The sequence below is a fragment of the Actinomadura sp. NPDC047616 genome, from assembly GCF_040642915.1.
In the GTDB taxonomy this organism is placed as follows: Bacteria; Actinomycetota; Actinomycetes; order Streptosporangiales; family Streptosporangiaceae; genus Spirillospora; species Spirillospora miaoliensis.
Genome location: NZ_JBEYTB010000004.1, coordinates 1 through 230686 on the forward strand (window position 1 = coordinate 1; position 230686 = coordinate 230686).

Genomic DNA, 230686 nt, shown 5'->3' on the forward strand with positions numbered 1-230686 from the left:
CCGCTACGAACGCAAGGCTGAGCACTTCCTGGCCTTCGCCGGCATCGCCGCCGCCCTGATCTGCCACCGCCGACTCACCAAATGAGACGACGTCTTAGACGGAAAAGGAAGAGCGAGCATTTCATCGACGGCGGTGAGCCGCTCTGCCGTGGTCATCCCCTGAGACTAGCGAGCCGATGAAGTCCCGTGGAAACAGCCCTAGGCGTCGAACCGACCAATCACCGCCGGACGCTGAAGTAGAAGGAGCGCGTTCGATCCAGTCGCAGCCGAGGCAGGCACCGACACTCGCTAGGAGCGAGCCAAGAAGGAAGCCGCCGAGGTTGGCCAGGACGAAAGCGGCCAGTGCGGCGGTCACCGATAAGACGGCGATGATGAGACGCTGCTCGACGCCGAACCAGAACGCCACGCCCATAGCGGCCAAGAACGTTCCCCGTAGTAAGCGGCATAGCCACCGAGGCCGGTGTGGATGATGACTCCTGCGCCGACCACAGGGACGACAGCTGTTTCCACGCCTGCGGCGATCGGCAGGCCAGGGGCGGCTCCCGCCCGCGTCCCGCGCAGCAGCAGCACGGACGGGTGACGGCGCGGTCCAGATAGGTCTCCACCAGCCGCGCCCCCGTCAGCCGCCCCCGGCCGCGCAGCCCGCCCAGGTCACGGTGCACGACCTCCCAGGCGTCCGGGCCCAGCCGCCGCCGCTCCTCGGCCAGCAACGCCAGCAGGCCCGCGCGCACACGCGGCTCGTTCATGTCCGGCAGCCGCACCGCGCGCAGGTCGGCCATCAGCTCCGGCGCCGCCGCCGACAGCTCGGCCACCCGCGCCGGCTCGCACGTGGCCAGCAGCGTGGTGTCGTTGACGCCCTCCAGCCGCGCCTCGTAGGGACATCCAAGGGTGCGTCGTCAGGGCGGCTCTCCGGGGCTTTGGCTTGGGGAGCCTGCCGCAGCCGTCACTTTCGCTGAGTGCTCATTAGCGGTCGCTAGCCAATGTTCCACTGACCACCTGGGGAAGTCGTTCGTGGGGCGATGGCTGCTCCGCGACCCATCGTCCAGGCCCGGCCGCAAGGCGCCAACGGCTCACCTGGGGCCTGGTCACCCACACCGTGTCGGGTGTTCTCGGCCCCCACGCGACCACCAGGCCGAGGCCGCCGTCCAGGGCAGGCGCGTCAGCGAGCACTGCTCGTCCAGTCCGCACATCCACGATCTGGAAACGCCAGTCATTCGGGGGTGAGGCGCGCACCACCTCCAGCCGGAACCTCCCGGAGGGGGAAACAGCCGGCCGCTCCGGCCAACTCACTCCAGCACCAGAGAAGGGACAGTAGGCATCGCGGTGTGGGCAGTTCGACGCATCGCCGACATCATCTCCGCGGCTTGGACCCGCCGGCTCGCGGCCACCAGATCCGCCAGGGACACATGCCTCCCCACAGACCGCCACCGCGAAAACGGCGACGAGCGACAATTTCCAGCGTGCAGTGCGCCATGGGCTCATCCGGCTACCTTTCCTGTCCGCGCATGGTCGGGGTGCTTATCGCTGAGGGCTCGCAGCACTGCCCGGCGGCCGGGCCGTTGCCGCCGGAGACGCTCCGGACGACTCGACGCCCGCCACGACCTTCACGTCAGCCGGGCCGGGCCTTACCGGTGGCGCGGAAGCCACGCACGCTGCACGGCCTTGGCAAGATGTCACGCCAGGCGTCGGCTGCCTGGCCTTTATCCGACCTCCTCGTCTGACGGCCGGGTAGTGGGCGGGGGTTCTGTCCAGGCGTAGCCGAAAGACGCGCCGGTGATTGCCAGCAGTGAGCCGAGGAGGAAGCCGCCCAGGTTCGCCATCACGAAGGCGGCGAGCGCGGCTGTCACGGCCAGGACCGCGATGATGAGCCGTTGCTCCGGGGCGCACCACAACGTCACGCCCATTGCCGCGAGGAAGGCTCCCAGAAGGAAAGCGGCATGGCCGCCGACACCGGTATGGACGACCAGCCCGGTTCCGGCCACCGGAACGATCGCGATTTCCATGCCCGCCGCTATCAGCAGGCAACCCGCGACGAACGGTCGTCGTGCCGTCCAGGACCGCGTTCGAGAGAGGACGCGCATCAGCGACAGCCTTCAGAAGCACTCTGGGACGCCACGGCCGATCGCCGCCCGCAACCCGTCCATTCGGAAGGAACCCCCTGTCACCAGCCACGCGTCGGCCTTGACGTCCCGGATCGTGAACCACTGGGCGCCCAATCCGTAGTCGCCGGGTCTGCCGCCTGCCCCTGACACCGACCGCAACGCACTGGCGTCCTGGTTGACCGCGAGCCCGCGGAAGTTCACGTCGGCATCGATGTTCGTCGCCGAAATCTGCAGGTTGTCGACCAGCGTCGGACGCTCAGGGGCGCGCGCCTGGAGCTTGACGACGTACCGTCCGAGAGGCGTGTCCACGCCTGCCGACTGGCACAGCCCGCGAATACGCGCTGAACGCATCGTCAGCATCATCACCGGATGGGGGCGTCCGTTAAGCGAACGCACATTGGCGGGAGCCAGGCCGAACCCTTGCCCCGACAGTTCGTCGGCCGACACCTTCATCTGCCGTCCGGAAACGGCGAACGACGCCGGTACGCTTCCGTCGGCCATGCCCACGGCAAGCATGACGAGGGCCAACAGGGAAGGCACCAGCACCACGGCGAAACGCCGCCAGCTGAACCGTCCGCGGGTCATATCTGTTCCCCGCGGTCGCCGGCCTTGCTGCTGCCGCACAGTTGCCGGGGGTGCGTGACTGACCTCACCAGCCGCGTCGTCTCGCTGTGCTCGCGCCTGCGGCAGCGTGCCCAGCTCTTCGGAACCTGCGGTGGCGGGGGCGTGGGGGTGGCGCCCGTGGGTGGTGCGAGCTCATTGACTACACGCTCGATCACAAGCATCTCCCGCCAGTAGTTCGATCTGGTAATCATATGACTACAGAACGTGCAAGATGTTGAATTCGCGTGAGTCGTGACCTGTCGCGCCCTTGGGGGCGCACAGACGAGACACACCGGCCACGTAGTCGGCGTGGAACTCGAATCAGAGGCCGTAGCCGCCGACGAGTCGGACGTCGCGTCTACGACTGCCGCCGCAACACCAAGAGCCCATGTCGGACGACTCGGCCCCGCCATCGCCTGCGCCGTGTTTGTTGGCCGTCTGGTGTGCGGGGGTGGGTGCGCCCGCGCGCCCGCTCGCCGGTGCCCGGCGTCGATCAGATGCGAGTCCAACGTGTCGCCGACCGCTGGCGGTGGCCACTGCCGGCGCCCTTCGGTGGTTGCAGGGGCCGGGGGGCGACAGTTGTGCCCCGATCTTCGCGTGCCGCTGCCCATCGGTCGGCGGGGGGTGGATGTGCCGCTGAGGCGACATGGAACTTCTGAGGCGGCAGAGGTGCCTTACCTACTGTTTGCAATCTCTTGATTACTTGGTGTGATCAAGGGTGGGGGTGGGCAGCACGGCTGTCGGTGGTGATCGATGGTTCCGCGGCGGGAGGGACGGCGCATGGGTGACGGGCGGAGGCGGTCCGGGCAGGCGGTGGCCGTGGTGGGGGTCGGGTGTCGGCTGCCGGGCGGCATCACCGACTTGGATGGGCTGTGGACGGCCCTGGAGCAGAAGGCGGACCTCGTGGGGGAGATGCCGTCGGACCGCTTCCAGGCCGAGTGGTTCGTCGACGAGAGCAGGCCGCGGGTGGACCACAGCTACACCCGGGCGGGTGGCTTCCTCGGAGACGTCAGCGGTTTCGACGCCGCCTCCTTCGGCATCTCCCCGAAGGAGGCCGCGTCGATGGACCCGCAGCAGCGGTTGCTGCTGGAGATGGCGGTGGAGGCGCTGGACGACGCGGGCATCGATCCCGAGCGGCTGGCCGGGACGGACACGGGGGTGTTCGTCGGCGTCTCCGATCCTGCGTACGGCGTGCTGCAGGCTCTGGAACCGCGCGGCATGGGGCCGTACTCGATGAGCGGAAGCGCGCTGTCGATCGCGGCGAACCGGTTGTCGTACTTCTTCGACCTGCGCGGACCCAGCATGAGCGTGGACACGGCGTGCTCCTCGTCGCTGGTGGCGGTCGAGCGGGCCTATCGGGCGCTGGTGGACGGCACCGGCCGGATGATGCTGGCCGGCGGCGTCAACGTGCTGCTGAGCCCGGGGGCCTATGTGGGGTTCAGCCAGGCGTCGATGTTGTCGCCGACCGGGCGCTGCCGGGCCTTCTCCGCCGACGGCGACGGGTACGTGCGGGCCGAGGGCGGCGGGGTGGTGGTGCTCAAGCGGCTGGCCGACGCCCTGGCCGACGGCGACCGGATCCACGCGGTGATCGTCGGGGCGGGCACCAACTGCGACGGCCGCACCGTGGGGCTGGCGATGCCGAGCGCGGAGGCCCAGGAGGCGCTGCTGCGGCAGGTGTACGACGAGTCCGGCGTCGATCCCGATGACGTCGTGTACGTGGAGGCGCATGGCACGGGCACCCCGGTCGGCGACCCGATCGAATGCCGGGCGCTCGGCGGGGCGCTCGGCCGGCGGCGTACGGGCGAGCCGTTGCCGATCGGGTCGGTGAAGTCCAATCTCGGGCACCTGGAGCCCGCCTCGGGAATGGCGGGCCTGTGCAAGGCGCTGCTGGTGCTCCGGCACCGGACGATCCCGGCCTCGCTGCACGCCGAGCGGCCCAATCCCGACATCGACTTCGACGGCCTGAACCTGCGGGTCGCCTCGCAGGTGATACGACTGCCCGTGGTGGACGAGCGTTCGGTCGTCGGCATCAACTCGTTCGGGTTCGGTGGCGCCAACGCGCACGTGGTGCTGGCCCCTCCGCCCGTAACGAAGGAGTGTCCGCCACAGCATCCCCAACCCCCACGGGACCTCCCGTTCGTGGTGTCCGCCCGTACCCAGGAAGCGTTGCGTGACGCACTCGACCGGGCGGCCGCGCACCTGGACGCGGTCGACGAACGCGATTTCTACGACGTCGCCTACACCGCGACCCGCCGCCGTGGCCTCCACCGTCATCGCGCCGTCGTGCTCGCCTCCTCACCCGTGACGGCAGCCAGAGGGCTGCGTGCCCTGGCGGAGCCGCAAGGCGATCCCCGCGGCCTCCCCACGGCCGTGGGGACGGCGGTGGCGACGGGCCGCGTGGCGTTCGTGTTCTCCGGCAATGGGTCGCAGTGGGCGGGGATGGGGGCCGACCTGCTGGACGACGAAGTGTTCCGGGCGGCGATCCAGGTGGTGGACGTCGAGTTGACCCCGCGGCTGGGCTGGTCCGTGCTGGAGGAGCTGCAACTGCCGCCGGAGCGGTGGCGGTTGTCGCAGACGGAGGTCGCCCAGCCTCTGCTGTTCGCCGTGCAGGTCGGGGTGGTGAAGATGCTGCAGGCGGCGGGCGTCCGTCCGGGCGTGGTGCTCGGGCACAGCGTGGGGGAGGTGGCCGCCGCCTACACCGCGGGCGCCCTCACGTTGGGGCAGGCGGCACAGGTCATCGCCGAGCGGGGGCGGGCGCAGTCGGCGACGCGGGGCATGGGGCGGATGGCGGCGGTCGGGCTGTCGGAGCAGCGGATCCGGCAGACGCTGCCGCTGTTTCCCGGCGTGGAGGTCGCGGCGGTCAACTCCGACCGGGACGTCACGGTGGCGGGGCCGTCCGACGCCCTCCGCCGACTGGGTGAGCATCTGGGCGAGCAGGACGTCTTCTTCCGGGAGCTGGATCTCGACTACCCGTTCCACAGCTCCGCGATGGAGAAGGTCCAGGAACCGTTGCGTCAGGGGCTGGACGGCGTCGCGCCCGGTCGTGCGCGCATCCCGCTGGTATCCACCGTGACGGGTGAGCCGCTGAACGGGCCTGAGCTGGACGCGGGGTACTGGTGGCGCAACGTCCGCCACCCGGTCCGGTTCGCCGCCGCCGTCCAACGAGTGCTGGACGACGGGTTCGACGTGCTCGTGGAAGTGGGCCCGCATCCCGTGCTCCGCACCTATCTGCGACGCCTCACAGGCAGGACGCCCCAGGCGCGCGCGGCCGTGGTGGGCACGCTGCGCCGGGACGAGCCGGGTCCGGCCGGTCTGCGCCACGTGACGGCGGAACTGATCGCGGCGGGGGCACGGCTGGACTGGGACCGCCACTTCCCCGGGCGCGGCGCGGTGCGCGACCTGCCCGCCTACCCCTGGCAGCGGGAACGGCACTGGATCGGACGGCCGCAGACCTGGGCGCGCCGGATCGGCGACGGAGTCGTCCGGCATCCGCTCCTCGGTGAACGGCAGCCGGTGCTGGAACCCACCTGGCACGGGCAGGTCGAGACGTCCGTCATGCCGTGGGTGCCCGACCATCGCCTCGGCGGGCTGGTCGTCATGCCCGCCGCCGCGTACGTGGAGATGGCGATCGCCGCCGGACGGTCGGCGTTGCCGGAGACGGCCGAGGCGGTGGAGGTCGACAGGGTCGACATCAGCCGGGCCATGGTGGTGCCGATGGCGGCCGACGCCGACCTGTTGTGCGTCCAGACGTCCCTGTCCACGGACACCGGCGTCCTCACCGTGGCCAGCACAGACCGGCAGTGGCAGCAGCCCCGCGAGAACTTCCGCGCCCGTGTGCGGCCCCTGCTGCGTCCCACGCCCCCACGGTTGGACGTCGCCGCGATACGAGAACGCACGGGCGTCTACGTCGACGTGGCCGACTACTACGCGAAGGCCGCGGAAGGGCACATGGAGTGGGGCCCCCACTTCCAGGTCCTGACGGAGCTGTGGAGTGGGGACGGCGGCGAGATTCTGGGCGCCTACTCCTGCCCGTCCCAGCGGGACGAGGCCTACCAGGTGCATCCGGTGCTGTTCGACAGCGCGTTGCAGGCCGGAGTGTGGTGGCTGGTGGAGGGCATGCGTTCGGGGACGGCCTACATGCCCGCGGCGATAGGCGCGGTGCGGGTGTGGGGGAGGCCCAAGGCCGAGGGGCTCCTGTACGTGCGCGAGCGTTCCAGCGGCGCCGACGAGGTGTGCTGGGACCTCACCATCACCGACACCGAAGGCAACGTGGCCGTGGAGGTCGAACGCTGCCGGTTGCGCCGCGTGCCCGTCTCCCAGGCCACCGCCGTGGCGCGCTACCGGCTGGAACTGCGGGCCGCGCCGCGAACCGGCGCCCCCGGCGTCACCCCATGGCCGCTGCCCGGCCCCCGCGAACTCGTCGAGGAGGCGGCCGCGGACATCGCCGCCCTGCGCACGGCCTGGCACGAGCTGGACTACCCGTCCTACACGTCCAAGCTCGAGGAGACGTTCGCCCACTCCCTGGCGGACGCGCTTGCCACCCTGACCAGCGGCCGCGCCGGCCCCCTCACCATGGACGACCTGCTGCGGACCTGCCGGGAGCCGCACCACCGCGACATGCTGCGCATGGCCGTACCGCTGCTGGAACGCCACGGCCTGCTGCACCACGACGACGACGGCGTGCGCCTGCCGCCGCCACGGCGCGACGTCGCGGGCCTGCACCGCGAGCTGATCGCCGGGGGCGCCTCCTTCGTCGCCCAAACCGCCCTGACCGTACGTGCGGGACGGCGCCTCACCGAACTGCTCGGCGGCCGTTGCACCGCCGCCGACGTGCTCACCGGCGGCGGCGGACAGGAACTGCTCGAACAGGTCCATGACATCGGCCCGATCAGCTCGTTCACCAACCGGATCATCCGCGCGCTGGTCGAGCGGATTGTCCGGCGGTGGCCCGCCGACCGCCCGCTGCGCGTCCTGGAGGTCGGCGCCGGTACGGGCGGCACCACGGCCACGCTGCTGCCGGTGCTGCCCGCCGACCGCACCCGCTACCTGGTCACCGACGTCGCCGAGGCGTCCCTGGCCCGCCTGCGGCAACGCGCCGCCGGACATGACTTCGTGGACGTCGGCACTCTCGACCTGAACCGCGACCCCGTCGAGCAGGGCTGCGATCCGGGCGGCTTCGACCTGGTGGTGGCCGCCGACGTCCTGCACCTGGCCGCGGATCTGACCGCCACGCTGCGCCGCCTGACCCGCGTCCTGTCCCCGGGCGGACTGCTGCTGGCCGCCGAGCCACACCGTCCCGCCACGCTGCTGCCCTTCCTCGGCCTGCTCCCCGACTTCTGGACGGCCACCGACCGCGACGTCCGTCCCCGCTCGCCGCTGCTGCCCCGCGAGCGGTGGCCGAGGCTGCTCTCCGAGGCCGGGTTCACCGACACCGTCCTGACCGGCGACGACCACGAACCCGCCCGCAGCGACTTCTCCGTCCTCCTCGCCGCCGCTCCCCGAACCCCCGCACGCACCACACGCGAAGCCCCGGCGGTCGAAAACGCGGAGGCCTTGCGCGGCCTTGCCGACGTGGAGCCGGAGCCGCACGTCCAACACGCCACCGGAACATGGCTCATCGCGGCGGAGGAAGGCGGGCAGGCCCTGACCGAGGCGCTCGGCGCGCTGCTGGACGAACGTGGGGCGCAGGTCCGCCGAACCACGCTCCGGGACGATCCACAGCACTGGCTCGCCCAGGTACCGGCCGACGCCTCGTCCATCACCTTCGTGCTCGCCCTGGGGAGCACCGCCGATTCGCGCCCGGACGCCACCGTAGAGCTGATCACACGTCGCGCCGCGGCGCTGCGTGCCATCGCGCTCGCCGCCGAGCAACTGCCCGACGACCGGGACGTCCGCCTGTGGCTGGTGACGCGCCCATGCGGAGCGCTACCGGAACCGAACCTGCCCAACGCCTCCGTCCACCCAGAGGACGCGGCGACCTGGGGGACGGCGCGCACCCTCGACAACGAACACCCGCACCTGGCCGTACGGCGCCTTTCCCTGCACCCCACGGGCGACCCGGCCCGCGACGCCGCCCGGCTGGCCCCTGAACTGCTGCACCCCGGCGAGGACGACGAGGTCGTCCTCACCCCCAACGGGCGGTTCGTGCCGCGGCTGGTGAAGATCGGCGAGCGTCTGCCCGTCCGCCGCGCCGGCGGCGCGTACCGGCTGAAAGTCCGCGAACCCGGCCTGTCGTCCACCCTCGTGTGGGAGCAGACGCCGATGCCCGAGCCCGGGCCGGGCCAGGTGCTGATCGAGACACGGGCGCTGGGGCTGAACTACCGCGACGTGATGCGCGCGGTCAACCTGCTGCCCAGCGAGGCCATCGAGGCCGTCTTCGGCGGCCACGAACTGGGCCTGGAGTGCGCGGGCATCGTCACCGCCGTCGGGCCGGACGTCTCGGAGTTCGTCCCCGGTGACCGGGTCATGGCGTCGGGCCCGGTCGGATTCACCAGCCACGCGGTGGCCGAGACGTGGGCGACCCGCGCCATCCCGCCGCGGATGACGTTCGCCGAGGCGGCCGCCCTCCCGCTGGCCCTCGGCACCGTGTACCACGCGCTGGTGCGGCTGGCCCGCCTCCAGCCGGGCGAGACCGTGCTCGTTCACGGCGGCGCCGGCGGCGTCGGGTTCGCCGCGCTGCACTACGCCCGCCTGCGCGGCGCCCAGGTGATCGCCACCGCCGGGACCCCGGCCAAGCGCGACCTCCTGCGCGCCGTGGGCGTCGAGCACGTTTTGGACTCGCGCAGCCTGCGTTTCGCCGAGCAGATCAGTGACCTGACCGGCGGCCGCGGCGTCGACGTCATCCTGAACTCCCTCGCGGGGGAGGCCATCACGCGCGGCCTGGAAAGCCTGCGGCACGGCGGCCGGTTCGTCGAACTGGGCAAACGCGACGTCTTCGAGAACAAGCCCCTGCTCCTGCGCGCCCTGGCCGACAACATCTCCCTGTTCGTCCTGGACGTCGGCACGCTGATGTGGAAGGACCCCGAACTGGCGGCCGTGGACCCCGGCTACATCGACCTGCTGTCCGGCGAGGGCGAGTCGATGCCGCACACCGTGTACCCGGCCTCGCGGGTCGCGGACGCGTTCGCCCTGATGCGCCACTCCCGGCACATCGGCAAGATCACCATCTCCTGCGACCCGGCGGACGCCCCCGCCGGCGTCGAACCACGGCGCCGCCCGCCACGCCTCGACCCGGACGGCACCTACCTGGTCACCGGCGGCCTGAGCGGCTTCGGCGCCGAGATCGCCCGCTGGCTCGCCCGGCACGGCGCCCGTCACCTGGCACTCGTCGGACGCCGCGGCGCCGCCACCCCCGGAGCGCCCGCCCTGCTCACCGAGCTGGAACGCCTGGGAGCCACCGCCCACGCCCATACCGCCGACGCCGCCGACATCGACGCCATGCGCGGAATCCTGGACAAGCTGGACGCCGACGGCCACCCGCTCCGCGGCGTCGTGCACGCGGCCATGCACCTGGACGACGAACTGCTCGCCGACCTCGACGACACCCGCTTCGCCGCCGTCCTGCACCCCAAGGTCGCCGGAGCGATGGTGCTGGACGAACTGACCCGCGACCGGCCCCTGGACCTGTTCGTCCTGTGCTCGTCCATCACCACCGTGGGCAACATCCGCCAGGCTCCCTACGTCGCCGCCAACCTGTTCCTGGAGGCCCTGGCCCGGCGCCGGCGCCGCGACGGCCGTCCCGCCGTGGCGATCAGCCTGGGGGCGCTGGCCGACACCGGCGTCCTGGCCGTCGGCACCCAGCGGCAGGCACTGGCCAAGCTCGGCATCGCGCCCATGCCACCCGGCCAGGCCCTCCTCGCCCTGGAGGACATGCTCGCCGAGGGCAGCGACGTCACCATGGTCGGCCGCTGCAACTGGGGACGGCTCCGCCAGATCCTGCCGAGCCTGCACGGCCCGCTGCTGTCGCTGGTGCTGCCTCCGGGCAGCGAACAGCAGGCCCCCGGCCAGAGCGACCTGGAGGTCCTGGCCGAGATGAGCCCCGAGCAGGCCCACGCCTTCATCGCGGAACAGGTCACCAGGCAACTGGCGGACGTCCTGCTGCTCCCCGCCGACCAGATCTCCGCCGACACGCAACTCGACGAGTACGGCATGGACTCCCTCATGGCCGCCGACCTGCTGACCTCCGTCCAGCAGCGCTACGGCATCGACATCCCGCCCATGGAACTCATCCGCAGCGGCGGCACGGTGAACGGCATCACCCAGACCATCCTCCTCCGCTTGGGCCTGCCCGCCATCCCCGATACCACCCCACGCCCGGCAACCCCCACAACACGACCATCCACCACGCCACCACACCCCAGCACCACCACGGCGATGTCTCCACCAACCGCCGACACGCCGCCGACGTTTGAAAGCTCGCGCCAACCTCTCCCCACCCCCACCCCAGACACGGCCTTACGGCAGACGCCCCCCGCAACCGGGCCATCCGGCACGCCGCCCCAGGCCAGCGTCGCCGCCCCCACTGCAGAGCGGCCGCCATCCGCCGACGCGCCCGCCCGGTCCGCCGTGAACGCGCTGCCTGACGCGTCGTCCCGGCCTTGCGCGAACTCCACCCTCGACAAGGCGTTCCAGCAGCCGAGCGACGCGGCCGCTGGGACAAGGGAAGAGGCGACGATCCCCGAACCCCGCCCTGCGGACGACGATCAAGGCGATGACGGGGCGTCCACCTCCGCCGCACCGTCATGACCAGGCCTGTCGATGCCGAACCAGCGGCCACGCAGCGATCCCTGCCAGACCGAGGAGGACCCGTCATCAGCACGCCGTACACCCGGCTGGCCGGGGTCGCCGCCCACCTGCCGGACACGACCCTGACGACCGCGCAGGTGGAAGACCGGCTCGCCGAGCGCAACCCCGACCTGGAACTGCCGCGCGGACTGATCTACGAGGGCAGCGGCGTCCGGCGCCGCCACGTCGCCTCGGCCGACGACAAGCCGTCCGACCTTGCGGTCCGGGCCGTCAGATCACTGCTGCGCGACGCCGACCTGCAGCCCGGCGACATCGGCCTGATCATCTACGCCGGGGTCTGCGTCGACGTCATCGAGCCCGCCACCGGGCACATCGTCGCGGCCAAGCTCGGCGCCTCATGCCCAGTCTTCGACGTGCGCAACGCGTGCAACAGCGTTCTGAACGCCATGGAGGTGGCCGACTCCCTCATCCGCCACCAACACTATGGACGGATCGTCGTCTGCTGCGGCGAGCTGCCCACCGCCGTCACCCCCTGGACCCTCAAGGACGCCGCGGAGTTCTACACCGTCGCCGCCGCCTTCACGGTCTCGGACGCGGGCGCCGCCCTGCTGCTGGAGGCGAGCCCGACCCCGGGCGTGATCGCACACCGTTTCGTCGCCCAGTCCGCCGACTGGGACGCGTCAGTCGTACCGCTGCACGACATGACCAACGACCTCTCAACGGGCCTGCCGAGCCTTGGGCCGCTCACCATCGACTCGGTGAAGCTGCTGCACGGCCTGAAGAGCATCGACCCGGCCATCGTCCACAAGGGCCTCGCCGAACACGGGCTGACCTGGGACGACTTCGCCGTCGTCTGCGTCCACCAGGCGTCTCTCTCAGTTCTGTGGAAGCAGTGCGAAACCATGGGAATCCCGACCGGCAAGGTCATCGTCACCATCTCCCAGCACGGCAACATGGTCGCCGCCACGCTTCCCGTGCAACTGGCGATGGCCGTCCAGTCCGGCCGCCTCCGCCGCGGCGACCTGGTGGCCCTCCTCGGCGTAGCCAGCGGCTTCAGCGCCGGCCTCCTCATCGCCCGCTGGTAACCCCCCCCAACTCCGCAACAACCCAAGCCACCCCCACTCCCGCACAACACCGCGGATCTCCCCACCCCCGCCAAGTCCACAGCCCGCCACGCACAACGAGCAGCATGAGCCGCTGGCCGCGCCCGCTGCCCGGCGCGCATGCCGCTTGGCGCACGATCTGTGCCGAGCGTCCCCCCGCCTGCCCGCATCCATGCCGCGGCGAAGCATTCAGGTCACGCGTGGCGGCGTGTGTCTGCCTGTCCCAGCCGGTTTGCTGCGGGTCTGTCGGTGCTGGGTGCCGCCGTGAGTTGTGCGCGACGTGCGGTGCTGCGCCGCGCCGTCCCCGTTTCGTCCGCGTGTGGTACTTCGTCCATCGTGCGCCGCATGCCATCCGCATGTCCGCGTCCATGCCCTCGCGGCGGCGTGCCTGGGGTGCGTTCGGGAGATGGGCGGAGGGGATCAGGGAACTGCGGGGGGCGAAGCTCAGCAGGGGCTGGGGAGTGAGCTGTCTCACTGTCACAAGGATCGAGCAGGCGGTGTCTTGAGGGCGAACCCTTGGAACGGGAGGAGACACCATGACCGGGAACACTGAAGTCGTCGTGGTCGGCGGGGGATACGCCGGCGTCATGGCGGCCAATCGCCTGACGCAGCGCGACGACGTGGCGGTGACCCTGATCAACCCGCGTCCGAACTTCGTGGAGCGGATCCGCCTGCACCAACTGGTGGGCGGGTCCCACGACGCGGTCGTCGACTACCGGGAGGTCCTGGCCGAAAGAGTCCGGCTGGTGGTGGACACCGTGACCCGGATCGACGCGGCCGGACGCAATGTGGTGTTGGCGGGTGGTGGCACGGTCGGTTACGACTACCTGATCTACGCGGTGGGCAGTGGCAGCGCCGATCCGCGGGTGCCCGGGGCGGCGGAGTTCGCCTACCCGATCGCCACCCTGGAGGAGGCGCAGCGGCTGCGGGCGGTCGTCGGCGCCGCGTCCGCGACGGACGCGGTGACGGTGGTCGGAGCCGGTCCGACCGGCATCGAGACCGCCGCCGAGCTGGCAGAACAGGGCCGCCGGGTGACCCTGGTCTGCGGCGGAGTGCTGGGCCCGTACCTGCATCCTCGGGGCCGGCGCTCGGTCGCCGGGCGGCTGGCCAAGCTCGGTGTGACCGTGCTCGAAGGTCCCGACGCGAAGGTGACGGCCGTGACGCGCGACGCCGTGCGGCTCGGTGACGGCCGCACGCTTCCGAGCGCGGTGACCATCTGGACCGCCGGATTCGGCGTGCCGGACCTGGCCGGGCGCAGCGGGCTGAGCACCGACGCCTTGGGGCGTCTGCTCACCGACGAGACGCTGACCAGCGTGGACGACGCGCGCATCATCGCGGCCGGAGACGCTGCGGCACCGTCGGACCTGCCGTTCCGGATGAGCTGCCAGGCCGCGACGAGGATCGGCGCGCATGCCGCCGACACCGTGCTCAGCCGGATCGCCGCCGAGCAACCCGTGCCCATCAACCTGGGGTTCTTCGGCCAGTGCATCAGCCTGGGCCGACGCGCCGGCATCTTCCAGTTCGCCTCCAAGGACGACACCGCGATAAAGCTGTATGTCGGTGGCCGGCCTGGCGCGAAGCTCAAGGAGCTCGTCTGCCGGTACACCGTCAAGCATCTTGCGGCCGAGGCACGCAAGCCCGGCTCGCTCACCTGGGTCAAGGACGACAAGCGCCGGGAACTGCTGCAGGCCGAGCGCCGCGAGGCGCCGGTCGTCGGTGAGCGGGCAGCCTAGCCGCAGGCGTCTGCGGTTGTCTTCCGGGTGACCGGCAGGCTGGATGCAGGTGAGTGGTGTCGAGTGCGGCGAGGCGCCGGTCTTTGGGGAGCGGGCGCCTTGCCGCGGGGGCCGTGGTTGGTCTTCCGGTGACGACTACTGTCGGCCGAATCAGGCGTGCGCGGCCGTTTACGTCTCGTACCCGCGCCCGGCCGGGCCGGTGCCGGTGTGTCGGGTGTGTGGGAGGTGGCAGGTGGCGGTGGGCGGCGTGCACGGCCAGCAGCACCAGCAGGGCGGTGACCACGGTGCCGACGCCGGGCGCATCTCCGCAAACATGGCAGTGAACTGCGGAGGTGCGTGCGGAGATGGGTGTGGTGTGGTGCGGGGCATCTCCGCAATCGGGGGTTCATCTCCGCAGGGGTTGCGATCGGTGGCCCTGGCTCCGTACGTGTTTGTGCTGGTGGGCGGGGGGTGCGGCGTGGGGCGGTTTCCATGTCAGCGAGGGACTTGCGTGCGTTTTTGTCAGTGGCGGAGGAAGTGGCGTAGTTCGGTGAGGAAGCGTTGGTCGGTGTCTTCCAGGAGGTAGTGGCCGGCGTCTCGGTACACGTGGGTGCGGGCCTCGGGGAAGCGGCGGCGCCATTCGGTCAGGATCGCCTTGTCGAGGACGGGGTCGCGCAGGCCCCAGCCGATCAGTGTGGGGAGGCCGGAGAACTGGGGGAGGGCGCGACCGGTCTGGTGCAGGAGCGGCCAGGCGCGGTCGCCGGGGCGCAGCGGAATGTCCTGGACGAATCGCTGGATGGCGCGTCGTGTTCCGGGGCGGCTGGTCGGGGCCAGGTAGGCGGCGCGGACGGCTCGTGGCATCGGGCGCCGGACGCCGAAGGGCGGGCTGGTGGCCAGGCGGGCGAAGGCGTTGTGCCTTAGGAACAGGCGCTCGCCCGCGCGTGTGTCGCGCAGCAGCCAGAACGGCATCCGCAGCGTCGGCCTGAACCGTTCACCGTGGGGGTTGGGGAAGGCGGCGGTGTTGCACACGACCAGGCGGGCGACGCGGTGCGGATGGCGGGCGGCCCACGCCATGCCGATCGGTCCGCCCCAGTCGTGCATGATCAGCGTCCAGCCGGTCTCGGGCGCTCCGTGGGCGGTGATGAGGTGCTCGACGAGGGCGTCCAGGTCGTCGACGCGTGAGGCCAGGGTGTAGGTGTAGCGGTCTTCGCCGGGAGCGTCCGACAGGCCCATGCCGATGTGGTCGGGGACGACGCAGCGGAACCGGTCGCGCAGGGCCAGGACCGGGCGCCGCCACATGTAGCTCCATGACGGGTTCCCGTGCACCATCAGCACGGGAGGGCCGTCGCCTTCGTCCAGATAGTGCTGGTGTATCCCCGAAGCGTGGCGGAAGCGGTGCGAGGTGAACGGGTAGTCGGGGTACCGGGTCATCGGCCCGCTCCGAGCGGTGATCGACGGAGGTGGGCGGCCAGCCGGGCCAGGCCCTCCGCGGTGCTGACGTGGGGCCGGTACCCCAGGTCGCGGCGGGCGGCGGAGATGTCGAACCAGTGCGCGGTGGCGGCCTGGCTGACCAGGAAGCGGGACAGCGGCGGCTCGCCCCGCACTCCCGGCAGGCGGTACGCGCACTCGGTCAGCCAGGCGGCGGCCGCCACCGGCCGCTTCGGCAGGCGCCGCGTCACCGGGGGGAGGCCGGCGGCTTCCAGCAGCGCGTTCGTCCATTCGCCCAGGCCCTGGGGTTCGTCCTGGGTGATGAAGTAGGCCCGTCCGCACAGCGGTGAGCCCGGCCCCAGCCGGTCCAGCGCCAGCAGGTGCGCGTGGGCGGCGTTGTCGATGTAGACGGTGTCGACGAGTTTGTCGGTGGCGCCCAGCAGCCGCAGGCGACGATGCCGGGCCGCCAGCCGGGGAAGGAAATGCGGGTCGCCCGGCCCCCAGATCAGGTGCGGCCGCAACGCCACCGTCGGGACCCGCCGTGCCGCCGCGCGCACGAGCACTTCCGCCACTGCCTTGGTGCGGGGATAGGCGGCCAGGAACCGGCGGGCGTAGGGCACCGATTCGTCCACGCCCTCCAGGTCGCGTCCGTCGTGGACCACGCTCGGCGACGACGTGTGGACCAGCCTGGCGCCGACCCGGATGCAGGAGCTGAGCACGTTGCGGGTGCCGTACACGTTGATCTGCTCGTACTCCCGGCGCCGACCGCCCACGCCCGCCTTGGCGGCGCAGTGGACGACCGCGTCGCACCCCTCCACGGCGGCCTGCACCGCGGCGCGGTCGCGGATGTCGCCCAGATGCTGGACGACGCCCCAGTCGGCCAGCGCCGGCGAGTGACCTCGCTGTAGGGAATGGACGATGTCGCCGCGTTCGGCCAGCCGCCGGCAGATGGCCTGCCCGAGGAAGCCGCCGCCCCCGGTCACCAGCACCTTCACCGCGCCCCACCATCCCCCGTGAGATCGTCGGGATGCGTCCGTCGGTCGCTGGCCTTGAGGCGGTGGGCGGCCCAGGCGGCCAGGACGTGTCTGCGGATTTTGCTGTGGTGGCGGACGTCCATCGGGAAGCGACGGTGGAACAGCACGTCGTCGAGCCCGGCGGTGTGCGGTTGCTGCTGGGCCAGGGCGAGGAGGTCGGCGCGGATGCGTGCGCGCTCGCGGCGGGACGTTCCGTGGTCGGGCTCCACCACGAGCACGGGACGCTGTGCGGGAGCCGCCCCGACGCCGACGAGGGCCGTGCGGTGCACGCCGGGCACCGTGTTGAAGATCGGCTCGACGTGGTCGGTGTACCAGTCGCCGTGTTCGGTGCGGACGCGTTCGGCCTTGCGACCGGCGAACCACAGTCGTCCCTGCGCGTCGATGGTTCCCAGGTCGCCCATGCGGTGCACCACCTGGTCGCCGTCGGCGATGCGGGCCAGCGCGGTGGCGTCGGGACGGTGCAGGTAGGGGTCGCTGACGGCGGGCGATGTCACGGTGATCTCGCCGACGGTGCCCGGTGCGACGAGCAGGTCGTCGCTCCATCGGTCGATCGGCTCGTCGGAAACGGCGATGACACGGACCTGGGCGTCCTCCAAGGGACTCCCCAGGCATGTCCCGGCGCCGCTGTTGGTGGCCGCGGCGGTGGCGGCGAGTTCGCCGCAGCCGATGGTGCTGACCGGCATGCACTCCGTCGCCCCGTACACCGAGTAGGCGACCGCCTGCGGTTTCAGGAAGCCGCGTACGCGGTCGAGCGCGGCCGGTGACAGGGGTGCTCCCGCCGTCAGCACCACGTTCAGCGAATCCAGGACGAGTTCTCTGGCCCGGCAGTAACGCGCCAGCCGATCGAGCAGCGCCGGCGCGGCGAACAGCGCCCCCACCCCGTGTCGGCGGATGTCGTCCACCAGGACCGCCGGACTGGCCCTGTCCAGCCGCCGCGGATCGATGTCGGGGCACACGACCGTCGCGCCCAGCAGGGGAGCCGCCATCGCGAACGGCGGAAACGTCGACAGCATCCGCGTGCCCGGTCCGATCGCCGCGCTGTCACTGAGCATCCGCAGCAGCGGCAACAGGTGCCGACGGCGCAGCGGCACCCCCTTGGGAGGGCCGGTGGAGCCTGAGGTGTAGGCGAGCAGCGCCATGTCGTCGGCCCGCCCGGGCTCGTACACGGGATCGCAGCCCGGCGTGCGCGGGCGGTGCGGCCTCGTGCCCAGCCACAGCCGCCGCGGCCCGACGGTGATGCTGGTGCGGACGCTGCCGCGCCCCCAGCCGAACACCACCCTGGCGAACTGGGCGAGGGGGATGCCGATGAACACCTCGGGCGCCGCCTCGGCCAGGCACGAGCGCAACTGCCCGGGCGGCAGGCCCGGATCGACCACGACGGGCACCGCGCGCAACCGCAACAGGGCGAACACCACGGCCAGCAGGTCGGGGCCGGGCGGTACGAGCACCACCGTGCGCGTGCCGGCGCGCACCCCGGTTCGCCTCAGGGCCGCCGCCGTGTCGTCCACCAACCGCGCCAGTTCCTCATAGGTCACCGCCACCGCCGTTCGGCAGGCCACCGCCTCCGGCCGGCGACGCAGATGCCCGTCAAGCAGTCCCGCCAGATCCGCAGTGATCACCGCAGACCCCCTAACCGACGCACCCCGCACTCGGATGGTCACTAATCGTAATGACTCGCTCACGCAAACTCATCACCAAAACCCACTTCTAACCCCGCAGTCACACGTGCAGCCGGTGCGGCGCGGCGAGGGCTCCCTCGATCCGGTGTGCGGCGGTGCACAGGGCGTTGACCCACGTGGGCAGGGTGTCGCGGTCGAAGCGTGCGGTGGGCAGGGCCAGGGAGAGGCCGGCCAGGGGACGGCCGTGGTCGTCCTTGATCGCCGTGCCGATGGCGGTCAGGCCGGTTTCGGTCAGCTGGTGGTTGATGGCGAAGCCGCGTTTGCGGACCAGGGTCAGTTCGCGGCGCAGCCGGGGCAGGTCGACGTCGTCGACGCCTTCGTACAACGCCGCCAGCTCCTCGGACGGGAGCGCGGACAGGATGGCCTTGCCGCCCGAGGCCAGGTGGGCGGGCAGGCAGCGGCCCTCCCGGTCGCCCACGCGCAGGATCTGCGGGGATTCGACGGTGGCGACGAAGCGGACCTCCGTCCCGGCCAGGACCATGAGGTTGACCGACTCCTGCGTCTGGTCGACCAGGCGGCGCATCTCGGGGATGCCGGCGCGGCGCAGCAGGGCGACGGGCGCCTCGGAGGTCTCCGCCGGGCGCAGCACCTTGCCGGGGCCGTAGCGGCGGTCGGGCAGCCGTTCGGCGAAGTCGCGGTAGACCAGCATCGCCAGCAGCCGGTGGGCGGTGGAGGCCGCCACGCCCAGGCGCTCGGCCGCGTCCGTCACCCGCAGCGGCCCCTCCTGCTGCAGCAGGGCGGCCAGTTGCAGCGCGTGGTCGACGGAGTTGAGCGCGTAGGGCGGTTTGTTCCTCATAGAAGAAAAAGCTTATCCGCCATCCAGAATGTGCGGAATGTTGGAGAGGTGGCGTCCGCGTCCCTCGCGAGCGCACCGTCTCCCGTCCCACGAAGGAGGCTTCCACCATGACCGTCACCGACGGATCTCCGGTGACCATCGTGGCCACCGACGCCGACGACCAGCCGCGGCGCACGCCCGAGCTGGAGGAGCTGTACCGGGGGTTCGAGTCCGAACTGCTGGTGCCGCTGTGGACCGAGATCGGCGATCTCATGCCGCCGGCGCCGAGGTCGAAGGCGGTGCCGCACCTGTGGCGGTGGGATCGGCTGCTGCCCATGGCCGAGCGGGCCGGACGGCTCGTGCCGGTCGGGCGGGGCGGCGAGCGGCGCGCGATCGCGCTGGCCAATCCGGGGCTGGGGGGACGGCCGTTCGCCACCCCCACGCTGTGGGCCGCGATCCAGTACCTCAACCCGGGAGAGGACGCGCCCGTCCACCGGCACACCCAGAACGCCTTCCGCTTCGTCGTGGAGGGCGAGGGAGTGTGGACGGTGGTGGACGGCGACCCGGTGGCGATGCGCCGCGGTGACTTCCTGCCGCAGGCGGGATGGCACTGGCACGGCCACCACAACGACACCGACGCGCCGATGGCCTGGATCGACGGGCTGGACATCCCGTTCCAGCACCTGGTCGAGTCCACGTTCTTCGAGTTCGGCCCCGACGAGGTCGAGACCCGCGAGACGCCCCAGCGGTCCCGTTCGGAACGGCTGTGGGGGCATCCGGGGCTGCGGCCGCTGACGCACCTGGAGCCGACACCGGCGACGCCCCTGCTGGCCTACCGGTGGGAGTACACCGACCGCGCGCTCGCCGAGCAGCTCGCGCTGGAGGCCGAGGGGCACCGCGCCACGGTGGAGCCGGGGCACGCCGCCGTCCGCTACACCAACCCCACGACCGGTGGCGACGTGATGGCGACCGTGCGGGCCGAGTTCCACCGGCTGGCGCCCGACACCGCCACCGCGCCGCGCCAGGAGGTCGGCTCGTCCGTCTTCCAGGTGTTCGACGGCACCGGCCAGGTCACGGTGGGCCGGCAGAGCTGGAGCGTCCAGCGCGGCGACCTGTTCGTGGTGCCGTCGTGGCAACCGCTGACGCTGGCCACCGAGGGCGGGCTCGACCTGTTCCGGTTCAGCGACGCCCCCATCTTCGAACGGCTGCACCAGCACCGCGTCCAGTACAAGGAGACCGCCCAGTGAAGCTCGCGACCGTCCGCACCGACGAGGGAACCCGCGCCGCCCGGCTCACCGATGACGGGCATGTCCTGCTGGACGCCCCCGACGTGGGCGCCCTGCTCGCCCGCGACGACTGGGCCGACGTCGCGGCGTCCGCCCGGGGGCAGGCGCGTCCGGTGGCGGAGGCCGTGTTCGCGCCCGTCGTACCGCGGCCGGGCAAGATTCTCTGCGTGGGGCTGAACTACCGTCCCCACATCCTGGAGATGGGCCGGGACCTGCCCGAGCACCCCACGCTGTTCGCCAAGTTCGCCGACGCGCTGATCGGCGCCCGCGACGACATCCTGCTGCCGCCCGAGTCGTCGGCCGTGGACTGGGAGGCCGAGCTGACGGTGGTGATCGGACGCACCGTCCGGCGGGCCACCGAGGAGGAGGCCGAACGGGCCATCGCCGGGTTCACGATCATGAACGACGTGTCCATGCGGGACTGGCAGTTCCGCACGAAGGAGTGGCTGCAGGGCAAGACGTTCGACTCCTCCACGCCACTCGGCCCCGTCATGGTCACGCCGGACGAGCTGCCCGGCGGCGTCCGTCCCGCGCTGTCGCTCGGCTGCCGGGTCGACGGCGAGGTGATGCAGAAGGCCAACACCTCCGACCTGGTGTTCGACCCGGTCACCCTGGTGCGCTACGCGTCCACGATCATCACCCTGCGGCCCGGCGACGTCATCGCGACGGGCACGCCCGGCGGGGTCGGCCACGCCCGCAAGCCGCCCCGCTACCTGACGGACGGCGCGACCGTGGTGACCGAGATCGAGGGCATCGGCCGCCTGGAGAACACGGCGAGGACGGCATGAGCGCGCGATCCCGGACGGACGCTCGCACCTGGATGGACCGGGGCACCGAGCTGTTCCTGGGCGCCGTCGACCGGCTCACCGACGAGGAACTGGCCGCGCCGACCGCGTTGGACGGCTGGACGCGGCGGCACGTCGTCGCCCACGTCCACGGCAACGCCGAAGCCCTGCGGCGGCTGCTGGACTGGGCCGCGACCGGCGTCGAGAACCGCATGTACGCCGGTCCGCGGCAGCGGGCGGAGGAGATCGAGGCCTTGGCGGCGCTGCCCGCCGGCGAGCTGCGCACGCTGGTCCACCGGTCGGCGCGCGCCCTGGCCGAGGACATGGACGCCCTCCCCGAGGACGCCTGGCGCAGTCCCGTGGTGACCGCCCAGGGCCGTACCGTCCCCGCCGAGGAGATCCCGTGGATGCGGGCCCGGGAGGTGAACGTGCACGCCGTCGATCTCGGCGACGGCGTGGCCTTCGCCGACCTGCCCGAGGGCTTCAACGCCGCGCTGGCCGCCGAGGCCGCGTCCAGGCACGCCACTCGGGGGGACGCCGCCGCCCTGGCCGCCTGGCTGACCGGACGCAGCCCCAAGGCGCCCACGCTCGGCCCCTGGCTGTGAACGCCCGTCCCAAGAACGGCTCAGCACGCCCAGCACCCCCAGCACGTCCCTGAACGTCACGCACGAGGAACGCAACGATGAACACCGCACCTGACCCTGCCGACGTCGTGGTGGTGGGAGGCGGCATCGGCGGGCTCTCCACCGCCTACGCGCTGGCCACCGCCGGGCACTCGGTCCGCGTCCTGGAACGCGCGCCCGAGTTCGCCGAGGTCGGCGCCGGCCTGCAGATGGCGCCGAACGCCACCCGGATCCTGCGGGAGTGGGGCCTGCTCGACGAGGTCCTGGAGGCCGGCGTCACCCCCCGGCGGCTGCTGTTCAGGGACGCCCTGGACGGCGGCGAGCTGACCCACCTGGACCTCGACGACGAATTCGTGCGCCGCTACGGCGGCCCCTACGTCGTCATCCACCGCAGCGACCTGCTGGCGATCCTGGTGCGCGCCTGCGAACGGGCCGGCGTGGCGCTGGTCCCCAACTGCCAGGTACGGGACGTCGTCACCGGTCCGGACGGCGCCACCGTCCACAGCAACTTGGGCGACTACCAGGGCGCCCTGGTCGTCGGCGCGGACGGGCTGCGCTCCACCCTGCGAGCCGAGCTCAGCGACGACGAGCCGATCTGCTCGGGGTACGTGGCCTACCGGGGTGCGTTCCCGATGGCGGACCTCGACATGGACGCCGGCGGCTTGCAGGACGTCGTCTGCTACGTCGGCCCCGGCTGCCACCTGGTGCGGTACCCGCTGCGGCGGGGCGAGATGCTCAACACCGTGGCGGTCTTCAAGTCCCCCGCCTACGAGCGAGGCGAGGAGGACTGGGGCGGCCCAGAGGAACTCGAAACGGCGTTCGCCGGGGCGTGCGAGGACGTCCGCAAGGCCCTGGCCGCCCTGTGGCGGGACCGCCGCTGGCCCATGTACGACAGGCTGCCGATCCCCACCTGGACCGCCGACCGTTTCGCCCTCACCGGCGACGCCGCGCACCCCATGCTGCAGTACCTCGCCCAGGGCGCCTGCCAGGCCATGGAGGACGCGCACTGCCTGGCCACCCAGCTCGGCGACGCCGGAGAGCCCGACTGGGCCGCTGCGACCAAGCGCTACGAGGCCGAACGCACCGAGCGCACCGCCCGCGTCCAGAGCACGGCCCGCGTCTGGGGCGACATCTGGCACGTGGACGGCATCGGCAGGCTGCTGCGCAACGAACTGTTCCGCCAGCGCGACCCCCGCGACTACAGCTACGTCGACTGGCTCTACGGCCAATAACCCCTGCCCCAGCGCCCCGAGGAGCTCGTCCGCGGCCCCGCACCGCCGCCTCAGCCATTGGGAGCCGTGGGGGTGGCGGACCCGACCTGCGGCCGGTCGTGTGAGCCTCGCCCGCCGGTCTGCGCCGGCGGGCGGGGCCGAGGACGGTTGCCGCGTGTCGCCTTCGCGGTTCTTCCGGAGGCTGCGGCGGCACCTGCCGGGCGGGCTGCCGGTGACCTTCGCGCCGACCGGCGCCAAGGCCGACGACCGGCGGCCCCTGCCGGGCATGCTGGACGCCGCCGGCGGTCAGTTCGGCCCGGTACCACGGTCAGACGACCGTCGCCGACAAGCACCGCGCCACGGGGCGGCGACGGTGGCGCGGATGCGGCGGGCTCGCGGCGTCCGCGCCCGTCCGTGCGCGCGCCAGGTGGCTCATCTCGCCCGGTAGGTCGCGCAGGCGAACGGTGTTATCACCACGGGGATGTGGTGCCGTTCGCCGGGATCCGACACCCGGAAATCGATGGTGACCCTCGGGTAGAAAGGCGCCAGGCCCAGCGTCGTGTAGTACCCGTCGATGTCGAGTTCCAGCCGATGGACCCCACGCGCCAGGAACAGTTCGCCGCTCGGGGCACCGAACTCGCCCTCCTCGTCGGTGTGCCCCTTGGCGATCTCCTGCCACTCTCCCTCGATCTGGCTCCCGAGCTGCACGGCGACGCCTTCCGCGGGCCGGCCGTGCATGCTGTCGACAACGCTCACCAGGATGCTCATGGCCCCATCCGTCCGCTCAGGCTGTGGCGAGCCGGACAGCCGGGGGCACGGGCGTACACGGTCGGCGTTCAATCATGGGGCGCTCGCCTTCGCTCGGGTTCTGCGGCAGCTGACAATGGTGCTGCAGAAGGCTGTTGGGGGATAAATGTTCCCAGCCGCCGCTATCGCGGCGCTATCGCCGAACAATCCTGATCCTGTCGCTTCCGGTATGGCCGCCCGATAGGGCTGCGATAGCGACGGGATGCGCCCGGCCTTGTTTAGTACTGCTAGACGAACTCACGAATTGGTCAATGTGGAGGTTGGCAGTGAGTTGCGCCGTGAAGCACTGGAATGCCGGCACCTATGTGGCGATGTGCGCGCGCGGTGACGCGCAAATCTTGCTGAACGTCGTTGCCGAGGCGCACCCGGACACGAACGGTTCCCCGTGCGCCGTCATCGCGCCGCCGGCCGATGCTCCGTTCCGGGGCGCGGCACCCGGCGGCCCCCCGTGGGGCTGATCTGACCGTCCGATTTCCGGCCTTGATGTTGACGACGGCCGACTGGGCCGTTCCACGACGCCGGTCGAGCTGTGGAACGGCCCAACCGGCCCGTGTATCGAGAACAGGCCCGGCCGCGGGCGTTCGGCGGCGCGTCACGCACCGCTCGCGGGCACCGTTTCCGTAACCCAGCGCCCCGGAGGCTCAAGCCCGGTCGGTCACTCCTGGACGTGGCCGGCGACCCTGGACAGCGCCGTGGAGAGTTGCCCGGCGAGCGTGGGGTCCGCGTCGCCCGCCAGACTCGCGGCCGCTCGCCATGCCTGTTCGGCGGCATCGGTGCGCCCCTCATGTTCGTGCAGGCGCCCGACCATTTCCAGGACCCGGGCACGCCACACCGCGGCCGAGCCGAGATCGCTCAGTGCGCCGAGCGCCTCGTTGAGTCTCCGCATGGCGTGATCGACCTTGTCGCGATCGAAGTCGATCTCCGCCAGCGCCAGCAGCGCCCGCCCGCGAAGAAGCAGATCGCCGGTGTCGTCGGCCAGGTTCACGGCGTCCTCGAGATCGGCCTCGGCCTGCCCGTGCAGTCCCTGCCTGGACCGGACGACACCCAGGCCGAGCAGCGCGTACGCCTGGCCGACGATGTCACCGCCCTGCCCGGCGATCTTCCAGACCGAGCCGAACGTCTCCTCCGCCTTGTCCAGGTGGCCCCGGTGCAGGGAGAGCTCGGCCAGCTCGTACTCGATCTGCGCGGTGACCCGGCGCGCGCCGAGCTTCCGGCAGACCTCGTAGGCCTGGCCGAGAAACCGCTCGGCGATGTCGAAATGCCGCCAGTCGATATGGATCTGCGCCATGTCCCGCAGCATGTGCGCCTCGCCGATGAGGTCGCCGACCCGCTGGAAGTCGGCCAGCGCCGTCTGGTAACGGGTCAGTGCCGGACCGTACATGCCGCCCAGACGGTCGACCACCGCCAGGCCGCCCTGCGCCAGCGCCCGGCCATGGACGTCGTCGAGGCTCTCGAACAGCTCCAGCGCGCGCCCGAACTCGCGTGCCGCGTCGTGCACCCGCCCGGTGAGCGCGACCGTGCCGAGGGAGTAGAGCATCGCCGCCTCGCCGCGACGGTTGCCCGCGGCGCGGACGACCGCGAGCGCCCGTTCGTGGCTCTGCCGCCAGTCGTCGACGTACGAACCGGATTCGAACAACGTCACCGAGGTCATCGCCAGGTCCCAGCAGACCTCGTCCAGACCCGCCTGACCGGCCTGGAGCACGGCCGCGACCAGTGCGTTGTGCTCGCTTCGGAACCAGCCGAGCGGGTCCTTCAGCAGATCGTCGGTGGTGGCTTCGGGGAGGGGCCAGCGCTCGCCGTCCCCGTGCAGGACGCTGAAGTCGCCGCCGTACTCGCGGCGATGCGCCTCGGCGGTGAGGAACAGCCAGCAGCCGAGCAGCCTGCGCAGTGCGGCGCCGCGCGCCTCGGTCGGCTCCTCGTCGACCAGCCGCTCCACCGCGTAGATGCGGACGAGGTCGTGCAGCTGGTAGCGCAGCGGTCCGTCCTCTTCTATCCGGACCTCCACCAGGTGGGCCTCCACCAGCGTCTCGAGCGTGTCCTCGGCGACGTCGACCTCGCAGTCCAGCAGCGGCGCGCCCACCCAGGACGCGAAGTCGACCGGCCCGAGCAGGCTCAGCAGCATGAGCAGTCGGCGGGCGTCCGCGGCGAGGCTCTCGAAGGAGAAGGAGATGGTGGCCCGGACGCTGATGCCGTCGAGATCCAGCTCGTCCAGCCGCCGTCTTTCGTCCTCCAGGCGGCGGACCAGGCGGCTGATCCGCCAGTGCGGTCGAGCGGCGAGCTTGGCCGCCGCGATGCGCAGCGCCAGCGGCAGGTTGTCGCAGAGTTCGACCAGGGCGCGTACGGCGTCCTCTTCGGCGTCCGCCCGTTCCCGGCCGATCAACCGCGCCACGAGGGCCATTCCCGACGGCTCGTCGAGCGCCCCGACCTCCAGCTGGGAGGCGCCCTCCAGCCCGGCGAGCCGGTTCCGCGAGGTGACGATCACCGCGCACTGCGCCGACCCCGGCAGCAGCGGGATCACCTGGTTCACGCTGGACGCGTCGTCGATGACGATCAGCACCCGGCGTTCGGCCAGCCAGCTGCGGTAGAGGGCGGCCTGGTCCGCCACCTCGGCGGGCAGCGCGGCGGGCGCGATGCCGAAGGACCGCAGAAACCGTTCCAGCAGCCAGCCCGAGCTTTCCGGCTGCTCGCCCCCGTTGCGCATCTGGGTGAACAGCTGGCCGTCCGGGTAGCGGTCCTGAAGCTGGTGCGCCGCGATCAACGCGAGCGCCGTCTTGCCGACCCCGCCCTTGCCGGTGAGGACGACGACCGGCACGCGCCTGGCCCTGTCGTCGGCCCCGTCCGGGGACAGCAGGGCCAGCACCTGCTCGATCAGCTGGTCCCGCCCGGTGAAGTCGGCGGTGGCCGCCGGCAGCTGGTGCGGTGCGGGAGTTGCGGCCAGCCATTCCTGCGCCGCACCCCGCACCACGCCGCCGGGAAGGTCCAGGGACCGGTCGCTCGCCAGGATCGCGCTTTCGAGACGGCGCAGCTCCTTGCCCGGATCGAGGCCGAGTTCCTGTTGGAGGATCTCCCGGCCGGCCCGGAAGACGTCGAGCGCGTCGGCCTGCCGGCCGGACCGGTAGAGGGCGAGCATCATCTGCGCGCGGAGCCGTTCGCGCAGCGGATGCTCGGCGACGAGCTCACTCAGCTCGCCGATGATCTCGCGATGCCTGCCGAGCTGGAGTTCCAGGTCGAGGCAGTCCTCCAGCACGGTGAGCCGGGTCTCGTCCCACCGGGTGGCGTACACGCGGATGACCCGGCTTTCAATGCCCGCCATGGCCGGCCCCCGCCACAATGCCAGGGCGGCTCGATAGTGGCGGGTCGCCTCCTGCAGCCGTTGCTCGGCGGCCGCGGCCGCGCCCTTGGCCGCGAGGTCCTCGAAACGTTTCAGATCGACCGCGTCGTCGGGTGTGCGGAGCACGTAGCCGGGCGAACGCGTTTCGATGAGCTGCGCACCGGAACGGCCGAGCAGGCGCCGCAATGCCGACACGCTGATGTGCACCTGGCTTTTTGCGGTCGCGGGCGGTGTCTCGTTCCACAGCGCGTCGACCAGCCTGCTGACCGGCACCACACGATTCGCTTCCAGCAGCAACATCGTCAGGACGATCTCCTGTCGAGGCGCGGGCAGGCCAAAGGGCTTTCCGTCGACAACGACCTCAACCGGGCCAAGCAGCTGAAATTCCATCCCCCGCCCTTTCGAGATCGTCCGCTGTTGGAGCTCGTTGTCGGGAAAGTCGGTAGTCTACCCGAATGGCCAACTCTGGATACCTGACGAGCATTGCGTCCGGGTTAACTTTCGGACATTTTCGAAACGATAGTTACCGGGGGGTGGTGAATTCAGGTCGGCCGGAACGCGGCTAGCTCCCGGCGTCCGCCGGTGCCCGCTCCAGCAACTCCTCGATCTCCGCCATTTGCCGGGGCGTGAGCGGCCCGTGCTCCAGCGCTCCGGCGTTCTCCTCGGCCTGCCGGACGCTCTTGAATCCCGGGATCGGGACGGTCTGCTCGCCGCGCGCCCAGATCCAGGCCAGCGCCCCCTGGGCGAGAGTGCGGCCATCGCTGGTCAGGATCTCGCGTATCGCGTCCAGCCGTTCGAGATACGTGTTCTCGGGCCGGCCGCCGTCGAAGTACGTCACCCACTCGTGGCCGGCGCCGCGCACATCGTCCGCCGGCAGCCGTGAATCGGCGGTGAACTTGCCGGTCAGCATGCCCATGGCGAGCGGACTGATGTTGATGCTGGCCAGGTCGTGCCGGCGGCAGACGTCGAGCATGGCCGGAGCGTCGTCGAAGACGTTCAGGGTGTGCTCGACCGCCGCGCAGTTGGGCCGGGTCGCGAACAGGCGCGCGCAGTCGGGGTCCCACGTGCTCCAGCCGTACGACCGGATGAGACCCTCTCGGCACAGGTCGTCCAGGGCGTCGGCGAGGTCCTCCGCCACCGGCTGCGGTACCGACCCGACGTGCAGCAGGTAGAGATCGATGTAGTCGGTGCCGAGCCGGCGCAGGGAGGCTTCGCACGCCCGCCGGGCATAGGCGGGCGACGTGTCGGTGCCCGCGACCTCTTTGGTCGCGGAGTCGTACCTGAATCCGAACTTGGTGGAGATCACGGCCCGGTCGCGCCGGCCCTTGAGCGCGTCGCCCAGGACGGTCTCGCTGTGGCCCGCGCCATAGGCGTCGGCCGTGTCGAAGAAATTGACGCCCACGTCCAGGGCGTGGTGGATGGCTCTGACCGACTCGCGGTCGTCGACCAGGCCCCATCCGTCCGGCTTGCCGTCGAAGCGGAAATTCCCGCCGATCGCCCAGCAGCCGAAGCCCATCGGGCTGATCTTGATGCCGGACTTCCCCAATGACCGCGCGAATGGCACAGGCCCGCTCATGTGTCGTCGTCCCTCCAGAACTTCCGGCGACCGGCCGGGAGAACATTGAGTCGCGCCACCGCTACTCCCCGTGGAGGCTGGTCGGCGGTCACCCGCCAATTGCGCCAGCCGGGGCGATCGTACGTGGTGACTGAGAGCTTTTCTAGGGAGTTGCATGGGTTTTCACTGTCGTCGGAGTCGTTGACCCAGGGTGTGTCGATGGTGACAGTTCGTCGCCTGGGAAGGCGCAGGAAAGCGCGAGCCGACGACCGTCTCGCGCTTTCCTGCCGCGGGGGTTCTACGGATGTTCCGGCAGCAGCGTGGGCCGGGTGAGCGGCCTGGGCGGGTCGTCGTACATCCGCCGGAACTTTCTGGACGTCGCCCATTGGGCCAGTCCGGCGATGGCGGCGGCGGAGATGGTGAGATTCACCAGGAAATGCACCGCCGTGTAGTAGGCCAGGAACAGCGCACCGCGCTCCGCGAGTACGAACCTGTACATGCCCGCGTCCGCGGCGACGGAAATGGCCAGCAGGAGCACCGGAGCCAGTGCCCATGGCCAGCCGAAGACGACCGGCAGTGCCACCGAGGGGACGGCGAGGAACGCGGCGACGCTGCTCCACACGCGCGACGCCGTCTCGAATCCCTGGGCGAACTCCTTCTTGCGCGCGTACAGCGGCACGCGCACCCGGCCCCGGTGGAACAGCTTGCGCAGCAGCCCGCGCAGCGAGTCGTCGGGGTCGTGCCGGCCGCGCAGGTCCGCGGTGAGGCGGATCTGGTAGTTCCGGGAGAGCCGGTGCCCGAACTCGACCTCCTCCGACCAGCGCAGCCGCGGGTCGAACGGCCCCACCTCCGCGAAGACGTCCGCGCGGATGGCGAACATCGCGGAGAACAGGAACGACACGATCCCGTTGGGCGTGAGCGACCAGTAGTGGTACTGGAGGGCGCGGTACTCCTTGATCATCTTGTCTCTGATCAGCGGGACCGGGTCCTCGATGCCGCAGATGGCGCCGACCTTCGGGTCGGCGTTGAGGACCTTGACCGCGTTGGCCACCGCATCGGGCTCGATCACCAGGTCGGAGTCGACGAAGAACAGGATCTCGCCGCGGGCGTGGGCGGCCCCCAGGTTGCGGGCGACCGCCTGCCCGGCGTTGCGCCGCGTGCTGATCACGGTGACGCCCATCGACTCCGCCACGGCGACGGAATCGTCGGTGCTGCAGTCGTCGGCGACCAGGATCTCCAGCGGCGAATAGGTCTGCGCCTGGATCGCCTCCAGGCAGCGGCCGAGCGTCGCCGCGTAGTTGTAGTTGGGCACGATGACGGTGACGAGGGGGTTGGGGGACGACATGAATGCTCACCTCCGCTTTCGGGTCATCGGTCCGCCGCCGGCCTCCCACCCGAGGCCGGCGGCGGACCAGGCCGGACCAGGCCGGACCAGGCCGGACGATCGGGTCAGGCCGCGGGCAGCCGGCTCGGCAGCAGCCGCGCGGGCAGCCGCTGCGGCACGTTGCGCCCGAGCGCGCGGTACCGCCATCCCGCGGCGCGCCAGCGATCCCCGTCGAGGGTGTTCCGGCCGTCGATGATCCGCCGTTCGGCCACGACCTCGCCGATCGCGGCCGGATCCAGCTCACCGAACTCCGCCCATTCCGTCAGGTGCAGTACGACCGCCGCGCCCTGGGCCGCGTCGGCGGCGGACAGGGCGTAGTCCAGATCGGGGAACTGCTTGCGCGCGTTGTCGGCGGCCTTCGGGTCGTAGACGCTGACCTCGCTGCCGAGTTCGCGCAGCGCCGCCGCCACGGCCAGCGCGGGCGAGTCGCGGATGTCGTCGGAGTTCGGCTTGAACGCCGCGCCGAGCACGCAGACCCGCCGGCCGGCCAGGGATCCGCCGCACTCCTCGCGGGCCAGCTCGATCACCCGTTCCCGCGCGCGCAGGTTGATGTCGTCCACCTCGCCCAGGAAGCGCAGCGCGTGCCCGACGCCGAGCTCGTCCGCCCGGGCCCGGAGCGCCCGCAGGTCCTTGGGGAGGCAACCGCCGCCGAAACCGATCCCCGGCCGCAGGTAGGTGTGCCCGATGCGCGGGTCGAGCGACAGCGCCTCGGCGAGCTTGCGCACGTCCGCGCCGGCCGCCTCGCACACCTCGGCGACGGCGTTGATGAACGAGACCTTCGTCGCCAGGAACGCGTTGGCCGAGGACTTGATCAGCTCCGAGGTGGGGATGTCGGTGACGACGACCGGAACGCCGCGGGCGATGAGGTCGGCGTACAGGTCGCGGAGCACCTGCTCGGCGAAGTCCGAGCTCACCCCGAAGACGAGCCGGTCGGGGTCCAGCGTGTTCTCGACCGCGGTGCCCTCCTGCAGGAACTCCGGGTTCCACGCCACCTCGACCGGGACGTCGGGGCCGCACTGCCGCCTGAGCCGTTCGGTCAGCCGCGCCGCCGTCCCCACGGGGACGGTCGACTTGCCGATGATGAGGGACGTGCGGCGCAGGTACGGCGCCAGCCCGTCGATCGCCGAGAACAGGTAGCTCAGGTCGGCCGATCCGCTGTCCGGCCGCTGCGGGGTGCCGACGCAGAGGAAATGGACGTCGCCGAACTCGGCGGCGCGCCGCAGGGACGTGGTGAAGGACAGCCGCCCGCTGCCGACGTGCCGGCGGATCATCTCGTCCAGCCCCGGCTCGTAGAAGGGGACGCGCGCCTCGGACAGGGCGGTGATCCGGTCGGGGTCGATGTCGACGCCGAGCACCTCCGCGCCCAGCTCGGCCATGCAGGCCGCGTGCGTCGCCCCGAGATATCCGGTGCCGATGACAGTTACTCGCATTGCAGTTCCTCGGTTCTGTGGGGGGTGTGCCCGGTGGCCCGTGCCACGCCGCGCGGCGGCGTGGCACGGCCGGCCGTGGAAGGGATCAGTCGTGGCGGGTCGGGTGGACGGGTCGGGTGGACGCGCCGGTCGTGGAGCGGACGTGTCAGTCGCGGACGCCGGGCCTGACCAGGTCCCGCACGCGCGAGCCGGCGTGGTGCCGGTCGCGGAACCAGTCGACGGTCCGCTCCAGTCCCGCCCGCGCGGTGAAGGTCGGGCGCCACCCGAGAACGGCCTGCGCCAGGGAGATGTCGGGGCACCTGCGCGACGGGTCGTCGGTCATGGGCGCGCCGTGCACGAGCGGCGACGACGAGCCGGCGATCTCCTTGATCAGTTCCGCGATCTCCACCACGGTCATCTCCTCGGGGTTGCCGAGGTTGATCGGTCCGGGGTGGTCGGTGTGGCACATGCGGACGATGCCTTCGATCAGGTCGTCCACGTAGCACAGCGACCGGGTCTGGCGGCCGTCGCCGTGGACGGTGATCGGGCGGTCGGCCAGCGCCTGGCTGGTGAAGCTGGGCACGATCCGGCCGTCGTTCGTCCGCATCCGCGGACCGTAGGTGTTGAAGATCCGGATGATCCCGACGTCGGTGTCATGGAGCCGCCGGTAGGCGGCGGCGGCCGCCTCCCCGAACCTCTTGGCCTCGTCGTAGACCGCGCGGGGGCCGATCGGGTTGACGTTCCCCCAGTAGTCCTCGGTCTGGGGGTGGACGGCGGGGTCCCCGTACACCTCGCTGGTCGAGGCCAGGACCAGCCGCGCCTGCTTCTCCCGGGCGAACTCCAGGACGCGCAGCGTCCCGATCGAGCCGACCTGGAGGGACTCCATCGGCCAGGCCAGGTAGTCGACCGGGCTGGCCAGCGCCGCCATGTGGACGACCAGGTCGACGCGCCCCGGCACGGCCAGGTGCGTCGAGATGTCGCACGTGCGCATCTGGAATCCCGCGTGCCCTTCCAGGTCCCGCAGGTTCCGCGCGTCTCCGGAACTGTAGTTGTCGAGGCAGACGACCTCGTATCCGTCGCGCAGCAGCCGTTCGCACAGGTGGGAGCCGAGGAAGCCGGCCCCGCCGGTCACGACGGCGCGTCGCGTCCTGCCGTCTCGCGCCAACCGCATGATCTCTCCTTTGTCGTGGTCGTGGGTCATTTGCTCATGACGGTGGTGAACTGAGCGGGTGATATCTCCTTCTCGAAGAGCCGGGCCAGATTTTCGAGCATCCGCTCCGCCTGTTTCGGCGGAATCGCCTGGTCCCAGGAGAGCTGGAAATGGGGCGCCCGCAGGCACGTGGTGTAGACGAAGTCGAGCCAGTCCGGGTATTCGCTGCCGGCCAGCCGGCCGGCGACGCCTTTGACCGGTGGGACCTCTCCGTGTTCGATCAGCCAGTCCTGATAACGCTGGTCGGACGCGAGGGTCCTGAGATATTCGACGGAGATCTTCTTGTGCGGCGATCCCGCGCGCACGGAGTAGAAGTTGTTCGGATTGCCGACGATGTTGCGCGGGTCGCCTTCGCCGCCCGGAACCGCGGGAAAGGCGAACCAGCCGAGTTCGTCGCCGGCGACGAAGTCCGGCGCCTGGTCGAGCAGCGAGATGTACTCCCAGGTGCCCATGAGCTCCATGGCCGCCGTGCCGGTGTGCAGGAGGGTCAACGACTCGCCGTTGTCGTAGGCGATCTCCGCGTAGTCCCGGTTGAACGCGCCCGCGTCGACCAGTTTCCGGATGAGCTGGGCCGCCCGGAGCACGGCGGGGTGCCGCCATCCGGTGCGGTCTCCGTCGGCGATCCGCCGGAAGACCTCGGGGCCGCCGATCCGGTCGACCAGGTACTCCAGCCAGGTGAGCTCCGTCCAGGGCTGTTTGCCGGCCAGCGCGATGGGGGTGATCCCGCTCTTGCGGAAACGGGGGATCAGTGCGAAGAGCTCGTCCAGGGTCGTCGGAGGCTTCGCGCCGATCCGTTCGAAGGCGTTCTTGTTGTAGAAGAAGACGACGGGCTGCATGCTGAGCGCGGGCACGCCGTACACCCGGCCGTCGAAGGTGACCGGGGCCAGCGTCGACGGCAGGTATTTCTCCCGCCAGCCGGGGTTCGCCGCCAGCTCGTCGGTGAGGTCTTCGACCAGCCCTTTGTCGACCAGCGATTTCAGCGACGCGCCGCCCCAGTTGTAGAAGACGTCCGGGCCGTCGTCGTCGATGTCGTCGCGCAGTTTCTTCTTGAGCCGGTCGTTCTCGTACATCCGCGCGGTGACGACGGATGCGGACTGTGCCGCGTTGAACCGGGTCAGCGAGCCGCTGAAGAGGTCCTCGTGTTCGCCCGCCTCGGTCCAGAGCACGACGCTGGACTTCTCGCCGGTCGCGGCCGGTTCCGGTCCGCCGCAGGCGGCCGTGCCCAGGAGAAGGGCGGCGACCGGGGCGGCGGCCCGGACGAAACGGCCCGTTCTCATGGCGTTCCTCCTTCCGGGATCGGATCGGGCGCCGACGTCAGCTCGTCCGCTCGTAGAGCCGCCTGAACCGGCGGTCGAAGACCCACCGCAGGACTCCGTACGCCGCGGCCGTCGCGATCGTGCAGTTGATGACGAAGTGGATCGCGAGGTAGGCGGGCAGGAAACGCGCGCCCGCGTGGCGCCGGACGAAACTCACCATCTTCGGATCGGCGCAGACGAACGCGATGAGGAAGGCCAGCGGAACCGCCGCGAAGTACGCCCCGAAGGCCGGCGTCAGCACGGCCGTCACCGCCAGCCCGGCGGCCGAGACGATCTCGCTCGGCCGGTGCGCCGCCTCCCGCGTCCCGCGCTGCCGGCGGTCCCGGACGAGCAGCGGCACCAGGGACGAGACGCGCAGGTAGTACTTGCGCAGCAGCGGCCGGAGCCGGTCGTCGTCGTCATGCCACCCGGTGATCTCCGGGGTCAGCAGCATCCGGTGGCGCCGGCCGATGCGGAATCCGTACTCGGTGTCCTCGTTGTTGTTCGCCCTGAGGTTCTCGTCGAACAGTCCGATCTCGTCGATCGTGCTCCGCCGCAGCGCGCCCAGGGAGAAGTAGCCGGCCTGGACGACGCCGGCGTTCCGCATGCGCCAGTAGTGCGCGTGCAGGCTCTGGTAACGCTCGATGATCCCGTCGTCGAACAGCGGTTCCGGCGCGTACAGCCCGGAGACCCCGGCGTACTCGGGGTGCTCGCGGAGAATGCGGACGCACTTCTCGACGGCGTCCGGCGCGAGCGCCACGTCGGCGTCCAGGAAGAACAGGATGCCGCCCTTGCTCGCCAGGATTCCGCGGTTCCGCGCGGCCGCCGGGCCGCGGTTCTCCGGCAGCTCGATCAGCGTGCAGTCGTAGCCCTTCACGATGTCCGCCGACCGGTCGGTGCTGGCGTCGTCGACCACGGTGATCTCGATGCGGTCGTAGGTCTGGCCGAGCACCGACTCCAGGCAGGCCGGCAGTGTCTTGGCGCAGTTGTAGGTCGGGATGATCACCGAGACGAGTTCGGGTGTCGCGTTCACGGTTGTTCCTCACGTACGAGCGGAGTCGGGGTAGAGCAGGCGGGCCGGGCGGGCCCGGCCGAGAAAGGGAAGGCCGGCCAGCACGGCGTCGGCGGCCATGTAGCCGAGCCGGCTGACCGCGATGACGATGACGATCGCCGGCTGCGGCAGGACGCCGACCAGCGCGACCGTGAGGACGACCTCCCGTATCCCCACGCCGCCGGGGGTGAGCGGAAGGAAGCTCCCCGCCAGGATCGACAGGGCCATTCCGCCCAGGCAGAGCGGCAGGGCGCGCAGCGCGGGAGCGCCCAGGGCCACGGCGAGCACCCACAGGTGCGCGCCGTGCAGGCCCCAGCTGAGCAACGACCCGGCGTAGGCGCGGCGGATGCGTCCCGCCGACGGCGCCGCGGCCTGCCCGGAACGCCACCGCCGGACCGCGCGGCGCACCAGCCCGGCCAGCAGCTGCGGCCGCGCGATGCCCACCAGGGCCACCAGTGCGGGCGCCGCCAGCCACCACGCCCGCGTGCCGAGCACCGCCGGGGCGGCGGCGAGGCCGAGCGTCAGCCCGGCGGACACCGACACGACGACGTTCAGCGCGAAGGCGGTGACGATCCGCGACGCCGGTACGCCGGCCCGCCGCCCCATGTACAGCTGGAGCATCGGCTGCCATCCGCCGCCCGGGATGTACGTGCCGAGCTGCCCGACGAAGAAGATGCCGGCGGCCGCGCGCCATCCCCGGGGACCGCCGTCCGCGGCGAACACGGCGCGCCAGGCCGCCATGGCCGCCACCGACCCGGCCAGCACCAGCAGCCAGGCGAGGAGGACCGCCGCCGGACTGAGCCGGGCCGCCGCGGCGACGATCTCCTGCCGCTGGTCCCTGACCGCCGTCACGAAGGCCGCGGCGACGCCGGTCACCACGACGATCGCCAAGGTCCACCGCACGGCCGCGTGCCGCGCGACGGAGCGGAGGGCGCGCCGGTTCATCGCGAGTCCCCCAGGGAGATGATCAGGTTCTGCGTCCGGTGGTCCGACAGCGCACGCCACTTCTTGCCGGGGTCGCGTGAGCCGGCGTCGCGCGCGCTGCGGAAGGCGTAGCGGTGGACCCGTACGCCGGGGGAGACGAAGGTCCAGTCCAACCGCCAGACGGGCGGGAGCGGCAGCACGCCCCGTTCCGGCCAGGACGCGGGGAACAGCGGCCCGCCCGCGCCCATGGCGTCGCGCAGGCCCTGGCCCCGCCAGTCGAAGCCCATGTGCGTGGGGCTGCCGTTGAAGTCCCCGGCCACCAGAATCGGATTGGGGTTGGCGCGGATGTCCTGCTCCAGCGCGTCGTACTGCCCCTGCCGCCACGGCAGCGCTTCCTGGAGCCAGTCCCAGAACCGTCCGCTGAACGGATTCATGTCCACGCGCAGCTGCACGGGGATGTGCACGTTGTAGACCGACAGGGTGCGGCCGCCGACGAGCAGGTCCGTGCGCAGCGCCTTGTCGCTCCAGAACTCCGTCCACCCGCTGCGTTCGTCCGGGATGCCGCGCGTGGTGCCGACCGGGCGGCTGGCCACGATCGGATACCTGGACATGGTGAGGAGTTCGCCGGTGGCCGCCATGTGGAAGCCGGGGAACTCCCGCCGCAGGCGGACGCTGTCGCGAATCGGATACCGGTAGTACTTGCCGGAGAAGGAGACGTGCTCGGAGAGCAGGTAGACGTCCGCCCGCTGCCCGCGCAGGAACGGGTAGAGCCGGTCGAGGCCGCCTCGGTCGAACTGGTTCCAGTACTCGGTGTTCCACGCCATCACCCGCACCGCACCGGGGGGCACCGCCGGTTCCGCGCCCAGCGCGCTGACGTTGATGCCGGTACGGCCGGCGCTGACCGCGACCGACGCCGACAGCGTCAGTACGATCCACCACTTGGCCGACCGGGGGACCCGGTCCCGGACGATTCGCAGCAGCGGGATGCCGGCGAGCAGCAGCGCCGGCACGGCCAGGAACATCAGGGGCGGGGCCAGTTCGAAGAGCTGCCACAGCCACAGGCGTCCGGCCAGGGCGATGTGCAGCAGGACGAACGCCAGCCAGGCCAGGCTCGCCGCGACCAGGAGCCGCGTGCCACGGCACCAGCGTCGACGCGTGTCCGCGGCGGCCTCGGTTTCCCGCCGGTCGGCGACGGACAGCGGAGAGGGAGTGGACATCGTCGGTCACCCGGTCCTGTGCAGGAGCGCGTCGATCCAGGCGCGGTGCTGGTCGCCGGCGACCAGTGCGACGCCCCAGGCGATGGCCCACAGCGTCGAGGCGCCGAGGATCACGCGGTCCCGGACCATCCCCACCGGATCGCCGCCGGCCGAGTGCACGGTGACGAGCTGCAGGTACCGGAAGACTCCGATGAGGGCGAACAGCGCGGACAGGATCAGCAGCACCTGTTCGTAGGCACCGGCGGGAACCGCGTTGTGCACGTACATCAGGAAGGCCGCGACGGTCACCACGGCGGTGAACAGGATGAGCTGGTCGACCAGCACCGGCGAGTATCCCCGGAGCGCGGGACGGTGCCCGTTCCCGGCGACCGCCAGTTCGTTCCGCCGCTTCCCGAACGTCATCATCAGGCACAGCGACAGCACGCAGACCAGCAGCCAGCCGGAGACCATCACGTCCACCGCGATGTAGCCGGCGACCAGCCGGAGCACGAACCCCGCGGCGACGGCGAAGGCGTCCAGCACCGCCACGTGCCGGATCCTCCAGTTGTACGCCGCGTTGATCGCCAGGTAGGTCAGCACCGGCCACCAGCTCACCGGGGAGGACAGGGCGAGCAGGGCGCACAGGAGCGCCGCCAGGCCGATCGCCAACCCCCAGGCGAAGGGCACCGAGATCCGGCCCGAGGCGATCGGCCTGGACCTCTTGGCCGGATGCTCGCGATCTCGGTGCCGGTCGAAGATGTCGTTGACCACGTAGACCATGACGGAGGCGACGGTGAACGTCGCCACCGTCACGAGCATGCGCCAGCCGGCCGCGGCGGTCCAGACGGTCGCGTCCAGGAACGCCAGCGGGCTGACGAGCAGGTTCTTCGGCCATTGGCCCGGGCGGGCGAGCCGGATCAGGTCGCCCGCCAGGCTGGTGCGCCGATGCGGTGTCGGCGCGGACTTCACCGGTGCGGCGGGTCGCCGCGGTACGGTCTCGGGACTTTTCGTAGAGCGGCCGGTCGCGAACATGGCTGGCTCCTGGCTCACGATGGAAGACGTTGGGTGTCTTGGCGGCACGCCGTGGGGACCGCCTGGGGTCCGCGTGTCCGTCAGAACATGACCTTGGCGAGCGAGAGGACCCCCTGCCGCCACGGTTCGCGCGACGTCGTGCCGGTCGTCCTGGCCAGTCGTCCGGCCGCGCGTTCGGCCCGCCACCAGGAGAAGGTCCGCAGGATCGCGTCCTGGTTGGAGTAGCGCGGCCGGAATCCGAGCCGGGTCCGGGCGCGCTCGATGCTCACGTACGAGTCGGACCGCAGTTTGCGCAGCAGCCGTCCGTACACGGGCGACAGACGGGTGCGTTCGAGAAGCGAGAGCGCCGCGTAGGCCGGTCCGGCCGGCAGCGGCACGACCCGGCGGCCGTGGCCGGCGGCGTCGAGCACGGCCTGGAAGTCCTCGCGGATCGTGCCGAACTCGGCCGCGCCCACGTTGTAGGTGTCGTTGGCGACGTCGTCCGGAGCCCCCAGCGTCGTGGTGACCACGTCCACCAGGTCTTCCAGGGCGAACATCTGGATGCGGACGTCGCCGCGGCCGAGGACCGGGAAGTTCCGTCCTTCCTCCGCCCACTCGAAGAGCATCGAGAACAGTCCCATGCGCCCCGGCCCCAGGAAGGTCTTGGGCCGGAGAATGGGCACGCACATACCGCGTTCGCGGAATGCCTCGCACACCGTTTCCGCCTCGGCTTTGGCGCGGCTGTAGGTGTCCACCGGCTCCCGGGGATACCCCTCCGGGGTGGGCACCTGGGTCGGCAGCCCGTACACCGCGGTGGAGGAGATGTGCACGACCCTGTCCACCCGCGCCCGCCGGCTGGCCTCCAGGACGTTGCGGGTCCCGTCGACGATCACCGATCGGATCTGGTCGTCGGGGTAGCTGGGCAGCGCGGCCGCGCAGTGCACCACCGCGTCGGCGCCGGCCACCGCCGCGGCCATGACCTCGGGGTCGCGGACGTCGCCGACGGTGTGCCGCCGGCTCGCGGCGCCGGACGTCTCGGACCAGGGCCGCAGGTCGACACTGTGCACGTCGTGACCGTCGGCCACCAGGCGGCGCACCAGGTGGGAGCCCAGCACACCGGCCGCTCCGGTCACCGTCACCTTCATCGCCACAGCGCGCTCACCTTCTCGCGGACGAACGTGGTCAGCAGCCGCGGCAGCCCCTTGGCCAGGGTCTGGTCGAGGCTGTCGAGGAAGTACTCCAGGTCCTCGGTTTCGGCGACCAGCGGGGGCGCCACGACGAGCGGATTGCGCCCGTTGAGGGTGTAGTAGGTGTAGATGCCGTGCTCGCGGTGCAGTTCGTTGATCACCGCGCACGTGACCAGCTTGGCGCGGAACCTCGGATCGTTGCGGAACCCGCCGGGCGCCATCCGGGCGACCAGGTCGAGCACCTTCGGCCCGCCGTCGAGGAAGATCCCGTGCAGCGCCCCCGCGCCGGCCACGTCGGTGACGACGTCCGGATGCTCCTTGGCGATCTTCTGCAGGCCCGGGGCCAGGACCCGCTCGATGTCGCGGGCCCGCCGGGGATAGTCGTCCTCGACCACGATGTTCACCGCTTCGATCGCCGTCGCGGTCTCCTCGCCGAACCCGTAGTAGGTGGTGCTGGTGCTGTGCATCATCGCGTCGGTCAGGTTGTCGTACGCCTTGCGGAAGATCGGCTCCGAGACGATGTACGCGGAGATCGACGACTTCCCGCCGCCGAACGACTTGGAGGTCGTCACGATGTCGGGCACGAGGTCCGGGTAGCGCATGAAGTAGAACAGGCTTCCGGTCTTGCCCCAGCCGGTGTAGATCTCATCGAAGATCAACACGATGTTCTCGGCGGAGCAGATCTCGCGCAGGCCGCGCAGGAACTCCGCGGAGCAGGCGCGCATGGTGGACGCGCTGAACGGCTCGATGAGAAGCGCGTACACGTCGCACTCGCCGTCGGCGGTGCGGGCCTCGCGGACCGCGGCGCGGACCGACTCCAGGTCGTCGTAGGTGAAGGTGCCCACGCCGGGGATGCCGGGGAACTGGAAGTGGTTCTGGGCGCCGCCGGTCAGGCTGCCGGAGCCGAGCAGCTTCCCGTGGAAGCTGATGTCCGAGCGCAGGATCGAGTTGCGCCGGCCGCCGTGGTACTTGTAGGCGACCTTCACCGCGCCCTCCACGGCCTCGGCGCCCGAGTTCGGGAAGAACGACATGTTCAGGTCGCCGGGCAGCAGCTGGGCGAGGTTGTGGCTCAGCGCGGCGACGTAGGGCGAGAAGTAGGTCTTGTGCACCTCCATGCGCCGCAGTTCCTGGAAGCGTTTGCGGGCGGCCAGGATGCGCGGATGGTTGTGGCCGTGGTTGAGTACGCCGACCCCGCCGGTGAAGTCCAGGATCTCCCGCCCGTCGCGCGTGTAGATCCTGGCGCCTTCGGCTCGCTCGACCAGTTCCCGGCCGAAGCCGAAGGAGGTCATCAGGGAGACCTGGCTGCGATTGACATAGGAGCGGTAGAGGTCGTGTACCTGCTTGACCGTCAGCTCTTCGCACTCGTCGAGCGTGATGAGCTCAGGCATGAAGCACCTCCGGATCGGAGTCCGCGGGGCCGGCGGTGGCCGGCGTCTTCGCCATGGGAGTGAGCCTGCTCGGCGCGGCTATATGGCGGCTATATGGGCGCTTTGTGCTGTTTGGGGCATAGATGGCGGCAGGGCCGCCGGGGCGGGCGGCCCTGCCGTCGCCGACCGGGTCAGCTCTCGTTGGGGGCCAGGCGCACGGGGCGTTGCGCGGACGACGAACACTCGCGGCCGCCGCCCGTCGCACGGTTCGGCCGATACCTGGCGTTGACGTGCGGCGGGCACGCCGAATATGTCGTGCTCAGCGCGTCGAGCCGCGTCTCCAGGTGGTCACGGTCGGGCGGCCGCAGCCGGTCCAGCAGAGCATGGGCCTCCGTGCAGGCCGTGCGGGCCTTCTCCTGAGATCCGGCACCGACGAGCGCCGTGCCGAGGACTTTCAGCGCGCGGGCCTGCCAGAGGGGAGTGGCCAGGTCCCGGAAGATCGCCAGCGCCCGGTCCGCGTGGTGCAGCGCGGAGTCGTAACGTTCCATTCCGGCGTGCAGCCGCGCCAGCGCCAACAGGACACATCCCTCGACGAAACGTTCCTTCGTCTCCCGGGACTTCTGCAGCACCTCGGTGAACTGCGTCAACGCGACACCGATCCGACCCCGGCGGGCCGTGCAGTCGGCCATCGCGTACCGGACGTAGACCTCCCCGACGCGATCCCCGTCGGGCACGACGATGTCGAGCACCTGGCGGAACACCCGCTCCGCCGCGTCCAGCCGCCCCTCCTCCACGTAGGCCTCACCCAGCCGGTGCAGCATCTGCGCTTCACCGCGGCGGCTGCCGATGTCACGGCAGATCGACAACGCGCTCTCCAGGCAGGCCCGGGCGCGGCCGACCTCGCCCCGTTGCATATGGATCTGCGCCAGTCCCCGCTTCGCGTGCGCCTCGGCATAGCGATCCCCCACGTCGCGAAGAGCCGCACAGGCCTGTTCGTAGCGCTGTCGCGCCGTCTCCAGCTCGCCCGCCAACCCGTCGAGAAGGGCGAGGTTGCGCTGCGCGAGCGCGTGCCCATGGCGCTCGCCGAGCTCGGCGAACATGGCGCCGGCCTTCTCGATATGGCTCCGGGCCTCCCCGTAGGACTGCCGGAACACCATGAGGGCGCCGAGGGAATTCAGCACGGCGGCCTCTCCCCGCGCGTTGCCGGCGGCGCGCGTGGCCGCCAGAGCCACCTGGTGGCTGGCCGACCAGTCTTCGAGGAACCCGCCGGCCTCGAACAACGTCGTGGCGGTCGTCGCCAGATCCCAGCACAGCTCGTGCAGCCCCATCCGGGCGGACTGCTGGACCGCCGCCAGGATGGTTGACCGTTCGGCTTCCAGCCAGTTGCTCGGCCGCCCGGCGAGCATCTCCTCCACGTCTACAGGCGTCCATCGGGGAGCAGTGCCGTGCAAGGTCGTGTAGTCGCCGCCGTACACCTTCCGGTGTTCGCGCTCCAGGAGAGCCAGCAGGCAGCCGAACACCCGGGCCAGCGCGTCGTCGTGCCGCTCGCCCGCGGCCAGCTCGCGCGCGAAGACCCGTACCAGGTCGTGCAGCCGGTAACGGAGCCCGCCGGCGCGTTCGGCTCCGCAGATGCCGAGCAGCTGTGCCTCGACGAGCCTGTCGAGCAGGCTCTCGGCCTCGTCCAGCGACACGTTCAGCAGCGCGGCGGGAACCCATCCGGCGAAGTCGATCGGCCCGAGCAGGCTGAGCAGCCGGAGCAGACGCCGGGTGGGCGCGCTCAGCCCGTGGTAGCTCAGCGACAGGCTCGCCCGGACCGCCAGGTCGCCGGTCGCCAGTTCGTCCAGGCGCCTCCGTTCGTCGGCGAGGGTGCCACGGAACCGGAACAGCGGGCGCTGCGGCCGGCTCGCCAGCCGCACGGCGGCGACGCGCAGCGCCAGCGGGAGGAACCCGCACAGCCGCGCGATCTCCACCGCGGCGTCCCTCTCGCCCGCGACGCGTTCTGACCCGACGATGCGTTCCAGAAGCTCCAGCGCGTCCTCGACGCCCAGCACATCGAGGTCGAGCAGACGCGCCCCCTCAAGGCCGGTCAGGCGCGTACGGCTGGTGATCAGGACCGCGCAGGTCGACGAGCCGGGCAGCAGCGGACGGACCTGCGCCTCGTCCGCGGCGTTGTCCAGCAGGACGAGAACGCGCCGGCCGGCCAGCCGGCTCCGATAGACGTCGACGCGTTCGCCGGGGTCCTCGGGGATGGCCTTCGGATCCACCCCGAGCGCACGCAGGAAACGGCCCAGCACCGCCGTGGGCTCCACCGGCGACGACTCGATGCCGCGCAGATTGGCGTACAACTGCCCGTCGGGGAACGCCGCGGCCAGCCGATGCGCGACGTGCACCGCCAGCGCCGTCTTCCCGATGCCCCCCATCCCCGCGATGGCCACCAGCGGCAGGGCGGGCGGGCTCGGCGGGGCGAGCAGATCCGAGATCATGTCGATCTGCGGCGAACGGCCGACGAAGTCCGCGACGTCCGTGGGCAGCTGGGCCGGGATCCGCTCGACGGCCTGCCGCGGCTCGACGACGGGCCAGTATTCGTCCGGGAGGGTGCCGCGCAGGATGCCCTCGTGAATCCGCCGCAACTCGGGGCCCGGGTCCAGCCCGAGTTCGTCGGCGAGCCTGCGCTGCGCCGCGCGGTACACCTCCAGCGCCTCCACCTGCCGCCCGGACCGGTACAGGGCGACCATGAGCTGAGCGCTGAACCGCTCGCGCAGCGGATGCTCGGCCACCAGCCCGGACAGCTCGGCGACCAGCTCGCCGTGCCGTCCGAGCGCGAGGCCGGCCGCCACCCGCTCTTCGACCACGGTCAGCCTGCGTTCCTCCAACCGGGCCGCTTCACCGCTCAACGTGGTCGAACGGTCGAAGTCGGCATACGGGGCGCCGCGCCACAGCGCGAGCGCCTCATCGAAGAGCGCGGCGGCGCGGCGCATGTCGCCCGCCGCCCGCGCCAGCTGCCCGTGCGCCGCGAGATCCGCGAACCGGTCGGCGTCGAGTTCACCGGCGTCGATCCGCAACTGGTAACCGGACTCCAGGCGCCGGATGCGCCGCCGGTCGCCGAGCACGCGGCGGAGCTGATAGACGTACAGATGCAGGTTCTCGTGCGCCGTCTTGGGCGGCCTGTCGCCCCACAGTTCATCGACCAGCCGATCCATCGAAACGACACTGTTGGCGTGGTGGATCAGCAGGGCCAGCAGAGCCCGCTGCTTGGGCGGCCCAAGATGGACGTCACGTTCGTTCTCGCGGACTTGCAGCGGACCCAGGATGGCGAAATCCATGAACCCGTCCTTGTTAGAGAAACCGCGCGGTGCGGCGGGTCCAGCTGCTCTCATCGTGTCCGTCGGTACGCTGCGCATGACGTTTCATGCCCGTCATGCTTGCGAGCGGCGTTATTACGCGGCTCCGGCACAGTTATCGCGCCGCTATCGCCGTCCTTGGCGGTCACCTCATCGCGGCACCGATCCCGCCGAAGACCATGAAGTCACCCACGGCGGCCCGCGTCATCGGTGCGGCGGCTGCCACCGGGTGGCGAGCCGGCCGTGCCGCATTCGGCCTACCAGGCGGACGTGCAGCGTCTGCGGCGTGGTGTCGCCCGCGTCCCTGCCGATCTCCAGCATGCTGTGCCGCACCGACAGCTCGTTGGCGTCCACCACCATGCCCGGCGCGAGGACCAACTCCACGTTGCCGCCGGTCACCCGCAGCTCGATGATGAGCTCGGGCGCGCCGCGCACCGCGCTGGTCAGGTCCAGCATCACGTCGCACCACGCGGTGCGCAGCTCCAGCCGGTGCGGCAGCGTCCACCGGCCGTCACGGCGCACCGCGCCGTGCCGCTCCTTGATGGTGACCAGTTCGGGAGGGGGCTCGGCCGACGTCCCGGCGAACGGCGGCGTGAGTGCGCCGCCGTCTGGGACCGCGATCAGATCGGTGACGAGCGGGGTCAGCGCGTCGACAGTGCGGGCCGTCAGCGCCGCGTCCAGGCGCTCCACGAACTCCACCGGGTCGAGCCGGCCGTCGGCGACGGCGGCGCGCAGCAGTTCGGTGACCCGGTCGCGGTCCGCGTCGGACGCGCGCAGAGCGGGTGAGCTGGGCGGGTCTGCCGACATTCGGCCTCCTCGGCGAGGTGGTGGCCTTGCGCCACCCGAATTGCTGACTGATCGGTCTCAGGAGACGGGTACCTGAACGATTTTGCGGTGGTAGGCGGCCATGGCGAAGACGCTACCCGGCGCCATGTCGAAGTCCACGCCGCGCGGCACGCGCAGTTCCTTGCAGGACTTCTCGCGACCCCCACGTGGATCGCCTGTGCCGTCATCGGGATCTCCGTTCGCCGGCCCGTGGCGGTGTCACTCGCAGAACACCTGCACTTTGGTGTCGGGGTCGTCGACGTCGACGGTGAGGTCGTCGAGGTGCTCGATGAGCTCCTCGATGTGCTGCGGCTTGAGCTCGGTGAGGTCGATCGGCACCCCCGACCTGTCCAGCTCCGCGTTGACCTTGGCGAGCGCCTGCGGAGGGACGAGGCTCGCGAGCCGGACCCCGGCGCGCAGCAGTTGCAGCGGGACCCGGATGTTGATCCGGGTCGGTCCGTCGACGCCGACGTCGTCCGCCGAGTTCACCACCACGCGCAGGTACTTGGGCCGGGGTTTCGGGCGGGGTTCGGCTGCCGGCGGCGCGTCGGACCGTGCTCGTTCAAGGGCGACGATCAGCCGCTCGGCCTCGTCTGCGGTGATCTTGCCGTCGGCCAGCATCTGCAGGATCTGGCGGCGCTGCTCGTTCATCGGTGTTCTTTCCTCTGGCTCATCTGACGCTTACCAGCACGGCCGTCCGGCCCTGCTCGAACTCGATCCGGGTACCGGGCAGCGCCCACAGCAACTGCCCTGCCCCGCGCAGCGCGCCCACCGGGCTCACCTTGGTGACCAGGCATGCGACCAGCCCGGCCAGCACGGCGAGCAGCAGCAGCGGTGACAGCACCAGCAGCACCGGCACGACCGGGACGTACAGCCGCAGCCAGCGGCCGTTGCGACGGCGATGGCGCACCGTCACCAGTTGCGGGACCATCAGGACCCCTCCAGCTCGGCCAGCGCCTCCTGGACGCTGATCTCCCCCCGCCGCAGACGCTCAACGACGTCCGCGCCGGTGGGCGTCGGGTCGACGTCGACGAAGTCGAGCTGCTCGGCGATCCGCTTCAACCGGGACTTGACCGTCGGGTAACTCACCCCGAAGATCCGCTCCATCTCCTTGATCGAACCGTGCGCCCGGACGAACGCGGCGACGAACACCTGGTCCTCGACGCTGAGCTGAGCCAGCTGCGGCGGCTCGAACCGCCCCTCGACCACGACACCGCTACCGGCCAGGCGGACCCGCTCGACCACGAACGGCTGCCCGCGCGTCAGATCCGTCAGCTCCTGCCAGTCCACCCTGGGCCCCCTCGCTCTCGACGACATGCCTGTCGCTCAGTTGAACCTTGACTAGCTTGATGCAACAACGTGGAAATCTTAACTTTCTTAAGGAGCATCTTCAAGATTCTGAATCGTTGACTTCCGGCAGTCGCGATCCGTGTGCCCGTGACGGCTGGCCGTCCATGCCCGGCACCGGTACGGCGCCCGGCCGCTGAACCCGCGCGGGGAAGCACGTGGCGCCCACCGCTCCACCCCCAAGGCGCCAGCCGTTGAACTCACCCGCCGGGGGCGCCACTTCACCGTCGTTGGAAGTCGACCACGCGGGTGCCAAGACCCCGATCGCCCCCTGCGAGAAGAGCTGGTCAGCACCGGTCCGGCACGTCAGTGGCTCCAGGACGCGATCGGCTTGTTCGCCGGCTGGTCGAGGGCGGAAGCCAGATGCCCCATGGGGAAGCCGACGGCCCTGTCGCCGTAGCGGCGTCGGTGTGTCTGCGTGGGATGGCTTCGAGAACGTCCGCCGCAGGACCTGGAACGCCCCGGCGTTGGGAGTTCGGGCTTGGCGGCCGGGTCCAGCGTCCCCGCCGCCGTCGCCGCCGCAGGCGCTCAGCAGCGGACCGGCGGCGGCAAGTGCGCCGACGCAGAGGGCACCGCGCAGCACGGCGCGGCGGGACAGGTGATGGGGCAAGTGGGCTGGGGAAGTGCTTCGCCCAAGGGGTGTGGGCCCCTGGCCCGGGTGAGGAGGCCGGTGCCGTTCATCACCGCGAAGAGCGGGATGATGGCGGCTTCCGACAGCTCGTCGGCGCTCTCGTCGCTTGAAGCCGCCAGTGCCGCTTAGCGGAAAATGCCTGAACAGCTCGCCGGTGTCGCTGCCGTACACGTCAGCGGTGCGGGACACGTACCCCCGCGTTCCCGCCCTCAACAAGTGCGACCTCGGCGAGCTGCACGCCGCACGCGGCGACATCGAATCCGTCGGGTCCTGGGCCGACGCCGTGCAACTCCTGCGCGGCGTCGACGCCGCCCGCGCACCCAACGCCGTCCGCCCCGTCCGCACCGCGCTGTCGTTCTCCTGGCAACGCGGCATCATCGACGCCAATCAGAGCCGCCGTAGGTCAGGCCGCTGCGGTGGCCTCACGCTCGATGAGCAGCGACAACAGCAGCAGGCGGTGCCGCCGTTGGGCGCCGCGAGGTGTCACGGGCCGGCGTCGCGGCGACGGTGAACAGTGCCCGGCTCCTGTCGCGGCGTCGCCGGTGGGGCTACATCCGCACTACGCGAATCCGCGTACGCAGGGGGCCGCCGCGTACTCCGCCGCCGCGACGGACGACCGTCACACGGCTTGGGCGACCGCCATGCCGCAGTAGGCGTCGCCCAGTCCGGCCGCGATCGAGGCGGCGACCTGCGGCCCGGCCCGCCGGTGGGGTGCACGCGCGTCATGGGACGACCGCGGAACAGTCGCCACGGCCCTTTCGCGCATCACGATCTGGATGTCGCAAGACTCGTGCAACCAGGTGCACGAAGGTTGAGTTCGCCCAGCTCAGTGCCGGTGCTTCGTCACGACGCGACGTCCACAAGGACCTTGCCGACCGTGCCGCTCTCCACCGCCCGGTGCGCGTCGGCGGTGCGGTCGAGTGGAAAGCGGACCAGCGGCAGGCCATGCTCCCCGCCGACCGGCAGGGCGCCGTCGCGGACCGCGGCGGCGACGTCCTCGGCGGCCGCGGCTCGCGCCTCCGCACCGGCCGTGTAGAGCACCAGGAACTGGAAGCGCGTGTTCAGCACCATGTTCCGCGGCACGTCCAGTTCGACGGGCTTGCCACCGTCGTTGGCGTAGGTCGAGATCGTGCCGCGCGTCCGCAGGACGGCCAGGTCCAGTGCGAGGTTCGCGCCGAGCGCCACCTCGGCGATGATGTCGACGCCGTCCGGGGCGATCTCGCGGATCTCGGCGGCCGGGTCGCCCTCGCGGTAGTTGATCACGTGATGGGCGCCGGCGGCGGTGGCCAGCCGGGCCTTCTCCGGGCCGCTGACCGTGCTGAGCACGGTGGCGCCGGCCCATCGGGCGAGCTGGATCACCGCGTGCCCGACCGCTCCGGCGCCGCCCGCGGCGAGCACCACCCTGCCGTCGAGCGCGCCGGGCCGCAGACGGCGCGGCCCGTCCTCGGCGACGGTGAGCGCGCGGTGCGCGGTGAGCGCGGGGACGCCGAGTGCGGCGCCGACGTCGAAACCGGCCTCGTCGGGCAGCGGCACGGCCTGGTCGGCGGGCACGACGGTGAACTCGGCGGCGGTGCCGGTGGGCCGCCCGGCGGCCGCCATGAACAGCCAGACCCGCTGGCCGACCCGGCTCTGGTCGACCCCCTCACCGACGTCGTCGATCACACCGGCGCCGTCCAGGTGCGGGGTGATCTCTGGGAATCCCATGGGGGTGGTGGCGCCGGAGCGGGCCTGGCAGTCGGCCGGGTTGACCCCGGACACGGCGACCCGGACGCGAACCTCGCCGGGACCGGGCGCGGGCAGGTCACGGTCGACCAGCCGGAGAACGTCGGGGCCGCCGTTGCCGCGGTAGACGATGGCCTTCATGATCTGTCCTTGTCTCCTGTGGGGCCGATCGGGACTTCGCTGGAGCGGGACTCGACGGCGTCGAGGGCGGCCAGGGCCGCGGCGTCGAAGGTGATCTTGCTGGCCGCCACGTTGGCCTCGAGGTGGGCCGCGTCGGTGGTACCGGGGATGAGCAGCACGTTCGGGGCGTGGTGCAGCAGCCAGGCGAGGCCGACCTGGGCGGGCGTGACACCGAGGGACTCGGCCACGGCACGGACGGCCGGTTCCTCGATGACCTTGGGCATGCCCGGGAAGTTCCCGCCGAGCGGGAAGAACGGCACCCAGGCGATGCCCTCCGCCACGCACAGCCGCAGCATGTCCTCGTCGTCACGGGAGACGAGGCTGTAGGCGTTCTGCACGCAGGCGATGCCGGCCGGCAGGGCGCGGCGCAGGCCGGCGAGGGTGACGCTGCTCAGGCCGATCGCGCCGATCTTGCCTTCGTCGCGCAGGGCGGTCATCACCGCGAGCTGGTCGTCGAGGTCGACCACCTGGTCCCCCTCGGGCCGCAGCCCGGGACCGGTGTCGAGGCGGCGGAGGTTGACCACCGGGAGATGGTCGACGCCGAGGCTGCGCAGGTTGTCCTCGACGCTGGCCCGCAACTGCTCGGGCCGCTGCGCCAGCCGCAGCGGCATGCGCCCGCCGGGATCGGGGTCGGCGCCGACCTTGGTGACGACCAGGACGCCGTCCTCGGGGCGCAGCGCCTCACGGATCACGTCGTTGGCGAAACCGAAGCCGTAGAACTCGGCGGTGTCCACGTGATTCACGCCCAGCTCGACCGCGCGGCGCAACAGCGCGACAGCCTCGCCGCGGCGGTCGTGCAGGCGTTCGAGCTGGAGGGCGCCATAGCCGACCCGAAGAACGGTGCGGCCGGCGAACGGTGCGGTAGGGGTGCTCATGAGGGTCCCTCCGTGGTCGTTGATCGCAACACGGTGTGAAGAGTTCGGCCTGTAGGGCGCCGAGAGCCGGTGGCGAGCAGGCCCTCAACGGACCGCCCGGCCCAGAGCGCGTCGGTGAGCGGGTTGGTCGCGCCAGTTCCTCGCCCGTCCCGCGCAGTCGTGGGCAGACCGCGGGCGCCGTTGCGTGACGTCTCCATGGCGCCACCTTACGATCAATGGATGACAGATTTCAATATTTGTCAGTCAGTCAGTGTCACTGGAAGTGCTGACAGATTTTGACGGCTGTCAGTTCGTTGTCGTACGTTCTCGCTGGTGAGGTCCGGCGACTGGGCGCCAACAGCCTTGAGGTGCCGGCCTCGTACCAGCTCGACAAGGGGGCCTCATGCGCGGGGAGCCGCTCGACGCGGAGACGATCGTGTCGGCCGCCGAAGAGGTGCTGCGCCGCCACGGTCCGGAGAAGGCCACGGTGCTGGACGTCGCCCGGATGCTCGGCGTGAGCCACGGGAGCGTGTACCGGCACTTTCGGTCCAAGACGGCGCTGCGCGAGGCCGTGATACGGCGCTGGCTCGACCAGGTGCGAGAGGACATCGCCGCGGCGGTTCAGGACCCCGGACTGACCCCGCCCGACCGGCTACGTGCCCTGCTCACCACCATGTTCGCCGCCAAATGGGCGAAGGCCAGGGAGGACCCGGAACTGTTCGCGACCTTCCGGGCGCTGGCCACCGAGCACAGCACCGTGTCCTCCGCCCACGTGGCCTTCCTGCTCGCCCAGATCCGCGCGATCGTCGACGACGGCATCGCCCGTGGCGACTTCGCAGCCGGTGATCCGGAGGAGATCGCGCGAAGCATCCTCAACGCGACCAGCCGCTTCCACGCTCCGATGCACGCCGAGGAGTGGCGCTCCTCCGAGGTCGAAGCGGAGTCCGAGGGTGTCATCTCACTCATCTTCAACGGCATCCGGGCACGGTGACGGCCGCCTCGCCAGGCCGACGACGACTGATCACGCATGCGGCAACGAGACCTCCCGCACATGGGGGAGGTCTTCGTAGTACCCGACCGGCGGTCGTATCGCCGTGCGGCGCACCGGAGGGGCACGTCCGCCGCACTTCCGACACGAGCCAAGAGCAGGACCCGGCAGTACTCCACGCAGCCGGGCATGTCCCCCTCGCCCTGACCCGCTCCAACGCCTCCGCCAAGACGCTGCGTGACGCCTCCGCCGGGTCGCTGTGTGGTGGTTGTGCCGGGGCGTTGTGTGATGCCTGCGCCGGGGCGCTGCGTGATGCCTCCGCTGAGGTGCTGTGTGGCGGTTGCGCCGGGGTGCTGCACCACGGCTTCGTTCCCACCCTGCTCGGCATCGCCCGGCGTACCGGCGTATCCGCTTACGCCGGAGACAGCGCCAACAGACGGCGCGCGGTGCACGTCTGGACGCCGCCGAGCTGTATCGGCTGGCGCTGGAGGCGGTGTCAGCCGGTGCACGCTGCCACGGAGTAGCCGACGAGGGCGTGGCCTTTGATGGGCCCGCGAGGCACGTCGGAACGGCTGGCGTCGGCTTTGTCGTGACGTGTGAGGCGGTAGGGGGCATGAATCTGCTTCGTGCTGCTTCGTTCGGCCCTGTCCACGAGGGTCCGGGGCGCGTGTTCGCCCTTCAATGCCGCTGGATGGCCCTGGCCGCCATGCCACCGTGACGCGGCGGGCGCTACGACCGATTTCGATGCCCTCGTAGGGGCAAGACGTAAGGAGGGCGCCACCCGTGCGGCGATGTCCAGACCGGCCGGATGCCGGCTTTCCAAGGCCCCTCCCGCAGGCGTTCGCCGGGTGCGAGCGCCGCATCGCCGGCGATGACCCGGCGTCTACCAAGGAGGACGACCATGCCGGACGAGACGTCAGACAACCCGGAACTGATCATTCGCATCCATCCGGTGGGAGGCGACGACGTCTCCTTCGTCACCGCCGACTTCGAAGGAATGGGACAAGCAGTTGAGGTCATCACCCGCGCTCTGAACGAGCACCGCAGCCTGGTCCTGACCCGGGCGCGCTCCAGTCGTGAGTCCGACACCAGCGCGGTCGTCATCAACCTGGCCAACGTGATCGCGGCCCGCGTGTCCGGAAAGAACGGCACCGCCGATCGGCAGATTCTGTGACCGATCGGCGGCCTGCCCATGCCGGTGCGGAGGCCCAAGTTGGAGGTCGGACGCTCCGGGCGGTCCAGGGGGCCGGCACGAGTTGGGGGCGCTCGCCTGAGCCCTTGGGCTGCCCACCCCAGACTTTGCCGAGGACCATGCAGACGCGGGACCTACGTCACGGATCGGCACGCGCCGTCTGTGCCTTGCTCGACCACGCCCACTCAAGCGCTCCTCGGGGATCTACCGTCGCGAGGTGGACTGAGGGATCCGCAGAGCCAGCAGGGCGATGTCGTCGGTGTTGCTGGCGGGCTTGCGGTTCAGGATCTGGTCGCAGAAGTCCTCCAAGGGGTGGTGGGCGAGGGCGGCGGCGTGGCGGCGCAGGCGTTCCAGGCCGGTGTCCAGATCGGTACCGGGCACTTCGATCAGGCCGTCGGTGTAGAGCAGGAGCGTGGAACCGGGCGGCAGGGGCTCGGTGGCGTCCGGACGGCCTTCGCTGCCGAGGCCGGTGCCCAAGAGCAGACCCCGCCCCTGGTCGAGGTACTCGGCGCGTCCGTCTGGGGTGACCAGAAGGGGCGGGGGGTGGCCGGCGTTGGTCCAGCGCAAGCGCCACGGGCCGTTTTCGGGGCCTTCGACGCGGGCGAGGATCGCGGTGGCCATGGGGACGTCGGTGATGCTGGGAATGGCTTCGTCGAGGCGGTCGATGATGGCGCTCGGCGGGCCGGTGCGGTCCCAGGCCAGCGAGCGCAGCGTGCCGTGGAGTTGCGCCATGCCGGCGGCGGCGGTCAGGTCGTGTCCGACGACGTCGCCGATGACCAGCGCGGTGGCGCCGTCGCGCAGGAGGAAGGCGTCGTACCAGTCGCCGCCGACCTGGGAGCCGGCAGGGGCGGGCTGGTAGCGGGCGGACAGGCGCAACGGACCGGGCTGCGGCAGGGCCGCGAGCAGGTTGCGCTGCATGGCCTCGGCGATCTCGCGTTGGCGACCGAAGACGCGGGCGTTGTCGATGGCGAGGCCGACGTGGCGGCCGATGTCGCGGGCCAGCGCCAGCTCCGTGGTGTCGAAGGGCCGGGCGGGGTCGGTACGGGCCAGCGTGAGGGCGCCGGTGATCTGCCGGGCGGTGCCCAGGGGCACGACGACGGCGGAGACGGCGCCCATCGCCTGGAGGAATCCGGCCTGGACGGCGGCCAGGGAAGAGTCGGGCGGTGCGGTGATCTCCTGCCGCCCCAGCACGGCGGACTCGCCGCTGTGCAGGACCCGCACAAGCGGGGAACGGGAGTGTTCGGCAGGTGGCGGCAGGGGGCCCTGCCACGCCTCCTGATCGAAGTCCCGGCCTTCGGGGCCGGTGACCGCCACCCTGCGGACCTGCCCGGATTCGATGCGCAGGTCCACGGCGGCCCAGTCGGCCAGGCGAGGCACCAGCAGGCGGCCCAGCCGGCTCAGGGCCTCCTCGGTGTCCAGGGGCTGGGTCAGAACCGAAGTGATCTCCGCGACCAGGGTCAACCGGCCGGTGCGATTCTCCAGGGCGAGCACGTGCGCCGCCCGGTCGGCGCGTGCCGCCTGGCTGGCGGTGATGTCGGCGAACAGGACGGTCATGCCCACCACGCGGCCGTCCTTGACCACGGGAGCGCCGGACCAGGTGACGGGGACCAGCCGTCCGTCACCGCGCGTGAAGCCGTCCGTCTCGGCGTGGGCGGCGGTGCCCTGGGACAGAGCCGTCAGGAGTGGGCACTGCACCCCGGGTGGCGTCGCTCCGTGGGTGCCGTGGTGCAGCAGGTCGTGGAAGTTCCTTCCCAACATCGCCGCCGCGGTGCGGCCCAGCAGTTCTTCCGCGGCGGGATTGACCGCCGCGATCCGGCCGGTCGAGTCCACCACCGCCAGACCCGCGCCCAGGTGGTCGAACACCTCCCGCCAGAACCCGGGCTCCGCCGCCCACCGCAGGCCCTCACCATGTCCACCGGCCGGACGCTCCGCCATGCCGTTCCCCCAGTCAGGTGACCGCGCCGGCTGATACCGGCCCGCACCAGGCGACGGAACAGCAGTCAGCGCCAGCGCAGATCCACCTACCCCGAGATTACGCCTGAGATCGCATCAGGTCTGCTGGGACGGGATGGTGGCCTGGGCACGGCCCGCCGACAGCAGGGTGTTGGACGGGCTCTCAGCGAGCGGTCGCTTCCCCTTCGGCCTGACGATCTCCTCGCCGGTGTCTCTCGGTCGCCTGGGAGGTGGTCAGGCGGCGGAGAAAGCGTTCGCTTTCCGATGTCTTGCGACGTAGGGTTGATTTACCGAGGGTTACTCGAGCGCTGGTAGTCGATGTCAGCGTCACCCAGGGCGATTGGCTATCCGGCTTTTGAGCCGAGGACGGGGCCGATGTCATGGCCCACGACATAAACGATTTCACCATTGCCCCCGAAGCGGATCCTTGGCCTCCTGAGGCGCGGTTGAGCCTGGCGGTGGGCGCCGAGCATCGCGGAGCTCTGGACGGTGGCTGGTGGCCGCGTTCACGTGACGCCCGTGCCGAACTGCCGGCACTGGTCGTCGGCCTGGCCGGGCACCTGGGCAGGGTGACGCATCTCGCCGTCGACACCGGCTACTGGAAACACGTGCCGGGCGACATCACCGTCGCCGGGCGGAAGGTGAAGGTAGGCGGCCTTCCGGGACTCGGCCATATGATCATTGTGATCCGGGGCCGGATGGACACCTTCCTGCTGCTGGTGGTTCCGCCCGAGGCGACGCAGACACGCGCATACGCCGCGCTGAGCGGATCGGCCGCCGGGGCGGCCAGCGTCCGGCCCGAGGAGATCCTGGCCACCTGCGACATCTCCACCGCCCCGGCCGTCCAGGAGCCCGTCACTTAGCGCGACGGCACCCACGCGCTGATCCGTACCTACGCAACCCTGTCCGAATCACTCACGCAGCCGCTGCCACAGGCCCTGACACCAGGCCGGGCCCCTCAGTGACTGACGACGCCATGGCCTACTCACAAAGGACAAGAAGGGGCACCCGTCCCGCTCGGCGACGAGCATCGCCACCTCACCAGAAAAGCGACAGGAGACCCAATAGGAGAACCAATTGGTATGGGCGTGTTTGACCAAGCATTCAGGCTGCTCGTCTTGCCCACCCCGCCGCAGCCCGGCGGCAAACCGTCCCCCGGCATGCAGCATCAGCCCCCTATGGCACGCCGCGACCTGACGCAGCCCCTGAGGCACCTGCCTGGCCGCCACCCCGACCGGCTGCCCCACTGGGCGCTGCGACGCGTCACCGGCTGCGCGGCCAGTCGACGGTGGGCGAAAGCCATCGACCAACTGGTCATGGCCCCGTACATGCACGAGGCGCGGATCACCTCGACTGAACGCGCGAACTGCACGCGGTGCTCCACGCCCTCGACATGGAAACCGACCGCGTCGACACGCTGCCCTGTCGATGACCCAGGGGGCAGTGGCCCGATTTCTCCGCGAACGCCCACCGGGTGGCCGCGTTGACGACGCGGCGGGTGCGTGACCTGGCGGATTGCGGTTCCCGAACCTAGGAGATGATGGTCATGAGTGGAACGGCGGCCGATGTGTGGATCGTGGCCCATGATGGTCGCGACATGGTTCGCGCCGATGCGATCGTCCTGATTCGCTTTGACGACACCGGTCGGCTGACCGCGCAGCTCCGGGACGAGGCGCGGGTCACCGTGGCTCTCCTGGAGGGGTCGGCTTCTGGCCGGCCGCCCGGTGATTTCCATCGTCAGCTGATTCGGACGATCTCAGAACTCGCGGCTTCCAGCGGCGCCCACCTCGTCCACGCGCAGAAGAACGACCGCGGCTGGCACTGGGTCAGCGAGACGTTGTAGAACGCGCGCCACTGAGCGACATCGTGGTCGACGAACGACCGCACGACACGATCCTGAACGTCGACAGCCGTCAGATCCAGCCGTGGGAGCGGGCTATGTGGACGGCGCCGTGGCGGTTGGTGGCGCCGAGTTTGGAGGCGGCCGAGGACAGGTAGTTGCGCACGTTTCCGGGGGCGAGTCTGGCGCGCTCGGCGACCGCGAGCCGTCGTTCCCCATGTGCATGACGACATGTTCGTCCTCCACGTGGGTGGTGATGGCGCAGTAGGTGGCGCGCGAGTGCCGGATGACGTTGGTGACGGCTTCGCGCACCACCCAGCCCAGCACGGACTGCTCCGGTGGCGTGGCGGCCGCCTCGGACTGCGTTCGGGGATGGTGGTGCCTATGCCGCGTTCGCGCAGCCAGGCGCGGATGGCGCGGGTGCTGTAGCCGTTGTCCGCGACCAGGTGGTCGGGCCGCACGCGGGGACGGCCCGGCCCCAGCCGCGGGACCCGGATCGCGGCCATCACGGCGGTGAATTGCGTGCAGTCGTTGACGTTGCCGCCGGTCACCGCCAATCCCAGCGGGCCGCCTCTGCCGTCGCAGGCCAGGTGCATCTTGCTGGTCAGCCCGCTCCGCGATCGGCCGAGCGCCCGCCGCCTCCTTTTCGGGCGCGGGCGGCGTGCTGGTGGGCGCGCGCGATGGTGGAGTCCACCGACACCCGCCAGTCGATGTCCCCGGCGGCGTCGGCGCGGGCCTGGGCGGCCTGCAACATCCGTGTGAACGTGCCGTCGGCGGCCCACCGGCGAAAGCGGGTGTGCAGCGACCGCCAGGAGCCGTAGCGGTCGGGCACATCCCGCCAGGCCACCCCGGAGCGGAACTTGAACACGATCCCGTTCAGCACCCGCCGGTCATCGGCCCGCGGACGCCCCATCCGCTGCCTGGGCAGCAACGGCTCCAGCATGGCCCACTCGGCATCGGTCAGCTCATGACGACGAACCATGCATCACGTGATCGTCACGCCCGGACCGTTACGCCGCCACTCTGACGACACTGCCTAGGTCCAATGCCGTTGGCTGACTTCTTGCGTTATCCGCTGACCTTCTGACGAACGGTCTCAAGACCCGCCAACACGATGTGCAGGCCGTACTCGAAATCGTCGTCGCTGTCGACGGCGGAGAGCTCCTTCGTCACGCTCGCCGTCAGGGGATGCCGGGTTTCGTCGATGGTCATCTTCTGCGCATAGGGGTTGGGGCCTTCGTAATTCTCGCCCGTGCGCGCTTGTTGCTCAATCGTGAAGCCCACGACGTAATGCAGGACGGCGGGGAACGCGCGGGCCGCCTCGGTGGTCGAGAAGCCGGCGTCGGTGAGCGTACGCAGAACCAGTTCGAACGTCCGCCCGATGGACGGACCCGTCGAGTAGGACCCGGCAGTGACCCTGGCGCCGTCGCGGTAGCGAAGCATCGCGTCGCGCATTCTGCGTGCGAGGCCGGCGATCCATTGCTGCCAGGTCTCGTTGCGACGGGGGCCTTCGATGCCGTCGGTCGCCTCGGCGATGATCAGCCCGGCCATCAGGTCGAGCAGCTCGTGCTTGTTCTTGACGTGCCAGTAGAGCGTGGGCGCCTGGACGTCCAGCTCCTTGGCGAGCATCCGCATGGTCAGGCCGTCGAGGCCGACGTCGTTCAGCAGCCGCAGGCCGGTCCGGGCGATCAGGTCGGGTGTGAGAGGCACGGTTGACAGCCTAGCATCGTTAGAGCTTAATCTAACGTCGTTAGAGATCACTCTACTCTCGTTAGGGAGCGATCATGGAGGACGTAGTCATCGCCGGCGCCGGCCCCACCGGCCTGATGCTGGCGTGCGAGCTGCGGCTGGCCGGGGTGGACGTGCTGGTGGTCGAAAGGCTGACCGAGCCCACGCGTGACTCGAGGGCGGGCGGGCTGCATCCGCGGTCGCTGGAAGTGCTCGATCAACGGGGGATGCTCGACCCGTTCCTGGCTGAGGGGCGTCCGCTGCCGGGTACGCGCTTCGCCGGACTGCCGCTCGACCTGTCGGGGCTGCCGACCCGGTATCCGTTCCTGCTGGTAATCGTTCAGCGCCGGATCGAGCGGCTGCTCGAGGCTCGCGCCCGGGAGCTGGGCGTCCGGATTCGCCGCGGGGTCGAGGTGACGGGCCTGCGCCCAGGGTCGGCGTCGGCGGGTGCGGCGTCGCCGACCGCAGGGGCGGCGGCAGCGGCGTCGGCAGCCGCGGAGTCGGTCGTGGTCGAGACCACGGCCGGGCCTGTGGAGACGCGTTATCTGGTCGGTTGCGACGGTGGCCGCAGCGTGGTGCGCCGGCTGGCGGGCATCGACTTTCCGGGCACACCGGCGACCACCACGTCGATCCTCGGGGACGTCGAACTCGCCGACCCGCCCGCGGAGCAGTTTCTGATCCAGCGAACGCCACGGGGAAACTTCTCGGTGCTCGGCTTCGAGGAGGGGTGGCGGCGGGTGATCGTGGAGGAGGCCGGCGCGACCGTTGCCGACTCGACGGCCATCGGCTTCGAAGATCTGCGGGCGATGCTCATCCGAGTGGCGGGCACCGATTTCGGCATGCACAGTCCACGGTGGATCTCGCGCTTCACCGACGTCGCGCGGCAGGCGGCGTGTTATCGCTCCGGGCGTGTGCTGCTGGCCGGGGACGCGGCGCACGTCCACTCGCCGGCCGGGGGTCAGGGGCTGAACACCGGGCTGCAGGACGCGTTCAATCTCGGCTGGAAGCTGGCGCTCGTCGTGCGAGGGAGTGCCGACGAGGAGTTGCTCGACACGTACCACGAAGAGCGGCACCCCGTGGGCGCCCGGGTGCTGTCGAACACGCGCGCGCAGAGCGCGTTGAGCGCCCCCGGCGCGCATGTGGATGCGCTTCGAGCGCACGTGGGCGACATGCTCGCGACACCGGACGCGAACCGGAAGATCGCCATGATGATCACAGGGCTGGACATCTCCTATGGACTCGGACCGCGCGTACCCGACCGGGAGCTGCCCGACGGGACGCGGCTGTTCGAGCACCTCCGCACGGGTCGCCCGATCTTGGCCGATGTCGCAGGCGAGCCTGTGGACGGCTGCCTTGTGAGCGAGCTCAAGGGATCCGGAGAACCGCTGCTGATCAGGCCCGACGGGTACCCGGCCTGGGTAGAGTCGCTCGGCCGTGAAGCCTTGTCCACAGCCCTGCGACCCTGGCGTTGAGATCGTTCGATCAACTCGATCGGATACGAAGACGGGCTCTAGCCCTTCCCGAGGGCCGACGGGACCATCCCCGCGTGTCGGCCATGATGCGGGCGATGGTGTGGTGCTCCCCGCGCACGCGGGGAGCACGATCACGTCGAGTCCCGCGGACGGATGACGGGCGAACGATCCTGAGGGTGGGTGCAGGTCTACCTGCGGGTTTGGTGGTACCCCCTACCGGATTCGAACCGGCGCTACCGCCTTGAAAGGGCGGCGTCCTAGGCCGCTAGACGAAGGGGGCCTCCGTGGCGGTGCCACTGGACTGCTCCAGCATAGGGGACAACCTCGCGGGACGCATAAGGGGTTATCCCCCTTGGCGGGACGGGCGGGGGGACAGGGGCGTTGTGGTGGGCCACTCGGAGGGCGGGAGGGACGGGAAGGACGGGGAGACGGTGGGCGTGGCGGGTGGTGAGGGGGAGATGGCGCGGTCGGGGCGGGGTTCCAGGTGGCGTTCGATCTGGGCGGAGGTGAGGCCCAGGCCGCCCAGGCGGAGGTCGTCCCAGCCCTGGAGGCGGTGGTCGGTGCGGCTGAAGTAGAGGATGGACAGCTCGATGGGGGTGGGTTGTTCCTTTTCGAGGCCGCGCATGCCGGCGCCGCCGGTGGAGCCCTGGACGAACAGGCGGGTGCCGGTGGGCAGGAGGGTGGTGGAGCGCTGGTGGGTGTGGCCGGACAGGATGAGGGGGGTCGTCCCGGAGAAGCCCGCGGCCTCGTGGGGGTCGTGGACGATCGCCAGGTCGGGGACGGTGCCGGAGGCGCGGAGCTTGGCGGCGAGCTGGGCGCCGCGGGCGCGGAGCTGTTCGGCGCCGACGTCGTCGTCGCGGGTGGTCTTGTCGGGGGTGTAGCGGGGGTCGCCGACGCCGTAGACGCGCAGGCCCTCGATCTCCTGGACGGTGTCGTCGAGGACGACGGCGTTCTTCTGGCGGTCGACGGCGCGCTGGGTGCCGCGCGCGTCGTGGTTGCCGCGGATGAAGACGTACGGCACCTTGAGCGACTCGATCTCGTCGGCGAACCGGTCCTCGGGGCGGCTGCCGTGGTCGGTCAGGTCGCCGCTGTCGATGATCATGTTCACCTTGAACTGGGTGCTGACCGAGCGGATCACCGACCAGGCCGCCGGGTTGAGGTGGATGTCGGAGACGTGCAGGACGCGGATCGTCGAGGGGTCGGGCTCGTAGGTGGGGAGCGTCGAGGTGACGCTGTAGAGCTTGGAGACGTTGCCGACGAGGCGGGCGAGCTGGGCGCGGTAGGCCGAGAAGCGTTCGACGATGCTGCGGGCGTCCCCGACGACCTGGGGGGCGTTGGCCAGCAGGCCGGTGTAGCGGGGTTCGGCGATCGCCTGCGGGTTGAACGTCGTCCAGAACAGCAGGGCGAGGGAGACCAGGCCGGCGACGGCCGCTCCGGTGCCGAGCAGGGCGCGCCGCCAGGAGCGGAAGACCAGCAGGCCCGCGAGCAGGGCGACGACCACGGCGAGGGCGGTGGCGCGCAGCAGCAGGATCATGACGCCGTGCCGGAGCTGGTCGGTGATCTGGTCGGTGATGTCGGACAGGTCGCCGTTCCCCTCGATCAGCGACCGGGCCGATTCGGGGCGCAGGGCGGTGACGCGGGCCTCCAGCGCCACCGGGCCCCAGTGGGTGTCCAGGTGCAGCGCGCCCAGCGGCGGAATGCGGACGATCGTGCCGCCGCTCCAGGCGGGGCGCAGGGCCAGCGACACGTCGGTCGGGCCGACGGCGGTCTCGACCCGGCCGCCGAGCAGCAGGCCGACCAGGCCGCCGGCCAGTCCGACGAGCAGCACCGCGAGGAGGCGGGGCCAGCGGGACGCGGTGATCGCCGCCGGCACGCGGGACGCGCGGACACGGGACCAGGAGGAACGGAACGTCGACGAAACGGCGCGGAGGCGGTCCGGCACCGGGGGCTCCCTTCCGTCGAGCACAATGGGGGTTGTGATCGAGATGTCGCGAGAGGCGTTCGAGGACCTGGTGGGGGAGGCCCTCGACACCATCCCGGCCGAGCTCACCGGGGTCATGCGCAACGTCGTCATCGTCGTTGAGGACGACGCGCCCGAACCCGGCCTGCTCGGCCTGTACCAGGGCGTACCCCTGACGGAGCGGGGCGACTGGTACGGCGGCGTACTGCCCGATCACATTTCGATCTACCGCAACGAGATCCTCGCAATCTGTGAGACGCCTGACGATGTGGTCGACGAGGTGCGTATCACAGTGGTGCACGAGATCGCACATCACTTCGGGATCGACGACGAGCGGCTGCACGACCTCGGATACTGAGGTGGCCCGAGGGGTTCCTGAGGTGAAGTCTTCCTTCAATCGGGTACGGTAGGTCACATAACTGCCACGCAGCGTGAGTTAATAGGGGGGTTCTCCGAACCTTGCTGGAGCGTGTGTGGCGGAAAGGCAGAGCGGCCGGCATCGGCGTCCGCCGGAGGTGCAGGCCACCTACCGCGAGGTCTTCGCGGTCGGCGAGTTCCGTGCCCTGTGGCTCGCGCAGGCGTTGTCGTTCATCGGTGACCAGCTGGCACAGGTGGCCCTGGCGGTGCTCGTGTACGACCGCACCGGCTCGGCGCTGCTGACGGCGGTCACCTACGCGTTGACCTACCTGCCGCCCATCGTGGGCGGGCCGGTCCTGTCGGGGCTGGCCGACCTGTTCCCGCGCCGCACCGTCATGGTGGTGTGCGACCTGCTGCGCGCCGGGCTGGTGGCGTTGATGGCGCTGCAGTCCATGCCGTTCTGGACGCTGTGCGGGCTGGTGTGCCTGGTGGTGCTGCTGGGCGCGCCGTTCACCGCGGCGCGGGCGGCGCTGCTGCCGGACGTGCTGTCCGGCGACCGCTACGTCGCCGGGTCGGCGATCAACAACATCACCCACCAGGCCACGCAGATGCTCGGCTTCCTGGCCGGCGGCGCGATCGTCGCGGCCGTCGGGACCTACCAGGCGATGACGATCAACGCGGTGACCTTCGGGGCGTCCGCGGTGATCCTGGTGGTGGGGATGCGGGGGCGTCCGGCGCCGCGCCGGCGCGAGCGCGAGTCGCTGGCGCTGTGGCGCGGGACGCGGGAGGGGGCGCGGCTGGTGTTCGGCGACACGACGCTGCGTTCGCTGGTGTCGTTCGCGTGGCTGTGCGCGTTCTACGTCGTCCCCGAAGGGCTGGCCGCCCCGTACGCGGCGACGTTCGACGGCGGTGCGGTGACGGTGGGGCTGCTGATGTCGGCCATGCCGACGGGGATGGTCGCGGGGGCGTTCGTGTTCAGCCGGTGCGTGCGGCCGTCCAACCGCATCCGCGCCATGGGCTGGATGTCGATGCTGGCGTGCGCGCCCCTCATCGGGGCCGCCGTGCATCCGCCGCTGTGGGCGGTGGTGGCGCTGTGGGCGCTGGCGGGGGCGGGCAGCGCCTACCAGCTCGCCGCCAACGCGGCGTTCGTCGCGGCGGTGCCGCCGTCGGGGCGCGGCCAGGCGTTCGGGCTCGCGCAGTCGGGCATCCTGGCCGGGCAGGGCCTGGCGATCCTGATCGGCGGGGCGGCGGCGCAGTTCCTCGGCCCGCAGACGGTGGTGGCGCTGGCGGGCGCGCTCGGCCTGTCGGCGGCCACGATGCTGACGCTGGTGTGGAACCAGGTCCGGCCCGAGGTGATCGCGTCGATGCAGAGCCACGCCCCCGGCGCCGATCCGTCCGCCGGTGACGGCGCAGATGGTGCCGGGGCCGCCTCGGCGGCGCGCGCGGCGTCCAACGGCCGCGCGCAGTCCAACGGCCGCGCCCCGTCCGGCCCGGACGCCGCCGAGGGCGACCGCGCCGCCACCATCCACCCGGCTCCATGACCGCCGTTCACGGGTCGGCGGGGCGTCAGGTGCGGGTGCGGGTCTTGTTGAGGGAGTCCTTGGCCTTCTGGACGGCGTCCTGGACGGCGGGGGACTCCTGGCCCTTCTTGATCAGGTCCTCGGCGAGGGAGGTGGGCGCGCCCTCCTCGGGGATGAGCAGCCAGGCGATCGCGTACAGGAGGACCCCCGCGCCGCCGAAGACGGTGAACACCGCCAGTCCCACGCGGAGGATGTTGGGGTCGACGCCCAGGTAGCGGCCGGCGCCGGAGCAGACTCCGGCGATCATGCGGCCGTCGCGGGTGCGGCGCAGCCGCCGGTCCGTGCTCTTCTCCATGTCCATGCCTCGATCATGCCCAGTGCGCCGCGACCCTTACATAGGGATTTGCCCTGATTGACCCCTGAAGTGCCCCTGGGACGTCAGCGGTGGCCGCCGCGCCACCGCTCGGTGGCGACCCCGGACAGGACGACCTCCACGACGTCCTCGGCGAGCCGCGGCGTGATCGGCAGGTGGCCGAACAGCGCCCGGTAGTACGTGGTGGACGCCAGCATGTCGAGCAGCAGGTCGATGTCGGCGTCGGGACGGATGTCGCCGCGTTCGACGCCGCGCCGCAGGGCGGCGGCCGTGGTGGCGCGGCGCGGACGGAACAGCCGGGTGAAGAACGACTCGGCCAGTTCGGGGTCGTCCCCGAGGTCGGCGATCAGGCCGGGCAGGGTGCGGCGGACCACGGGGTCGCCGGTGAAGGCGTCGGTCAGCGTGCCGATGCCCTCGACCAGGTCGCAGTGCGTGCATCCGGTGTCGGGGGTGGGGGCGGTGCCCATCGTCATGGCGAGGGCGTCCACGATCAGGTGCCGGCGGGTGGGCCAGCGGCGCCGGATGGCGGGCTTGGTGGTGCCGGCGCGGGCGGCGACGCCTTCGAGGGTGAGCCCGGAGTAGCCCGTCTCGCGCAGCGTGTCCAGGGTGGCCCGGCGGACGGCGTCGTCGATGCGGGTGTCGCGCGGCCGTCCCGCACGTCGCGTGCGTTCCCCGCCTGTCGCGCCGGCCGCCGCGGAGGCGGTGGTGCGTCCCGAGCCCTTGACCATGGGGCCAGTCTAGGGGGATATTTCATTCCGATCCGGAACGGAACGTAATAGCGGGAGGGGTGGAGGGATGGCCCGGCAGGTGGACGACGGCGTCTTCTCGGCGCGTCATCGGGCGCTGACCTCGGGCGTCGTGCTCTCGGTGGGGCTTGTGGCGTTCGAGTCCCTGGGCGTGGCGACGGTGCTGCCCGAGATCGCGGGCAGGCTCGGCGGACTGGACGCCTACGGATGGGGTCTGTCGGCGCTGATGCTCGCGCAGATCCTCGGTGCGGTCGCCGCGGGACGGGACGCCGACCGGCGCGGTCCCGGACGGCCGCTGGCGCTCGGGCTGCTGGTGTTCGCGGCCGGGTGCGCGCTGGCCGGGGCCGCCGGATCGTGGCCGGTGTTCCTGCTGGGCCGGTTCGCCCAGGGGCTGGGCGTGGGCGCCGTCATGGGCATGGCCTACGCGATGATCGGCCTGGCGTACCCCGAGCGCCTGCGCGCCCGCATGTTCGCCCTGCTCTCCTCGGCCTGGACCGTGCCCTCGCTCATCGGCCCGACGATCGCCGCGGTGGTGGCGGACGGCGTCGGCTGGCGCGGCGTGTTCGTGCTGCTGCCGCCGCTGGTCGCCGTCGCCGCCGTCCTGACGCTGCCGGGCGCACGCGCGCTGCGGCCCGCCGGAGGATCTCCGGCGGACGAGGCCCCGGCGGGCGGCGTCGAACGGCCGTGGTGGAAGGGGCCCGTCGCCGCCAGTGTCCTGCTCACCGCCGGGACGGGCCTGTTCATCCAGGCGCTGCTGCTCGACCGGCCGGTGCCGCTCGTCGTGCTGGCCGTCCTCGGCCTGGCCGTCGCCGTGGTCGCGGTGAGGCGGGTCACCCCGGCGGGGACGCTCACCGCAAGGCGCGGCGTCGGCGCGGGCGTCGCGCTGCGGTTCCTGCTGTGCGGGGTGTACTTCGGCAGCGAGGCGTTCCTGCCGCTCGGCCTGACCGAGCTGCGGGGCGTCAGCGCCGCCGAGGCCGGGCTCGGGCTGTCGGCGGGGGCGCTCACCTGGGTGGCGGGTTCGGCGCTTCAGGCGGGACGGGACGGCGCCTGGCGCGGTGACCGTACGGCGAGCATGGCGCTGGGCTCGCTGGTGCTGCTGGCCGGGCTGGTGGTCATGGCCTTCGGCGTGCTCGCCGGGGCCGTCCCCGCGCTGACGGCCGTGGTGGGATGGGCGATCGGCGGTGTCGGCATGGGCGTGGCGTTCAACGCGGCCACCACCGAGACGACGGAGCGCACTCCCGCCGCCCGGCAGGGCGAGATCGGCGCCGCCCTGCAGCTCGCGCAGACCCTCGCCACCGCCGTGGTCAGCGGCATCGGCGGCGCGACGATAGCGATCGCGCATGCGCACGGCGGGCGGACGCACACCGCGCTGGTCGTCACGTTCGTCATCACCGGATGCCTGGCGGTGCTCGCGACCCTCCTGGCGTTCCGGCTCCGCCCGGCGGGCGGGACGGAGACCGTCTCGCTGGGGGCGGTCCCGGACTGAACGACCCCGTGGGAAGGGGGCACGCGGGCCCGGGCGTTATGGTCGTTTGTGCCCCCGCCGCCGACACCGGGGTCGGTGAAGCCCTGCTCAAGGGAACCGCGAAGGGTTATTCACTGGACGTTGGACGACCTCGTCGGCAGACTCGTTGCCGCAGGTCAAGCGATTAACAGAGGGAGCGGCATGAGAATCGGGATCGTCGGTGCCACCGGGCAGGTCGGGGGCGTCATGCTCAGGATCCTGGCCGAGCGCGGGTTCCCGGTGGACGAGCTGCGGCTGTTCGCCTCCGCCCGTTCGGCGGGGCGCACGATGGCGTGGCGGGACACCGAGGTGACGGTCGAGGACGCCGCCGCGGCCGACTACTCCGGGCTCGACATCGTCCTGTTCTCCGCCGGGAAGCAGACCTCCAGGGAGCTGGCGCCGCGCGTGGCCGAGGCCGGCGCGGTCGTCATCGACAACTCCTCGGCCTGGCGGATGGACCCGGACGTGCCGCTGGTCGTCTCCGAGGTCAACCCGCACGCCGCGGCGGCCCGTCCCAAGGGGATCATCGCCAACCCCAACTGCACGACCATGGCGGCGATGCCGGTGCTGCGTCCCCTGCACGAGGAGGCCGGGCTGACCGCGCTGGTCGTCTCCACCTACCAGGCGGTGTCCGGCAGCGGCCTGGCGGGCGTCGCCGAGCTGCACGAGCAGGCCCGCAAGGTGGTGGAGGGCGCCGACCGGCTCACCCACGACGGGGCGGCGGTCGAGTTCCCCGAGTCGCGGGTGTACGCGCGGCCCATCGCGTTCAACGTGCTGCCCATGGCCGGTTCGATCGTGGACGACGGCCTGGCGGAGACCGACGAGGAGCAGAAGCTCCGCAACGAGAGCCGCAAGATCCTGGAGATCCCGGACCTGAAGGTGTCGGGCACCTGCGTGCGCGTCCCGGTGTTCACCGGCCACTCCCTGCAGATCAACGCCCGGTTCGAGCGTCCCGTCACGCCCGAGCGGGCCCGCGAGCTGCTGGCCGGCGCGCCCGGTGTGGTGCTGTCGGACATCCCGACGCCGCTGGAGGCCGCCGGTCAGGACCCGACGTACGTGGGCCGCATCCGCCGTGACGAGACGGTGGACAACGGCCTGGCGCTGTTCTGCTCCGGCGACAACCTGCGCAAGGGCGCCGCGCTCAACGCCGTCCAGATCGCCGAGCTGGTCGCCGCCGAGTAACCGGGGTAACCCGGGTGACCGCGCCCGGCGCCGGCGCGACCACCGCCGTCAGGCGGGGCGGCGGGAGCCGCGCACCTCAAGGGTCGCCAGGAGGGCGGCCGTGCTCTGGGCGATCTCTTCGACGGCGCGTTCGAAGGCCTCGGCGTTGTGGGACGCGGGTGCGCGGAACCCGGAGATCTTGCGCACGTACTGGAGCGCGGCCGCCCGGATGTCGTCGTCGGTGACCTCGTCGGCGTACGGCGGACGGAGCGTCTTGATGCTGCGGCACATGCGTCCATTGTCGCGCCGGGGTACGACAGCCGGTCACGACGGGCGCACGACGGGCACGCGACGGGACGGCCCCGGCGAGCAGAGGGAGCGCCGGGGCCGTCCTGGGGCGGGGAGCGGGGTCAGGAGCCTCCGGCCAGGGTCCAGATGGCGTGGGCGATGGAGTCGGCGTTGCGGTCCAGCGCCGTGTCGTTGATGTTGCTGGTGGTGTCGCAGGAGCGGTGGTAGCAGCGGTCGAACGCCACCCCGGCCTGGCCGCCCCACAGCTGGGCCTGGGCTGAGGTCTTGATGCCCTCCGCGCCGGTGAACGTGCCGCCCGCCGGGATGCCGACCTGGATGAACGGGCCGTAGTCGGAGCGTCCGTCGAAGTCGGTGCCGCGCGTCGTGACGCCGATGCCGGTGAAGTATCCCTGGATGACGCGCTCGATCTCGGCGGAGCCCGCGGGGCCGGGGCCCGAGCCGACGCCGTCGGAGTTGTCGCCGTCGTAGACGAAGTAGCCGGCGTTGGGCGAGCCGACCATGTCGTAGTTGAGGTAGCCCTTGATCCTGGAGCGTTCGGCGGACGTCAGGCTGTTGACGTAGTAGCGCGAGCCGACCAGCCCGCGCTCCTCGGCGCCCCACCAGCCGAAGCGCAGGTGCCGGGACGGCTGGTAGCCGCTGCGGGCGACGGTCAGCGCGGCCTCCAGGACGGCGGCCGAGCCGGAGCCGTTGTCGTTGATGCCGGGTCCGGCCGTCACGCTGTCCAGGTGGGCGCCGGCCATGAGGACCTCGTCGGCGTTGCCGCCCGGCCAGTCGGCGATCAGGTTGTAGCCGGTGGCGCCGCCGTAGGTGAACGGCTGGATGCGGGTCTGGAATCCGGCGGCGTCGAGCCGTGCCTTGACGTAGTCGAGGGACGCCCGGTATCCGGGACTGCCGTGGGCCCGGTTGCCGCCGTTGCTGGAGGCGATGCTCTGCAGCTGGGTCAGGTGGGCCTTGACGTTGGTGAGCGAGATGTCGGGTGCGGCCGCCGCCGAGGCGGGGGCGGCGGGTGCGGCGGCGAGGGCCGCCGTCAGGGCGGCGGTGCCGGCCAGCGCGGCGAGGCGCGATCTCATGGGACTCCGCGATCTCATACGGCTCTCCGAGGGGGAAGGATGCGGTCGTGCGGGGCGCCCCGAGTGCCGCCCCGCACGACCGCCTGCGGGGTCAGCTGCAGGTGGTGGGCTCGTTGGCGGCCGCCGGGACGTTGACGGCGTTCCAGGCGTCGCGGGTGCGGGTGAAGTCGGTGCAGGTGGCCTTGCCGACCGCCTCCAGGTTGAGCACGGCCTGCAGGGACGCCCGCCGTGCCAGCGAGTGCGTCCAGGTGGAGGTCTTCAGGTTGAGCGTCTCCATGAAGATCCGTCCGGCCTTCTGCACGCCGACGCCGGTGACGGTGGCGCCGTTGCACGTCGGGCTGTTGGGACGGCCGTTCGCCGCGTCATTGGCGTTCGACCCCTCGGCCAGCAGGTAGAACCAGTGGTTCTGCACGCCAGCCGCCGCGTGCACCTCCATGCTGGGGACGCTGGAGCTGTAGCAGTTGGGGTGGCCCTTGGCCGACGGGTTGGTCATGTCGCGGATCGGGCCGCTGCCGACCAGGTCGACCTCCTCGCCGACCAGGTAGTCCGGCGGGTCGTAGTTGATCAGGGCGGTGGTGCCGGAGAACTGCTCGCCGACGCGCGGTTCCCGGAGGTACCACTCGGTGAGGGCGCCGAAGATGTCGCCGGTGGACTCGTTCAGCCCGCCCTTCTCGTTGCCGCCGCTGGAGCCGCCGGGCGTGGTCTGGAAGATGCCGTGTCCCAGTTCGTGCGCGACCACGTCGGCGGGCGTGGCCTGGCGGGTGCCGGCGCTGTTGCGGCCGAAGTTGGCGTAGCTGCCGTTCCAGAACGCGTTGGCCTGGTTCAGCCCGACCCGCATGGGCCAGCCGCTGCCGTTGCCGTTCAGCCCGTTGCGTTCCAGCCAGGCGCGCACCATGTCGGACTCGGCCGCGGCGGCGCGCATCGCGTCGACGCAGGCGGTCTCCAGGTTGGTGCCGGACGCGTTGCCCCACACGTCGTCGGTGCCCGAGTACACGGTGCCGCTCTGGTTGGCGCAGCTGATGCCGGGACGGGTGGAGTCCCGCATGGTGTACGTGGTGCCGGACTGGGTGCTGTTGATGCTGGTCGGGTTCTGGCTGCCGCCGTGGTAGTAGCTGCGGTCGTCGTCGGCGTCCTGGACCTCGTCCCACTGCTGGACGACCTTGCCGCTGGCCGCGTCGACGAGCACGTGCAGCCGGGAGGGCCGCTGCCGGTAGGAGCCGTCGACGACCGTCTCGTACACCAGGCGGCCCGAGCCTTCGGCGAGGACGGTCAGCCGCGGCTGCGACACGCCGGTCACCTTGGCGAGCCGTCCGCGTGAGATCGCGGCGGCGCGTTCGGCGGTCAGCTTCGGCGTGGTGGACACCGACAGCGTCCGGCTCTGGGCGACCGAGGTGCTGAGCACCCGGCCGGAGGCGTCGGTGGCGACGACGAAGTCACCGCCGACCACCGGCAGGCCGGCGTAGGTGCGTTCGTAGGCCACGTACTGCAGCCCGCCGGCGCCGCGCGTGACGCCGCGCCGGACGATCGTGTCCTTGGGGGACCGGTGCAGCCGTTCGGGGCCGGACGCCACCAGCCGGTCGGCGGACGCGGCGGCGGCCTGCGGGGACGGGGTGGGCGACGGGGGCGCGGACGCGGCGCGGGTCGTCGCGCCGGTGGCGGGCGCGGACATCGCCACGGCGAGACCGGCGGCGATCGCCGCGGTCCCGAGCGCGGACAGGCGTCTCACTGGGGGGCTCCTTCCAGTGCCGGACGCGGCGGCGCCGTGGAGGTCCTTGTGGGACGGCTCCGCGGCGGACGCGGCGGGCCCGGCGTTGACCGGGGAGGACGGCCCGCGTGGCTGGTGCGCGGATGCGGCGAGCGGGGGCACCGCATCCGCGAGCGTCCGTGGCGGGGGCACGGGGACGCTTGGCGCGGTGGTCGGCCCGCGCCGGGGGAGGTGAGGGCGCGGTGACGGGGACTCCGCGCCGTGGGGGGACGGGGGGTGGTGCGCTCATCCGGATGAGCTGACCAGAAGTGCACCCCGGGCGGCGGACGAAGTCAATAAATCCAGATAAGACTGGAATTCAAGGCGTATGGAGTGAATATCCTGAAAATCCGCTATGAGCAGGTCGAACGCCGGGCCTTCACGCGGCCCCGCCCAGGCCGGATTCACACGCCCGCGCCCGCCCGCCGTCCCCGCCTCGGCACAGGCCCCCGCCGCCGGTCCGCGCGGTGGGGGTCCGTCCAGTGGCCGGTAGCGGTCAGGGGGCGATGCGCTGGCACAACCAGGCCAGCGCCAGCGGGTAGCGGTAGTCGATGCCGCCGTGACCGGCGCCGAACAGCTCGAAGCGCACCACGTCCCGCGGAACGCCGATGTCGGTGAGGGCCTGCCGGAACGCCTGCGCGCCGACGTCCAGGTACCACTCGTCGCGGGTGCCGCCGTCGATCCAGATCGCCCGCTGGGACCGCAGCGCGTCGGCGTACCGGGGTGCCATCCGCACCGGGTCGTTCGCCAGCCACCGCTCCCACGGCTCGGCGCGCAGCACCCCCGTGACCGGGTCGAACGGCAGCTCGGGCGTGCCGTCCTCGCGGGCCGAGTAGCAGGCCGACATGGCCAGGATGTTCAGCAGATCCATGTCCTCGGGCTCGGTGAACGGAACCCGGGAACGGAAGGCCTCCCACCAGCGCATGATGTCGCCGTCGTATTTCCGCAGATGCCGCACGCATTTCGGGAATTCGGGGAGGTAGCAGTACTCGAAGAGCGCGTCGCCCGCGTGCGTGGCCAGCGCGCCGAACACGTCCGGCCGCAGCATCGGAGTGATCATCGCGCCGTAGCCGCCGCTGGACTTGCCGGTGATCGCCCGGTGGTCGCGGTCGGCGAGCGTCCGGTACCGCGCGTCCACCCACGGGACGATCTCGTCGCACAGGTAGGAGTGGTAGCGGCCGGTGCCCGGCGAGTCCAGGTACTGGCTGCCGCCGTAGGCCGTCCAGGCGTCCACGTACACGACGATCGCGGGCGGGGCCTCGCCCCGCGCGAACACCGCGTCGGCCGTCTCCGGGAACGGCTGCCGGAACGGCGTGCGGTTGCGCCACATCCCGACGTGGCCGGTGAACCCCGTGATCACGTAGACGGTGGGGTAGCGGCGGCCGTCGTCCTCGTCGTAGCCCGGCGGCACGTACACCCACAGGGGCCGCTCGTGCGGGTCGCCCAGCGGGTTGTCGCGCAGCAGCTCGCTGGTGACGACATGCTCGTCGATTCGTCCGGCGAGGTCGGCCGACCACGGCAGCATGAGCACCTCCTAGTGATCACACCGAAGGTAACCCATCCGGCGGCGGCCGAGGCGTGTCGCTCTAGCTAGGCGGGGAGGACGGGCACGGCCGGGTCTTCGGCGGCGTGGACGACGCCTCGGCACATGCCGCCGAAGACGAGCTCGTGGAACGGCCGGAACGCCCACCAGTAGGCGTGACCGGCCAGGCCGCGCGGGTGGAACAGCGCCCGCTGGGTGTAGACGGCGCGGCCGTCGCGCTCGCCCACGCCCAGTTCCAGCCACCACAGGCCGGGCAGGCGCATCTCCGCGCGCAGCCGCAGCAGCCGTCCCGGTTCGATCTCCTCCACGCGCCAGAAGTCGACGCTCTCGCCGACGCGCAGCCGCCGGGGGTCGCGGCGGCCCCGCCGCAGGCCCACGCCCCCCACCAGCCGGTCGATGATTCCGCGCAGCCGCCAGGCGAGCGGGAAGGAGTACCAGCCGTGCTCCCCGCCGATGCCTTCGACGACCTCCCACAGCCGTTCGGCGGAGGCGCGCGTGCCACGGGTGCGTTCGTCCACGTACAGGCTGCCTCCCGCCCAGTCCGGGTCGGTGGGCAGCGGGTCGCTGGGCGCGCCGGGGACGGACGCCGACGACCAGCGGGTGGCGACGTCGGCGTTCCGGATGCGGCGCAGCGCCAGCCGCACCGACCGTTCGAACCCGGTCGGCCCGTCCGGCGGCGGCGGGACGTGACGCGCGATCTCCTGCTCGCGGCACACCACCTCGTTGCGGAGCGACTCGACCAGGGGCCGCGCCAGCCTCCCGGGGACGGGCGTGATCCCCCCGACCCACAGGCTCGACAACCACGGGCTCAGCACCGGCACCGGGATGATCACACGTGGCCGCAGCCCCGCCACGGCGGCGTAGCGGCGCATCATGTCCTGGTAGGTGAGCACGTCCGGGCCGCCGATGTCGAAGGCCCCGGACACCTCGGGCGGCAGGTCGGCGCAGGCGACCAGGTAGTACAGGACGTCGCGGACCGCGATCGGCTGGATGCGGGTGCGCACCCAGCGCGGCGTCACCATCACCGGGAGCCGCTCGGTCAGGTACCGCAGCATCTCGAACGACGCCGACCCCGACCCGATGATCACGGCGGCGCGCAGCCAGATCGTCGGGACGCCGCTGTCCAGCAGGATCCGCCCGACCTCGGCCCGGGACGCCAGGTGCGGCGACAGCCGGTCGGCGGGGGTCATGCCGCCCAGGTAGACCAGCCGCCCGACGCCCCTGTCGCGGGCGGCGGCGGCGAACACGCTCGCGGCCCGCCTGTCGACCCCGGCGAATCCGCCCCCGCTGCCGATCGCGTGGATGAGGTAGTAGGCGACGTCGACGCCGTCCAGGGCCCGCGCGGTCGCCTCCGGGTCGGTGGCGTCGGCCTCGGCGATCTCGACCCGTCCCGCCCACGGGTGGTCGCGCAGCCGCCGCGCCGAGCGCACCATGCACCGCACCCGGTGGCCGGAGTCCAGCAGCTCCGGCACCAGCCGTCCCCCGATGTAACCGCTGGCCCCCGTGACCAGGCACAACCGGTCGCCCAACGCAGCCCCTCCGCTCGGCCGCCCCCTACCCGTCGTGGCGTCCGGCACGCTCGCGGCCGCCCGATTTTGCCGGACCGGGAGGCCCGGGACATCGCCTTTCCTGTCGATTCAGTTGATCAACGGAATCGTTGCGGCATGCCCCAGGTCAGCACGTTTTTTTGCGGAATTATTGACACATGGAGTGATCAAGAGCACTCTGAAATGTTTCGCTGCGGGAACCGTGAAAGGGGAGCCGATGGCCGATCCCGTCGTGGCGCGTCCGGTCGCGCCGCCGCCCAGGCCGCTGCCCGTGCTGATCCTCGCCGACGTCAGCGGCAGCATGGCGGAGGGAGGCAAGATCGACGTTCTCAACCGCAGCATCGCGACGATGATCCGGTCCTTCGCCGCCGAGGACACGCTGCGGGGCGAGATCGTGGTCGGCGTGGTGACGTTCGGGGGCGTCGAGGCGAGTCTGCACCAGCCCCTGGCCCCGGCGACCGAGGTCGTCTGGCAGGACATGCGGCCCTACGGCCGCACACCGCTCGGGCAGGCGTTCGACCTGGTGAACCGGCTTCTGGCGGACGAGAGCGTCGTGCCCAGGCGCGCGTTCACCCCGTCGCTGGTGCTGGTTTCGGACGGGCTGCCCACCGACGAGTGGCGTGAACCGCTGGAGCGGCTGCTGGCCTCGCCGCGCGGCGGCAAGGCCGCCCGGCTGGCGGTCGGCGTCGGGCAGGACATGGACGAGGACGCCTTCGACGTGCTCAGAGCGTTCATCCACAACCCGGCCATTCCGCCGTTCCGCGCGGACGAGGCGCACCAGCTGAGCCGGTACTTCTCCTGGGTGACCCTCAGCGTCACCACGCGTGCCCGCAGCGCGCGCCCCAACGACGTCTCCATGTCGATGGACGAACTGGACGATCTCCTCGGCTGACGTGCCAACGGGCACGGGCACAGCGGGCGGGGACGGCGGCACGGCGGGCACGGCAGGACGGCGGGGCATCATGACGGGCGCACCAGGCTGGGACGGTACGGGCAGGACCGTCCGGGACGAACACGCGCGGGCCATCAAGCTGACCCGGTTGCTGGGGTCGGGCGGGCAGGGGGAGGTCTGGGCCGCCGGTGACCGGCTGGCGGTGAAGCTGGTGACGGCGCGCACCCCCAGGGCGGCCGAACGGCTGCGGCGGCGGCTGCGCGTGGTGCGGCGCCTGGATCTGGACGGCATCGCCGTGTCCCGGCCGATCGCCATGCTCGCCGAGCCGGCCGTCGGCTACACCATGGAACTGCTGGACGACATGGTGGCGTTGCGGTCGCTGGCCGCCGCGCCCGCCCGGCAGGACCTCGGCGAGTGGTACGCCGCCACCGGCGGGCTGCGGCGCAGGCTGCGCCTGCTGGCCCGCGCCGCCGACGCGCTGGGCACGCTGCATGCGCGCGGCATCGTCTACGGCGACCCGTCGCCCGCCAACATCCTGGTCTCGGCGTCCGTCGAGAACGCCCAGATGATGCTGATCGACGTCGACAACCTCGTGGTCGAGTCGGTCGTCCCGGACGCCTCGCTGGTCACCCCCGGGTACGCCGCGCCCGAGCTGGTGACGGCGCGCATGGGGGTGTCGAGTCTCAGCGACGCCTACTCGCTCGCGGTGATGGTGTTCGAGACGCTGGCCCTCGTGCACCCGTTCCTCGGGGACGTGGTGGAGGAGGGCGAGCCGGAACTGCTCGATCAGGCATTCGCCGGTGAGCTGCCCTGGATCGACGACCCCGACGACGACTCCAACCGGTCCAGCTACGGGGTGAACCGGCAGGCTGTCCTCACCACAGGGCTGCGCGTCCTGGCCGAGCGCACCTTCGGAGCGGGACGGCTCGACCCGGTGCAGCGGCCGACCGTGGCGGAGTGGCGCACCAAACTGCACGCGGCGGCCGACCTCACCGTGAGCTGTCCGCAGTGCCCGCACACCTACCTGGTCGGGGCGCCGGCCTGCCCGTGGTGCGGGGCGAAGGCGCCGGACCCGCTGATCGCCCTGGTGCACCTCGCCACTCCCGGCGAGACCGCCCTCGCCTCGGCAGGCGAAGGGCTCGCGGTTCCGCGCGGCAGGTGGCTGTGCGTGACCGCCCGCACGGCGAGGCTTGCCGCCGGGTCCGACCGGCCGGTGGCGTGGCTCCTGTGGGAGCCGGGCGCGCGGCTGGTCACCCGCAACGCCGACGCCGAGCCGCTGTGGCTGACGCCCGCCGGGGGCGGGACGCCGGTGGTCGTGGAGCCCGGACGGGAGCTCGCGGTGCCCGCCTACGCGGACGTCCCCGCGTGGGATCTGCACTTCGGGCACGAGTCGCAGCTGCACCGGGTGCTCCGGTTCCGCATCGTCAAGGGGAGGCAGCGTCAATGAGCACGCGGTCCGGAAACCCGCCGTCCCGTCCGCGCGGAGGCGGAGGGACAGGCCGGCCCGGCGGGCAGCGCGGGGGGCAGGGCGGCGGACAGGGCGGCGGGCGGCGCGGCTCCCGGCAGCAGGGCCGGTCCGCCGGGTCGCCCGGAGGCCGTCGCGGTGACGAGATCACCGATCCGCTCCCAGGGCCGTCGACGTTCGTGTGGGTGACGTGGAACGCCAATCCCGACTCCTTCCAGCGCCCCCAAGGAAGCCTGCAGGAGGTGCAGCTCGCGGGGCTTCCGTCCGGGCAGGTGGTGGCCAGGACGGGCGGCAGTCACGCGACCGTGACGCCCGAGACCGACGAGGACGGCGAGCGGCTGCGGCGCGCCATGGCCAGCCGCTCCCGCGTCGCCGTCCTGTCGACCGTCCAGATCGTCGAGTCGGGCGGGCGGCGGTCCCTGCGGCTGGGCCTCAGCCTGTACGTCTACGAGCAGGCGGAGCCGATGGCCGCGCAGTCGATCGGGGTCGGCGACCGGGTGCTGGCCACCGTCGGCAAGATGAGGTCCAGGCTCCGCGACGACCCCGACCGGATCCTGCGCTGGCTGCGCGACCGCCTGCTGCTGCCGCCGCAGCCGGGCTCGGGGCCCGACGCGCCGGACCGCATGATCGTGTCGGTGGGGCTGAGCGATCCCGGGGAACCCACCGGGTACCGCGTCCACGGACGCGGCGTGATCGCCGACGTGCGGATCGAGGACGGCCGCCTGGTGATGCACCGGCTGCGCCGCACCGGCGGCAACGACCACCGCGGCCCGCTGCGGATGACGCGCTGCGCGGTGACGTTCACCGACGTGTCCAAGGCCGGTGAGCTGCGCGCCGAGATGCGCCAGCAGCTCAGCCGCCTGGCCGCGGGCAAGGGCTTCCTGGCCATGTGGCACGAGTACAACCGGCAGGAGACCCAGTTCGTCCGCCGCCAGGTCCGGCAGGTCGGCTTCGGCCGTTACACCGCCCGCGAGTCCCTGGGCGCAGGGGTGTACCGCTTCCACCTGGACCTCACGGCGCCCCAGGACGGCAACGAGCTGACCCTCGCCGAGCAGGCCCGCAACAGGCTCGACGCGCACGAGGACTTCGAGCTGGAGGCCGCGGCGCAACTGCCCGCCGTGCTGACCGGCCGGCAGGACGACGATGACGGCTGGGCGCTGATCCACGACCGGCTGGACAAGGACACCGTGACCGGCACCGTCGTCAACGCCGACGTCGCCACCGGCACCGTCGATGTGCGGCTCGTCGATCTGAAGACCCGGCGGGTCGCCGGGGTCGGCGCCGACGAGCAGACCGCGCCCCCGCCGCAGGGCTTCCTCTACCGCTCGTTCCGGGGCGACCGGCGGCAGATGCAGCGGCGCAAGGACGCCTTCGACCGCATCCTGCACGACGGCACCCGCATCCCCAACCTGCTGGCCCTGTTCGAGGGCAAGACGGTCAGCGTCCAGCCGCCCACCAGGGTCGAGCCGGTCAGCGACGCCGTGCGGGAGTGCTTCGTCGGCGGCCGTCCCACCCCCATGCAGGAGGAGGCGCTGCGGGTCGCGCTGAACACCCCGGACATCGCGCTGATCCAGGGCCCGCCCGGCACGGGCAAGACGCAGGTCATCAAGGCGCTGCAGACGCGGCTGGCGGAGCTGGGCCGGGGGTACGCCAAGCTGCGCGGCAGCATCCTGCTCACCAGTTTCCAGCACGCGGCGGTGGACGAGCTGGTCGAGCGTTCCGAGGTGCTGGGGGTGCCCGCCGCGAAGGTCGACCGGATGGGACGCGGCACCACCGTGCGGATGGACCGGTGGCGCCTGGAGACCATCGACGAGCTCGCCGCCGAGGTCGAGGGGGAGGGCAACGCGCTCGGCCGGTCGCTGGGCCTGCTGCGCCGGGTCGCGGCCCGTTCCGCCGGCTACCTGCTGGCCCCGACGGCCCGGGAGGGCACCGTCGCCCTGCTCCGCGACATCGAGGAGGAGACCGCGGGCATGCTGTCCACCGCTCTGGCCGACCGGCTGGGGCGGCTGCGGTGGACGCTGGAGAGCGCGCCGCAGCCCTCGGTGTTCGCCCCCGACGACCGGCACGAGCTGGCGCTGCGCGCCCTGCGCGGGGTCCGCACGGTGCCCGAGTCGTTCGCCGACGACGGGCCGGCCGCCGCCGCCAAGGCGCTGCGCCGCGTCCGCGCGCTGGCCGACCGTTCCGACGACCCGGCGGTACGGGACGCGGCCGCGGGCGACGCCGAGGCCCTGGACCTGCTGGAACGCGCGGCCGAGTGGGACGAGGACGGCGACGTCCCGCCGTTCCTGCCCGACCTTGCCGCCGCCCGCGACCGGCTCCTGGAACGGCTCCAGCCCGCCGCCGGGCCGCCCGTCCAGGCCGCCGCCGACCCCGAGGTCGACCGCCTGCTCGCCGAGATCGTGGAAGAACTCGAAGACCACGTCCGCGACTCCGGCGACGGTGGCCCCGAGCTGGCCATGCTGGACTACCTGGAGGGGCTTCGCGGCGACCCGGTGGCGGTCGAGTGGACGCTGCGCGCCTACACCGCCTCCTACGCCACCACCTGCCAGCAGGCGGCCTCGAACGCGGTCCGCGACGTCAAGCAGGAGACCGACATCGACGACGTCGTCTTCGACACCGTCATCGTCGACGAGGCGGCCCGCGCCAACCCGCTGGACCTGATGATCCCGCTGATCCACGCGGGCCGGCGGATCATCCTGGTGGGCGACCACAACCAGCTTCCGCACATGCTGGAACCGGAGGTCGAGCAGCACGTCGAGGACATCGACCCGGACGCCCGGGGACGGTTGCGCGAGAGCCTGTTCCAGCGGCTGTTCGAGGAGCTGGGGGACGGGCGGGCACCGGTCCGGCGGGTCGTCACGCTGAACACCCAGTTCCGCATGCACCGGGTGCTGGGGGAGTTCGTCAGCCGCAACTTCTACGGCGGCACGATCGACTCGCCGCGTCCGGACGCCGAGTTCGTCCACGGGCTGCCCGGCTACGACGGGCTGGCGGCGGCGTGGCTGGAGGTGCCCGCCCGGCTGGGCAAGGAGATGGGCAGGCGCAGCAGGCGGCGCCCCGCCGAGGCCCGCGTCATCGCCGAGCAGCTCGCCCGGCTGCTGCGGGCCGCGCCGTCGCTCAGCTTCGGCGTCATCTCGTTCTACTCCGACCAGGTGTCGGAGATCTACCGGCAGCTCGCCGCGCACGGCCTGGTCAAGCCCGGCGACCAGGGGTACGAGCCGGCCGAGGAGCTGCGCTACGACCAGCACGGGCGGCGGCTGGACCGGCTGCTCGTGGGCAGCGTCGACGCCTTCCAGGGCCGGGAGTTCGACGTGGTGTTCCTGTCCACCACCAGGTCGTCTCCGCCGGGGCGGGTGCCCGCGCCCGGCACGCCCGAGCACGAGCGGTGGGTGCGCCGCCGCTACGGCCACCTGACGTTGCGCAACCGGCTGTGCGTGGCGATGAGCCGCCAGAAGCGCCTGCTGATCACCGTCGGCGACCCGGCGCTGTTCGAGGGGCCCGAGGCGCCGTCACAGGTCGAGCCGCTCTCGGAGTTCCTGAAGCTGTGCAGGCAGGGAGGTGAGCATGGCCGATTCTTCGCAGCCTAGGGCGTTCCCCGCCAACGCCCGCGTCGTCCAGTTCGCCGATCCGCCCCGCGACCGTGACGCGCGGGTGTGCGTGGCCTTCCCCGCCTGGGCGCACCGCGTCACCGCACCCGTCATGCCGCGCCGCCGGCTGGACCTGTTCGAACGGGTCGTCCTGGGGCTGTGCCAGGCCGGAATCCGCGAGCCGGCGAGCATCGCCGAGCGGATCCGCCTGCATCCCCGGCTGTGCTCGCACATCATGGACCAGGCCGTCGACCAGGGACTGCTGGACCGGGACGGCGAGCTGACCCACGAGGGCCGGCGGGCGCTGCGGACGGGCACCCTGGCCGAGGAGGTCACGTGGTCGGTGTGCCACGTCTTCCAGGCGCCCGGCTCCGGGGAGCTGTGGCCGCGCACGGCCGAGCAGCTCACCAACGCCCACGTCATCGGCCGCGACGCCGCCACGGTCCGGCTGCAGTTCGGCACCCGGGGCCGTCCGGACACCGCGGAGGCGCTGGTGCTGCGCCCGCCCGGGGACGAGGAGGCCGCGGGGCCGCTCAGGCCGGGCGCGGCGCAGATCATCGAGGTGGCCCGGCTGGACCGCGTCGCCCGCAGAGTCCACCAGGTGCGCGAGTTCGAACGCCGCGAGAAGCTGGCGTCGGCGGCCCTGCCCGACGAGATGTCCGAGCCCGCCGGGGACCCGCGCCTGGCCCCCGACGGCACCGAGGGGCCGGAGCTGAGCCGGGTCGCGTTCGTCGACGAGCCGGAACCGGTGCTGGTCGTCGGGTTCGCCGAGGCGGCGCCCGGCGGGGCGCTGCGGTGTCACGACCCGTTCGGGGCGGGCACCAACGCCATGTTCCAGGAGCTGATGGAGGCGTCGGCGCGGGCCGACGCGGAACTGGCCGACCGGATCCGCCGCGTCACCACCCGGGAGACCGAACAGGTCGCCCATCGGTACCGCGAGGCCAAGCGCGACGCCCGCGCCGGCATCGAAGCCGCCCTGGTCGCCGAGTTCGGCGCCGGGATACGCGACGACCCCGGCGTCCTCGACCTGATCAGCGAGATCGACCTCGACACCATGGAGGGGGAGGGCCCTGGCGCGCTGGAGCGGGTGGCGCAGAACTCCTACCGGCTGTACGAGATCCTGTTCCGCAAGCTGGTCGACGCCTATCCCCCGCCCACCGAGCGGCTCACCGGCGCGCGCCGCACCGCCGAGTACAACCGGGCCGTCATCGAGGAGTCCGCCCACCGGATCGGGTTGCGGTCCGTCCCGGCCCTGTTCCACACCGATCTGGTCGGCGCCGCCGCCCGGCTGAACCGGCCCGACGCCAACCTGTACGTCAAGGACGCCGCGCCCCTGTGCCTGCTGGCCGCGCACGACAACGCCGACCACCCGCTGCGGCGCCTGGCGGCCCGGCGGCCCGACCTGCTCAGCGCGCTCGCCACGCTGGGCGGGCTGCGCAACCGCGCCGCGCACGCCGGTCGCGACCCCTCCACCCGCCACGACGCGCCATGGTGCCGTGAGCTGGCCGCTCTCGCCGTGCGGGAGCTGATCCCGCTGCGCTGACCCTGCCCGTCCGCCCCCGCCGACCGCCCCGTCCGCCGAGAAAGGATCCCGCCGCCCATGGCCAAGAATCGCTCGAAAGGGCGACGCCAGCAGGCACGCCGTCGGCCGATCGACACCACCGCCAAGCCGCCCGTCCGGCCGAAGGCGCCCGCGCCGGCCGTCAAAGCCGAGAACGCGGCGGCCGAGCTGGCGGAGGCCCTGCCCGAGGCCGTCGCCGCGGCGGGCGGCCCCGAGGCGCTCGATCCGGCGCCCGAGCCGCCGCGGGACGGTGTCGACGCGGCCGCGCTGGAGGCCACCTGGCGGGAGGCCGCGACGCAGCTGGAGACCTTCCGCCAGGCGTCGCAGCGGCTGGCGGACAGGGAACGCGAACTGGCCGACGAGCAGGAGCGGCTTCGCGGGCGCCTGGCCGAGGTGGAGGAGGAGACCGCCCGGCTGGCCGCCGATCGGGAGTCGGTCGTCCGCCGCACCGGCGAGCTGGACGAGCGGGAACAGCGCCTCCTGGAACGCGAACGGGACCTGATCGCCCGCGAGGAGCGGGAGAAGGAGACCGCCCTCGGCGACGCCAGGAAGCTCCTGGAGAAGGCGCGGCGGGAGGTCGAGGCCGAGCAGCGGGCGCTCGCCGAGGAACACGAACGCACCCGCGCCGCCCTGCGGGCCGAGCTGGACGCCCAACGCCAGGAGCTGGCCGACCAGACCGCCGCCCTGGCCGAGGAACGCGCCCGGCTGCGCGCCCTCAAGGTCGAGCTGGCGGCACAGCAGGAAGACGTCGAAGAGGCGCGGGAACTGCTCGACGAGCGCGTCGAGCACCGGGTGCGGGCGGCGATGGAGGCCGGTGAGCTGCGCCGCCGCGAACTGGAGCAGAGGTACGACGCGCTGCGCGAGCACGCCGAGAAGCTGGAGGAGCAGATCGCCGCGCGGGAGCGGATCGACCGCGCGTTCGGCCGCCGCACCCCCGAGGAGGTGCTCCAGGAGCTGCAGCGGCTCAAGGACGACAACGCCGAACTGCGCATGCAGCGGGCGGTTCCGTCCGACACCCTCGACCGCCTCGCCGCCCTCCAGGAGGCCGAGCTGCGCTGGCGCGAGGAGCGCGCCGTCCTGGTGTCGCGCAACGAGCAGTTGCAGCGACAGCTCTCCGCCCACGAGATCACCGCGCTGGAACTGGAGCGGCTCAAGGTCACCAACGAGGCCCTGGCCGCCTCCGCCGACGCCTACCACCGCCGGGTGGAGGAACTGAAACGCGACTACCAGGAGCTGTCCGAGCGCAAGGAGGGGGACTCGCCCTTCCCCGAGTGCTACGCGATGGACGCCCGCTACGGCGAGGAGCGCGACGACCTGCTCGACGCGCTGCCGCCGCTGGACGAGTTCGTCCGGTGGCTGCGGCACTTCCTGGCGCAGCAGTACCGCATGTACTACTCCGAAACCGACCTCACCATGTTCCTGGGCGGGCTGTCGGCGTCGCGCCTGCACCTGCTCCAGGGCATCAGCGGGATCGGCAAGACCCAACTGCCGCTGGTGTTCGCCAGGGCGATCCAGGCCGAGTCCGCGATCGTGCCGGTCAGCGCGGACTGGCGGACCCCGCAGGATCTCGTCGGCTACTTCAACGCCTTCGAACGCCGCTACTACGAGTCGCCGTTCACACAGGCGCTCTACAGGGCCCAGTGCCCGGCCAACGCCGACCGGCCGTTCTTCGTCGTGATGGACGAGATGAACCTGTCGCACCCCGAGCAGTACTTCAGCGAGGTCCTCTACCAGCTCGGCCAGCCCGGGAGCGCCGGGGCGCACAAGCAGTCCCTGGAGCTGATGACGACCGAGGTGCAGCCCGCCCCCAAGGGCCTGCTGGAGGGACGCAAGCTGCCCATCTCCCCGAACGTGTGGTTCGTCGGCACCGCCAACCACGACGAGACGACGGTGTCGTTCGCCGACAAGACCTACGACCGCTCCCACGTGCTGGAACTGCCCGCCCGCCCGGAACCCGTCGAGGCCGAGCCGGTGGAGCCGCCGCAGGGCCCCTACTCGCTGCGCGCCTTCCGGCGGGCGTTCGGCGACGCCCGCCGCAGGCACGCGGCGGCCGCGCGCGACGTGCACCGGTTCCTCGACGGCGACCTGCGCGACCGGCTGCTCCAGGACTTCCGGATCTCCTCGGGCTCCCGGCTCATGGCGTACCTGGACAGCTTCGTCCCGGTCGTCTGCGCGGCGGGCGGCAGCGAGGGCGACGCCGCCGACCACGTGCTGGCCACCAGGATCCTGCGTAAGCTCGGCGGACGCTTCGAGATCCCGGTGCGGCGCATCGAGGAGCTCAAGGCGGACCTGCCGCGCCTGTGGAAGCCGTTCGGCACCGAGCCCGTCCGTTCGCTCGAACGGCTCGACGCGGAACTGCACCTGCGCGGGGGCCTGTGACATGGCGGTGCGGATCTGGGACCGGCTCCTGGACCGGGAGACGCGGGCGCCGTCCGGGCGCGGCACCCTCGGACGGCTGATCTTCGTGCCGGGGACGCGGGCCCTGTCGCTGAACGGGGTGCCCGCCCGTCCGGGCCGGTTCCTGGCGACCGACAACGCCTGGACGCTGTGGGACGGCACCGCACGCCGCAGCACGCAGGGGGAGTTCGGCCACGCCCCCGTGCCCGCCGGCATCACCGCCCACGCCGTCGTCTCGATCGGCCGCAGGCTCGCCGCCCTGATCGAGGAAGGCGCCCCGGCCGACCGGTGGCTGGACGAGACGCCCCTGATGGGCGGCGCCGACATGGACGACCGGCTGGCCACCCGCCGCATCGACGAGCAGATCGCCCTGCGCCTGCCCCACCTGCGGGCGGCCTGCCACCGTCCCGTCACCCGCCTGCGCACCGTGTACGAGGTGGTTCCCGCGTCCCGGGCCCGGCGGATCACCCCGCGCGCGGTCGTGCGCCTGGCCGCGCACAGCGAGGACTGGGCGGGCCTGCGCCCCGACAGCGTCCGCCCCGCTCGGCTGCTCGACCCGGGCCGGGAGACCCATCTCGACTTCTACGAGAACCGGGTGCTGGCCCGCCTGGTCGACCACCTGTGGGAGTACGTGCACACCAGGCTCGTCGAGGTCGGGCAGATCGAGGCGATGCTGGACGACATCGGCCTGTACGCCCGGGACGCCAGCGAACGGCCGTGGCGCGTCAGCCACTACATGTTCCACCTGATCGAAGGGCTGGTGCGCAACGACGAGCGGCGCGAACGCGTCCGCCAGGTGCAGGAGGACCTCGGCAGGCTGCACAACATCCTCGTGGAGCTGCGCGGACCCATGATCCTGCCCGGGGTGCACCGCCGGGTCGACGTGGGCGTGACGTTGCGCGCCACCAACGTGTTCGCCAACGACGACCGGTACCGCAACGTCGCCGAACTGTGGCGCGCGTGGGTGGCCGTCAGGGGAGGCACCGAGCGCGACGGGGAGTCCGCCGACCGGTCTGAGGCGTGGTGCCACGCGTTCACCCAGTACACCGCGCTCCTCCTGCTCCAGGCGTTCGCGCAACTCGACCTGCTGTCGGACGGCCCCTTCCTCCCAGGCGGCCCCCCGCTGCCTCTCGGCGAGGGCATCGACCTGACCTGGACGAGCACGGACACGTTCGTCGTCGCCCGCGACGGCAGGGCCGTCCTCCGCGTCGTCCCGATCCCGCACTCCCTGACCGCCTCACGCCGCTCCGAACAGGTGGCCGAGGAGATCGACGCCCTGACGGCCGCGAAAGGGATGTCGCCTCGCACCCTGGTCGTCTACCCGGGGCAGCGCGCCGAGCGCACCGACCTGCCCCTTCCGCTGCGGCTCCGCGCCTTCCAGGGCTGCGACGCGCCCGCACCCGTGGCCGGAGCGCCGCTCCTCCCCGTCTCCCCCCTGGAGATCGACAGCGTGACCCGGCTGGCCCGCAGCCTCCGTCACGCGCTCGTCCAGGGCCTGGTGGACGACTACCCGGCCGTCATCGCCTGCCCCGCCGAATACGCCAGGACGATCGCCGAAGGCGTCGACTGGCTGGCGGCGGCACCGGACGGCCTGCGGATGCTGCGCCCGCCCGCGCCCCACGAGCTGGCCACGGCGCGCCGCCGGATCGACAAGCTGGGCGTGACGACGGCCCAGTTCATGCAGCGCGGCGGCAACGCCGACCTCATCGAACGGCTCGGCACCGACCTGTCGGCCGCCGCCGACAGGATGGCCGCCTTCCTGCGCTGCCCGCTGTGCCGGGCCGTCTCCGCCGACCCCGCCCGCACCCTCCGGCTCCGCGACGACGAGACGTTCACCAGCACCTGCGACATGTGCGACACCGTGTGGGAACTGCGCCGCTGCGGCTCCTGCGACAACCGCTACCCGGTCCTGCGCGCCGACGACTCCGACGAGTCCCACGTCTTCGACGGTGACGAGATCGACCGCCGGTTCGGCAGCGAGACGCTCAGCGCCCGCTGCTGGACCCGCCCGACCGTCTCGTACTGCCCCCACTGCGGCGTCTGCGGCGAGGCCGCCAAACTCATCACCACCTGCCAACGCTGCCCCGCCGCCCCACCCGCTCACATCACAACGACCGCCTGAGCCCCGCGCGGGCCTGGATGCCGGTCGTGGCGGCGTCCAGCTCGGCCTTGTCGGCGATGGTGGTGTTGTCCTCGTAGGTGACGCCCGCGGGCACGTCGTCGCTGCCCATCGGGTCGGCGTCCCAGAAGTTGCCCCGGTAGACGACGTTCTCCAGCGGCGGGCTGACCTGCAGGACGGCGGTGTTGTCGGCGGCTGCGACAACGTTCCCCTCGACCGTCACCCACGCCGCCCCATAGTCGGTGTAGAGGGCGAAGTTGTACGGGGTGCGCGTGTCCTTGATGACGTTCCCGCTGACCACCGCGCCGTTGCCGGGCGAGTCTCCCTGCGGCCCGGACAGGTAGACGCCGCCGCCGTCGGCCAGCACGCTCATGCTGCCGGTGACGAGGTTGCGCACGATGCGGGTGCCGCGTCCGGGCCCCGCCACGATGCCGCAGTGCGGGACCTCGCGGACGTGGTTGTGCGCGACGACGCAGTCCACGGTCTCGGCGATCGCGATGCCGGGGGAGCCGGAGTGGTCCAGGCCGATGCGCTCGACCAGATTGTCCTCGATCACCGCCTTCCGGACGCCGGTGACGGTGACGGCCGAGGCGGCCAGGGTGTCGAAGTCGCAGCCGCGCACCGTGACGTCCTCGCCGCCGGTGGCGCCCAGGCCGGTGGCGCCCAGCCGGGTGAAACGGCAGCCCTCGAAGCGTATGCCCGTGGTGTCGCGGAGACTCACACAGGCGGGGATCGTCCGCGGGGCGGCCGGCACCGTCACCCATGCCTCGTCCTCGACGATGACCACCTTCTCGACGGCGCCGCCGTCGTGGTAGCCGGTTCCGTGGTAGTGCAGGAATCCCCGCTCTGTGCTGGGACGCAGCCATGTGGCATCGGCGAAGACCAGCCCTTTGAAGGAGACGTCACGGGTACCTGTGAGCCGCACCAGCGTCTCCAGGGCGGGGGCGACCACGCGCGTACGCGACGGCTCCTCGCCGGGACGGGGAAGGTAGTGCAGGACGTGACGGCCGGGCCGCGACCGGTCCAGGACGAACGTGCCGGGCTCGGACAGGAAGGACGGGTCGTTCTCGATCCGGGTCGGCAGGCCGGGTCCGTCCATGACCTGGCCCTCCCAGGCGGAGGTGTAGAGCGCGACCGCCCATCCGAAGGCGGGCTCCACCATGGTGATCACGCTGCGGTCGCCGTCGCGCGTCACGGACGCGACGCCGCACCGGGCCTCGGTCCAGGGATAGACGCCCCGGTAGACGAACTCGACACCGCCGGGTGCCTGCCAGTCCAGCGGGTGGTCCGTGACGTATCCGGTCGCGGACCTGCGCGCGTCGCCGGGGAGCCCGTCGATGCCGGCGCGCTCCGCTCTGCGGCCGTCCACGTACAGCTGGCGGGTGTCCAGGTCGCCGACCTCGGCCACCCATGCGCCGTCGTCCCGCACCCGCCAGCCGGTGATCTCACGGCCGCCGCTGACGACGGCCTGCTCCTGCTCCTCGGTGCCGTATCCGCGGGCCTGGTAGACGATCCGCCGCCCGTCGCGGCCGGAGTCGTCCTCGGTGAGTTCGAAGGGCCTGTCGAGCACGTGCGTGCCCGCTCCGATGTGGACGACGACATCGCCGGTCGCCTTCCGCGCCGCGCGCCGCGCCCGCTCCAGCGTGGCGAACGGAGCGTCGAGCGTGCCCGGTGCGGAGTCGTCCCCGGCCGGAGAGACGTGGAACTCGGTGAGCATGGCGGCACCACCCCATATCTATTTACGGTGTACGGGATTTATACCATAAACACGGAGGTGTGCGATGGCGCGCGACAGGGCAGACGATCCCGACCACGCGGTCGAGCTGCTGTGGGAGCGGGACGGCGGCGAGCCGCGACGCGGGCTGACCCTGGACCGGATCGTGCGCGCCGCCGTGGAGGTGGCCGACGCCGAGGGCCTGGCCGGTCTGTCGATGCGCAAGGTCGCCGAGCGGCTCGGCTTCACCACCATGTCGCTGTACCGGCACGTGCCCGGCCGCGACCACCTCGTCGACCTCATGTGCGACGCCGTTGTGGGCCCGCCGTCCGGCCCGCCGTCCGGGGACGGCTGGCGGCCGCGACTGGAGGCGTGCGCGCGCCACGCCTGGGAACTGCGCAAACGGCATCCGTGGCTGGCGGAGGTGCGCGGCACCCGGCACATACCGGGCCCCAACACGGTGGCCCTCTACGACCGCATGCTCAGTGTCCTCGCGGGCACGGGGCTCGCTCCCGCCGAGGTCGTCGCCGCCGTGGAACTGGTCGGACGCTTCGTCGACGCGCAGGCGCTGACCTTGGTGGAGATCGCGCGGGCCGAGCGCGGCAGCGGCGTCAGTGAGGAGGAGTGGTGGGGCGCCCGCGACTCGCTGTACGCCCACCTCGACCGCTATCCCGCCATCTCCGCCCTGTGGGAGGCGGGAGGCTATGACCGGCCGGAGGACCCCTTCGAGTTCGGCCTGGCCCGCATCCTCGACGGCATCGAGGTGCTCGTCGCCCGAAGGCGTGATGAAAAGCGTGACGAAAGCTGCCGGGTGTGTGGGGGGCCTGTGGAGCAGCCCTCCTCGGGACGCCCCCGCCGCTACTGTTCGCGGGCCTGCCGGCAACGCGCGTACCGGGCCAGGCGGTCGTGACGCTCCGGCCTCGTCGCGGCGTCAACGTCTGCACCGGACGTGCCCGATGCGACGCCGTTACGGAGCACGGCGTCCCCCGGGTCCGGCAGCACGGAACGGTCAGGCGGCGCCCGTCGCCTTCCGCCCCGGCCGCCGACCCGGGGGTCTCCGCACCTGACACGCGATGGAGTTCAGGTGGTCAGGACCTTGCGGAGCAGGTCGCCGAACTCGGCGGGGTGGGTGGTGAGACCGGTGTGCCCGCCGGGGAAGTGGACGAGTTCGGTGCCGAACCGTTCGGCCAGGAAGGCGGCGGGACGGTAGGGCAGTTCACCGTGTGAGTCCGTCCCGGCGGCGAGCACGAGCCGGTCCGACAGGGTCTCCAGGCGGTCCAGGTCCGGGACATAGGCCATGAAGCTCGGCACGATGCGCCCGAGGAAGTACGGCATGTTCGCCATCGTTCGCTCCGCCCGTGCCCTCGCCTGGGGCGGTAGCTCGGTGGCCGCCTGGGCGGGGACGGGATCGGCGCCGGGGCGTCGAAGGCCCGCCGCGAACTCGGCCACGGCGGGCATCAGGCCGTCCCGGCGCAACGTCTCCTGGACGCGGGCGAGCAGGGCGCGGTGCTCGGCGGCGTCCGGCAGCACCTCCACCACCGGCGGCTCGTGCGCCACGACCCTTTCGATCCGCTCGGGGCGGACGGTGAGCATGTGCAGCGCGACGATCGCACCCGAGCTGCAGCCGACCACGCGGGCGGGCGCGTCCGGAGACAGCAGCTCCAGCAGCCGGAACGCGTCGTCGGCATGCTGCGCGACCTGCTGTCGCGCCTGCGGGTCGTCCAGCGGGCTGCGCGACAGGCCGCGTGGATCGTAGGACGCGACCGTGTAGTCGGCGGCCAGCGCGTCGGCGACACCGTCGAAGGAGGCCGCGCCGCCCGCGCCGCCGGGGATCAGCAGCAGCGGCGGGCCCTCTCCGCGCACCTCGTAGTGCAGGGTCGCGCCGTCCACGCGCAGGCGGCCGATGGTCGGGGTGCTCACGATGGGTCTCCTTCACGGCGTGTGGGCCAATGCTCCAGCGAGGTGTGCAGGGCGTCGAGGCAGCTCGTCCAGGAGTCCTCCACCGGGCGCGCGTGCGCGAACCCGCCCGCGGCCTCAAGGCTGACGAAGCCGTGAAGCGTGCTGCGCACCAGCCGCACCGCGTCGGTCAGGCCGGGCTCGTCCAGCGCGTAGGCGCGCAGCATGCCGTAGGTCAGCTCGACCGCACGTCGCGGCCCGGGCGCCTCGGCCGCGAGCTCGGGATCGATGCGCATCGGGATCTGCGTCGCCGTGTACCGGCCCGGGTGGTCGTGGGCGTACGCCCGGTAGGCGTTCGCGTACGCCACCAGCGCGTCCTTCCCCGCCCGCCCGGCGGTGGCCTCGGCGATGCGGATGGTCTTCTCGTCCGCCGCCAGCAGCGCGATCCGCCCGCGCAGGTCCTCCAGGCTGCGCACGTGCGCGTACAGGCTCGCGTCCTTCACCCCGAGGCGTCGCGCCACCGCCGACATGGTCACGTGATCGAGCCCGACCTCGTCCGCCAGTTCGGCACCGGCGAGCGTCACCCGCTCCGCCGTCAACCCGGCCCGAGCCATGCCCGCACCTCTCCCTAGAGATATTAAGCAGAAACTAGGACTCCTAGCTTAGATCTAGACCGACAAGGATCGCACCCTTCTTTTCACAAGCGCACACACCCGTGGGGCAATCGTGGTTATCGTGAGTGACGATGGCTTAACGGAAGGTGAGCGAGAGGCGCTTGCCGCACGGCATCCATGGAGGCCGACATGGACGACCGGCTCGACGACGCCACGATGATGATCTGCAAGCGGATCTACGCGCGCGTGTTCTCGCATCTCGCGGGCGACCGTCCGAACAAAGTGATCGCTCGTACCGCCGACTGCACCGAGCCGTACATCTCGATGATCAAAAATGCCGAGCGCCTCCCCTCCGTGGATATGGCCTACGCGCTCGACAAATCGATCAACGCCGACGGCTGCCTGTTCGAGGTCCGCCGCCAGATCGAACAGCTCCGGCAGGAAATCGCCGCCTACAGGCGTACCTTGAAAGCAGGTCCCCCAGCCTCCGATAAGGAGCAAGGTCCAGTGAAGCGACGTGATCTCCTGCAGGACGGCGCGAAGGTCACCGCTGGTGCCGCCGTCACTCCCGTTCTGGCGGCCCTCACCCAGGCATGGCAGCTTTCCGAGCCGAAACTCCCCGGCGCGAGCGTTTCCCGCTCAATGATCGACGACTGGGGCTCCGCCTACGACGTCCACGCGCTCAGCTTCCGCATCGATCCCCCCGAGGTCGCACTGACCGGTCTGGCGGACGAGTGGGCCGAGATCGCCGAGCATCTGGAGCGCCGCCAGCCCGACGGTGTCCAGCGCGACCTTTCGTATGTCGCGGCCCGCCATGCGTACCTCATCGCCGGGACGTGGCTGCAACTCGGCAACCGCCGTCAGTCGCACCGATGGTGGCTTACAGCACGTGAACTCGCCGACCGGTCAGAGAGTGACCTGCTCTCCGCCCTCACACGTGAGTGGGAGGCGAACCAGCGCGCCACGGACAGCCGCGAGGACCTCACGGATCTGCTGGATCTCACCGAGAAGGCGCTCCAGTTCGCGGGCCCCCGTCCAAGCTACGAGCGCATGGCGTCGCTCAGCGGCAAGGCCGAGTTGCTCGCCCTGATGGGGAGAGACAAGGAGGCGGTGGCTGCCATGCGACAGGCCGAGGACGTCTTCGAGCGGCTGTCGTCTCCCACGCCTTCCCGTGAGGACATCCTGCGTCATGAGCAGAGCTTGGTGTACTCGCTCGTCGGCGACGAAAAGCGCGCCACCGAGGCCCAGGAGGCCGCGCTGCGTTTCGATCGCCCCAACGAGTACGCGACCTTCCAGGTGCGTCTTCACGGTGCGTTGCTACATGCCCGCAGTGATCCAAAAAGTGCGTGCAATGAGGCCGTGGAGATCATCAAAGCCCTTCCGGTCGAGCGGCGGGTGCTTCGGGTGCGCGTGGCCGGGCGTCGTGTCCTGGACGCGGTTCCCGTCAAGGCGAAGCACCTGTCCTCGGTGCGCGAACTACGGAATCTGACGGCCGCGGTCTGACACGCCACCGAGCCTCTCGGCGGGCTCGCCCGTCGCACCAGCCGGGCCGCAAGGCGGGCGGGCACGGGCATGGCCCAGCCCGGCGGGTAAGGCCGCTACGGACCGCGAGGCGTCGCCTGCTGGTGAGCAGGCCGGCAAGGCGGCCCCCGCCAAGCCCAGCGCCCAGCGGAAGCCGGGGCGGTGCCGGTCAGATGACGTTGCTGGGGTCGTCGAGCCACACCATGTGCGCCTCGGGGGTGACGGTCAGCCCGAACCGGGTGATGTCCGGCCGTCCCCACTTCAGCCACTGCACGTAGGCGTGTTCGACCTCGTCCCACAGGTCCCGGTCCCCTGCCTGGGAGGAATGTGCTGGGATACCGTGAATGGATCACCAGTCGGAGATCACCTTCATCCGCGCGGTGTGCGTGGAGTTCCTCGGTGAGTGCCTGGGCCCTCAGCTGGCCGCGCTGGCCAGACCCGGGTTCGGGCTCTGCCCGGCCAGCGATTCCCGTCCGGCGGCGGGACGCAGTCGACTGGGCGGCCCGGCTCTCCTGGACCCGGGAACGCCGTGGCCGCACGACGACGACCTGCCGCTCAACCTGTTCGCGGTGCTCGACACCGACGAACTCGCGCCGTGGCTCGCGGACGAACTGCCCATTCGGCCAGGTCTGCTCAACTTTTTCGGCATCGACCATCTCGAGGTCTGTCAGATCGTCCCCGCGGACCCGGCGAGAGCCATCGAGGTCAGGCCACCCGGCGATGACTCATTCGCGATGGTTCCGCTGCACGCCGAACCGTGCATGACGCTGCCCGACCCGTGGTGGGGCGCGACGCTGGAGGATTTCATCGAAGGCTTCGGCCTCGACCCGGGCCCTGATCTCGCGAGCATCTGCGACCCGAGCGAGAAGGTGACCGACCTGTTCGCCGGAGACTTCCCGGGCGAGCACTACCCGACGTCGGGCGACCTGGACCAAGCCTTCGGTTGGCCACCCTCGGTACAGCCGGGCGATCCGCTCCCGGACCTCCGGGGCGAGTACACCCACCTTCTCCGGCTCTCCAGCAACCTCGGCGAGTGGGAGTTCGCCGAGGGAGGTTCCCTGCACTTCCTGATCCCCAGGCAGGCGCTTCGCGACGGAGACTTCTCACAGGCGGTCGTCGCTCTGGACGACGGATAGACAAGGTTGGGCCACCGAGGACGCGCCGACCAGCGGGATCACCGAGAGGTCGCCGGTCGTGCCGGCCGATGGCTTTCACCGGTCGTGTTGAGGGTGATCGGACGCGGGAAGAGGATCGAGGCGCAGGACGGCGGTCTGGTGGACGTGGCGCTGGATCTCCTCGACCGGGGCGTCGGGAGCGAAGGGGAGGCTCGGGTCCTGGTAGCCGGACTGCCGCAGATAGATGGAGAGCACCCGCGCGGCCTGGTGTCCCTCCACCAGGACGGCGCGGCGTTCGGTGTCCTCGCCGTCGGGGCCGTCGCGTTCGACGCGGCACCGCCCGGCCGCGAGCATGTTGCGGACCCAGTCACGTGCACGTGTCGACGAGCAGACGTACAGGTGACCGTCGACGGCGGTGACGTTGACACCGAACGGCCGTGACAGTCCGGTGCGGCGGCCCACCACGTCGATCACCCTCGGCACGGGCCGGTGCTCTCGGTAGGGCTCCGGCTTCCGCGCGCGCAGTTGTTCGAGCATCGCCGCGGCGGCCTCACGCTGGCGCCGGTCCTGTCCGGCAGGTGCCGGGGCGGTGTCCTGGTCCATGACTCACCTCAAACGGTCCGTCGGTCCACTTTTCCCGGCGTACAATACGGTCCGACGGACCACTTCGGCAAGGGAGGTTGGCGGTGGCCGAGCGAGTCGACGTGGTGCGCAACCGTGCCGCGATTCTGGAGGCCGCCGAAGCGCTGTTCCGCCGCGAGGACCTGGACCGCGTCACCCTTGCCCGCATCGCCGAGACCGCAGGCGTCGGCAAGGCCACCGTGCTGCGGCGCTTCGGTGACCTCCACGGCGTTGTCGAAGCGGTCCTGGCGCCCCGCGTCAACGCGCTACGCGACGCCGTGCTCACCGGTACGCCGCCGCTGGGGCCCGGCGGCCAAGCCCATGAAAGCCTGGCGGCCTACCTCGACGCGTTGTTCGACTTCGTCCTGGACAACCGCACGCTCATCCGCGCACTCGAACGCCGCCGTCCGCACGCCTACTACGCCAATCCGGCAAGCCAGTTCTGGATCAGTGAGCTGGACCGCCGTATCCACGCCGCCCACCTCGGAGCCGACGCCGGCTACCTGGCCCACATCCTGTTCACCGCGATGCGCGCCGACGTCATCGACTACCTGCGCATCGAGCGGCAGATGAGCACCGAACGGATCCGCGCGGGCCTCCACGCCCTCCTGCCCCCCGGCGCCGCCCCCGCCACGTGACCGGGGGCCGCCGCGGATCAGCGGCACGAAAGGCAAGGTCAGGCTCGGGCTTCGTCCCACGTGGGGCTGGTGCTGAAGTAGGTGTCGTAGAGCTCTTGGACGTCGAGGAGGCTCTCCGGCGGGACCTTGCCGTAGGCGACGCGTTCGAGGTGGCGGAAGTACTCGAAGCGCTCCACTCCGGGAGTGATGACGATGAGGATGTCGGCGTCGTGTCCGGGGGCGGCGGCGAACGCGTGGGGCAGGCCGGGGGGAACGATGACAAGGTCGCCGCGTTCGGCGGTCACGACCTGGTCGCCGGACAGCAACTGGGCGGTGCCGTCCAGCAGGTAGAACAGTTCGGCCGAGGCGGCGTGGTGGTGGGGCCGGGCGCCGTCGGCGCCGTCGTTGAGGGTGACCCGCTGAGTGGACAGCGCGCCGCCGGTCGCGCTGCTGTCGGCCAGCAGCCGGACGGTGGTCGGGGCCTGGCCGATCACTTCGGCCTCGGCCTGGCGGACGACGACGGACCGGGTCGATTCGGGGACGATCAGCGACATCGCGGCGGCTCCTTCGTGGGGACGGGTCTCTAGAGGGCGAACAGCAGGGCGGCGCTGATGAGAACGACCACGGCGGTCGCGAAGTGGATGCCGAACGCGACCGCCCTGGTGCCGCCGTTGCGCAGCACGATCAGGGTGTCGCCCAGCGGGTTCAGCGCCACGACGAGCATGAACCAGCCCGCCGCGTGGGCGCCGGCGAAGGCCAGCAGGGCCAGGCCGAGGACGCCGTAGCCGAGGTCGCGCACGCCCTTGACGGTGAGGTAGGCGCTGGGCTGGGACGGCACGCCGTAACCGGCGGCCGCGGGTACCGGCTGCAGCAGGAACCGGGCGCCGATGAACGCGACGAGCAGGTTCAGCAGGATGGCCAGGCCGTACGCGGTGGGAGTCAGCATGGAGGGCTCCGATTGCTAGCAGTGCTAGGAACGAGATCGAAGCTAGCATAGCGACGGCAAAAATAGCTAGCGGTGCTAGAATCGGGGGCATGTCGATACAGGCACGCCGGGAGCGGGAGCGAGCGGAGCGGGAGCGGCTGATCGTCACGGCGGCTCGCGAGATGGCCGAGGCCGACGGATGGGAGGCGGTGACGACCCGCCGGCTGGCCGAACGCGTCGAGTACAGCCAGCCGGTGCTCTACAGCCACTTCAAGGGCAAGGACGCGATCATGGCGGCGGTCGCGGTGGAGGGCTTCGCCGACCTCGCCGCCGAGATGCGCGCCGCCCGTGAGTCGGCGAGCACTCCGGAGCAGGCCCTCGCCGACGTCGCCGCGGCGTACATCGCGTTCGCCGAGCGGCGTCCGGCGCTCTACGACGCGATGTTCAACCAGTCGGTGAGCCTGCCGTTCGCCACGCCCGACGCGCCGCCCGCCCTGCACGCCGGCTTCGACGAGTTGCGCCAGGTCGTCCGGCCCGTCGCCGAAGACGACGAGGTCGACCTGCTCGCCGAGGTGCTGTGGAGCGGACTGCACGGGCTCGTGACGCTGACGCGCGGCGGCCGCCTCCCACGCGAACACCACGAACACAGGCTCGCCCTGCTGCTCCGGCGGTTGGCGCACTGGGGCGACACTTCGCAGGTCAGCGGTTGAGAGGACGAGTAACGGGCGGGCGGGTGTTCACCGCGGTCCCGTCGGCGGGCTTCTGTTCGTCCCCGTCGTCGGGCAACTGCTGTGGCGGTTGCGGACCGACCGGATCCTCCGCCAGGGCTTGAGCACCGCGTTCAGCCGCCGCGGCTACGAGGCCCCGCCGCAGCTCGTCGACGACGTGCGCGGCATGACCTACCACGCGCTCACCACGACGTCCCGGGCGGTGGACGACTACCTGGAGCAGCGCGCGCTCCCCGACCGGCTGGCGGCCGTCGGCAAGCCGCTGCTGGTGATCTTCGGCGCGGAGGACCGGAGATGGCGACCCTCGTCCGCCGCCGCCTACCGCGCCGTCCCGGGCGCGAGAGTCGAGCTGCTCCCCGACGTCGGCCACTCGCCCATGCTCGAAGATCCGCCGCGGACCGCCGCACTCCTGCTGGCGTTCACTCGGTGAGGAGGTCGTGGAGGACGCCGTGGCGGGCCAGCAGCGGCACGGATCTGTCCAGGACGGACAGGAACAGCTCGTGTGTGCCGTGCCGGGTGAGGGCCAGGGCGTCGCGGAAGAGGGCCAGAGCCCGGTCCCGAGGCCAGCCGGGGAAGGCGGCGATCTCGGCGAGGACGGCGGCGTCGTCGTGGCGGGCGTTCCGGTAGGTGGTCTCGGCGACGTCCAGGGCCCACGCGGCCAGCGACGGCGCGCGTTCGTGGGCGGCCGTGGCCACGCGGATCCGCCAGCTCACGCGCAGGGACGTCGGGACCAACCCGTCGTAGGTGAGTTCGTGGTCGGGGATCGTGGCGACGTTCAGGGCGGTCCTGAACTTCCCGGCACGGAGGAGGCGGCGGATGAGGACGTCCGGGTCGACGTTCAGGATCTCGTCGGTGAACTCGGCGGCGCCGTCGGGGGCGCGCAGCAGTTCGGCGGTGTGGCGTTCGCCGTTCCCGACGTCGGGGTTGGGGTCGGCGGCCGGGAAACCGACGAGGGGCAGGTACTCGAACAGGCCGTGATGCTCCAGCCGGCCCGCGAGGTCGCTCGCGATGGACGGGTGGCCGGCAATGACGCGGCGCGCGGCGTCCACGGAACCGGCGTCCAGCAGCGACACGACCATGGCGACCAGGACGTGCGGGTCAGCGCGGGCGAGGGCGACGGCGCCGTCGAGGTCACCGTCCAGGGCCAGGCGGACGGCGGCGGGACGGGTGAGACGGCGGCGGATGCCGGACGGCCCCGGCGGCTCGCTCGCCACCAGGTGGAGGGCGACCCGGCGGGCCGCCTCGGTCCGGCCCGCGTCCAGCAGGCCCCGGGCGGCGCGCGTCTGGTCGGCGGCGCGGTCCCAGCATCCGGTGAAGGAGGGGAGGAGGTCGTCGATCTCTTCGTCGGTCCGGGTGCGCAGGACGGCCTGGACGACCACGTCGCCGTGCGCGGGGCCCGTGGCGGTGACGGCGTCCACGGCCTCCGCCGCGTCGGCGGGTTCGCCGGGGACGGGGCCCAGCGGGCTTCCCGGCTCGCCGACCCGCCTGCCGAGCGCCTCGGCCAGGCGGCGGAACGCGGCGGCGCCGCCGAGGACGTTCGCCGGGAGGCCGTCCGCCACGCGCAGGGCGTCGTCAGGCCGGCCCGCGCGAGCCAGCAGGACCGCCGTCTCCTCGCACACGCCCGTCCGGATGGTCCTCCACTCGTACGGTTCGGTGCGGGAGCCGGACCGGCCCTGCGCCGCGTCGTCGACGATCTCCAGGGCTTGGACGGCCGCTTCGGCGGCCACCGCGGGATCGGTTCCGGTCAGCGCCTCGGCGAGCGCGAGGCGTCCCTCCACCCGGCCCTCGACGGAGGTCACCAGGGCCAGGTGGCGCCGGGCGGCACGGTCGTCGCCCGACTGGGCGAAGGCGATCGCCACGGCGGCGCGGAGCAGGTCGCAGCCCGGGGCGGCGGCCAGCAGCCGGCCCTCGGTCCCGGCGCGGATCGCCTCGTCGGCCATTGCGGCGGCGGCGTACCGGCGCGGCGAGTGCGGGGCCCACCCCGAGTGCTCGCCCCACAGGATCCCGGCCCAGTCGTGCGCCTTCGCCAACGGACGCAGGTTGAGGTTCCCCGGCGTGCGCGCCAGCTTCGCCAGCCGGGCCACGGCGGCGTCGAAGCGGCCCACCCTGGTCAGCGCCGCGCACGCGCCCATGTCGTCTCTCTCCCGGGTGGGCCCGCCTGCGGGCTCGGCGTCGGCGAGCAGGGCGAACTCGTCCGCGCGGGCCGGATCGCCGTGGTCGGCGAAGGCGAGGGCGATCTCGCCGAGGGGCGCGCCGCCACGGCGGGCCGTCTCCTCCGCCTCGCCGAGCCGCCCGGCCTCGATCAAGGCCCGCACGACCTGGCCGGAGAAGTCCCGGTGACCGGCCAGGATGTCCAGGCCCTCGTCCGGGTGCCCGTGGCGGACGAACTCGGCCGCGATCTCCGCGCGCGCCCACGCGTCGTCGCCGAGGCAGGCGTCGACGGCGGCGCGCGCCTCGTCCGCGGCTCCGGCGCCGAGCAGGTCCCTCACCAGCTCGTGGAGAGGCGAGTGCGGACCCACCGCCGGGAAGGCGGTCCGGGCCAGCAGGCGCCGTGCCCGCTCCCGTTCGCCGTGCCGCCACAGGGCGACGATGACCGTCCGGCACGCCCGCGCCCCCGCGCGTTCGGCGAGGACTTCGGCCCGTTCGGCCTCGCCCGTGGCGACGAGGACGTCCAGCATGTCCACGGGCACGTGTGCGGCCTGCACGGAGGCGTTCACCTGGGCGAGCGCGGCGTGGATCTCCGCGAGCAGGTCCATCTGATCTTCAGGCTCCATCACGGCGGATGGTAGGGCCCGCGGGTGGCCGAGGTCACCGGCGGCGGGTGCGGTAGTGGTGGACGACCAGGGCGATGGCGAAGCCGAGGGTGGCCACCCCGAACGCGATGCCGGCGACCGTGTGGGCGCCGCTGCCGGAGGTCACCATGTTCCCGGCCGCGCTGATGGCCAGCAGCACCCACAGCAGCGGCCGGACGGCCCCGCCGCCACGGCTCACGGGCGCCTCGGAGGCGTTCTGGAAATCCGTCATCGCGTGCTCCTCGGTGAGTGATCCGATCGACGCGTACCACGCTAGGAACCGCGAGGGCGGTGGACGATCCAGCCTCCGAGCCGGTCTTCGGTACAGCAGGCTGTACTCCTTGGTCCGGCCCCCTGACAGTGCCCGGTCGCTGGCCTAGGGTCTCTGATCTAGGAGGTGCGGATGGCGGCGAACGGGACCGAACCGGCCGGTACCCGGCGTGCTCGACGAGGGGTCGTCGTGGCGCGTGCCCGCGCCGCTCTCGACGCGATGGAACATCTGATCGGCGGCCTGGGCACGGCCCTGCTGGCCTTCGCCGCCGTGATGTGGATCGTGCTGGTCGCGCTGTTGTGCGTCACCGGTGTGGGACTGCTGCTGGCGAGCACCGTCCCGCGCGTCCTGCGATCCGTCGCGGAACGCGAGCGCGGGCGGCTGTCGCGGTGGGGGCCGGAGATCATCGGCCCGGGGCCCGCGCCGTCCGGCGTACGCGCCGCCCTCGCGGACACGGCCGTCCGGCGGGAGCTGGGCTGGGTGTTCGTCCATGCCACGCTGGGCCTGTTCCTCAGCCTGGCCGGGGCGACGCTGACGCTCAACACCGTCCCGTACGTCACCTTTCCGCTGTGGTGGCGGCTCCTGCCCCCGGAAGAGTCCCGGCCGACGTTCGTGTTCTGGGACGTCAGCGACGATTCCGGCGCCCTGCTGGTCGTGCTGCTCGGCGTGACGATGGGCGTCGCCTTCCTGTTCATCGGGCCGGGCATGGCCCGGTTGCAGGCCCGGCCGGGGCGGCGGCTGCTGGCGCCGCCCGCCGACATGGACCTGTCGCTGCGGATCGCGGAGCTGTCGGCCACCCGCGCCGCCGCGCTGGACGCCCACGCCACGGAGCTGCGGCGCATCGAACGCTCGCTGCACGACGGCGCCCAGAACCGGCTCGTCGGCGTCACCATGATGATCGGCGTGGCCCGCCGCGCCCTGGCCCGCGACCCCGCCGGCGCCGACGCCGCGCTCGAACGCGCGCAGGACGCCGCCGAGCAGGCGCTGGCCGAGCTGCGCACGGTCGTGCGCAGCATCCTGCCGCACGTCCTGGCCGACCGGGGGCTCGCCGGCGCGCTGGCCGGGCTCGCGGCCGACTGCGGGGTGCCCTGCGCGGTGGACGTCGACGTCCCCGGACGGTGCGCCGCGTCCGTCGAGGCCACCGCCTACTTCGTGACGGCCGAGGCGCTCACCAACATCTCCAGGCACAGCCGGGCCCGGCAGGCGACCGTGACCGTCCGCCGCGAGGGCTCCCGGCTGTTCCTGCGGATCGAGGACGACGGCGTCGGCGGCGCGGACGCGCACAAGGGCTCCGGGCTCGCCGGAATCCGCGGCCGCGTCGAGGCGCACGACGGCCGCCTGACCCTGACCAGCCCACGCGGTGGGCCGACGACTCTCCAGGTGGAGCTGCCATGCGGATCGTGATCGCCGAGGACGACCCCCTGCTGCGCGAAGGGGTGGCGCTGCTGCTGCGCGCCGAGTTCCTGGACGTGGTCGCCACCACCGACTCCCCGGACGCCTTCCTGGCGGCCGTGGACGAGCACAAGCCCGACGTCGCGATCGTCGACGTCCGGATGCCGCCCACCCACACCGACGAGGGGATCAGGGCGGCGGTGGAGGCCCGGCGCCGCCACCCCGAGCTGGCCGTGCTCGTGCTGTCGGCCTACGTCGAGCAGGCGTTCGCCACCGAACTGCTCGGCGGCGGCGCCGACCGGCTCGGCTACCTGCTCAAGGAGCGGGTCGGCCGCGTCGAGCAGTTCCTCGACGCGCTGCACCGGGTGGCCGACGGAGGCACCGCCATCGACCCCGAGGTCGTCGCGCAACTGCTCACCCGCACCCGCTCCGACAGCGGGCTGCAACGCCTGACCCCCCGGGAACGCGACGTGCTGTCCCTGATGGCCGAGGGCCTGGGCAACAGCGCCATCGCCGAACGGCTCGTCGTCACCGAAGGCGCCGTCCACAAGCACATCCGCAACATCTTCGCCAAGCTCGACCTGGCCCCCACCGACCGGGCGGACCGCCGCGTCACCGCCGTCCTGCGCTACCTCGAAGAGACCCAACGCCACCCCTGACGCTCTCACGAACAAACGGCACGGTGGCCGTGTGCGCTCGCGCACACGGCCACCGTGCCGTCTCGGGACTACTTGCAGATGGCGGTGTCCACCAGGTCCAGGACGTGCTGGTGCACCTTGAGCATGTCCTGTTCGGTCTTGGCGACCGCGCCGGGCAGGGCGGTGACGGCCACGGTGACGGCGCGGCCGTCCTTGGTGACGCCGCCGCGGGTCTCGTACCCGTTGATGTCACCGCCGTGGCCCCACAGCTCGCCGCCGCACGACAGCGACGTCTTGAACAGGCCCAGCCCGTAGCTGGAGTTGGGCAGGGAGTTTTCCGTCCTGACGGTGGTCGTCATCTCCTTCAGCTCGGCGGGACGCAGCACCCTGCCGCCGATCAGGGCGGCGAAGAAGCGGTTCAGGTCGCACGGGGTGCTGACGAGCTGCCCGGCCGCCCAGCCCCAGGACGGGTCCAGCGAGGTGATGTCGCCCAGCGGCCCTCCGGGCTGCGCCGCGTCGTACCCCTTGGGGTGCGGGCCGCGGATGCCGCGCTTGCCCAGCCCCGGCCAGTAGGTGTCGCGCAGGCCGAGCGGGCGGATGATCCGGTTGGTGACCTCCTCGCTCACCGGCCGGCCGGTGACCTTCTGGACCAGCAGCCCCGCGAGGACGTAGCCGGTGTTGCTGTACCGCCATGCGGTGCCGGGGGCGAAGTCCGCCTTGTGCTGCAACGCGATGTCGAGCAGTTCACGCGGCTCGGTGTAGGTGTTCCGCGTCTTGAAGGCGTTCTGCTCCATGTACTGCGTGTAATTGGGCAGGCCGCTGGTGTGCTGCAGCAACTGCCGGACGGTTATCTTGCGGCCGTCGATCCCTTTCCCGCGGACCAGGCCCGGCAGGTACGTCTCGATCGGCGCGTCCAGCTTCACCTTGCCCTCGCCCACCAGTTGCAGCACCACCGCCGACACGAACGGCTTGGTGTTGCTGCCGACGCGCACGCGCCCGTTCACCGGCGGCTTCGCGCCGGTGGCGCGGTCGCCGACACCCGCGGTGTAGTCACGGGTGCGTCCGTCACGGCCCTTCACGGCGGCCAGCACACCGGGGAAGCCGTCGTCGCGCACCAGGCTCTCCGCGCCCTTCTGGACGGCGTCGTTGGGCGTGCGTTCGGAAATCCACCTGTCGGCGCTGCTCAGCGCCACGTCGCGGATGTCGCCGTCGCCGTGGGCCAGGGCCGGCGCGCCGACCGCGACGGCACCTCCCAGCACCGCGAGTGCGGCGATCGTCGTGGAGATCCGGCGACGCTTCCGTGGAGTCTTGGCCGGGCTGGAGTGCTGGATGTGGTCCGACACGGGGGGCTCCTGTCGAGTGGTTTTCGGAACCCTTGAAGCATCTCCGTCCGCGACTCACGGAACGAGCCAGCCTGCCTCCCTCCTGCCAGTAGTGCCAGCACTACCGCCGGTCGCGCTGAGAGGGGCGGGGCGCCGGTGGCGCGCCGCCCCTCGTTTCCGCGTGGGTCAGGTGGTGCGTTCGCGTTCCTCCACCAGGCGGAGCGCGACGTCGATGATCATGTCTTCCTGGCCGCCGACGTAGCCGGCCTCGCCGACCCGCTGCAGGATCTCGTGGGCGGGGACGCCGTAACGCTCGGCCGCGCGCTCGGCGTGCAGGAGGAAGCTGGAGTACACGCCCGCGTACCCCTGGGTGATCGCCGACCGGTCCGCGAACGGCAGGCGCGGCAGGAACGGCTGGACGACGTCCTCGGCCGCCGCCAGCACCCCCTGCACGTCCACCCCGGTGGTGATGCCGAGCCGCTCGAACGTGGCCGCCACCACCTCGGTGGGCGCGTTGCCCGCGCCCGCGCCGAGCGCGCACAGCGCCCCGTCGATCTGCCGGGCGCCGTTCTGCGCCGCCAGGACGGAGTTGGCCACCCCCAGCGACAGGTTCTGGTGGCCGTGGAACCCGACCTGCGCCTCGTGACCGATCTCGTCCACCAGCGCGCGCACCCTGGCCTGCGCGTCGGCCAGCACCAGCGCCCCGGCCGAGTCCACCACGTAGACGCACTCGGCGCCGCCGTCCACCATGATCCGCGCCTGCCGAGCCAGCTCCTGCGGGCCGATGCGGTGCGACAGCATGAGGAACCCGACCGTCTCCATGCCCAGCTCGCGGGCTGCGGCGAAGTGCTGGAGCGAGACGTCGGCTTCGGTGCAGTGGGTGGCGATGCGGGCCACCGACGCCCCCGCGTCGTGGGCGCGGCGCAGGTCCTCCACGGTGCCGACGCCGGGCAGCAGCAGCACCGCGATGCGCGCGGCGGTGGCCTCGTCCACGGCCGCGGCGATCAGCTTGATCTCGTCCTCCAGCGAGAAGCCGTAGTTGAACGAGGAGCCGCCCAGGCCGTCGCCGTGCGCCACCTCGATCACCTCGACCCCGGCGGAGTCCAGCGCGTGCACCACGCCCCGCACCTGCTCCTCGGTGAAGCGGTGCGCCATCGCGTGGCTGCCGTCGCGCAGCGTCGAGTCGGTGATCCTGATGCGCTCGGCGCCGTTCTCCTCGGTCATCGCTTCACCTTCTCCCCGGACGCGTGCCGCGCCAGTTCCTCGCCGACGCGCGCGGCGGCGGCCGTCATGATGTCGAGATTGCCGGCCCAGGGCGGCAGGTAGTCGCCGTTGCCCTTGACCTCCAGGAACACCGCGACCCGGGCGTTGCCGCCCCAGTCCTCGCGCGCCTCGTCGAACTGCGGCTCGGCGCGCAGCGCGTACCCGGGCACGTACTCGGCGACCCGGGCGGCCATCTCCGTGACCGACGCGGCGATCGCCGCCGTGTCGGCGTCCGGCGGGATCGCGCAGAACACCGTGTCCCGCATGATCATCGGAGGTTCGACCGGGTTGAGGATGATGATCGCCTTGCCCCGGGCCGCGCCGCCGACCTGCTCGATCGCGCGGGCCGTGGTCTGGGTGAACTCGTCGATGTTGGCGCGCGTGCCCGGCCCCGCCGACCGCGAGGCGATCGACGCGACGATCTCCGCGTACGCCACCGGCACCACCGCCGACACCGCCGCGACGATCGGGATGGTCGCCTGCCCCCCGCAGGTGATCATGTTGAGGTTGGGGGTGCCGGCCAGGTTCGCCAGGTTGACCGGCGGGCAGACGAACGGCCCCACCGCCGCCGGGGTCAGGTCGATCGCCTGGATCCCCGCCTCCTCGTAACGAGGGGCGTTGGCCAGGTGCGCCTTCGCGGAGGTCGCCTCGAAGACGATGTCGGGCAGGTCGTCCTGCGCCAGCAGCCAGTCGACGCCGCCCGCGCTGGCCTCGACGCCCAGGCGGCGCGCCCGGGCGAGCCCGTCGGACTCCGGGTCCACCCCCACCATCGAGTGCACCCTGATCGTCTCGGACCGCAGCAGCTTGACCAGCAGGTCGGTGCCGATGTTGCCCGACCCCACGATGGCCGCGCTCAGCATGCCGCCCCCCGGAAGTTCGCGGTGACGGTGCCCAGCCCGGCGAACTCGGCGGTCACCACGTCACCGGCCGACACGGGCGTCGCCGCGACGATCGCGCCCGGCAGCACCACGTGCCCGGCCTCCAGGGAGACGCCGCGCTCGCCCAGCGTGTTGGCCAGCCACACCAGCGCGTTCAGCGGCGACCCCAGCACGGCGGCGGCCGCCCCGGTGTCCACCAGCTCACCGTCCCGGTACAGCAGGCAGCCGGTCAGCCGCAGGTCCACCGCGTCCAGCGGGACGGGCCGGGTGCCCAGCACCACCCCGCCGCTGGAGGCGTTGTCGGCCACGGTGTCCAGCAGCGTGATCTTCCAGTCCCGCACCCGCGAGTCGATGATCTCAAGGGCGGGCAGCGTGAACTCCACCGCGGCCGCGGCCTCCGCCGCCGTCACGCCCGGTCCGGCCAGGGGGCGGCCGAGCACGAACGCGATCTCCGGCTCGACCCGGGGCTGCAGGAACCGTCCCGCGTCGATCGGCGCCGCGTCCAGGTGGAACATCGAGTCCAGCAGGTGCCCGTAGTCGGGCCGGTCGACGCCGAGCTGGCGCCGCATCGCCGCCGACGTCAGGCCGACCTTGTGCCCCTTGACCCGGGCGCCCTTGGCGCGGAACTCCTCGATCTGGGCCAGCTGGATCGCGTACGCGTCGTCCAGGGTCAGATCGTCGTAGACGTCCGTCGGCGGGTCGACCGGCCGGCCCGATGCATAGGCGCCGATCAAGTCGCCGGCGGCGCGTTTCACCACGTCCACCTGCGAATCCTTTCGTCGTTACCGCCGTCAGCGTGCGCCCGGCCGGCCGCGCGCGGCAAGAAATCCGTCCCGTGTGGCGGGACGCATACCCTGTCGGCCATGACGTCGGCCATGACCCCTGCCCCCGCCGAGGACTCCCTGCCGTCGCGCATCGCGGCGGTCCTCGGCGCGTTCCGCGCGGGAGACGACGCCGTCGGCGCCGCCGAACTCGCCCGCCGCACCGGCCTGCCCAGGTCGACCGTCCACCGCATCACCGGCGACCTCGTGCGCGCCGGGCTGCTCGAACGGCACGGCCGCAAGGTCAGCCTCGGCCTGGCCCTGTTCGAGATCGGCCAGCGGGTGCCGCGCCAGCGCGTCCTGCGCGAGGCCGCCGTGCCGTTCATGTCCGACCTGCGCGAGGCCACCCGCCAGACCGTGCACCTGGCCGTGCTCGACGGCCGCGAGGTCGTCTACGTCGAGAAGCTCACCACGCCCGGCGGGCCGCCGCTGCCGTCCGCCGTCGGCGGCCGCGTCCCCGCCACCGCCACCGGCGTCGGCAAGGCGATCCTGGCCTTCTCCCCGCCCGCGACCGTCGAGCCCCTGCTGTCCGGCCCCCTGCCCCGGCTCACCGAACGCACCATCACCGCACCGGGCCTGCTGGTACGCGAACTGCGCCGCATCCACCGCGAGGGCGTGGCCTACGACCGCGAGGAGTCCGGGCCCGGCGTCACCTGCGTCGCCAGCCCCGTCCTCGGCCCCGGCCGCCAGGCCATCGCCGCGCTGTCCCTGTCGGGCTGGACCAGCCAGATGCGGCCCGCCCGCTACGCCCCCGCCGTCCGCACCGCCGCCCTGGCCCTCACCCGCGCCCTGCGCCCCTGACCGGACGCGTGACCCCGTCCAGTTGCTGATCTTGGGCCGGGCGGCCACTATCGGCAGCGGAAGCCAGACAGGAAGAACCCCTCCGGAGGGACCGTGCGCAAGCTGGTCGTGTCGCAGAATCCTCGTCGCGGCTTCCCGAACCTGACCGACGCGCTCCTCGTCCCGGGCGGCGAGCCGCTGTGGATCGGGGTGGAGCCCGGGCACTACCGGATGAGCGACTGCCGCTTCTGGGGCGTCGCCGAGATCGAGGCCACCGGCGGCCCCGGCACCGTGGTGATCGACTGCGGCGGAGAGTACAACCTGCGGGTGGAAGGCCGGGGACGGGTGGTCCTGCGCGGGCTGACCCTGCGCAACTTCCACGAGGGCGGCTCCGCCGTGAACGTCGTGCGCGCCCATCTGGCCGCCGAGGACTGCACGTTCTCCGGCATCGCCGACACGGCCGTCCAGGCGTGGGACGGCGCGAAGCTGTTCCTGCGCCGCAGCGTCGTGCAGGGCGGCGGCATCGCGTGCACCGACGCCGAGGGCGTCATCGAGGCCAGCACGGTGACCGACACGTCCCGCAGCGGCGTGTCGCTGCACCGGGGCAGCCGGTTCACGCTGCTGGACGTCACCGTGCGCAAGGCGGGCGGGTCCGGGATCTGGGTGGACGGCGGGTCGGCCCCGCGCGTCCAGGGCTGCCGGATCGAGGACCCGGCCTCGGCCGGGATCGTCATCGAGGAGAAGGCCGCCGCCGCCGTCGTCGGCACCCGCGTCACCGGCACCGGCGAGGCGGGGCTGATCGTGCGCTCCGGAGCGACGGCGACCGTGGACGACACCGTCGTCTCCCGCGCGGGCGACGTCGGCGTCTGGGCCGCCGCCGGAGGAGCCCTGACGGCGCGCCGCCTGGCGGTCGAGACCGCCGCCATCACCGCGGTCTACGTGTCCGACAACGCCTCGGCGACGTTGGAGGGGTGCCAACTGGAGGAGCCGAAGGCGTGCGGGATCGTGGCGGACGGGCGGTCCACGGTCAGCGTCGCCGACACCTTCATCCTGCGGGCCGGCCGGTCCGGGGTGGTGGCCGACGACGCCAACGTCACGGTGCAGGACACCCTCGTGCGGGGCGCCGGGGAGGCCGGGATGGCGGCGGTCGACTCGGCCAGCCTGACGGCGCGCCGGGTCGCGGTCGAGGAGGCCGGGCTGAACGGCGTCCTGGTGCGAGGGGCGGCGGTCGCGGGACTGGAGGACTGCGCGATCGTCAGGAACACGACGGGCGACGGGCTGGCCGTCGCCGAGGCGGGCACCTGCTCGTTCACCGGCGGGGCCGTCACCGACTGCTCCGGCGGCGCGAGCGTGACCGGTGCCGGTTCGACGCTGACGCTGCGCGGCGCCCGGATCACCGGCAACCGGCACGGCGGCGTCGGGGCCCTGGAGGGCGCCGAACTCGCGGTGCTCGACTGCACGGTCACGGGCAACAAGGGGGCGGGGATCTTCGCCACCGTGGACGTGACGGTGACCGTCGAACGCACCGCCTCCCACGACAACGAGCAGGACGACGAGCTGGACCACCTCCCGTTCGACGGGGACGCAGGCCAGGACGCGGACGGGGACGGGGACACGGGCGAGGAGGAGTCCGGGTCGGCGACGGCCGAGGCCGCTCCCGCGCCCGATGACGACACCGTCCCCCTGCGGAAGCCGCCCGCGCCCCAGGCGGCCGAACCGGCGCGGGCCACGCCTCCGCCGGAGCCGGAGCCCGAGCCCGAGCCGCAGCCGGCGCCCGCGCCGGTGCCCGCCCCCGCACGGCGCCCGGCGCCCGAGGAGCAGCCGGCGAGCGTGGAGGCGCTGCTGGCCGAGCTGGACGCGATGGTCGGGCTGGCCGAGGTCAAGCAGGAGATCCGCAAGCTGGTGTCGTTCCTGCGGGTCGCCGAGCAGCGGCGGCGGGCGGGGCTCCCCGAGGGACCGCCCATCGGCCGGCACGTGATCTTCTCCGGGGCGCCCGGCACCGGCAAGACGACCGTGGCCCGGCTCTACGGCAGGCTGCTGGCCGAGCTGGGCGTGGTGTCCTCCGGTCACTTCGTGGAGGTGTCGCGGGCGGAGCTGGTCGGCAAGGGGCTCGGCGAGACGTCCGCCAAGACCCGCGCGGTGTTCACCAAGGCGCGCGGCGGCGTGCTGTTCGTCGACGAGGCCTACACCCTGGCGCGCCAGTTCGGCAGCGGCGCGGACTTCGGGCAGGAGGCCATCGACACGCTGGTCAAGCTGATGGAGGACCACCGCGACGAGGTCGTGGTGGTGTTCGCCGGGTACTCGGTCGAGATGCGCGAGTTCCTGGAGGCCAACCCCGGGCTGAAATCCCGCCTGTCCCGGACGATCGAGTTCGCCGACTACAGCCCGTCGGAGCTGGTGGAGATCGTCCAGCGGACGGCCGACCGGTACGGGTTCCACCTCGCCGACGCCACCCGCGCCGCGCTGCTGGCCCACTTCCAGGGCGTCCGCCGCGACCAGCGGTTCGGCAACGGCCGCGAGGCCAGGCGGATCTTCGAGGCGGCGCTGCAGCAGCAGGCGCTGCGGCTGGCCGAGCGCGACGCCCCGTCCGCCCGGGAGCTGGTGGAGCTGCTGCCCGAGGACCTCGACGGCGTCCTGGACCGCGGCCTCGGCGTCCGGCACGCCGACGGCCGCGACGACGCCCAGGTGGCCGCGCTGCTGGAACGCCTGGACGGCATGGTCGGCCTGACGCAGGTCAAGCAGCGCGTCCGCGACGTGTTCGACATGCTGGCCACCGAGCGGCGCCGCCGGCAGGAGGGCCTGTCCAGCGAGCCGTTCGCCGGGCATCTGGTGTTCTCCGGCCCGCCCGGCACCGGCAAGACCACCGTCGCGCGCCTGTACGGGGAGCTGCTCGCGGCGACGGGCCTGCTGGCGCGCGGCCAGGTGGTGGAGGTGTCGCGGTCGGACCTGGTAGGCCAGTGGATCGGCCACACCGAGGCGCAGACCGCCAGGGCGTTCGAGAGCGCCCGCGGCGGCGTGCTGTTCGTCGACGAGGCCTACGCCCTGGCCCGCGACGGCGAGCGGGACTTCGGCCGCGAGGCGATCGACACGCTGGTCAAGCTGATGGAGGACCACCGCGACGAGGTCGTGGTGATCGTCGCCGGCTACACCGCGGAGATGGACCGCTTCCTGGCCGCCAACCCGGGACTGGCGTCCCGGTTCTCCGGCACCGTGGAGTTCCCGCCCTACAGCCGTGACGAGCTGGTCACCATCCTGACCCGGCAGGCCGCCGACGCGGGCTTCACGCTGACGCCCGAGGCGCTCGACGCCGTCCGCGCCCATCTGGACGCCCACACCGAGACCTTCGCGCGGGGCAACGGCCGCGAGGTCCGCAAGCTGCTGGAGGCGATGCGCACGGCCCAGGCCCGCCGGATCGCCGCCCGCGAACGTTCCGGCGACCCCGTCCCGACCCGCGACCTCGGCCTCCTCCTCCCCGACGACCTGCCCTGACCTCGAATCTTCTTGGATGCTGGCCCCGTCCTTCAGGGGGTTAGCGCTTCCCTGCATCAACGCCCGGCTGTCAGGCCGGGCGTTGCTGCTGGATGTACTGGCGGATGATGGACAGTGGTGCGCCGCCGCAGGACGTGGCGAAGTACGACGGGGACCAAGATGCAGGAATCCCCGCCCAATAAGGCGAGGAGCACGTCAAGGGGTTCACTCTCGGCAACGTGACCGGGATCCGCGAAGGCCGTGGCGTGAAGGCGGCGGTCTGGTACGGCGCCCGGGACAGAGCTGCGTGCGGGCGACCGGGTCGCCGTCGGCTTCTCCAGCCAGGCCCACTTCGCCCGCCTCTTCCGCGCCCGCTACGGCTGCACCCCCACCGAGGCCCGCACCCGCCTCCGCCCCTGACACCTTCGGTTCCGGGCCGCCGACCGAGGGCGTGAGATCATCCGCTCCGGGGTGAGACGGCTGATCGGAGGCGGCTTGGGGGAGATCGGGGAGCTCGGGCCGCGGGCGGCGCACGTGGTCGTCGGAGCCGTGCTGGCGGGTCTCTCGGTCCTCTACGCGTTGACGGCGGTCGGGCGGCCGCTGCCGGAGGCCGTCCTCGCCGTGGCGTTGTGCGGGGGCGTGCTGCTGACGTGGCTGCGGCATGTGCTCAAGGGACGGGGGTGGACGCGGGCCGGCCTGGTCGTCCTGGCGGTGCTCGCATACGCGGCCGTCCTGTCGGCGGGCGTCTCGGTGGGGCTGCTCGGGCTGCTCGGCGGGGCGCTGGTCGTCACGGGGCGCTGGTGGGCGGCCGGGGCCGTCGTCGCGAGCGCACCGGTCGTCGCGGCGCTGCCCGGCGGTCCGGTCACGCGGGTGGTGGACGCCTCGCTGACGGCCGTGCTGACGGGGGTGCTGGTCGTCGGGCTGGCGCGGCTGGTCGCGGCCATCGACGAGCGGTCCGCGACCCGGATGGCGCTGGCGCTCGCGGCGGTCGAGGAGGAGCGGCTGCGGGTGGCGGCCGAGCTGGACGACAGTGTCGGCAAGGGGCTGGAGAGCGTCGCCGAGGCGCGGCTCGACGACCTGGACGGCGCGCTGGACGTCGCGCGGGAGTCCCTCGCCACCGCGCGGGCGGCCTCGGTGGAGCTGCGCAGCCTGTCGCTGGCACCGGAGATCGCGGCGGCCCGGGGACTGCTGGCGTCCGCCGGGATCGAGGCGGAGGTGGCGGTCGGGCACACCGAGCCGCTCGGCGGCGCCGGGTCGCTGCTGGCGGTGGTGCTGCGCGAGGCGGTCACCGACGTGGTGCGGCAGGGCAGGACGCGGCGCTGCGAGATCACCACCGTCGAACGCAACGGCCTGCTGGTGCTGCGCGTCCGCAACGACGGTGTGCGGACGGCCGAACAGGGCTCGGCGGCGCTGGACGGGGCGCGCGCCAGGCTGGAGGCGGCCGGGGGGCGGCTGAAGGCCGGGCTGGAACCGGACGGGCGCTTCCTGGTCGAGGCGTCGGTGCGGATGCCGAGAGAGCGTCCCGCCGCCGAACCCACCACCGAGCGGCGGCTGGCGGTGGCGCTGCTGGCGACGACGCTCGCCGTGCTGTGCGTGAAGGGCCTGCTGCAGGTGCGTCCCGGCGAACTGCCGGTGACGCTGCCGTGGCTGCTCGCCTTGGCGGCGATCCAGCTGCGGTGGACTCGCCCGCCCGGCCGTTGGCGGGGGTGGCTGCTGGCGGCGCAGGCGGTGATGAGTTTCCTGCCGCTGGTGGTGCTCAGGGAACCCTGGGGCACGCCGCTGGGGCTGCTGGCGGGGTCGCTGCTGGTGCTGCTGCCCGCGCGAACCGCCTGGCCGCTCGCGGCGGCGGTGACCGCGGCCGCCGGGGCAGCGGCGCAGGCGGTCGGCTTCGACCTGCCGCTGCTGGTGAACACCGTGGTGAGCGTGCCGGTGACCGGGCTGGTGGTCTTCGGGCTCGTGCGGCTCGCGCGGCTGGCCGACGAGCTGCGGGACGCGGCGGCGGAGCTGGCCCGCGCGGCGGTCGTCCAGGAACGGCTGCGCGCCGCCCGGGACCTGCACGACCTGCTCGGCCACACCCTCGCCGCGCTGCTCATCAAGGGGGAGCTGGCGCGCCGCCTCGCCGACCGCGATCCGCGGCGCGCGGCGGCCGAGTTCGCCGGCATGGTGGCGATGGCCGAGCGGGCGCGCGGCGACCTGGCGGCCGTGGCCGGAGCCGCCCCGAGACTGGAACTGGCCCCCGAGCTGGACTCGGCCCGCGGCGTCCTGGAGGCGGCGGGCATCGACGTGACGCTCACCCGGGACGGCGCTCCGCCGCGCGAGGCCGAACCCGTCCTCGGCGTCGTGCTGCGGGAGGCCGTCACCAACATCCTCCGGCACAGCGCCGCCCGGCACGTCGGGATCACCGTGGCGGACGACGGTCTCACGGTCGTCAACGACGGCGCCCCCGCGGAGGTCACCCCGCCCGGCTCGGGCATCGGCAACCTCGCCACGCGCCTGGCCGCCCACGGCGGCCACCTCCACGCGGGCCCCGCACCCGGCGGCGGTTTCCGCCTCACCGCGACGGTGACCCGGGAGCCCGCCGAATGACAGGCGGCCGTCAGATCCAGCCGGACTCCTTCGCGATGCGGACGGCGTCGGTGCGTCCGCGCGCGTTCAGCTTGGCGACGATCGCGGTGAGGTGGTTGCGGACGGTGCCGGCGGACAGGTGCAGCCGGGCGGCGACCTCGGCGGGCTCGGCGCCTTCGGCGACGAGGCGCAGCACGTCCTTCTCGCGGGGCGTGAGGGGGTCGGCGGCCAGGTCCCAGGCGGTGACGGCGAGGCCGGGGTCCAGGACGCGTTCTCCGGCGGCGACCTTGCGGATGGCGGCGACCAGGTCGTCCGGCGGCGCGGTCTTCAGCAGGAACCCGGCGACGCCGGAGTCGAGGGCCCGGCGGAGCTGACCGGGCCGGCCGTGCCCGGTGAGGATGAGGGAGCGGCAGGCGGGGAGCCTGTCGCGCAGCTCGGCGGCGGCGGTCAGGCCGTCCACGCCGGGCATGTCCACGTCCAGCACCGCGACGTCGGGACGGTGGACGAGGGCGGCGTTCACCGCGTCGGAGCCGGTGCCGACGTCGGCGACCACCTCCAGGTCGGGTTCCAGGCCGAGCAGCGCGACCAGCCCGCTGCGGATGACGTGCTGGTCCTCGGCTAGCAGCACCCTGATCACGTCACGAGCGTACCCATGACGATGTCACGGGTGATCGGTGACGAGCGCGCTTCTGGACGAACCCGCTGTTCAGCAGAGTGAATGCCATGAGCGACGCGGTGGTGATGACCTCGGTGAGCAAGGTCTACGGCAGGGGCGGGGGCGCGGTGGCGGCCCTGCGCGAGGTTTCGGTGACGCTGCCCTCGGGCGGGTTCACGGCGGTGATGGGGCCGTCCGGTTCGGGCAAGAGCACGTTCCTGCACTGCGCGGCGGGGCTCGACAGGCCCACGTCCGGGTCGGTGCGGCTGGGCGGCACCGAGCTGTCGGGGATGGGCGAGACCGCGCTGACCGAGCTGCGGCGCGAGCGGATCGGGTTCGTGTTCCAGGCGTACAACCTGGTGCCGTCCCTGACGGTCGAGCAGAACGTCCTGCTGCCCCTCAAGCTGGGCCGCGCCAAGGTCGACCGGGAGTGGCTGGCGGAAGTGCTGCGGCGGGTAGGTCTGGGTGACCGCGCCGGGCACCGTCCGGCCGAGCTGTCGGGCGGGCAGCAGCAGCGGGTGGCATTGGCGCGGGCGCTGGTCACCCGGCCTGAGGTGGTGTTCGGGGACGAGCCGACCGGCGCGCTGGACACCATGACCGCCCGCGACGTGCTGTCCCTGCTGCGCGAGACCGTGGACGCCCTCGGGCAGACGGTGGTGATGGTGACGCACGACCCGGTGGCGGCCTCCTACGCCGACACCGTCCTGTTCCTGGCGGACGGCCGGATCGTGGACGCGCTCCCGGCGCCCACCGCCGCCGCCGTCGCCGACCGCATGACCCGGCTGGGGGCGTACGCCTGATGTTCTCCTTCGCGCTGTCCACGCTGCGGTACCGCCGTGCCGCGTTCGCGGGCGCGTTCGTCGCCCTGTTCTTCGCCTCCGCGCTGGTCACCGCGTGCGGGATGGTGATGGACACCGGCCTGCGCGGCACCGTCGAACCCGTCCGCTACGCCGGCGCCCCGGTCGTGGTGGCGGGCGACCCGCAGTCGCACTTCGTCAAGCAGAAGAAGAAGGGCAAGACCAAGCGCAAGTCCAAGCCGAACACCGCGCGGGCCTGGATCCCCGCCGACCTCGCCGACCGGCTGCGCCGCGTGGACGGCGTGCGCGGCGTCGTCACCGAGGTGTCGTTCCCGCTGGTGATGCCCGGCGCGGGACGGGTCGAGGCGCACGGCTGGGAGTCGGCGCCGCTGACCCCCGTCACGCTGCGGCAGGGCCGCGCCCCCGCCGCACCCGACGAGATCGCCCTGAGCACGCGGCGGCTCGGCGAACGCGTCCCCGTGCTGACGAGCCAGGGCCCCCGCACGTACCGCGTGGTGGGGGTGACCGGCAAGGACGTGGTGTTCGTCGCGACGGCCGAGGCGCGGCGGCTGGCCGGGCACCCCGGCCGGGTCACCGCGATCGGCGTCTGGGGCGCCTCCGCGCGGGACGTGACGAAGGCCGTCGCGGGCAGCGGCGCGACCGTCCACACGGGCGACGACCGGGGACGGGTGGAGTTCCTCGGCAGCGACGCGGCCCGCACCACGCTGGTCAGCATGGGCGGCGCGCTCGGCGGCACGTCCCTGATCGTGGCGCTGCTGGCGGTGGTCGGCACGTTCGGCCTGGCGATCCAGCAGCGCGAACGGGAGCTGGCGATGCTGCGGGCGGTGGCGGCGACCCCCCGGCAGCTGCGCCGGATGATCGGCCGTGAGGCGCTGGTGGTCGGCGCGGCCGCGACGGTGCCGGGCGCGCCGGCGGGCCTCCTGCTCGGCGGCTGGCTGCACGGCCGCATGGTCGCCGCAGACGTGATCCCGGCGAACCTGCCGCTGGTCACGGGCCCGTTCCCGCCGCTGGTCGCGGTCGCCGTCACCGTCCTGGCGGCATGGCTGGCGGCCCGCGTCTCGGCGCGCCGCGTGACCCGGCTGCGCCCCGTCGAAGCGCTGGGCGAGGCGGCGCTGAGCCCGCCGCGCGTTCCCGCGCTGCGGCTGCTGGCGGGCGCGGCGACGCTCGCGGGCGGCGTCGTCCTGACCTTCGTGCTGCGCTCCGTCCACTCCGACGCCGCGGCCGGACCCCTCACCCCGCTGACGGCCCTGCTGTTCGCCACCTCGGTGGCGCTGCTCGGCCCCCCGCTCGCCCGCGCGGCCGTCGCGGTGCTCGGCCCGCCGCTGCGGCTGTCGGGCGGCGTAGGAGAACTGGCCGACGCCAACCTGCGCACCGGGGCCCGCCGCATGGCGGCCGTGATCAGCCCGCTCACCCTGATGGTCGCGCTCTCCGGCACGCTGCTGTTCGCGCAGACCACCCTGGACGGCGCGGCCGAGACGCAGGCCGAGGACGGCACGGTCGCCGACTACGTGCTCGGCCCGGCCGTCCCGGCCCCGGTCGCCGACTCGATCCGGCGGATGCCGGACGTCCGGGCGGTCACCCAGGTCCTGCGCAGCCGGGTCCGCGCGGCCAACACCCCGTACAGCGTGCAGGGCGTCACCCCGGACGGCCTGACCCGGACCATGGACCTGGACGTGCGGCAGGGCTCGCTGGACCGGCTCGGCCCCGGAACGGCGGCGGCCCGCGAGGGCCTGGGCCTGACCGTCGGCGACACCGTCTCCTTCGCGATGGCGGACGGCACCAAGGTCACCCAGCGAGTCGTCGCTGTCTACCGGCGCGGCCTGGGGTTCGGCGACCTGACCCTCCCCTACGACCTGGTCGCCGCCCACACCGACGCCCCGATGGGCACGCTCCTGGTGGCGGCTCCGGGCGTCTCCCAGGACGCCCTGCGCCGAGCCGTCCCCCCGGGCGTCACCGTGCTCGGCCACAACGAGGCGGCGGGCGCCCGGCCCGGCACGGCGATCAACTACCTGGCACTCGGCCTGATCGTCGCCTTCGCCGCGATCACGATGGTCAACACCCTGGCGATGGCGGTCGCGGGCCGCTCCCGCGAACTGGCCCTGCTCCGCCTGTCCGGCGCCACCCGCCGCCAGGTGCTGCGCATGCTGCGCCTGGAGACCCTTACGATCGCCCTGGTCGCCACCGCCCTGGGCGCCTTGATCGCCGGCCTGACCCTGACCGCCTACAGCACCGGCATGACCGGCTCACCCACGCCCCACGTCCCGCCGCTGGGCGCCCTGGCGATCATCGCCACGACGACCCTGCCGGCCCTCCTGGCGACCACCCTCCCCGCCCGCTCCCCCCTACGCACAACCCCGCCCCACCTCACAACCACCGACCTTTGACCAGGAACGGGTCTGCGGCGGCGGTGCGGCCGCCGCCGCAGATTCGCGGTGTGTCCAGGGGATGTGCGGGCGTGCGGGATCGCTGCTCGCATGGCGCGCATCGCCGCCTTTTCTCACGCCATGTGCCTGGCGAGATTATGGCCGCACTTTCTGCATTGGTTGCTCGGGTTGCCTAGCTTGCCGACATAGTTCAGGCAGCCGTCGAGGAAGTCGCATGGCAACGGGGGCGGCGGGGGCGGCGGGGGTGGAGGTGGCGGAGGGGGCGGAGGGGGTGCGCTGGTCGTTCGTGCGGTGAGGCGGATTTGGTTGTTGTGGTAGTCGGATTCGGTGGCTTGCCCGTCGTTGCTTTTCGCTGTGTATCGGTCCTCGGTGGTGTCGGCTGATGACGGGGCCGTGAAGGTTACGCGTAGTTTTCCGCAGTGGTTGGGGGCGATGTCGGCAGGGAGGTCCACTCGGAATCTGGAGCCGGTGGGGAGGCCGCCGGGAGTCATGGTCAGCTTGCCGGTGCCGAGGTTGGGGACGTCGATCGAGCGGGTGGCCGTCTTGTTGATCTCGGCCTCGAAGCTGAGCGTTCGTGGCAGGTGGAGCCACGGTTGTGCCGTCTCGGGCTCGTTGTCGGCGACGACCCAGGTGAACTGGCGTAGGGCGGTGTCGTTGTTGGTGATGCCCAGGCGCCATGTGCTGCCCGGCCGGGTGAGGTAGATCTGTACCCGGGACACCCCGTCGCCCTGGTCGTCCCAGGTGGCGTCGGCGATGCGGGAGCCTCCCGCGTCCCGGATGGTGGAGAAGTCGGGGAACTTCAAGATCTGTGTCGATGGGCCGTCGGCGGCGCTGAGCGTGATTCCCGGGTCTTTTCCGCCGGGTGGTGCGCAGGTTCCTGCCAGCTTGACCAGGCGCAGGAACATCACCTGGTCGTCCGGGGGGCCTCCCGCCAGTTCCTGGAAGGTGACCAACGGACTCTGCACACCGGCGGCCACCGTCAGCGGCCCCGCCGACGCCTTGGGATACACCTGGAACGCCATCATCCACTCCCGACAACGTTGAACTGCTCGGTCCTGACGATGTGACCACCTGCGCCGGCTCGGCTCCTTGATCACGAGTTACACCGGAACCGCGGCCGCCGCAGACCCCGCACTTCGCGGTTTGTCCAGGGGTTTGTGAGCGCGTGCAGGCTCGCTGCTCGTATGGGGCGCATCGCCGCCGGTTCTCACTTGGGCAGGTGGCGGCTGAGGGAGTGATTGCACTTTTTGCACATGCGGTTTGGACCTGCAACGTAGTTCCGACAGCTGCAGCTGCGGCATGGCCACCCATCCGGCGGATCAGGCGGAGGCGGGGGCGGGGGTGGAGGAGCCGAACTGCTCGTTCGTGCGGTGAGGCGGATTTGGTTGTTGTGGTAGTCGGATTCGGTGGCCTGGGTGTCGTTGCTTTTCGCTGTGTAGCGGTCTTCGGTGGTGCCTGCTGATGACGGGGCGGTGAAGGTTACGCGTAGTTTTCCGCAGTGGTTGGGGGTGATGTCGGCAGGGAGGTCCACTCGGAATCTGGAGCCGGTGGGCAGGCCGCCGGGAGTCATGGTCAGTCTGCCGGTGCCGAGGTTGGGGACGTCCACCGTGCGGGTGGTCGTCTTGTTGACTTCGGCCTCGAAGGTCAGTGTTCGTGGCAGGTGGAGCCATGGTTGTGCGGTCTCGGGGTCGTTGTCGGCGACGACCCAGGTGAATTGGCGTAGGGCGGTGTCGTTGTTGGTGATGCCCAGGCGCCATGTGCTGCCCGGCCGGGTGAGGTAGATCTGTACCCGGGATACTCCGTCGCCTTGGTCGTCCCAGGTGGCGTCAGCGATGCGGGTGCCCCTGGCGTCCCGGATCGTGGAGAAGTCGGGAAACTTCAAGATCTGCGTCGGCGGGCCGTCGGCGGCGCTGAGTGCGATCCCCGGGGCGTTCCCTCCGGGTGGTGCGCAGGTTCCTGCCAGCTTGACCAGGCGCAGGAACATCACCTGGTCGTCCGGGGGGCCTCCTGCCAGTTCCTGGAAGGTGACCAACGGACTCTGCACACCGGCGGCCACCGTCAGCGGCCCCGCCGACGCCTTGGGATACACCTGGAACGCCATCATCCACCCCCGACGACGTTGAAATCTTGGGTGCTGACGACCGCACCGACCCCCGTGCTGACCGTGATCTTGCAGCGGCTCGGGGCGCCCACCGGAACCTTGGTCTCGATGGTGGTCGCCGTGAAGCTGACCACTTCCCTCGCGGGCACGGTGCCGAACATGACCGCGATGGGCTCGATGTCGAAGTTGGTCCCCGACAGCGTCACCTTCGCGCCGATCCCGCCGCGTGTCGGCTTAATCGGTTCCGTCGCCGCGAAGGCGGGGGGTGCGCCGCCCCTGAACGTGTCGTGGCTGGTCACGGAGCCGGTGCGGGTGGTGACGGTGATGTTGACGGCTTGGGTCACCCCCGGGGGTACCGAGACGGCGATCTGGTTGGGGGAGGGGTGCACGTCCGTCGCGGGCACGGTGCCGAACTCGACCGACACCGGCGCGAGGTTGAAGTTGGAGCCGAACAGGGTCACGGCCGCGCCCGCGCCGCCGACCTTCGGCGTGAACTCGTTCGGCGGGTCGGCGAACTGCGGCGCGGGCCCGCCCTCCCGGATGGTGAGCTGGTCCTCGCTGGTCACCGTGCCGCCGGCGGTCGTGACCGTTACCGGCACCCGGCCGGAGGCGTCGGCCGGCGCCCGCACCTTGATCTGGTTCGGTGCCACGTCCTCCGGCGTGGCGGCGAAGGCGCCGAAGTGCACCGTGACGGGCTCCAGGTCGAGATTGCGACCGAAGATGGTCACCTCCCCGCCGGGACCGATGTTCGACGGGTTGAACTGGTTCGGCGACGGCCGCAGCCGCGGCATGACGACCAGGCTCTCGATCATGCTGATCCGGCGTTCGGCGTGGTCGAGATTCAGCCGGGTCTGCCGCAGATCGATGATCATGTCGGCCCGGATCTGGGCGACGTTCGTGCCGCGTCGCAGCTGCGCCAGCGCGTAGTGCGCGTGTCCCTGGGCCGGCGCGGGCGGTTCGGTGGCGTTCTCGGCGACCCGGACCGTCCACGACGGCCGCAGCCGCACGGAGGTCTGGACGCCGACGTCGCCCGCGTTCAGCAGCCTGTCGTCGGTGGCGCCGTCGACGCACGCCAGGAAGACGTCCAGGTACACGGTGTCGACGCGGGGGTTGCCCTGGGCGGTGGTGGGTGTCGTCAGCGGTGGCACTCCGGGTTGTGCGCCGTAGCGGACGTCGGCGCCGATGAACACCTCGATGCCGCCCACCAGGCAGGTGCCCGGCGGCTGGTCGCCGGCCAGGACGCGGAAGTCGTTGTCGGCGGGGATCGCCTGGATCTTGAAGCCCTGCCGCCCGGCGGGCACCCCGTCGCCGATGTACCGGGTGACGATCGACCGCACCGCCGTGGCGATCAGGTCCTGCAGCAGGTTCAGGTCGCGGTCCAGGATCGGCACGCCCTGCTCGAAGTACATGCCGACGTATCCCTGCCGGAGGTTCGCGGCCAGTTCCTCCTGCGGCGGTCTGGAAAAGTCGCTCATGGGCGGACGCTCCCCGGATCGTGGACGAACACAGCCCTGTTCGTCGCGGGCATGAACTCGCGCAGCACCTGGCGCAGCCGCGAGACGCGCTGGTCGTCGGTGCCCGCGGGCAGGTACACGCCGACGGTGTCGGCGGCGTACCGGTCGTCGTCGGTGCGGACGCCGTCGCGGCCGGCGTCACGGATGTAGGTTCCGAAGTCGTCGTACGTGCCCCGGAGGGCGGGCATGACCGTGTCGCGGACGTGCAGGGTCTGGGTGCCGGACCAGCGGGCGTCGACCGTGGTGGTGGCGCTGTAGACGCGGCTCTGGTAGCTCAGGCTGCGGCTGGAGCGGAAGACGAGCACCGTGGTGTCGCCGTGGGTGAACGCCGCCGGGGCGCGGGCGGGCTGCGGGAAGTCCGTGAGCCGCTCCGCCGTTCCCCAGCCGCCCGTGGCCACGTTCAGGACGTTGCGCCACACGGCCCACCGTCCACCCCGGTGGGAACTCCAGAACACCTCCAGGTTCCCGTTGCCCAGTGGCAGCGCGCACGGCTCGCGGTCGTGGTCGCCGTCGTTGCCCTTCGGCAGGAAGCGGACGTCGCTCCAGTCGTTGGTGACCGCTGGGTCGACGCCCGCCTTCACGCTGTAGGCCACGGTCCAGCGGGTCTGCCGGGGCGACGCGGGGTCCTGGTCCGCGGGGACGGGGACCTGCCCGGCCCAGAACAACCAGAGCGGTTTGAGCGGGTTCGCGGGTTGGAAGAGCGCGAAGACGTCGTCGAGCACCGCCGGGGTCTGCGCCGCCGGGATCGGGACGGAGGGTGACGGGGTGATCTGCCAGCGGGTGCCGTCGTGGCGGTTGTACTTCACCACCCAGCGCCCCTGCGCCTTCTCCAGCCAGAACAGCCACAGGCCCGAGGCGTCGGCCACGGCGACCGGCTTGCGGCGGTCGGTGTCGGCGTTCCCGCCGGGCGGGACGAACGTGTCGGTCTTGGACCAGGCGCCGTTCCGCCGCGTGCGCGACTGGATGCTCCACCGGCGGCGGGTCTCGTCGTACGCGCTCCAGAACACCACGATGTTCCCGCCCTGGACCGCGGCCGACGGGTCCTTGTACGTCAGCGGCCCGTCGGCGAGCGGCTCGCTGCCCGTCCACCCCGCGGCGCCCAGTTCCTTGGACCAGATCTGGAAGCGCCCGTCCTGCTCCCGCTCATGGAACGACCGCGGCGGCCCGGCGGCGGGCGCGGCGACGGCGGCCCGTCCGCCGAACGAGGCGTCCAGCGACAGCAGCTCCGCGTCGCTCCAGCCCTGGCGGCGGGTGCGCTGCCAGAGGGTGAGGCGCGCGGGCCGGTTGGTGGTCGCGACGTTGTCCACGAACTCCTTGACCCGGCTCCGCTCGCCGGCGACCCGCTGGACGGTCGCCTCGATGACCGGGACGAGGCCGACCGCCCGGTACAGCGCGGGCGCGTTGCGGATCTCGGTGCGCTGTTCCCCGAACTCCAGGCGGTGGTCGGTGCGCCAGCCGATCCAGTCGGCCAGCAACGGCAGCAGCGCCCCGTCCACCCGCTCCAGGTCGAGGAAGCCCAGAATCGCGGTGGCGTACCCGTAGAACTGGTCGAGCTGCCCGCCGGGCAGGTCGAGGAACCGCCGCAGCGCGCCTCGGTGCCGGTCCTCGGGCCGCATGCCCGGCGGTACGCGCGGCGGCGGCGCCGTGTCGTAACGGTGGTAGATCGACGGCAGCAGCGCGTACATCTCCGCGGCCAGGCCGGCGGGCGAGGTGGCCATCGCCGACGTCCGGTTGGCGCGGTCCACCTGCTCGGCGGCGTTCTCGATGACGATCTGGCCGTCCGCGGTGACGCTCTTGTACGGGTAGAGGCCGTAGTAGTACACCGTCTCGCCGCGCAGCCCCTTGTCGACCGCCGAGCCGCCGTCGTCGGTGACGGGGACGACGGTGCCGTCCGCGGCCGACGCCGGGTTCGGCGTCGTGGGGTGCGTCCTCTCGCGGCGGACCACCCGCACGTGCGGGAACGCGGGCGCGGCCGGGAGCGTCCAGCGCACGTCGATCCGGTTGCCCTCCGGATGCGCGACGGCCGCCAGGCCGAGGAGACGCATCAGAAGCCCCCCTCCTTCACGATCACCTGGATCCCGCCCTCGTGGGCGGCGTCCCCGGGCGCGACGGGCAGCTCGTACTCGCCGAGCGCGAGCACCCCGGTCGGGTCCACCTGGCTCGCCGGGTCGTCGGGGTCGGCCGGCCGGTCCGCCCGCCGGAACCGCGACACGTTGACGTACAGGACGCCGTCGACCGCCTCGATGACCTCGTAGAACCGGCTGAGGAACAGCCGCTGCGCGAAGTCGACGGCGGGAAAGGCCAGCAGCGCCCCCGCCGCGGACCGCACGTTGCGTTCGACGTCGGCCCGGGAGTAGTAGGGCAGCACACCGATCTCCGCGGTGACCTCGATGACGACGTAGGCCGCCGCCGCGATCTCGATGCGCGTCGCGATCGGCCGCCGGTCCTCGAAGTAGGCCAGCAGGTCGGCGCGCAGCACGTCGCTGACCGGCCCGCCCCCGGCCGGTGCGACGTACAGCGTCACGGTGTTCCAGCTCGACGGGCGGGCCCGCACCTTGCCGACCCCCGGGCAGTCGAGGGCGAGGGCCTCGTAGTCGGCGGCGGTGACGGCCCGCCGCTGCGAACGGAAGATCGCCGGGGCGTGCTGGACGGCCCGTTCGATGCTCTCCCGGTCGGCGCCGTTCCCCGCGGGCTCCGGGTTGGTGACCTTCGCGCCGAGCAGCGGCGCGGGCGCGGCCACGATCGTGCCGATCGCGCCGGCGGGGACGTTGCCCGCGGCGCCGCCGCCGACGCGGTAGGTGGCGCGCACCTCGGCGCCCTTGTCCGGGATCGAGCCCAGCAGGCCGTCACCGAACACGACGGTGGCGCGGTCGTCCTCGTCGATCTCGATGACGTAGTCGCGCTGCGCCTGCTGCGTCCCGCCCGCGGCGGCGGTGACATGGCTGAACGCGAGCGTCTCGCGCAGCCGCCAGTCGACCGTCCCGCCTCCCAGGCGCGTGACCAGGGAGATGTCCTGCGGGCCGCGTCCGGTCGCGGCCCTGGAACGCAGGATGAGCGGTGCGTGGTGCAGGGCGAAGCGCTGGCCGGGGGAGCCGTCCGACACGCCCAGCAGCTCGTCGCGGACCAACCTGCCCTCCTCCACCACGAGCGTCAGCAGCTTGCGGCCGGTGGCGTCGGAGGGAAGCCCGGCCAGGTCGACCGTCTTCGGGGCGTCGTTGTACTCGAACCGCACGCTCGGCCTGTCCTTGCCGCTCCTGGTGGCGAACGCGACGCCCCGGTCGATGACGACCCGGCCCTGCGCGGCGGACGGCAGGCTGACCACCACGGTCGCGACGGCGGGGGCCGCGGTGGACAGCTCGTAGCCGATGAGCCGCAGGTGCTGGATCACGCCGCGGCGCGTGCGGGCCGTGCCGAGGAACGCCTCGTTCGCCACCCGGTCCTGGTAGTAGCCGAGGATGTCGCCCATGTGCGCGAACAGCTCCAGCAGGACGTTGCCGAAGTCGGCCTCCGAGGTGTAGCCGGTCCACTCGGGCAGCTTGTCGGGGATGAGCGCGCGCATCGCCGCCAGGAGGCCGTCCCGGTCGCGGGCCGTGTAGTCGATGCTCGGCAGGCCGTCGCCCCGCCGGATGCCGGTCATGGGCTCTCCTATCTGAACTGGACGCGGATGGACTGCCGGGCCCGGTCGGCCCTCCTGACCCAGGCGATCTCGACGGTGACCAGCTCGCCCGCCGGCTCGATGTCCACGCCGTCGACCACGATCCGGTCGCCGAGCCAGCGCGTCAGCGCCTGGCCGACGGTGAACTCCATGGCGGCGGCCAGGATCGGGTCGTTCGGCTCGAAGACCAGGTCGAACAGCCCGCAGCCGAAGTCGGGCCGCTCGACGCGCTCGCCGGGGGCGGTGAACAGGATCTGCAGGATCGCGCCGCGGATTCCGTCGTCCGAGCGGGCGGCGCGGATGCCGCCCGCCGGCGTCGTCGCGAACGGGAACGCCAGCGTGACGGGGTCGGTGGCGGGCGCGGCGGCCGGCTCGCTCATCTCACCCTGCCCGTGCCGTCGTTGCTCTGGACGAAGGTCACGCCGCTCTGGGTCGCGGTGAGCGCGACCGTGTGCGGATGGGGTCCGGGCGGGGCGGGGCCCGTCGACCCGGACACCGACGCGGCGACGTCCCCCTTCGTCTGCACGCCCGCCACCTCCATGTTCGCGACGATGTGACCGATCACCCCGCTGGCGACGGAAAACGCCAGCTTCCGCCAGCCGTCGCGCGCCGCGTCGAGCGCCTGCTGCGCCTTCACCTTCGCCTCGCCGGTGGCGTCGTCGACCGCCTTCTGCAACGGCGGCGACAGCAGGCGGTCGAGCAGGTCGTAGATCTCCTTGCTCATGCCCGAGTCCGCGTGCACCGTTCCGGTCTGCAGTGCCATCCCCGCTCACTCCACCCTGTGCCTGGTCGACAGCGGCACCCGCAACCGCAGCGGCACCGTCGGCGGCGAGGTCGGCGCGCCCAGGTTGCCGACGTGGACGTGCGTGTTGAGGGCGGCCACGAAGGCGGCGACGTCCGCCGCGAGGCTGGTGCCGAGCACGAGCGACTCGGCGGCGCCGCCCCCGATCCGGATGCCGGACCGGTCGACGACCACCTCGTTGCCGCTGCGGTCGGCGATCGTGACGCCGCGCGCGTCCAGCGTGATCCGGTTGCCGAACCTGCCGTCGGTCAGCTTGATGCCGTCGCCGTCCAGCGTGATCACATGGCCGTCGGCGGCCTGCACCACGGTGACCGTCTCGGCGCCGTCGGCGTCCTCGAACTGCAGGGTGTGCCCCTTCGCCGTTTTGATGATCTTGCGGGTGGGGGGATCCTGGACGCCGGGCTGTACGCCGCCGTCGGCGCGGTTCGGCCGGGGCAGCTCGCTGTCGCGGCCCGGTCTGCTCCAGTACGTGCCGACCCAGATCGGGAACTCCAGGTCGCCCTCCTCGAACTCGACCCAGACCCCGGCGCCGACGTCGGGGACGAAGAGGAAGCCCTGGTCGGGGTGCCCGCCGAACGGGACGCACGGCAGCGCCCACCCGGTCACCACGTCCGCGCCCAGGACGCTGGGGACGCGGACCCGCAACCGGCCGAGCCGCTCGGGGTCGGCGTTGTCCACGACGACGCCCCGGTACTTGCCGTGGTACCTGTTCTCCACCTGGGCCACCAGGTCCGCGAGGATCCGCTCGGTGGTGCTCATCGCCTACCTCGACCCTCCCGGCAGGCCGGGCACGCCCGCCGCCGCGAAGTCCTCGGCGCCGGTCGGTAGCAGCCCGTTGCGCTTGACCTCGAAGCGCTGCACGTAGCCGTCCTCGGAGAAGGAGTGGACGACGTGGGAGACCAGGTAGACCCCGCTGAACGTCTCACCGATCCCCTTGACGGTCACCGTCCCGCGCGGCTTCAGCACCGCGCCCAGCTCGTTCGCCGCGGCCTCTCCGCTGCCGGTGACGAACCACTCCTGCTGCCGGAAGATCCCCCGGCACAGGTTCGTCATCTCGGCCGCGCCCGTCGTCACGGTCTGCCCGAGGACGAGCGTCGCGGGCCCGGATCCCGGCCCGGCGACGGGCCCGGCTGGCGGGCCCGCCGCCCCGAGCCGCCGCTCGTCGGCGGAGTCGACCGTGACGCTGAGCACCTGCCTGGTGTCGCGTTCCAATTGGTGCATCGCGACGTTCGCCGGCGTCATCCCGTTCACTTCCAGGGACAGCCGGTCGACGTTCGTCTCGTCGCCGAAGTGCACCGCCAGCAGCGCCTGCGGCCGCCGGTCCAGCCGCGGCGCCCGGAAGTGCCCGGTGGTGCCCTCGACGTAGCATTCGAACCCGTTGCGCCTGGCCAGACGGCCGAGGAACCGCCAGTCCGTCTCCCGCTGGATGATCGTGGAGACCGCGTCGTCATGGACGACCTCGGTGTCCTGCACCTCGCTGGACAGCCCGTACGCGCCGAAGATCTCGGTCGCGATGTCGCTGTCCTTCCGGTTGGGCCAGGCCGTCAGCCTGTCCTCGCGGTCGAGCAGGACGCTGCCGTCCAGCCCCCAGACGTCGAGCACGCACCGCGTGGGATCCGGGTCGAAGGTGGGCTTGGCGTGCGTGATGTGGCCGCTGATGATCTCCTCCGGGGGGCCGTCGAGACCCACCGAGATCACCACCGGTGTCCAGGCGCGGAAACGCTCGTCGTCCAGGAACGTCCAGGAACCGTCGGGCCGCAGCAGCATCGGCAGCCGCAGGCGGAACATCCCGGGGAGCTCGTCGTCCAGCTCCACCTCGACGTTCGTGACGTCCGGATAGATGTCGGCGGCCTCCCGGCCGTCGATCTCGATCTTGATGGTCTCGACGAGCATCGCCACCCCCTCAACGCGCCGTGTCCGGCGGCACCGTGATGCGCTTTCCCGCGCGCCCGACGACCTCCGGCGGTTCCGCGCGGAAACCCGCCTTCCCGGCCAGGCCTCTCAGGGCGCTCTCACCGACGACGAAGCGGTTGTAGGTGACGACGACGGCGAGGTCCTGGCCCGCTCGGGGATCGTCCACGAACCGGAACCGCTCGACGCCGGGCTCGGCCGCGAGAGAGACGGCCAGCGCGGCCCACCCGGGCTGCCCGCCGGCGGGAACGGCGAGCGGGACGCGCACCGTGCGCAGCGGCCCGCGCCCGAGCATCTCCAGCGGCGACAGGAACTCGGGGTTCGCGTCGCAGATCCGCCACCATTTCCCGGGCTGCTGGTAGTACAGGAACGCGAGCTGGTCCAGCCGGTCCCCGTCCACGATCGTGTGCTGGAACGTCCCGTGGACGTCCGGCAGAACGCGCAGAGCCGTCGAGACCACGTTGCGGCCGGGCTTCCGCGGATCCTGGTCGACCACATCCGGAAGCCCGTAATAACGGGAGATCCTGGAGGACACCACCATTACTACCCCGGGATCATTACGTTCTGGGCATCGGCGATATTGGCGAGATTCACCATTGACATCGCCTCCTTCATCGCGTTCGTGTACATCTGCGGGACGCTCTTACCCTCGATGACGGTCAGGCTCACCGAAACCGTGGCGCGAACGGGACTGAGATCGGCGCTGTACTCGGTCTCGACGATTCCCAGACCGTTGATGTTCACCGGAACCACCCGTTTGCGTCCCCAGACGAACAGCACCAGCGGCGGATTCGGCCGTTTGGTGTAACTGAACCCGCCGGGCGACCCGACCAGCGCCCTCAGGCCCTGCTCGATGACGCCCTCGCCCTTGGGCCGCACCATCAGTTCGAGCGTCGACAGCCGCGGCGAGATCCCGAACCGCCCGGCGACCGGGTCGCCCTCGTTCAGCCCCTCGCTGGCGTCGAGCCGGATGTCGAAGGCGATGTTCTCCTCGGCGACCGAAACGTCCTGCAGGTCGCGCAGCTTGGTCAGGTCGCTGTGGCGCTCGTGGAACCTCCGCAGCGAGTCGCCGCGGCCCCCGGGCTGGAAACCTCTCGGCGCCGCGAACCGCAGGCTGCGGCTGCGGCTCAGTTCCACCGGATTGAACTGGAACACCACCATCAGCGGCGGCAGGCTCAACCCGAACTCCACGAACGCGCCCCGCAGGATCCGCGGCCGGTTGACGAACCCGTCAGGCATGCTCCCCCCGTCTAGTAACCCAGGATGAAGACGTCGACGGGGGGCAGATCCGACTTGTACGCGGAATCTTCGACGGCCTTCTTCGCGGCAGCGTCAAGCTCCCCCGTCACGGGCCCGCTTCGCAACCTGAGGAATATGGTGATGCGGTCCGGAGGGCCCGCGTAGGTGGTGCGGTAAGCGCTCTTCGGCCCGGTCTTCTCGAAGCTGTTGCGGCGTGCGAACTTCAACGCATCGGCCGCCTTGGCCATCGATTCGTCGACGTTCCTCCTGACCAGGTCGACGCGTGCCTCGGAAACGCCCTTGACCTGAATCCAGTTCCCACCCGAGATGCTCTCGTCGACGACGGTCGTGCCGCGCTCCTGGGTCGTCGTGACCCCGACGACCCGGGCGTCCTCATGGGCGTCGAATCCGATGGCCTTCGCGGACATCGGCCGGGCCCTCGGCCGGAGCCGGAGCACTTCCGGCTCGACCACCCGCTCGCCGTAGCTGGCGACGTTCCGCGCGAAAGGCACCTCGGGCGGCGGTTCGACATGCGGCGGCAACTGCCGTTCAGGAGGCGTGTACACCGGCTTAGCCTCCGCCGCGGGCACCGGCGGCGCGGTCGCGGCGGGTGCGGGAGAAGGCGGCGCCGTTGTGGTGGGCGCGGGTGGCGCGGCGGGTGCCGGTGGCACAGCCGTGGCGGGTACCGGCGGTACGGTCGTGGTGCTGGGCGCCGTTGGTGCGGTCGTGGGTGCAGGTGGTGCGGTCGTGGGTGCAGGTGGTGCGGTCGTGGGTGCTGGCGGTGCGGTGGTAGGTGCGGGTGGTGCGGTCGTGGTGGGTGCCGGTGGAGGTGGCGGGGCGGGGGGACGCGGAGATGCCTTGCTCGCGGCTTTGGCTCGCAGAACGCCGGCGGCGGCCATGGGGAGGCCGGCTTCGATCAGTTCCGCGGCTTCTCCCAGGGCCTCGGCGGTTTCGGGGCGGGCTCCGGCCAGGAGGGCGGTGCCTCGTGTCAGGCCCGCCAACGGGGTGCCGGGCGGCCGGTACTCCGCCACTCTGGCGGCCCTCTCGTCGGCGATGGTGGACACGCGGCCGCTCGGCCACTGGTAGAGCGTCTGGTCCTCCTGGGGCAGGACGCGTCGCAGCAACGACCCCGGCAAAGCCCGGACCTGGTCGCGTGGGAAGTTCCACCAGAATCTGAGGCCGTACTTCCCGATGAAGTCGCCCTTCGGGAGGGTCGCCCAGTCGATCAGCTGCTGGCGGGTGATTCCCAGGGCGGCCAGCCGCCGGTCGTCCTCGGCCGCCACGTCGGCGGCGGACGGCGTCGCCGGTTGGCGGGCGAGGGTTCCGGGGGCGAGGCGTTCGCGGATGCGGAACGGCCGTCCCAGGGCGGCGGCCTCGGCCGCGGCGTGGGCCTCCCGCTCGGCGGCGGCCGGGGGCGACGGCGCGCGCCGTCCGTCCGTGGTCGGCTGGGGGGCCTGCTGGACGACGTGGGCCAGTTCATGGGCGAGGACGCGCCGCCCGGCGGCCGTGCCGGGCGCGTACCCGTCCCCGCCCAGCACGACGGAGTGCCCGACGGTGTAGGCCGCGGCGTCCAGGTCGGCGGCCGAGCGGGCGGCGGCCGGGCCGTCGTGGACGCGGACGGCGCCGAAGTCGTGGCCGAAGCGGGCCTCCATCAGAGCGCGGGTCGCCGGGTCGAGGGGCCTGCCCGTCCGCCCGTGTGACGCTCCGGAGAGCGCGGCGACGAGGGTGTTGCCGAGCTGCCGCTGCAGCAGCCGGGGATCGGCGTGGTGGCGGTCCGCGTGGGCGGCGGGGACGGGCGGCGGCGCGGTGGTGCCGGTGCGCCGCCGGTCGCGGGTGGTCCGGGCGAGGTTCATCATCGCCTCCTCACGTCGTCACGTGTCTCGAGGCCGTCCCACCGTTTGCCGATCTTTTCGAACTCGCGCCGGATGGCGTGTCCGACATGGCGCCGGTCGATACGGCGGCCGTCCCCCGCGGCGAGGAACGCGGCGTTGAGCACGATGTTGCGAATGGTCCCGCCGGCGATCTTCAGTTCGTGCGCGAGCCGGTCGAGGTCCAGGTCCGGGCCGACCGGGGCCTGGTCGGGGAACTGCCCGGCCCATATCCGGCGGCGGCTCTCGGCGTCGGGGAAGGGGAAGTCGACGACGAAGCGGATCCGGCGGGTGAACGCCTCGTCGATGTTCTCCCGGAGGTTGGTGGCCAGGATGACGACGCCGTCGTGGGCCTCCATGCGTTGCAGCAGGTAGCCGGTCTCGATGTTGGCGTAACGGTCGTGCGCGTCGGACACCCTGGTGCGCTTTCCGAACAGCGCGTCCGCCTCGTCGAAGAACAGGACCGCGTTGCTGTTCTCCGCCTCCCGGAAGAGGCTGGACAGGTTCTTCTCCGTCTCCCCGACGTACTTGCTCACGACCCCCGACAGGTCCACCTTGTAGAGCTCCAACCGCAGTTCGGCGGCCATCACCTCCGCGGCGAGCGTCTTGCCGGATCCGGGCGGGCCGGAGAACAACGCGCTGACGCCCTGGGAGCGGCTCGCCCCGCGGGCGAAGCCCCACCGGTCGAAGACCTCGTGCCGGTGGCGCACCTGGCCGCAGATCTCGTGGAGCTGGGCGAACCGGTCGTCGGGCAGGATGAGGTCCGCCCATGTCGCGCGGGGCTCGATCCGCACGGCCAGCTCGCCGAGCCGGTGCCGCGACTGGTGGCAGGCGGCGCGGGACAGGTCGTCCAGCCCGAACCCGTGCCCGCCCCGGGCCGCCGCCTCACGCGCCGCCGAGGCGACCGCGTCGCGGATCTGTCCCGGCGTGAGCCGGAACCGCCCGGCCAGCTCGGCGGCCCAGGCGTCCGGGACCCGGTACGGCGCCAGGCTGTCCCGCCATACCGGCTCGCGCGGCCCAGCCCCCGGCATCGGCAGCTCCACGGAGTGGAACGGCATGTCGCGCAACGCGCGGGGACGGCCGTGCGGACGTTCCCCGGTGAGCATCACCAGCGGCGACCACAGGCGGGTGACGGCCGTGAGCCGGGCATGGGCGTCCTCGGTCATGAGCGCGTCGGCGTCCTCCAGGCAGACGACGGCGTTCCCCAGGAGCGCCTCCCGCGCCGCGAGCGCGAGAAGGTTCTCGGCCTCGGCGCCGCGCTGCAGCAGCGTCGGCACGTCGAGGGCGAGCAGGCGGCGGCCCAGTGATCCGCACACTCTGAGCGCCAGCCGGTGCTTGCCCGTGCCACGCGGGCCGTGCAGGTACAGGACGAGCGGTCGCCGGTCGGCCCGGTGCTGGGCAAGGCCGTGCCCCACCAGCCGGACGGTGCGTTCCTCGATCGCCGTGTGCACGGACGCGGCGGGCCCGGCGTCCGGTTCGGCGACGCGTGCCAGCCCCTGGAGCCGGACGTCGAGCGTGTCGTCGCCGAGGAGGAACCCGAGGATCTTGCCGTCCAGGCCGAGGAACCGTCCCAGGCCGCTGCTTCCCGAGGGGTTCGCCGGATCGCCGGTCTCGTGCAGGATGCCGAGGCGGAGGAGCGGCGCCTGCGGGGTGAGCAGGGCCCGGCCCGTCCGCCACTGCTCCCGGTCGTCGCACATCAGGTCGAGCACCAGGTCGGTGCTCGGCCGCTTGCGGGTGATGTCGTCCTGGAGGTAGGCGTAGATCTTGTCGTACCGGCGGTCGAGTTCGGGCGCCAGGCAGATCACGACGACGCGGCGCTCGAACGGCGAGAGGCCGAACAGCCGCGTCAGGCGCGTGAGCGGCAGGTCGCACCCGGCCTCGGCGGTGCGGCGGACCCGCTCCTGGACGCGGGCCTCGGACGTGTTGGCTTCGAGCCGCAGGAACTCCTCCTCGCCCGAAGGGAGCCCCGCAGGGGACGCCGCCCCGTCGCCAAGGAGCCAGTCGATCTCCTCGTGGGAGATGTAGAGCGCCTGCGCCCCCGGGGCCGCCTGGAGCCGCCGGCGGAAGCGCGCGGTCCGCAGCCGCAGCACGGCGTCCAGCCAGCGCAGCTCGTCGGCGAGATGCTCGGCGCCGCCGCGATACGGTTCGGCAGGTGCCGGCGTCATGGGCTCACCTCGAACGCGAAGACCCGGCGGAACAGGCCCGAGACGTCGACGCGCACCTCGTGGAACCCCCGTTCCAGGCCCGCCGGCAGCGTCACGTCGAACGAGTCGCCCGTCAGCTCCAGCCCCTGGACCACGGAACGGCCCGTCACCCGCACCGCCGCCCGCCATCCCGACAGGTGCTCCCCGCTGAACCGGACGGCGGTGCCCGGTGGGCCGGTCATCGGCGTCATCGCCGTCACCGTCGGCGGATGGAACGGTGCCTGCGGATCCGGGACGCCGATCCGCCGCACCCGCTTGGACGGCGCGTGCACCGTGCCCTTCGCGTCGAGCTGGACGACGGACACCTCATAGCAGGCCGACACGCGATAGGGCCGGGTGAAGGTGCTCCAGATCCGGCTCAGCTCCTCCAGGTCCAGCGGGACGTGCACGACCCGGATCTCCTCCGGCGCCCCCCGCAGCCCCCTGACCAGGAACTCGTCGGTGACGACCGGGTTGTCGTGGAACACCCGCATCGCCTCGCCGAGCAGCGCGTGCGCGGTGGCGTTGCCCGTGTACGGGTCGTTCGGCGCGTACGCGGTCAGCAGGTACGACAGCTTCAGCGACAGGGGCGGGGGCGTCAGCCGGTCCGCGGTCCCGGGGCGCACCTGCCAGTCGATGTTCTTCAGGAAGGGGTTCTCGGTGACCTTGTAGAGCAGCAGGTTGACGCGCCGGTCGGCGGCGGGCTCGTCCGGTCCGAGGACGGTGACCGGCACGCTCGGCGTGACGGCCATCTCCGTCACGAGCATGTCCTGCAGCGATTCGCTGACCATGCCGATCGCGGTGCTGGCGCTCATCGCCACCTCCGGACCCGCGTGCGGAGGTGGCCGAGGCGCCGCTCCCAGTAGGCCGCGCGGGGCCGGTCCCCGGCGTCCGGCCACACGGGTGCGGCGGCGTCGACGGGCGGCGCGGGGGCGGCCGCTTCCAGGGGCGTCCGGTTCGGAGCCGCCGCGGGCGGGGCCGGTTCGGGCGTCCGTGCCGTCACGGCCGCCGGGGGACGCGGCGCATCGACCGACGCGGGACGGCTGGACGCCCTGACGGACGGCGCACCGTCCACGCGGTGAGGAGCGGACGGGGGCGGCATCGCCCCGGCAGGTTCGCTGAACGCCGCGTCCGGTCGCCGTAGGACCTCCCGCCCCAACGCCGCCTCCGCCACGGTGGTCGCCGACCGGACCGTCACGGCGGCGACCGCCCCCCGGCTTCCGGCCGCCGTCCTCGACGGACCGGCACCAGCACCAGGGCCCGGCTCGGCCCGGAAACCGGCAGGTGCGGCGGCAGAACCCGGGGCAGGCGCGGCCATAGGGACGAGCCGCACCCCGGCCACGGCAGTGGGGCCCGGCTCGGGCGGGCTCGCCATGCGGTGCGGTTCCGGGCCCTGGGAGTCCGGGCCGGAGACGCGTTCGACCCCATGATCGGCTGGAGCCCTTCGCGACACTCCCGGAACCCGCAGCTCGACAGGCTCGTCCCGGCGCGCGACCGGCGGCCGATCCGCCCCCGGCGACGAGGGCAGGTCACGGCCCCGTCCCGGCCCGTCGTCGGTCGCCCTTTCGTTCCCTGCCTCGCCGCGGGGCACCGGCTCGGCACGTGTCCCGCCCGGCCGACCGGGGGTGGCCGCCCCGGGCACGTCCCCCGAAGATTCCTCGTCCGCCGCCGAAGGCACCCCCTCCACGTCCGGCGGCGCGGCCACGTCGATGAACGGCGTCGGCGCACCGTCGGCGGCAGGCCGTGGCCACCGTTCGAGAGCGTCCGCGAAAGGCACCGGCATGCCGGTGTCGACTGCTCGCCGCGTCCCGGGCTGCGGGAACCACCCCACGGCCAAGCCGGGAGACGGCACGACGGGTGCCCCCGCAGGCGCGCCGAGCAACGCGCGCACCGTGCCGCGGTAGACGAAACGCGCCGCGCCGTCCCTCAGCACCCCCAGGAGGTAGTCCGGCGGACGCTGCCCCAGCGGCTCAGACGCACTCATTCGACCGCTCGATCTCGTCGGCGAGCACGGCGATGTAGCGGCCGCGCCGGGCCCGCGGCATCTCCATGATCTCCCGCTCGCTCCAGTGGTAGTGGTAGGCCAGGTAGTGCACCTCGCGGCGCAGCAGATCGGCCGTCGCGCGCAGCTCGCCGAAGAAGAAGCCCTGCGGGTCGAAGGGGGCGCTGAACGCGCGCCCGCAGTGCGCGCACTCCGCCTCCATGAGCAGGTCCACGCGGGGAGCCGCCTCCTCCATCCGCCGCTCGATCTCCAGCCGCGCCAACGGCGACAGCCGCGCGACGCGTTCCTCGTCGACGCTCGTGTCCGGGCCGACACGCAGGAGGCAGCGCGCCAGGAGCCCGGTCAGCGCGGCCGCCTCGTTCTCCTCCAGCAGCCCCGACAGCGCCTCCTGGTCAGCCCCCGTCGGCAGCCGGAAGGCGACCGTGCGGTCCGCGTCCCCCGCCCCGGGCATCGCGTCGGCCGACAGCACCGCCGTGTGGACGGGACCCTTGTCCCGCGCGGCCCTGACCGGAACGTCCGACGTCGAGAAGGACACGGCGACGCGCCTGCCGCAGTCCGGCCAGGGGCACGGCACGCTGCCCTGGACCCGCTCGCCGAACGTCGCCTCCCGGACCTTCAGCAGCACGAACTGCCGGTCGGCCACCAGCAGCCGGCGCGTGACGTCGGCGTCGACCTGCCGGATGCCGCCGATCCGCCGCACGCAGCGGCTCAGGAGCGCGGTGACCAGCGCGGCCGCGCAGGTCTCGGCGCCGCCGTCGCCCGCGAGCAGCTCCTCCTCGCGTCCGGACAGCCCGCGCAGTTCCACCTCGTCGTGCACCGTGCCCGCCTCGTCGACGAGGCCGCCGGGGAGTACGCACAACATTCCGCGGTCACCTCTCCGGTTCCTCGCGGACGCTCGCGTCCCGCTCCCAGCCCTCGTTCTCCAGCCGGACCGTCGTGATCATCACGGCGTTGCCGTCGGCGGCCAGCTCCGGCAGGGCCTGGTACTCCGACACCCAGCAGTTGTAGACGTGGTAGCGCAGGATCAGAGTGCCCTGGAGGTTGAAGACGTCGATGTTGACGTTCTTGCGGAAGTTCTTCAGGGACATCGCCGCCTCGCCCTGGTAGTTGTGGACGGCGTTCGCCCATGCCTCGAAGGTGCGGTCGAACGTGATGCCCGCCTCCAGCGTGATGGGCTCGTACTTGGTCTTGCCCGGCAGCTGCCGCGGGCCCGCCTGGTCGCCGCCCTCGTACCAGGTGGTGACCTCGGTCGTCCGCTTCAGGGCGCTGCACCTGCTCAACCCGGCGACGTACTGGCCGTCCAGCATCACCTTGAACTTGAAGTTGAGATACGGGTCGAAGCGGTCGGTGTTGACCGTGAACCTTGGCATGGGACGTCTCCCGGATCGGATCAGTGCGCCTGGCCGGCCTGCTGGCTTACCTTCACCACGACGAACTCCGCCGGCTTCAGCGGCGCGAAGCCCAGCAGCACGTTGACGACGCCGAGGTCGATGTCGGCCTGCGTGGTGGTCTCGCCGTCGCACTTGACGAAGAAGGCCTCGGACGGCGTCGCCCCCTGGAAGGCGCCCTGGCGGAACAGGGTCATCATGAACGCGCCGATGTTCTGGCGCAGCTGCGCCCACAGCACCTCGTCGTTGGGCTCGAACACCGCCCACTGGATGCCGTGGTAGACGCTGACCCGCAGCATGATCGCCATCCGCCGCACCGGGACGTACTTCCATTCCGGGTCGGAACTGATCGTCCGGGCGCCGAAGGCGACGATGCCGGCGGCCGGGAACCGGCGGATCACGTTCACGCCGAGCGGGTTCAGGTTGCCGTGGTCGACATCGGTCAGCTCCACCGCCAGGCCCACGGCGCCGCCGAGGCTGGCGCTCGTGCCCGCGGGGGCCTTCCACACGCCGCGGTTGGCGTCGATGCGCGCGTACAGGCCCGCGATGTAGCCGGAGGGCGGCAGGAGTACGGGTTCGGCCGAGACGCCGGACGGATCCAGCGCCTTGATCCAGGGGAAGTACAGGGCGCCGTAGGAGTTCGGCTTGGTGAGGCGCTTGCGGAATGTCTCGGCAGCGTCCGCCGTGACGTAGTTCCGGGCCATCTCGCCCAGGTAGAAGACGTCCCGCAACGGCCTGTTCTCGCAATATCTCAGGCCCTCGTCCACCAGTTGCGGAGTGTTCTCGCCGGGCACGGCGAGCAGGCTGAAATCGGTCTTCTGGTCGAGCCGCGGGAAGGCGTCCGTGAACGACGGGGCGGCGGTGCCGTCCGTGCCCTGTTTGACGTCGGTGACGGGGCCGGTCCTGGCGTTGACACCGAGCCGCAGCGCGGCGATGCCGGGCGGACGCCGCACGGCGAGCGCGTTCTGTGAGACGCCGCCGCCCCCCTCTCCGAGCCGCAGCCTGACGGCGGCGTCGTTGCGCCGCGCGGGCTGGACGAGCACCGACGATCCCCTGCTGGCGGTCGCCGCGTCGGCGCCGGTTCCGGACTGCAGCAGCAGGGCGGCGTCGGCTCCGGTGCCCTCGACCGTGCAGGTGAAGGCGTTGAAGGCCGCGGCCGGCGTGCCGGCCTTCAGGATGGTGAGGTTCCGCACGGCCGTCTGGATCGCCGCGGCGATCTCGGCCGGGTCCGTCGACGCCGCGACCGCGTCCGGCAGATCGACCTGCTGGTAGCCGTCGTTGTCCACGTTGATCAGGAAGCTGCGGCGCTCCTGCAGCGGCAGTTGCGGATTCTTCCCGCCGCGGTGGCGACCGCGTTGGAGGCTGGTGTTGGTGCTCAGCACCTTGGCGTCGATGAGGTTGGAGTTCGCGCGCAGGACCTGTGTGACGAAGTTCGGCGCGTCGGGGTCCATGCTGAGGTTGTCGTGCACCTCCAGCGGCGGGGTGCCGGCCAGGTCCTCCGGGAGCGCGGTGTCGTCCTGGCGCCGGACGCTGATCCTGAACTCGTTGCCGGGGTCGGCCGAGCCGTCCTCGGTGGTCAGCACCAGTCGGTTCGCCCAGGCGCCCTTGCTCCTGGCGGAGATCACGATCCCCGGGATCGGCGGGTTCGCCGTGTTCTGGACCGTCACGGACGCCGCCGCGGCGTCGCCGCGGGTCACCCGCACCACGTAGCATTGGCGGCCGCCGTTGTTGAAGAACTGGAACACGCTTTCGGCGAGATATCCGGGCTTGACGAACGAACCGTAGAACCGCTGATATTCGATCCAGCTCGTGACGCGGAGGACCGTGTCGTCCGGCCCCATTTCGGCCAGCCCCACAAATGCCGGAGTGGACGTGCTGACGGCTTCTATCGGCCGCGCGCCCCCGGCCACCTCCTGAACGTACACGCCGGGATATGTGGGATTCGGCATCGTCGTCCTCTCGAATCCTGGACGACGCCAGGCGATCGGCAACATCTCGCGGCCTGTCCGCCGCACAACTCCACGTTGACTACCCGCCGTCCCTCACCGCGACCGCGCGATTCCGTCAAGAATTCGCCAGAGCCGGGCAGTGCGGCGCGCGCAGATGCCGCCTCCGCGCCTCCCGGTCGGATCCCGAGCCGGCCGGCCGGGCGCCGCCGTCGTCCCTGGCCGGGGGCGGGTCGCCGCCCGTCAGCGGGGGCGGAGGATAGTAGTCGGGACAAGCCGAGTGGAAGGCGTCGTACGGTGAGCAATGTCGAGGTCGAACCCCGTGAACTGCGCTGCGGCGCCTCCGCGGACGGGCAGCCGGGGCCGCGGGAGCCGCAGGTCGAGGTGCTCACCGCCAGAGACGTCCCCCTGGGCGGCCCGCGGGCGATGACGGTGCGCCGCACGCTGCCGCAGCGGGCCCGGACGTTGATCGGCGCGTGGTGCTTCGCCGACCACTACGGGCCCGACGACGTCGCCCGGACGGGCGGGATGGACGTCGCCCCGCACCCCCACACCGGCCTGCAGACGGTGAGCTGGCTGTTCAGCGGCGAGATCGAGCACCGTGACAGTCTCGGCACCCACGCCCTCGTCCACCCGGGCGAGCTGAACCTCATGACGGGCGGATACGGGATCAGCCACTCGGAGGTCTCCACCGCCCGCACCACGATCCTGCACGGCGTGCAGCTGTGGGTGGCGCTGCCGGAACGGCACCGCCACACCGCCCGCGCCTTCCACCACCACGTGCCGCGCCCGGTCCGCCTGGACGGGGGCGAGGCCAGGGTGTTCCTCGGCTCCCTGGCCGGCGACACCTCGCCCGTCCCGACCTTCACGCCGCTGCTCGGCGCCGAACTGACGCTCGACCCGCACGCGACCGTCACCCTCGCGGTCGACGCCGGTTTCGAGCACGGCCTTCTGGTCGACCTCGGCGAGGTGCGGATGGCGGGAACGCCGGTGCGCCGCGGCGAGCTCGGCTACCTCGCCCCTGGGACGGGAACGCTGACCCTCGAGAACACGACCGACGCCCCGGCGCGGGCGATCCTGCTCGGCGGGACGCCCTTCGAGGAGCAGATCGTGATGTGGTGGAACTTCATCGGCCGCGGCCACGAGGAGATCGTCCAGGCCCGGCGGGAATGGCAGGACGCCTCCGAACGGTTCGGCAAGGTCGAAGGGTACGCCGGGGACCGTCTCCCGGCGCCGCCCCTGCCGAACGCGACACTCAACCCGCGCGGGAACCCCGTGCGTCCACCCTCGGAAGGAACACGGTGACAACACCCGCCGCCCCTGTGGTCGAACGAGCAGACGAGAAGAACCGCTACGAAATCCTGGTCGACGGCGAACGCGTCGGGCTCGCCGCCTATCTCGACCGCGGTGCGCAGCGCGTCTTCTACCACACCGAAATCAACGACGCCTTCTCCGGCAAGGGACTCGCCGCCCGGCTCGTCCAGCACGCCTTGACCGACACCCGCGACAACGGAAAACGCATCGTGCCGGTCTGCCCCTACGTGGCGAAGTTCGTCAAGAAGCACGACGAGTTCGACGACGCCACCGACCGCGTCACCCCGGAAATCCTGAACTGGCTGCGCGAGGAACTGGACTGACGATCTCCCCGGCCGAAAGCACGCCGTCGCGGGACCGGGCGCATGAGAGGCTCGTGGCGCGTCCGCTGGTCGGCGGCGGAGTTTGAGCACGCGGAACATTGGAAGGACGGGCCGGTGGACGAATTCGACGTTGTGGTGCTGGGCGGCGGGCCGACGGGAGAGAACCTCGCGGAGCGCGCGCACGCGGGCGGGCTGACGGTGGCGTTGGTGGAGGCCGAACTGGTGGGCGGGGAGTGCTCGTACTGGGCGTGCATGCCCAGCAAGGCGCTGCTGCGTCCGGGCGCCGCCCGCGCCGACGCCGAGCGGGTCGCCGGCGCGCGCGAGGCGGTGACCGGGGCCCTGGACGCGGCGGCGGTGCTGCGGCGCAGGGACTCCTTCGCCTCCGACTGGAAGGACGACGGCCAGGCCGACTGGCTGAACGGCGCCGGGATCACCCTGGTGCGCGGGCACGGCCGGCTGGACGGGGAACGCCGGGTGGTCGTGGACACGCCCGACGGCGGGCACCGCGTCCTGACGGCCCGGCACGCGGTGGCGGTGTGCACGGGCACCCGCGCCGCGCTGCCGGAGCTGCCCGGACTGGCCGAGGTCCGCCCGTGGACCAGCCGCGAGGCCACCAGCTCGTCGACGGTGCCGGAGCGGCTGGCGGTGGTCGGCGGCGGCGTCGTCGCGGTCGAGATGGCCACGGCCTGGCGGGCGCTGGGCAGCGAGGTGACGCTGCTGGTGCGCGGGCAGCGGTTGCTGCCGAAGGTGGAGCCCTTCGCCGGCGAGCTGGTGGCCGACAGCCTGCGTGAGTCCGGGGTCGACGTGCGGTTCGGCGCGTCGGTGACCGGGGTGCGCCGCGACGGCCCGGTGACCCTGACGCTGGACGGCGGGGAGACCCTCACGGCGGACGAGGTGCTGTTCGCGACCGGCCGCGTCCCGGCGACCGCCGACCTGGGCGTGGAGAGCGTCGGCCTGGACGCGGGCAAGCCGATCGAGGTGGACGACACGGGCATGGCGGTGGGCGTCCAGGGCGGCTGGCTCTACGCAGCGGGGGACGTCACCGGCCGGGCCCTGCTGACGCACCAGGGCAAGTACCAGGGACGGATCTTCGGCACGGTGATCGCCGACCGCGCCGCCGGGCGCGAGCTGGACCTGGCGCCGTGGGGACGCAGCGTCGCCACCGCGGACGAGCGGGCGGTGCCGCAGGTGGTCTTCACCGACCCCGAGGTCGCGGCCGTCGGCCTCAGCCTCGAACAGGCCGAACGGCAGGGCCGCAGGGTGCGGGCGGTGGACTACGACCTGGGCGGTGTCGCCGGGGCCTCCCTGTTCGCCGACGGCTACCGGGGCCGCGCCCGCGCCGTGGTGGACCTGGACCGCGAGATCCTCCTGGGCGTGACCTTCGTCGGCGCCGGCGTCGCGGAACTCCTGCACTCGGCGACCATCGCCGTCGTGGGCGAGGTCCCGATCGCCCGCCTGTGGCACGCGGTCCCCTCGTACCCGACCATCAGCGAGATCTGGCTGCGCCTCCTGGAGACCTTCCGAGGCTGACACTCCCGCGAGGCCCCGGGCGAAGGCCGGCGCCGCGCCGGGTCACGTGCCCGGTCGGGCCCGGTCGAGCTGCTCCCGCACGATCGCCTCGGCCTCCTCGGTGCCGATGTGCCCGAGCAGCAGCTGAGCGGCAAGGCCCTGGACGAGCGCGACCAGGGCCTGGGCCTCGCGTTCGACATCGAACCCGGACGGCGGCCGCCAGGCCCGGCGAAGGTGGTCCGCCACGGTGGACACGATCAGCTCGTGGCCCCGCCGGTACCGGGCGGACGACTCCGGATGGCGCACGGTGTGGCTGAAGAACGCGCCGCCCACCAGCGCCAGGGCGCGGCGCTCCTCGTCCAGCGGCAGCAGCGCCAGCAACAGCTCCCGTAGCGCGACCTCCGGGCTCGGGGGAGCGGGAGCACTCGCGATCGCGCTGCGGACGCCCTGGTCGATCCGGTCGCGAAGGGTCGCCGCGGCGAAACCGAGCAGCTCGTCCTTGCCCGCGAAATAGTGCTGGATGCGGCCGATGGACGTCCCGGCCTCGGCGGCCACCGTGCTCATCGTCACCGCCTCCAGCCCGCGTTCCGCCGCGATGCGCCACACCGCCTCGGCGAACTCCGCGCGCCGCCGGTCGTGGTCCACCCGCCTCGGCATGCCCGTCCCCCTCTTTTTGCAATACGATCATATCGCTACGGAGGGGAGTGCTCATGGGGCATCGGGTCGGGCGGTTCACGTCCGCGGCGGCGGAGCGGCGCTTCCGGGCGGCCTACGCGGAAGGCATGCGGCTCCTGCCGGCGCCGGCCGAGACGCACGATGTCGGCACCGCGTTCGGCGACGTGCGCGTGTACCGGTTCGGCGCGGCGTCCGGCGTGCCGCTCGTCCTGCTGCACGGCCGGAACGGGACGACGATCTCCTGGCGCCCCAACATCGAGCCGCTCGCCCGGCGGCGCACGGTGTTCTCCGTCGATCTGCTGGGCGAGCCGGGAGCCAGCGTCCAGACCGCCCCCATCCGCGACGCGGCCGACCAGGCCGCGTGGCTGGACCAGACGCTGGCCGGGCTCGGCCTCGACCGCGCCCACCTCGTCGGGGTCTCGATCGGCGGCTGGACGGCCTGCAACACCGCCGTCCGCCGCCCTCAGCGGGTGGCGTCGGCGACCCTGCTCGATCCCGCCGCCACCCTCGCCCGCATGCCGCTCGCCCTGGTCCTGCGCACGATCCCCACCCTCGTCCCGTTCCTGTCCCGGCGGGCGACGCCGCGCTTCCTCCGCTACGTCGACGGCCAGGGCGGCGAACCGCTCGCCGATCCGGTCGGCCGGGTCATCGACGCCGCGATGAGCGGATTCCGCACCGCGGTACCGCAACCGGCCCTGTTCGGCGACGACCAGCTCCGCTCCCTGTCCATGCCGGTCCTGGCGATCGTCGCCGGCCGCAGTGTCATCCACGACCCGCGGACCGCCTACGAACGAGCGCGAACGCTGATCCCCGACGTCCGGGCCGAGCTGTGGCCCGAGGCGACGCATGCCGTCTCCGGCCAGTGCGCCGCCCGCGTCAATGACCGCGTCCTCGCCTTCACCGCGGACATCGGCTGACCCGCGGCCGGGCAGGTCGGCAGAGCGGACGGTAGGAGCGTTAACGCTCACATGGATGAGCCAACCTCCCTTTCAGCGCTTGCTCGGACTCGCGACGGGCTGCCAGGGCACTGATTGTTAGCGCTAACATTTCTGCGTCCAGTACGGCCTTTCTCGGGCGGGATGGCGTCGGTGGTGGTGCAGCGGAGCAAACACGACGCCGTGAGGCCCGTCAAGCCCTCTCCGGCATGCGGGCGCTTCCGTCGGCGGTGCCCACGCCGTCCTTGGCTGGTCAAGGCGGCGGAGCCTCGCTCCACACGCATGAAATTTCATGTATCGGGGTTCTCCGAGGCCGGGCGCACGCACCACCGGAATTCGCGGCGGTCATGGCCGGCATCTGTCGAGCGTATGGACTTCCTACGCCGACCGCCGCTTCGAAAGTCGTCGGAGCCGGGCTTGACACGTTTCGAGGGCCGTTCTCACACTGAGGCTCCCACGCGGTTCCTCCTGCCGGGGTCGGTGGTGAACGGCAGGAGCTCCTGACGCGAGGCGTCGAGTGACCGCGCCGTCTCAGCCGCACGGCTTTGTCCCGCATTCCCTTATTTCCTTTTACGCAGCATGGAGGCTCAGGCATGGGCGAAAACGCCATTCCCCCGACCGGCCGGCGGCGACCGCTGCGCCGCGCCCTGGTGGCGGGAGCTCTCAGCGTCCTCGGCGCCGCCACGGCGTTCGCGGTGCCCACCACCACCGCCGGCGCCGCCGCCGGCACGCTGGGCGCCGCGGCGGCGCAGAGCGGGCGCTACTTCGGCGCCGCGGTGGCGGCCGGCCGGCTCGGCGAGTCGGCGTACGTGACCACGCTGGACCGGGAGTTCGACTCGGTCACCGCGGAGAACGAGATGAAGTGGGACGCCACCGAACCCACCCGCGGCTCGTTCACGTTCGGTTCCGCCGACCGGATCGTCGACCACGCCCAGAGCAGGGGCATGAAGATCCGCGGGCACACCCTCGTGTGGCACGCCCAGATCCCCGGCTGGGTGCAGAACCTGTCCTCGGCCGCCGACGCGCGCGCCGCGCTGACCGGCCACATCAACGGCGTCATGGGCCACTACCGAGGCAAGATCCACACCTGGGACGTGGTCAACGAGGCCTTCGCCGACGGCGGCGCGGTCGGCTCGCTGCGCAGCTCGATCTGGACGCAGCGGATCGGCAACGGCTTCATCGAGGAGGCGTTCCGCGCCGCCCGCGCGGCCGACCCGAACGCCAAGCTCTGCTACAACGACTACAACATCGACGACGCCGACGCCGCCAAGACCCGTGGCGTCTACAACATGGTCCGCGACTTCAAGGCGCGCGGCGTGCCGATCGACTGTGTCGGCCTGCAGTCGCACTTCGGCCAGGTGCCGAGCAACTACCGGCGGAACATCGAACAGTTCGCCGCGCTCGGCGTGGACGTGCAGATCACCGAACTGGACATCGGCGGCTCCGGGACGGCGCAGGCCGACGCCTACCGGCGGGTCGTGGAGGCCTGCATGGCGGTCTCCCGCTGCACCGGCATCACCGTGTGGGGTGTCACCGACAGGTACTCCTGGCGCTCCGGTGACACCCCGCTGCTGTTCGACGGCAACTACAACAAGAAGCCGGCCTATGACGCGGTCCTGAACGCCCTCAACAACGCCACCCCGAACCCGCCGACCGACCCGCCCTCGGGAGCGTGCTCGGCCACGATCGCGACGACCAACAGCTGGCAGGGCGGATTCCAGTCGACGGTGACCGTCCGCGCGGGCAGCACACCGGTCAACGGCTGGACGGTCCGGTGGACGTGGCCCGGCGGGCAGAGCATCACCAGCCTCTGGAACGGCGAGCCGACCGGCTCGGGCGCCAACGTGACCGTCCGCAACGCCTCGTACAACGGCTCCATCGCGGCGGGATCCTCCGTCACGTTCGGCTTCACCGCCAACGGCACCGCGGCCACCCCCACCGCCACCTGCACCAGCCCGTGACCGAGTCGACCCGCGTTCACGTGACGACGCGACTTGGACCACCCGCCCTGCCCGCCGGGCCCCCGCTGCGCCGCCGCGCCCCGGGCCAGGTCACCTGACCGGCCCGTCGCGCGAGCACGACCCTCGGCTGCTCTGGCGACGGCGCGTCCCCACCCGCATCCGTTCTTGAAGCCCCGGGCATAGCCCGCTCCCGAGAAGAAAGGTCAGCGCCGTGACCCTGTCCCGCAGGGAATTCACCCGGACCGCCCTCGCCTCCGCCGCGCTCGCCGCCACCGGCGTGGTGAGCTTTCCGCGAGCCGCGTCGGCGGCGACGTACAACGCCTACGTGATGGCCTGCTTCACCGAGTCGCCGCAGTTCCTGGGCGCGGACTACGGCCTGCACCTGGCGGTCAGCCGGGACGGCCTGAACTGGACGCCCCTGAACCAGAACAACCCGGTCGTCACGCCGACGGCCGGTCAGCTGGGCCTGCGCGACCCGCAGGTGTTCCGCAAGCAGGACGGCACGTTCGTGGTGATCGCCACCGACCTCAAAGGCACCGACTTCAGCCTCAACAGCCAGTACCTGCACGTGTGGGACTCGACGAACCTGACCGCCTTCACCGGATACCGCCGCCTGCGGATGCACACCACCAACGACCACACGTGGGCTCCGACGGTGTTCTGGGACGCCTCCCGGAGCCAGTACGGCATCGTCTACTCCACCGCCAACGTCTTCTGGGTGAACTACACCGCCGACTTCCGGACCGTCAGCAGTCCGCAGACCTATTTCAGCCCCGGATTCGGCGTCCTGGACGGAGACATCGTCGTCGACGGCGGAACCACCTACATGTACTACAAGAACCTGGCCGACGGCCGTATCTACGGGGCGCGCTCCGCCACAGGCGCGCCCAACAGCTACACCACCTACACCAGCGGCCTGATCCAGGGCAGCGCAATCGAGGCGCCCCTGCTGCACAAACTCAACGACGGCAGCGGATGGCGGCTCTGGGGGGACTCGTTCAGCCCCGTCAACAACGACTACTACGCCTGGTCCTCGAGCAACATCGGCGGCGGCGCGTGGACCCCGATGAACCAGCGCGACTACACCCCGCCGCTGAACTCCAAACACGGATCGATCGCCGGTATCACCGACGCCGAATACAACGCCCTGGTCTCCCGTTGGGGAACGCCCAACTGGGTCCGGCTGAAATCCTCCAACTACCCGGACCGGTACGTACGGCACCAGGACCGCGTCGGCCGGATCGACGCCTATCCGTTCGACCCCTACCAGGACCAGATGTGGCGAATGGTCCCCGGCCTCGCCGACGCGGCCGGCGTGTCGTTCGAGTCGGTCAATTATCCCGGCAACTATCTGCGGCACAACAACTACGCCGTCCGGCTCGACCCCAACGACAACACCGCGACATTCCGCGCCGACGCCACTTTCTACCGCACCGCCGGGCTCGCCGACACGGCATGGTCGTCGTTCCGTTCCTACAATTACCCGACCTACTACCTCAGGCACAACAACTACGTGCTCCGCATCGACCCGCTCAGCACCTCCTCCACCCTCACCGACCGCCAGGACGCCACCTTCCGCATCACCCCCTGACAAACCAGCCAACCCGACGTAGCAGACGAGCCCGGTACTGGTCGGACATTCGTGCAAAACCGAAAAAGGACCCATTTCATCGGCAATCGGTATGGTGGGAGTCGATGTCCGCTGATGCGGTTGTAGGGTCCCATTGTGCTCGCCGCATCGTCGCCGACTCTTCTGCTCAAAGATGTCTCAGTCGCCCGGTTGTTCGTGGCTCGGGTGGCGGGAAATGCCGGGGACGGATTCGGGCAGATCGCGTTGTCCTTCGGGGCTCTGCATCTGGGCTACGGGGCGACCGGGTTGTCGGCGGTGGTGGCGTGCAAGACGGCGCCGACGCTGCTGGTCGTGGCCGGTGGTCTCGCCGGAGACCGGTGTCGGCGGCACCGGGTGATGGCGAGTGCGGAGATCCTGGCGGCCGGAGCGTGGACCGGTCTCGCGGCGTGCTTCCTGCTGGGTGCGGCGCCGCTCGCGGTGGTGTGCGGGCTGGCGGCGCTGTCCGGGCTTGCCCGCTCGCTGTTGCTGCCCGCCGAGCGGGGGATCGTCGCCGACCTGGTCCATGGCGAGGACAGGCGGGCGGCCAACGCGTTGTTGGGCCAGTCGGTGGCGGCGGGGTTGCTGACCGGGTTGGTCCTGTCGGGGGCCGTCGTCGCGGCGGCGGGGCCGGGATGGGCTGCCGCGATCAAAGCGGGAACGTCCGCGCTCGGGGCGGTGCTGCTGAGGCGGCTGCGCACACCGCAATGGCGCCGGGACCGGCGGCCGGGCGTCATGACCGACCTGGGCGCGGGGTGGCGAGAGTTCACATCCACACAGTGGGTCTGGGTCCTCACCGCCCAGTTCACCGCCGTCGCCGTCGCGGTCACCGCCTTCTCGGCCGTCCTCGGACCGCTCTACATGGCCCAGGGACATGGCGGCCCTGGAGGCTGGGGCATGGTCGCCGGGCTGGAGGCGGCGGGGGCGCTGGCGGGCGGCGTGGTCGCGGCACGGTGGCGGCCGGCTCGTCCGGTGCTCGCGATGGCCCTTCTCCCGGCGACCGCGGCGACTCCGCTGCTGCTGACCGGCGCCGGGGCCACCTGGTGGACGCTCGCGCTGGTGAGCCCGGTCCCCGGCGCCTGCCAGACGATCTATGGGGTGCTGTGGACGACCACGGTGCAGGCCACGTTCCCGCCGCAGGTTCTGGCCCGCGTCAACAGCTGGAACCTGCTGGGCGGGTTCGCCTTCACCCCGGCCGCGGTGCTCGTGGCAGGCCCTCTGTCCAGCGGCTTGGGCGTCACCACCACGACGCTCGGCGCAGCGGCCCTGGTCATCGCGGCCACGCTGGCGACACTGACGTCCACCCAGGTGCGCCACCTCCACACCGAACCACCCGACAGTACGACAAGTGCGGCAACACCCGCCGCGCCCTGAATCAGCTGACCGAACGCGCTCCTCAGACACGGACGGCGACCTTCCCTCACGAACGCGCCGCATCGCATCCCAGCGCACAGGAAACATCGCCCACGGCGAGCGGCGGGGCCTCACCAGAGCGGCCGGGGCGCGTCGATGGTGTTGCGCGGGCACCTGACGTTCGACCGGGCGTGGTGGTCAGCCGGTCAGGTAGCCGCCGGAGACGTCGACGTCGGTCCCGACGACGGGGGCGGCCTCGGCGGAGCCGAGCCACATCATGACGCGGGCCATCTCCTCCGCGCTGACGATCCGTTTGATCGGGTAGTCCTGGGCGATCTCCTCGTAGGTCATGTCGAACGCCTCGGCGGCGCGGCGCAGCATCGGGGTGTCGACGGCGCCCGGGGCGAACGCGGTGACGCGGACGCCCTCGGCGGCGTACTCCAGCGCGGCCACCTTCGTCAGCGACGCGACACCGTGCTTGCTGGCGTTGTAGGGCGCGATCGTGGCGAAGCCGACCTCCGCGGAGATCGACGCGGTGTTGACGATGACACCGCCGCCCTGCGACCGCATCTGCGGAATCTCGTATTTCATCGCCAGGAAGGTGCCGCCGACATTGGTCCGCCACACCTTCTCCATGTCGTCGAGGGACTGCTCGTGCAGGTGGACGGCACGCGGACTCTCGATTCCGGCGTTGTTGAAGGCGATGTCGAGACGTCCGTGGCGGCGGACGCAGGCCGATACGAATTCCCTGACGTCGCTTTCCCGGCGGACGTCGGCGCGCACATATGTCGCGTCCCCACCCGCCGAGCGGATCCGGGACTCGATGCGGCGGCCGAGGTTCGCGCGGCGTCCGCAGAAGAACACGCGTGCCCCTTCGGCGGCCATCAGTACGGCGGCGGCCTCACCGATGCCGGAGGTGGCACCGGTGATGAGCACCACCTTCCCCCTCAGCCGTCCGGCCGCCGGCGCGGCGGCGCCGGCGGCGGTCCCGGTGCCCAGGACGGCGCCGGCCGCCAGCCCGGCGGCGGCCCCGGCCCGCAGCACCGTGCGTCGGGACGAGAAGCGTTCGCGACTTTCCGGGCGGTCCGCCGCACGCGAACCTTCCTTCGGCAATTCCTGCATTGACGGGGTCTCCCTCTGGTGAGCAGCGCACGGTTGTGTCCGGCGGCCGGTCATATGGCCGGGCGCGCGCCTCCACGCAATCAACGGGGCGCCGATGGCGTCCAATGCCTGTCGCCATTCGTTCCAGGCATAGATGCTCCCGAGGGCGTGCAGGAGGCAGGCGAATGGACGTGGACACCCGGGTGCTGCGCTACTACGTCACCGTGGCCGAAGATCTGAGCTTCACCAGGGCCGCGCAGCGGCTGTTCGTGTCCCAGCCGTCGTTGAGCCGGCAGATCCAGCGGCTGGAGAACGACCTGGGCGTGCGGCTGTTCGAGCGCAGCAGCCGGGAGGTGCGGCTGACCGCGGCGGGGGAGCGGCTGCTGCCCGAGGCGCGCCGGCTGGTGGACGGCTGGCAGCAGGCGATGCGGGACGTGCGCGTCGCCGACGCCGCGCGCAGGAGGCTGCTGCGCGTTGGATTCGTGGCGACGGGCGCGGGCCCGCTGGGACGACGGGCCCGGACCGTCTTCGCCCAGCGCCATCCCGGCGTCACCGTCGAGCCCAAGCGCTTCGACTGGGGCGGCGAGGCGGAGGCGCTGCGCCGCGGCCTGGTCGACGTCGCGTTCGTCTGGCTGCCCGCCGACCTCGACGGACTGCACGCGCAGGTCGTCGCCGAGGAACCGCGCTGGGTGGCCATGGCCGCCGACCACCCCCTGACCGCCAGGGACGACGTCTCGATCACGGACCTGCGCCGGGCCCATGTACGGGTCGTGGGCGCCCCAGACGACCAGGACGGGGACGTCCAGCCGGCCCAGCACCGGTGACACCGCCGCCGACCAGCCGGCCGGGTCGTCGAACGAACGGTAGAGCCGCAGGACCGCCCGGCGCGTCGCGCGGTCGAAGTCGTCGAACATGCGGTCCAGGAAGGGGCGGGGAAGGCCCCGCGGGTTGCCGCGCCTCCCGACCAGGAGGTGGAAGGCCCGGCGGGTCGTCGTCGCCATGAAGACCTCGCCGACGACCGGCGTCCGCCACACCCGCGCCAGGACGTGCCAGCGGTAGCCGAGGAGAACCCCGGTGTCCACCAGGACCAGGCCGGTCAGCCGGTCGGGATGGCGGACGGCCCAGGCCAGCCCCCACGGGCCCCCGAAGTCGTGCAGGCAGAGATGAGCCTTCCGTATGCCCAGGTCGTCCAGCACGGCGCCGAAGAACTCGGCGTGCCCGTCCACGTTGTGCGGGAAGCCGCGCGGTTTGTCGGCCCGGCCGAACCCGGGGGCGTCCCAGGCGACGGCCCGCGTGTGGCGGCCGGCCTGGAGCAGCAACCCCTCCCAGTCGGCGCCGGACCCCGGGTTGCCGTGGACGAAGACGACCGCCTCCCCGTCGCGGCCCTCGCCGTGTTCCCGGACGACGGTCCGGATGCCGTTGACGGTGCGTTCGTAGACCTTCACGGCCGGGCCGCCTTGCCGTCGGAGAGCCGTGGACGCAGGGCCCGCGACGAGTAGCCGACGTCGACGTGGAGTTCGTCCGCGGGCGGGGCCGGGAAGCCGAGTTCGGCCAGCCACGCGGGGCTGCGCGCGCCCCGGCCCCCAGAACGACGGCATGCTCGCCCAAAACCGGCATTCGATGCGCCTCCCCGCAATCGGCAATGCCGCGAGCATGTGTCACGGAACCGGCCGGGACCATCCGCCAGATTGCTCGCCCGACGACCACAACAGGACGCGCACTTCCTCCCGCCCATCACCGACCGGAGTACATGGCGTGGGACGGGTGGCCACATGGATTGGTCTGTTGTGGCCATGGGGGGTGCGTGTTGGACTGGTGCCATCCTGTCCCCGAGGATCGGGAGCGATCGATGACAGACCCGTTGACCCTGGCGATCGCGGCGGCGGCCGCCGGCAAGGCGGTGGAGCTCACCGGCCAGCCCGTCAAGGACGGCATCGTCGCGATCAGCCGGAAGGTGCGTGAGAGGTTCCGCGGACGCCCGGCCGACGAGGAGGTGCTGAGCGGTGCGATCGCCGATCCCGAGGACGCCGAACGGGTCGCCCGGCTCACCGAGGCGCTGCGCCGGGCCATCGAGGAGGCACCGGCGTTCGCCGACGACCTGCAGAGCGCCGTCCGCCACGCCATGGAGCAGGACCCGGACTTTCGTGCCCACGTGGAGAACCGGCTCCAGCAGGCCAGGACGGCGACCGCGACCAGCGGCGACGGCGTCACCAACATCCTCAACGCCCCGGCCGAGAAGGTCGTCCAGATGCGCGATGTGGACGGCGGCATCCACTTCCACTGAACGCCGCCGCGGCGCCAACTGGATGGTGGGGCCTCAGCACAGGCCCGGCCCGGGCGAGTGTGACGACGGGTCGTCGCTTTCGGAATCCGTTGGCGTTCGTGGGAGCGGATAGCGTGAGCGGCGCCCACCAGGTCGTGAGGGAACGTGTTCTGAGCATGATCCCGGCCTGGTGGGCGCCACGGTCGGGCGGCCCCGGGTGTGTCTAGGCGTTCTTGGCGCCGGTGTAGCGGGCGGCGACGTCGGCCCAGTTGACCAGGGACCACAGCTTTTCGACGTAGTCGGGGCGCACGTTGCGGTACTGCAGGTAGTAGGCGTGCTCCCAGGCGTCGAAGACCAGCAGCGGGGTGGTGCCCATGCCGACGTTGCCGTGGTGGTCGTAGACCTGCTCCACCACCAGGCGTCCGCCGACCGGTTCCCAGGCCAGCACGCCCCATCCCGAGCCCTGCACGGTGGACGTGGCCGTGGACAGCTGCTTCTGGAACGCCTCGAACGATCCGAAGTGCTCGTCGATGGCGTCGGCCAGTTCGCCGTCGGGGCGGTCGCCGCCGTCGGGGGACAGGTTGTCCCAGAAGATCGAGTGCAGCACGTGCCCCGACAGGTTGAACGCCAGCGTCTTCTCCAGCCCGACCAGGCCGCCGTACTGCTCCTTGTCGCGGGCCTCCGCCAGTTTCTCCAGGGTGTCGTTGGCGCCCTTGACGTAGGCGGCGTGGTGCTTGCCGTGGTGCAGTTCGAGGATCTCGCCGGTGATCGCCGGTTCCAGGGCGGCGTAGTCGTAGGGCAGATCGGGCAGCGCGTAGGTCGACATGACCACCACTATTGCAAACAAGTCGCAGTTGCATCAAGCATGCAGCAAGGGGGCCGGGACCTACTGATCCAGGGCGCGCAGGAAGCGCGCGGCCAGCGGGGCGGCCGTCCTGCCGCCCGAGCCGCCGGACGCGACGAGGACGGCGAACGCCACGTCGCCGCGGAAGCCGATGAACCAGGCGTGCGGGTCGCCGCCGTCGCCGACCTCGGCGGTTCCGGTCTTGCCCGCCGTGCCCTCCGGCAGGCCCGCGCCCTTCGCGGTGCCGTCGGTGACGGCCGCGCGCATCATGTCGCGCAGCGCGCCCGCGGCCGGCACCCGGCGGGAGGGCTGCCGGTCCTCGCGGATCAGCTTCGCGTCGACCAGCCGCGGCGGCCGCCACCGCCCGTCCGCGGCCGCCGCCGCGACCATCGCCATCACCAGCGGGCTGGCCTGCACCCGGCCCTGGCCGATGGCCGCCTCGGCGAGCTCGTCGCCGCCGCCCGGCTCGGGGAAGCCGCCCCGGACGGCCGCGATCCCGGGGGTGATGGGGCCGCCGAAGCCGAACGAGGCCGCGGCGTCGGCCAGCTTGCCGGTCCCCAGCCGGTCGACGGTCAGCTGCGCGAACGTGGTGTTGCAGGAGTGGGCGAAGGCGTCCCGCAGCGCGGTGTCGCCGAGCGAGAGGTCGTCGGAGTTGCGGATGGTGCGTTGCGCGGTGACCACCGACGCGGGGCAGCCGACGCCGCTGCCGGCGGACATGCCGTCCGACAGCAGGGCGGCGGCGGTGACCACCTTGAACGACGAGCCGGGCGGGTAGGAGCCCAGGAACGCGTTGCGTCCGCCCAGCCTGTCGGCGACGGCCAGCACCTCCCCGGTGGACGGGCGCACCGCCACCAGGGCGGCGGTCCCGTCGGAGATCGTCTCTTCGGCGGCGGCCTGGATCCTGCGGTCCAGGGTCGTCTTTATCCGTTCGGCCGGGTCGGCCCCGAGCACCGCCAGCCGCTGCGGCGGCCTGCCGCCCGCGGTGACCTCGACGGCCCAGCCCATGGTGTCGGCGCCGGTGTTGCCGAAGCTCTCCGACAGGGCCGCGATGTACGGCTGGAGCAGGCCGGCGTCCGGCAGCGCCCGTCCGCTCCGGTCGGCGAACGTCACGGGGGCGGTCTCGGTCTCGGTGAGCTTCCAGGTGGCGGGTCCGGTCAGCGCCGGATGCAGGGTGGCGGGGCTCCACAGCACTCGCCAGCGGCCCTTCATCAGGCCCAGTTCGAGGGTGGACCGGTAGGTCCAGGTGACCCGGCTTCCCAGGTTGCGGGTGACCGTGAACTCCTGGCGCGCCCGGTCCGGGGCGGTGGAGGGGCGCACCAGCGGGGCCGGCGTCAGCCTGATCGAGTACACCAGTAGGCCCTGGGACAGCGCCCGGTGCTGTTCGGCGAAGTCGTCCGGCGGGTCGGCGACCAGCTCGGCCATGCTGGTCAGCGAGCCGTTCCGCCAGGCGGCGAAGTAGTCGCGGGAGACCTGCTCGGGGCTGCCCGGGCTCCGCCGCGACAGCCTGTACGCGGAGACGACTCCGGCCGCCAGGACGACGGCCAGCACCCCGGCCAGGACGAGGACGCCACGAGCTCGCAAAGCCGCTCCCTCCAGAGGCCGCCCTTGATCTTCGCCGATCCCGGGCGCCGCCGGGTGACCGGATCCGGCCGGGCGGCCGGGGCCGCCGCCGAGCAGCCAAGATCGCGAAAGGCGCCCATTTGTCGGTGGAGGCCGATAGAACTTCGCCATCCGACGGACCGCGAGGGTGGAGGACGAGACTCATGAGTTCCGGCGACGCCGGGTGGGAGGAACGGAGCGCGGTGCGCGTGGTGCCGCCCGTCCAACCACGGAAACTGGCCAAGGTGCCGTTCGTCGAACTGGCGGAAGGCCGGTTGCAGGGGGTGGTGTCGAGCGGTTCGGACATCGCCCGGGTGTACGTCTCGTCGATCGCCGCCGAGACGCACAACTTCAGCTGCAGCACCAACAACAACCGGCCGTGCGGCGGTGCCGGGGGCTCCTACCGCTGCAAGCACCTCAAGGCGCTGATCGACGAGGCGGTCAAGCAGTACGGCCTCGAACGCGTCGCGCGCTACCTGAAGGTCGAGGCCTCTGAGGGGGACGACCTGCACTTCCTGCTCCAGGGCACGCAGGAGAAGGCACCGGCCGCCATGGTGTTCAGCCGGTTCCTGCGGCACCTGACCTATCTGGAGGTTCCGGCCACCCCGGAGCCCCTCCCCGAGATGCACTGGTTCCCGGCATTGAAGGCGGTCCGCTGATGCAGGGAGTACAGCTCGCCGAGTTGCTCGCCGAGACCCCGCCCGGCGTCGTGGAGGCGCTGGAGGTGGTCGGCGGGTTCGACGCCGCGCTGGCCAACGGCCTCGCCCGGCTCGGCCCGCGGCACACCGAGGCCCTCAACGCGCTGGCCGGCGCGCTCAGCGCGTCCCCGCTCGGCACGGCGCTGACGGACGCGTCCGCCAAGCTCGCCGGCGGCGCCATCGGCGACGCCGAGCTGACCGCGCTGGCCGGGGCGCGTGCCGCGCTGCTCGGCGCGGCCCACGACGCCCTGCTCACCCGGCTCGACGGCGCGCTCGGCCGGTCCCGTACCGCGTGGGAGGAACGTCCCGCCGAGGGGGAGCCGGTGCCCGCCAACCTGCTCGCCGCGGCCCGGTCCTGGCTGCGGGACCTGGCCATCGCCGGCTGGCTGGGCGTCGACGACGCGCTGGTGTCGGCCGCCGACCAGGCGGTCGAGGCGGTGTGGGGCGAGCCGCGGCTGCGCCGCCTCGCCGTCCTGCTGGACGGCCTCGCCGCCGAGCTGCGCGTCTCCTCCCCGGTCGCGACGATGGAACGGCTCCCCGAACGCCGCTGGGCCGACCTGTGGACGCGCGCGGTGCTGCTGTCGCATTCGGGCAGCTGGACGGGCGGCACGACCACAGTCTCCGGGCGGCTGCTGCCGCTGGGCGTCGACGTCCACGAACACGGAACGGCCGTCCAGGCGCAGCTGCACGCGGTGCTGGAACCCGAGGGCGACGGGCCGGTGCGGTTCGTCCGTGTCGCCGTCGCCGCCGCCAAGGTCGACACGATCCTCGGCCCCGAGGTGTGGAAGCTTCTGAAGGCGTACCCGACGCTGCTGGCGGCCCTCGCCGAGCACCGCGCCGTCGACGTCGCCGACATGCGGCTGACCGCCGGCGGCGACCTGCTCTGGGACGAGGAACGCGCCGAGGCCGGCGAGCCCGCCGACCCGTTCGCCACGGCTCGCGTCCGGCTCCCCGGCGCCGAGGCCCCGGCCGTCGCGCCGCTCGACCGCCACCCGGTGCGCATCGCCGAACCGGTGCTGGTCGAGGGCTACAAGGCCAGGCGCGACGGCACGTTCGACCTGAACGGCGAGGCCCTCACCGTCGACCTGGACCGGCTGCCGCCGGGCGGTCCGCTCACCGCGCAGCTCGTCACCGCCTCCACGGCGTGCATCGGCCTGCTCCGCTGGGACGCCGGGCGCTGGACGCTGCAGCCGCTCGCCGTGCAGAGCACCGTGAAGAAGCAGCCGGTCGAGGCGCACAACGGCGACTGGGCGCTGGGCCCCACCGACCCGAAGATCGTGAAGGCCCAGGCCCGCTCCGGCGACCCCGTGGCCGTCCTCACCGAACGCGCGGGAAGGCTGCTGCGGAAATGAACGACGGCGACAGCGACGACGTCCGCCGGCAGGTGCTGCTGTGGCGGCTGCTGGGGCACGTGTTCGACGCAGAGGAGCAGCCCGCACTGGAGGCGGCGAGCCTGGCCGTCGTCGAGGAGCGCGGACTGCCGGCGGCGCTGCTCGACCCCGGCGTCTCGGTCGACACCGTCCTGCAGCGGTTCCCCGACCTGGAGCCGGAGTTCCGCGACCCGCTGGCCGGCGGTGACGACGGCGACCGGGTGCGGCGGACGGCCCTGGTGTCGAAACTGCTGCTCAACGCGTTCTGCACCGGCTCCGGCGACGTGTCGGCGGAGCGGCTGGCCACCTGGCAGCGCGACGCCGAGTGGCTGCGCCGCGCGCTCGGCGCGTGCGCCGGCGGCGGCCCCGGGCAGGGCGAAGCGAGCGACGATCCGCGCGGCGGCGCACGACAGGGCCCGGGGCAGGTGTCCGGGGAGGGCGCCGGGCGAGGACGCGGGTCCGGTGCCGGGCAGGGGTTCGAGGTCACCGACGCCGACCTCAACGCGCTGCTGGCCACCCTGGAGGGCGATCTGGTCCGCCGGATGCGGCTGCGCGAGGTGCTCGCCGACCCGGCGCTGGCCGCCCGGCTCACCCCCAGCATGTCGCTGATCGAGCAGCTGCTGCGCGACAAGCACAACCTGTCGGGCGAGGCCCTCGCCAATGCCAAGGCGCTGATCAGGCGGTTCGTGGACGAGGTCGCCGAGGTGCTGAAGACCCGGGTGGAGAAGACCAGCACCGGCAAGATCGACCGCAGCGTGCCGCCCAAGCGGGTGTTCCGCAACCTCGACCTCGACCGGACGATCTGGAAGAACCTGGTCAACTACGACCCCCAGGAGGAGCGGCTCTACGTCGACCGGCTGTTCTACAAGCACACGGCCCGCCGCACCACGCCCGCGCGGATGATCGTGGTGGTCGACCAGTCCGGGTCCATGGTGGACGCGATGGTCAACTGCACCATCCTGGCGTCCATCTTCGCCGGGCTGCCCAAGGTCGACGTGCACCTGATCGCCTACGACACCCGCGCGATCGACCTGACGCCCTGGGTGCACGACCCGTTCGAGGTGCTGCTGCGCACCACGCTCGGCGGCGGCACGCACGGGCCGGTCGCGATGCGGATGGCCCGGCCGAAGATCGCCGACCCGCGCAACACGGTGCTGGTCTGGATCTCCGACTTCTACGACGACCGGGGCCTGCTCGACGACTTCCGGGCGCTGTACCGGTCCGGGGTGAAGTTCATCCCGGTCGGCTCGGTCAACAGCTCCGGCCAGGCCAGCGTCGACTCCTGGTACCGGCAGAAGCTCAAGGAGCTGGGCACCCCGGTGATCTCCGGCCACATCGACAAGCTCGTGTTCGAACTGAAGAACTTCCTCGCCTGACAGCCCAGGCACCCCACGTAACCGACCCTCATAGGAGTTCCTTGCCATGACCGACGAGATGCTGCGCGCACCCGCCGAGGTCAAGTACGCCGACGAGCTCGACTACCTGGAGTCGATCGACGACGGGCACAAGCCGTTCTCGTGGCGGCTGAGCCCGCGGATGGTGCGCACGTTCATCCTGGGTTCCGAGCGCTCCGACGGCCTCGACCGCGAGATCCCGCAGAAGTGGTTCGGCGACCGCACCTTCGTCGAACGCGCCATCGTCACGCTCGCGTCCGACCGCGGTCTGCTGCTGATCGGCGACCCGGGCACCGGCAAGTCCTGGCTGGCCGAGCTGCTGTCGGCGGCGATCTGCCGCAACTCGACGCTGGTGGTGCAGGGCACCGCCGGCACCACCGAGGACCACATCAAGTACTCCTGGAACGTCTCCATGGTGATCGCCAAGGGGCAGTCGCGGGAGTCGATGATCCCCTCGCCCATCATGACCGCGATGGAACGGGGCGTGATCGGCCGGTTCGAGGAGCTGACCCGCGCCACCAGCGACGTGCAGGACGCGCTGATCTCGATCCTGTCGGAGAAGTACGTCTCCATTCCCGAGCTGGACACCGACAACACCGTGTTCGCCAAGCCCGGCTTCTCCGTCATCGCGACGGCCAACAGCCGCGACCGGGGCGTCAACGACCTGTCCTCGGCGCTCAAACGGCGCTTCAACTTCGTGCGCATCCCCGTGGTGACCAGCAAGAAGGCCGAGTCGGAGATCGTCCGGTTCCGGACCACCGAACTGCTGCGGCGGCACCGGATCGAGCTGGAGGTCGCGCCGTCGCTGCTGGAGGTGCTGCTGCAGAGCTTCGCCGACCTGCGCGCCGCCGCCGCGTCCGCCCGCAGCGACGACGAGAAGCTGGAGTCGGCGCTGTCGACGGCCGAGCAGATCGGCGTGCTGGAGGACGCGATCCTGCACAGCCAGTTCTTCGGCGAACGCGAACTGCGCGCCGAGACGCTCGCGTCCTCGCTGGTCGGGTCGCTGGCCCGGCGCAGCCCGGAGGACCTGGCCATCCTCAACAAGTTCTGGCACGGCGTCATCGAGCCGCGCAGCAAGAAGGAGCAGGGCGCGTGGCAGGGCTTCCTGGAGGGCGGCCGCGAAGCGTTGGCGAAGCTGTCGTGACCGGCCCGGCAACCGACACCGTGACCGGCGCGCCGGCCGGTCTGGACGTGGCCGCGGGGCCGTTCGGCGGGCTGCGCGAGCAACTGCTCGGGGCGGCCGAGCGGTTCGGCTCCGGCCCGGTGGCGCAGATCCTCGCCGGACTGGTCGAGGACGTCGACCGGGCGCTGCGCGAGCCGCTGGAGATCTTCCCGGTGTGCCACCACTCGCCGTCCTCGGCGACGGCGATGGCCCGCCGGTTGCGCGAGAAGCGGCCGAAGGTCGTCTACCTGGAGCTGTGCGAGGATCTGCGGCCGCTGCTGGACGAGCTGCACAACTGCACGCTGCCGGTCGCGCTGCAGTCGTTCGCCACCGACATCGACGGGTTCCCGGCGGAATGGGCGCCGCTCAGCGTCGTCGCGCCGATCACCGAGGCGTCCGCCGAGTACCAGGCGATCTCCTACGCGCTCACCACCCCCGGCGTCGAACTGGTGTTGGTGGACCGGTCGACCGACCACGTGTTCCAGTGGGAGCCGCGCGAGGACCCCGCCGGCAAGGGCGAGGACGACGAGACGGCGCTGCACGGCGACGCGGTCGGCGTCGAGATCGGCGACCTGCGGCCGCGGTTCGCCGAACTGGAGGAGCACCTGCTCCACCACGGCAAGGTGCGGCACTGGTCGGAGTGGTGGGACCAGTACGTCGAGCAGCCGCTGGTCGACGCCGACTACGACACCTACCGGCAGGTCATGGTGCTGATCGGCAGCCTGTTCCGGCGGCTGCGGCCGGAGGGCTCCGCCCGTACCTCGGTGGACGAGGACCGCGAGCGCTACATGTGGACGCGGATACGCGAGCACCTGGCGTCCTCGGACGCCGACCCCGCCGAGTGCCTGTACGTGTGCGGCGCCTTCCACGCGGCCAGCCGCGTCGCCGAGTTCGGCCTGCACGGCGCGACGGGCTCGTTCGAGATCAGCCCGCGCACGGCCACGAAATGGCAGTACGGGCTCATCCCGTCCAGCCACTCGGCGATCGAGGCGCAGTTCGGGCTCGCGCCCGGATCGGTGTCGATCGCCGCCGCGACCTGGACGAAGGCGCTGCGGCGCAGCGGCCTCAAACCGTTCCGGCTGGGCGGTGCGCGGAAGAAGACGCCGGCCAAGCCCGCCAAGCCGCCCGCCGCCCCGCCCCCGCCGGTGGCCGACCGGCTGTCGGGCTTCCTGACGACCGCGCCCGCCCCGCACGGCGTCGACGAGCAGGAACTGCTCGGCTGGAGCGTCGACATCGTCCGGCTGGCCCGCAAGAACGGCTACCCGTCCAGCACCGCCGACGCCATCGCGGTGTACGAGACGTCGATCCTGCTGGCCGGGATCCGCGGGCGGCGGCGGCCGACGCCGTACGACTTCCAGGACGCCGCGGTCACCTGCATCGAGAAGGACGCGGTGCCGGGCCGCCGCGACATCGCGCGCCTGTGCGAGATCCTGCTCGGCGGCGACCGGGTGGGCGCCGTCGGCTACGACGCCCTGCCCCCGCTGGCCCGCGACGTGCTCGACCGGCTCGAACCGCTCGGCCTCGACCTGGAGAAGCGCACGATCCAGCGGGCGCTGCTCGACCTGGACGCCGACCCGCACCTGCGGCCGTGCTCGGACCTGCTGTGGGTCCTGCGCCGGCTGGTGCCCGACGACGCCGTCCGGCCCATCATCGGCTCGCGCCGCCTGGGCGAACGCTCCATCCAGGAGAGCTGGGACCTGGCGATCGGCCGCAACATGCGTTCGATCGTCGAGCTGGGCTACGAGGGCGTCACCGTCGAACAGGTGCTTGAGCAGCGGCTCCGCAAGGCGGTGTACGCGCCGCAGGCCACCGCCGCCCAGGCCCTCGCCGCCGTGGAGGACTCCATCCTCTATCTGGGCGGCAGACGCCTCACCGACGAGCTGGGCGCCCGCGCGGTCGAACTGCTGGCCGCCGAGCGCACGGTGGACGACGCCCCCGAGGTGCTGCGCCGCGCGCGGCGGCTGCTCTCCCACTACCAGGCGACCGAACCGGAACTGCCGGAGTGGTGCCAGTCGTTCGTCACCGCCGGGTACGCGCACTACTGCACGCTGCTGCCGACCGCGTTCACCGACGACGCCACCGGGGCGCGGCAGGTCGCGGCGATGCTCGGGTTCCTGCTCGGGATGGAGAGCCTGGCGCTGTCCCTCGGCTGCGACCACACCCAGCTGGAACTGGCCGTCCAGCAGTCGCATCCGGAGGCCCCCGACAAGGTCGCCCTGCTGTGGGCGGCGCAGACGCAACTGGGCCTGCTCCCGCTGGACGAACTGCGGCGCCGCTGCGACGAACTGCTGGACAACCCGCTGGTCGTCCCGTCGTTCCCGCTCTACCTGAGCGGCTTCGTCCAGGCCCTGGAGCCCGTCCCGGCGCTCGCGTCGCTGGTGGTGGAGATCCTGTCGAAGGCGTTCGCCCGCCTCCCCGACCCGGTCCTGCTCCCGTGGCTCCCGAAACTCATCACCACCCTGAAGGACCACGCCGCGGAGATGGTCCCCGTCCTGATCAGAGAGGCAGGCCGCACCTTCCCCGCCACCCTCCAGGCGCTGGACACCTGGACCCCACCGTGGTCAGCCCCGCCGGTGGCGCCGGCGGCGCCCGCTGCCGTCCCGGACGCGGGCCCCGCAGGAGAACTCCTGGCCGCCCACCCCGCCACCTGCGACGCGGTGGCCACCCTCCTCGGCCTCCCACCCGACTGGCCGACCGAGACGACCACGACGTCCAGGGCCGCCCCGGCACTGACCACCCTCCTGAGCGACCACCCGGCCACCACCAACGCAGTCGCCACCCTCCTGGCCTGAGCGACGCCCCACGCGTCCGGGCGGCAGCCCCTCGGCCGCCGCCCGGGCGTCCTGCCCCTCACCCCGGTCTCGGAAGTGGCGCTGAGGAGGTGGTCGCCGCCGCCTCCGGGACCGACGAGCATCCCCGGCCCCAGCGAGAGTCGGGCTCGAAACCGACCGTGGCGGGTTGACGCGTCCGCGGATTCTCGAGGCGGCCGACCACGAACGTGCTCGGTTCGGCGGGGCGAGCAGCCGGCCGACGGCGAACGCCCGACGGAATGCAGCGGCGACTCTCCACGGTGCCGACGGGGGCCGGTGCTGATGCTGGTCTTTTGGGCCACGTACGCCTGGAACCGCTCCAGCGTCGGGGACGGGCGGTGCCGTCGAACCCGCCGAACCCTCGAAGCCGTGGCCGAGGGCGGGGCGTACGGGCGAACGACCCCTTGGCGGGCGTCCCCGGCGTACTGAAGCTGGCGTAGCTCGGTGGTCGGGGCCAGCTCCGGGTGGTGCTCGTAGGCGACACCGCGGACATGGAGATCGAGGACCGCGCGGTGCCCGCCGCGTCGAAACGCATACGCGGAAACCTGTACATGCCCGCCGACAAGTCCCGGCGGTGCGGCCGTTGACTGGAGGCGACTGCCGCCGCCTGGCCGTTGGCGGGCGCGGCCCGGGGCGTCCGCCGCTAAGGTCGGGGCCGCGCAGAAACCGAAACGGAAAGGCCCTGAATGTCCCCCCGTCAGGACCGGCACCGGACACTGTGGTGGGCCGCGCTCGCGGCGAGCACCGTTCCCCTGCTGCTCGGACTGCTGCTCAGCGTCCTGAGCAGCGGGGGCGCCACGGTGGGGGTGAGCTTCGGCTTCGCGGGCGCCGTCGAGTGCCGCGGGTGGTGGCTGCAACTGGAACTGTGGCCGCTGCAATGGCTGGCAGGAATGCCGTTCCTGGTCGTCGGCCCCGCCTTCGCGGTGTGGGCGCGCACACGGTCACGGGTGCCCGGATGGACGGCGGTGACGATCCTTCTGCTTGCCGGGCTGGCCAAGCCGCTGTTGGCCGCCTACGACCTGGCGACATGGGGCGAAGGCTGCGCCGCAATGTGGGAGCCGTTCGTGCCACAGACGCTCGGATGGGACCTCTATCTCCTCGTCCCGGCCGGCCTGATCTACCTCACGGTGCGCCGACGCCGCGGCCTGGGACGCCGAGGCCGTGTGGCAACGGGGGCCGCGCTGGCCGTCGTGTTGCTGCTCACGGTCGGCGGCGACCACAGACGGCACGAGATCGCCGCGATCGGCCCGGAAGACTGCCGGACCGGCCTCCGTCTCCCGCAGACGGAGGGAGTCGCGAGAGTTGAGGCGATCGCGCGGCTGCCGGTCAAGGAGCGCGAGCGCGCCTATCTGTGCATGATGCGCGGCCACCATCTCCGCTACGACTTTGCGGAAAAACCTCAGTACGAGGACGTCGACGACGGAGAGCTTCTCTGGCGAGGTCGACGCGTGTGCGCGCACATGAAACCGGAAGGCCCCCTCACCGGTGCCGCATTGGACGAATGGAGGCGCCTGGGCGGGTTCCGCCGGTCACGCTCAGTAGTCGACGATCTGCTCGCCTACCTGTGCCCGGACGTGGCGCTGCGCCAGGCGCGGGCGGCCGCCGAGACTCGCCGACGCCTGGAGCGTGAATACCGGAAGGAACACGCCAGGGACGAGGCGTCCTGCCGCCGCTCCATCCGGCGCGACCCGAGGGCCGTGCGGCAGAAGACGGCCCTGCTCACCACGGGCGAGGGCGGCGGCTACTACATCAGCGACGGATCCAGCTCCAGCGACCCGTTCAGCCAGGCGATCGACGACGGCCTGATCGCCTCCAGCGGCTCGACGGCCGCGGTCATGACCGGCGTGGAGAACGACGACATCTGCATCACCGTGCGCGCCTACCGCAAGGCCCCGCCGCTGGACCTCAAAGGCTGGGACCGCGTCCAGGAAGTAGGCATCGACAGCCCGCACGGCACCACCAGGCTCTACATGCCAATGGACGCGCCCCCCAAGCTGCCGCCCCTGACCGCCGCAGGCCCCGGCCCCTACCGCCTACGCATCCATGTACGTGACCGGGACAAGGCCGACCTCGTGGACGGCCCCGTCGAAAAACACCTCATCCAGGTCTTCCCAGGCACGTCAAAGACCTCCATCCTCCACAAGAACACCGAACACCGCCCCTGACCCCCGAACGAAGCCGACCACGTGAACCGCCACGGTTCGCGGCGGCCGACCGTGCACTGCTCGACTGGTACCGGGGCGTATCAGCGCGCCAGGGAGCGGCGGACGACGTTGCTCAAGCCGCGACCTCGCCCGTCACCGAGCTTCGGGATGCCGTCTGCCCGCTCCTGGTTCAGCGGGATACCGGTCGGTCTTTCGGGAGCAGACTGCGTAGGTCGGCGAGCAGCGGTGGAGAGGCTTTGTCGGCGATGAACCTCAGTGAAGCGGGAACGTTGACCGCTATGGCGGTCACATGCGCGGCCGGCTTGTCTCGGCGATGGAGCGTGATGGTTTCGTGTGGCAGGTCGTGATCGCTGCCGTACAGGATGTACGCCGATGGCGGGCCGGTGTCGGTCGTGCCGCTGAGCGCTTGCGCGTAGACGAAGCTCTGAAACAGGTCCGAGGTCTGGATCCGCTTCTCTGAATAGAGCTTGTACTTGGCGTCGACGGAGCATCGCCAGGCGGTGGGCCCATGGCCCCGGACGAGCTGAATATCTGGAGTGATGGGGGAGTAGCGGCGGCCGTCTCCGGCGCGGATCGCTCCGGGCAGGGATTCTTGGGACCGCACTGTGATGTCGGTGCCCGCGAAAGCCTGTCGAAGCAGGCGCGTGACGAAGTCCTCGAAGAGCGTGTTCATGTCGATCATGAAGGCGGATACGGTGGTTCCCGAGCCGGTGTAGAGGTCGTTGAGTGCGGTTCTACCCAACAGCATGCGCGCCCAGCGGTGCGCGTTGCGGTAGTGCTCATTGGCGCGGTGATAGACCAGGCGTTCGGCGGCCGCGCGAGCGTCGAAGCCCGTGGTGCTGCACTGGACGGTGAAGTCGGCGGCGAGACGACGTGCCTCGTCGCGAACGTGCGACGCCTGGACGGTGCGAGCGGCGAGTTCGAGGGCGGCGGCGCACAGACGGTTGTCGTCTATGTCGCCACTGCGCTCGTCGTAGCGGCATTCCAGCCGATCCAGGCGACCGAAGCGGCGAAGGATCTGCCGGTCCACCAGCAGCCGCCCCCGAACCACGGGCAGGGACTCCTCACGGCGCAGATAGTCGCGGCGCAGACCGTGCCGCAGCAGCTTGTCGCACTCATGGGTCAGCAGGAGGCACACCAGGTCGCGCAGGTTCAGACCGGTGCCGAGTTGCTGGAGACGCGCGATGTCGTGGAGCGAGTCGATCCCGGCGGCATAGTCGAGCATCTGCAGAACGCCGAGTTCCGAACCTGCGAGCTTGGGAGTGACGTGGATGGACACGCAGTCGAGGTTGATGACGCCGATGTGGGAACCCGCCTCGATGGCCAGCGTGCCGTCGTGCAGCCAGCGCAGTGCGATCCGCTTCGCGAGCTCCTCGGAGTCGGCGGCTTCGAGGTCGGCGAGGCTGGGGGTCAGGCCGGTCACCCGTTCCTTGGCGTATTCGGAGACGGTGACGGTCCTCGCAGGAACGTTCACGCGGACGCTTCCAGTTCGGCGCCCAGTGCCTTCACAAGTGCCTCGTCGTCGAGTCCCGCGACGCTGTGTTCGTGCACGTCGACGATGGTCGAGCCAAGGAACCGGGTGAGCTTGGTGTAGTCGTCGTAGGCGTACTCCTGGAGCAGCGGCAGCACCTCGTTGCGGATCACGGCGGCGAGGTCGGCCACGCTGTCGACCGGCTTGCCACTGGGCATGAAGAAGGAGTGCCCGATCTGCCGTTCCCGGCCGAGCTCATGGACGACGCGCCGGTTGAGCTCCCGGAGCAGCAGACCGAGGTCCAATTCGCCCACCTTGCACCCTTCGAGGACGTCGGCGTCGGGCAGCAGCTCATGGAACGCGAACCTGCGGCGTAGCGCGGAGTCCAGAAGCCGGATACTGCGATCCGCGGTGTTCATCGTCCCGAGGATGTTCACATTCGAGGGGACGGCGAAGCGGCGACCGGTGGGAAGAGTGAGGTGCATGCCACGCTTGTCGGGTTCCAGCAAAGTGATCAGTTCGCCGAGGATCTTCGGGATGTCGCCCCGGTTGATCTCGTCGATCAGCAGGAGGTAGGGCCGCTCGGGGTTGGCCGCGGCCGCTTGGCAGATCTTGGTGAAGACCCCGTCCCGGAGCACCAGCTTCAGGCTGCCGTCGGGCCCCTCGGCCGGCCGGAAACCCTCGATGAAGTCCTCGTACCCGTATGCGGGATGGAAGGTCACCTGGGTGAGGTGACCCGCTTCGGACAGGCGGGCCAGCGCACGTTTGAACGCGGCCGTCCCGTAGACGGCACCCGGGTCGAGCTCCAGCTCGGGCAGACGCGTGGCAAGCCACCACAGAGCGAAACGCAAACTGGTGTAGGTCTTGCCGGTCCCGGGCGGTCCGTACCGGATGACCTGACCTTTGCGCTCGAGGAGGTCGGCGATCTGCTCGAACAACGGGTCGACGGGGATGACTTGCGGCTTGGTACCCTCGACGTCTTCCGATCGCCCCGCCTCAATGGCTCGCCACAGGTCCGGCGAGACCTTGGCGACGGTGACGGTGCCCCAGTTCGTCTTGGGACCGGTGAGCGTCTGAGCGTAGCTGGTGTCCCAGTCGACGGAGACGGTGTGCCGGTATTCCGGGCGCTCAGGACGCCACTTGTAGCCCTCCTCGGTGACCCTTCCGACGGCGAGGATCTCCTTGACGCCGCTGTTGGCCACCACGAGGTCGCCGGGCCGAAGCTGGAAGAGCCGCCACAGCTCGTTGGCTTTGGCGGACGTCTTGCTCTTGTTGCCCTTGTACTCATAGCCGCAGGCATCCTCGAACGCCGCGCGGTAATCCTCTTCGGAGACGAAGTTGGTCAGGTCGCCGACCTCGTCCCAGCCGACGCAGATGTATCCACCGGCCAGACAGTCGTCCCAGTATCGAGCCTTCTCTCCAGGCGCGACCTTGAGGATCGTCGTGCTGATCGGACGCGGATCCACCCATCCGTACAGGAACATGCCGATCTCGTACGGGTGCCATCCGGAGAAACGCTGGTCGGCCTCGATGAGTTGCTTCAACCGTTCGTGTGCGGCGAACGCATCAAGCGAGGTTGCGGTGGTGTCTCCCGAAAGGTGGAGGATGAACGCCCGCACGTGGTCCCGGCTGTTGATTGGGAGGATCGCGTCGGGGAAGTACACCGAGATCGCTTTGGCGGTGAGCATGGGACCGGAACGCAGCGCGGCGATGGCGTCGATGTCGGTGAGACGCCCTTCGGCGGCGTAGCCGAATGCCTCCACGAACCCGGCCCGCACGTGGCGCCAGGCGTCCTGCTCGTCGCTGTATTTGTCACCGAAATACCAGGACTGGTCGTTCCTGCGCCAGTAGATGATGTGCTTGCCGGCGTGTCCGCCTCGGATGCTGGACAGGGCCGGGGTGCCGAACTCCATCCGGTAGCTGAAGGAGTCCTTGGAGGCGTCCGTACCCAGTGCGTACCGTTCGAGCGGCATGGACGGCCACGACTCCAGCGGGAATTCACGGACGACCTGCGCGATCTGGGCCTCCGCCTCGGCGACTCTCTCAGCACACGCTTCGCGGTCGAACTCGGCGAGGGCTGTCGTGAGCGATTTGCCCGGCACCCGGACCCCGCTCACGGTCGTGAGAGGGGTCAGTACGCAGATGTGGCAGACGTCGCGGATCAGGCCGCCTCGGCCGTTGCGCAGTCCGGCGTTGGCCGCGAACTCCTGCCGACCTTCGCCGTCGTCGCTCGACGCGGACTCGATAAGTCGCTGCCACAGGTCCCGTTCGGGATCGGGATGGGTCCTCGGCGCCTCACCGTCCTCGGCGAGTCGCCCGCAGTCCCTGCGATGGTGGATCACGGTACCGGAGCAGACCACCTCGCCGGGTGAGGGCGTGAGCTCGAAGGCCTGGCCGTCATAGTGGACGAGCCGGCGCCCATCGGAGGTCTCATTGACGGACACAGCCATGGTCATGCGATTCCTCCACCAGTCGCAGACGGTCGTCGACCAGATTCTCCCCGTACGGAGGCCGTAATGCTGGCCGGATAAGGCCACGGCGTGAAGGCAGGCCACGGAACCCACCGTTCGATGGCCGCTTACACACCCCAGACCTCGCCTGAATCAACGCGCATACGCTGATCACGAATCAAGCATCCAAAGCCGACAAGGACGTGTATCCGCAGGTCGTGACGCCACCTGCCCGGTCGGCCGTCTTACGGTATTGACAGAGCCATCACCTTGCGGCACAGGTCGGGGCACGCTCCTGGGCATCCGGCCGCCGACGTGAGAGGCTGTGCCGCGTGCTTGTAACCGATCAGCTCGCCCAGAGGACCGGCTTGACCGGTTTCGGCTACCAGGGACACGATCTGGGCTCGTTCCTGGCACTGCTCTCTGCCGACGGCGTGTCCCTGCTCGTGGACGTGCGGCTGACTCCCATCTCGCGGAAGCGTGGATTCAGCAAGCGGGCCCTCTCCGAGGCCCTGGCGTCGGTGGGGATCGATTACGAGCATGCTCGGCCGCTGGGCAACCCCAAGGACAACCGCGCGGGATTCAGCGGTCCCCGAGAAGAGCTGGAGGCGGCTCGCCGCAAGTTCTCTGCGGAGCTGGCCAGGCCCGCGGCGCAAGAATGGCTCGCCATGATCGGAGAGTGGGCCTCGCGACGTCGTGTGGCGTTGCTTTGCTTCGAAGCCGACCAAGAACGGTGTCACCGTGACGTGGTGGCAGCCGCTGTCCAAGCCATGACCTGTGGGGAGATGCATCACCGTTTGGGGTAGAAGACCCCCAGGACCATGAATCCCTGCTGGTGTTTGGCCTGGTTGCCCACGTAGAAGATGGTGTCGTACTCGGGGCCGCACATCTCGTCGAAGAACTTGCGTCGCAGTTCGGCTCTGGTGTCGGCGTCGCTGCGGCCACGCAGGTTCCGCTGAAGCGCGACCCACTCCCAGTCGTAGATGCCCTGCCGGTGCCCCTTGCAGACCGGCGACTGGCAGAGGTATTCGTACCAGCCCTTGAACCGTGGGGCTTCCAGGGCGGTGCGAGGGCCGGTGCTGAGTAGATCTCCCTGCCGTACGTAGTTGTCGATCTTCGCCTGTTCGGCAGCGTCCCAGCCGGGGTGCGGCCTGATCAGAAGGTCTTTCACCACACGCGGCCGGATCGCGGCCAGTGAACGTGCCGCCGGGTCGTCCCGGACGGCGGCCAGTACCTCGCACATCGACAGCTGCACATGGTCGATGACGAACGGCTTGCGCTTCTGCCAAGTGCTGAGCCTTGCTTCGGTCCGCACGGTGTCGATCAGCGGTCGGTAGCTTTCCGCTCGAGGATCGGCCGCAGCGGGACGAGCCTGGAGAGAGACGATGTCGTACTTCCTGAACTTGCGGTTGCTCTCCAGCTCCCGGAAGTTGATCGGGTAGAGCCTGATCCACTGGTGCGGCTCCCGGTCGATGCGGATGCCCGCGACACAGACGGTCTCCCCATAGGTCTCGGAGGGGTTCGGGGCTGCCTTGACGGTGATCAGCACCCGCATCCGCTCAGGCGGCCCGCCCGGTGGCTTGGCCAGTGGCTCGTGGGGGTTCGGCCCGAACAATGATTGCTGATCCACTGTGTCCACCGTTGGATTCCTCCCTCGGCTCTCCTTCGAGGGTCGGTCCTGAGGCAGATGCGGGCTAGTCCGGTGGCCGCATCCGGCAGCGGTGACAAGAGCCTTGCTCGGGACACCAGATACGAGATCATTCGCATCTGGCCGCTAAGGACCGTCCGGTATCTGCGTGGAGCCGTAAGGCAAGGCAGTCGGGCGCGTCCTGCTTGCGCCATCACTCATCGCCGCACCGGACTCGGCGCTGTCCGACTGTCCCTCGCCCGCGGGTCCGTCGCCGCCTCATAGGCGGCGAGCCACCCCAGCAGGAAGTGGTCCATCAGCCGCTCGTTGCGCCCTCGTCTCCCCAGAGCTCGGTCCGTGGCAGGTCATGCGGACGAACTCGACCAGCTCGTTGGCCTTGCGAGGACGCGCTTCCAGGTGAGCGTGTCACCGGCCTTCACCTGATCTGCTGAGAGGAGGAGTCCTGGATGCCCCTTCGGCCCGAGGCCGGTCAGAGAGGAGAGACTACTTCTTCGAGGGGTGGCCTCTGGTGGAAGTGTGGGCGGCGAGGTAGGCGCGGTACTGGAGCGCCAGTGCCTCCAAGGGGAGTCTGGGCCAGCGGGTCAGGGCGCCGGTGTGGCGGTCGATGACGAGGAGAGGGCCGTCCGCATCCAGACCGTGGACGGGCCAGGCCACGTATCCGTGATCGAACTCGCGAATCTCAATGGGGACCGGGGAGCGGTCCCGGGACAGGCAGGCATCGGCCCTACGCCAGGCTTCCGCGCGGTCGATGGCGAGGGGGCGGGCGCCATGGACGGCCATCATCTGGGCGACACGGCGAAGAGTCGCGCACTCGGAGGTACGGCAGGCCCGGCAGACCTCGCGGCCGGACGGGTTGGTCTGCGGGCGGTGGGCCTCCAGGACGGCGATCAGCGCAGTCGCGCAGGCCAGCACCAAGGGGCGGGCGTTGCGCAGGAAGTGTCGGCTGTGCGGGTCCAGGCGCCCGATCAGATGAGTGACGGCCGTGTTGACGGCGTCGGGGTCGGCGCGCAGAGCGGTGGAGACGCAGGCGTGCACGCGCCGCTGCACCCACTCGTGGAGGTCGTGGTGTGTAGCGGTCATGCGGGCCACCCTCCGGTGAACACCGCCGTCACCGTGCGGCCCTGGTCGTTGCCGTGCCAGCCCCAGCTCGTGGCGGTGTGCGCGACGGTGCACAGGCCGCGCCCGGACTCGTCCAACTCGGCGGCCTCCCGGGAAGCGGGCTCCCCCGGGCCGCCCTGGTCGGCGACGGACACGGTGACACCGTTCCCTGTGGACAGCACCTCGATGGTGAACGTGCCCCCGCACTGCCCGGACTTGGTGTGCCGGAGCGCGTTCACCACGATCTCGTCCACGGCGAGGACCACCTCGTCGAGGTAGGGGCAGCCGTCCAGCAGGCAGGCCACGAACCGGCGGACGGCCTGGGCCTGCTCGGCGGCGCCGGGGAACGTCCGCCGCCAGTAGAGCGGCGCGGTAACCGTGTTCGTGGGGATTGTCGAAAGCATGCGCACCTCGCGGGGCTGGAGTCTCGTCGGGAAGCGGGTGGGCGCCACCTGCGCGGTGGCCCAATGTTCACACGCCGTGACGCCCAGTAGAGGTGAACCGCCCGCCCCTGACCGGCCGGACGGCCGATTACTGCATGCCGCTCCAGAACGTTCCGGAGCAGAACGTTCCAGAGCCGCACGCACGTTCGGCGTCCGAATCCGGCCATTCGGCGATCGCCGGAATCGACAGACGCATAACGTTGACGCTTGCGCACAGTCGGTAATCGGACGTGCTCAGCGTGCTGATGCGTCCGAAAGTCCCGCGGGAGGTCGCCGATGACCAGCCCTTACGTTCGACGCCATCGCCTCGCCAAAGAGCTCCGCCGCCTGCGCGAGGAACGCGGCCTCACCCATGACGATCTCGCCCGCCTCGTCTTCTGCAACCGCACCAAGATCTCCAAGCTGGAGAACGCCCAGATCCGTCCCGACCTCGGGGAGGTCGTGACCATCCTCAAGGCCCTGGACGTCACGGGGCGGGAGTACGAGAAGATCTTCGAGCTCGCCCACGCCGCGTCCGTCAAGCGCTGGTGGGACAAGATCGGCAACACCATGGGCCCCCGCCAGCGCCTCTACGCCGACCTGGAGTCCGGCGCCAAGACCATCCGCAGCTACAACCAGACGGCCTTTCCGGCTCTCCTGCAGATCCCTGAGTTCATCGACGCGATGGTCGAACTGGACGGACACCAAGGGCCGCTCGACTACCGCCCGGAACGCATGATCGAGGCACGGACACGCCGCCAGCAGCACCTTCTCGGCCCGGACGGGCCGACCTACGAGGCCGTGCTCGATGAGGGCATGCGGCTGGCCGTCCCACCTGCGGTCAAAGCGGCTCAACTCCGCCATCTGATCGAGACCGTGTCGATGGAGAAACGCATCACCATGCGGGTGCTTCCCTCGGGCATCCCCATCCCCGGCGGCTTCCTCCCGAAGGCGTCTTTTGCGTTGTTCACCTTCCCCGACAGGCAGACCCACCGATGGCTGTGGTCGACACGGTCACCACGGATCTCGTTCTGAGTCAACGCCGCGAGGTGGCGAGGTATATCGGGATGTACGGCCGCCTTCGACAGGCGGCGCTGTCTCCGGCCGACAGTGTCGCCTTTCTCGAACGGGTAGCCGAACGGCTGACCAACCCGACAGGATCGGGGCCATGACCAACCACTACACAGGCTGGCGCAAGTCACGACACAGTGAGCCGAACGGTGATTGCATCGAGGTGGCCCGCGCCACCAATGGAACCATCGGCATCCGCGACTCCAAGGCGCCCGACGGTCCCATCCTTGAGCTCAATGCCGTGCAGTGGGCTCGCCTGCTTGCGGACGTCCGCGACGCGAGCTCAACATGATCGCAAAGTACAAGCAGTGGCGTAAATCGAGCTACAGCCGCCCCAACGGAGACTGCGTAGAGGTGGCAGGGCCACCGATGGCACCATCGGTCCGCGACTCCAAGGACCCCGCCGGCCCCGTCCTTCAATTGGCTCCGTCACAGTGGGCCCGCCTCCTCAGGGACGTTCGCGGCGCAACCGAAGCGTGATCGTGAAGTAGAGCGGTGGCGGATGTCGAGTCACAGCCGCCCCCAACGGCCTGGTGAAGGTGGCCCGCGACGAGCATGTCCTGCTGGTGCAGCTTGCGCTGTACCGGCAGAATCTCCTCATTCGCCGTTCGGACCAGCATCAGCATGGCGATGTCCCTGCGGATCGCCAGCACCCGTCCGCGCCGTCGCTCCGGGCCACCCGGTAGCCGTGCAGTCTGGATGATTCGCAACCCTCGACGGACGGCCCCCGGCTGGGCGGCCACTTGCGGATCTTGGTTGATCGCCTCGCTATCAGGGCTTCGCAACGTTCGCGGCAGCCACGCCGCCCGGGAACATATTGTGACTTCGGCGCGGGCGCCGGCGGCCTTCCCATGGGCAGAATACAAGGCGTGCACCGCGAACACTGCGGATGTCCGGCTTTCTCGCTGAGAGAACCCTCGATGAGGAATTCCGGTTAGATGAACCCGGCCTCAGGGCTTACGGTAGAGACTGGTGAGGACGCGGGACGCGGGTGGCCATGGTGCGGCCAGGGGTGGGAATGAGCGCGAAGCAGGGTGGGGCGAGGACGCCTGTGCAGGTCGAGCATGTCCGGGCGGCGCTGCTGCGTAACTACGCCGGCTTGATCTATGAGGAGGATCTGCGCGGCTACGACACGGTCGGCCGGGAGCAGCGGTTCCTCTCCCGGGCCTTGTCGGCGGAGGCCCTGCGGATCGTGACCGGCTGTGACCGCGAGACGGCCGCGAAAGGAGTCATCGACGGCGACCGGGACCAGGGTATTGATGCCCTCGCGGTAGGTGACGGCTCCGCCGAGGTATGGCTGGTGCAGGCGAAATGGAGCGATGCGGGAACGGCCAAGCTGCCCAAGACGGAGGCGCTCGCATTCGCCGACGGTGTGCGTCTGATCGACGGCAGGGACTTCGAGCCGTTCAACGAGCGGATGAGCCCGTTTCGGCCCCGGCTCGACGCCGTCATGGGAGACGCCCGGCTCCGGATCAATGTCGTGGTCGCCGTCATGGGTGAGGCGGTCCTCTCCGAGGCCGCAACTGCTGTCCTGGACCGCACCTGCCAGGACGCCAACAGCCGGGGACCGCTGTTGCGCTACAGCGTGCTGGGCGCCGCCGACTTTTATCAGCGGTTGCGCCAGGACGTCGCCCCAGATCCGGTGATCGTCAAGGCCATCATGCGGAACTGGCTGTACAAGCACACACCGTTCGAGGCGTGGCAGGGCACCGTGGCGGTCAGGGATATCGCCGGATGGCATGCAGAACACGGGGACGCCCTCTACGAGCAGAACGTCCGCAAGTCACTCGGACTCACCCGTATCAACTCCGGCATCAAGGAGACCCTGCTCAAAGAGCCGGAGATCTTCTGGTACTTCAACAACGGCATCACGGTGCTGTGTGACCGTATCGAGGAACGCTATCTCGGTCGCCGCCGAGGAGACGAACCGGTCGAACTGACCCTGGCAGGCGTCAGCGTCGTCAACGGTGCGCAGACGGTCGCGGCGATCCACGAGGCGTTCGAGTCGAACCCGGACGCGGTTGAGGACGCGGAAGTCACCGTCCGTGTCTTCTCACTGGGATCAGAACGGGAGAACTACGCCACCCGGATCACCGAGACCACCAATACGCAGAACGACGTGTCGCAGCGGGACTTCATCGCCCTGGATCCGGTACAGGCCGAGATCCGGGAGGACTTCCTGCTCTCGGGACTGGGCAAGATCTACACCTACAAGCGCGGCGAATCGGACCCGGCACCGGAGGCGGGATGCTCGGTGGAGCATGCCGCTGTCGCGCTTGCCTGTGCCCACCGCACTCCCGACCTGGCGGTGCGCGCCGGCAATAGCGTCGATCTCCTCTGGGAGCGTGGAACCCGCGGCGCTTACCCCCGCCTGTTCGGCGAGATGCCCGGGGCACATCGGATCTGGCGGTCGGTACAGGTCCGGCGTGCGGTGGGCGCGGCGTTGGATGCGGAACGCAAGCGGCTGCACGGACGCGCCGCCGACATGGCGCGGCGCGGCGAACTGCTGATCACCCATCTGGTCTTCCAGCTCATCGACCTGGACGGAATCGACGACCCGCGGTACGACTGGCAGCCTGTACTCGACGAGATCCCCGATCAGGTCTCCCGTGTCCTGCCATGGCTGATCTTCCGGGTGGACGACGAGTTCGGCCGGACCTCGTTCCTCAGCAGCACCTTCAACGATGAGACCCGCTGCAGGACACTCGCCAAGCTGGTGTTGGACGACGTCCGCCGCGAGGAGAAGCCTCCGGAACTCCGGGAGGATTACCAGCCCCCCGCCCGGCGGCCCCGCAAGCAGCGTCGCCCCAACGCTGTCCCCACCCTGGTCAGCGCAGGCGTCATCGCCGAAGGCACGCCGTTGACCTATCTGCCCCAGAGCGAGCCCGAGCAGGCCGCCGTCCGGGACTGGCTCGCCGAAGATCCTCGGCGAAACCGCGCGACCTGGGTGAACGACCGGGTCAAGTGCCTGCTGTGGGCGTACGACGGGAACCAGTACTCGGCCAGCGGCCTGGTGCAACGGATCTGGGAGCTGGCCGGCTACGAGGACGCACCAGTCGCGGTCCAAGGACCAGGTCGTTGGAAGCTCGAGAGCGGCCTGTCGCTCTGGGAGATGGCAGTCCACCTGCTCGAGAGGAAGAACGAGGAGGACTGACGTGGGTGGGCCTAGCCGTCCTCGGCGGTCTCCTCCAGGCGGTCGAGGAGGTCGCCGATCTCGACGGTGTCGGGGTCGCCAGGCCCCTTGAGGACGTACATGTCCTGGTACAGCTCGCGGAGCGGCGGCAGGACCTCGTCGATCCGGCGCTCGGCCAGCATCAGCATGATGATGTCCCGGCGGATCGCCAGCACCTCGTCCGCGCCGTCGCCCAGGGCCGCACGGTAGCCGTCCAGCGCCTCCTCGAACTGCCGCAGCGCCGCCGTCGACTCGCCGAGCTGGGCCCGGCTGTAGGCGGCCTGGCGGCGGCAGGCCAGCGCGTCCTCGTCGAGCGGACCCCGGGTGCGGGCGTACGCGGTGGCCAGCCGTTCGAACTCCGGGGCGGCCCGCCGGTAGTTCTCCCCGAGATTCAATGCGACGGCCCGGAATTTGCGCAGTTCCAGCACGCGCGGATTCTCCGGGCCGACGACGGGTGCGGCCTGCTCCACTGCAGCGTCGAGAACGTCCGCGGCCTGGCTGAACCGCTCCTCGTCCAGCAACCGTTCCGCCTCCGCGAACGCCGCTTCGATCGCGTCGCGCACCCCGGTCGGGTCGGTGGCCGACACCGGTTGCGTCTGCGTCTGGGTGACCGGTTCTGGTTCGGCGGCACGGGTGCGTGCCAGCGGGGCCAGCGGCGTCCGGTAGGGGCGGGTCGGGTCGGGGACGTCGTCCGGCGGCAGCTCCCCGGGAGCGACGCCGGTCTCGCCGCGGTCGGGCAGGAACGGCAGCAGCCGCTCGTAGACCTCCTGCGCGTCGGCGGGCCGCTGCTCGGGGTTCTTCTCAAGCAGCTGCAGGATGAGGCGTTCCAGCGGTTCGGGCACGTCCGGCCGAAGCTCCCGCACCGGCGTCGGGTCTTTCGACAGATGCTGGTACATCTGCTGCGGCGGTGTGGCGCCCAGGTTGAAGGGTTCGCCGACCAGCAGCTCGTACAGGACGCAGCCCGTCGCGTAGAGGTCGGCTCGGGGGCTGATCTGCGCGCCCTTGATCTGCTCGGGAGCCATGTAGCGGAGGGTGCCGACGTACGTGCCCTCCTCGGTCAGCCGCGTGACGTCGCTGCGCAGGATCGCAGTGACACCGAAGTCGAGCAGCTTCACCGTGCCGTCGTCGGCGACCATGATGTTGCCCGGCTTGATGTCCCGGTGCACGGCCGGGATCGCGTGCGCGTACGACAGCACCGTGCACACCTGCGCGATCACCGACACGGCCCAGGCGACGGGAAGCCGGTGGTCGGGCCGGACGAACGCCTTGAGCGCCGTCCCGGACACCAGCTCCATCACCAGGTACAAATTCCCGGCGGACTCGTCGTCGAGCACCGCGTCATATACCTGCGGGACGCCCGGATGGTTGATGCGGGCCGTGACGCGTGCCTCGCGGCGGAACCGCTCGGCGAACACGGTCGCCTGCTCAGGCGTCTCGATCTTGTCCGGGAGTATCTGCTTGACCGCGACGGGGCGGTCCAGCACGGTGTCGTAACCGCGCCAGACCTGCCCCATCCCGCCGGGCGTGAGCTTCTCGACCAGCTCGTACCGTTCGCCGATCACCGTGGGCGGCTCCGATCCCCGCGTCATTGCCTGGACTCTGCCGATTTGACTGGCGTTGGTGACAATGGTGACAGTCTGGGTGATCTTGCGTCCATCGGAATGGCGTTTCCGGTCAGGCGGACTTCGTCAGACCCGCGTTCCGCCGGATCATGTTCCACGCCGCCCGGCGCATCTCGCTGTTGAGCCGGGACCGGAAGTCGTCATCGTTCCGGTCGAAGTACCGACGGCCCAGCTCGGCCTGGGAGTCGAAGTGCTCCGCCATCTTGTCCTTGAACACCTCGTCGAAGACGGGCGCGAACGCCTCCGGATCCGGCGTCGCCACGGCCGCGAGCTTCACCCGCTCGTCCGCCGCCGCTTCCTCGAACGGCTTGATGACGTCCTGCTCGGTCCACTGGGTGCCGAACCGCTCGTTGAACCGTTCGATGATCTCCGACAGGGGTGACTTCTCCGGCTCCTTGGCGCCGCCCGAGCCGTCCCCGAAGCTCTTGAGCTCGGTCTTCTCATCATCGGGGGACAGGCTCACATCGTGCTCGCCGGTCTTCTCCACCCGCAGGTGCGTCAGGTCGACCTCGCCGATGTCGACGCTGCCGTCGTGGCGGCGTTCCAGCCGGGTCAGCAGGTAGCGGCCGTACCGGTACAGCCGCTCCAACTCGGCGTCGCGATAGGGGACGATCTGCGCGAGGAACGCGTACTTGCGGCAGAAGTCGCTCAGGTCGGCGCGGAAGTCCTCGGCCTGCTGTCGGTCGTCCTCGTCGTCGCCGAACAGCCGTTCGGCGTGACGCTTCACGGCAGGCTCGACCAGCCGGTACAGCTCCGGCTGCACCTTCTCCCACGTGGACGGGTCGCCCTCGGCTCGCAGGTAGGCCTCGATGAACTCCTGCATCTCGGCATCGACCAGGATGTCTGCGTTCATGACCCTGCTCTGCGCCTGGTAGAGCATGTTCGGGTCGGACGGCAGCGCCGCGGCGTCCTCGTAGAACGGCCGGAACGCCTCCTGGATGGTCTCGGCCTCGTTGACGAAGTCGAGGACGGCGAGGTCCGCCTGAGACTTGCGCGGTGCGGTCCGGTTCAGCCGCGACAACGTCTGGACGGCCGCGATGCCGTGCAGCTTCTTGTTGACGTACATCGTCGTCAGCAGCGGCTGGTCGAACCCGGTCTGGTACTTCTCGGCGACGACCAAGATGCGGTACTCGGGCTTGCCCTTGCCGCCCTCCTGGAACGCCTTGTCGTCCTTGCGGGTGTAGGCGAACGTCTTGGGCACCTCCTTCTCGGAGATGCCGTTCTCCTTGACTTCGGTGGTTTCCTCGCCATCCACCTCAAGGGGACCGGAGAACGCCACCAGGACGCCGATGTCGTAGCCGTGGTCGGCGATGTACTGCTTGAGGGCGCGGGACATCTTCACGGCCGCAAGCCGGGACGCGGTGACGACCATGGCCTTGGCGCGCCCGCCGAGACGCCCGCTCGCCTGGGTGCGGAAGTGCTCCACGATGACCTGCGCGTGCTGCACCACGGTCGAGTCGTGCAGCAACGCGAACTGGGTGAGCAGCGGATTCGCCTTGGCCGGATCGACCTCGACGTCGTCGGGGCTCTCGCTGATCAGCTTCCAAAACGTCTTGTAGGTGACGTAGTTGCGCAGCGGGTCGAGAATGAAGCCCTCGTCGATGGCCTGGCGCATCGAGTAGGTGTGGAACGGCCAGTACTTGCCGTCCTCGCGCAGCTCGCCGAACAGCTCCAGCGTCTTGGCCTTCGGCGTCGCGGTGAACGCGAAGTAGGACAGGTTGGCAGCCTGGCTGCGCTCGGCGGCGAGCTGCTTGAGCCGGGCGTCGGTGCCGCCCTCGGTGGAGGCGGACGTGGCGCCCTCGTCCTCGTCGTCGGCGTCCAGGCCGAGGCCGCGCAGGACCTTGCGGACGGCGGTCGCCGCGTCGCCGGACTGCGAGGAGTGCGCCTCGTCCACGATGATGGCGAACCGGCGGCCCTGGATGTCGACCGGGTTGCTCTGGAGGTAGTCCACCAGCGCCGGGAAGGTCTGGAGCGTGACGGTCAGGATCTTCCCGCTGGCGCTGGACAACGCCTGTGCGAGCTGCGACGACTTCGACCCGTCGCTGCCGTCGATCTTCACGACGAGCCCGGCGGTCTGCTCGAAGCTGCCCACGGTCTCGCGGAGCTGACCGTCCAGGTTCGTCCGGTCGGTGATGATGATGGTCTTGTCGAAGACCGGCTCCCCCGGCTTCACGCCGCGCTCGACCGCTCCGGGGGCCAGCTCGGACGGGTCGGTGGGCGTGTGCAGCGAGGTCAACCGGTGCGCCAGCCAGGCGATCGTGTTCGACTTGCCGGACCCGGCCGAGTGCATCACCAGGTAGTTGCGGCCGGCCCCGTGCCGTGCGGCGTGCGCGGTCAGCTTCCGGACGGCGTCCCACTGGTGGTACCGCGGGAAAATCAACCTCTTGGTGGTCCGGCCGCCGGGGATCTTCTCCCGGTGTAGGTGCACGAACCGTTCGAGCATGTCGAGCCAGTTGTCCGACTGCCAGACCTCCTCCCACAGGTAGGAGGTCGCGTACTTGCCGGGCGCCGGCGCGGGGTTGCCCTTCCCGCCGGAGTTGCCCGGCCCCTTGGAGCCCTGGTTGAACGGCAGGAAACGGGTGGCCTTGCCGCGCAGCTCCGGCGCGACGAACACCAGGTGCGGGTCCACGGCGAAGTTCGCCACCACCCGCTTGGCGAAGATCGGCTCCAGCGGGTCGCGGTTGAAGCGGTACTGCTGCTTGGCCTCCTCGACGCCCTGCCCGGTGAAGGTGTTCTTCACCTCGGCGGTCGCCACGGGAATGCCGTTGAGGAAGAGCGTAAGGTCGAGCCGCTTGCCCTTCCCGGACTGCTTGGTGGCGTACTCCAGCTCCCGCACGACGGTCAGCCGGTTGGCGTAGTAGTCGTCCAGGATGTCCTCGGAGTGCACGAGGGACGGCTTGAAGAAGGCGACCCGGATGCGCACACCCCGGTCCTTGACACCCTTGCGCAGGACGTCCAGCAGCCCCTCGGTCTCGATCGCCTGCCCGAGCCGCTTGGCGAACCCGAGCTGCGCCGCGTCCGCGTCACCCCCGTAGTAGCCCAGCAGCTCGTCCCATTCCTCGGGCTGCGTCGCCCCGATGAAGGTGAACAGCTGCGCGGTGTCCAGGCCGAGCTCGGGCCGGTAGTCGTCCGGTGATCCGAGCTCCCACCTGTCGTTCTCCGTCAAGTGGGCCACGATGTGGTCCACGAAGACCTTCTCCTGGTGCACCGCCATGATCTAGTCCTCGATCCCGCGCCCACTCGCCGTGGACACATCGAACTGTCCCGTAACCGCCGCCGTAATCAACGCCCGCCGCCGCTCCTCCAGCAGATCCATTTGACGCTGAAGAAGCTTCCCGCGCATGTGGTGGTCTTGCTCTTCTCTATCGCACTTATCTGAGATGCCGACTTGCTCTGCCAAGGGAGGTATGAGCAGAGGCATATTCAGCAGGATCGGCGTGCTGAGGTTTGGCATGGTGCTACCGATCGCATGCAGTTGAAAGTAGTGACGTGTCGCCGGTATTCCGAGGTAACGCTGCAGGTATCCAGCATGGAATGCAGTCTTGTCTCTGAAGCGAAGGCGAAGGCACCCTGTTCCGCAGACCCATCCGCTCTCCTTGGTGGTGACCACTGCGGCACGTCCCAATTCGCCTCGCCGCCCGAAGATAACGTCTCCAGCCTTAAGAACATGGCGAGATAGACGCTTGCGGGTGTTGTCTGTGACGGTCACGCGTTCGTCCGCAACCAGTCCGGCTGCGGTGATGTTGGCGGGGTTGATGACAGGCCATGCGTTTTCGACATAATCCTCCGCGTGAAGTTGGCTTCCAAAAGGCCCTGTTTGCACTTCGCAGTCGATACTGCGGAGCCGCCCTTGTCGCCAGGTGGCCGCTACATGGCCAAGTGCAGCATACTCCGCAAGCTTGGTCTCCTTATGTTCGCATCCTCGTATCAAACGGTCGACCTTGACGCCGAGTCTTTCCTGTAGAAGTTCTACGCTTCTCTTGCGTAGTTCAAGCATGCGGTCGATGCGGGAGATCTCGGCGTCGAGGAAGTCGGCGATGCGCCGCTGCTCCTCCAGAGGAGGGACCGGAATGTCAAGATCCCGGAATGCGTCGACGTCGATCGTTTGTCCTTGGCGGATGCCCTGAGTGATGTTGGCGAGTTGAGAGATGAGGGGGGCTGAGCGAAAGTAGTATTTATAATACCGAGGTTCATGGCCAGGAGTCGCTCGCAGAACAGTGTAAGCGGGGCTTACGACTCCCGTGACAGTCGAATGTGATATTCCGTGTTGAAAAGAACGGAGGCCGATCACAAAGTCGTCAGGTTCGACCAGCTTGTAGTTCGAAACATCGGTGCTGGGGTTCCAGACGGCAAAATCGAGTTCGCTGCGTAGCGAAACGCCGTCCTTAGTGGCGGAGGCGAGGGGTGCTTCGACGCCGCGAATGTCCCGGCGTTTGAAAACGAAACGTGCGCGCTGCGTGGGCCAGGCAAGTTCCTGGATCATTCGGTCACCTCGGAGAGGAGGGTTTGGATTTCGGCTTCGAGGGACTTGAGTTCGGCGTCGATATCCGCAAGGGGGCGGGGTGGCTGGTAGACGTAGAAGTGGCGGGTGAAGGGGATCTCGTAGCCGATCTTGGTCTTGGTCTCGTCGATCCAGGCGTCGGGGACATGGGGAAGGACCTCGCGGCGCAGGTACTCGTGGATGTCCTCGTCCAGCGGGACGTTCTCGTAGTCGCGCAGGTCGGGGTCGGGTTCGGGCTCGCCCTTCTTCAGCTGGACCTCGCCCTCGGGGGCGCGGACGCCGACGATGTCGCGCAGGGCGTTCAGGAACGGCTGCTTGCTGGGCCACAGGACGCCGGCCCCGGCCATGGCCGTGCGGAGGGCGTCGTAGGCGTCGAGCTTCTTGCCCCAGGTTTTGCCGACGAGCGGCTTGAGGGCGTCGGCCATCGCCTCCGTGTCGACGTGGTTGGCGAGCTTGGCCGAGTCGCGGATGGCATCGAGCGTGGCCTCAGTGATCTCGAAGCGGAGCTTCAGCGGGCGCTCGACCGTGATGCGGCGGTAGCCGAAGTCCTCGTTGCGGAAGACCTTGACCTTGCCGTGCAGCGGGTGGTCGGCGTCGGCGGCGGCCTGGAGGGCTTCGCCGTAGAGCCGGGTGAGCTCGGAGATCTGCTCGTCGGTGATGTACTTGCGCTTGTCGCCGAGGGACTTGCGCATCTTGGCCCAGTACTCGCGGGCGTCCAGCAGGATGACCTTGCCCTGGTGGTCCGGGTCCTTGCGGTTGGTGAGGATCCAGAAGTACGTCGAGATGCCGGTGTTGTAGAACAGCTGGTCCGGCAGGGCGACGATCGCCTCCAGCCAGTCGTTCTCCAGAATCCAGCGGCGGATCTCCGACTCGCCGGAGCCAGCCGCGCCGGTGAACAGCGGGGAGCCGTTGAAGACGATGGCGATGCGGCTGCCGCCCCGGTCCGTCGGCCGCATCTTCGAGATCATGTGCTGCAGGAACAGGAGCGAGCCGTCGTTGATGCGGGGGAGCCCGGCGCCGAAGCGGCCGTTGAACCCCATGTTCTCGTGCTCCCACTCGACCTCGCTCTTGGCCTTCTTCCACTCCACGCCGAACGGCGGGTTGGCGAGCAGGTAGTCGAAGGTCTTGTGCTGGTGGCCGTCGTTGGTGAACGAGTTACCGAAGGCGATGTTGTCCGGGTCCTGATCCTTGATCATCAGGTCGGAGCGGCAGATGGCCCAGGACTCGGGGTTGAGCTCCTGCCCGTACGTCTTCACGTAGGCGAGCTTGTTGTGCTCGCGGATGTGCTCCTCGGCGATGCTGAGCATCCCGCCCGTCCCGCAGGCCGGGTCGAGGATCTCTCGGACGGTGCCCGGCACGGCAAGGGCGTCGTGGTCGGGCTCCAGCAGGAGGTTCACCATCAGCTTGATGACCTCGCGCGGGGTGAAGTGCTCACCGGCGGTCTCGTTGGACGCCTCGGCGAACTTCCTGATCAGGTCCTCGAAGACGTAGCCCATCAGGTGGTTGTCCACCACCTCCGGCCGCAGGTCCAGGTCCGCGAAACGCCCGATGACCAGGTAGAGAAGGCCCGCGTCGTGCAGCTTCCCGATTTGCTGGGCAAACTCGTACTTCTCCAGTACCTCGCGGGCGTTGGGGGAGAACGCCCCGACGTATGCCTGGAGGTGCTTGGCGGCCTGCGGCGGGTCGTCGGCGATCTGCTTCAGCGTGTACTTGCTGGTGTTGTAGAACCGGCGGCCCGAGGCCTTGCGCAGGAAGGTGTCCAGGTCGATGTCCTGGTCCTTGAGCTGCTCGTAGCGGTCGCGGACCTTCTGGCGAGTCGGTTCCAGGACGCACTCCAGGCGACGCAGCACGGTGAACGGCAGGATGACCTTGCCGTAGTCGTGCCGTCGGTAGTCGCCGCGCAGCAGGTCCGCGACGGACCATGCCTGGTTCGTCAGCTCCGAGAACTTGGCGGTGTCCAACGGGTTCCTTCCGGTTCCGGGTGGGGCGGTATTCAATGCTTGCGGTTCGCGGGGGTGTCCGCTTGGGATTTGCCAGGGTTATGACCCGGCGGGGCGAGCGCTCCGGCGGTGAGGCCGGTGCTCAGCTCGCGCGCGGTCTCCTCGGCCAGGCGGCCGGTGATCTCGGCCGCTCGCCGGAGCGCGGCTATCCGTCTGAACGCCCTCCCATACTCGCGCTGTTTGTCGAGCGGCATGAGTGGGACGCGCAACCTGCGCGGTTGGATGCGAATGATCGACGTTCCCGTCGCGGCTCCGTGCACGTTCTCCTCGGCCGACAGGAACCCGGCCAGGAACCACGAGTCCAGCCGTGACGGGTCCGGGCGGAACAGCAGCACGTGCGGCCCGAGCACGCTGCCGGCATCGTCCGGGCCGACGACGCGGGCGCGCATCCCGCCGCTGATGATCTCGGGAAGCAGGACGTCCCCCTCCTCGAGAAGCACCGGCGACAGGATGTTGTAGTCGGTCTGGCTCTTGGACGGGGCGCCGCCGCTCGTGACGTCCTGGGCGGACATCACCTGCGCGTCCCCGCCGCCCGTGGTCTCGCCGGCGCCGCGGGATCCGGTGACGGCGCGCTCCATCGCCAGGGCGTTGCCGCGCAGCAGGTCTCCGACGGTCACGGTTCGCCAGGTCACGGGCTCGTCCCCGACCGGGGGCCAGTCAGTGCCGTCGTTCGCCAGTAGGGTTTCGGCGGCTCTGCGCAGCTCCGCCCGCCGCCGGTTCACCGCCGCCGCGAAGTCGCCGGGAGTGGCGATCGGTGCCACTGTGCGGACGTGCCGGACAGGGGTCAGGTCCATCTCCGCGTGCATCAGATCGAGCACGGGTACCGCCCGGGCGATCCCGGGTACCGGCTCGAAATCTGCCGGGGCGTTGACGAACGACCGCCATGCTTCGAGGGTCGTGTCCCGTACGGCGTCCCAGCCGTCCGCCTGTGAGGCGTCCACGAACAGTACGGGGTCGGCCGATGGATGGGACGGGTCCGGGCGGCGCAGCACCCACAGGTGCAGCCCCACGTTGAACGGCGGAGCCGCGCCAGGCGCGAGGGAGACGACCGCGCGTACCGCGCCGTTACGGACCAGCTCGGACCGGATGCGTCGGCCGGAAGGGCGCTCGGCGACGCCCGGCGGCATGAGCATGACGGCGGTGCCGCCCGGCTTCAAATGCGCGAGGCAGTGCTGTATCCAGGCCAGTTCGGATTCCAGCTTGGGTGGGAGGCCGTAGACCCAGCGTGGGTCGTAGGCGAGCTCGTCATGTCCCCACGAGCGGTCGGCGAAGGGCGGGTTGCACAATACGGCGTCGACGGCCAGGCCGGGGAAGGCGTCGTTGCGCAGGCTGTCGCCGGTCCGGATCGTCGCCGTCGCGTCCGAGGCCAGGACGCCGAGTCGCGCGGCGGCCAAGTCTGCGCGCTCGGTCACGATGTCCTGGCCGTAGAGGTGGGCGGCTCCGCGCTGTGAGGCCGCGGCCAGGAACCCGCCCGTGCCGCACGCCGGGTCCAGCACCGCGGACGGGACGCCGTCCGCCAACAGGTCGATCATCAGCTCGATCACGGGCGGCGGGGTGGGGTAGGAGCCCCGGACGGTCGTGTCCGGCGCGAGCCGTTCGCCGATCAGCTCGACCGTGGGCAGGGCGCCCTCCTCGCGCACGCACTTCAGGACCGCACGGAGCAGCGCGGCGTCGCAGGGACGGAAGACGCGCCCGCCGACGGCCGGCACCGCATCGGCGAAAGGCTCCGTGACCTCCGCAAGCTCCTGGACGAGTGCGGTCTCGGGGCGTGCGGCCAGTTCGCCGACCGCCTCCGGCGCCATCCGGGACAGTGCGACCACGACGGGATACAGCGCGCTGAGGGGCGCGTCCTCCCGCTGGGTGCGCAGCTCGGCCGCCAGTTCGTCCTTGGGAGACGGTTCGGGCAGTTGCCCGCGCGCCGCCAGCCACGCCTCGATCTGGACGCGGTCGTAGGTGGGGCTGGCCTCGGTGCCGCCGCTGGGGCGCGGGAAGTCCGCGTGGCGGCGGCGCCAGTTGCTGACCGTCGCGCGGGTGACCCCGGCGAGCCGGGAGATCTCGGCGGCGGTGAGTTGCTCGGACTGCTGCGGCATCGGGCTTCCTGCGGGAGCTGCTCTGGCGGGTGGCACCACTGTACACACAACGCCGGAGCCAGTAAACGGTTTGACGATGCTTTCACTTCATGGTCTCATGGCTCCTGCTTTCGTTGACCCTCCGTTCGAGGAGTGATGAATGGCCGGTTGGGTGGCGGTCGACTTCGAGACGGCCAACGCGTTCCCGGGGAGCGTGTGCGCGGTGGGGCTCGTCCGCGTGACAGAGGGGCGGATCGTCGACGAGTGGTCCTCGCTGATCAGGCCGCCGGCGGGTCATGACCACTTCGATCCCTGGAACACGAGCATCCACGGCATCACCGAGGCCCAGGTGGCCGACGCCCCCGGCTGGCGCGAGACGTTGAAGGAGATCATGGCGTTCGCCGACGGGGACCCCTTCGTCGCGCATTACGCGCCGGCGGACACCCGGTTTCTCGCCGGTGCCTGCGAGGCGAGCGGTGTCGATGTCCCCGACCTGCGATTCGCCTGCAGTTGTGTCATCGCGCGCCGGGCGTGGCCGGAACTGCTCTCCTGGAGCCTGCCGGTGGTCGCCGGTCACCTTGACATCGACCTCATCCACCACGACGTGCTGTCCGACGTCCGCGCGGCGGCCCGGATCGTGCTCGCCGCACTGGCGCAGCGGGAAGTGGCCACGCTGGAGGAGTTGCTGGAGGCTGACCAGATCCAGATGGGGGAGTTCCGGGACGGACGGCGTAGGGGATGCCGCCACCGGGGGAGCACGCGGCGTGCGCCGTTTCCGGAGGCCGATCCCGGCGCCGACCCGGACAACCCCTTCTACGGCCTGACCGTCTGCTTCACCGGGAAGCCGGGGATGACCAAGCGCGACGCCGGCAAGCGGATCGCGGCACTCGGCGCGTGGACCGTCGACAACCTCACCAAGGCCGTCGATCTGCTCGTGATGGGTGAGGTCGATCCCCGCCAGCTCGCGCCCGGCGCCACGAAGACCGGCAAGCTCGCCAAGGCCGAGCGGTACCGAGAGCAGGGCCTCGACATAGAGATCATCGACGTGGAGCAGTTCCTGGAGCGTCTCTCCGTCGCCGAAGCATGACCGCGTTTCACCGGCTTCCGACTTCCCCGAAAGAAGGCGCATGAAGATCCTGCACGCCGCCGACCTCCATATCGACAGCCCGCTGCGCGGACTGTCGCGCTACCCGGGCGCGCCGGCCGAGGACCTGCGGCTGGCCACACGGAGGGCGCTGGAGAACCTCGTCCAGCTCGCGATCGACCTTTCCGTGGACGCCGTCCTGCTGGCAGGCGACGTGTACGACGGCGAGTGGCGCGACTACCACACCGGCCTGTACTTCAACCAGCAGATGACCCGCCTGGGACGGGCGGGCATCGCCGTCTACATGGTCTCCGGCAACCACGACGCGCAGAACCGCACGTTGCGCAAGCTGCGGCCTCCCGAGAACGTGCACCTTCTCGCCACGGAGAAGCCCGAGACCATTCGGAACGACAAGATCGGGTTGTCGGTTCACGGCCAGGGCTTCGCCCGCTGGGACCTCACCGAGAACCTCGCCGCCGGCTACCCGCCCCGCGACAGCGGCATGTTCAACGTCGGGCTGCTGCACACCGCCCTTGAGGGAGGCAACCCCGACCACCAGCGGTACGCGCCGTGCTCGATCTCGGACCTGGAGGCGCGCGGCTACCACTACTGGGCGCTCGGGCACATCCACAAGTACCGGATCGTCAGCGAGGAGCCTTGGATCGTCTACCCCGGCAACCTTCAGGGGCGGCACGCGCGCGAGGTCGGGCCCAAGGGATGCGTGATCGTCACTGTCGACGACACCACCCTGCAGGTCCGCTCCGTCGATCGGCATCATATGCACGCGGCCCTGTGGGACGACGTCACCGTGGACCTCGCCGGTGTCGATGACTTGGACCAGGCGCTCAGCCTGGTCCAGCAGCAATTCCAGGAACTTCCGCAGGACGAGCTGGTCGCGGTGCGGGTCACCTTGACCGGGCGAACCGCCGCGCACACCTCCCTCTGGCGGGAGCGCGACCGCCTGGTCAATGAGCTGCGCGCCGCGGCGGGCCACCACGCCAACCTCTGGCTGGAGAAAGTCAACATCCGCACGTCGAGCGAGCATCTCGACACGGGCGACGCCAGCGGGATTCTCGCCGACCTGCGCCGCACGCTGGGGGATCTCGGCGCGTCCCCGCACCGGCTCATCACCAAGCTCGAACAGCACCCGATCGTCGGCGCACTTCCGGCGGACGTCAAGGGACGGGACGGCATCGACCTGCACGATTCGGAGTACCTGAAACGGCTCACCGGGGACGCCTACCAGCTCGTTGAATCCCTCCTGCGGGAAGTGCGGTGATACAGATGCGCATCGAACGACTCGACCTCATCGCCTACGGCGTGTTCGACGGCTTCAGCCTGGAGGGTCTCGCGGCACCGGGCGTCCACCTGGTGTACGGCCCGAACGAGGCCGGCAAGTCCACCACGCGCGCGGCGCTCCACGAACTGCTCTACGGCATCGAGCACCACTCCGGCCACGCCTTCCGGTATGGGGCCAAGACGCGCATCGGGGCACGGCTCTCCGCAGCGGACGGCGCCGCGTTGGAGATCATCCGGCAGAAGAAGCGCCGCGAGCCCCTGCTGGACGGGACCGGCACGCCGATCGATGAGGAGGCCCTCGCGCCGTTCCTCGGTGGTATCGACCGCAGGACGTTCACCACCGAGTTCGCCCTCGACAGCGAGGAGCTGCGCACGGGCGGAGAACTGCTCGCCTCCGGCTCGGGGGACATGGCGCAACTGCTGGCCGCCGCCCGGTCCGGCACCCGGCTGAACGCCGTCCTGGAAAGTATCGAGGCGCGTAAGCGGGCCCTCTACCTGAAGACGGGGCAGAAGCCGTCGATCAACCAGGCCCTGACGAAGCTGCAGGAGGCGAAGTGGCGGGAGAGCGACGCCGTCCTGCGGCCCGAGGCCTACCGCAGGGCCGAAGAGGCGGTGACCGCGGCCGAAGAGGAGCTCGCGACCGTCACCCAGCGGCTTCGGGACGTCCGGCGGCGGCGGGAGGAACGCCGGCGGCTCCGCGACAGCCTTCCCGCCCTGCAGCGACTGCGCGAGCTGGAGGAACGGATCGCACAGATCACCGCCGAGGGCCCCGGCGCCCCGGACGACATCTGCCAGGGCCTTCCCGTGCTGCTCGCCCAACGCGGTGAACACCATGGAACGCTGACCGCGCTTTCCGGCACGCTCCAGAGCGTCGAACAGCGACTCGGCGAGATCGTCGCAGGAGAGGAGCTGCTGCCGCACGAGGCCGAGATCGAACGGCTGGCCGCGGAGCTGGAGGCCGCCCTTGAGACGGTGGCGCGGCAGGAGAGCTCCTCGGGGGAGGCCGTCCGGATTCGCTGGGAGGCCGAGTCGCTGCTGCGGGAAGTCCATCCGCAGGCGACCCTCGCTGACACTCACCTGTACCGGAGCCCGCGCGGACTTCTGGACGAGGGCCGTCGGCTCCGGGACGAAGGGCTCCGGCACCGCACGGAGCTGCGCCGCGCGCAGGAGGATGCGGACAAGTGGCGGCGGAACCGGGAACAGGCTGACAAACGCCTCAGCGCGCTGCCGCTCGCCGAGGACGTCTCCCAGCTGCAGGCGGCGCATGACGCGGTTCCACGGGATGTGCTGACGACGCTGAGCAATACCGAAGTCCGTCTGCAACGGCAGGTCGAACGTTTCCGGGGGCATCTGGTCGAGCTCGGCCTGCCCGACATGCCGGCGGCCGATGCGCTGATCTTGCGGGTTCCGGACCCCGCACAGGTGGAGGCCGCGGAGGCCGAAGAACGCGAATTCGACCAGCAGGAGCAAGCCGTCCACGCGGAGCGTGAACGCGAGCAGCGCCGACTGGCCGAGTGCCGGCAAGACCTCGACCGGCTCCTGTCGGCAGCTGCCCCGCCGACTCGCGACGAGCTGCGGGCACTGCGCGAAAAGCGCGACGAGCTGGTCGGCCTGCTGCCGGATGACCCGACCCGCATGCCGTCAGCCGTGGCCGCCGTCCGGGAGGCGGACGAGGCCGCGGACACCATGCTGCGGCACGCCCAGCAGGTCGAGGAGCGCGCGTCCCTCGAACGTGAGATCGCACATCTCGTAGACGGCCTGCCTCGTCACCAGGCCGCGCTGGACGACCTGGGTCGCAGGCGGGCCGAGGCCCAGAAGGAATGGGAGACCCTCTGGGAGGCGTACCCGTCCGAGCCCCCGCCGATCGCCCGGGCGGTAAGGGTCCTGGAGCGGCTCGACCAGCTGAAGAGCATTGCGGAAGAACTGCGGGACATGCGCATCGACCTGGACGCGCAGCGCCGGCGGCTCGAAGGGCACACCACCAGGTTCCGGCGGCTTCTGCGGGTGTCGGACGACGATCCGCAGGTCACCGGCGACACGACCGTCCCGGCGATCCTGGCGGAACTGATGGAGATGGCCGCCATCCGGATCGACGCGCACCGCGCGGACTCCGACAAGCGCGCGGAGGCCGAAAGAGAGCTCGCGCATGCCGAAACGCAGCTCGCCGATGCGGAGGCGGCGCGGAGCGCGGCGCAACAGGCCGTCGCCGAGCACGATCGGTGGTGGCGGCGTTTCCTGGCGCAGGCCCACCTGGGCGAAGGCCGTGACTACGACATCGCCATCGCCGACCTGGAACGCCTGCTCAAGGTGGCCGAGGACGTTGACAGGGCAGAGGACGTCGACCGCACCGCCCAACTGGACAGCCTGCGAACCGCCCAGTACGCACAGGCGCTCGAAACGACGCTCCGGGCCTGCGACCGCCCTGTCCCGCCCGGCCCCGTCGGCTGGCGGCAGTCTGTCGGTTCCCTCGTGCGGGACCTGACGGAGCAGCGAGACGCCGCCCGGAAACGGGCAGACCTCCAGGAGCGCCGGCGCGAGCACCAGGAGGAGATCGACCAGGCGCGCGCCGAAATCGACAGGATCGACAGCCGGTTGGCGGGCTTCACCGAACGACTGGAACTCTCCTCCGCCACCGAGCTGGAACCCGCTGTCAAACGGGCCGAGGAGCTGCGGCGGCAAGGCACGGCACTCGCCTCGGTCAAGGATGGCCTGCCAGGTGGGCAGGAGCTCGTGATCCTCCGCGAGCAGGCCGAACACGTCACACTTCCCGAACTGCGCGCCGAAGTGGCGGAGCTGGACGCAGATATCGACCGGCTGGAGCAGGAGCAGGCGGACGCGACGAGACGGCTGGCGGAACTGCGCAAGGAGCTGAGCGGCCTCAACGGCGGCGCCGACGCCGCTTGCGCCGCGGCCGACGCCGCGCACATCTGCGCGGGCCTGGCCGACGAGGCCGAGGAGTACCTGCGCCTGGAAACCGCCCGGATCGCCATCCTGACCTGCATGGAGGAGTACCGGAACAGCGACCAGGATCCGGTTCTCGCGTGGGCCTCCGCGGTCTTCCGGGAACTGACCGGCGGCCGCTACAGCGGGCTCGGGCTGTCCGACGAGGAACGACCGAGCATCCGCGCCCTGACCGGCGACGACACTTTGTTGGCCCCGGCCGAGCTCAGTGAGGGGACGAGGGACCAGCTCTACCTGGCACTGCGCCTGGCCACTCTGGAGCGCCACGCCGACAGCGGCCACACCCTCCCGATCGCCGTGGACGACATCTTCATGACGTTCGACGACCGACGAACCGAGGCAGCCCTGCGGGTCCTGGACGCGATGGCCGACCGGTTCCAGGTCATCGTCTTCACGCACCATGAGCACGTCGTGCACAGCGCCGCGAACGTCCTCCCGGGGAATCGGTGCCACACCCACCGGCTTCCCCACTGACCAGCCGGAGCGGAAGGCGTTGATCGACGGGTGCGGCGGTCACGCGGCGAATGCCGGTGGCGGCGTCTACAGTGACAGCCGTGGATCAGGGCCAGATCGTCGTAAGCAGGTCGCCGGAGGGCGACGGGAGGGTACGCACGGGGGCGTTGCTCGGGCGCAGCGGATTGGTCATGACCGTCCGCTGGGACGATGACGGACGAGAAGAAGACGTCCGGATCACTGTCGACACGACCTTCGTGGTGCCGGGGACCTTGCGGCATGAGGCGTTCGTCGACCTGGCAGGGTTGACCGCCAGGTTGGAGTCCGACCCCGTGGCCGTCTTCACCCAGTTGCTCCGCGAGCACCCCGGGTACCTGACCGCCACGCAGATCAAGCAGAAACTCGCAGATCTCCGGCTGGACCAAGCGGTCCTGAACATGGCGTGGAAGAAGGCCCAGGCCAAGCTCAAGGAACACCACCGGGTCAAGGTGGACGGCAAAAGGTACAAGTGGTGTGCCATTCTGCCCGAGGACACGGAAACCCCGGCCGAAGCCCAGGCTGAGCCCACCCGATCGCAGGAGCAAGAACGGCACGGGGCGCCGGCCACGGACGAAGCTCCCTCGACACCGGTCACGCAGGAGGTCCCTGCGGCACCGGCCCCCGTCTCGGATGAGCCGGAACAGGACGTCGTCCTGATGGAGACGACGGCTGACGACGAAGAGCCTGTGCCCTGGTTGCAGGCTGTCGCCGCGGCGCTGCGCGATGGGGCCGCGCCCGATGCCAGCGCCTACACCCGGCGCCCGTTGGCCACGGCGGTCCGGCTGGGGCGGCTCGACGACGTTGCGATCCAACGGCTGGTGGAGTCCGTACAGGACGACGACCAGACCACGGCGCTGGCGCTGCTGGCAGCGCTGCCACGGGGCGCCGAGCCGGTGGACGAGCGGTTGGCCGACATCGATCCGGCAGCGCTCGAAGCGGTGTTGGTAGCGGGCGCGGAGGAACTGCGGGAACGGCAACCGCCGGACCGTGCGCTCAGCGCGGCGGCCCTTCGCCTGCTGCGCCGGGCGGCCGAGAAGCCGGCTCCCTTCCAGACCGCTCCAGCGCTGATCAGGTTGGCCGCCGCCGTCGCCGTCGACCCGGGAAAGGATGCACTCGCCGTCCTGGACCGTGTCGTCAAGGTGGTTGGCGAGCACCTGGCCTCGGTGTCGACGAAAGAACGAGACGCCGTCGCCTTGGACCTTGATACCGTCGCCCGGCTGGCCGCCGTACTGCCGTTCACCCGGCACGGCGGCAGGGCCGTCCTGGTGGCGGCGGTCGCGCGGGCTTGGCCGGAGCGCGTCACCGAGGAGATCTGGTGGGAAGGGGCGACCGCGACGGCCCTGGCCGAGGCCGCGGCCGGTACTCTCAGCCGTGTCACCGCCCGGCCCGACGTGGCCGAACGCATCCTCGCTCCGTTGCTGGCGCGGGAACTGCCGAACGTGACCAGCCGGGTCAGGCTGGCCAGGCTGATGGGCATGCCGACAGAGTTCGTCCAACAGGTGCCGCCCGCAGCAGTAACGAACGCCTTCCGGCGCGTGGCCGCGAGCGACCCGGCCGTCGAGGACTGGCTGCGGCTGCTGGCTCAGGACGACCGGATGTCCCGCCTGGAAGAGGAGCTGGAGCGGGCGCGGACCGATGCCCGGCTCGCCGCCGAGCGTGCCGAGCAGGCTGAGGCACGGAATCGTGATCTGCTCGGGCAGCTCGAGCGTCTGGAAGCCCGCCTGCGCGAGACGCACAGGCAATCGGTGTCCATGCGCGCCGCCCAGGAGCGGCAGGTGAAGATCGATGCAGTCCGTTCCCTCGCAGACCTTGCCGCCGAGGTAGAAGAGCTGGCCGCCGGTAAGGCCGACCCCGATGTGGTGATGGAACGGGTTCGGGCGCTGGCCTCCGACCAGGAACTCGAGCCGATCGGTGACGTCGGCGTCGAAACGACGTTCGACCGGGAGACACATGAGCCGCTCGTGGGCGCGCCACAGGACGGCCAGACCGTCACGGTGCTGCGACCGGGCTACCGCTGGCGATCGGATGATGAGAACCTCGTGCTGTTCCGGGCGCTGGTGAGCGTGCCCGAAACGTGATTCGGATGACCTAATCCGGCCGCTTTTGTCGCGACGGGGAGGCATCTCCCAACAATGTCCTTCCCCTCCTCTAATGTCGATCCGAGAGATCAACAGTGGAGGGGACTGGATGGCGGAGCGGGCCATTGGAGTCGATTTCGGAACGTCCACCTCGCTGCTGGCGGAACGCAGCGGAACACTGCCGGTCGATGTCGTCCCCCTGGGGCGCAGCCGGACCTGGTTCCCCTCGCTGGCTGGGTATCGGGGCGGTCAGCTGCTCCTCGGCGAGGACGCGGAGAATCTGCCCATCGAGCAGATCATCCGGTCGGTCAAGGGCGCGATCACCGACGGCCGCAGGTACGTCCAGATCACCGACGACTCCGGGTCACGGCAGATCGACGCGGACCACGTGATCGTCTCGCTGCTGGGCGAGATCGCCCGGCGGGCGGAGGCCGCGGGCAGGCCGCTCAGCGTCAGCGACGAGGTCCGGCTCGGCTGCCCCGCCATGTGGGACGGCGAACAGCGGGCGCGCCTTCGCGGGCTCGCCGTGCAGGCGGGGCTCCCGGTGTCCCCCTCCGCACTGATCGACGAACCCATCGCCGCCGGGATCGCCTGGCTGACCGACCGGTACCTCAGCCACGGCGAACGGCCGCAGGGGCGGGTGCTCGTCTTCGACATGGGCGGCGGCACTCTCGACATCGCGGTCCTGGAGGTGGAGGGCGGTCCGTCCCCCTCGATCTCCGTGCTGTCGGCGCTCGGACGCCAGCTGGCGGGTGATCGTCTGGACACTGCCATCGCGGCCGAGCTGACGGAGACGCTGATCGACCAGCGCAGCGCGAGCGCCGACCAGCTGCACTCCGAATGGATGCAAGCCGTGATACTTCGCGAGGCACGCAAAGGGAAGATCCAGTTGTCCACGCGCGAGCGGCACCGAATTCTCTTCCAAGGGGTTAAGACGATTCAGCTGCCCGTGGTGACCTACACCAGGCGGCAACTGGAAGAGTGCTTCAAACCGCAGATGGACGAGGCGGTGCGGCTGGTGTGGGCCGCGCTGCGGGCCGCCAAGCAGACCGAGAACTTCACGCACTCCCCCACAGGGCTCCGGGAGATGCGCGACGACCGGCTCGCCGGCGACATCGACTACGTGCTTCTCGCCGGCGGGATGAGCCGCATCCCCTACGTACGCCGCCGGATCGGCGCCCTGTTCCCGGACGCGGTGGTGTACGACAACGCCGGAGTGGACGCCGACGAGGCGATCGTCGCCGGTCTGGCCGACCCCATCGGGTACGACCGGCTTAACCTGCACCGTCCCGGTTTCGACTTCGTGCTCGAATACGAGGAGGGCGGCCAGACCCGAATCCATACGGTCTACCGAGCCTTCACTCCCTTCTATTCGCCCGAGGACGCCTTCACCAAGTCCTTCCTGGGCTACGAGGTGCGGGGAGAGGACTTCCCCGGCCCGGGACATGGCAGGGCGAGGCTGCGGGTCCGCTCGGTTTCCGGGGAGTTCCTCCGGCTGAGGTACGAGGGGCGGTCGTCTGACGGGCTGAATCTGAAGCTCGGCCACAACATGGTGTTCAAGATCTACTGCAACGGCCGCATGGTGATCCGTGACGGGGACCGGCGGACGTGGACGCTGCGGGTGGACCAGTGGCCGGTGATACGTGGCAGCAACCACGCCGAGCTGGTTCTCCGGCAGGCCCAGGATGCTCCGCTGGTGCCGGCGATCGCCTGGTACCACGAACGGGAGTACGCCCCTCCGGGACTGGTGTGAGCACGTCCGTTTCAAGCGGAAGACGAGGACGCTGCCAGACCGCTAAGCCGCCTTCTTCGAAGGTCCGCTCTCCGGAGGGCGCCGTATTCCCGGATGGAGGTTGGTCGTGGGGGCTGATGCGGCCCGCGCGTCGGGGTGGCGCGCGGGCCGGGGGTTAGGGGGTGGGGCGGGGTTCGGTGAGGGTTCGGAAGGTTGTTAGTAGGACGTGGGCCAGGTTGTAGACGATCAGGCCCGGTGGGGCCTCGGCGGCCTGGGGTGGTGAGTTGACGATCGTCATCATCGGGGTGCCGGACGCCTCGGCGGCGGAGCGGACCCGGGCGGTGGCTTCCTGGACGGCGGGCTCGGCGGCGCCGCCGGTCAGGCCCATCGCGACCGACAGGTCGGCGGGGCCGATCATGATCGCGTCGACGCCCTCGACGGCGAGGATGGCCGGGGCGTTGGCGCAGGCCTGAGGGGTCTCGGCCATGACCACGACGAGCGTGCGGTCCGCGGTGTCCCGCAGGTGGTCGGGGATGCTCGCGGCTCCGAACCGGCCCGCCCTGCTGTAGGTGGCGAAGCCCCGTTCGCCGAGCGGCGGGTAGTGCGCGGCGGCGACGGCGCGGCGGGCGTCCTCGGGGGGGTCCACGTGCGGGACGATGATGCCCGCCGCGCCGAGGTCGAGCACGCGCAGGATCAGGCCCGGATCGTCCTGCCCCACCCTGACCAGCACGGGCAGGCCGTGCGCCTGCGCCGCGGTCAGATGGTGCTGCAGGGCGACCAGGTCGGCCGGGCCGTGCTCGCAGTCGATGACGACGTAGTCCAGCCCGGCGACCCCGGCGAGCTCGACGAGGAACTCGCCGGGCATGCGCAGCAGGCCGCCGACCAGGGTCTCCCCATCGCGCACCCGTTGCCTCACCGCGCCACCATTCCTGCGGACAGGTCGATGTCGGCCGCGCACAGGCCCGGCATCGACAGCATCGCCAGCAGCGCCGCCGCGACCTCCTCCTCGGTGACCATGCGGCCCAGCGCCGAGCGGGAGACGAACGCCCGCTCGGCCTCCTCGTAGGACGTGCCGGTGCGCTCGGCCTCCAGCCGGAAGTTGCGCTCCATCCGCGGGCCCGCGACCGGGCCGGGGGACAGGGAGTTGACGGTCACGCCCGCCGGGCCGACCTCGGCGGCCAGCGTGGTCGTCAGCCCGATCACCGCCATCTTGGACGCGCAGTACGGGGTGCGCGCGGTGAGCGGACGCTTGCCGCTGACCGACGCGACGTTGACCACGTCGCCCGCGCCGCGCTCCACCATGGGCGGCAGGAACGTCCGGCACATGAGGTAGACGCCGCGGACGTTGACGTCGAAGACCGCGTCCCATTCGGCGGGTTCGATCTCGGTCAGCGGTTTGACGGGCCCCGGTACGCCGGCGTTGTTGACCAGGACGGAGATCTCCTCGTCGGCCAGCTCGGCGGCGAGGGCCGCGACGCTGCTCGGGTCGGAGACGTCGCAGGCGGCGGCCCGGCCCGGCGTGGAGAGCCCGGCCACGGCCGCCTCCGTCTTGGCCCGGTCCCGGCCCACCGCGATCACCCGGGCGCCGGCGTCCGCCAGGGCCCGGGCCATGGCGAGCCCGAGGCCGTTGCCGCCGCCGGTCACCAGTGCGGTGCGCCCGGCGATCCGGTTGCTGTTCACGCGTACGCCTCGTCGCGCCAGGGGAGGGACGCGTCGCCGAAGCGGGCGGCGCGGACGTCGCCGGAGCGGGCGTGCCCCTCGAACAGCTCGACCCGCGAGGCGCGGCCGCAGACCTCGCCGAGCCGGGCGCTCGCCGCCGGGTCGGTGACCTCCTGGTAGGTGACGGTCTTGAGGTACTTGCCGACCCACAGCCCGCCGGTGTACCGGGCCGCGCCGCGCGTCGGCAGGACGTGGTTGGTGCCGATGACCTTGTCGCCGTACGACACGCAGGTGCCCTCGCCGAGGAACAGCGCGCCGTAGTCGCGCATCGACTCCAGCGCCCGGCGGTGCTCGGCGGCGTAGCCGTCGGCGACCGCGAACGCCTCCTCCACCGAGTCCACGACGACCAGCCAGGAGTGGACCGCCGGGACGACGATCGTCGGCGCCGACGGCTGGGTGCTCGCCGAGGGCGCCCACGCCACCGCCGACGTCGACCTGGACAACGCCGCGTCCAAGGCCATCACCCCCCGCAACGACCTCCTCCGCGACCGCCGCCCCTCCCTCTACACCGCCCTCCACAGGTGAGCCGGACGGGATGCTCCGACCTCACGCCCAGGTACGCGATCGTGCGCGTGGAGCGTGAGGTCGGGACGCTCCCGTTCAGATGCCCTGCTGAGGCGCCGCCTGGTGCGGCTGCTGCACACCCGCGCCGCTCGGCGTGAGGTGAGGCACCAGGTCCCTGAGGGCCTGCTCGGTCTCCTGGCAGGACTGGGCGCACAGGCGGCAGTGCTCGTGCTGCTCGCTGTGCTCGGCGCAGGAGTCCCCGCAGGTCTTGGTGGCCTGAATGGCCGCTTCCACCTGGGCCTTGGTCAGCCGGGCGTCGTAACCGGTGTGCCGTGACAGCACGGCGGCGGTGGCCGTGCAGATGTCGGCGCAGTCGAGGTTGTCGCGGATGCAACGGGCCAGCCTGGGCAGTTCGTCGGCGGGCTCCGACAGACAGGCGTCGGCGCAGGCGGTGCAGGCCTGCGCGCAGCTGGTCAGCGCGTCGATGACACGGGACAGCCGGTCGTGCTCCAGGTTGATCTCGGCCGGATAGGTGTCCAGCATCTGCGCTGTGTACGTCATGGGTATCACCTCGCTATCTGTGTGCTGCCCTACCCTCCGGCCGCCCGGCAAACGTTCGCGGCGGCCGGCCACCGCACCCCCCCGCGCCGATGTCAGCCGGCCAGGCCGGACTGGTAGGCGAACACCACCAGCTGGGCGCGGTCGCGGGCGCCGAGCTTGACCATGGCGCGGCTGGCGTGGGTGCGGGCCGTGGCCGGGCTGATCACGAGCCGGGCGGCGATCTCCTCGTTGCTCCCGTGTCACTCCCGTCGAGCCCGCCGACGCGGTGCTCCATGAGGGGCGACATGCCGGGGCCTGGGGCCGACCGGGGGCCTGCCGGTGTCACTCGTGTGGTGGGCCGCGAGCCGGTCTTGGAGCTTGCCGTTCCGGAACTGGTGGACGGTTCCGGTCTGACGCAGCAGCCCGAGCCGGTGGGCGTCCTCCAGGAACCGCATCAGGCGAAGCGGCGCCACCCGGCGCGAGCGCAGGTACAGCAGCGCCACCAGGTACGTGCCGCTGCAGCTCCTCAACCCGATCATGAGGGCGAACGTGAGGCCGAACAGCAGCCCGTAGCTGACCCCGTTCACGGGGCCGGCCACCATGCCCGTCGCGAGCCCGAAGGCCAGACCGACCGCCAGCCCCAGGGTGTGGGCCTCCAGGCACGCGACCAGCAGATCGCGGCGAAGCGACTGGCGCGGGGTCTGCGGCGGGCCGGTGGCCTGGGGGACGCGCGACCAGTTCCGGATTCCCAGCCCGACCCCGAACGTGAGACCGAACGTGATGCTCAGCGCGTAGTACATGCGCGACTGGTCGGTGAGGCCGTCCGTGACCACGTACACCGCCTCGTTCCCCAACGCGCCCGCCAGCACGTCCACGAGCCCGACCGCCGGTCCCAGCAGCAGCCCCCCGGCGAACCAGATCGCGACGTGCCGGAGCAGGGAACGGACGCGGCCGCGAAGCCGGAAGTCGGCGTGGACGGGTTCGGCGTCCGGCCCGCCGGCGCCGAAGAAGCCGGTCGCCAGGCCGTACGCGAGTCCCACGCCGAGCCCGTCGGCGAGGCCGATCGTCAGCCCGTCCGAGAGGCCGTCGCGGAGCCCGTCGGTGAGGGCGTCGCCGAAGCCGCACGTCAACGCGAAGAGCAGGCCGCCGACGAGCCACTGCGCGGCCCTGCGCAGGCATTGGTCCCGCCGTCCGGCGGTCGCGCGGGCCGGTCGCCAGGTGAACACCCGGTGCATGACCACGAAGGCCGGCCCGTACGCGAGCGCGTTGCCCAGCTTGTCGCTGATCCCGAAGATGACCAGGTTCGTCAGTGCCAGGGTGACACCGGCCGGCAGCCCGACCGCGAGGGCGGTGAGGTTGTCGACGGTGCGGCGCGGCAGCATCCCGGGCAGGTGCCACCAGGCGATGTCGGTGGTGCCGGCCGCCCGCAGATGAAGCGCCAGGTACGACAGCCAGCGGCGGACGTCCTCCGGCCGGTGGGCGCGGCGCGGCCGTGACGGGCGGCCCTCGTCCCGTGCGTCGCGGTTCGCGGGGACCAGGGCGTCGACGAGGTCGTCGAGCAGATGGTCGACGATCGCGCCGGGGCCGGTGAAACGCGACGCGTCCAGGAGCGGGGCCGGGTCGGTCCGCGTGTCGATGTAGACCTTGCGCAGGAGCCACAGGGCCAGCGGGGTGGCGAGCGCCCGGGTGAGCGGCGTGCGCTCGCCCGCGGCGAGGGCGGCGAGCAGGTCGGGCCACGCGCCGCAAGGACGCGGCGGCAGGCTGTGGGTCACGTAGGCGGCGATGTCGGCCGACCGCAGGGGGCGGGGCTCGACGACCGCCCCCGCGGTGAGGACGTCGCCGCCCGGCGCGTTCACGGCGGCCTCGTACTCGGCGGTGCGGCAGGTGAGGATGACCGGATCGTCCTCGGTCAGGGCCTCGTTCAGCGCGCTGATCACTTGGGGGCGCGATGGTTCGGGCAGCTCGTCCAGACCGTCGAGGACCGGCAGGACGCGGCGTTCGCGCACCAGGGCCCTGGGCGCGTCCGGGCCGAAGGCGTTCGCGCGCAACGCCGGATAGGTCTCGGTGAGCCGACCGGCGAGCCACTCGTCGAACGACACGGCGCCGGGGTCCCAGCCCGACAGCGACACCATGACGGGGACCCGCTCTCCCGGCCGCCGTTCCTGGAGCAGCCGGCGCAGCAGCAGGACGGCGAGCGTGGTCTTGCCCATGCCCGGCTCCCCGAGGATCACCAGGCGGCGGCGGGGCAGGTCACGGTACGCCCGCACCAGGTCGGCGACGCGGTCGCTGCGGCCGTCGAGCCGCGGCCGGTCTGCGCCGAACGGGAACCTGCGAGCCCGGACGATGTGCGCGGAATGATCCATCACGGGCAGCTCGGTCAGCCGCCACCGCACGGCCATCGGAGCCGGATCGTCCAGCCGGCGGACCCGGATCTCCTCACGCCACTGCTCCGACACCAGCCCGGCCAAGGTCTCCCGGGCCCGATCGAGCTGCTCGGGAGTGGACGTCCGCGCGTCCCGACCCGCTCGCCGCCACCCGGCGACCACGCTGGGCACGAGCGGGACGACCGCCAGGGGGATCGACGCCAGCTGAGCCCAGTTCGCCGCGGTCTGCAGCCCGCTCCGGCGCAGCACCACGACCAGACCGATGGAGATCGTCAGGATCAGCACGCCCAGGGCCGTGGCCCCCAGACTCCGCCACCACCCCGACCGGTAGCCCGCCACGATCACATACTGTCAACGCACGTGGCCCCTCCGCACGCTGGGCAAGCACACAACTACCTTTCGTCACATTCCTGCGGCCGACGTCGCCGCCGGGTCGAGTGCCGTACGCCCCGGAGCGCTGCTGCAGTCCTCGCTGGTAACGGGCACAATGTCTGGCGCGGTCATCTCGCCCCTTCCGCCCTGGCCGGTGAGGGCGCGCGAGACGACTTCCTCAAACCACGGCGACACGTCCGTCCAGGCGTCACCGGGTACGAGGGCATTCGGATCCTGACCCGTGGACGTGAAAATGGACGCTGAGACACAAGAGGCCCCTGGAAGGCTCACGAACATTCGGCTGAGACTGTCCAAGGCGCAGGACCGGCCCCCGGCGTCGGTGTTCGTCGTCGGCACCCTGTTCTCAGGCTCGACGCTGATCGGGCGCGACATGACCACCCGCATCAGGAAGGCCCACTACGTCGGTGAGCTGAACAACTTCACGCAGTTCCCGGACCTCAGCCACCCGACCTCCGGACGGGAGTGCGGCCCCTGCTCCCTGCTCGGCAGGCAGTGCCGGCACTTCACCGACGCGCTGCGGGAGCGCGTGACGTACGACGACATCCTCGGCATGCACGGGCAGTTCGCGCGGTCGCTCGGCGTCTCCGTCATCATCGACGGCAGCAAGTACGTCGCATGGCTGCGGCGCGCCGTCGAACAGCGGAGCGCCGACCCGGCGAACCGCACCCCGGTGAACGTGATCGCCTCGGTGCGGAACCCGATCGCCTTCGCGATCAGCCACCGCAACCGGACGGGCGAGCCGCTGTGGCAGGGAGCCGAAATCTGGCGGGACACCTACGTCGACGCCCTCCGCACCGTCAACACGTTCGGGCTCCCGGTTCTGACGATGCGCTACGAGGACTACATGGCGGACCCGGAACGTTCACTGGAACGCCTGAGCGCCTTCCTGCATCTGCCGCTGGACGCCGAGCCGGACAACACCAGGCTGCACGACACCGGCGGGAACTGGAGCTCCTTCGTGCCCTACGTGGGCAAGGACCAGCTCGACAAGTTCATCGAGCGCCTGGACGGACCCGGGCGCGCGGAGGCGGAGAAGTTCGTCGCCCACGCGCGGGCGTACTGGAATGACGAGAAGCCCAAGGAGGACACCCGCTGGCATCGCAGCCTCAACGCCGGTGAAGCCAACTCGGTCCTGAGCACCCCCGGACTGGTCGACGTGGCGAGCCTCCTCGGCTACAACGTCGCCGAAATCGTCCACACGGCCGTCCGGGGGCGCGACTGAACAGGAACAAGGCGCGAGTGGTCACGTCACCAGGGGCTGTTCTTCCAGTTCGGTCAGTTTCACGGTGCACAGGCCGCCGCGCTCGGCCTTCGTCTCCGTCACCTTGAGCCGCGTGCCCGGCGGAGGATGAATTCCCAATTCCCGCGGCCGGATGGACGGCGGCGTCGACGCGGTCATCAAGAGGCACCTCGGGGCGGGCATCCAGCTGCGCGTGCAGCGGGCGATCCGCGACGAGTTCGACGGCAGGCTCCCGGTGGGCGGCGCGGTGTGCGTCCCGTCCGGCGCGGCCAATCCCCGGTTCCTGATCTCGATGCCCACGGGTCGCTGACACGGCGGACGCCCCGCCCCTCCTGCTGGGGGCAGGCCACGGTGACGCGGCGGCCTGCGTGGGACGGGCAGCGGCCAGGCCGCCCCGGCACGTGGGCATCGGCCCGGTACGTGGGCGTTCGTGCCGTCCGGGGCGGTCGTCTCGTCCGGAAGTCGTTACGATCAGGGGTCACGGCTGCGTCGCGGAAGGGAATCATGTCCGATCAGTACGAGGCGGTGTTCGCTCGATACGACACCGATGGGGATGGGCGGCTCACCGTGGAAGAGGTGACCGCGGCGATTGCGGGGATGTTCCCGGCGGCCGAGGTGAATGATCTGTCCGGGATCGTCAGGGCGCTGTTCGCCGAGTACGACACCGACAACGACGGGCTGCTGACGGCGACCGAGTTCGTGCCGCTGGCGGAGAACCTCCCCGAACTCGGCTCGGAGAACTGAACGCCCGGGTGACACGGACCCGGTAGTCCACCGTCGGGCCCTTGCCGGTTGTTCGCCGTCAGGGTCGACCGGCGGACGCCGTGTCCCATCCCATCGGCCCGTCCCGGCCTCGTGTCCCTGGGACGGGCCGACGCGCGTCCACGGCCGCACGCGCCCGCGCCGGTGGCCGCAGCGGTGAGGGTCGGTGCGGCAGGGCCCGGCGCGCCACTCACACGCCGCCGCGGGCGGCGCGCCGCGACGTCCCATGCCACGACCGCTGGAAACGTCACTTCACCAGGCTGTCCACCACTGGGCTGCCGACGTCTAGCCCTTCCCGGGCACCGGCCACAGGCGTACGGTGCCGTCCCCGCCGCCGGTGGCGACGGTACGGCCGTCCGGGCTGAACCGCACGCTGAAGATGACGCCGTTGCTGCCGCTGAGGGTGGGGCCGATCTGCCGGTGGTCGGCCACGTTCCACAGCCGGACGGTGGTGCCCGAACCCCCGGCCGCCAGGGTGCGGCCGTCGGGACTGAACGCCACGGTGTAGCAGCGGCCGTCGCAGCGGTACGGGGCGCCGACCTCCTGGTGCCGGGACACGTTCCACAGGCGTGTGATCTCGCCGCCCGCGACGGCCAGCGTCCGTCCGTCGGGGCTGAACGCCACGCCCTGCGTCCAGGAGTCGTGCCCGGAGAAGTTCTCCCCGAGTTTCTTCCGGTCGTACACCTCCCACAGTTGCGCCAGGCCCTGGGTGTTGCCGGTGTCGAGGTTCTTCTCGGTGCCGGTCGTGCCGATGGCCAGGGTGCGGCTGTCCGGAGCGAACGCCAGGGCCTCGACGCCGCCGGCCTCGGTCTCCAGCAGCGGCCCCACCTTCCCGTCGTCCAGGTCCCACAGCCGCACGGACTGGGCCGAGTTGCTGGTGGCCAGGACGCGGCCGTCGGGACTCAGGGCCATCTCGGTGAGCGGGCCGAGCCCGGTCTCGAAACCACTCGAACGGCCGCGGCCCGACATCGGCCAGATCCTGAGGTAGCCGTCGTCGCCCGCGGTGTACAGGGCGCTGCCGTCATGGCTGATCGCCAGAGCGTTGAGGCCGTCGGGGTGACGGATGGGCGTACCGCGCTGCTTCCGGCTCGGCACGTCCCACAGCCGGACCGTGCCGTCGTCGCTCGCGCTGGCCAGCGTCCGGCCGTCCGGGCTGAACGCCACGTCGTACACGGCCGCGGTGTGCCCGCGCAGCTGCCAGTGGGCGGGCGGGGCCGCGGATCGGGACGGCTGTGGGGCGGTCCGCGCGGCCGACCCCGACCCCGACCACGGCGCCACGATCACGACCGCGGTCACCGCCACCGCCACGGCGAGTGCGCCGCCCGCGAACGATACGCCCCGGCGGGTGCCGAGGACGGACAACAGGCCGCGGCGGGGGCCGTGCGGGCCGGACACCGGGTCGATCACGGTCGGCGTCTGCGGCGGGCCGGCGACGGGGCCGAGCATCCTCGCGATCGCGGCCCGCCGTTCCTCGATCATCTGCTGCACCGCGGGCGGCCAGGGCCGGGTGGCCGGGGCGACCGCGCCGATCATCGCGGCCAGCCGGTCGGGCGTCGGCCGCTGGTCCGGATCCTTGGCCAGGCAGGCCGCGACGATCGGGCGGAGCCGGCCGGGCACGGCGGCCAGGTCGGGTTCGGCGTGCACCACGTTGTAGAGCGCCTGTGCGATGCCCGGGCCCTCGAAGGGCCCCTGGCCGGTGCAGGCGTACACCAGCACCGAGCCCAGCGAGAACACGTCCCCGGCCGTGGTCCCCGGCCCCTCCTGGGCCTGCTCGGGCGACATGTATCCGGGCGTGCCGGCGAGCGGGGAGGCCTCGGCCTGGTCGCCGCCGTCGGCCTCGATGGCCCGCGCGACACCGAAGTCGATCACTTTCGGGCCGTCCGCGGCCAGCAGCACGTTGGACGGCTTGAGGTCGCAGTGCACGAGCCCGGCCCGGTGGATCTCCAGGAGCGCGGCGGCCAGCCCGGCCGCCAGGCGCAGCGCCGCCTGCTCGGGCAGCGGACCGGCCGCCCGGACCGCCTCCCGCAACGACGGCCCCGGCACGTACACCGACGCCAGCCAGGGGGACGGCGCGTCCGCGTCCGCGTCGAGCACCGCCGCCGTGTACGCGCCGGACACCGTGCGGGTGGCCGCCACCTCGTGGCGGAACCGGTCGCGGAAGCCGGGGGCGCCGACGAGCCGGGCGTGCACCAGCTTGAGCGCGACCAGCCGCCCGTCGGGCGCCGACCCCAGCAGCACGCGGCCCATCCCGCCCCGGCCGAGCTCGGCGAGCATCCGGTAGTGCCCGATCCGGACCGGATCGGACGCGGTGAGCGGCCGCATGGGCAACCTCGATTCCGGTACGGCCGCCCCCGCGGCCGGTGGACGAGCGGCTGGTGGGCGGGGTGGGTCAGCTGCTGGTGCGGTCGGCGACGTTCCACAGGAACACGGTCTTGTCGCCCGCGGTGGCCAGGAGTCTCCCGTCCGGACTGAACGCCACGGCGCTGGCGGTCTTGACCCCGCTGGTGAGCGGTTTTCCGATGGGCGCGCGCTTGGCCACGTCCCACAGCCGTGCCGTGGCGTCGTGACTGACGCTGGCCAGGAACCGCCCGTCGTGGCTGAACGCCAGCCCCTGGATGACGTGGGAGTGGCCGCGCATCGGCTGCCCGATCGGCGTCCTGCTCTGGATGTCCCACAGCCGTATGGTCGTGTCCCAGCCGCCGGTGGCCAGCGTCCGGCCGTCCGGGCTCATCACCGCGTGGGCGATCTTGGCGGTGTGTCCGAGGAGGGACTGACCGACCTGCTTGCGGGAGCCGGCGTCCCACACCCGGATGAGCTGGTCGTCGGGAATGGCCAGGAGCCGCCCGTCGCCGCTGAAGGCGATCTGCGTCATCAGGTTGACCTTGTCGAAGGTCAGCGTGCCGGTCTTGTCGCGGGAGTCGGTGTCCCACATCTGCAGCATCTTGGTGCCCGCGGCGGCCAGCGTGTCCCCGTCCGGGCTGAAGGTCACGTCGCTCACCGGGCCGGGCCGGTCGCTGAAGTCGAACATGGGCACGCCGAGGGTCTCACCGACCTGGCGGCGGGTCTTGACGTCCCACAGCTTGACGGCACCGTCCACGCTCGCGGTGGCCAGCAGCTCTCCCACCCTGTCGAACGTCGCCTTGCGGGCGGACTCGGCGGCCACCTTGAGCGGTTCGCCGGAGATCTGCCGGGCGCTGACGTCCCACAGCCGCACCGTGCCGTCCTCGCCGGCGGTGACCAGCAGCTCCCCGCTCGGGTTGAACTCCGCGTAGTGGATCGAACCGGCGTGGCCGGTCAGGGTGGCCAGCGGTGACGCGGCCGCTCCGCCGGACGCACCGCTCCGCCTGGGTTCGGGCTTGTCGTCCCCGCGCAACGCCCACGCGATGGTGCCGCCGATCGCGCTGAGGCCGAGGACGGCGCCGCCGCCCGCCATCAGCAGAACGCGCCTCCGGTCAGGCCTGGCCGGAGCCGCACCGCCCGGACGTCCGCCCCCGGGGCCGGGCGGCTGCGCCATGCCGACGCCCCCCGGCGCACCCGCCGGAACGCCGGGTGGAACACCGTAGGAGACGCCGGGCGGGACACCGGGGTGAAGGCTCGGTTGAGGGCCGGCTGAAACGCCGGGGTGAGAGGCCGGTGGGACTCCGGGGTGAGAGCCGTGGTGAGAAGCCGGTGGGACGCCGGGGGGAACGCGGGGCGGTCCGTACGGCACCTGGGGTTCAGGGGCGCGTAGCAACCGGGCGACCTCGGCGTCCTGCCGCGCGATGAGCTCGTGCACCGGTGCCGGCCAGGGGCGGGCGGCCGGCGCCACCTCGCCGATCGCGTTCAGCAGGTCGGCGGGCTTCGGCCGGGCGGCCGGGTCCTTGGCCAGGCAGGCCGGGACGATGTCGCGGAGCCGGTCGGGGAGCGTCCCCAGGACGGGGTCGGCGTGGATCACGTTGTGCAGGGTCTGCGGGGTGTTCCGCGCATGGAACGGCCCCCGGCCGGTGCAGGCGTACACCAGCACCGAGCCCAGCGAGAAGATGTCGCTGGCGGTGGTCAGGGCCTGGCCGAGGGCCTGTTCCGGTGACATGAAACCGGGGGTGCCGACCAGGGCGCCGGTGCGGGTGACCTGGGTGCCGTCCTCGATCTCGGTCGCCCGCGCGATGCCGAAGTCGATCACCCGCAGGCCGTCGTCGGTGAGCAGCACGTTGGACGGTTTGAGGTCCCGGTGCACCAGCTCGGCCCGGTGGACCTCGATCAGCGCCGCGGCGAGGCCCGCGGCCAGCCGCAGCGCCGGCTCGGCCGCCAGCGGGCCGATGGTGTCGATCACCTCGCGCAGCGACGGCCCGGGCACGTAGACCGACGCCAGCCAGGGCTCCGGCGCCTCGGCGTCCGCGTCGATCACCGCCGCGGTGTAGGCGCCGGCGACCTTGCGGGAGGCCCGCACCTCGCGGCGGAACCGGGCGCGGAACCCGTCGTCGTTCACGAACTGCTCGTCCACCAGCTTGACCGCGACCAGCCGCCCGTCCGGTCCGCCGCCCAGCAGAACCCGCCCCATGCCGCCCCGGCCGAGCTGGGCGAGCATCCGGTAGTGCCCGATCTGAACGGGGTCCGACGTCTCCAGCGGTTGCACAAACCACCTCCCGGTCCTCAGAAAGACAATACCGTCTGAGTGATCGAGTGGTATGTCCTTTATCGTGGTCGGATGCAGGAGTCCGGGGCCCGCCGCCTGCCTCGCGGGCGCCACGCTCTGCCACGCGCGGAGGTGCAGCGCATCCAGCGGTCGCGGTTGTGCCGCGCGATGGCCGATGTGATGGCGGAGAAGGGGTACGTGGCCACGTCGGTGGCGGACGTGCTCAAGCGCGCCGTGGTGTCGCGGCAGAGTTTCTACGAGCTTTTCGAGTCCAAGCTGGACTGCTTCATGGCCGCCTTCGAGGCGGCGGGCGAGCTGCTGTTGCAGCGGATCGCCGAGGCGGTCGACGACGGCGCGGGCTGGGCGCGCGACGGCGGGCCGCCCGCCGAGGCCGCGGGGGACCGGCTGGGGTTGTTCGAGCGGGCGATCACCGCGTACCTGCGCGCGCTGTCCGAGGAGATGTCCTACGCGCGGCTCTTCCTCGTGGAGGTGCACGCGGCCGGGCCCGAGGCGCTCCAGCGGCGCGCCCGGTTGCAGGAGTCCATCACCGAAGCGCTCGCCGACCTGCTGGGGGTGACGGACGAGCCCGGTCGCTTCGCCTGCCGGGTGATCGTGGCGGCGACCAGCGCGATGGTGACCACGGCCGTGGCCGACAACGACCCGGACGCGCTTCGGGCCCTCGGGTCGCCGCTGATCGACCATGTGCGCGTCCTGTGGGATGCCGGAGTCTTCGCCCCGTCCGCAGGGCAGGCCGGCGGCGCCTGAGCCGGCGAGCCGGCTCCGAGGGCCGGCGGTTTCAGGGGGTGTTTCAGAAGTCCGGTTCGGGGCGGAGCGGCACTCCAAGGCCGATATGAGGCTCCCACAGGAGGAGTGCCAGCGCATACAGGCCGATGACCAGGACTGGCGACAGCCATGCGGCCACCCGTGAACGGCGCCCCTTCCGGAACAGGACCCACAGCACGAGGGTCGGTGCCAGCGAGGCCGTCACCCCGAGGACGTTGAGGACCGGACCTGGGCGGTGTACGCACTCGAACGAGCCTCGCCCGCCGTCTTCGCAGACTCCGCGGAGGACGAACCACACCGCGAGCGTGTACAGTCCGGCCAGCAGCCACGCCCCCACGCCGAGCACCAGGCCGAATCTCTGTGCGGTGCCGATGCCCCCGTAGGCGCTCTCCGCACGTCCGGCGTCGCTCGCACGTCCGGCGTCGATCATCGCCAGGGCGAACAGGACCGCGATGACACCCGCGAGGGCCAGCGTCCCCGCGTGCCATCCCAGCCCCCACATGCGGTCGGGCTCCGCAGGGCCGCCACCATCGTCGAGGAAGGACAGCACCCTCATGGCCAGGGCTGTGATGGCCGCCAGGCCCACGCCGACGACGCCCGCCTCGTACAGCGGCCGCCAGGCGTGTGTGATCACCACGCGGTCAGTCATCTCCATCCTCCCGCCACAGCCTGATTCCGTATCCGCCCGCGGCCACCGTCCGCCCGTCCGGGCTGAACGCGACCGCGTCGACGCTGCTGACGCCCTCGTCGCCGGTGTTGACGACGGCGAGGTACCGGCGGTCGGCGACGTGCCACAGCCGCAGGTCCTGATCTCCCCCGATGGCCAGAGTCGCGCCATCGGGGCTGAACACCACGGAGTAGAACGCGTGTCCATGCCGCGAGGGGACGACGGCGGTACTCCGGCGGGCGGCCACGTCCCACAACCGGACCTCTCCGTTGTTCTTCGCGTCGAATCCGCTGGTGGCCAGGGTCCTGCCGTCCGGGCCGAACGCCACCGAGACGAACCGATGCCCGTCCGGGGCGGCGATGGTGGCGGTGTTCCGCCGCGTGCCCACGTCCCACAGCTGCACGTACTCGCTCCTCTGAAGGGCCAGGGTCCTGCCGTCCGGGCTGAAGGCCACCGACGACGCGCCTTTGTCGCCGGGCTCGGTGATGGTGACGGTGTTCCGGCGGGTGGTCAGGTCCCGCAGCTGAACGTTCCCTTCTCCTGCGACGGCCAGGGTCTTACCGTCGGGACTGAACACCACCGATACGGCGGAGTTGCCCTGAGGCACCGTGAAGGGGTTCGACACCCGTCCCCCGGCCAGGTCCCACAGCCAGAACTTCTCGCGGCCTCCGCCGATCGCGAGGGTCCTGCCGTCCGGACTGAAGGCCACCGACTTGACCGGGAAGGTCCGCTCGATGGTCTTTCCGCGCTCCGGACCCGGCACCCTGCCCGTGTTGGGGACGGTGATCTCGTTCGACACCCGGCGGGCGGCCAGGTCCCACAACCAGACCTTCGCCTCGGCGTGCGGCCCGGTGCGGTGCTCCCCACCGACGGCAAGGGTCTTCCCGTCCGGGCTGAACGCCACCGAGTGGACGTTGTAGCCGGGAGGGAGGAGACGAGCGGTTAAATGCACCGGTATGTGCTGATACGACGCATTCCAGAGCAGAACGCTCGCCACGATCGCGGCAAGTCCCGCGACGAGCAAGGCCCACCACGGTCGATTCCCCTGCATAGCCCGGCCATTATGGGGCGTTCGTCTCCGGCCGACCATTGCTTCTCCTCCTCCACCGCCGCCCTGACCTGTCCCCGGCTCCCGGAGAACCTGGACCGCATCCCACTTTCCGTCGACCTCACCACACCGTGACGGAAAGCGGCACTCGCGCCACCCCGATCATGTAATTTCCGTGATCTCCCCATTGCGAGGGGTGGCGAGACGAGCCAGGAGGACGGGTGTCACAGGAATTCCGCCGACGTGACTTCGGCAAGCTCATGGGACTGGCCGGGCTCGGCCTGGCGGTGCCCGCCCTGGCCGGAGGCTGCTCGACGCAGTCGCGCCCGGCCGCCCGGACGGGCGCCGCGGCGGCTCGGACGTGGCGGGTCTCCGGGACGGCGGGCGCCGGGCTGGACGGCTTCGACACCGCCGTCAAGAAGCTGATGCAGGACCGGAACATCCCGTGCGGGGCGCTCGCCGTGATGCGCGGCGGCAGGCTGCTGCACGCCCGCGGCTACACCTGGAGCGACGACACGTCGCTGAACGTCCAGCCCACGTCCCTGTTCCGGCTCGCCAGCCTCAGCAAGCCGATCACCGCGACGGCCGTCATGACGCTCGTCCAGGCCGGCCGGCTGAGCCTGTCGGCGCCGGTCACCGACCTGCTGACGCTGACCCCGCCGCCCGGGCGGTCGCTCGACGCGCGTCTCGGCAAGGTGACGGTGCGGCGCCTGCTCCAGCACCTCGGCGGCTGGGACCGCGACATCTCCGGCGACCCGACGTACAAGGACCGCGCCACCGCCGAGCTGCTGGACGTCCCACTGCCGATCACCCGGGAGCACATGGTCCGCTACGGGGCGGGCCTGGCGCTCGACCACGACCCCGGCACCACCTACGCCTACAGCAACTACGGCTACCTGCTGCTCGGCCAGATCATCGAGAAGGTCTCGGGCATGGGGTACGCCGAGTACGTCCAACGCCACGTCCTGGCGCCGGTCGGCATCACCCGGATGCGTCCCGGCAGGACCATGCGGGCCGACCGCGCGCCGGGCGAGGTCCCCTACTTCTCGCAGCGCACCGGCCCGTCGGTGTTCGACGCGGCCGGGACGACCGTCCCCGCCCCCTACGGCACCTTCAACGTGGAGAACCGGACCGCGATGGGCGGCTGGCTGGCCTCCGCCGTCGACTACGTGCGCTTCACCACGATCCTCGACGGCGGGACGAGCGTGCTGAACGCCTCCTCGATCGCCTCGATCTTCGCCAAGCCGGAGACCGGGTTGAACTCCGGCGGCTCCTACTACGGCTTCGGCTGGCAGGTCCGGGACGTGACCGGGGGCCGCAACACCTGGCACGACGGCGCCTACGACGGCACCAGCACGATCGTGACCCGCCGCTACGACGGCGTGACGTGGGCGCTGCTGTTCGACCAGCGCGACGACCCGTCCGGCCTGCCCTACACCTACACCGACTTCAGCGCGCCCTTGCACACCGTCGCCAACGGCCTGAAGACCTGGCCGACCAAGGACCTGTTCGGCGACTATTTCTAGCCGAACCCGTGAGGCGCGCAGTCCGCCACCAGGGAGGAAAGTGTCCGAGCCGCTCGACGGAATGGCCGCGTTGCGCGTGCGACTCGACCAGGCACGGACCTCGAAGCGCGATCGCGGCGGGGTTGTCCCCCGTGCGAGCTACACGCGAGTGTCCACCGTGCGGTGAAGATTCGGGGCTGACGAATCCATAGCGTTTCTCCACGTCGCCGCGGCGCTCCGGCCGCGGAATCTCGCTAAGGAGTCGTCATGCGACTGTTGGTGCAACTCGTGGCCGTCGCGGCGGTCGCGTTCGTCGGCAGCACGGCCGTCGCCGCGGTGGAGGGCAACACGCTGCTCACCCTGGTCCTCGGCCTCGCGACGGCCGTGCTTGCGGTGGTCGTCTACGGACGTGTGGTGCGGTGGACCGAGCGCCGCGCGCCGGTGGAGGTGGCCGTGAAGGGCGCCGCCGCCGCCGTCGGCCGCGGGCTGGTGATCGGTGTCGCGATGTTCGCGGCCGTCATCGGGAACATCGCCTTCAACGACGGTTACCGGATCGACGGGCTGGGCTCGCCGGAGGGCGCGGCGGGGCTGGCCGGCTTCATGGCCGCCGCCGCCGTGACGGAGGAGCTGCTCTTCCGCGGCGTCCTGTTCCGGATCATCGAGGAGCGCATCGGCACCTGGCTGGCGCTGACGCTGACCGGCCTGCTGTTCGGCCTGTCGCACCTGACCAACCCGCACGCCAGCCTGTGGGGCGCGATCGCGATCGCGATCGAGGCCGGCGGCATGCTGGCCGCCGCGTACGCCGCCACCCGCAACCTGTGGGTGCCGATCGGCCTGCACTTCGGCTGGAACTTCGCCGCGGCCGGCATCTTCAGCACCGAGGTCTCCGGCAACGGCACGACGGAGGGGCTGCTGCGCGGGGAGACGTCGGGCCCGGCCCTGTTCACCGGCGGCGAGTTCGGGCCGGAGGCGAGCCCGCCCGCGATCGGGTTCGGCGTGCTGCTGACGATCGTGTTCCTGTGGCTGGCCCACCGGCGTGGCAACCTGGTTCCCCGCCGTCGGCGCACCGCCCCGGCCGCCGCGACCGCTACCCTCTCCCAGTGACCGATCTTCGGCGCATCCCGGACCTGTGGCGGCGGTGGGACGTCACGGTACGGGACCTCCCGCTCGCGCTGCTGCTCACCGTCGTGTCACTCCTGCCGGCGTTCCACAACCAGGGGACGCAGGTCGGCGACCTGCCGGCCCGCCCCTTCGACGAACTGGCCGTCGTGGCGGTCGCCCTGCAGTGCCTGCCGCTCGCCGTGCGGCGGCGGTGGCCGGCCGTCTGCGTCGCCCTCGTGGCGCTCGGCTTCGCCGTCGACCAGCTCCGCGGCTACCACGCGTACGCGGGCACCGCGCTGCCGATCGCGTTGCTGAGCGCGGGCGCCCATCTGGAACGTCACCGGCGCGTCACCGCCGTCCTCGCCTCGGTGGCGTACGTGCCGCTGGCGGTCGCGCTCGGCCGGCTCGGCTCGGGCGCCGGACCGGAAGAGTTCGTGACGTTCTACCTGGTGCTGGCGGGCGCGTGGGGGGTCGGGTCCTGGATGCGTTCCACCCGGGCGGCCGAGGCCGAACGCCGCCGTCGCGTCGCCGAGGCCACCCGCGCCGCCGAACGCGCCCGCATCGCCCGGGAACTGCACGACGTGGTGACCCACCACGTGACGGCGATGGTCGTGCAGGCCGAGGCGGCACGGTACCTGACCGCCGTGCCCGATCGTCTCGACGAGACCCTGAGCGCCGTCACCGACACCGGCCGGCGGGCCATCACCGACCTGCGGCATCTGCTCGACCTGCTCAACCCCGACCACCAGGACACCGGCGACAGGACGCCGTCCGTCGGCGACCTGCACGCGCTCGTGGAGCAGACGCGCCGGGCCGGGCAGCCGGTGGAGTTCACCGAGGAGGGCAGGCCGGCGGAGACCATCGGAAGTGCCGAGCTGGTGGCGTTCCGGGTCGTGCAGGAGGCGTTGACGAACGCCCTCAAGTACGCCCACGGCAGCCGCACGGAGGTCGGCGTGCGCCATGGCGAAAAGGAGATCACCGTGGAGGTCAGCACCGACGGCACCGGCTCAAGCGCCGGCTCTCCCGGCGGAAGCGGGCGTGGCCTGGCCGGGCTCCGCGAACGGGTCGACGCCCTGGGCGGCGAGTTCACCGCGGACCGGCGGCCGGACGGCGGCTTCGTCGTGCGGGCCCGCATCCCCGCGGGGAGCCCGTCGTGAGCGCGCCGATCCGGGTCCTGGTCTGCGACGACCAGGCGCTGATCCGCACCGGGTTCGTCACGATCATCGATGCGCAGCCCGACCTGGAGATCGTGGGCGAGTGCGGGGACGGGCGCACCGCGGTCGACCTCGCCCACCGCCTGCGCCCGGACGTGGTGGTCATGGACGTGCGGATGCCGGTGCTCGACGGCATCGAGGCGACCCGCCTGCTGGCCGGTGCCGGGGTGTCGAAGCCCGTCAAGGTGCTCGTGGTGACGACGTTCAACCTGGACGAGTACGTGTACGAGGCGCTGCGGGCGGGGGCGAGCGGGTTCCTGCTCAAGGACGCCCCGCCGGCGCAGCTGCTGCACGGCATCCGCACCGTCGCGACCGGTGCCGCGCTGCTGGCACCGGAGGTGACGCGGCAGCTCGTCGGCAAGTACGCGGCGCGGATCCGTCCCGCCGAGACCACGCCCGGCGACGTCGCGCTGACCCCGCGCGAACTGGAGGTGCTGCGCCTCATCGCCAACGGGCTGTCCAACAGCGAGATCGCCGCGACGTTGGTGATCAGCCAGGAGACCGTGAAGACGTACGTGTCGCGCATCCTCACCAAGCTCGACCTGCGCGACCGCGTGCAGGCTGTCGTCTACGCGTACCGCCGGGGCCTGGTGACCTGAAGCCGGCCGCCTCCCCTCATGGCCTCGGCGGACTCCGCCTTCACCCGAGGGTCCAGAGGGTGAGCTTCCGGCCTCCGGCGGTGATGGTTCCGCCGTCCGGGCTGAACGCGACGCACTGGATCTCGGTGTTGGCGCCGGTGCTCAGCACGGTGACGCTCTTACCGGCGGTGACGTCCCACAACGTGACGGTGCCGTCGTTGAAGCCGCCCGCCAGCAGCCCGTTCGGACCGAACGCGATGCAGGTGACGCCGGAGCCGGGACCGGCGAGGGTGGCGGCGCGCTCCCGGGACGGCACGTTCCACAGCGTGATCAGGCCGTCGTTGCGGAGGTTCGCCAGCGTCCTGCCGTCCCGCGCGAACGCCAGGGACTGCACGTCGGAGTTGGTACGGGCCAGCGTGGCGATCTGCCCGTGGGTGGAGGTGTCCCACAGGTGGAGCAGTCCGTCGCCGGCCTTGTTACCGGGATTGCCGTTGCCGCTGGCGGTGGCCAGGACGTCGCCGGACGGACCGTACGCCATCGCCTGGACCCAGTAGCCGTCGCCGCTGGTGAGCGTCGCCCTGATCGCGCGGGCGGCCGGGTCCCACACCCTGACGATCGGGGCGTCGTAGGAGAACGCCACCGCCCCGTCCTTCGGATTGACCGCGACGCAGCCGGTGGCGCTGTTCCACAGTTCCGGCTTGGGGGAGGGGAGAGTCGTGACGGCGGCCGTGGCGATGTTCCACAGATCGATCGTCCCGTCGCCGTTGCCGACCACCAGGCCGGACCCGTCCGGGGTGAACGCCGTCGAAAAGGTCGTCCCGAACTGGGGGTTGAAAGAGGTGACCCGGTCGAGCGGCGTGTTCCACGGGTTGGTGACCTTGTGGGTGAAGGTCTTGGCGAGCCTTCTGCCGTCGACCGTCCACAGCCTGGCCTTCCCGTCGTCGCCGACGGCTGCCAGGAGGTCGCCCTTCGGGCTGAACGCCATCGACCGTACGATTCCGTCGCCCTCGAACAGGGTGACGGGAGCGCCGGGACGGAGGGACGCCCTGGTCCGGCCCGGTTCGGGGGTGCGGGAACCGCCCGCGCGCGCGGGCAGTGACCGCAGCAGGGCGACCACCGGAACGCCCGCGGCGCCCCCCAGTCCGGCCAGTAGGAAACCCCGGCGGCTCGGCCGCCGCCGACGGTCGGCCCGCGTGGTGAGCGCCGTGTCGGCGGTGTCGTGGGGGCGGTCCGTGAAATCGCGGTCGTACTGGCTGATCAGCGCGGTGACGGTGGGGGGAAGCCACCCGCCCGAGTCGGACGGGGCCGACGGGACGGCCGCGAGGCTGTCCAGGATCTGGGCGAGGCGGGGCCGTTGCTCCGGGTCCTTGGCCAGGCAGGCGCGGACCAGGCCGGCGAGGTGGGCGGGCAACCCGGTCAGGTCGGGCTCCTGGTGGACGATCCGGTAGACGATCGCCTCGGCCGACCCCGTGCCGAAGGGGCCGCTCCCCGTCGCGGCGAACGTGAGCACCGAGCCCAGCGCGAACACGTCGCTGGGCGGCCCCACGTCCAGTCCGCGTGCCTGCTCGGGGGACATGAACCCGGGCGTCCCGAGCACGGCGGTGGAGGTGTGGGCGGCGTCCAGCGCGCGGACGATGCCGAAGTCGATGACGCGGGGACCGTCGGCGGCGAGGATGATGTTGCCGGGCTTGAGGTCCCGGTGCACCAGGCCCGCGCGGTGGATGGCGGCCAGTCCCTCCGCGAGGCCCGCTCCCAGCACGCCGAGGGTCCGCGCCGGGAGCGGCCCGTCTTCCTGGACGGCCTGCAGCAGTGACGGGCCGGGGACGAAGGCCGTGACGAGCCACGGCGGGTCCGCGTGGGGATCGGCGTCGACCACCTGGGCGGTGTAGAACCCGCCGACCCTGCGGGCGGCCTCCCCCTCCATGGCGAACCGCCGCCGGAACGCCGCGTCCCCGGCGAGTTCCGGGCGGACCACCTTCACCGCGACCGGCCGTCCGCCGGGGGAGCGGCCCAGGAACACCTGCCCCATCCCGCCCCCGCCCAGTCTCCGCTCCAGCCGGTACGGTCCCACCTGGCGCGGATCACCCGGTTGCAGGGGCATCATGAGGGCACCACCTCAAATGAACATCGATGTACGGTCAAGGGATTCGATGCTCTCAGGCGCCCAACCGTTCGTGGAAGTTCCGTCCGCCGGCGCCGCGCGCGGCTCCGGAAGGAGAACCCTCAGCGGGACCGCAGCCAGTCGCGGTAGCGCGTGGTGGCGAGGTGGGCGCCTTCGGGTGCGGTGAGCACGTCCCCCTTGGCGGCGGCGAACAGGCCGGCGGTGTCGTCGGTGACGACGCGGCGGCCGTCGCCGGTCGCCTCCAGGGTGATGCGGCCGAGTTCGTCCAGCGGGAAGACCTCGGGCCCGGCGATGTTCCGCGTGCCCCGCAGCGGGGCGCCAGTGGCGACTTCTGCGACCGCGGCGGCGACCTCCGCGGAGCTGATGGGCTGGATCGGGGTGGACGGCAGGCGCACGACGTCACCGTCGGTGGTCGCGTCCAGCACCGCCGGGATGAACTCCATGAACTGGGTGGCGCGGACGATCGAGTACGGGACGGACCCGGCCTTCACCAGGTTCTCCTGCAGCGTCTTGGCCCGGTAGTAGGCGAGTTCGGGGACCTGGTCGACGCCCACGATCGACAGCGTGACGACGTGCCCGACGCCCGCCTTCGCCGCGGCGGCGAGCAGGTTGCCGACCGAGGTGCGGAAGAAGTCGAGGGACGCCTCGTCGAAGGTCGGTGAGTTGCTCACGTCCACCACGGCCTGGGCGCCGCGCAGCGCCTCGTCGAGGCCCTCGCCGGTGAGCAGGTCGACCCCGGTGGAGCGGGAGTGACCGGCCGCGTCGTGGCCGGCCGCGGCGAGTTCGCGGACGACCTGGGAGCCGATGAGACCGGTGCCGATGACTGCGATCTTCATGGGATGTCCTCTCCGTCCGCCGTACTCCGGCCGCCCCGCGCCGAGCACCCCTCCGACCAGGGTGCTACCCCTCCAGGGCGTAAGTGATCCCACCCCCGACATCACTACGGCGGTTCACGGCGTACGCCGTCCGCCCGCCTGTGTCCTGCCACGGCAGCGTCTCCCAGACGAACGCGGAACGGCCGGCCGCGTCGATGCCGGCGGCGCGCGGCGTGCCCGGGCCCGGCGGGTCCCCTGCCGTGCCGACCGTGTGCTGCCACGAGAAGTACCGGCGCAAGGCGGCGGCGCGGTCCTCCTCGGCGTCCTCGGTCCGGGCCTTTTCGACGGCGTAGAGACGGAGCAGGTCGTGCAGCCGGTACCGTTCGCCGGGCAGGGGCTGCACCAGGTGGGACGCGGCCAGATCGGCGAGCAGCAGCCGGGCCCGCCCGAGGGGGACCGCGATGAGCGCGGCGGCGGCCGGCGCGGGGCAGGAGCGCGTCGGCGCCAACCCCAGCGCCCGGAACATGCGCCGGGCGTCCGGGGACACCGCCGCGTACGAAAGGTCGAAGGCGGAGCGCACCGCGACGGCCGGGTCGCCGCGCAGCACCAGCCGGTCGAGCGGTCCTGCGCTCGCCAGGTCGGCCACGTACTCCGCGATGCTCGGCTGGGGACGTCCGGACAGATCGGCCGCGGCGATGCGCAGGGCGAGGGGAAGGCGGGCGCAGAGCCGCGCGAGCCCGGCGAGCGCACGCCGCTCCCGGCCGGCCCGTTCCGTGCCGAGAAGGCGGGTGAGCAGCGTCTCGGCCTCACCCTGGCCCAGGACGTCGACGGTGAAATGCCGTGCGCCGTACAGCGCGACCAGCGCGGACTGGTCCCTGCGGCTGGTCACGAGGACGGCACAGCCGGGAGTGCCCGGAAGGAGCGGGCGGATCTGCCCGGTGTCGCGGACGTCGTCCACCACGAGCAGCACCCGCCGGTCCGCCAGATGGGCGCGGAGCATGCAGGCCCGGCCCTCCAGCGACGCCGGTACCTCGCCGCGTGGGATCCCGGCGGCCTCCAGCACCTCGGCCAGGACCTCGGCCGGATCGCGCGGCGCGGGTCCGGATCCCTCCATGCGCACGTACCACTGCCCGTCGGGGAACCGGGAACGCAGCGAGTGGGCCACCCGGACGGCGAGCGCGGTCTTGCCGGCCCCGGGCATGCCGGAGACGGCGACGATGGGAACCGCGGTGTCCGTCCCCTGGCCGGTGAGCGACGTCGTGATCTGTTCGAGAAGCTCCGCCCGCCCGGTGAAACCGCCGATGTCGGGTGGAAGCTGGCAGATCGCCTTCCAGGGCGGCGCCGGCGCGTGTTCGCACGTGACGGCGGTCGTCCGTGCTCCCGGCAGCAGGTCACGGTCGTTGTCCAGGATGGCCTGATGGATCCGGCGCAGCCGCTCACCCGGATCGACGCCCAGTTCCCACCGCAGTTTCTCCGACACCTCACGGTAGGCCGTGAGGGCCTCCGCCTGGCGCCCGCAGTGGAACAGCGCGAGCATCAGCTGCTCCCAGAACCGCTCGCGCAGCCCGTACGCGCCGGTGAGCCGCCGCAACTCGCCGACCACCAGGGAGTGCCGGCCGAGCGCGAGGTCCACGTCGACGCGCCGTTCCACGGTCTGCAGCCACAGCTCGGTGAGCCGCGGCGCCTCCTCCCGTTGCAAGGACTCGGACGGCACGTCCATGAGGGCCGGGCCGCGCCACAGGGAGAGCGCCTCGGCCAGGTGGCCGGCTTCCCCGCTCAGGTCGCCGCGCCTGGACGCGGCCCTGCCCTGACGCCTCAGGGCCTCGAACCGGTTGAGGTCAAGGGCGTCGGGTGCGATGTCGACGAGGTAGCCGTCGGCGCCGGTACGGATCACGTCGTGTCCCGAAGGGGCATGCGGGTTCAGGATCCGCCGCAGGCGCATCACATAGGTCTGGAGCGTTCCCTTGCCGTACTGCGGGGGCGCGTCACCCCACAACCGCTCGACCAGCCGGGTCACGGGAACGGGCTGGTTCGCCTCCACGAGCAGGGACGCGAGCAGCACACGATGTTTGGCCGCGGACAGCGGCAGGGATCGTCCTTCGGTGGTGACCTCGAGCGGGCCCAGGATCGCGAAGCGCATCCGCGTCTCACCCCCCACCTGCGTATGTCCAGCGGACCGGCCACCCGGAAGCACTCGCCCCCGCGAGAGAGCTTCGGCGCGTGACGGCACGACCTCGTTCAGATGCCCGGTCCGTCTCCAGAGCCCCTCACGGTAGGGGCCGGTGCTTGCGTTTCAGTTACACCGTGCTTACTCAGTGCGCCCGTCCTCGGCGCGCCCGTCCGCCGTGCCCTCGAACGGCCGGTCCGCGTTACCCGGACGACAGCGAGAAGAGACCGGGCGCGGGCAGTCTTGCGCAACGCCGACCATGCGAGAGAGGTGGACTCCGTAGTGCGCGACGTAGCGTTCCGTGCGGCGGATTTCGGCATAGCGCGGCTGCCGCTGCTGCCGGCGGAGTATCCGGTCCCGCGACCGCCCGGAGACCTGGACTCCACAGAGGAGACGCGGGACTTCCTCCGGCGACTGGCCGCCGATCCGGTCGTCCGGGAGGCGATCGCGGTGTCCAGCGGGCCTCTGGACGCGATCCTGGAGAAGGTGGCGTCCGGCGTGCCGGTCGAACCTCCCAGGCTGCGGCGGGCCGCGATCTCCGCCGCCCGCTACCTGTCCCGGATGACGTCCCGCGCGACCCCCTTCGGGCTGATGGCCGGTGTCGCCGCGGTCCACGTGGAGGACGAGCCCAAGGTGCGGATGGAGGGCCGCCATCGCAGGCGGGTCCGCGCCGACATGGGATGGCTGACCGGCGTGGTCCGGGGCTGGGAGACGGAACCGGCCGTCCTCTCGCGGCTGCGGCTGGTCGCCAACGACCTGTGCGGGGTGCGCGGCGACAGGCTCGTCCTGCCCTACATGCTGGATTCCGGCGGACGGGACCCCGACGAGGACTGGGCGCCCGACGACAGGGAACGCACGATCCGTCACACGCGGGCCGTGCGCCTGGCCATGGCCGCCGCCCGGACCCCCGTCCGCCACCCCGACCTCGTCTCCCGGCTGGCCGCGGAGTTCGGGGACGTCGACAGGTCCGTGATCGAACGGATGGTCGCCGCCCTGGTCGAGGGGGAGTTCCTGCTCACCGACCTGCGGCCGCCGGCCGACGCCGAAGACCCCGTGGACCATGTGCTCGGCGTCATGGCGGCCCTGCCCGAACACCCCGGGCGGGCGGCCCTGGCCGAGGTCCGGGACGCCCTCGGCGCCTACCAGGCCACGCCGATCGGAGAGGGGCACGCCGCCTGGCGGCGGGCGACGGCCATGATGCGCGCCCTGCGGGCGGGCGACCGCCCGATCCAGGTGGACATGGAAATGAACGCCGACATCGTGCTGCCGCGCGACGTCGTCGCCGAGCTGGAGCGGGCGGCGTCGGTCGCGTGGCGGGTGGCCCCGCCCAAGGACGGACGCAGCGACCGGCTCGGCGACTACCGGATGCGGTTCGTCGAGCGTTACGGCGTCGACGTCGCGGTCCCGGTCAAGGAGGTGATCGATCCGCAGCTCGGGATCGGGGCCCCCGGCGGTTACCTGCTGCCGCCCGGCGGAGCCCCGAAGCGGGACCACCACCCGGCCGCGGAGCCCAACGAGCGCGACGCGCTGCTGTGCGCCCTCGCCCAGCGCGCCGCCGCGGACGGGGCGCGCGAGATCGTGCTGGATGACGAGCTCGTCGGCAGGCTCACCCGCCCGGGAGCGGCCGAGGAGCCCGCGAGCTATGTGGAGGCGGCGGTCCAGATCCTCGCGGAGTCCGAGGACGACCTGCGCGACGGGGACTTCCACCTGGCGCTGGCCACGCCGATGATGAACCGTCCCGGCGCGATGTTCGGACGGTTCCTCCACCTGCTTCCCGGGCTGCGATCCGACTTCGCCGCACTCGTCCGCGACATCACGGCGGACGAGGACAGGGGGAGCGGCGGCACACCCGACGGCGCCGCCGACGGGGCGTCCGCGATCGCCGCCCAACTGCAGAGCATCGTGCTGCGGCCCCGCGTCCTCAACGTCACCCAGGTGCCCACGCTCACCGGGACGACCGTGCGGGCCGGCGTCTTCGCCGACCGGGCCCGGCCGGACGTGCTCGGGCTCGACGACCTGGCGGTCAGCGCCGACTACGACCGGTTCAAGGTCGTCGCGACGCGGACCGGCAGGGAGGTCGTCCCGCTGCCGTTCCACGCGCTCAACCCGACGCTGACCCTGCCGAACGCGCTGCGCCTCCTCGCCGAGATCGGGGAGGAGCGCACCCGTCCATGGCCCCTGTGGAACTGGGGCCTGGCGAACCGGCTGCCCTACCTGCCTCGGGTGCGCCACGGGCGGACCGTGCTGGCACCGGCCCGCTGGCTGCCCGATCCGCGGCTCGCCGACTCCGGCCTGAGCCCGCACGAGTGGACGCGGTGCTTCGATCGCTGGCGCGCCGGGTGGACGCCGCCCGACGTCGTCTACGCGGTGAGCGGGGACCACCGGCTCCGGCTGGACCTCTCCTCCGCCGCCGGACGGCGCCTGCTGCGCGACGAACTGCTCAAACGTCCCGGCGCCGTCCTGGAGGAGGAACCGCTGGGCGGCGCGGTCGGCACCGGCTGGCTCAACGGCCACGCCCACGAGATCGTCGTCCCGCTCCGCCCGGCCCGGCCGCGCCAGGCCGCTCCCGCACCGGCGGCCCGGTCCGCCGGCCGGACGCCGATCGCGGTGCGGCGCGCGCACCAGCCCGGCGGCGAATGGCTGTACGTGAAGGTCCACGCGGCCGAGGGACGCCACGGCGAGCTGCTCACGCGGCATCTGCCGGCGCTGGTCGAACAGGCCGCGCCCGTCTGCGACCGCTGGTTCTTCATGAGGTACCGCGACGACGAGCCGCACCTGCGCGTCCGGTTCCACGGAGAGCCGGCCGCGCTGAACGGCCGCCTCCTGCCCGTCGTCCACCGGTGGGCCGCCGCGCTCGCGGACGGCGGCCTGATCCGCGACGTCGTCCTGGACGCCTACCGCCCCGAGATCGCGCGGTACGGCGGCCCGGAGCTGATCGAAGCCGCCGAACGGGTCTTCTGGGCGGACAGCGTGAGCGTGATCGAGCAGCTCGTGCTGCGCTCCCAGGGGTTGCTGGACCTGCCGCTGGAACTGCTGGCCGCGGCGAACCATCTCGATCTCGCCGCACGGCTGCACGGGCACGGCTGGCGCGAGTGGATGCTGGACGCCTACCCCAAAGGCGCCCACCATTCCGCCTTCCAGAAGCGGCGCCGCGAGGCGATGCGCCTTCTCGGGACGGCGGGCGATGGAGGGGAGCTGGCCCGGCTTCCCGGCGGCGACCGGCTGCTCGACGGCTGGCGACGGCGCGCGCCGCACGTCGCCGCCTACGGGCGGCTGGTCCGCGCGAAGGCGGCGGAGGGCGTGCTCGAGACGGTCACCGGTCCGTTCTCCAGCGTGCTGCACCTTCACCACAACCGGATCGCCGGAATCGACCACTCCGCGGAAGGCGCCGCCACCGCCATCGCCCGCGGTGTGCTGCAGGCCGAACTCGACCGAGAACGACACAGGGACCGCACAAAAAACTGATGAACGCCGAGAAGAAGAGCCCTCGACCCATGAGCCTCGATCCGGACGCGGTCGGCCGACGCGAACGCGCCGCGCGGGTCGTCGAGACGGTCGCCGGCCTCCTGGCCGACCCCGCCCGGGTCGCCGCCATCACCGACGCGCCGGACAACGCGATGGAGCTCCCGGAAGGCCCCTGGACGCCCTGGAACGCGGTGGCGCTCAGCGACGGATACCCGGCGGTCTCCCTGCTGTTCGCCGAGCTCGGCGCCGCCGACCCGGCACGACGCGGGACGGCGCACGAGTACCTCGCCGCGGCCCTCGCCTCTCCCGCCCCCGTGCCGCAACCCCGCCTGTTCGTCGGGGCCGGCTCACTGGCCTTCGCCGCCCACGCCGCCGCGGTCGGCTTCGGAGGCTACCGGACGCTGCTGGAGAAACTGGACGAGAGCCTCGTCGCCTGGATCCGGGCCCGTGCACGCGCCGACCGCGACCGGGTTCTCGCCGGCAGGCCCATCGGCCACTGGGACGGTTTCGACGTCATCTCCGGCGCCGCCGGTCTCGGGCGCTACCTGCTGGGACGGCACGAGCACGCGGGCGGCGCCGCCGGTGAGGCCCTGTGCGAGGTGCTCACCACGCTGGTCGCCGTCGCGTTGGCCGACGAGGTCGAGGTGGAGGGCGTGCGCGTGCCCGCCTGGTGGGTCGAGCACGGCGTGACCGCCGAACGCGTCGACCGCGGCGGGCATCTCAACTTCGGTCTGGCCCACGGCGTGTGCGGGCCGCTCGCTCTGCTCGCCTGCGCCTGGCGGGCGGGCGTGCGCGTCGACCGGCAGGACGAGGCGATGGGACGCATCGTGGCGCTCCTGGACCGATGGCGCCATGCCGACGACGCGGGGCCCACCTGGCCGATGGCGGTCAACCTGCCCGCCCTCCGCGATCTCGATCATCGCTTCGAGCGGTACCGCGAGGTCTGGTGCTACGGGGCGGCGGGCATCGCCCGGGCTCTCTACCTGGCCGGTACCGCGCTCGGCGAGAGACGGTGGCAGGACGAGGCGCACGCCGCGCTGGCCGGAGTGCACGCCCTCGCCGGAGGGGCGGTGCGCGACCACACCCTGTGCCATGGCTGGGCCGGACTTCTCCAGATCTTCCTGCGCATGGCCCACGACACCGCGTCGGACGACACCGCGCCCCATGACTACGGGGCCGCGGCGGACATGTTCGCGGGGCGGATCCTCGACGGCTTCGACCCCGACGAGCCGTTCGGATTCCGGTACGTCCACCGCACGTCCATGGGGAAGAACCGGCCGGGATTCCTGGAAGGCGCCGCGGGCATAGCGCTGGCTCTGCACTGCTACGCCACCGGCCGTCCTCCGGTCACCGGCTGGGACACCGCACTACTGCTGAACTGAGGAGCATCACCCGATGGCCTGGTCCGACATATTCGCCGATCCCGCCGAGCACGAACGCATCGACTGGGGGAGAAGCTCGGCGCGCTTCACCGCCTCACCCGACACCACGGCGCTGCTCAGCTTCCGGCGCATCGACGACTGGATACGGTACGGGCACGTCCGCTACCCCCAGTTCCAGCTGAACACGCCCAGCGGCGGCGTGCCTCCCACCATGTTCACCGTCACCCGCCCATACCTCGCGCTCAGCATGCCCGGGTACCCCGACACCGACGCCATCGCGGCCCAGCTGGAACAGGGCGCCACGCTCCGGTTCGTCAACATCGAGGACTGGTACGCGCCGATGGCCGCGCTCGCCGACCGGCTCACCCGCCTCCTCAACGCGACCATCGCGACCTACGCGTTCTACACGCCGCCCGGTGACGACGGCGTCGGCGCCCACTTCGACTCCGCGGACGTCTTCGCCCTCCAGATCGAGGGCACGAAGACCTGGCACCTGTGGGACATACCCGACGGCACCGCCTGGCAGGAGAGCCAGACCCTGCGCACCGACCGCGCCCCCGACCAGGTCGTCGAACTCCGGCCCGGCGACGGTCTCTACATTCCCGCGGGCATGGGCCACCGTGCCTTCGCCGGTCCCGAAGGAACGCTGCACCTGTCGATCGCCGTCCGCCCCACGTCGCACCGCGAGATCGTACGGCGATGGGCCGAGGACCTCCTCGCCGCCATCCCCCGGTTGGAGCGGCTGCCGATCCACGGTGACCGCGTCCTCCCGGTGACCGAGCTGCTGAACGCCATCGCCGCCGCTGCGGCCAAGACCGACCCCACCGAGCTCCTCGCCAGGGCCGACGTCCACCGGCCGAACACCAGCGACACCCCGCTCATCGCCGGTGTCCTCCCGCGTTCCGCAGCGAGTCGGGACACCTGACGACGCGCCTGCCGAGCCGTCGTCGCGCACCGGCATGGGCGTCCGGGAAGCCGGTCATGCGCCGGAGGCATGACCGGCTTCGAGCCGCGTCTTCGGGTCGTCTCACTCCGAGGGCGGGTCGGCGGGTACCGCCACTCCGTACCGGAGGAGCCGGTCGAAGACCTCTCCCGCGGCCCGGGGACCGATCCGGCCTGCCAGGTGCCGCAGCGTCATCCTCCCGTCGCCTTTCCGGGCGAGCTCCACCTCGCCGAATGCGACGCGGTCGAGCTCGACATCGGCGTCCCCGAGCCGCAGGACGACACGATCGCCGGATTCACGCACCGACAGCACCGCGTGCGGAACCAGTTCAACGGCCTCCGGCCGACCGCCGTCCGCACCGCCTCGCATGGCAGCCATGGCCGTCCTGACCGGCCGGCGTGCGGGCCCACCGAGAGTGCCGTGCAGCACGGGTGCCACCAGTTCCGCCAGCCGCTCGTCGCTCTGCGCCTTCAGCCACTCGACCAGAGCGCCGCGCGAACGTGCCACCGCGGCGCGCAGGGCGAGGTCGTCCAGCGCGACTCGGGGAGGCAGCGCCTCGCGCAGCGCCGGCTCCTCGGACGCGGCCCGCAGCAGCGGACCGAGCAACCAGTGCGGAGTGAACTGCCTGACTCCGACGGTGACATGCAGGGACCATTCGCCCGCCGTGACACCGTTGTGGATCCACCCGCGCGGCAACCACAGGACGTCCCCGGCGCGCAGTTCGACCTCCAGGAAGGGAGTGCGCGCGCCGAAGTCGGCGGGCAGCTCACCGGTCCGCACCGAGCCGGGCGTCATCGGGTCGGGCACCGCAGGCTCGAAGATCTGCCAGGTCTTGGCGCCCTCGGTCTGGATCAGGAAACCGGAGTGCCCGTCCCAGTGGTGGGCGAACCCACGCGACCGTGGCGGCGTGAGATAGGCGTTCGCCTGGACCGGATGGCCGATCTCGGCGGTCAGCGCACGGCAGAACGCGATGAGCGGAGCGTGCTCCTCGTCCAGGCCCTGGATCAGCAAGGTGCTCCCCTCCCGCAGCCGGTCGCCGAGCCCCACGGGGTCGATGGCGCCGGCGAGGGTGTAGCTCCGGGCGTCGACGAACCCACCGGCCGACATCGCCACCCGGGAAGGGGCCAGCGCCCGCTCCGCGACGAGCGCGTCGACCGCGTCGACCGCGTCGAACGACAGCAGCGACCGCGCCCACGCGGCATCGGAGCGGTGGACCGCTGGCCGCCCGGGCCATGACCGGCGGAAGTCCGCGGCCCGCCCGGTCAGCCGGGCGAGCGGGCCGTCCTCGACGTTCTCGTGTTCCATCCGGTCACCTCGTACCGTGTTCATCCGGCCGTCTCATTCGGGTTCATCCGGCCGCCTCGTACTGTGCGGCCTGGGCGCGGTACATCGCGGCGTACACGCCGTCGCTCCTCAGCAGCCGGTCATGGGTGCCCTGCTCGACCACCACGCCCCCGTCGAGCACGTAGATGCGGTCGGCCCGTGCCACCGAGGCGAGCCGGTGCGTGATGAGGATGACGGTGCGGCCGCGTCCGGCCAGTTCCATGATCCGATCAAAGATCTCAATTTCGGCGGTCGGGTCCAGCGCGGACGTCGGCTCGTCGACGACGAGCACGGGCGCGTCGCGGTACCAGGCCCGCGCCAGGCCGAGCCGCTGCCACTGCCCGCCGGACAGGTTGGTGCCGCCCCAGAACTCCCGCGCCAGGAGCGTGTCCCATCCGTCGTCGAGACGCGCGACCACGGGCTCCGCGCCCATCGCCGCCGCCGCGCGGCGCAGCAGCCGCTCGTCGAGCGGCCGGTCCGCGCGCCCGACGGCCACGTTCATCCGGGCGGTGAACGGCCACTGCACGAAATCCTGGGAGACCAGCGAGATCCGGTCGAAGAGGTCGCGCCGGTCGACCAGGTTGGTGGGGACGCCGTCCCACAGCACGGCGCCCTCGGACGGCACGTACAGGCCCGCGAGGAGTTTGGCCAGCGTCGACTTGCCGGAGCCGTTCTCGCCGACGAAGGCGACGACCTCACCGCGCCGGACGCGCACGTCGACGCCGTCCAGCGCCGGCCTGCGCGCCCCCGGATAGGTGAAGCACAGCCGATGGGTGGAGATGACCTCGGGATCCCCCGGCAGCCGCGCGCCCGGAGAAGGGATCGCCGACTCGTCCGCCCGCGTGCACGCCCGCCTCCAGTCGGCGATGTACATCGCGTCCTCATGGATCGTCTGCGTCTGCATCACCAGCGACGTCAGGCTCATCGAGCTGGACCGGATGGCGAACGCCGCCGTGCCGGCCACCGCGAACGACATCCGGCCGGTGGCCACCAGGAACGCCAGCAGCCCGTAGGCGTACGCACCGGCCGCGCCCGAGACGGCGCCGGCGATCATCTTGATGCAGGCCTCGCGCCGGGCCAGCCTCGCCTGCTCTTGCTCCGAGTGCATCGCCAGCCGCCGGTAATGGTGCAGCAGGAACCGCCCCATCCGATGGACCCGGACCTCCTCGGCGCTCTCCCGGTGCGTCAGCAGCATCGACAACTGGTCGAGCTGGCGCGTCAGTTCCATCCAACGGGTGATCGACGCGTGCCGGGCGCCCACCGTCCGCGCCATTCCCCACGCCTGCGGCACCAGGGTGAGCAGCAGCAGGGGAACCAGCAGCGCATCCATCGTGGCCAGCACCGCCACGGCGGCCACGATCGCCATCAGCCCGCCGCTCAGGCCGACGACGCGTTCGGTCACCCGGCGCGTGGCGTCCGCGCCCCGCTGCGCCGCCAGGAGCAGGTTGTGGAAGGCGGGATCCTCCATCCGGGCCAGCTCCACCTCGGCCGCCCGCTCCAGGAGGGCGGTGTGCGCCGACCGGGAGATGCGCGGGCCCAGCCGCCCCGACGCGCCGGTCGTCAGCGCCCCGGACAGGCCCCTGACCATCATGGCCACGACCATGACGACCAGCACCGAGGTCAGCATCTCGACCTTGCGGCCGGCCGGCCCCGCCGAGAACATCCCGGTGAGCAGGCGCTGGGTGGTCAGATAGGTCACGGTCGTGGCCGCCGCGCTCGCCAGCTGACCGGCTGCCACCGCGAGCAGCCCCCACCGGTCGGCCCGCCAGCCGAGCCTGGCCGTCATGCCGACGAGCACGGGAAGCCTCCAGAGAGCGGCCAGCCCGCCGCCCGCCGTGTCCCTGTCCTTCTCGTGGGCGATGCGCAGACCCGGTCCGAACAGGGGATCGGGACCTGCGACCATGTCCCGCCGATGCCGCGGCCCGTGCGAACGCTTCCGCGCACGGGCCGCCGCACCCGTCGTCACGAGTCTTCCTCCCAGGGGAGACGGCGATCAGCAGAAGCAGGGACGGCCGGTTCCTCCGCACGTGTTGGCGCAGGTGGGGCAGTTGTAGAGAGTGGGATGGCCGGTCGGGTCGCAGGGGTAGACGCAGTCGGTGCTCGCGGCCATCATGATGCCGCCGGCCTGCTGGGCCGCGGTGCGGAAGTGCGCCTCCCAGCCGAACCCGGCCGCTCCCTCGACCTGCGGGTCGAGATCGAATTCACCCATCGTGTGGTCCTCCTCGCGGTGCCTCGCACCGCTTCGTCCAGCGCTGACGCACCGGGCCGCGGGACCGCGCCGACCGGCGCGAACGCAGCCCGATCAGCCCCCAGGGGGCGGGGACTGATCCGCAAGGTTGCCGGGTGCCGCTGTCATCCGGATATCTCCCGACTGACGCGCCCGCCGCCGCCCGCCGACGGACCGGCCAGGCACGCCGTAGGACTCGTGTGTGCCGCCGACACCGCCGACTCGACGAACACGTCGCGGAAACCGAACTCCTCATAACTGCGCGTGGTCTTTCCTCGTCTTCGGCGGGAGTGCCCGCCGGGCTCGTCCGCGACGGCCGCCTATTACCCTCGCCGAATCTCGCCGACGTCAGGAATCAGCCCGCACGTTCATCGGCCGATCGGCCGCCCGGCACCGATACGCTTCTGTCCAAGCGACGGCGCCGGCTCTCCTGGGAAGCGACCTTCATGACAGAGATCCCACCTTCTGCGGAACTGCGTACCGACGAGCCGCACCCCGCGCGGGTTTACGACTTCTACCTCGGCGGCAAGGACCATTTCGGCGTCGACCGCGAGTTCGGCCAGCGGGTTCTGAACATCTGCCCGCAGTTGCGGCCGCTGGCGCAGGCCAACCGCAGGTTCCTGGTGCGCTCTGTCGGCCTGCTGGCGCGCGAGTACGGAATCCGGCAGTTCCTGGACCTCGGCACCGGATTGCCGACGTCACCCAACCTGCACGAGGTCGCCCAGAGCATCGCCCCCGACTCCCGGGTCGTGTACGTCGACAACGACCCCATCGTGCTCGTCCATGCCCGTGCGTTGCTGACCAGCCATCCTGAGGGCGTCACCGACTACATCGACTCGGACGTCGTCGACATCGACCGCATCATCCAGCAGGCGGCCCGGACGCTCGACTTCAGCCGGCCCGTCGCCGTCAGTGCGCTGGCGCTGTTCCACTTCCTGCCCGACCCCAAGCCCGCTGAACTGCTGGCCCGTCTCCGCGACCGAATGGTCCCCGGCAGTTTCCTGACGATCAGCCATGTGCTCCCGGCTCTCCGCGACGTCGCCGCCGCGTACCAAGGGGCGATGGGCCTGGGCACCCTGCGCGACAGGGACGAGATCACGGCCCTGTTCGGCGACTTCGAACTTCTCGAGCCGGGCCTGGTCGAACCGTACCTCTGGCGGCCCGAACTGGGTCCCCACGGGGAGGAGTTCGGCGACGAGATCGCGAATCTGGGAGTCTGCGCGGTCGCCCGTAAGCCGACGGAGTGATTCAGGTTCGTCGTCCGCCTCGACGCCCGTCCGCCCCCTGGACCTAATCGTCTACTTCTGCTGAGTCGGCCACTCGCCGTGCTTCGGCGGACTCTTCGGGTCGCACAAGCGCGCCGCTACCGCTGCCCGTCCCTTTCACCCAAGGCGTGCTCGCGAGCGGCCTTCGCTTCCTCGCCCACCATGTGGTGCACGGTCGTGCCCGGCAGAGTGGGCAACTCGGCCCAATGGGTGACCGGCTCGATGGAGTCGGTGAGCAAGTCGGTGCCTTTCCGGCCGTAGGGCGGGCGGACGACACCGTCAGAGTCGACGAAGCAGTCGCGGTACTCACGCCCGTCCTCAGCGATGTGAAGGGTGGTGTAGTACATCGGCCTCACCAGCCAGAATTCCTGCCCGGCGTACGGATCGCCCTCGTCCGCATCGTTGGAGCGATAACGGCCCGAGATCGCGGCGGCCACGGGAATTCCGTCCCTCGGCACCCTGTCCCGTACGTCCACCCACTCCACCTCTGCGCGCATGTCCCTCCCGGTTCCGATCCTTTGTCAGGTACGGCCAGTTTCGCATTCCTGCCCCTGGGCCGTCCGCCTAATGCTTCCGAGGGCGCCGCGTTCGGGGCCGCCCAGGATGGCGGTTCCCATGCCCACTCCCTGAGCGGCGGTCCGGGCCACGGCACGTCCGTCGCTGTCGGTCCTGGTCGACGCCTTGAGGGATAGCATCCTCAGTGGCTCACTCCGCCTTGGCGGCTTCCAGAACGGGCACGGCCGCGGCCCGGCGTGCGGGCAGCGACGACGTCGCCAGCGTCGCCACCGCCGCGCCCGCCGTCACCAGCGGGAACAGCCACCACGGCGGATCCGGGCGCAGGAACGAACTGCCGGTCGTCACGTGCAGCAGTGCCAGCGTGCCGGTCGCGATCGCGAGGCCGAGGAGCGTGCCGAGGGCGACCACGGTGGCCGCCTCCCAGCGGACGATCGAGCGGATCTGCCTCATGGTCGCGCCCACGGCGCCCAGCAGCCCGAATTCCCGGGTGCGTTCGGCGACGCTCATCGACACCGTGGTCGCCATTCCGAACAGCGCGAGCAGCAGCGCCATGCCGACGAAACCATAGGTCGCCCGCAGTGCGCGGGTGAGAGAGGCCGACGCCGCGTCCACGTACGCGTCTCGGTCGAGGACCCGCACGCCCGGCACTGCGGCCACGGCGCGCGCCAGGGCTTGCGGGGAGCCGCCCCGCACCAGGACCGCCTGGGTCGCGGCGTTGGTGTCGAGCCGGTCCATCGTCGCGGGCGCCACGAGCGCCTGCTCGGCGAACAGGTGAGAGGGGTCGTGGTAGACGCCTGCCACCGTCAGTGTGACCCGGCCCTGAGCGCCCCGCACGACGATCTGCTCACCGCGCCGGAGCCCCCGTTCCTTCATGACGGTCGACGACAGCGCGATCTGTCCAGGACGCAGCGCGGGCGGGCGGCCGCCCAGCCGCAGGACGTCGCGCAGCCCGGCCTGCTCGGCGCCACTGACGAGGAAGCGGAACGGCTCCGGCTCTTGGTCCGGTCCGCTCCGGTCCGACGGCGATACGAGCTTGACCTGGGTCTGGGTGAGGGCGGTGGCCCGCGACACCCCGGGTATGCCCGCCAGCCGGGCCGCCACGTCCCGGGCCAGCGGGGCGGGCCCGCCCTCGGCGGTCCTGGCGGTCGAGGCGACCGCGTGCTCGGCCGCCATCACCTGCCGTCCCGCCTCCTGGAACCGGTCGTGCACCGACAGCGTGACCATCGCCACGGAGGCGACCAGCGCGACGCCCAGCATCAGCGACGAGGCGGCCGACGACACCCGGCGCGGGCTGCGGGTGATGGTGGCGTGCGCCAGCCGTCCGGTCTCCCCGCCGACCGACGTCCCGACGCGGCCCACCAGCCCGCCCAGCGGCCCGACGAAGAACGGGGTGAGGACGGCCAGCCCGGTCACGGTCAGCATCGAACCAAAAGTGATCATCAGTGCGACCCCGAACGTGCGGTCCGGGCCCGGGGGTTCGCCGACGCGCACCGCGACCGCCACCGCGTACCAGAAGCCCGCACCGGCGAAGATCGCGGACGCGGCGAGCAGCCGCGGCCGGCGCCGTCCCCGGGGTTCGGTGACGGTGCTGCGCAACGCCTGCACGGGCGAGACGCCCGCGGCGCGGTGCGCCGCCCGCCAGGCGGCCAGCTGGGTGACCAGGATCCCGGCCGCGGCGGGGACGGCCAACGCGACCCAGCCGAACTGGGCGTCGGCGGCCGAGACGTCGAATCCGTCCCGCGCGAACAGCCGGGTGAGCAGCGCCGACAGCGGATAGCCCGCGGCCACGCCGCCCACCGAGGCGACCGTGCCCATCACCAGCGCCTCCAGCCGTATCAGCCGTTTGATCTGCCGCGGCGTGGCGCCGATCGCCCCGAGCAGCGCCAGCCGCCGGGTGCGCTGCCGTACCAGCGTGCCGAACGTGTTGGCCACCACGAACAGGCCGACGAAGATCGCGACGGAGGCGAGCAGGCCGACGATGCCGGCGATCGAGGCGCCCTCGCCCGCCGCGGCGGCGGTCTGTGCCTGCCGTACGGACTGCGCGGTGCGCACCGTGGCCGCGCCGCCCAGGTCGCGGGCCAGTTCGCCGCGCAGCCGATCGGCGGGCACGCCCGGGGCGGCCTTCACCCAGACGCTCTGCCAGGTGCCCGCGGGCAGCATCGCGGCGCGCCGCACGGTCTCGGGCGGGGCCAGCACCAGGTCGCCGGCGGCCACCGCGCCGCGGCCCTGGACGGTGACGACCCCGGCGATCCGCACCCGGCGCGTCTGGCGGGGCAGCGTCAGCGTCATCGTGTCGCCGACGCGCAGCTTCCCAGCGCGTGACATGTGCCGGACGACCGCCACCTCACCGTCGCCGGCGGGGGCGCGCCCCGCCTCCAGCCGGTAGGGATTCAGCCGTGGGTCGGAGACCCAGGGACGCAGCAGCGTACGGCCCTCGGCCGACGCCGTGACCGCCTTCTCGTCGAGACGCGCGGCCGTCACCGCCACCGCGACGTCCCCTGCGACCGCCGCCACTCCCGGCCGGGACTCGACCTGGTCCAGGCGGATCCGGCCGTCCGGCGGCGCGTACGGGTCGTCCGCATCCACCGTCCCGCCCTGCACGAGCACGTCCGCGCGGAAGTACTCGCTGGCGTCGCTGCCCGACACCGCCTCCTGCGCGCGCAGCGCGAACTGCAGCGAGCCCGCGATCAGCGCGATGGAGCCGAGCGCGGCCAGCAGCGTGGCGGCCAGCCGCATCCAGCCCTCGGCGAACGAGCGGCGCGCGATCAGCCACACGGCTCAGCCCTCCATCGCGCGCATGCGGGCGTGCACGGCGTCGATGGTCGGGGCGGCCAGCTCGTCGACGATGTTTCCGTCGGCCAGGAACAGCACCCGGTCGGCGTGCGCGGCGGCCACCGGGTCGTGCGTCACCATGATCACCGTCTGCCGGTAGGAGTCGACGGCCGAGCGCAGGAACCCCAGCACCTCGGCGCCGGAACGGGAGTCCAGGTTGCCGGTCGGCTCGTCGGCGAACAGCACCTCCGGCCGGGTCAGCAGCGCACGCGCCACGGCCACCCGCTGCTGCTGCCCGCCGGACATCTCGGCGGGCCGGTGGTGCAGCCGCTCGCGCAGGCCGAGGGCGTCCACGATCGTGTCGAACCACCGCCGGTCCGCGCGGCGGCCCGCCAGCCTTCCGGTGAGCCGGATGTTCTCCTCGGCGGTCAGCATCGGCAGCAGGTTGAACGACTGGAAGACGAAACCCATCCGGTCGCGGCGCAGCCGGGTCAGCCCCGTCCGCGACAGCTTGGTGATGTCGACCTCGCCGATCACGACCGTGCCGGAGGTGACGGTGTCCAGCCCGGCAAGGCAGTGCAGGAACGTCGACTTGCCCGACCCGGACGGACCCATGATCGCGGTGAACTGGCCCCGGGTGAACGCCGCCGAGACACCGCGCAGCGCGGTCACCGCGCCGTCACCGGCACCGTAGGTCTTGACCACATCGGACGCGACCATGACCTGGTCGCGGACGAGCTCGCCGGGCAGGGTCCCGATCACCGACGTCCTCCCGCAAGGCGGGGGAGCAGGCGCAGCGCGTTGTCCCGGGCGATGGCCTGGTGCGCGCGGCGGTCCACACCGGGGTCGCGGTCGAAGTCCGCGGTGTTGCGGGCCACCTCACGGGCGGAGTTGGCGGGCCAGTCGGTGCCGAACAGCACGCGGTCGGCGCCGACCGCGCCGAGCAGCGTCGGGGTGGCGTACGGGGACATCGGCAGCGCCGTGTCGTAGTAGAAGCGTCGCAGCGCCCGCCGGAACTTCGCCGGGTCGGGCCCGTCGTCCTCCCTGCCCCAGCGCTCCGCGCGGCCGGCCATGTACGGCAGGAACCCGCCCGCGTGCGACAAGATGATCGACAGCCGCCGATAACGGTCCAGGACCCCGGCGGCGATCAGGCTGAGCGCGGTGCGGGTGGTGTCGAGCAGGAAGTCGCCGAGCCAGTCTCCCACCCCGGGCACCTCGACGATCCCCTTCGGCGAGAAG

The 230686-nt window shown here is 71.6% G+C and carries 175 protein-coding genes, 1 tRNA gene and 7 pseudogenes (1 of these 183 cut by a window edge); 76 read left to right on the forward strand and 107 right to left on the reverse strand.

Going from position 1 to position 230686, the window contains the following annotated elements; translation table 11 throughout:
* A pseudogene (locus ABZ801_RS10920) lies at positions 1 to 85 on the forward strand (IS5/IS1182 family transposase); the annotation flags it as partial.
* A 36-nt stretch (positions 86 to 121) separates the two neighbouring features.
* On the opposite strand, the gene ABZ801_RS10925 reads toward ABZ801_RS10920, so the two are convergent.
* The gene (locus ABZ801_RS10925) at positions 122 to 595 is read right to left on the reverse strand and encodes a DUF6114 domain-containing protein (protein WP_360697090.1); all 474 of its coding nucleotides are present in this window, start codon (positions 593 to 595) and stop codon (positions 122 to 124) included.
* A gap of 149 nt (positions 596 to 744) precedes the next feature.
* Between ABZ801_RS10925 and ABZ801_RS10930 the strand changes: the two genes are divergently transcribed.
* On the forward strand, positions 745 to 876 hold the full coding sequence (locus ABZ801_RS10930) for a hypothetical protein (RefSeq protein WP_360695761.1): 132 nt from the start codon (positions 745 to 747) through the stop codon (positions 874 to 876).
* A gap of 824 nt (positions 877 to 1700) precedes the next feature.
* On the opposite strand, the gene ABZ801_RS10935 is transcribed toward ABZ801_RS10930, so the two are convergent.
* Both ABZ801_RS10935 and ABZ801_RS10940 read right to left on the reverse strand, forming a co-directional pair.
* The gene (locus ABZ801_RS10935) at positions 1701 to 2081 is read right to left on the reverse strand and encodes a DUF6114 domain-containing protein (RefSeq protein WP_360695764.1); all 381 of its coding nucleotides are present in this window, start codon (positions 2079 to 2081) and stop codon (positions 1701 to 1703) included.
* Positions 2082 to 2093: 12 nt separating this feature from the next.
* Positions 2094 to 2687, reverse strand: coding sequence for a DUF6230 family protein (locus tag ABZ801_RS10940; protein ID WP_360695767.1), 594 nt, complete (start codon positions 2685 to 2687; stop codon positions 2094 to 2096).
* 798 nt (positions 2688 to 3485) lie between these two features.
* On the opposite strand from ABZ801_RS10940, the gene ABZ801_RS10945 reads away from it, so the two are divergent.
* From ABZ801_RS10945 to ABZ801_RS10955, 3 genes are all read left to right on the forward strand, one after another.
* On the forward strand, positions 3486 to 11450 hold the full coding sequence (locus ABZ801_RS10945) for an SDR family NAD(P)-dependent oxidoreductase (protein ID WP_360695770.1): 7965 nt from the start codon (positions 3486 to 3488) through the stop codon (positions 11448 to 11450).
* Positions 11447 to 12535, forward strand: a complete 1089-nt coding sequence (locus tag ABZ801_RS10950) for a ketoacyl-ACP synthase III (RefSeq protein ID WP_360695773.1) — start codon at positions 11447 to 11449, stop codon at positions 12533 to 12535. The genes ABZ801_RS10945 and ABZ801_RS10950 overlap by 4 nt, the downstream gene beginning before the upstream one ends.
* A 554-nt stretch (positions 12536 to 13089) precedes the next feature.
* On the forward strand, positions 13090 to 14286 hold the full coding sequence (locus tag ABZ801_RS10955; RefSeq protein ID WP_360695776.1) for an FAD-dependent oxidoreductase: 1197 nt from the start codon (positions 13090 to 13092) through the stop codon (positions 14284 to 14286).
* 501 nt (positions 14287 to 14787) lie between these two features.
* On the opposite strand, the gene ABZ801_RS10960 is transcribed toward ABZ801_RS10955, so the two are convergent.
* From ABZ801_RS10960 to ABZ801_RS10975, 4 genes are all read right to left on the reverse strand, one after another.
* Complete coding sequence (locus ABZ801_RS10960; protein WP_360695779.1) at positions 14788 to 15696, reverse strand: alpha/beta fold hydrolase; 909 nt, start codon at positions 15694 to 15696, stop codon at positions 14788 to 14790.
* Complete coding sequence (locus tag ABZ801_RS10965; protein WP_360695782.1) at positions 15693 to 16688, reverse strand: NAD-dependent epimerase/dehydratase family protein; 996 nt, start codon at positions 16686 to 16688, stop codon at positions 15693 to 15695. The genes ABZ801_RS10960 and ABZ801_RS10965 overlap by 4 nt, the downstream gene beginning before the upstream one ends.
* Entirely contained in the window at positions 16685 to 18346 is a 1662-nt protein-coding gene (locus ABZ801_RS10970) for a fatty acid CoA ligase family protein (protein ID WP_360695785.1), read from the reverse strand. The genes ABZ801_RS10965 and ABZ801_RS10970 overlap by 4 nt, the downstream gene beginning before the upstream one ends.
* Positions 18347 to 18446: 100 nt before the next feature.
* On the reverse strand, positions 18447 to 19202 hold the full coding sequence (locus ABZ801_RS10975) for an IclR family transcriptional regulator (protein ID WP_360695789.1): 756 nt from the start codon (positions 19200 to 19202) through the stop codon (positions 18447 to 18449).
* 107 nt (positions 19203 to 19309) lie between these two features.
* Between ABZ801_RS10975 and ABZ801_RS10980 the strand changes: the two genes are divergently transcribed.
* The 4 genes from ABZ801_RS10980 (at position 19310) to ABZ801_RS10995 (ending at position 23107) form a co-directional block, all read left to right on the forward strand.
* Positions 19310 to 20428 carry a cupin domain-containing protein gene (locus ABZ801_RS10980; protein WP_360695792.1) on the forward strand — a complete coding sequence of 373 codons (1119 nt, stop codon included), beginning with the start codon at positions 19310 to 19312 and terminating at the stop codon, positions 20426 to 20428.
* Complete coding sequence (locus ABZ801_RS10985) at positions 20425 to 21255, forward strand: fumarylacetoacetate hydrolase family protein (protein ID WP_360695795.1); 831 nt, start codon at positions 20425 to 20427, stop codon at positions 21253 to 21255. The genes ABZ801_RS10980 and ABZ801_RS10985 overlap by 4 nt, the downstream gene beginning before the upstream one ends.
* The gene (locus ABZ801_RS10990) at positions 21252 to 21857 is read left to right on the forward strand and encodes a maleylpyruvate isomerase N-terminal domain-containing protein (protein WP_360695798.1); all 606 of its coding nucleotides are present in this window, start codon (positions 21252 to 21254) and stop codon (positions 21855 to 21857) included. Before ABZ801_RS10985 ends, ABZ801_RS10990 begins: the two co-directional genes overlap by 4 nt.
* Positions 21858 to 21934: 77 nt before the next feature.
* The gene (locus tag ABZ801_RS10995; protein ID WP_360695800.1) at positions 21935 to 23107 is read left to right on the forward strand and encodes an FAD-dependent oxidoreductase; all 1173 of its coding nucleotides are present in this window, start codon (positions 21935 to 21937) and stop codon (positions 23105 to 23107) included.
* Positions 23108 to 23518: 411 nt separating this feature from the next.
* Here the strand turns inward: ABZ801_RS10995 and ABZ801_RS11000 are convergent, their stop codons facing one another.
* The 18 genes from ABZ801_RS11000 to ABZ801_RS11085 form a co-directional block, all read right to left on the reverse strand.
* On the reverse strand, positions 23519 to 23854 hold the full coding sequence (locus tag ABZ801_RS11000) for a hydroxyisourate hydrolase (protein WP_344955675.1): 336 nt from the start codon (positions 23852 to 23854) through the stop codon (positions 23519 to 23521).
* A gap of 694 nt (positions 23855 to 24548) precedes the next feature.
* Positions 24549 to 27524, reverse strand: a complete 2976-nt coding sequence (locus ABZ801_RS11005) for a BTAD domain-containing putative transcriptional regulator (protein WP_360695803.1) — start codon at positions 27522 to 27524, stop codon at positions 24549 to 24551.
* Positions 27525 to 27786: 262 nt separating this feature from the next.
* On the reverse strand, positions 27787 to 28800 hold the full coding sequence (locus tag ABZ801_RS11010; RefSeq protein WP_344955681.1) for an aldo/keto reductase: 1014 nt from the start codon (positions 28798 to 28800) through the stop codon (positions 27787 to 27789).
* 277 nt (positions 28801 to 29077) lie between these two features.
* Positions 29078 to 30124, reverse strand: a complete 1047-nt coding sequence (locus ABZ801_RS11015) for a glycosyltransferase family 2 protein (protein ID WP_360695808.1) — start codon at positions 30122 to 30124, stop codon at positions 29078 to 29080.
* A gap of 104 nt (positions 30125 to 30228) precedes the next feature.
* Complete coding sequence (locus ABZ801_RS11020) at positions 30229 to 31593, reverse strand: UDP-glucose/GDP-mannose dehydrogenase family protein (RefSeq protein ID WP_360695811.1); 1365 nt, start codon at positions 31591 to 31593, stop codon at positions 30229 to 30231.
* Between the two features lie 145 nt (positions 31594 to 31738).
* Positions 31739 to 32743, reverse strand: coding sequence for an NAD-dependent epimerase/dehydratase family protein (locus ABZ801_RS11025; RefSeq protein ID WP_344955686.1), 1005 nt, complete (start codon positions 32741 to 32743; stop codon positions 31739 to 31741).
* 26 nt (positions 32744 to 32769) lie between these two features.
* Positions 32770 to 34059 carry an extracellular solute-binding protein gene (locus ABZ801_RS11030; RefSeq protein WP_360695816.1) on the reverse strand — a complete coding sequence of 430 codons (1290 nt, stop codon included), beginning with the start codon at positions 34057 to 34059 and terminating at the stop codon, positions 32770 to 32772.
* Positions 34060 to 34096: 37 nt separating this feature from the next.
* Positions 34097 to 35110, reverse strand: a complete 1014-nt coding sequence (locus tag ABZ801_RS11035; protein ID WP_360695819.1) for a glycosyltransferase family 2 protein — start codon at positions 35108 to 35110, stop codon at positions 34097 to 34099.
* A 9-nt stretch (positions 35111 to 35119) separates the two neighbouring features.
* On the reverse strand, positions 35120 to 36073 hold the full coding sequence (locus tag ABZ801_RS11040; RefSeq protein WP_360695822.1) for a lysylphosphatidylglycerol synthase domain-containing protein: 954 nt from the start codon (positions 36071 to 36073) through the stop codon (positions 35120 to 35122).
* Entirely contained in the window at positions 36070 to 37269 is a 1200-nt protein-coding gene (locus tag ABZ801_RS11045; protein WP_360695825.1) for an endonuclease/exonuclease/phosphatase family protein, read from the reverse strand. Before ABZ801_RS11045 ends, ABZ801_RS11040 begins: the two co-directional genes overlap by 4 nt.
* 6 nt (positions 37270 to 37275) lie before the next feature.
* The gene (locus ABZ801_RS11050) at positions 37276 to 38298 is read right to left on the reverse strand and encodes a UbiA prenyltransferase family protein (protein ID WP_360695828.1); all 1023 of its coding nucleotides are present in this window, start codon (positions 38296 to 38298) and stop codon (positions 37276 to 37278) included.
* Positions 38299 to 38360: 62 nt separating this feature from the next.
* Positions 38361 to 39404, reverse strand: coding sequence for an NAD-dependent epimerase/dehydratase family protein (locus tag ABZ801_RS11055; protein WP_360697094.1), 1044 nt, complete (start codon positions 39402 to 39404; stop codon positions 38361 to 38363).
* The gene (locus ABZ801_RS11060) at positions 39401 to 40834 is read right to left on the reverse strand and encodes an aspartate aminotransferase family protein (RefSeq protein WP_360695831.1); all 1434 of its coding nucleotides are present in this window, start codon (positions 40832 to 40834) and stop codon (positions 39401 to 39403) included. Before ABZ801_RS11060 ends, ABZ801_RS11055 begins: the two co-directional genes overlap by 4 nt.
* Positions 40835 to 41004: 170 nt before the next feature.
* Complete coding sequence (locus tag ABZ801_RS11065; protein WP_360695833.1) at positions 41005 to 44136, reverse strand: BTAD domain-containing putative transcriptional regulator; 3132 nt, start codon at positions 44134 to 44136, stop codon at positions 41005 to 41007.
* A gap of 222 nt (positions 44137 to 44358) precedes the next feature.
* A complete protein-coding gene (locus ABZ801_RS11070) occupies positions 44359 to 44961 on the reverse strand; it encodes a DUF1707 domain-containing protein (protein ID WP_360695836.1) in 603 nt (200 codons plus the stop codon).
* Between the two features lie 237 nt (positions 44962 to 45198).
* Positions 45199 to 45630, reverse strand: a complete 432-nt coding sequence (locus tag ABZ801_RS11075; protein ID WP_360695839.1) for a hypothetical protein — start codon at positions 45628 to 45630, stop codon at positions 45199 to 45201.
* Positions 45631 to 45649: 19 nt separating this feature from the next.
* Complete coding sequence (locus ABZ801_RS11080) at positions 45650 to 45910, reverse strand: hypothetical protein (protein ID WP_360695842.1); 261 nt, start codon at positions 45908 to 45910, stop codon at positions 45650 to 45652.
* Positions 45910 to 46269 (reverse strand): DUF2089 domain-containing protein, encoded by a 360-nt coding sequence (locus ABZ801_RS11085; protein WP_360695845.1) that lies wholly within the window; start codon positions 46267 to 46269, stop codon positions 45910 to 45912. Before ABZ801_RS11085 ends, ABZ801_RS11080 begins: the two co-directional genes overlap by 1 nt.
* 866 nt (positions 46270 to 47135) lie before the next feature.
* Between ABZ801_RS11085 and ABZ801_RS11090 the strand changes: the two genes are divergently transcribed.
* Complete coding sequence (locus ABZ801_RS11090) at positions 47136 to 47468, forward strand: hypothetical protein (protein WP_360695848.1); 333 nt, start codon at positions 47136 to 47138, stop codon at positions 47466 to 47468.
* Between the two features lie 108 nt (positions 47469 to 47576).
* On the opposite strand, the gene ABZ801_RS11095 is transcribed toward ABZ801_RS11090, so the two are convergent.
* The 3 genes from ABZ801_RS11095 to ABZ801_RS11105 all read right to left on the reverse strand — a co-directional run bounded on the left by ABZ801_RS11095 (position 47577) and on the right by ABZ801_RS11105 (position 49734).
* On the reverse strand, positions 47577 to 47708 hold the full coding sequence (locus ABZ801_RS11095; protein WP_360695851.1) for a hypothetical protein: 132 nt from the start codon (positions 47706 to 47708) through the stop codon (positions 47577 to 47579).
* A 92-nt stretch (positions 47709 to 47800) separates the two neighbouring features.
* Complete coding sequence (locus ABZ801_RS11100) at positions 47801 to 48820, reverse strand: NADPH:quinone reductase (RefSeq protein ID WP_360695854.1); 1020 nt, start codon at positions 48818 to 48820, stop codon at positions 47801 to 47803.
* A complete protein-coding gene (locus tag ABZ801_RS11105; RefSeq protein ID WP_360695857.1) occupies positions 48817 to 49734 on the reverse strand; it encodes an aldo/keto reductase in 918 nt (305 codons plus the stop codon). Before ABZ801_RS11105 ends, ABZ801_RS11100 begins: the two co-directional genes overlap by 4 nt.
* Positions 49735 to 50116: 382 nt before the next feature.
* Here ABZ801_RS11105 and ABZ801_RS11110 point away from each other — a divergent pair, with 382 nt between their 5' ends.
* Together ABZ801_RS11110 and ABZ801_RS11115 are read left to right on the forward strand one after the other, a co-directional pair.
* Complete coding sequence (locus ABZ801_RS11110) at positions 50117 to 50704, forward strand: TetR family transcriptional regulator (RefSeq protein ID WP_360695860.1); 588 nt, start codon at positions 50117 to 50119, stop codon at positions 50702 to 50704.
* Positions 50705 to 51602: 898 nt separating this feature from the next.
* Positions 51603 to 51875 (forward strand): hypothetical protein, encoded by a 273-nt coding sequence (locus ABZ801_RS11115; RefSeq protein WP_360695863.1) that lies wholly within the window; start codon positions 51603 to 51605, stop codon positions 51873 to 51875.
* A 222-nt stretch (positions 51876 to 52097) separates the two neighbouring features.
* Here the strand turns inward: ABZ801_RS11115 and ABZ801_RS11120 are convergent, their stop codons facing one another.
* On the reverse strand, positions 52098 to 53828 hold the full coding sequence (locus ABZ801_RS11120) for a SpoIIE family protein phosphatase (RefSeq protein WP_360695866.1): 1731 nt from the start codon (positions 53826 to 53828) through the stop codon (positions 52098 to 52100).
* 464 nt (positions 53829 to 54292) lie between these two features.
* On the opposite strand from ABZ801_RS11120, the gene ABZ801_RS11125 reads away from it, so the two are divergent.
* A complete protein-coding gene (locus tag ABZ801_RS11125; RefSeq protein ID WP_360695869.1) occupies positions 54293 to 54709 on the forward strand; it encodes a DUF5994 family protein in 417 nt (138 codons plus the stop codon).
* A 683-nt stretch (positions 54710 to 55392) separates the two neighbouring features.
* Positions 55393 to 55689, forward strand: coding sequence for a hypothetical protein (locus ABZ801_RS11130; protein WP_360697146.1), 297 nt, complete (start codon positions 55393 to 55395; stop codon positions 55687 to 55689).
* A 179-nt stretch (positions 55690 to 55868) separates the two neighbouring features.
* On the opposite strand, the pseudogene ABZ801_RS11135 reads toward ABZ801_RS11130, so the two are convergent.
* Positions 55869 to 56668, reverse strand: a pseudogene (locus ABZ801_RS11135) (IS5 family transposase); the annotation flags it as partial.
* An 86-nt stretch (positions 56669 to 56754) separates the two neighbouring features.
* Positions 56755 to 57396, reverse strand: coding sequence for a TetR/AcrR family transcriptional regulator C-terminal domain-containing protein (locus tag ABZ801_RS11140; protein ID WP_360695872.1), 642 nt, complete (start codon positions 57394 to 57396; stop codon positions 56755 to 56757).
* A gap of 74 nt (positions 57397 to 57470) precedes the next feature.
* Here ABZ801_RS11140 and ABZ801_RS11145 point away from each other — a divergent pair, with 74 nt between their 5' ends.
* Positions 57471 to 58886 carry an FAD-dependent monooxygenase gene (locus tag ABZ801_RS11145; protein ID WP_360695875.1) on the forward strand — a complete coding sequence of 472 codons (1416 nt, stop codon included), beginning with the start codon at positions 57471 to 57473 and terminating at the stop codon, positions 58884 to 58886.
* A 204-nt stretch (positions 58887 to 59090) separates the two neighbouring features.
* Here the strand turns inward: ABZ801_RS11145 and ABZ801_RS11150 are convergent.
* Positions 59091 to 59166, reverse strand: a tRNA-Glu gene (locus tag ABZ801_RS11150).
* A gap of 63 nt (positions 59167 to 59229) precedes the next feature.
* Positions 59230 to 60828: a metallophosphoesterase gene (locus ABZ801_RS11155; RefSeq protein WP_360695878.1), complete on the reverse strand. Its 1599-nt coding sequence runs from the start codon at positions 60826 to 60828 to the stop codon at positions 59230 to 59232.
* A 34-nt stretch (positions 60829 to 60862) separates the two neighbouring features.
* On the opposite strand from ABZ801_RS11155, the gene ABZ801_RS11160 reads away from it, so the two are divergent.
* A complete protein-coding gene (locus ABZ801_RS11160) occupies positions 60863 to 61204 on the forward strand; it encodes a metallopeptidase family protein (RefSeq protein ID WP_344955739.1) in 342 nt (113 codons plus the stop codon).
* A gap of 115 nt (positions 61205 to 61319) precedes the next feature.
* Entirely contained in the window at positions 61320 to 62744 is a 1425-nt protein-coding gene (locus tag ABZ801_RS11165) for an MFS transporter (RefSeq protein ID WP_360695882.1), read from the forward strand.
* A gap of 25 nt (positions 62745 to 62769) precedes the next feature.
* Here ABZ801_RS11165 and ABZ801_RS11170 read toward each other — a convergent pair whose 3' ends face one another.
* Both ABZ801_RS11170 and ABZ801_RS11175 read right to left on the reverse strand, forming a co-directional pair.
* Positions 62770 to 63084, reverse strand: coding sequence for a PspC domain-containing protein (locus ABZ801_RS11170; RefSeq protein WP_344955743.1), 315 nt, complete (start codon positions 63082 to 63084; stop codon positions 62770 to 62772).
* 77 nt (positions 63085 to 63161) lie between these two features.
* Positions 63162 to 63824, reverse strand: coding sequence for a TetR/AcrR family transcriptional regulator (locus ABZ801_RS11175; protein ID WP_360695886.1), 663 nt, complete (start codon positions 63822 to 63824; stop codon positions 63162 to 63164).
* Between the two features lie 67 nt (positions 63825 to 63891).
* On the opposite strand from ABZ801_RS11175, the gene ABZ801_RS11180 reads away from it, so the two are divergent.
* The gene (locus ABZ801_RS11180) at positions 63892 to 65328 is read left to right on the forward strand and encodes an MFS transporter (protein ID WP_360695889.1); all 1437 of its coding nucleotides are present in this window, start codon (positions 63892 to 63894) and stop codon (positions 65326 to 65328) included.
* Positions 65329 to 65508: 180 nt separating this feature from the next.
* Positions 65509 to 66528, forward strand: a complete 1020-nt coding sequence (locus ABZ801_RS11185) for an aspartate-semialdehyde dehydrogenase (RefSeq protein ID WP_360695892.1) — start codon at positions 65509 to 65511, stop codon at positions 66526 to 66528.
* 48 nt (positions 66529 to 66576) lie between these two features.
* Here ABZ801_RS11185 and ABZ801_RS11190 read toward each other — a convergent pair whose 3' ends face one another.
* The 5 genes from ABZ801_RS11190 to ABZ801_RS11210 all read right to left on the reverse strand — a co-directional run bounded on the left by ABZ801_RS11190 (position 66577) and on the right by ABZ801_RS11210 (position 72702).
* On the reverse strand, positions 66577 to 66798 hold the full coding sequence (locus ABZ801_RS11190; RefSeq protein ID WP_344955750.1) for a DUF2277 domain-containing protein: 222 nt from the start codon (positions 66796 to 66798) through the stop codon (positions 66577 to 66579).
* A 119-nt stretch (positions 66799 to 66917) separates the two neighbouring features.
* Positions 66918 to 67886 carry a M28 family metallopeptidase gene (locus ABZ801_RS11195; protein ID WP_360695895.1) on the reverse strand — a complete coding sequence of 323 codons (969 nt, stop codon included), beginning with the start codon at positions 67884 to 67886 and terminating at the stop codon, positions 66918 to 66920.
* Between the two features lie 91 nt (positions 67887 to 67977).
* Positions 67978 to 69612 (reverse strand): M4 family metallopeptidase, encoded by a 1635-nt coding sequence (locus ABZ801_RS11200; RefSeq protein ID WP_360695898.1) that lies wholly within the window; start codon positions 69610 to 69612, stop codon positions 67978 to 67980.
* Between the two features lie 514 nt (positions 69613 to 70126).
* The gene (locus ABZ801_RS11205; protein ID WP_360695901.1) at positions 70127 to 71155 is read right to left on the reverse strand and encodes an alpha/beta hydrolase-fold protein; all 1029 of its coding nucleotides are present in this window, start codon (positions 71153 to 71155) and stop codon (positions 70127 to 70129) included.
* A 65-nt stretch (positions 71156 to 71220) separates the two neighbouring features.
* Positions 71221 to 72702, reverse strand: coding sequence for an SDR family oxidoreductase (locus ABZ801_RS11210; protein ID WP_360695904.1), 1482 nt, complete (start codon positions 72700 to 72702; stop codon positions 71221 to 71223).
* A gap of 235 nt (positions 72703 to 72937) precedes the next feature.
* Here ABZ801_RS11210 and ABZ801_RS11215 point away from each other — a divergent pair, with 235 nt between their 5' ends.
* From ABZ801_RS11215 to ABZ801_RS11240, 6 genes are all read left to right on the forward strand, one after another.
* Complete coding sequence (locus ABZ801_RS11215) at positions 72938 to 73612, forward strand: VWA domain-containing protein (protein ID WP_360695907.1); 675 nt, start codon at positions 72938 to 72940, stop codon at positions 73610 to 73612.
* Between the two features lie 70 nt (positions 73613 to 73682).
* Positions 73683 to 75059 carry a lipopolysaccharide kinase InaA family protein gene (locus ABZ801_RS11220; protein WP_360695910.1) on the forward strand — a complete coding sequence of 459 codons (1377 nt, stop codon included), beginning with the start codon at positions 73683 to 73685 and terminating at the stop codon, positions 75057 to 75059.
* On the forward strand, positions 75056 to 78664 hold the full coding sequence (locus tag ABZ801_RS11225) for an AAA domain-containing protein (RefSeq protein WP_360695913.1): 3609 nt from the start codon (positions 75056 to 75058) through the stop codon (positions 78662 to 78664). Before ABZ801_RS11220 ends, ABZ801_RS11225 begins: the two co-directional genes overlap by 4 nt.
* The gene (locus ABZ801_RS11230) at positions 78642 to 80207 is read left to right on the forward strand and encodes a hypothetical protein (protein ID WP_360695916.1); all 1566 of its coding nucleotides are present in this window, start codon (positions 78642 to 78644) and stop codon (positions 80205 to 80207) included. Before ABZ801_RS11225 ends, ABZ801_RS11230 begins: the two co-directional genes overlap by 23 nt.
* Before the next feature lie 57 nt (positions 80208 to 80264).
* Positions 80265 to 82604 (forward strand): hypothetical protein, encoded by a 2340-nt coding sequence (locus ABZ801_RS11235; protein ID WP_360695920.1) that lies wholly within the window; start codon positions 80265 to 80267, stop codon positions 82602 to 82604.
* A gap of 1 nt (position 82605) precedes the next feature.
* A complete protein-coding gene (locus ABZ801_RS11240) occupies positions 82606 to 84744 on the forward strand; it encodes a hypothetical protein (RefSeq protein WP_360695923.1) in 2139 nt (712 codons plus the stop codon).
* On the opposite strand, the gene ABZ801_RS11245 is transcribed toward ABZ801_RS11240, so the two are convergent.
* Positions 84728 to 86458, reverse strand: a complete 1731-nt coding sequence (locus ABZ801_RS11245) for a right-handed parallel beta-helix repeat-containing protein (protein WP_360695926.1) — start codon at positions 86456 to 86458, stop codon at positions 84728 to 84730. The two genes, ABZ801_RS11240 and ABZ801_RS11245, sit on opposite strands and share 17 nt — an antisense overlap.
* A gap of 64 nt (positions 86459 to 86522) precedes the next feature.
* On the opposite strand from ABZ801_RS11245, the gene ABZ801_RS11250 reads away from it, so the two are divergent.
* Entirely contained in the window at positions 86523 to 87365 is an 843-nt protein-coding gene (locus ABZ801_RS11250) for a TetR/AcrR family transcriptional regulator (RefSeq protein ID WP_360695929.1), read from the forward strand.
* Positions 87366 to 87535: 170 nt separating this feature from the next.
* Here ABZ801_RS11250 and ABZ801_RS11255 read toward each other — a convergent pair whose 3' ends face one another.
* Positions 87536 to 88375: an alpha/beta hydrolase gene (locus ABZ801_RS11255; protein ID WP_360695932.1), complete on the reverse strand. Its 840-nt coding sequence runs from the start codon at positions 88373 to 88375 to the stop codon at positions 87536 to 87538.
* Positions 88372 to 88965 (reverse strand): TetR/AcrR family transcriptional regulator, encoded by a 594-nt coding sequence (locus ABZ801_RS11260; RefSeq protein WP_360695935.1) that lies wholly within the window; start codon positions 88963 to 88965, stop codon positions 88372 to 88374. Before ABZ801_RS11260 ends, ABZ801_RS11255 begins: the two co-directional genes overlap by 4 nt.
* Positions 88966 to 89154: 189 nt before the next feature.
* Here ABZ801_RS11260 and ABZ801_RS11265 point away from each other — a divergent pair, with 189 nt between their 5' ends.
* Together ABZ801_RS11265 and ABZ801_RS11270 are read left to right on the forward strand one after the other, a co-directional pair.
* Entirely contained in the window at positions 89155 to 90468 is a 1314-nt protein-coding gene (locus tag ABZ801_RS11265) for a hypothetical protein (RefSeq protein ID WP_360695938.1), read from the forward strand.
* 362 nt (positions 90469 to 90830) lie between these two features.
* Positions 90831 to 91622 carry a DUF1963 domain-containing protein gene (locus ABZ801_RS11270; RefSeq protein ID WP_360695941.1) on the forward strand — a complete coding sequence of 264 codons (792 nt, stop codon included), beginning with the start codon at positions 90831 to 90833 and terminating at the stop codon, positions 91620 to 91622.
* A 75-nt stretch (positions 91623 to 91697) separates the two neighbouring features.
* Here ABZ801_RS11270 and ABZ801_RS11275 read toward each other — a convergent pair whose 3' ends face one another.
* A complete protein-coding gene (locus tag ABZ801_RS11275) occupies positions 91698 to 92204 on the reverse strand; it encodes a hypothetical protein (RefSeq protein ID WP_360695944.1) in 507 nt (168 codons plus the stop codon).
* Between the two features lie 83 nt (positions 92205 to 92287).
* Here ABZ801_RS11275 and ABZ801_RS11280 point away from each other — a divergent pair, with 83 nt between their 5' ends.
* A complete protein-coding gene (locus ABZ801_RS11280) occupies positions 92288 to 92860 on the forward strand; it encodes a TetR family transcriptional regulator (protein WP_360695947.1) in 573 nt (190 codons plus the stop codon).
* A gap of 38 nt (positions 92861 to 92898) precedes the next feature.
* On the opposite strand, the gene ABZ801_RS11285 is transcribed toward ABZ801_RS11280, so the two are convergent.
* Both ABZ801_RS11285 and ABZ801_RS11290 read right to left on the reverse strand, forming a co-directional pair.
* Positions 92899 to 93393, reverse strand: coding sequence for a cupin domain-containing protein (locus ABZ801_RS11285; protein WP_360695950.1), 495 nt, complete (start codon positions 93391 to 93393; stop codon positions 92899 to 92901).
* 29 nt (positions 93394 to 93422) lie between these two features.
* Entirely contained in the window at positions 93423 to 93785 is a 363-nt protein-coding gene (locus ABZ801_RS11290) for a DUF4267 domain-containing protein (RefSeq protein WP_360695953.1), read from the reverse strand.
* Positions 93786 to 93874: 89 nt separating this feature from the next.
* Here ABZ801_RS11290 and ABZ801_RS11295 point away from each other — a divergent pair, with 89 nt between their 5' ends.
* Both ABZ801_RS11295 and ABZ801_RS11300 read left to right on the forward strand, forming a co-directional pair.
* Entirely contained in the window at positions 93875 to 94474 is a 600-nt protein-coding gene (locus tag ABZ801_RS11295) for a TetR/AcrR family transcriptional regulator (RefSeq protein WP_360695956.1), read from the forward strand.
* A gap of 49 nt (positions 94475 to 94523) precedes the next feature.
* Positions 94524 to 94922 (forward strand): annotated as a pseudogene (locus ABZ801_RS11300) (alpha/beta fold hydrolase); the annotation flags it as partial.
* Here ABZ801_RS11300 and ABZ801_RS11305 read toward each other — a convergent pair.
* Both ABZ801_RS11305 and ABZ801_RS11310 read right to left on the reverse strand, forming a co-directional pair.
* Complete coding sequence (locus ABZ801_RS11305; protein ID WP_360695959.1) at positions 94912 to 97266, reverse strand: hypothetical protein; 2355 nt, start codon at positions 97264 to 97266, stop codon at positions 94912 to 94914. The pseudogene ABZ801_RS11300 and the gene ABZ801_RS11305 sit on opposite strands and share 11 nt — an antisense overlap.
* Positions 97267 to 97300: 34 nt before the next feature.
* Complete coding sequence (locus ABZ801_RS11310) at positions 97301 to 97516, reverse strand: hypothetical protein (protein WP_360695962.1); 216 nt, start codon at positions 97514 to 97516, stop codon at positions 97301 to 97303.
* Positions 97517 to 97744: 228 nt separating this feature from the next.
* On the opposite strand from ABZ801_RS11310, the gene ABZ801_RS11315 reads away from it, so the two are divergent.
* A complete protein-coding gene (locus ABZ801_RS11315) occupies positions 97745 to 98959 on the forward strand; it encodes a sensor domain-containing protein (protein ID WP_360695965.1) in 1215 nt (404 codons plus the stop codon).
* Entirely contained in the window at positions 98947 to 99606 is a 660-nt protein-coding gene (locus tag ABZ801_RS11320) for a response regulator transcription factor (RefSeq protein WP_360695967.1), read from the forward strand. The genes ABZ801_RS11315 and ABZ801_RS11320 overlap by 13 nt, the downstream gene beginning before the upstream one ends.
* Before the next feature lie 68 nt (positions 99607 to 99674).
* On the opposite strand, the gene ABZ801_RS11325 is transcribed toward ABZ801_RS11320, so the two are convergent.
* From ABZ801_RS11325 to ABZ801_RS11340, 4 genes are all read right to left on the reverse strand, one after another.
* Entirely contained in the window at positions 99675 to 100928 is a 1254-nt protein-coding gene (locus tag ABZ801_RS11325; RefSeq protein WP_360695970.1) for a serine hydrolase domain-containing protein, read from the reverse strand.
* 165 nt (positions 100929 to 101093) lie between these two features.
* The gene (dmpG, locus tag ABZ801_RS11330) at positions 101094 to 102131 is read right to left on the reverse strand and encodes a 4-hydroxy-2-oxovalerate aldolase (RefSeq protein ID WP_360695973.1); all 1038 of its coding nucleotides are present in this window, start codon (positions 102129 to 102131) and stop codon (positions 101094 to 101096) included.
* A complete protein-coding gene (locus tag ABZ801_RS11335; protein ID WP_360695976.1) occupies positions 102128 to 103030 on the reverse strand; it encodes an acetaldehyde dehydrogenase (acetylating) in 903 nt (300 codons plus the stop codon). The genes dmpG and ABZ801_RS11335 overlap by 4 nt, the downstream gene beginning before the upstream one ends.
* Entirely contained in the window at positions 103024 to 103812 is a 789-nt protein-coding gene (locus ABZ801_RS11340) for a 2-keto-4-pentenoate hydratase (protein ID WP_360695979.1), read from the reverse strand. Before ABZ801_RS11340 ends, ABZ801_RS11335 begins: the two co-directional genes overlap by 7 nt.
* A gap of 99 nt (positions 103813 to 103911) precedes the next feature.
* On the opposite strand from ABZ801_RS11340, the gene ABZ801_RS11345 reads away from it, so the two are divergent.
* Together ABZ801_RS11345 and ABZ801_RS11350 are read left to right on the forward strand one after the other, a co-directional pair.
* Positions 103912 to 104670, forward strand: coding sequence for an IclR family transcriptional regulator (locus ABZ801_RS11345; protein ID WP_360695982.1), 759 nt, complete (start codon positions 103912 to 103914; stop codon positions 104668 to 104670).
* A 93-nt stretch (positions 104671 to 104763) separates the two neighbouring features.
* A complete protein-coding gene (locus ABZ801_RS11350) occupies positions 104764 to 108138 on the forward strand; it encodes a right-handed parallel beta-helix repeat-containing protein (protein ID WP_360695985.1) in 3375 nt (1124 codons plus the stop codon).
* 70 nt (positions 108139 to 108208) lie between these two features.
* Here the strand turns inward: ABZ801_RS11350 and ABZ801_RS11355 are convergent.
* A pseudogene (locus ABZ801_RS11355) lies at positions 108209 to 108319 on the reverse strand (transposase); the annotation flags it as partial.
* 101 nt (positions 108320 to 108420) lie between these two features.
* Between ABZ801_RS11355 and ABZ801_RS11360 the strand changes: the two are divergent.
* Positions 108421 to 108537: a helix-turn-helix domain-containing protein gene (locus tag ABZ801_RS11360; RefSeq protein WP_360697097.1), complete on the forward strand. Its 117-nt coding sequence runs from the start codon at positions 108421 to 108423 to the stop codon at positions 108535 to 108537.
* Between the two features lie 51 nt (positions 108538 to 108588).
* Entirely contained in the window at positions 108589 to 110703 is a 2115-nt protein-coding gene (locus ABZ801_RS11365) for a histidine kinase (RefSeq protein WP_360695988.1), read from the forward strand.
* A 10-nt stretch (positions 110704 to 110713) separates the two neighbouring features.
* Here the strand turns inward: ABZ801_RS11365 and ABZ801_RS11370 are convergent, their stop codons facing one another.
* Positions 110714 to 111319 (reverse strand): response regulator transcription factor, encoded by a 606-nt coding sequence (locus ABZ801_RS11370; protein ID WP_360695991.1) that lies wholly within the window; start codon positions 111317 to 111319, stop codon positions 110714 to 110716.
* A gap of 86 nt (positions 111320 to 111405) precedes the next feature.
* Here ABZ801_RS11370 and ABZ801_RS11375 point away from each other — a divergent pair, with 86 nt between their 5' ends.
* Together ABZ801_RS11375 and ABZ801_RS11380 are read left to right on the forward strand one after the other, a co-directional pair.
* Positions 111406 to 112137, forward strand: a complete 732-nt coding sequence (locus ABZ801_RS11375) for an ABC transporter ATP-binding protein (protein ID WP_360695994.1) — start codon at positions 111406 to 111408, stop codon at positions 112135 to 112137.
* Positions 112137 to 114539: an FtsX-like permease family protein gene (locus ABZ801_RS11380; protein ID WP_360695997.1), complete on the forward strand. Its 2403-nt coding sequence runs from the start codon at positions 112137 to 112139 to the stop codon at positions 114537 to 114539. Before ABZ801_RS11375 ends, ABZ801_RS11380 begins: the two co-directional genes overlap by 1 nt.
* A 113-nt stretch (positions 114540 to 114652) precedes the next feature.
* On the opposite strand, the gene ABZ801_RS11385 is transcribed toward ABZ801_RS11380, so the two are convergent.
* From ABZ801_RS11385 to ABZ801_RS11465, 17 genes are all read right to left on the reverse strand, one after another.
* On the reverse strand, positions 114653 to 115564 hold the full coding sequence (locus ABZ801_RS11385; protein WP_360696000.1) for a hypothetical protein: 912 nt from the start codon (positions 115562 to 115564) through the stop codon (positions 114653 to 114655).
* Positions 115565 to 115746: 182 nt separating this feature from the next.
* On the reverse strand, positions 115747 to 116640 hold the full coding sequence (locus tag ABZ801_RS11390) for a hypothetical protein (protein WP_360696003.1): 894 nt from the start codon (positions 116638 to 116640) through the stop codon (positions 115747 to 115749).
* Entirely contained in the window at positions 116640 to 118115 is a 1476-nt protein-coding gene (locus ABZ801_RS11395; protein WP_360696007.1) for an IPT/TIG domain-containing protein, read from the reverse strand. Before ABZ801_RS11395 ends, ABZ801_RS11390 begins: the two co-directional genes overlap by 1 nt.
* Positions 118112 to 120199 carry a hypothetical protein gene (locus tag ABZ801_RS11400; RefSeq protein ID WP_360696010.1) on the reverse strand — a complete coding sequence of 696 codons (2088 nt, stop codon included), beginning with the start codon at positions 120197 to 120199 and terminating at the stop codon, positions 118112 to 118114. Before ABZ801_RS11400 ends, ABZ801_RS11395 begins: the two co-directional genes overlap by 4 nt.
* Positions 120199 to 121791 carry a baseplate J/gp47 family protein gene (locus ABZ801_RS11405; protein ID WP_360696013.1) on the reverse strand — a complete coding sequence of 531 codons (1593 nt, stop codon included), beginning with the start codon at positions 121789 to 121791 and terminating at the stop codon, positions 120199 to 120201. The genes ABZ801_RS11400 and ABZ801_RS11405 overlap by 1 nt, the downstream gene beginning before the upstream one ends.
* Before the next feature lie 8 nt (positions 121792 to 121799).
* Positions 121800 to 122189 (reverse strand): GPW/gp25 family protein, encoded by a 390-nt coding sequence (locus ABZ801_RS11410; protein WP_344955826.1) that lies wholly within the window; start codon positions 122187 to 122189, stop codon positions 121800 to 121802.
* On the reverse strand, positions 122186 to 122572 hold the full coding sequence (locus ABZ801_RS11415; protein WP_360696016.1) for a hypothetical protein: 387 nt from the start codon (positions 122570 to 122572) through the stop codon (positions 122186 to 122188). Before ABZ801_RS11415 ends, ABZ801_RS11410 begins: the two co-directional genes overlap by 4 nt.
* 6 nt (positions 122573 to 122578) lie before the next feature.
* Positions 122579 to 123370: a phage baseplate assembly protein V gene (locus tag ABZ801_RS11420; RefSeq protein ID WP_360696019.1), complete on the reverse strand. Its 792-nt coding sequence runs from the start codon at positions 123368 to 123370 to the stop codon at positions 122579 to 122581.
* A gap of 3 nt (positions 123371 to 123373) precedes the next feature.
* Positions 123374 to 124504, reverse strand: a complete 1131-nt coding sequence (locus ABZ801_RS11425; protein ID WP_360696022.1) for a hypothetical protein — start codon at positions 124502 to 124504, stop codon at positions 123374 to 123376.
* Between the two features lie 10 nt (positions 124505 to 124514).
* A complete protein-coding gene (locus ABZ801_RS11430) occupies positions 124515 to 125057 on the reverse strand; it encodes a hypothetical protein (RefSeq protein ID WP_360696025.1) in 543 nt (180 codons plus the stop codon).
* Positions 125058 to 125065: 8 nt separating this feature from the next.
* The gene (locus tag ABZ801_RS11435) at positions 125066 to 125713 is read right to left on the reverse strand and encodes a hypothetical protein (protein ID WP_360696028.1); all 648 of its coding nucleotides are present in this window, start codon (positions 125711 to 125713) and stop codon (positions 125066 to 125068) included.
* Between the two features lie 59 nt (positions 125714 to 125772).
* Complete coding sequence (locus ABZ801_RS11440; protein ID WP_360696031.1) at positions 125773 to 127614, reverse strand: DUF4157 domain-containing protein; 1842 nt, start codon at positions 127612 to 127614, stop codon at positions 125773 to 125775.
* On the reverse strand, positions 127614 to 129794 hold the full coding sequence (locus ABZ801_RS11445; protein ID WP_360696034.1) for an AAA family ATPase: 2181 nt from the start codon (positions 129792 to 129794) through the stop codon (positions 127614 to 127616). The genes ABZ801_RS11440 and ABZ801_RS11445 overlap by 1 nt, the downstream gene beginning before the upstream one ends.
* Positions 129791 to 130627 carry a DUF4255 domain-containing protein gene (locus tag ABZ801_RS11450; RefSeq protein ID WP_360696038.1) on the reverse strand — a complete coding sequence of 279 codons (837 nt, stop codon included), beginning with the start codon at positions 130625 to 130627 and terminating at the stop codon, positions 129791 to 129793. Before ABZ801_RS11450 ends, ABZ801_RS11445 begins: the two co-directional genes overlap by 4 nt.
* 1155 nt (positions 130628 to 131782) lie before the next feature.
* Positions 131783 to 132676 (reverse strand): hypothetical protein, encoded by an 894-nt coding sequence (locus ABZ801_RS11455; protein ID WP_360696041.1) that lies wholly within the window; start codon positions 132674 to 132676, stop codon positions 131783 to 131785.
* Positions 132677 to 132683: 7 nt separating this feature from the next.
* The gene (locus ABZ801_RS11460) at positions 132684 to 133184 is read right to left on the reverse strand and encodes a phage tail protein (protein ID WP_344955844.1); all 501 of its coding nucleotides are present in this window, start codon (positions 133182 to 133184) and stop codon (positions 132684 to 132686) included.
* A 20-nt stretch (positions 133185 to 133204) separates the two neighbouring features.
* Positions 133205 to 135151, reverse strand: coding sequence for a phage tail sheath subtilisin-like domain-containing protein (locus tag ABZ801_RS11465; RefSeq protein ID WP_360696046.1), 1947 nt, complete (start codon positions 135149 to 135151; stop codon positions 133205 to 133207).
* A 294-nt stretch (positions 135152 to 135445) separates the two neighbouring features.
* Here ABZ801_RS11465 and ABZ801_RS11470 point away from each other — a divergent pair, with 294 nt between their 5' ends.
* The 3 genes from ABZ801_RS11470 (at position 135446) to ABZ801_RS11480 (ending at position 138315) form a co-directional block, all read left to right on the forward strand.
* Positions 135446 to 136453 (forward strand): pirin family protein, encoded by a 1008-nt coding sequence (locus ABZ801_RS11470; RefSeq protein ID WP_360696049.1) that lies wholly within the window; start codon positions 135446 to 135448, stop codon positions 136451 to 136453.
* Entirely contained in the window at positions 136450 to 136785 is a 336-nt protein-coding gene (locus ABZ801_RS11475; protein WP_360696052.1) for a GNAT family N-acetyltransferase, read from the forward strand. The genes ABZ801_RS11470 and ABZ801_RS11475 overlap by 4 nt, the downstream gene beginning before the upstream one ends.
* Positions 136786 to 136899: 114 nt before the next feature.
* Positions 136900 to 138315: an NAD(P)/FAD-dependent oxidoreductase gene (locus ABZ801_RS11480; RefSeq protein WP_360696055.1), complete on the forward strand. Its 1416-nt coding sequence runs from the start codon at positions 136900 to 136902 to the stop codon at positions 138313 to 138315.
* A gap of 42 nt (positions 138316 to 138357) precedes the next feature.
* Here ABZ801_RS11480 and ABZ801_RS11485 read toward each other — a convergent pair whose 3' ends face one another.
* Positions 138358 to 138951, reverse strand: a complete 594-nt coding sequence (locus ABZ801_RS11485; RefSeq protein WP_360696058.1) for a TetR/AcrR family transcriptional regulator — start codon at positions 138949 to 138951, stop codon at positions 138358 to 138360.
* 53 nt (positions 138952 to 139004) lie between these two features.
* Here ABZ801_RS11485 and ABZ801_RS11490 point away from each other — a divergent pair, with 53 nt between their 5' ends.
* The 4 genes from ABZ801_RS11490 (at position 139005) to ABZ801_RS11505 (ending at position 144845) form a co-directional block, all read left to right on the forward strand.
* Positions 139005 to 139886, forward strand: coding sequence for an alpha/beta fold hydrolase (locus tag ABZ801_RS11490; RefSeq protein WP_360696061.1), 882 nt, complete (start codon positions 139005 to 139007; stop codon positions 139884 to 139886).
* Between the two features lie 611 nt (positions 139887 to 140497).
* Positions 140498 to 141865, forward strand: coding sequence for an endo-1,4-beta-xylanase (locus tag ABZ801_RS11495; protein ID WP_360696064.1), 1368 nt, complete (start codon positions 140498 to 140500; stop codon positions 141863 to 141865).
* Between the two features lie 211 nt (positions 141866 to 142076).
* Entirely contained in the window at positions 142077 to 143456 is a 1380-nt protein-coding gene (locus tag ABZ801_RS11500; protein WP_360696068.1) for a glycoside hydrolase family 43 protein, read from the forward strand.
* Positions 143457 to 143591: 135 nt separating this feature from the next.
* Positions 143592 to 144845, forward strand: a complete 1254-nt coding sequence (locus ABZ801_RS11505; protein WP_360696071.1) for an MFS transporter — start codon at positions 143592 to 143594, stop codon at positions 144843 to 144845.
* Between the two features lie 177 nt (positions 144846 to 145022).
* Here ABZ801_RS11505 and ABZ801_RS11510 read toward each other — a convergent pair whose 3' ends face one another.
* A complete protein-coding gene (locus ABZ801_RS11510; protein WP_360696074.1) occupies positions 145023 to 145868 on the reverse strand; it encodes an SDR family NAD(P)-dependent oxidoreductase in 846 nt (281 codons plus the stop codon).
* Positions 145869 to 146110: 242 nt separating this feature from the next.
* Between ABZ801_RS11510 and ABZ801_RS11515 the strand changes: the two genes are divergently transcribed.
* Complete coding sequence (locus ABZ801_RS11515) at positions 146111 to 146749, forward strand: LysR family transcriptional regulator (RefSeq protein WP_360696077.1); 639 nt, start codon at positions 146111 to 146113, stop codon at positions 146747 to 146749.
* Here the strand turns inward: ABZ801_RS11515 and ABZ801_RS11520 are convergent.
* A pseudogene (locus ABZ801_RS11520) lies at positions 146675 to 147580 on the reverse strand (alpha/beta hydrolase); the annotation flags it as partial. The gene ABZ801_RS11515 and the pseudogene ABZ801_RS11520 overlap by 75 nt on opposite strands.
* A 194-nt stretch (positions 147581 to 147774) precedes the next feature.
* On the opposite strand from ABZ801_RS11520, the gene ABZ801_RS11525 reads away from it, so the two are divergent.
* Positions 147775 to 148209 carry a hypothetical protein gene (locus tag ABZ801_RS11525; RefSeq protein ID WP_360696080.1) on the forward strand — a complete coding sequence of 145 codons (435 nt, stop codon included), beginning with the start codon at positions 147775 to 147777 and terminating at the stop codon, positions 148207 to 148209.
* Positions 148210 to 148411: 202 nt separating this feature from the next.
* Here ABZ801_RS11525 and ABZ801_RS11530 read toward each other — a convergent pair whose 3' ends face one another.
* Both ABZ801_RS11530 and ABZ801_RS11535 read right to left on the reverse strand, forming a co-directional pair.
* The gene (locus tag ABZ801_RS11530) at positions 148412 to 149014 is read right to left on the reverse strand and encodes a superoxide dismutase (RefSeq protein ID WP_360696082.1); all 603 of its coding nucleotides are present in this window, start codon (positions 149012 to 149014) and stop codon (positions 148412 to 148414) included.
* A 60-nt stretch (positions 149015 to 149074) separates the two neighbouring features.
* Positions 149075 to 150613, reverse strand: coding sequence for a penicillin-binding transpeptidase domain-containing protein (locus ABZ801_RS11535; protein ID WP_360696085.1), 1539 nt, complete (start codon positions 150611 to 150613; stop codon positions 149075 to 149077).
* Positions 150614 to 150795: 182 nt separating this feature from the next.
* On the opposite strand from ABZ801_RS11535, the gene ABZ801_RS11540 reads away from it, so the two are divergent.
* From ABZ801_RS11540 to ABZ801_RS11565, 6 genes are all read left to right on the forward strand, one after another.
* Positions 150796 to 151290 carry a hypothetical protein gene (locus ABZ801_RS11540; RefSeq protein WP_360696088.1) on the forward strand — a complete coding sequence of 165 codons (495 nt, stop codon included), beginning with the start codon at positions 150796 to 150798 and terminating at the stop codon, positions 151288 to 151290.
* Positions 151290 to 152681, forward strand: a complete 1392-nt coding sequence (locus tag ABZ801_RS11545) for a hypothetical protein (RefSeq protein ID WP_360696091.1) — start codon at positions 151290 to 151292, stop codon at positions 152679 to 152681. Before ABZ801_RS11540 ends, ABZ801_RS11545 begins: the two co-directional genes overlap by 1 nt.
* Positions 152678 to 154075: a VWA domain-containing protein gene (locus tag ABZ801_RS11550; RefSeq protein WP_360696094.1), complete on the forward strand. Its 1398-nt coding sequence runs from the start codon at positions 152678 to 152680 to the stop codon at positions 154073 to 154075. The genes ABZ801_RS11545 and ABZ801_RS11550 overlap by 4 nt, the downstream gene beginning before the upstream one ends.
* Before the next feature lie 46 nt (positions 154076 to 154121).
* Positions 154122 to 155237: an AAA family ATPase gene (locus ABZ801_RS11555; protein ID WP_360696097.1), complete on the forward strand. Its 1116-nt coding sequence runs from the start codon at positions 154122 to 154124 to the stop codon at positions 155235 to 155237.
* Between the two features lie 20 nt (positions 155238 to 155257).
* Positions 155258 to 158047, forward strand: a complete 2790-nt coding sequence (locus ABZ801_RS11560) for a DUF5682 family protein (RefSeq protein ID WP_360697100.1) — start codon at positions 155258 to 155260, stop codon at positions 158045 to 158047.
* A gap of 824 nt (positions 158048 to 158871) precedes the next feature.
* The gene (locus ABZ801_RS11565; RefSeq protein WP_360696100.1) at positions 158872 to 160230 is read left to right on the forward strand and encodes a hypothetical protein; all 1359 of its coding nucleotides are present in this window, start codon (positions 158872 to 158874) and stop codon (positions 160228 to 160230) included.
* Positions 160231 to 160399: 169 nt separating this feature from the next.
* On the opposite strand, the gene ABZ801_RS11570 is transcribed toward ABZ801_RS11565, so the two are convergent.
* Entirely contained in the window at positions 160400 to 161704 is a 1305-nt protein-coding gene (locus ABZ801_RS11570) for a hypothetical protein (RefSeq protein ID WP_360696103.1), read from the reverse strand.
* The gene (locus tag ABZ801_RS11575) at positions 161701 to 164157 is read right to left on the reverse strand and encodes an AAA family ATPase (protein WP_360696106.1); all 2457 of its coding nucleotides are present in this window, start codon (positions 164155 to 164157) and stop codon (positions 161701 to 161703) included. Before ABZ801_RS11575 ends, ABZ801_RS11570 begins: the two co-directional genes overlap by 4 nt.
* A gap of 326 nt (positions 164158 to 164483) precedes the next feature.
* Between ABZ801_RS11575 and ABZ801_RS11580 the strand changes: the two genes are divergently transcribed.
* Complete coding sequence (locus ABZ801_RS11580) at positions 164484 to 164957, forward strand: DUF488 domain-containing protein (protein ID WP_360696109.1); 474 nt, start codon at positions 164484 to 164486, stop codon at positions 164955 to 164957.
* On the opposite strand, the gene ABZ801_RS11585 is transcribed toward ABZ801_RS11580, so the two are convergent.
* From ABZ801_RS11585 to ABZ801_RS11595, 3 genes are all read right to left on the reverse strand, one after another.
* The gene (locus ABZ801_RS11585) at positions 164942 to 165790 is read right to left on the reverse strand and encodes a hypothetical protein (RefSeq protein ID WP_360696112.1); all 849 of its coding nucleotides are present in this window, start codon (positions 165788 to 165790) and stop codon (positions 164942 to 164944) included. The two genes, ABZ801_RS11580 and ABZ801_RS11585, sit on opposite strands and share 16 nt — an antisense overlap.
* A 492-nt stretch (positions 165791 to 166282) precedes the next feature.
* Positions 166283 to 166879 (reverse strand): hypothetical protein, encoded by a 597-nt coding sequence (locus ABZ801_RS11590; RefSeq protein WP_360696115.1) that lies wholly within the window; start codon positions 166877 to 166879, stop codon positions 166283 to 166285.
* Positions 166876 to 167301: an ATP-binding protein gene (locus ABZ801_RS11595; RefSeq protein WP_360696118.1), complete on the reverse strand. Its 426-nt coding sequence runs from the start codon at positions 167299 to 167301 to the stop codon at positions 166876 to 166878. The genes ABZ801_RS11590 and ABZ801_RS11595 overlap by 4 nt, the downstream gene beginning before the upstream one ends.
* Positions 167302 to 167616: 315 nt before the next feature.
* Between ABZ801_RS11595 and ABZ801_RS11600 the strand changes: the two are divergent.
* The 4 genes and pseudogenes from ABZ801_RS11600 to ABZ801_RS11615 all read left to right on the forward strand — a co-directional run bounded on the left by ABZ801_RS11600 (position 167617) and on the right by ABZ801_RS11615 (position 171544).
* Positions 167617 to 168491: pseudogene (locus tag ABZ801_RS11600) on the forward strand (helix-turn-helix transcriptional regulator).
* Positions 168488 to 168682, forward strand: a complete 195-nt coding sequence (locus ABZ801_RS11605) for a DUF397 domain-containing protein (RefSeq protein ID WP_360696121.1) — start codon at positions 168488 to 168490, stop codon at positions 168680 to 168682. Before ABZ801_RS11600 ends, ABZ801_RS11605 begins: the two are co-directional and overlap by 4 nt.
* Positions 168679 to 168870: a DUF397 domain-containing protein gene (locus ABZ801_RS11610; RefSeq protein WP_360696125.1), complete on the forward strand. Its 192-nt coding sequence runs from the start codon at positions 168679 to 168681 to the stop codon at positions 168868 to 168870. The genes ABZ801_RS11605 and ABZ801_RS11610 overlap by 4 nt, the downstream gene beginning before the upstream one ends.
* A gap of 571 nt (positions 168871 to 169441) precedes the next feature.
* Positions 169442 to 171544 carry an AIPR family protein gene (locus ABZ801_RS11615; protein ID WP_360696128.1) on the forward strand — a complete coding sequence of 701 codons (2103 nt, stop codon included), beginning with the start codon at positions 169442 to 169444 and terminating at the stop codon, positions 171542 to 171544.
* An 11-nt stretch (positions 171545 to 171555) separates the two neighbouring features.
* On the opposite strand, the gene ABZ801_RS11620 is transcribed toward ABZ801_RS11615, so the two are convergent.
* The 5 genes from ABZ801_RS11620 to ABZ801_RS11640 form a co-directional block, all read right to left on the reverse strand.
* Positions 171556 to 173151 (reverse strand): serine/threonine-protein kinase, encoded by a 1596-nt coding sequence (locus ABZ801_RS11620; protein WP_360696131.1) that lies wholly within the window; start codon positions 173149 to 173151, stop codon positions 171556 to 171558.
* 85 nt (positions 173152 to 173236) lie between these two features.
* Positions 173237 to 176398 carry a DEAD/DEAH box helicase family protein gene (locus ABZ801_RS11625; RefSeq protein ID WP_360696134.1) on the reverse strand — a complete coding sequence of 1054 codons (3162 nt, stop codon included), beginning with the start codon at positions 176396 to 176398 and terminating at the stop codon, positions 173237 to 173239.
* Positions 176399 to 176401: 3 nt separating this feature from the next.
* Entirely contained in the window at positions 176402 to 177667 is a 1266-nt protein-coding gene (locus ABZ801_RS11630; RefSeq protein WP_360696137.1) for a restriction endonuclease subunit S, read from the reverse strand.
* Positions 177664 to 179646, reverse strand: coding sequence for a class I SAM-dependent DNA methyltransferase (locus ABZ801_RS11635; RefSeq protein WP_360696140.1), 1983 nt, complete (start codon positions 179644 to 179646; stop codon positions 177664 to 177666). Before ABZ801_RS11635 ends, ABZ801_RS11630 begins: the two co-directional genes overlap by 4 nt.
* 32 nt (positions 179647 to 179678) lie before the next feature.
* Positions 179679 to 181775, reverse strand: coding sequence for an N-6 DNA methylase (locus ABZ801_RS11640; protein WP_360696143.1), 2097 nt, complete (start codon positions 181773 to 181775; stop codon positions 179679 to 179681).
* Between the two features lie 151 nt (positions 181776 to 181926).
* On the opposite strand from ABZ801_RS11640, the gene ABZ801_RS11645 reads away from it, so the two are divergent.
* The 5 genes from ABZ801_RS11645 (at position 181927) to ABZ801_RS11665 (ending at position 191421) form a co-directional block, all read left to right on the forward strand.
* Positions 181927 to 182841, forward strand: a complete 915-nt coding sequence (locus ABZ801_RS11645; RefSeq protein ID WP_360696146.1) for an exonuclease domain-containing protein — start codon at positions 181927 to 181929, stop codon at positions 182839 to 182841.
* A 40-nt stretch (positions 182842 to 182881) separates the two neighbouring features.
* A complete protein-coding gene (locus tag ABZ801_RS11650; protein ID WP_360696149.1) occupies positions 182882 to 184117 on the forward strand; it encodes a DNA repair exonuclease in 1236 nt (411 codons plus the stop codon).
* 5 nt (positions 184118 to 184122) lie between these two features.
* Positions 184123 to 187572 carry an AAA family ATPase gene (locus ABZ801_RS11655; protein WP_360696152.1) on the forward strand — a complete coding sequence of 1150 codons (3450 nt, stop codon included), beginning with the start codon at positions 184123 to 184125 and terminating at the stop codon, positions 187570 to 187572.
* A gap of 80 nt (positions 187573 to 187652) precedes the next feature.
* Positions 187653 to 189668 carry a hypothetical protein gene (locus tag ABZ801_RS11660; RefSeq protein WP_360696155.1) on the forward strand — a complete coding sequence of 672 codons (2016 nt, stop codon included), beginning with the start codon at positions 187653 to 187655 and terminating at the stop codon, positions 189666 to 189668.
* Positions 189669 to 189777: 109 nt separating this feature from the next.
* Positions 189778 to 191421 (forward strand): Hsp70 family protein, encoded by a 1644-nt coding sequence (locus ABZ801_RS11665; RefSeq protein ID WP_360696157.1) that lies wholly within the window; start codon positions 189778 to 189780, stop codon positions 191419 to 191421.
* A gap of 154 nt (positions 191422 to 191575) precedes the next feature.
* Here ABZ801_RS11665 and ABZ801_RS11670 read toward each other — a convergent pair whose 3' ends face one another.
* From ABZ801_RS11670 to ABZ801_RS11695, 6 genes and pseudogenes are all read right to left on the reverse strand, one after another.
* The gene (locus ABZ801_RS11670) at positions 191576 to 192316 is read right to left on the reverse strand and encodes an aldolase/citrate lyase family protein (RefSeq protein WP_360696160.1); all 741 of its coding nucleotides are present in this window, start codon (positions 192314 to 192316) and stop codon (positions 191576 to 191578) included.
* Positions 192313 to 193080: an SDR family oxidoreductase gene (locus ABZ801_RS11675; RefSeq protein ID WP_360696163.1), complete on the reverse strand. Its 768-nt coding sequence runs from the start codon at positions 193078 to 193080 to the stop codon at positions 192313 to 192315. The genes ABZ801_RS11670 and ABZ801_RS11675 overlap by 4 nt, the downstream gene beginning before the upstream one ends.
* The gene (locus ABZ801_RS11680; RefSeq protein ID WP_360697103.1) at positions 193077 to 193583 is read right to left on the reverse strand and encodes a histidinol dehydrogenase; all 507 of its coding nucleotides are present in this window, start codon (positions 193581 to 193583) and stop codon (positions 193077 to 193079) included. The genes ABZ801_RS11675 and ABZ801_RS11680 overlap by 4 nt, the downstream gene beginning before the upstream one ends.
* A 136-nt stretch (positions 193584 to 193719) precedes the next feature.
* Entirely contained in the window at positions 193720 to 194184 is a 465-nt protein-coding gene (locus ABZ801_RS11685) for a four-helix bundle copper-binding protein (protein ID WP_344955914.1), read from the reverse strand.
* A gap of 92 nt (positions 194185 to 194276) precedes the next feature.
* Positions 194277 to 194417, reverse strand: a pseudogene (locus ABZ801_RS11690) (helix-turn-helix transcriptional regulator); the annotation flags it as partial.
* Positions 194418 to 194423: 6 nt separating this feature from the next.
* Positions 194424 to 196886, reverse strand: a complete 2463-nt coding sequence (locus ABZ801_RS11695) for an NACHT domain-containing protein (protein WP_360696166.1) — start codon at positions 196884 to 196886, stop codon at positions 194424 to 194426.
* 286 nt (positions 196887 to 197172) lie between these two features.
* Between ABZ801_RS11695 and ABZ801_RS11700 the strand changes: the two genes are divergently transcribed.
* Positions 197173 to 198162 carry a hypothetical protein gene (locus ABZ801_RS11700; RefSeq protein ID WP_360696169.1) on the forward strand — a complete coding sequence of 330 codons (990 nt, stop codon included), beginning with the start codon at positions 197173 to 197175 and terminating at the stop codon, positions 198160 to 198162.
* Between the two features lie 21 nt (positions 198163 to 198183).
* Here ABZ801_RS11700 and ABZ801_RS11705 read toward each other — a convergent pair whose 3' ends face one another.
* Positions 198184 to 198339, reverse strand: coding sequence for a hypothetical protein (locus ABZ801_RS11705; RefSeq protein WP_360696172.1), 156 nt, complete (start codon positions 198337 to 198339; stop codon positions 198184 to 198186).
* Here ABZ801_RS11705 and ABZ801_RS11710 point away from each other — a divergent pair.
* Positions 198314 to 198490 carry a macro domain-containing protein gene (locus ABZ801_RS11710; protein ID WP_360696175.1) on the forward strand — a complete coding sequence of 59 codons (177 nt, stop codon included), beginning with the start codon at positions 198314 to 198316 and terminating at the stop codon, positions 198488 to 198490. The genes ABZ801_RS11705 and ABZ801_RS11710 overlap by 26 nt on opposite strands.
* A 194-nt stretch (positions 198491 to 198684) precedes the next feature.
* Complete coding sequence (locus tag ABZ801_RS11715) at positions 198685 to 198924, forward strand: EF-hand domain-containing protein (protein ID WP_344955923.1); 240 nt, start codon at positions 198685 to 198687, stop codon at positions 198922 to 198924.
* Positions 198925 to 199227: 303 nt separating this feature from the next.
* Here the strand turns inward: ABZ801_RS11715 and ABZ801_RS11720 are convergent, their stop codons facing one another.
* Positions 199228 to 201264: a serine/threonine-protein kinase gene (locus tag ABZ801_RS11720; RefSeq protein ID WP_360696178.1), complete on the reverse strand. Its 2037-nt coding sequence runs from the start codon at positions 201262 to 201264 to the stop codon at positions 199228 to 199230.
* 67 nt (positions 201265 to 201331) lie between these two features.
* A complete protein-coding gene (locus ABZ801_RS11725) occupies positions 201332 to 203554 on the reverse strand; it encodes a serine/threonine-protein kinase (protein ID WP_360696181.1) in 2223 nt (740 codons plus the stop codon).
* Between the two features lie 72 nt (positions 203555 to 203626).
* Here ABZ801_RS11725 and ABZ801_RS11730 point away from each other — a divergent pair, with 72 nt between their 5' ends.
* Positions 203627 to 204319 carry a TetR/AcrR family transcriptional regulator gene (locus ABZ801_RS11730; protein WP_360696184.1) on the forward strand — a complete coding sequence of 231 codons (693 nt, stop codon included), beginning with the start codon at positions 203627 to 203629 and terminating at the stop codon, positions 204317 to 204319.
* Between the two features lie 43 nt (positions 204320 to 204362).
* Here ABZ801_RS11730 and ABZ801_RS11735 read toward each other — a convergent pair whose 3' ends face one another.
* Positions 204363 to 204986, reverse strand: a complete 624-nt coding sequence (locus ABZ801_RS11735) for a hypothetical protein (RefSeq protein WP_360696187.1) — start codon at positions 204984 to 204986, stop codon at positions 204363 to 204365.
* A complete protein-coding gene (locus ABZ801_RS11740; protein WP_360696190.1) occupies positions 204979 to 206028 on the reverse strand; it encodes a hypothetical protein in 1050 nt (349 codons plus the stop codon). The genes ABZ801_RS11735 and ABZ801_RS11740 overlap by 8 nt, the downstream gene beginning before the upstream one ends.
* Before the next feature lie 245 nt (positions 206029 to 206273).
* Between ABZ801_RS11740 and ABZ801_RS11745 the strand changes: the two genes are divergently transcribed.
* The 4 genes from ABZ801_RS11745 (at position 206274) to ABZ801_RS11760 (ending at position 210471) form a co-directional block, all read left to right on the forward strand.
* Positions 206274 to 207578 carry a serine hydrolase domain-containing protein gene (locus tag ABZ801_RS11745; RefSeq protein ID WP_360696193.1) on the forward strand — a complete coding sequence of 435 codons (1305 nt, stop codon included), beginning with the start codon at positions 206274 to 206276 and terminating at the stop codon, positions 207576 to 207578.
* Between the two features lie 246 nt (positions 207579 to 207824).
* Entirely contained in the window at positions 207825 to 208661 is an 837-nt protein-coding gene (locus ABZ801_RS11750; protein ID WP_360696195.1) for a CPBP family intramembrane glutamic endopeptidase, read from the forward strand.
* Positions 208658 to 209815, forward strand: a complete 1158-nt coding sequence (locus ABZ801_RS11755) for a histidine kinase (protein ID WP_360696198.1) — start codon at positions 208658 to 208660, stop codon at positions 209813 to 209815. Before ABZ801_RS11750 ends, ABZ801_RS11755 begins: the two co-directional genes overlap by 4 nt.
* The gene (locus tag ABZ801_RS11760) at positions 209812 to 210471 is read left to right on the forward strand and encodes a response regulator transcription factor (protein ID WP_344955939.1); all 660 of its coding nucleotides are present in this window, start codon (positions 209812 to 209814) and stop codon (positions 210469 to 210471) included. Before ABZ801_RS11755 ends, ABZ801_RS11760 begins: the two co-directional genes overlap by 4 nt.
* A gap of 40 nt (positions 210472 to 210511) precedes the next feature.
* On the opposite strand, the gene ABZ801_RS11765 is transcribed toward ABZ801_RS11760, so the two are convergent.
* The 3 genes from ABZ801_RS11765 to ABZ801_RS11775 all read right to left on the reverse strand — a co-directional run bounded on the left by ABZ801_RS11765 (position 210512) and on the right by ABZ801_RS11775 (position 215527).
* Positions 210512 to 212554 (reverse strand): serine/threonine-protein kinase, encoded by a 2043-nt coding sequence (locus ABZ801_RS11765; protein ID WP_360696203.1) that lies wholly within the window; start codon positions 212552 to 212554, stop codon positions 210512 to 210514.
* A gap of 119 nt (positions 212555 to 212673) precedes the next feature.
* Entirely contained in the window at positions 212674 to 213408 is a 735-nt protein-coding gene (locus ABZ801_RS11770) for an NAD(P)H-binding protein (RefSeq protein WP_360696206.1), read from the reverse strand.
* Between the two features lie 64 nt (positions 213409 to 213472).
* Positions 213473 to 215527, reverse strand: a complete 2055-nt coding sequence (locus tag ABZ801_RS11775; RefSeq protein ID WP_360696209.1) for a BTAD domain-containing putative transcriptional regulator — start codon at positions 215525 to 215527, stop codon at positions 213473 to 213475.
* 309 nt (positions 215528 to 215836) lie between these two features.
* On the opposite strand from ABZ801_RS11775, the gene ABZ801_RS11780 reads away from it, so the two are divergent.
* The 3 genes from ABZ801_RS11780 to ABZ801_RS11790 are packed head-to-tail and all read left to right on the forward strand — an operon-like array spanning position 215837 to position 221326.
* Complete coding sequence (locus ABZ801_RS11780; RefSeq protein WP_360696212.1) at positions 215837 to 219019, forward strand: lantibiotic dehydratase; 3183 nt, start codon at positions 215837 to 215839, stop codon at positions 219017 to 219019.
* A gap of 29 nt (positions 219020 to 219048) precedes the next feature.
* Positions 219049 to 220401, forward strand: a complete 1353-nt coding sequence (locus ABZ801_RS11785) for a lanthionine synthetase C family protein (protein ID WP_360696215.1) — start codon at positions 219049 to 219051, stop codon at positions 220399 to 220401.
* Between the two features lie 13 nt (positions 220402 to 220414).
* Positions 220415 to 221326 carry a cupin domain-containing protein gene (locus tag ABZ801_RS11790; RefSeq protein ID WP_360696218.1) on the forward strand — a complete coding sequence of 304 codons (912 nt, stop codon included), beginning with the start codon at positions 220415 to 220417 and terminating at the stop codon, positions 221324 to 221326.
* Positions 221327 to 221428: 102 nt separating this feature from the next.
* On the opposite strand, the gene ABZ801_RS11795 is transcribed toward ABZ801_RS11790, so the two are convergent.
* The 3 genes from ABZ801_RS11795 to ABZ801_RS11805 all read right to left on the reverse strand — a co-directional run bounded on the left by ABZ801_RS11795 (position 221429) and on the right by ABZ801_RS11805 (position 224876).
* On the reverse strand, positions 221429 to 222649 hold the full coding sequence (locus ABZ801_RS11795; protein WP_360696221.1) for a cupin domain-containing protein: 1221 nt from the start codon (positions 222647 to 222649) through the stop codon (positions 221429 to 221431).
* A 43-nt stretch (positions 222650 to 222692) separates the two neighbouring features.
* Entirely contained in the window at positions 222693 to 224570 is a 1878-nt protein-coding gene (locus ABZ801_RS11800) for an ABC transporter ATP-binding protein (protein WP_360696224.1), read from the reverse strand.
* A gap of 90 nt (positions 224571 to 224660) precedes the next feature.
* A complete protein-coding gene (locus ABZ801_RS11805) occupies positions 224661 to 224876 on the reverse strand; it encodes a hypothetical protein (RefSeq protein WP_344955958.1) in 216 nt (71 codons plus the stop codon).
* A 464-nt stretch (positions 224877 to 225340) separates the two neighbouring features.
* On the opposite strand from ABZ801_RS11805, the gene ABZ801_RS11810 reads away from it, so the two are divergent.
* The gene (locus ABZ801_RS11810; protein WP_360696228.1) at positions 225341 to 226141 is read left to right on the forward strand and encodes an SAM-dependent methyltransferase; all 801 of its coding nucleotides are present in this window, start codon (positions 225341 to 225343) and stop codon (positions 226139 to 226141) included.
* Positions 226142 to 226257: 116 nt separating this feature from the next.
* Here the strand turns inward: ABZ801_RS11810 and ABZ801_RS11815 are convergent, their stop codons facing one another.
* The 4 genes from ABZ801_RS11815 to ABZ801_RS11830 all read right to left on the reverse strand — a co-directional run.
* Entirely contained in the window at positions 226258 to 226656 is a 399-nt protein-coding gene (locus tag ABZ801_RS11815; RefSeq protein WP_344955963.1) for an AQJ64_40280 family protein, read from the reverse strand.
* 208 nt (positions 226657 to 226864) lie between these two features.
* A complete protein-coding gene (locus ABZ801_RS11820; RefSeq protein WP_360696232.1) occupies positions 226865 to 229450 on the reverse strand; it encodes an FtsX-like permease family protein in 2586 nt (861 codons plus the stop codon).
* Positions 229451 to 229453: 3 nt separating this feature from the next.
* On the reverse strand, positions 229454 to 230167 hold the full coding sequence (locus tag ABZ801_RS11825) for an ABC transporter ATP-binding protein (protein ID WP_360697106.1): 714 nt from the start codon (positions 230165 to 230167) through the stop codon (positions 229454 to 229456).
* Between the two features lie 38 nt (positions 230168 to 230205).
* Positions 230206 to 230686: the final stretch of an amidohydrolase family protein gene (locus ABZ801_RS11830; protein WP_360696236.1), read on the reverse strand. The gene runs 629 nt beyond the window's last position; only the last 481 of its 1110 coding nucleotides appear in the window; the start codon falls outside the window, past its right edge — the gene reads right to left on this strand; its stop codon occupies positions 230206 to 230208.

Coding starts and splice junctions, on each gene's coding strand:
- ABZ801_RS11735 (WP_360696187.1), bottom strand. CDS start 204,986: ATGACTGACCGCGTGGTGATCACACACGCCTGGCGGCCGCTGTACGAG.
- ABZ801_RS11235 (WP_360695920.1), top strand. CDS start 80,265: ATGGCCAAGAATCGCTCGAAAGGGCGACGCCAGCAGGCACGCCGTCGG.
- ABZ801_RS11555 (WP_360696097.1), top strand. CDS start 154,122: ATGACCGACGAGATGCTGCGCGCACCCGCCGAGGTCAAGTACGCCGAC.
- ABZ801_RS11460 (WP_344955844.1), bottom strand. CDS start 133,184: ATGCCAAGGTTCACGGTCAACACCGACCGCTTCGACCCGTATCTCAAC.
- ABZ801_RS11395 (WP_360696007.1), bottom strand. CDS start 118,115: ATGAGCGACTTTTCCAGACCGCCGCAGGAGGAACTGGCCGCGAACCTC.
- ABZ801_RS11790 (WP_360696218.1), top strand. CDS start 220,415: ATGGCCTGGTCCGACATATTCGCCGATCCCGCCGAGCACGAACGCATC.
- ABZ801_RS11100 (WP_360695854.1), bottom strand. CDS start 48,820: ATGAAGGCCATCGTCTACCGCGGCAACGGCGGCCCCGACGTTCTCCGG.
- ABZ801_RS11415 (WP_360696016.1), bottom strand. CDS start 122,572: ATGGCACTGCAGACCGGAACGGTGCACGCGGACTCGGGCATGAGCAAG.
- ABZ801_RS10975 (WP_360695789.1), bottom strand. CDS start 19,202: ATGAGGAACAAACCGCCCTACGCGCTCAACTCCGTCGACCACGCGCTG.
- ABZ801_RS11240 (WP_360695923.1), top strand. CDS start 82,606: ATGGCGGTGCGGATCTGGGACCGGCTCCTGGACCGGGAGACGCGGGCG.
- ABZ801_RS11205 (WP_360695901.1), bottom strand. CDS start 71,155: ATGCTGCCGTGGTCGGCCGACCTCGCCGGACGAATCGACGAGCATGTC.
- ABZ801_RS11225 (WP_360695913.1), top strand. CDS start 75,056: ATGAGCACGCGGTCCGGAAACCCGCCGTCCCGTCCGCGCGGAGGCGGA.
- ABZ801_RS11620 (WP_360696131.1), bottom strand. CDS start 173,151: ATGACGCGGGGATCGGAGCCGCCCACGGTGATCGGCGAACGGTACGAG.
- ABZ801_RS11455 (WP_360696041.1), bottom strand. CDS start 132,676: ATGTTGTGCGTACTCCCCGGCGGCCTCGTCGACGAGGCGGGCACGGTG.
- ABZ801_RS11655 (WP_360696152.1), top strand. CDS start 184,123: ATGCGCATCGAACGACTCGACCTCATCGCCTACGGCGTGTTCGACGGC.
- ABZ801_RS11550 (WP_360696094.1), top strand. CDS start 152,678: ATGAACGACGGCGACAGCGACGACGTCCGCCGGCAGGTGCTGCTGTGG.
- ABZ801_RS10960 (WP_360695779.1), bottom strand. CDS start 15,696: ATGACCCGGTACCCCGACTACCCGTTCACCTCGCACCGCTTCCGCCAC.
- ABZ801_RS11595 (WP_360696118.1), bottom strand. CDS start 167,301: ATGCTTTCGACAATCCCCACGAACACGGTTACCGCGCCGCTCTACTGG.
- ABZ801_RS11010 (WP_344955681.1), bottom strand. CDS start 28,800: ATGAGCGGGCCTGTGCCATTCGCGCGGTCATTGGGGAAGTCCGGCATC.
- ABZ801_RS11390 (WP_360696003.1), bottom strand. CDS start 116,640: ATGGCGTTCCAGGTGTATCCCAAGGCGTCGGCGGGGCCGCTGACGGTG.
- ABZ801_RS11030 (WP_360695816.1), bottom strand. CDS start 34,059: ATGAGAACGGGCCGTTTCGTCCGGGCCGCCGCCCCGGTCGCCGCCCTT.
- ABZ801_RS11215 (WP_360695907.1), top strand. CDS start 72,938: ATGGCCGATCCCGTCGTGGCGCGTCCGGTCGCGCCGCCGCCCAGGCCG.
- ABZ801_RS11425 (WP_360696022.1), bottom strand. CDS start 124,504: ATGCTCGTCGAGACCATCAAGATCGAGATCGACGGCCGGGAGGCCGCC.
- ABZ801_RS11380 (WP_360695997.1), top strand. CDS start 112,137: ATGTTCTCCTTCGCGCTGTCCACGCTGCGGTACCGCCGTGCCGCGTTC.
- ABZ801_RS11000 (WP_344955675.1), bottom strand. CDS start 23,854: ATGAGCATCCTGGTGAGCGTTGTCGACAGCATGCACGGCCGGCCCGCG.
- ABZ801_RS10990 (WP_360695798.1), top strand. CDS start 21,252: ATGAGCGCGCGATCCCGGACGGACGCTCGCACCTGGATGGACCGGGGC.
- ABZ801_RS11015 (WP_360695808.1), bottom strand. CDS start 30,124: ATGTCGTCCCCCAACCCCCTCGTCACCGTCATCGTGCCCAACTACAAC.
- ABZ801_RS11145 (WP_360695875.1), top strand. CDS start 57,471: ATGGAGGACGTAGTCATCGCCGGCGCCGGCCCCACCGGCCTGATGCTG.
- dmpG (WP_360695973.1), bottom strand. CDS start 102,131: ATGACCGAGGAGAACGGCGCCGAGCGCATCAGGATCACCGACTCGACG.
- ABZ801_RS10930 (WP_360695761.1), top strand. CDS start 745: ATGTCCGGCAGCCGCACCGCGCGCAGGTCGGCCATCAGCTCCGGCGCC.
- ABZ801_RS11020 (WP_360695811.1), bottom strand. CDS start 31,593: ATGCGAGTAACTGTCATCGGCACCGGATATCTCGGGGCGACGCACGCG.
- ABZ801_RS11295 (WP_360695956.1), top strand. CDS start 93,875: ATGTCGATACAGGCACGCCGGGAGCGGGAGCGAGCGGAGCGGGAGCGG.
- ABZ801_RS11575 (WP_360696106.1), bottom strand. CDS start 164,157: ATGACCATGGCTGTGTCCGTCAATGAGACCTCCGATGGGCGCCGGCTC.
- ABZ801_RS11530 (WP_360696082.1), bottom strand. CDS start 149,014: ATGTCGACCTACGCGCTGCCCGATCTGCCCTACGACTACGCCGCCCTG.
- ABZ801_RS11720 (WP_360696178.1), bottom strand. CDS start 201,264: ATGCGGCCGCTCACCGCGTCCGATCCGGTCCGGATCGGGCACTACCGG.
- ABZ801_RS11275 (WP_360695944.1), bottom strand. CDS start 92,204: ATGGACCAGGACACCGCCCCGGCACCTGCCGGACAGGACCGGCGCCAG.
- ABZ801_RS11420 (WP_360696019.1), bottom strand. CDS start 123,370: ATGAGCACCACCGAGCGGATCCTCGCGGACCTGGTGGCCCAGGTGGAG.
- ABZ801_RS11310 (WP_360695962.1), bottom strand. CDS start 97,516: ATGACGGATTTCCAGAACGCCTCCGAGGCGCCCGTGAGCCGTGGCGGC.
- ABZ801_RS11450 (WP_360696038.1), bottom strand. CDS start 130,627: ATGAGCGCCAGCACCGCGATCGGCATGGTCAGCGAATCGCTGCAGGAC.
- ABZ801_RS11405 (WP_360696013.1), bottom strand. CDS start 121,791: ATGACCGGCATCCGGCGGGGCGACGGCCTGCCGAGCATCGACTACACG.
- ABZ801_RS11175 (WP_360695886.1), bottom strand. CDS start 63,824: ATGGTCAAGGGCTCGGGACGCACCACCGCCTCCGCGGCGGCCGGCGCG.
- ABZ801_RS11195 (WP_360695895.1), bottom strand. CDS start 67,886: ATGAGATCGCGCCTCGCCGCGCTGGCCGGCACCGCCGCCCTGACGGCG.
- ABZ801_RS11750 (WP_360696195.1), top strand. CDS start 207,825: ATGCGACTGTTGGTGCAACTCGTGGCCGTCGCGGCGGTCGCGTTCGTC.
- ABZ801_RS11730 (WP_360696184.1), top strand. CDS start 203,627: ATGCAGGAGTCCGGGGCCCGCCGCCTGCCTCGCGGGCGCCACGCTCTG.
- ABZ801_RS11630 (WP_360696137.1), bottom strand. CDS start 177,667: ATGATCCAGGAACTTGCCTGGCCCACGCAGCGCGCACGTTTCGTTTTC.
- ABZ801_RS11115 (WP_360695863.1), top strand. CDS start 51,603: ATGCCGGACGAGACGTCAGACAACCCGGAACTGATCATTCGCATCCAT.
- ABZ801_RS11525 (WP_360696080.1), top strand. CDS start 147,775: ATGACAGACCCGTTGACCCTGGCGATCGCGGCGGCGGCCGCCGGCAAG.
- ABZ801_RS11105 (WP_360695857.1), bottom strand. CDS start 49,734: ATGAGCACCCCTACCGCACCGTTCGCCGGCCGCACCGTTCTTCGGGTC.
- ABZ801_RS11120 (WP_360695866.1), bottom strand. CDS start 53,828: ATGGCGGAGCGTCCGGCCGGTGGACATGGTGAGGGCCTGCGGTGGGCG.
- ABZ801_RS11110 (WP_360695860.1), top strand. CDS start 50,117: ATGCGCGGGGAGCCGCTCGACGCGGAGACGATCGTGTCGGCCGCCGAA.
- ABZ801_RS11055 (WP_360697094.1), bottom strand. CDS start 39,404: ATGAAGGTGACGGTGACCGGAGCGGCCGGTGTGCTGGGCTCCCACCTG.
- ABZ801_RS11305 (WP_360695959.1), bottom strand. CDS start 97,266: ATGGAGCCTGAAGATCAGATGGACCTGCTCGCGGAGATCCACGCCGCG.
- ABZ801_RS11230 (WP_360695916.1), top strand. CDS start 78,642: ATGGCCGATTCTTCGCAGCCTAGGGCGTTCCCCGCCAACGCCCGCGTC.
- ABZ801_RS11130 (WP_360697146.1), top strand. CDS start 55,393: ATGAGTGGAACGGCGGCCGATGTGTGGATCGTGGCCCATGATGGTCGC.
- ABZ801_RS11770 (WP_360696206.1), bottom strand. CDS start 213,408: ATGAAGATCGCAGTCATCGGCACCGGTCTCATCGGCTCCCAGGTCGTC.
- ABZ801_RS11445 (WP_360696034.1), bottom strand. CDS start 129,794: ATGACGCCGGCACCTGCCGAACCGTATCGCGGCGGCGCCGAGCATCTC.
- ABZ801_RS11060 (WP_360695831.1), bottom strand. CDS start 40,834: ATGCCTGAGCTCATCACGCTCGACGAGTGCGAAGAGCTGACGGTCAAG.
- ABZ801_RS11065 (WP_360695833.1), bottom strand. CDS start 44,136: ATGGATTTCGCCATCCTGGGTCCGCTGCAAGTCCGCGAGAACGAACGT.
- ABZ801_RS11490 (WP_360696061.1), top strand. CDS start 139,005: ATGGGGCATCGGGTCGGGCGGTTCACGTCCGCGGCGGCGGAGCGGCGC.
- ABZ801_RS10980 (WP_360695792.1), top strand. CDS start 19,310: ATGACCGTCACCGACGGATCTCCGGTGACCATCGTGGCCACCGACGCC.
- ABZ801_RS10955 (WP_360695776.1), top strand. CDS start 13,090: ATGACCGGGAACACTGAAGTCGTCGTGGTCGGCGGGGGATACGCCGGC.
- ABZ801_RS11180 (WP_360695889.1), top strand. CDS start 63,892: ATGGCCCGGCAGGTGGACGACGGCGTCTTCTCGGCGCGTCATCGGGCG.
- ABZ801_RS11170 (WP_344955743.1), bottom strand. CDS start 63,084: ATGGACATGGAGAAGAGCACGGACCGGCGGCTGCGCCGCACCCGCGAC.
- ABZ801_RS11185 (WP_360695892.1), top strand. CDS start 65,509: ATGAGAATCGGGATCGTCGGTGCCACCGGGCAGGTCGGGGGCGTCATG.
- ABZ801_RS10940 (WP_360695767.1), bottom strand. CDS start 2,687: ATGACCCGCGGACGGTTCAGCTGGCGGCGTTTCGCCGTGGTGCTGGTG.
- ABZ801_RS11025 (WP_344955686.1), bottom strand. CDS start 32,743: ATGCGGTTGGCGCGAGACGGCAGGACGCGACGCGCCGTCGTGACCGGC.
- ABZ801_RS11245 (WP_360695926.1), bottom strand. CDS start 86,458: ATGCTCACCGAGTTCCACGTCTCTCCGGCCGGGGACGACTCCGCACCG.
- ABZ801_RS11810 (WP_360696228.1), top strand. CDS start 225,341: ATGACAGAGATCCCACCTTCTGCGGAACTGCGTACCGACGAGCCGCAC.
- ABZ801_RS11320 (WP_360695967.1), top strand. CDS start 98,947: ATGCGGATCGTGATCGCCGAGGACGACCCCCTGCTGCGCGAAGGGGTG.
- ABZ801_RS10950 (WP_360695773.1), top strand. CDS start 11,447: ATGACCAGGCCTGTCGATGCCGAACCAGCGGCCACGCAGCGATCCCTG.
- ABZ801_RS11075 (WP_360695839.1), bottom strand. CDS start 45,630: ATGAACGAGCAGCGCCGCCAGATCCTGCAGATGCTGGCCGACGGCAAG.
- ABZ801_RS11805 (WP_344955958.1), bottom strand. CDS start 224,876: ATGGGTGAATTCGATCTCGACCCGCAGGTCGAGGGAGCGGCCGGGTTC.
- ABZ801_RS11515 (WP_360696077.1), top strand. CDS start 146,111: ATGGACGTGGACACCCGGGTGCTGCGCTACTACGTCACCGTGGCCGAA.
- ABZ801_RS11485 (WP_360696058.1), bottom strand. CDS start 138,951: ATGCCGAGGCGGGTGGACCACGACCGGCGGCGCGCGGAGTTCGCCGAG.
- ABZ801_RS11400 (WP_360696010.1), bottom strand. CDS start 120,199: ATGCGTCTCCTCGGCCTGGCGGCCGTCGCGCATCCGGAGGGCAACCGG.
- ABZ801_RS11220 (WP_360695910.1), top strand. CDS start 73,683: ATGACGGGCGCACCAGGCTGGGACGGTACGGGCAGGACCGTCCGGGAC.
- ABZ801_RS11705 (WP_360696172.1), bottom strand. CDS start 198,339: ATGACCGCGTCGACGCCGCCGTCCATCCGGCCGCGGGAATTGGGAATT.
- ABZ801_RS10935 (WP_360695764.1), bottom strand. CDS start 2,081: ATGCGCGTCCTCTCTCGAACGCGGTCCTGGACGGCACGACGACCGTTC.
- ABZ801_RS11650 (WP_360696149.1), top strand. CDS start 182,882: ATGAAGATCCTGCACGCCGCCGACCTCCATATCGACAGCCCGCTGCGC.
- ABZ801_RS11285 (WP_360695950.1), bottom strand. CDS start 93,393: ATGTCGCTGATCGTCCCCGAATCGACCCGGTCCGTCGTCGTCCGCCAG.
- ABZ801_RS11260 (WP_360695935.1), bottom strand. CDS start 88,965: ATGGCTCGGGCCGGGTTGACGGCGGAGCGGGTGACGCTCGCCGGTGCC.
- ABZ801_RS11270 (WP_360695941.1), top strand. CDS start 90,831: ATGGATCACCAGTCGGAGATCACCTTCATCCGCGCGGTGTGCGTGGAG.
- ABZ801_RS11685 (WP_344955914.1), bottom strand. CDS start 194,184: ATGACGTACACAGCGCAGATGCTGGACACCTATCCGGCCGAGATCAAC.
- ABZ801_RS11785 (WP_360696215.1), top strand. CDS start 219,049: ATGAGCCTCGATCCGGACGCGGTCGGCCGACGCGAACGCGCCGCGCGG.
- ABZ801_RS11385 (WP_360696000.1), bottom strand. CDS start 115,564: ATGATGGCGTTCCAGGTGTATCCCAAGGCGTCGGCGGGGCCGCTGACG.
- ABZ801_RS11335 (WP_360695976.1), bottom strand. CDS start 103,030: ATGCTGAGCGCGGCCATCGTGGGGTCGGGCAACATCGGCACCGACCTG.
- ABZ801_RS11815 (WP_344955963.1), bottom strand. CDS start 226,656: ATGCGCGCAGAGGTGGAGTGGGTGGACGTACGGGACAGGGTGCCGAGG.
- ABZ801_RS11610 (WP_360696125.1), top strand. CDS start 168,679: ATGATCGCAAAGTACAAGCAGTGGCGTAAATCGAGCTACAGCCGCCCC.
- ABZ801_RS11825 (WP_360697106.1), bottom strand. CDS start 230,167: ATGGTCGCGTCCGATGTGGTCAAGACCTACGGTGCCGGTGACGGCGCG.
- ABZ801_RS10945 (WP_360695770.1), top strand. CDS start 3,486: ATGGGTGACGGGCGGAGGCGGTCCGGGCAGGCGGTGGCCGTGGTGGGG.
- ABZ801_RS11080 (WP_360695842.1), bottom strand. CDS start 45,910: ATGGTCCCGCAACTGGTGACGGTGCGCCATCGCCGTCGCAACGGCCGC.
- ABZ801_RS11715 (WP_344955923.1), top strand. CDS start 198,685: ATGTCCGATCAGTACGAGGCGGTGTTCGCTCGATACGACACCGATGGG.
- ABZ801_RS11495 (WP_360696064.1), top strand. CDS start 140,498: ATGGGCGAAAACGCCATTCCCCCGACCGGCCGGCGGCGACCGCTGCGC.
- ABZ801_RS11540 (WP_360696088.1), top strand. CDS start 150,796: ATGAGTTCCGGCGACGCCGGGTGGGAGGAACGGAGCGCGGTGCGCGTG.
- ABZ801_RS11465 (WP_360696046.1), bottom strand. CDS start 135,151: ATGCCGAATCCCACATATCCCGGCGTGTACGTTCAGGAGGTGGCCGGG.
- ABZ801_RS11290 (WP_360695953.1), bottom strand. CDS start 93,785: ATGCTGACTCCCACCGCGTACGGCCTGGCCATCCTGCTGAACCTGCTC.
- ABZ801_RS11765 (WP_360696203.1), bottom strand. CDS start 212,554: ATGATGCCCCTGCAACCGGGTGATCCGCGCCAGGTGGGACCGTACCGG.
- ABZ801_RS11070 (WP_360695836.1), bottom strand. CDS start 44,961: ATGTCGGCAGACCCGCCCAGCTCACCCGCTCTGCGCGCGTCCGACGCG.
- ABZ801_RS11665 (WP_360696157.1), top strand. CDS start 189,778: ATGGCGGAGCGGGCCATTGGAGTCGATTTCGGAACGTCCACCTCGCTG.
- ABZ801_RS11005 (WP_360695803.1), bottom strand. CDS start 27,524: ATGTTGCTGCTGGAAGCGAATCGTGTGGTGCCGGTCAGCAGGCTGGTC.
- ABZ801_RS11410 (WP_344955826.1), bottom strand. CDS start 122,189: ATGAGCGAGCCGGCCGCCGCGCCCGCCACCGACCCCGTCACGCTGGCG.
- ABZ801_RS11375 (WP_360695994.1), top strand. CDS start 111,406: ATGAGCGACGCGGTGGTGATGACCTCGGTGAGCAAGGTCTACGGCAGG.
- ABZ801_RS11590 (WP_360696115.1), bottom strand. CDS start 166,879: ATGACCGCTACACACCACGACCTCCACGAGTGGGTGCAGCGGCGCGTG.
- ABZ801_RS11775 (WP_360696209.1), bottom strand. CDS start 215,527: ATGCGCTTCGCGATCCTGGGCCCGCTCGAGGTCACCACCGAAGGACGA.
- ABZ801_RS11700 (WP_360696169.1), top strand. CDS start 197,173: ATGGACGCTGAGACACAAGAGGCCCCTGGAAGGCTCACGAACATTCGG.
- ABZ801_RS11045 (WP_360695825.1), bottom strand. CDS start 37,269: ATGTCCACTCCCTCTCCGCTGTCCGTCGCCGACCGGCGGGAAACCGAG.
- ABZ801_RS11190 (WP_344955750.1), bottom strand. CDS start 66,798: ATGTGCCGCAGCATCAAGACGCTCCGTCCGCCGTACGCCGACGAGGTC.
- ABZ801_RS11250 (WP_360695929.1), top strand. CDS start 86,523: ATGGCGCGCGACAGGGCAGACGATCCCGACCACGCGGTCGAGCTGCTG.
- ABZ801_RS10995 (WP_360695800.1), top strand. CDS start 21,935: ATGAACACCGCACCTGACCCTGCCGACGTCGTGGTGGTGGGAGGCGGC.
- ABZ801_RS11605 (WP_360696121.1), top strand. CDS start 168,488: ATGACCAACCACTACACAGGCTGGCGCAAGTCACGACACAGTGAGCCG.
- ABZ801_RS11440 (WP_360696031.1), bottom strand. CDS start 127,614: ATGAACCTCGCCCGGACCACCCGCGACCGGCGGCGCACCGGCACCACC.
- ABZ801_RS11640 (WP_360696143.1), bottom strand. CDS start 181,775: ATGCCGCAGCAGTCCGAGCAACTCACCGCCGCCGAGATCTCCCGGCTC.
- ABZ801_RS11800 (WP_360696224.1), bottom strand. CDS start 224,570: ATGGTCGCAGGTCCCGATCCCCTGTTCGGACCGGGTCTGCGCATCGCC.
- ABZ801_RS11625 (WP_360696134.1), bottom strand. CDS start 176,398: ATGGCGGTGCACCAGGAGAAGGTCTTCGTGGACCACATCGTGGCCCAC.
- ABZ801_RS11710 (WP_360696175.1), top strand. CDS start 198,314: ATGGACGGCGGCGTCGACGCGGTCATCAAGAGGCACCTCGGGGCGGGC.
- ABZ801_RS11545 (WP_360696091.1), top strand. CDS start 151,290: ATGCAGGGAGTACAGCTCGCCGAGTTGCTCGCCGAGACCCCGCCCGGC.
- ABZ801_RS11795 (WP_360696221.1), bottom strand. CDS start 222,649: ATGGAACACGAGAACGTCGAGGACGGCCCGCTCGCCCGGCTGACCGGG.
- ABZ801_RS11265 (WP_360695938.1), top strand. CDS start 89,155: ATGGACGACCGGCTCGACGACGCCACGATGATGATCTGCAAGCGGATC.
- ABZ801_RS11040 (WP_360695822.1), bottom strand. CDS start 36,073: ATGAACCGGCGCGCCCTCCGCTCCGTCGCGCGGCACGCGGCCGTGCGG.
- ABZ801_RS11345 (WP_360695982.1), top strand. CDS start 103,912: ATGACGTCGGCCATGACCCCTGCCCCCGCCGAGGACTCCCTGCCGTCG.